Source organism: Pusillimonas caeni (assembly GCF_003545815.1).
GTDB classification, from domain to species: Bacteria; Pseudomonadota; Gammaproteobacteria; order Burkholderiales; family Burkholderiaceae_B; genus Pusillimonas; species Pusillimonas caeni.
Map to the genome: position 1 here is coordinate 1 of NZ_PDUW01000007.1, position 229,358 is coordinate 229,358.

Annotated in this window: 202 protein-coding genes, 3 tRNA genes and 2 pseudogenes (1 of these 207 running past the window's edge); 102 read left to right on the top strand and 105 right to left on the bottom strand. The window is 63.9% G+C overall.

Annotated elements, in window-relative coordinates; genetic code table 11:
* Positions 1 to 221: 221 nt before the first annotated feature.
* Positions 222 to 1,157 (bottom strand): MBL fold metallo-hydrolase, encoded by a 936-nt coding sequence (locus CSC67_RS15085; RefSeq protein ID WP_209304337.1) that lies wholly within the window; start codon positions 1,155 to 1,157, stop codon positions 222 to 224.
* 177 nt (positions 1,158 to 1,334) lie between these two features.
* Here CSC67_RS15085 and CSC67_RS15090 point away from each other — a divergent pair.
* Together CSC67_RS15090 and CSC67_RS15095 are read left to right on the top strand one after the other, a co-directional pair.
* Positions 1,335 to 1,411, top strand: a tRNA-Val gene (locus CSC67_RS15090).
* A gap of 268 nt (positions 1,412 to 1,679) precedes the next feature.
* A complete protein-coding gene (locus CSC67_RS15095) occupies positions 1,680 to 3,518 on the top strand; it encodes a bifunctional metallophosphatase/5'-nucleotidase (RefSeq protein ID WP_245220249.1) in 1,839 nt (612 codons plus the stop codon).
* A 59-nt stretch (positions 3,519 to 3,577) separates the two neighbouring features.
* Here the strand turns inward: CSC67_RS15095 and CSC67_RS15100 are convergent, their stop codons facing one another.
* From CSC67_RS15100 to CSC67_RS15150, 11 genes are all read right to left on the bottom strand, one after another.
* Positions 3,578 to 4,231 (bottom strand): phosphoribosylanthranilate isomerase, encoded by a 654-nt coding sequence (locus CSC67_RS15100; protein WP_118995281.1) that lies wholly within the window; start codon positions 4,229 to 4,231, stop codon positions 3,578 to 3,580.
* Positions 4,232 to 4,337: 106 nt separating this feature from the next.
* The gene (gene truA / locus CSC67_RS15105; RefSeq protein WP_118995282.1) at positions 4,338 to 5,153 is read right to left on the bottom strand and encodes a tRNA pseudouridine(38-40) synthase TruA; all 816 of its coding nucleotides are present in this window, start codon (positions 5,151 to 5,153) and stop codon (positions 4,338 to 4,340) included.
* 14 nt (positions 5,154 to 5,167) lie between these two features.
* Entirely contained in the window at positions 5,168 to 6,796 is a 1,629-nt protein-coding gene (locus CSC67_RS15110; protein ID WP_167752917.1) for a type IV pilus assembly protein FimV, read from the bottom strand.
* A gap of 38 nt (positions 6,797 to 6,834) precedes the next feature.
* Positions 6,835 to 7,965, bottom strand: a complete 1,131-nt coding sequence (gene asd, locus CSC67_RS15115) for an aspartate-semialdehyde dehydrogenase (protein ID WP_118995284.1) — start codon at positions 7,963 to 7,965, stop codon at positions 6,835 to 6,837.
* Between the two features lie 38 nt (positions 7,966 to 8,003).
* Complete coding sequence (gene leuB, locus CSC67_RS15120; RefSeq protein ID WP_118995285.1) at positions 8,004 to 9,080, bottom strand: 3-isopropylmalate dehydrogenase; 1,077 nt, start codon at positions 9,078 to 9,080, stop codon at positions 8,004 to 8,006.
* Positions 9,081 to 9,116: 36 nt separating this feature from the next.
* On the bottom strand, positions 9,117 to 9,767 hold the full coding sequence (leuD, locus tag CSC67_RS15125; RefSeq protein WP_118995286.1) for a 3-isopropylmalate dehydratase small subunit: 651 nt from the start codon (positions 9,765 to 9,767) through the stop codon (positions 9,117 to 9,119).
* An 8-nt stretch (positions 9,768 to 9,775) separates the two neighbouring features.
* A complete protein-coding gene (leuC, locus tag CSC67_RS15130) occupies positions 9,776 to 11,179 on the bottom strand; it encodes a 3-isopropylmalate dehydratase large subunit (protein ID WP_118995287.1) in 1,404 nt (467 codons plus the stop codon).
* A gap of 953 nt (positions 11,180 to 12,132) precedes the next feature.
* Entirely contained in the window at positions 12,133 to 12,966 is an 834-nt protein-coding gene (locus tag CSC67_RS15135; RefSeq protein WP_118995288.1) for a M48 family metallopeptidase, read from the bottom strand.
* A 105-nt stretch (positions 12,967 to 13,071) separates the two neighbouring features.
* Complete coding sequence (gene aroC, locus CSC67_RS15140; protein ID WP_118995289.1) at positions 13,072 to 14,133, bottom strand: chorismate synthase; 1,062 nt, start codon at positions 14,131 to 14,133, stop codon at positions 13,072 to 13,074.
* A 137-nt stretch (positions 14,134 to 14,270) separates the two neighbouring features.
* Entirely contained in the window at positions 14,271 to 15,749 is a 1,479-nt protein-coding gene (locus CSC67_RS15145) for a protein adenylyltransferase SelO (RefSeq protein WP_118995290.1), read from the bottom strand.
* Positions 15,746 to 16,141 (bottom strand): DUF2069 domain-containing protein, encoded by a 396-nt coding sequence (locus tag CSC67_RS15150; RefSeq protein ID WP_118995504.1) that lies wholly within the window; start codon positions 16,139 to 16,141, stop codon positions 15,746 to 15,748. Before CSC67_RS15150 ends, CSC67_RS15145 begins: the two co-directional genes overlap by 4 nt.
* Between CSC67_RS15150 and CSC67_RS15155 the strand changes: the two genes are divergently transcribed.
* Together CSC67_RS15155 and CSC67_RS15160 are read left to right on the top strand one after the other, a co-directional pair.
* On the top strand, positions 16,140 to 17,618 hold the full coding sequence (locus CSC67_RS15155; protein WP_245220250.1) for a YihY family inner membrane protein: 1,479 nt from the start codon (positions 16,140 to 16,142) through the stop codon (positions 17,616 to 17,618). The two genes, CSC67_RS15150 and CSC67_RS15155, sit on opposite strands and share 2 nt — an antisense overlap.
* The gene (locus CSC67_RS15160; protein ID WP_118995292.1) at positions 17,602 to 18,072 is read left to right on the top strand and encodes a CBS domain-containing protein; all 471 of its coding nucleotides are present in this window, start codon (positions 17,602 to 17,604) and stop codon (positions 18,070 to 18,072) included. The genes CSC67_RS15155 and CSC67_RS15160 overlap by 17 nt, the downstream gene beginning before the upstream one ends.
* 47 nt (positions 18,073 to 18,119) lie before the next feature.
* Here the strand turns inward: CSC67_RS15160 and dusA are convergent, their stop codons facing one another.
* On the bottom strand, positions 18,120 to 19,112 hold the full coding sequence (dusA, locus tag CSC67_RS15165) for a tRNA dihydrouridine(20/20a) synthase DusA (RefSeq protein WP_118995293.1): 993 nt from the start codon (positions 19,110 to 19,112) through the stop codon (positions 18,120 to 18,122).
* Between the two features lie 143 nt (positions 19,113 to 19,255).
* On the opposite strand from dusA, the gene CSC67_RS15170 reads away from it, so the two are divergent.
* Positions 19,256 to 20,224: a homoserine kinase gene (locus CSC67_RS15170; protein WP_118995294.1), complete on the top strand. Its 969-nt coding sequence runs from the start codon at positions 19,256 to 19,258 to the stop codon at positions 20,222 to 20,224.
* 24 nt (positions 20,225 to 20,248) lie between these two features.
* Positions 20,249 to 21,052: a BPSS1780 family membrane protein gene (locus tag CSC67_RS15175; RefSeq protein WP_245220251.1), complete on the top strand. Its 804-nt coding sequence runs from the start codon at positions 20,249 to 20,251 to the stop codon at positions 21,050 to 21,052.
* A 54-nt stretch (positions 21,053 to 21,106) separates the two neighbouring features.
* On the opposite strand, the gene CSC67_RS15180 is transcribed toward CSC67_RS15175, so the two are convergent.
* The 3 genes from CSC67_RS15180 to CSC67_RS15190 form a co-directional block, all read right to left on the bottom strand.
* Positions 21,107 to 21,958: a 3',5'-nucleoside bisphosphate phosphatase gene (locus CSC67_RS15180; protein ID WP_118995295.1), complete on the bottom strand. Its 852-nt coding sequence runs from the start codon at positions 21,956 to 21,958 to the stop codon at positions 21,107 to 21,109.
* 124 nt (positions 21,959 to 22,082) lie between these two features.
* Positions 22,083 to 23,003 carry an alpha/beta fold hydrolase gene (locus CSC67_RS15185; RefSeq protein WP_245220252.1) on the bottom strand — a complete coding sequence of 307 codons (921 nt, stop codon included), beginning with the start codon at positions 23,001 to 23,003 and terminating at the stop codon, positions 22,083 to 22,085.
* 365 nt (positions 23,004 to 23,368) lie between these two features.
* Positions 23,369 to 25,909 carry a DNA internalization-related competence protein ComEC/Rec2 gene (locus CSC67_RS15190; RefSeq protein WP_118995296.1) on the bottom strand — a complete coding sequence of 847 codons (2,541 nt, stop codon included), beginning with the start codon at positions 25,907 to 25,909 and terminating at the stop codon, positions 23,369 to 23,371.
* 164 nt (positions 25,910 to 26,073) lie between these two features.
* Between CSC67_RS15190 and CSC67_RS15195 the strand changes: the two genes are divergently transcribed.
* The gene (locus tag CSC67_RS15195) at positions 26,074 to 27,330 is read left to right on the top strand and encodes a flavin-dependent oxidoreductase (RefSeq protein WP_118995297.1); all 1,257 of its coding nucleotides are present in this window, start codon (positions 26,074 to 26,076) and stop codon (positions 27,328 to 27,330) included.
* A 73-nt stretch (positions 27,331 to 27,403) separates the two neighbouring features.
* Here the strand turns inward: CSC67_RS15195 and CSC67_RS15200 are convergent, their stop codons facing one another.
* From CSC67_RS15200 to CSC67_RS15210, 3 genes are all read right to left on the bottom strand, one after another.
* Positions 27,404 to 28,222 (bottom strand): TatD family hydrolase, encoded by an 819-nt coding sequence (locus CSC67_RS15200; RefSeq protein WP_118995298.1) that lies wholly within the window; start codon positions 28,220 to 28,222, stop codon positions 27,404 to 27,406.
* A gap of 122 nt (positions 28,223 to 28,344) precedes the next feature.
* Entirely contained in the window at positions 28,345 to 29,067 is a 723-nt protein-coding gene (locus tag CSC67_RS15205) for an ABC transporter ATP-binding protein (RefSeq protein WP_118995299.1), read from the bottom strand.
* Positions 29,060 to 30,331, bottom strand: coding sequence for a lipoprotein-releasing ABC transporter permease subunit (locus CSC67_RS15210; protein WP_118995300.1), 1,272 nt, complete (start codon positions 30,329 to 30,331; stop codon positions 29,060 to 29,062). The genes CSC67_RS15205 and CSC67_RS15210 overlap by 8 nt, the downstream gene beginning before the upstream one ends.
* 55 nt (positions 30,332 to 30,386) lie before the next feature.
* Between CSC67_RS15210 and CSC67_RS15215 the strand changes: the two genes are divergently transcribed.
* The 4 genes from CSC67_RS15215 (at position 30,387) to lon (CSC67_RS15230) (ending at position 36,004) form a co-directional block, all read left to right on the top strand.
* A complete protein-coding gene (locus CSC67_RS15215) occupies positions 30,387 to 31,331 on the top strand; it encodes a hypothetical protein (RefSeq protein WP_118995301.1) in 945 nt (314 codons plus the stop codon).
* Positions 31,313 to 33,019 (top strand): single-stranded-DNA-specific exonuclease RecJ, encoded by a 1,707-nt coding sequence (recJ, locus tag CSC67_RS15220; protein WP_118995507.1) that lies wholly within the window; start codon positions 31,313 to 31,315, stop codon positions 33,017 to 33,019. Before CSC67_RS15215 ends, recJ begins: the two co-directional genes overlap by 19 nt.
* Before the next feature lie 116 nt (positions 33,020 to 33,135).
* Positions 33,136 to 33,537 (top strand): Hsp20/alpha crystallin family protein, encoded by a 402-nt coding sequence (locus CSC67_RS15225; protein ID WP_118995302.1) that lies wholly within the window; start codon positions 33,136 to 33,138, stop codon positions 33,535 to 33,537.
* A gap of 55 nt (positions 33,538 to 33,592) precedes the next feature.
* The gene (gene lon / locus CSC67_RS15230; RefSeq protein ID WP_118995303.1) at positions 33,593 to 36,004 is read left to right on the top strand and encodes an endopeptidase La; all 2,412 of its coding nucleotides are present in this window, start codon (positions 33,593 to 33,595) and stop codon (positions 36,002 to 36,004) included.
* An 80-nt stretch (positions 36,005 to 36,084) separates the two neighbouring features.
* On the opposite strand, the gene CSC67_RS15235 is transcribed toward lon (CSC67_RS15230), so the two are convergent.
* The 4 genes from CSC67_RS15235 to CSC67_RS15250 are packed head-to-tail and all read right to left on the bottom strand — an operon-like array spanning position 36,085 to position 39,757.
* Positions 36,085 to 37,047, bottom strand: a complete 963-nt coding sequence (locus CSC67_RS15235; protein WP_167752918.1) for a dihydroorotate dehydrogenase — start codon at positions 37,045 to 37,047, stop codon at positions 36,085 to 36,087.
* Positions 37,040 to 37,834, bottom strand: coding sequence for a dihydroorotate dehydrogenase electron transfer subunit (locus tag CSC67_RS15240; RefSeq protein WP_118995305.1), 795 nt, complete (start codon positions 37,832 to 37,834; stop codon positions 37,040 to 37,042). The genes CSC67_RS15235 and CSC67_RS15240 overlap by 8 nt, the downstream gene beginning before the upstream one ends.
* A gap of 26 nt (positions 37,835 to 37,860) precedes the next feature.
* Positions 37,861 to 38,547 carry a GntR family transcriptional regulator gene (locus CSC67_RS15245; protein ID WP_118995306.1) on the bottom strand — a complete coding sequence of 229 codons (687 nt, stop codon included), beginning with the start codon at positions 38,545 to 38,547 and terminating at the stop codon, positions 37,861 to 37,863.
* 43 nt (positions 38,548 to 38,590) lie between these two features.
* Positions 38,591 to 39,757, bottom strand: coding sequence for a M20 family metallopeptidase (locus tag CSC67_RS15250; protein WP_118995307.1), 1,167 nt, complete (start codon positions 39,755 to 39,757; stop codon positions 38,591 to 38,593).
* A 233-nt stretch (positions 39,758 to 39,990) separates the two neighbouring features.
* Between CSC67_RS15250 and CSC67_RS15255 the strand changes: the two genes are divergently transcribed.
* The 6 genes from CSC67_RS15255 (at position 39,991) to CSC67_RS15280 (ending at position 47,791) form a co-directional block, all read left to right on the top strand.
* Positions 39,991 to 41,037, top strand: coding sequence for a TRAP transporter substrate-binding protein (locus tag CSC67_RS15255; RefSeq protein WP_118995308.1), 1,047 nt, complete (start codon positions 39,991 to 39,993; stop codon positions 41,035 to 41,037).
* A gap of 65 nt (positions 41,038 to 41,102) precedes the next feature.
* Complete coding sequence (locus CSC67_RS15260) at positions 41,103 to 41,621, top strand: TRAP transporter small permease (RefSeq protein ID WP_118995309.1); 519 nt, start codon at positions 41,103 to 41,105, stop codon at positions 41,619 to 41,621.
* A gap of 21 nt (positions 41,622 to 41,642) precedes the next feature.
* Positions 41,643 to 42,926 (top strand): TRAP transporter large permease, encoded by a 1,284-nt coding sequence (locus tag CSC67_RS15265; protein WP_118995310.1) that lies wholly within the window; start codon positions 41,643 to 41,645, stop codon positions 42,924 to 42,926.
* Positions 42,927 to 42,964: 38 nt separating this feature from the next.
* The gene (gene xdhA, locus CSC67_RS15270) at positions 42,965 to 44,425 is read left to right on the top strand and encodes a xanthine dehydrogenase small subunit (RefSeq protein ID WP_118995508.1); all 1,461 of its coding nucleotides are present in this window, start codon (positions 42,965 to 42,967) and stop codon (positions 44,423 to 44,425) included.
* Positions 44,426 to 44,437: 12 nt separating this feature from the next.
* Positions 44,438 to 46,768, top strand: a complete 2,331-nt coding sequence (gene xdhB, locus CSC67_RS15275) for a xanthine dehydrogenase molybdopterin binding subunit (protein ID WP_118995311.1) — start codon at positions 44,438 to 44,440, stop codon at positions 46,766 to 46,768.
* Positions 46,769 to 46,789: 21 nt separating this feature from the next.
* On the top strand, positions 46,790 to 47,791 hold the full coding sequence (locus tag CSC67_RS15280) for an asparaginase (protein WP_118995312.1): 1,002 nt from the start codon (positions 46,790 to 46,792) through the stop codon (positions 47,789 to 47,791).
* Between the two features lie 17 nt (positions 47,792 to 47,808).
* Here CSC67_RS15280 and CSC67_RS15285 read toward each other — a convergent pair whose 3' ends face one another.
* Genes CSC67_RS15285 through CSC67_RS15295 form a run of 3 tightly spaced genes read right to left on the bottom strand, consistent with a single transcriptional unit; the run spans position 47,809 to position 51,559 of the window.
* A complete protein-coding gene (locus tag CSC67_RS15285; protein ID WP_118995313.1) occupies positions 47,809 to 48,750 on the bottom strand; it encodes a 3-hydroxyacyl-CoA dehydrogenase NAD-binding domain-containing protein in 942 nt (313 codons plus the stop codon).
* 40 nt (positions 48,751 to 48,790) lie between these two features.
* Positions 48,791 to 49,714 (bottom strand): helix-turn-helix transcriptional regulator, encoded by a 924-nt coding sequence (locus tag CSC67_RS15290; protein WP_118995314.1) that lies wholly within the window; start codon positions 49,712 to 49,714, stop codon positions 48,791 to 48,793.
* A gap of 3 nt (positions 49,715 to 49,717) precedes the next feature.
* Entirely contained in the window at positions 49,718 to 51,559 is a 1,842-nt protein-coding gene (locus CSC67_RS15295) for a feruloyl-CoA synthase (protein WP_118995315.1), read from the bottom strand.
* 175 nt (positions 51,560 to 51,734) lie between these two features.
* Between CSC67_RS15295 and CSC67_RS15300 the strand changes: the two genes are divergently transcribed.
* The gene (locus CSC67_RS15300; protein WP_118995316.1) at positions 51,735 to 52,361 is read left to right on the top strand and encodes an LON peptidase substrate-binding domain-containing protein; all 627 of its coding nucleotides are present in this window, start codon (positions 51,735 to 51,737) and stop codon (positions 52,359 to 52,361) included.
* Positions 52,362 to 52,397: 36 nt separating this feature from the next.
* On the opposite strand, the gene CSC67_RS15305 is transcribed toward CSC67_RS15300, so the two are convergent.
* Positions 52,398 to 53,228 carry a ferritin-like domain-containing protein gene (locus CSC67_RS15305; RefSeq protein ID WP_167752919.1) on the bottom strand — a complete coding sequence of 277 codons (831 nt, stop codon included), beginning with the start codon at positions 53,226 to 53,228 and terminating at the stop codon, positions 52,398 to 52,400.
* A gap of 234 nt (positions 53,229 to 53,462) precedes the next feature.
* On the opposite strand from CSC67_RS15305, the gene CSC67_RS15310 reads away from it, so the two are divergent.
* Both CSC67_RS15310 and CSC67_RS15315 read left to right on the top strand, forming a co-directional pair.
* Positions 53,463 to 54,014, top strand: a complete 552-nt coding sequence (locus CSC67_RS15310) for a cytochrome b (protein WP_118995318.1) — start codon at positions 53,463 to 53,465, stop codon at positions 54,012 to 54,014.
* A 70-nt stretch (positions 54,015 to 54,084) separates the two neighbouring features.
* Complete coding sequence (locus tag CSC67_RS15315) at positions 54,085 to 54,627, top strand: hemerythrin domain-containing protein (RefSeq protein ID WP_118995319.1); 543 nt, start codon at positions 54,085 to 54,087, stop codon at positions 54,625 to 54,627.
* Positions 54,628 to 54,629: 2 nt separating this feature from the next.
* Here CSC67_RS15315 and sodC read toward each other — a convergent pair whose 3' ends face one another.
* Positions 54,630 to 55,142, bottom strand: a complete 513-nt coding sequence (gene sodC / locus CSC67_RS15320; RefSeq protein WP_118995509.1) for a superoxide dismutase family protein — start codon at positions 55,140 to 55,142, stop codon at positions 54,630 to 54,632.
* Positions 55,143 to 55,299: 157 nt separating this feature from the next.
* Positions 55,300 to 56,226: a LysR family transcriptional regulator gene (locus tag CSC67_RS15325; protein ID WP_167752920.1), complete on the bottom strand. Its 927-nt coding sequence runs from the start codon at positions 56,224 to 56,226 to the stop codon at positions 55,300 to 55,302.
* A 154-nt stretch (positions 56,227 to 56,380) separates the two neighbouring features.
* On the opposite strand from CSC67_RS15325, the gene CSC67_RS15330 reads away from it, so the two are divergent.
* The 9 genes from CSC67_RS15330 (at position 56,381) to infA (ending at position 63,567) form a co-directional block, all read left to right on the top strand.
* Positions 56,381 to 56,944 carry a cupin domain-containing protein gene (locus CSC67_RS15330; protein ID WP_118995321.1) on the top strand — a complete coding sequence of 188 codons (564 nt, stop codon included), beginning with the start codon at positions 56,381 to 56,383 and terminating at the stop codon, positions 56,942 to 56,944.
* 1 nt (position 56,945) lies between these two features.
* Entirely contained in the window at positions 56,946 to 57,764 is an 819-nt protein-coding gene (locus tag CSC67_RS15335; RefSeq protein WP_167752921.1) for an alpha/beta fold hydrolase, read from the top strand.
* A gap of 14 nt (positions 57,765 to 57,778) precedes the next feature.
* Positions 57,779 to 59,410: an FAD-dependent monooxygenase gene (locus tag CSC67_RS15340; protein WP_118995323.1), complete on the top strand. Its 1,632-nt coding sequence runs from the start codon at positions 57,779 to 57,781 to the stop codon at positions 59,408 to 59,410.
* A 1-nt stretch (position 59,411) separates the two neighbouring features.
* Complete coding sequence (locus CSC67_RS15345) at positions 59,412 to 59,615, top strand: hypothetical protein (RefSeq protein WP_118995324.1); 204 nt, start codon at positions 59,412 to 59,414, stop codon at positions 59,613 to 59,615.
* Positions 59,616 to 59,675: 60 nt separating this feature from the next.
* Positions 59,676 to 60,590 (top strand): ABC transporter substrate-binding protein, encoded by a 915-nt coding sequence (locus tag CSC67_RS15350; protein ID WP_118995325.1) that lies wholly within the window; start codon positions 59,676 to 59,678, stop codon positions 60,588 to 60,590.
* Positions 60,591 to 60,607: 17 nt separating this feature from the next.
* Positions 60,608 to 61,426: an ABC transporter ATP-binding protein gene (locus CSC67_RS15355; protein WP_245220253.1), complete on the top strand. Its 819-nt coding sequence runs from the start codon at positions 60,608 to 60,610 to the stop codon at positions 61,424 to 61,426.
* Positions 61,426 to 62,187, top strand: coding sequence for an ABC transporter permease (locus CSC67_RS15360; protein WP_118995326.1), 762 nt, complete (start codon positions 61,426 to 61,428; stop codon positions 62,185 to 62,187). Before CSC67_RS15355 ends, CSC67_RS15360 begins: the two co-directional genes overlap by 1 nt.
* Positions 62,184 to 62,948, top strand: coding sequence for an ABC transporter permease (locus CSC67_RS15365; RefSeq protein WP_167752922.1), 765 nt, complete (start codon positions 62,184 to 62,186; stop codon positions 62,946 to 62,948). Before CSC67_RS15360 ends, CSC67_RS15365 begins: the two co-directional genes overlap by 4 nt.
* A gap of 361 nt (positions 62,949 to 63,309) precedes the next feature.
* Positions 63,310 to 63,567, top strand: coding sequence for a translation initiation factor IF-1 (infA, locus tag CSC67_RS15370; protein WP_118995328.1), 258 nt, complete (start codon positions 63,310 to 63,312; stop codon positions 63,565 to 63,567).
* A 24-nt stretch (positions 63,568 to 63,591) separates the two neighbouring features.
* Here infA and CSC67_RS15375 read toward each other — a convergent pair whose 3' ends face one another.
* The 7 genes from CSC67_RS15375 to CSC67_RS15405 form a co-directional block, all read right to left on the bottom strand.
* Complete coding sequence (locus CSC67_RS15375) at positions 63,592 to 64,119, bottom strand: SixA phosphatase family protein (RefSeq protein ID WP_118995329.1); 528 nt, start codon at positions 64,117 to 64,119, stop codon at positions 63,592 to 63,594.
* 38 nt (positions 64,120 to 64,157) lie between these two features.
* Positions 64,158 to 64,670: an RNA 2',3'-cyclic phosphodiesterase gene (gene thpR, locus CSC67_RS15380; protein ID WP_118995330.1), complete on the bottom strand. Its 513-nt coding sequence runs from the start codon at positions 64,668 to 64,670 to the stop codon at positions 64,158 to 64,160.
* A gap of 15 nt (positions 64,671 to 64,685) precedes the next feature.
* Positions 64,686 to 65,474 carry a type 2 periplasmic-binding domain-containing protein gene (locus tag CSC67_RS15385; RefSeq protein WP_118995331.1) on the bottom strand — a complete coding sequence of 263 codons (789 nt, stop codon included), beginning with the start codon at positions 65,472 to 65,474 and terminating at the stop codon, positions 64,686 to 64,688.
* Complete coding sequence (locus CSC67_RS15390) at positions 65,467 to 66,195, bottom strand: ABC transporter permease (RefSeq protein ID WP_425337664.1); 729 nt, start codon at positions 66,193 to 66,195, stop codon at positions 65,467 to 65,469. The genes CSC67_RS15385 and CSC67_RS15390 overlap by 8 nt, the downstream gene beginning before the upstream one ends.
* A gap of 111 nt (positions 66,196 to 66,306) precedes the next feature.
* Positions 66,307 to 67,302, bottom strand: a complete 996-nt coding sequence (locus CSC67_RS15395; RefSeq protein WP_118995333.1) for an ABC transporter substrate-binding protein — start codon at positions 67,300 to 67,302, stop codon at positions 66,307 to 66,309.
* Entirely contained in the window at positions 67,299 to 68,096 is a 798-nt protein-coding gene (locus CSC67_RS15400) for an ABC transporter ATP-binding protein (RefSeq protein ID WP_118995334.1), read from the bottom strand. The genes CSC67_RS15395 and CSC67_RS15400 overlap by 4 nt, the downstream gene beginning before the upstream one ends.
* A 246-nt stretch (positions 68,097 to 68,342) precedes the next feature.
* Positions 68,343 to 69,518 (bottom strand): benzoate/H(+) symporter BenE family transporter, encoded by a 1,176-nt coding sequence (locus tag CSC67_RS15405; RefSeq protein ID WP_118995335.1) that lies wholly within the window; start codon positions 69,516 to 69,518, stop codon positions 68,343 to 68,345.
* 115 nt (positions 69,519 to 69,633) lie between these two features.
* Between CSC67_RS15405 and CSC67_RS15410 the strand changes: the two genes are divergently transcribed.
* Complete coding sequence (locus CSC67_RS15410) at positions 69,634 to 70,041, top strand: DOPA 4,5-dioxygenase family protein (protein ID WP_118995511.1); 408 nt, start codon at positions 69,634 to 69,636, stop codon at positions 70,039 to 70,041.
* Positions 70,042 to 70,193: 152 nt separating this feature from the next.
* Here CSC67_RS15410 and CSC67_RS15415 read toward each other — a convergent pair whose 3' ends face one another.
* On the bottom strand, positions 70,194 to 71,012 hold the full coding sequence (locus tag CSC67_RS15415) for a helix-turn-helix transcriptional regulator (RefSeq protein ID WP_167752923.1): 819 nt from the start codon (positions 71,010 to 71,012) through the stop codon (positions 70,194 to 70,196).
* Positions 71,013 to 71,175: 163 nt separating this feature from the next.
* Here CSC67_RS15415 and CSC67_RS15420 point away from each other — a divergent pair, with 163 nt between their 5' ends.
* Together CSC67_RS15420 and CSC67_RS15425 are read left to right on the top strand one after the other, a co-directional pair.
* Positions 71,176 to 72,351: an ABC transporter substrate-binding protein gene (locus CSC67_RS15420; protein WP_118995337.1), complete on the top strand. Its 1,176-nt coding sequence runs from the start codon at positions 71,176 to 71,178 to the stop codon at positions 72,349 to 72,351.
* On the top strand, positions 72,333 to 74,222 hold the full coding sequence (locus CSC67_RS15425) for an AMP-binding protein (protein WP_118995338.1): 1,890 nt from the start codon (positions 72,333 to 72,335) through the stop codon (positions 74,220 to 74,222). The genes CSC67_RS15420 and CSC67_RS15425 overlap by 19 nt, the downstream gene beginning before the upstream one ends.
* Before the next feature lie 235 nt (positions 74,223 to 74,457).
* Here the strand turns inward: CSC67_RS15425 and ahpF are convergent, their stop codons facing one another.
* Complete coding sequence (ahpF, locus tag CSC67_RS15430) at positions 74,458 to 76,044, bottom strand: alkyl hydroperoxide reductase subunit F (protein WP_118995339.1); 1,587 nt, start codon at positions 76,042 to 76,044, stop codon at positions 74,458 to 74,460.
* Between the two features lie 126 nt (positions 76,045 to 76,170).
* Complete coding sequence (gene ahpC, locus CSC67_RS15435) at positions 76,171 to 76,734, bottom strand: alkyl hydroperoxide reductase subunit C (protein WP_116519543.1); 564 nt, start codon at positions 76,732 to 76,734, stop codon at positions 76,171 to 76,173.
* A gap of 184 nt (positions 76,735 to 76,918) precedes the next feature.
* Here ahpC and CSC67_RS15440 point away from each other — a divergent pair, with 184 nt between their 5' ends.
* The 3 genes from CSC67_RS15440 to lysS all read left to right on the top strand — a co-directional run bounded on the left by CSC67_RS15440 (position 76,919) and on the right by lysS (position 81,618).
* Complete coding sequence (locus CSC67_RS15440; RefSeq protein WP_118995340.1) at positions 76,919 to 78,697, top strand: methyl-accepting chemotaxis protein; 1,779 nt, start codon at positions 76,919 to 76,921, stop codon at positions 78,695 to 78,697.
* Positions 78,698 to 78,848: 151 nt separating this feature from the next.
* Positions 78,849 to 79,953, top strand: a protein-coding gene (prfB, locus tag CSC67_RS15445; protein ID WP_118995341.1) for a peptide chain release factor 2 whose coding sequence is annotated in 2 segments (ribosomal slippage) — positions 78,849 to 78,929 and positions 78,931 to 79,953 — 1,104 coding nt in all. Because the reading frame shifts where the segments join, the coding sequence is not laid out codon by codon here.
* A 147-nt stretch (positions 79,954 to 80,100) separates the two neighbouring features.
* Positions 80,101 to 81,618, top strand: coding sequence for a lysine--tRNA ligase (lysS, locus tag CSC67_RS15450; RefSeq protein ID WP_118995342.1), 1,518 nt, complete (start codon positions 80,101 to 80,103; stop codon positions 81,616 to 81,618).
* A gap of 164 nt (positions 81,619 to 81,782) precedes the next feature.
* On the opposite strand, the gene CSC67_RS15455 is transcribed toward lysS, so the two are convergent.
* Positions 81,783 to 85,733, bottom strand: a complete 3,951-nt coding sequence (locus tag CSC67_RS15455; RefSeq protein WP_118995343.1) for an autotransporter family protein — start codon at positions 85,731 to 85,733, stop codon at positions 81,783 to 81,785.
* 271 nt (positions 85,734 to 86,004) lie between these two features.
* The gene (locus CSC67_RS15460; protein WP_118995512.1) at positions 86,005 to 87,171 is read right to left on the bottom strand and encodes a nucleotide sugar dehydrogenase; all 1,167 of its coding nucleotides are present in this window, start codon (positions 87,169 to 87,171) and stop codon (positions 86,005 to 86,007) included.
* A gap of 227 nt (positions 87,172 to 87,398) precedes the next feature.
* Here CSC67_RS15460 and CSC67_RS15465 point away from each other — a divergent pair, with 227 nt between their 5' ends.
* The gene (locus CSC67_RS15465; RefSeq protein ID WP_118995344.1) at positions 87,399 to 88,202 is read left to right on the top strand and encodes a UDP-2,3-diacylglucosamine diphosphatase; all 804 of its coding nucleotides are present in this window, start codon (positions 87,399 to 87,401) and stop codon (positions 88,200 to 88,202) included.
* Positions 88,199 to 89,290, top strand: a complete 1,092-nt coding sequence (locus CSC67_RS15470) for a glycosyltransferase family 4 protein (RefSeq protein WP_118995345.1) — start codon at positions 88,199 to 88,201, stop codon at positions 89,288 to 89,290. The genes CSC67_RS15465 and CSC67_RS15470 overlap by 4 nt, the downstream gene beginning before the upstream one ends.
* Positions 89,291 to 89,368: 78 nt before the next feature.
* Here CSC67_RS15470 and iscX read toward each other — a convergent pair whose 3' ends face one another.
* The 10 genes from iscX to uvrB all read right to left on the bottom strand — a co-directional run bounded on the left by iscX (position 89,369) and on the right by uvrB (position 97,949).
* Positions 89,369 to 89,560, bottom strand: a complete 192-nt coding sequence (gene iscX, locus CSC67_RS15475) for a Fe-S cluster assembly protein IscX (protein ID WP_118995346.1) — start codon at positions 89,558 to 89,560, stop codon at positions 89,369 to 89,371.
* The gene (fdx, locus tag CSC67_RS15480) at positions 89,560 to 89,901 is read right to left on the bottom strand and encodes an ISC system 2Fe-2S type ferredoxin (protein WP_118995347.1); all 342 of its coding nucleotides are present in this window, start codon (positions 89,899 to 89,901) and stop codon (positions 89,560 to 89,562) included. The genes iscX and fdx overlap by 1 nt, the downstream gene beginning before the upstream one ends.
* Positions 89,902 to 89,908: 7 nt before the next feature.
* Positions 89,909 to 91,777 (bottom strand): Fe-S protein assembly chaperone HscA, encoded by a 1,869-nt coding sequence (hscA, locus tag CSC67_RS15485; protein WP_118995348.1) that lies wholly within the window; start codon positions 91,775 to 91,777, stop codon positions 89,909 to 89,911.
* A gap of 6 nt (positions 91,778 to 91,783) precedes the next feature.
* A complete protein-coding gene (gene hscB / locus CSC67_RS15490) occupies positions 91,784 to 92,317 on the bottom strand; it encodes a Fe-S protein assembly co-chaperone HscB (RefSeq protein ID WP_118995349.1) in 534 nt (177 codons plus the stop codon).
* A 1-nt stretch (position 92,318) separates the two neighbouring features.
* Positions 92,319 to 92,642: an iron-sulfur cluster assembly protein IscA gene (gene iscA / locus CSC67_RS15495; RefSeq protein ID WP_118995350.1), complete on the bottom strand. Its 324-nt coding sequence runs from the start codon at positions 92,640 to 92,642 to the stop codon at positions 92,319 to 92,321.
* Between the two features lie 5 nt (positions 92,643 to 92,647).
* Positions 92,648 to 93,031: a Fe-S cluster assembly scaffold IscU gene (iscU, locus tag CSC67_RS15500; protein WP_118995351.1), complete on the bottom strand. Its 384-nt coding sequence runs from the start codon at positions 93,029 to 93,031 to the stop codon at positions 92,648 to 92,650.
* Positions 93,032 to 93,049: 18 nt separating this feature from the next.
* Positions 93,050 to 94,267, bottom strand: coding sequence for an IscS subfamily cysteine desulfurase (locus tag CSC67_RS15505; RefSeq protein WP_118995352.1), 1,218 nt, complete (start codon positions 94,265 to 94,267; stop codon positions 93,050 to 93,052).
* A gap of 39 nt (positions 94,268 to 94,306) precedes the next feature.
* A complete protein-coding gene (iscR, locus tag CSC67_RS15510; protein WP_118995353.1) occupies positions 94,307 to 94,816 on the bottom strand; it encodes a Fe-S cluster assembly transcriptional regulator IscR in 510 nt (169 codons plus the stop codon).
* 275 nt (positions 94,817 to 95,091) lie between these two features.
* On the bottom strand, positions 95,092 to 95,583 hold the full coding sequence (locus CSC67_RS15515) for a low molecular weight protein-tyrosine-phosphatase (protein WP_118995354.1): 492 nt from the start codon (positions 95,581 to 95,583) through the stop codon (positions 95,092 to 95,094).
* A gap of 350 nt (positions 95,584 to 95,933) precedes the next feature.
* Entirely contained in the window at positions 95,934 to 97,949 is a 2,016-nt protein-coding gene (gene uvrB / locus CSC67_RS15520; protein ID WP_118995513.1) for an excinuclease ABC subunit UvrB, read from the bottom strand.
* Positions 97,950 to 98,078: 129 nt separating this feature from the next.
* On the opposite strand from uvrB, the gene CSC67_RS15525 reads away from it, so the two are divergent.
* Both CSC67_RS15525 and lexA read left to right on the top strand, forming a co-directional pair.
* On the top strand, positions 98,079 to 99,278 hold the full coding sequence (locus tag CSC67_RS15525; protein ID WP_118995355.1) for an amino acid aminotransferase: 1,200 nt from the start codon (positions 98,079 to 98,081) through the stop codon (positions 99,276 to 99,278).
* A gap of 168 nt (positions 99,279 to 99,446) precedes the next feature.
* A complete protein-coding gene (lexA, locus tag CSC67_RS15530) occupies positions 99,447 to 100,094 on the top strand; it encodes a transcriptional repressor LexA (protein WP_118995356.1) in 648 nt (215 codons plus the stop codon).
* Positions 100,095 to 100,098: 4 nt separating this feature from the next.
* On the opposite strand, the gene CSC67_RS15535 is transcribed toward lexA, so the two are convergent.
* From CSC67_RS15535 to CSC67_RS15545, 3 genes are read right to left on the bottom strand one after another with little or no spacing between them, the layout of a single operon-like run.
* Positions 100,099 to 100,974 (bottom strand): enoyl-CoA hydratase-related protein, encoded by an 876-nt coding sequence (locus CSC67_RS15535; RefSeq protein ID WP_209304339.1) that lies wholly within the window; start codon positions 100,972 to 100,974, stop codon positions 100,099 to 100,101.
* Positions 100,975 to 100,986: 12 nt separating this feature from the next.
* Positions 100,987 to 101,796, bottom strand: a complete 810-nt coding sequence (locus CSC67_RS15540) for an enoyl-CoA hydratase/isomerase family protein (RefSeq protein WP_118995357.1) — start codon at positions 101,794 to 101,796, stop codon at positions 100,987 to 100,989.
* A 2-nt stretch (positions 101,797 to 101,798) separates the two neighbouring features.
* Complete coding sequence (locus tag CSC67_RS15545) at positions 101,799 to 103,328, bottom strand: class I adenylate-forming enzyme family protein (RefSeq protein ID WP_118995358.1); 1,530 nt, start codon at positions 103,326 to 103,328, stop codon at positions 101,799 to 101,801.
* Positions 103,329 to 103,457: 129 nt separating this feature from the next.
* On the opposite strand from CSC67_RS15545, the gene CSC67_RS15550 reads away from it, so the two are divergent.
* Positions 103,458 to 104,231 carry an IclR family transcriptional regulator gene (locus CSC67_RS15550; RefSeq protein ID WP_118995359.1) on the top strand — a complete coding sequence of 258 codons (774 nt, stop codon included), beginning with the start codon at positions 103,458 to 103,460 and terminating at the stop codon, positions 104,229 to 104,231.
* Between the two features lie 740 nt (positions 104,232 to 104,971).
* Here CSC67_RS15550 and CSC67_RS15555 read toward each other — a convergent pair.
* The 5 genes from CSC67_RS15555 to dctP form a co-directional block, all read right to left on the bottom strand.
* On the bottom strand, positions 104,972 to 106,465 hold the full coding sequence (locus tag CSC67_RS15555) for a 3-hydroxyacyl-CoA dehydrogenase (RefSeq protein WP_118995360.1): 1,494 nt from the start codon (positions 106,463 to 106,465) through the stop codon (positions 104,972 to 104,974).
* 137 nt (positions 106,466 to 106,602) lie between these two features.
* Positions 106,603 to 107,382, bottom strand: a complete 780-nt coding sequence (locus CSC67_RS15560; RefSeq protein ID WP_118995361.1) for an SDR family oxidoreductase — start codon at positions 107,380 to 107,382, stop codon at positions 106,603 to 106,605.
* A 25-nt stretch (positions 107,383 to 107,407) separates the two neighbouring features.
* On the bottom strand, positions 107,408 to 108,718 hold the full coding sequence (locus CSC67_RS15565) for a TRAP transporter large permease (protein WP_118995362.1): 1,311 nt from the start codon (positions 108,716 to 108,718) through the stop codon (positions 107,408 to 107,410).
* The gene (locus tag CSC67_RS15570) at positions 108,715 to 109,272 is read right to left on the bottom strand and encodes a TRAP transporter small permease (RefSeq protein WP_118995363.1); all 558 of its coding nucleotides are present in this window, start codon (positions 109,270 to 109,272) and stop codon (positions 108,715 to 108,717) included. The genes CSC67_RS15565 and CSC67_RS15570 overlap by 4 nt, the downstream gene beginning before the upstream one ends.
* Positions 109,269 to 110,249 carry a TRAP transporter substrate-binding protein DctP gene (gene dctP, locus CSC67_RS15575; RefSeq protein WP_245220254.1) on the bottom strand — a complete coding sequence of 327 codons (981 nt, stop codon included), beginning with the start codon at positions 110,247 to 110,249 and terminating at the stop codon, positions 109,269 to 109,271. The genes CSC67_RS15570 and dctP overlap by 4 nt, the downstream gene beginning before the upstream one ends.
* A gap of 340 nt (positions 110,250 to 110,589) precedes the next feature.
* Between dctP and CSC67_RS15580 the strand changes: the two genes are divergently transcribed.
* Together CSC67_RS15580 and CSC67_RS15585 are read left to right on the top strand one after the other, a co-directional pair.
* Positions 110,590 to 111,624: an aromatic ring-hydroxylating oxygenase subunit alpha gene (locus CSC67_RS15580; protein ID WP_118995516.1), complete on the top strand. Its 1,035-nt coding sequence runs from the start codon at positions 110,590 to 110,592 to the stop codon at positions 111,622 to 111,624.
* 49 nt (positions 111,625 to 111,673) lie between these two features.
* The gene (locus tag CSC67_RS15585; RefSeq protein ID WP_118995364.1) at positions 111,674 to 112,837 is read left to right on the top strand and encodes an ABC transporter substrate-binding protein; all 1,164 of its coding nucleotides are present in this window, start codon (positions 111,674 to 111,676) and stop codon (positions 112,835 to 112,837) included.
* Between the two features lie 25 nt (positions 112,838 to 112,862).
* On the opposite strand, the gene CSC67_RS15590 is transcribed toward CSC67_RS15585, so the two are convergent.
* The 5 genes from CSC67_RS15590 to tig all read right to left on the bottom strand — a co-directional run bounded on the left by CSC67_RS15590 (position 112,863) and on the right by tig (position 119,738).
* Positions 112,863 to 113,609, bottom strand: coding sequence for a GntR family transcriptional regulator (locus CSC67_RS15590; RefSeq protein WP_118995365.1), 747 nt, complete (start codon positions 113,607 to 113,609; stop codon positions 112,863 to 112,865).
* Between the two features lie 122 nt (positions 113,610 to 113,731).
* Positions 113,732 to 116,206 (bottom strand): endopeptidase La, encoded by a 2,475-nt coding sequence (gene lon / locus CSC67_RS15595; protein WP_118995366.1) that lies wholly within the window; start codon positions 116,204 to 116,206, stop codon positions 113,732 to 113,734.
* Between the two features lie 155 nt (positions 116,207 to 116,361).
* A complete protein-coding gene (clpX, locus tag CSC67_RS15600) occupies positions 116,362 to 117,669 on the bottom strand; it encodes an ATP-dependent Clp protease ATP-binding subunit ClpX (RefSeq protein WP_118995367.1) in 1,308 nt (435 codons plus the stop codon).
* A 92-nt stretch (positions 117,670 to 117,761) separates the two neighbouring features.
* The gene (gene clpP / locus CSC67_RS15605; protein ID WP_118995368.1) at positions 117,762 to 118,424 is read right to left on the bottom strand and encodes an ATP-dependent Clp endopeptidase proteolytic subunit ClpP; all 663 of its coding nucleotides are present in this window, start codon (positions 118,422 to 118,424) and stop codon (positions 117,762 to 117,764) included.
* Complete coding sequence (gene tig / locus CSC67_RS15610; RefSeq protein WP_118995369.1) at positions 118,425 to 119,738, bottom strand: trigger factor; 1,314 nt, start codon at positions 119,736 to 119,738, stop codon at positions 118,425 to 118,427.
* Between the two features lie 167 nt (positions 119,739 to 119,905).
* On the opposite strand from tig, the gene CSC67_RS15615 reads away from it, so the two are divergent.
* The 6 genes from CSC67_RS15615 (at position 119,906) to CSC67_RS15640 (ending at position 126,164) form a co-directional block, all read left to right on the top strand.
* Positions 119,906 to 119,990, top strand: a tRNA-Leu gene (locus tag CSC67_RS15615).
* A gap of 131 nt (positions 119,991 to 120,121) precedes the next feature.
* Entirely contained in the window at positions 120,122 to 121,327 is a 1,206-nt protein-coding gene (gene dapC / locus CSC67_RS15620; RefSeq protein WP_118995370.1) for a succinyldiaminopimelate transaminase, read from the top strand.
* A 55-nt stretch (positions 121,328 to 121,382) separates the two neighbouring features.
* Positions 121,383 to 122,204, top strand: coding sequence for a 2,3,4,5-tetrahydropyridine-2,6-dicarboxylate N-succinyltransferase (dapD, locus tag CSC67_RS15625; protein ID WP_118995371.1), 822 nt, complete (start codon positions 121,383 to 121,385; stop codon positions 122,202 to 122,204).
* On the top strand, positions 122,204 to 123,349 hold the full coding sequence (dapE, locus tag CSC67_RS15630; protein ID WP_118995372.1) for a succinyl-diaminopimelate desuccinylase: 1,146 nt from the start codon (positions 122,204 to 122,206) through the stop codon (positions 123,347 to 123,349). The genes dapD and dapE overlap by 1 nt, the downstream gene beginning before the upstream one ends.
* Positions 123,346 to 124,242 carry a 50S ribosomal protein L3 N(5)-glutamine methyltransferase gene (gene prmB / locus CSC67_RS15635; protein WP_118995373.1) on the top strand — a complete coding sequence of 299 codons (897 nt, stop codon included), beginning with the start codon at positions 123,346 to 123,348 and terminating at the stop codon, positions 124,240 to 124,242. Before dapE ends, prmB begins: the two co-directional genes overlap by 4 nt.
* On the top strand, positions 124,239 to 126,164 hold the full coding sequence (locus CSC67_RS15640) for an ABC-F family ATP-binding cassette domain-containing protein (RefSeq protein WP_118995374.1): 1,926 nt from the start codon (positions 124,239 to 124,241) through the stop codon (positions 126,162 to 126,164). The genes prmB and CSC67_RS15640 overlap by 4 nt, the downstream gene beginning before the upstream one ends.
* A 118-nt stretch (positions 126,165 to 126,282) precedes the next feature.
* Here CSC67_RS15640 and CSC67_RS15645 read toward each other — a convergent pair whose 3' ends face one another.
* The 4 genes from CSC67_RS15645 to purN form a co-directional block, all read right to left on the bottom strand.
* Positions 126,283 to 128,580: a UvrD-helicase domain-containing protein gene (locus CSC67_RS15645; RefSeq protein ID WP_118995375.1), complete on the bottom strand. Its 2,298-nt coding sequence runs from the start codon at positions 128,578 to 128,580 to the stop codon at positions 126,283 to 126,285.
* Positions 128,577 to 129,788, bottom strand: coding sequence for a DesA family fatty acid desaturase (locus tag CSC67_RS15650; RefSeq protein ID WP_118995376.1), 1,212 nt, complete (start codon positions 129,786 to 129,788; stop codon positions 128,577 to 128,579). Before CSC67_RS15650 ends, CSC67_RS15645 begins: the two co-directional genes overlap by 4 nt.
* A gap of 154 nt (positions 129,789 to 129,942) precedes the next feature.
* Positions 129,943 to 131,181 carry an RsmB/NOP family class I SAM-dependent RNA methyltransferase gene (locus CSC67_RS15655; RefSeq protein WP_118995518.1) on the bottom strand — a complete coding sequence of 413 codons (1,239 nt, stop codon included), beginning with the start codon at positions 131,179 to 131,181 and terminating at the stop codon, positions 129,943 to 129,945.
* 164 nt (positions 131,182 to 131,345) lie between these two features.
* A complete protein-coding gene (gene purN, locus CSC67_RS15660; protein ID WP_118995517.1) occupies positions 131,346 to 132,017 on the bottom strand; it encodes a phosphoribosylglycinamide formyltransferase in 672 nt (223 codons plus the stop codon).
* A gap of 46 nt (positions 132,018 to 132,063) precedes the next feature.
* On the opposite strand from purN, the gene CSC67_RS15665 reads away from it, so the two are divergent.
* From CSC67_RS15665 to coaBC, 4 genes are read left to right on the top strand one after another with little or no spacing between them, the layout of a single operon-like run.
* Positions 132,064 to 133,029, top strand: a complete 966-nt coding sequence (locus CSC67_RS15665) for a bifunctional riboflavin kinase/FAD synthetase (protein WP_118995377.1) — start codon at positions 132,064 to 132,066, stop codon at positions 133,027 to 133,029.
* Entirely contained in the window at positions 133,019 to 135,853 is a 2,835-nt protein-coding gene (gene ileS / locus CSC67_RS15670; protein WP_118995378.1) for an isoleucine--tRNA ligase, read from the top strand. The genes CSC67_RS15665 and ileS overlap by 11 nt, the downstream gene beginning before the upstream one ends.
* Positions 135,846 to 136,382, top strand: coding sequence for a signal peptidase II (lspA, locus tag CSC67_RS15675; protein WP_118995379.1), 537 nt, complete (start codon positions 135,846 to 135,848; stop codon positions 136,380 to 136,382). The genes ileS and lspA overlap by 8 nt, the downstream gene beginning before the upstream one ends.
* A 43-nt stretch (positions 136,383 to 136,425) precedes the next feature.
* Positions 136,426 to 137,628 carry a bifunctional phosphopantothenoylcysteine decarboxylase/phosphopantothenate--cysteine ligase CoaBC gene (coaBC, locus tag CSC67_RS15680; protein WP_118995380.1) on the top strand — a complete coding sequence of 401 codons (1,203 nt, stop codon included), beginning with the start codon at positions 136,426 to 136,428 and terminating at the stop codon, positions 137,626 to 137,628.
* 61 nt (positions 137,629 to 137,689) lie between these two features.
* On the opposite strand, the gene CSC67_RS15685 is transcribed toward coaBC, so the two are convergent.
* From CSC67_RS15685 to CSC67_RS15705, 5 genes are read right to left on the bottom strand one after another with little or no spacing between them, the layout of a single operon-like run.
* Positions 137,690 to 138,925, bottom strand: a complete 1,236-nt coding sequence (locus CSC67_RS15685) for a LysR family transcriptional regulator (RefSeq protein ID WP_118995381.1) — start codon at positions 138,923 to 138,925, stop codon at positions 137,690 to 137,692.
* A 30-nt stretch (positions 138,926 to 138,955) separates the two neighbouring features.
* On the bottom strand, positions 138,956 to 139,150 hold the full coding sequence (locus CSC67_RS15690; RefSeq protein WP_118995382.1) for a 2-hydroxymuconate tautomerase family protein: 195 nt from the start codon (positions 139,148 to 139,150) through the stop codon (positions 138,956 to 138,958).
* A gap of 14 nt (positions 139,151 to 139,164) precedes the next feature.
* On the bottom strand, positions 139,165 to 140,490 hold the full coding sequence (locus CSC67_RS15695) for a TRAP transporter large permease (protein ID WP_118995383.1): 1,326 nt from the start codon (positions 140,488 to 140,490) through the stop codon (positions 139,165 to 139,167).
* Positions 140,487 to 141,002 carry a TRAP transporter small permease gene (locus CSC67_RS15700; protein ID WP_118995384.1) on the bottom strand — a complete coding sequence of 172 codons (516 nt, stop codon included), beginning with the start codon at positions 141,000 to 141,002 and terminating at the stop codon, positions 140,487 to 140,489. The genes CSC67_RS15695 and CSC67_RS15700 overlap by 4 nt, the downstream gene beginning before the upstream one ends.
* Entirely contained in the window at positions 141,003 to 142,022 is a 1,020-nt protein-coding gene (locus CSC67_RS15705) for a TRAP transporter substrate-binding protein (protein WP_118995385.1), read from the bottom strand.
* A 218-nt stretch (positions 142,023 to 142,240) separates the two neighbouring features.
* Here CSC67_RS15705 and CSC67_RS15710 point away from each other — a divergent pair, with 218 nt between their 5' ends.
* Complete coding sequence (locus CSC67_RS15710; protein WP_167752925.1) at positions 142,241 to 143,164, top strand: MBL fold metallo-hydrolase; 924 nt, start codon at positions 142,241 to 142,243, stop codon at positions 143,162 to 143,164.
* Positions 143,165 to 143,298: 134 nt separating this feature from the next.
* Entirely contained in the window at positions 143,299 to 143,760 is a 462-nt protein-coding gene (gene dut / locus CSC67_RS15715; RefSeq protein ID WP_118995387.1) for a dUTP diphosphatase, read from the top strand.
* A gap of 4 nt (positions 143,761 to 143,764) precedes the next feature.
* Here dut and CSC67_RS15720 read toward each other — a convergent pair whose 3' ends face one another.
* From CSC67_RS15720 to clpS, 5 genes are all read right to left on the bottom strand, one after another.
* Complete coding sequence (locus tag CSC67_RS15720; RefSeq protein WP_118995388.1) at positions 143,765 to 144,391, bottom strand: PqiC family protein; 627 nt, start codon at positions 144,389 to 144,391, stop codon at positions 143,765 to 143,767.
* 22 nt (positions 144,392 to 144,413) lie between these two features.
* Entirely contained in the window at positions 144,414 to 146,096 is a 1,683-nt protein-coding gene (locus CSC67_RS15725; protein ID WP_118995389.1) for a PqiB family protein, read from the bottom strand.
* Between the two features lie 10 nt (positions 146,097 to 146,106).
* Positions 146,107 to 147,345, bottom strand: a complete 1,239-nt coding sequence (locus tag CSC67_RS15730) for a paraquat-inducible protein A (RefSeq protein ID WP_245220255.1) — start codon at positions 147,343 to 147,345, stop codon at positions 146,107 to 146,109.
* A gap of 131 nt (positions 147,346 to 147,476) precedes the next feature.
* Positions 147,477 to 149,762 (bottom strand): ATP-dependent Clp protease ATP-binding subunit ClpA, encoded by a 2,286-nt coding sequence (clpA, locus tag CSC67_RS15735; protein WP_425337665.1) that lies wholly within the window; start codon positions 149,760 to 149,762, stop codon positions 147,477 to 147,479.
* Between the two features lie 512 nt (positions 149,763 to 150,274).
* A complete protein-coding gene (clpS, locus tag CSC67_RS15740) occupies positions 150,275 to 150,598 on the bottom strand; it encodes an ATP-dependent Clp protease adapter ClpS (RefSeq protein ID WP_118995392.1) in 324 nt (107 codons plus the stop codon).
* A gap of 101 nt (positions 150,599 to 150,699) precedes the next feature.
* Here clpS and CSC67_RS15745 point away from each other — a divergent pair, with 101 nt between their 5' ends.
* Together CSC67_RS15745 and CSC67_RS15750 are read left to right on the top strand one after the other, a co-directional pair.
* On the top strand, positions 150,700 to 150,945 hold the full coding sequence (locus CSC67_RS15745; protein ID WP_118995393.1) for a cold-shock protein: 246 nt from the start codon (positions 150,700 to 150,702) through the stop codon (positions 150,943 to 150,945).
* Positions 150,946 to 151,110: 165 nt separating this feature from the next.
* Positions 151,111 to 151,518 carry a DUF192 domain-containing protein gene (locus CSC67_RS15750; RefSeq protein ID WP_245220256.1) on the top strand — a complete coding sequence of 136 codons (408 nt, stop codon included), beginning with the start codon at positions 151,111 to 151,113 and terminating at the stop codon, positions 151,516 to 151,518.
* A 149-nt stretch (positions 151,519 to 151,667) separates the two neighbouring features.
* On the opposite strand, the gene pcaF is transcribed toward CSC67_RS15750, so the two are convergent.
* The 3 genes from pcaF to xseA form a co-directional block, all read right to left on the bottom strand.
* Complete coding sequence (gene pcaF, locus CSC67_RS15755; RefSeq protein WP_118995395.1) at positions 151,668 to 152,873, bottom strand: 3-oxoadipyl-CoA thiolase; 1,206 nt, start codon at positions 152,871 to 152,873, stop codon at positions 151,668 to 151,670.
* Positions 152,874 to 152,899: 26 nt separating this feature from the next.
* Positions 152,900 to 153,478, bottom strand: coding sequence for a superoxide dismutase [Fe] (gene sodB, locus CSC67_RS15760; protein WP_118995396.1), 579 nt, complete (start codon positions 153,476 to 153,478; stop codon positions 152,900 to 152,902).
* A gap of 73 nt (positions 153,479 to 153,551) precedes the next feature.
* Positions 153,552 to 154,895, bottom strand: coding sequence for an exodeoxyribonuclease VII large subunit (xseA, locus tag CSC67_RS15765; RefSeq protein ID WP_118995397.1), 1,344 nt, complete (start codon positions 154,893 to 154,895; stop codon positions 153,552 to 153,554).
* 504 nt (positions 154,896 to 155,399) lie between these two features.
* Here xseA and CSC67_RS15770 point away from each other — a divergent pair.
* From CSC67_RS15770 to rpsT, 9 genes and pseudogenes are all read left to right on the top strand, one after another.
* On the top strand, positions 155,400 to 156,020 hold the full coding sequence (locus CSC67_RS15770) for a MotA/TolQ/ExbB proton channel family protein (protein WP_167752926.1): 621 nt from the start codon (positions 155,400 to 155,402) through the stop codon (positions 156,018 to 156,020).
* 12 nt (positions 156,021 to 156,032) lie between these two features.
* The gene (locus CSC67_RS15775) at positions 156,033 to 156,440 is read left to right on the top strand and encodes an ExbD/TolR family protein (RefSeq protein WP_118995399.1); all 408 of its coding nucleotides are present in this window, start codon (positions 156,033 to 156,035) and stop codon (positions 156,438 to 156,440) included.
* Positions 156,437 to 157,564 carry a tetraacyldisaccharide 4'-kinase gene (gene lpxK, locus CSC67_RS15780; RefSeq protein WP_118995400.1) on the top strand — a complete coding sequence of 376 codons (1,128 nt, stop codon included), beginning with the start codon at positions 156,437 to 156,439 and terminating at the stop codon, positions 157,562 to 157,564. Before CSC67_RS15775 ends, lpxK begins: the two co-directional genes overlap by 4 nt.
* 33 nt (positions 157,565 to 157,597) lie before the next feature.
* Positions 157,598 to 157,774: pseudogene (locus CSC67_RS21260) on the top strand (Trm112 family protein); the annotation flags it as partial.
* Between the two features lie 83 nt (positions 157,775 to 157,857).
* Entirely contained in the window at positions 157,858 to 158,622 is a 765-nt protein-coding gene (gene kdsB / locus CSC67_RS15790; protein WP_118995402.1) for a 3-deoxy-manno-octulosonate cytidylyltransferase, read from the top strand.
* 88 nt (positions 158,623 to 158,710) lie between these two features.
* Complete coding sequence (gene adk, locus CSC67_RS15795) at positions 158,711 to 159,364, top strand: adenylate kinase (protein ID WP_118995403.1); 654 nt, start codon at positions 158,711 to 158,713, stop codon at positions 159,362 to 159,364.
* 59 nt (positions 159,365 to 159,423) lie between these two features.
* A complete protein-coding gene (locus CSC67_RS15800) occupies positions 159,424 to 160,182 on the top strand; it encodes a 3-hydroxyacyl-CoA dehydrogenase (RefSeq protein ID WP_118995404.1) in 759 nt (252 codons plus the stop codon).
* A gap of 6 nt (positions 160,183 to 160,188) precedes the next feature.
* A complete protein-coding gene (gene murJ / locus CSC67_RS15805; RefSeq protein ID WP_118995405.1) occupies positions 160,189 to 161,745 on the top strand; it encodes a murein biosynthesis integral membrane protein MurJ in 1,557 nt (518 codons plus the stop codon).
* A 76-nt stretch (positions 161,746 to 161,821) separates the two neighbouring features.
* Positions 161,822 to 162,085 (top strand): 30S ribosomal protein S20, encoded by a 264-nt coding sequence (rpsT, locus tag CSC67_RS15810; protein ID WP_118995406.1) that lies wholly within the window; start codon positions 161,822 to 161,824, stop codon positions 162,083 to 162,085.
* A 183-nt stretch (positions 162,086 to 162,268) separates the two neighbouring features.
* On the opposite strand, the gene CSC67_RS15815 is transcribed toward rpsT, so the two are convergent.
* A complete protein-coding gene (locus CSC67_RS15815) occupies positions 162,269 to 163,174 on the bottom strand; it encodes a LysR family transcriptional regulator (RefSeq protein ID WP_118995519.1) in 906 nt (301 codons plus the stop codon).
* Positions 163,175 to 163,289: 115 nt separating this feature from the next.
* Here CSC67_RS15815 and CSC67_RS15820 point away from each other — a divergent pair, with 115 nt between their 5' ends.
* From CSC67_RS15820 to CSC67_RS15830, 3 genes are all read left to right on the top strand, one after another.
* Complete coding sequence (locus CSC67_RS15820) at positions 163,290 to 164,156, top strand: pirin family protein (protein ID WP_118995407.1); 867 nt, start codon at positions 163,290 to 163,292, stop codon at positions 164,154 to 164,156.
* 71 nt (positions 164,157 to 164,227) lie between these two features.
* Positions 164,228 to 164,905, top strand: coding sequence for an isochorismatase family protein (locus CSC67_RS15825; RefSeq protein ID WP_118995408.1), 678 nt, complete (start codon positions 164,228 to 164,230; stop codon positions 164,903 to 164,905).
* 169 nt (positions 164,906 to 165,074) lie between these two features.
* Complete coding sequence (locus CSC67_RS15830; protein ID WP_118995409.1) at positions 165,075 to 166,046, top strand: 2-hydroxyacid dehydrogenase; 972 nt, start codon at positions 165,075 to 165,077, stop codon at positions 166,044 to 166,046.
* A gap of 44 nt (positions 166,047 to 166,090) precedes the next feature.
* On the opposite strand, the gene CSC67_RS15835 is transcribed toward CSC67_RS15830, so the two are convergent.
* Positions 166,091 to 166,417 carry a DUF3579 domain-containing protein gene (locus CSC67_RS15835; protein WP_118995410.1) on the bottom strand — a complete coding sequence of 109 codons (327 nt, stop codon included), beginning with the start codon at positions 166,415 to 166,417 and terminating at the stop codon, positions 166,091 to 166,093.
* Positions 166,418 to 166,641: 224 nt separating this feature from the next.
* Here CSC67_RS15835 and argF point away from each other — a divergent pair, with 224 nt between their 5' ends.
* Positions 166,642 to 167,577, top strand: a complete 936-nt coding sequence (gene argF, locus CSC67_RS15840) for an ornithine carbamoyltransferase (RefSeq protein ID WP_118995411.1) — start codon at positions 166,642 to 166,644, stop codon at positions 167,575 to 167,577.
* 269 nt (positions 167,578 to 167,846) lie between these two features.
* Here the strand turns inward: argF and argG are convergent, their stop codons facing one another.
* Positions 167,847 to 169,181 carry an argininosuccinate synthase gene (argG, locus tag CSC67_RS15845; RefSeq protein ID WP_118995412.1) on the bottom strand — a complete coding sequence of 445 codons (1,335 nt, stop codon included), beginning with the start codon at positions 169,179 to 169,181 and terminating at the stop codon, positions 167,847 to 167,849.
* 32 nt (positions 169,182 to 169,213) lie between these two features.
* Positions 169,214 to 170,035 (bottom strand): nucleotidyltransferase family protein, encoded by an 822-nt coding sequence (locus CSC67_RS15850; protein ID WP_118995413.1) that lies wholly within the window; start codon positions 170,033 to 170,035, stop codon positions 169,214 to 169,216.
* A 49-nt stretch (positions 170,036 to 170,084) separates the two neighbouring features.
* Here CSC67_RS15850 and CSC67_RS15855 point away from each other — a divergent pair.
* The 14 genes from CSC67_RS15855 (at position 170,085) to CSC67_RS15920 (ending at position 186,743) form a co-directional block, all read left to right on the top strand.
* Positions 170,085 to 170,160, top strand: a tRNA-Ala gene (locus CSC67_RS15855).
* A gap of 289 nt (positions 170,161 to 170,449) precedes the next feature.
* Positions 170,450 to 171,466, top strand: coding sequence for an MBL fold metallo-hydrolase (locus CSC67_RS15860; RefSeq protein ID WP_118995414.1), 1,017 nt, complete (start codon positions 170,450 to 170,452; stop codon positions 171,464 to 171,466).
* A gap of 228 nt (positions 171,467 to 171,694) precedes the next feature.
* The gene (locus CSC67_RS15865; RefSeq protein WP_118995415.1) at positions 171,695 to 173,677 is read left to right on the top strand and encodes a clostripain-related cysteine peptidase; all 1,983 of its coding nucleotides are present in this window, start codon (positions 171,695 to 171,697) and stop codon (positions 173,675 to 173,677) included.
* Positions 173,678 to 173,756: 79 nt separating this feature from the next.
* Complete coding sequence (locus CSC67_RS15870) at positions 173,757 to 174,821, top strand: tellurite resistance/C4-dicarboxylate transporter family protein (RefSeq protein ID WP_118995416.1); 1,065 nt, start codon at positions 173,757 to 173,759, stop codon at positions 174,819 to 174,821.
* 163 nt (positions 174,822 to 174,984) lie between these two features.
* Positions 174,985 to 176,535: a serine hydrolase gene (locus tag CSC67_RS15875; protein ID WP_118995417.1), complete on the top strand. Its 1,551-nt coding sequence runs from the start codon at positions 174,985 to 174,987 to the stop codon at positions 176,533 to 176,535.
* A gap of 162 nt (positions 176,536 to 176,697) precedes the next feature.
* Entirely contained in the window at positions 176,698 to 178,347 is a 1,650-nt protein-coding gene (locus tag CSC67_RS15880; protein WP_118995418.1) for an L-lactate permease, read from the top strand.
* Between the two features lie 16 nt (positions 178,348 to 178,363).
* Positions 178,364 to 178,624, top strand: coding sequence for a hypothetical protein (locus tag CSC67_RS15885; RefSeq protein ID WP_118995419.1), 261 nt, complete (start codon positions 178,364 to 178,366; stop codon positions 178,622 to 178,624).
* Entirely contained in the window at positions 178,611 to 180,269 is a 1,659-nt protein-coding gene (gene ggt / locus CSC67_RS15890; RefSeq protein WP_118995420.1) for a gamma-glutamyltransferase, read from the top strand. Before CSC67_RS15885 ends, ggt begins: the two co-directional genes overlap by 14 nt.
* 67 nt (positions 180,270 to 180,336) lie before the next feature.
* A complete protein-coding gene (locus tag CSC67_RS15895; protein ID WP_245220258.1) occupies positions 180,337 to 181,281 on the top strand; it encodes an ABC transporter substrate-binding protein in 945 nt (314 codons plus the stop codon).
* A 239-nt stretch (positions 181,282 to 181,520) separates the two neighbouring features.
* On the top strand, positions 181,521 to 183,047 hold the full coding sequence (locus CSC67_RS15900) for an ABC transporter substrate-binding protein (RefSeq protein WP_118995520.1): 1,527 nt from the start codon (positions 181,521 to 181,523) through the stop codon (positions 183,045 to 183,047).
* A gap of 79 nt (positions 183,048 to 183,126) precedes the next feature.
* Entirely contained in the window at positions 183,127 to 184,131 is a 1,005-nt protein-coding gene (locus CSC67_RS15905) for an ABC transporter permease (RefSeq protein ID WP_118995422.1), read from the top strand.
* Positions 184,124 to 184,999, top strand: coding sequence for an ABC transporter permease (locus CSC67_RS15910; RefSeq protein WP_118995423.1), 876 nt, complete (start codon positions 184,124 to 184,126; stop codon positions 184,997 to 184,999). Before CSC67_RS15905 ends, CSC67_RS15910 begins: the two co-directional genes overlap by 8 nt.
* A 10-nt stretch (positions 185,000 to 185,009) precedes the next feature.
* Complete coding sequence (locus tag CSC67_RS15915; protein WP_118995424.1) at positions 185,010 to 185,897, top strand: ABC transporter ATP-binding protein; 888 nt, start codon at positions 185,010 to 185,012, stop codon at positions 185,895 to 185,897.
* Positions 185,898 to 185,915: 18 nt separating this feature from the next.
* Positions 185,916 to 186,743, top strand: coding sequence for an ABC transporter ATP-binding protein (locus tag CSC67_RS15920; protein WP_118995425.1), 828 nt, complete (start codon positions 185,916 to 185,918; stop codon positions 186,741 to 186,743).
* Between the two features lie 79 nt (positions 186,744 to 186,822).
* On the opposite strand, the gene CSC67_RS15925 is transcribed toward CSC67_RS15920, so the two are convergent.
* The 7 genes from CSC67_RS15925 to CSC67_RS15955 all read right to left on the bottom strand — a co-directional run bounded on the left by CSC67_RS15925 (position 186,823) and on the right by CSC67_RS15955 (position 196,792).
* Positions 186,823 to 188,229, bottom strand: a complete 1,407-nt coding sequence (locus CSC67_RS15925) for an amidase family protein (protein ID WP_118995426.1) — start codon at positions 188,227 to 188,229, stop codon at positions 186,823 to 186,825.
* Complete coding sequence (locus CSC67_RS15930; protein ID WP_118995427.1) at positions 188,229 to 189,389, bottom strand: ABC transporter substrate-binding protein; 1,161 nt, start codon at positions 189,387 to 189,389, stop codon at positions 188,229 to 188,231. The genes CSC67_RS15925 and CSC67_RS15930 overlap by 1 nt, the downstream gene beginning before the upstream one ends.
* A 295-nt stretch (positions 189,390 to 189,684) precedes the next feature.
* On the bottom strand, positions 189,685 to 191,022 hold the full coding sequence (rlmD, locus tag CSC67_RS15935; protein ID WP_425337666.1) for a 23S rRNA (uracil(1939)-C(5))-methyltransferase RlmD: 1,338 nt from the start codon (positions 191,020 to 191,022) through the stop codon (positions 189,685 to 189,687).
* A gap of 56 nt (positions 191,023 to 191,078) precedes the next feature.
* Positions 191,079 to 192,197, bottom strand: coding sequence for an alpha-hydroxy acid oxidase (locus tag CSC67_RS15940; RefSeq protein WP_118995429.1), 1,119 nt, complete (start codon positions 192,195 to 192,197; stop codon positions 191,079 to 191,081).
* On the bottom strand, positions 192,194 to 192,874 hold the full coding sequence (locus tag CSC67_RS15945; RefSeq protein WP_118995430.1) for a Fe2+-dependent dioxygenase: 681 nt from the start codon (positions 192,872 to 192,874) through the stop codon (positions 192,194 to 192,196). The genes CSC67_RS15940 and CSC67_RS15945 overlap by 4 nt, the downstream gene beginning before the upstream one ends.
* Before the next feature lie 136 nt (positions 192,875 to 193,010).
* Positions 193,011 to 195,215 (bottom strand): TonB-dependent receptor, encoded by a 2,205-nt coding sequence (locus CSC67_RS15950; RefSeq protein ID WP_118995521.1) that lies wholly within the window; start codon positions 195,213 to 195,215, stop codon positions 193,011 to 193,013.
* 449 nt (positions 195,216 to 195,664) lie between these two features.
* Positions 195,665 to 196,792 (bottom strand): AI-2E family transporter, encoded by a 1,128-nt coding sequence (locus tag CSC67_RS15955; protein WP_245220265.1) that lies wholly within the window; start codon positions 196,790 to 196,792, stop codon positions 195,665 to 195,667.
* Between the two features lie 98 nt (positions 196,793 to 196,890).
* Here CSC67_RS15955 and CSC67_RS15960 point away from each other — a divergent pair, with 98 nt between their 5' ends.
* Both CSC67_RS15960 and codB read left to right on the top strand, forming a co-directional pair.
* A complete protein-coding gene (locus tag CSC67_RS15960) occupies positions 196,891 to 198,102 on the top strand; it encodes an MFS transporter (RefSeq protein ID WP_118995432.1) in 1,212 nt (403 codons plus the stop codon).
* Positions 198,095 to 199,303 carry a cytosine permease gene (codB, locus tag CSC67_RS15965; RefSeq protein WP_118995433.1) on the top strand — a complete coding sequence of 403 codons (1,209 nt, stop codon included), beginning with the start codon at positions 198,095 to 198,097 and terminating at the stop codon, positions 199,301 to 199,303. Before CSC67_RS15960 ends, codB begins: the two co-directional genes overlap by 8 nt.
* Here codB and CSC67_RS15970 read toward each other — a convergent pair.
* Positions 199,273 to 201,162, bottom strand: coding sequence for a cytochrome c/FTR1 family iron permease (locus CSC67_RS15970; RefSeq protein WP_245220259.1), 1,890 nt, complete (start codon positions 201,160 to 201,162; stop codon positions 199,273 to 199,275). The genes codB and CSC67_RS15970 overlap by 31 nt on opposite strands.
* Before the next feature lie 219 nt (positions 201,163 to 201,381).
* Between CSC67_RS15970 and CSC67_RS15975 the strand changes: the two are divergent.
* A pseudogene (locus CSC67_RS15975) lies at positions 201,382 to 202,293 on the top strand (NYN domain-containing protein); the annotation flags it as partial.
* Positions 202,294 to 202,313: 20 nt separating this feature from the next.
* Here the strand turns inward: CSC67_RS15975 and CSC67_RS15980 are convergent.
* The 3 genes from CSC67_RS15980 to CSC67_RS15990 all read right to left on the bottom strand — a co-directional run bounded on the left by CSC67_RS15980 (position 202,314) and on the right by CSC67_RS15990 (position 203,869).
* Positions 202,314 to 202,751 (bottom strand): nucleoside deaminase, encoded by a 438-nt coding sequence (locus CSC67_RS15980; RefSeq protein ID WP_118995436.1) that lies wholly within the window; start codon positions 202,749 to 202,751, stop codon positions 202,314 to 202,316.
* Positions 202,752 to 202,855: 104 nt separating this feature from the next.
* Positions 202,856 to 203,386, bottom strand: coding sequence for a hypothetical protein (locus CSC67_RS15985; protein ID WP_118995437.1), 531 nt, complete (start codon positions 203,384 to 203,386; stop codon positions 202,856 to 202,858).
* A gap of 99 nt (positions 203,387 to 203,485) precedes the next feature.
* On the bottom strand, positions 203,486 to 203,869 hold the full coding sequence (locus CSC67_RS15990) for a DUF4870 family protein (RefSeq protein ID WP_118995438.1): 384 nt from the start codon (positions 203,867 to 203,869) through the stop codon (positions 203,486 to 203,488).
* Between the two features lie 267 nt (positions 203,870 to 204,136).
* On the opposite strand from CSC67_RS15990, the gene CSC67_RS15995 reads away from it, so the two are divergent.
* From CSC67_RS15995 to mnhG, 11 genes are all read left to right on the top strand, one after another.
* Positions 204,137 to 205,102 carry a sulfate ABC transporter substrate-binding protein gene (locus tag CSC67_RS15995; protein WP_245220266.1) on the top strand — a complete coding sequence of 322 codons (966 nt, stop codon included), beginning with the start codon at positions 204,137 to 204,139 and terminating at the stop codon, positions 205,100 to 205,102.
* A gap of 183 nt (positions 205,103 to 205,285) precedes the next feature.
* Positions 205,286 to 206,146 carry a sulfate ABC transporter permease subunit CysT gene (cysT, locus tag CSC67_RS16000; RefSeq protein ID WP_118995440.1) on the top strand — a complete coding sequence of 287 codons (861 nt, stop codon included), beginning with the start codon at positions 205,286 to 205,288 and terminating at the stop codon, positions 206,144 to 206,146.
* A 1-nt stretch (position 206,147) separates the two neighbouring features.
* A complete protein-coding gene (gene cysW / locus CSC67_RS16005; protein ID WP_118995441.1) occupies positions 206,148 to 207,059 on the top strand; it encodes a sulfate ABC transporter permease subunit CysW in 912 nt (303 codons plus the stop codon).
* Positions 207,056 to 208,123, top strand: a complete 1,068-nt coding sequence (locus CSC67_RS16010; RefSeq protein WP_118995442.1) for a sulfate/molybdate ABC transporter ATP-binding protein — start codon at positions 207,056 to 207,058, stop codon at positions 208,121 to 208,123. Before cysW ends, CSC67_RS16010 begins: the two co-directional genes overlap by 4 nt.
* 91 nt (positions 208,124 to 208,214) lie before the next feature.
* Positions 208,215 to 208,622, top strand: a complete 408-nt coding sequence (locus CSC67_RS16015; RefSeq protein ID WP_118995443.1) for a YbaN family protein — start codon at positions 208,215 to 208,217, stop codon at positions 208,620 to 208,622.
* Between the two features lie 60 nt (positions 208,623 to 208,682).
* Positions 208,683 to 211,610 carry a monovalent cation/H+ antiporter subunit A gene (locus CSC67_RS16020; protein WP_118995444.1) on the top strand — a complete coding sequence of 976 codons (2,928 nt, stop codon included), beginning with the start codon at positions 208,683 to 208,685 and terminating at the stop codon, positions 211,608 to 211,610.
* Entirely contained in the window at positions 211,610 to 211,954 is a 345-nt protein-coding gene (locus CSC67_RS16025; RefSeq protein WP_118995445.1) for a Na+/H+ antiporter subunit C, read from the top strand. Before CSC67_RS16020 ends, CSC67_RS16025 begins: the two co-directional genes overlap by 1 nt.
* Before the next feature lie 8 nt (positions 211,955 to 211,962).
* Positions 211,963 to 213,582, top strand: a complete 1,620-nt coding sequence (locus CSC67_RS16030) for a monovalent cation/H+ antiporter subunit D (RefSeq protein ID WP_425337667.1) — start codon at positions 211,963 to 211,965, stop codon at positions 213,580 to 213,582.
* A complete protein-coding gene (locus CSC67_RS16035) occupies positions 213,579 to 214,064 on the top strand; it encodes a Na+/H+ antiporter subunit E (protein WP_118995447.1) in 486 nt (161 codons plus the stop codon). The genes CSC67_RS16030 and CSC67_RS16035 overlap by 4 nt, the downstream gene beginning before the upstream one ends.
* Entirely contained in the window at positions 214,061 to 214,342 is a 282-nt protein-coding gene (locus CSC67_RS16040; RefSeq protein WP_118995448.1) for a K+/H+ antiporter subunit F, read from the top strand. The genes CSC67_RS16035 and CSC67_RS16040 overlap by 4 nt, the downstream gene beginning before the upstream one ends.
* Positions 214,339 to 214,662, top strand: coding sequence for a monovalent cation/H(+) antiporter subunit G (mnhG, locus tag CSC67_RS16045; protein ID WP_118995449.1), 324 nt, complete (start codon positions 214,339 to 214,341; stop codon positions 214,660 to 214,662). Before CSC67_RS16040 ends, mnhG begins: the two co-directional genes overlap by 4 nt.
* Positions 214,663 to 214,698: 36 nt before the next feature.
* Here the strand turns inward: mnhG and CSC67_RS16050 are convergent, their stop codons facing one another.
* Entirely contained in the window at positions 214,699 to 215,466 is a 768-nt protein-coding gene (locus CSC67_RS16050; protein ID WP_118995450.1) for a class I SAM-dependent methyltransferase, read from the bottom strand.
* Between the two features lie 2 nt (positions 215,467 to 215,468).
* Complete coding sequence (locus tag CSC67_RS16055; RefSeq protein WP_118995451.1) at positions 215,469 to 217,520, bottom strand: TonB-dependent receptor domain-containing protein; 2,052 nt, start codon at positions 217,518 to 217,520, stop codon at positions 215,469 to 215,471.
* A 191-nt stretch (positions 217,521 to 217,711) separates the two neighbouring features.
* On the opposite strand from CSC67_RS16055, the gene CSC67_RS16060 reads away from it, so the two are divergent.
* The 4 genes from CSC67_RS16060 (at position 217,712) to CSC67_RS16075 (ending at position 221,122) form a co-directional block, all read left to right on the top strand.
* Entirely contained in the window at positions 217,712 to 218,785 is a 1,074-nt protein-coding gene (locus CSC67_RS16060) for a metal ABC transporter solute-binding protein, Zn/Mn family (RefSeq protein ID WP_245220260.1), read from the top strand.
* Between the two features lie 16 nt (positions 218,786 to 218,801).
* The gene (locus tag CSC67_RS16065; RefSeq protein WP_167752927.1) at positions 218,802 to 219,488 is read left to right on the top strand and encodes a DUF1007 family protein; all 687 of its coding nucleotides are present in this window, start codon (positions 218,802 to 218,804) and stop codon (positions 219,486 to 219,488) included.
* A gap of 56 nt (positions 219,489 to 219,544) precedes the next feature.
* Positions 219,545 to 220,462 (top strand): nickel/cobalt transporter, encoded by a 918-nt coding sequence (locus CSC67_RS16070; RefSeq protein WP_167752928.1) that lies wholly within the window; start codon positions 219,545 to 219,547, stop codon positions 220,460 to 220,462.
* 159 nt (positions 220,463 to 220,621) lie between these two features.
* Positions 220,622 to 221,122, top strand: a complete 501-nt coding sequence (locus CSC67_RS16075) for a hypothetical protein (RefSeq protein ID WP_118995454.1) — start codon at positions 220,622 to 220,624, stop codon at positions 221,120 to 221,122.
* A gap of 74 nt (positions 221,123 to 221,196) precedes the next feature.
* On the opposite strand, the gene CSC67_RS16080 is transcribed toward CSC67_RS16075, so the two are convergent.
* The 7 genes from CSC67_RS16080 to CSC67_RS16110 all read right to left on the bottom strand — a co-directional run bounded on the left by CSC67_RS16080 (position 221,197) and on the right by CSC67_RS16110 (position 227,959).
* Positions 221,197 to 223,083 (bottom strand): potassium transporter Kup, encoded by a 1,887-nt coding sequence (locus tag CSC67_RS16080; RefSeq protein WP_118995523.1) that lies wholly within the window; start codon positions 223,081 to 223,083, stop codon positions 221,197 to 221,199.
* A gap of 34 nt (positions 223,084 to 223,117) precedes the next feature.
* Complete coding sequence (locus tag CSC67_RS16085; RefSeq protein ID WP_118995455.1) at positions 223,118 to 224,173, bottom strand: sensor histidine kinase; 1,056 nt, start codon at positions 224,171 to 224,173, stop codon at positions 223,118 to 223,120.
* Between the two features lie 49 nt (positions 224,174 to 224,222).
* The gene (locus CSC67_RS16090) at positions 224,223 to 224,897 is read right to left on the bottom strand and encodes a response regulator transcription factor (protein ID WP_118995456.1); all 675 of its coding nucleotides are present in this window, start codon (positions 224,895 to 224,897) and stop codon (positions 224,223 to 224,225) included.
* 78 nt (positions 224,898 to 224,975) lie between these two features.
* Positions 224,976 to 225,473, bottom strand: coding sequence for an ExbD/TolR family protein (locus CSC67_RS16095; RefSeq protein ID WP_118995457.1), 498 nt, complete (start codon positions 225,471 to 225,473; stop codon positions 224,976 to 224,978).
* A 2-nt stretch (positions 225,474 to 225,475) separates the two neighbouring features.
* Positions 225,476 to 226,507: a MotA/TolQ/ExbB proton channel family protein gene (locus tag CSC67_RS16100; protein ID WP_118995458.1), complete on the bottom strand. Its 1,032-nt coding sequence runs from the start codon at positions 226,505 to 226,507 to the stop codon at positions 225,476 to 225,478.
* Between the two features lie 8 nt (positions 226,508 to 226,515).
* Entirely contained in the window at positions 226,516 to 227,322 is an 807-nt protein-coding gene (locus tag CSC67_RS16105) for an energy transducer TonB (protein ID WP_425337663.1), read from the bottom strand.
* Positions 227,323 to 227,491: 169 nt separating this feature from the next.
* A complete protein-coding gene (locus tag CSC67_RS16110) occupies positions 227,492 to 227,959 on the bottom strand; it encodes a MarR family winged helix-turn-helix transcriptional regulator (RefSeq protein WP_118995460.1) in 468 nt (155 codons plus the stop codon).
* 101 nt (positions 227,960 to 228,060) lie between these two features.
* Between CSC67_RS16110 and CSC67_RS16115 the strand changes: the two genes are divergently transcribed.
* Positions 228,061 to 229,358, top strand: the 5' portion of a protein-coding gene (locus CSC67_RS16115; protein WP_118995461.1) for a feruloyl-CoA synthase. Its footprint extends 559 nt past the window's final position; the window shows 1,298 of its 1,857 coding nt (coding positions 1-1,298); its start codon is at positions 228,061 to 228,063; its stop codon lies off the right edge, out of view.

The window sequence follows — 229,358 nt, forward strand, 5'->3', positions numbered from 1 at the left end:
AGGCCAAGTTCCGCACCAACCTGGCCCGGCGCTTTGCGGCCAGGCAGCAAGCGCGTATCCTGGATGTCTCGCTGGACCAGGCGCGGCTCGAAGCCATGCCGGTCCACGAATACGTCGACCTGTACGTAATTTGAGCCGACGGCGGCGGCACGCGTGACTAAAGTCGCCGATACCTTCCAGCAGCCAATACTGGATGCGAATCAGCGACTTTCACCCGCCCCTTATTCTTTGGGCTCCGTGGTACTGACGGTGATCTTGTCGCCGATGTCGAACGTCATCAAGTCCCTGCCGACCACGAGCGGGCCGTCGTAGGTCTTGCGCGTGCGCGCTTCGAGCTCTTTCTCGGTTACGTCGAAAAGCACGATATGCGAATACACGGCCATGCGCACGCCAGCTTCAGTGAACACTTTGCCGGCTTCTTCGGGCAAAGTATGCTTGGCCAGGATCTTGGGAATGACGGGCGAGGTCTTCATGAGTTCGTCGGACGCCGCCGCGACCTCGTGCACGAGCAGGTCGGCACCCTTGGCGTTTTTGATGACTTCTTCGTTGTAACGCGTGTCGCCCGATAAGACCACGGTGCGCCCCTGGTACTCGAACTTGTATCCGAAGGACGATTCAAGCGGAGGGTGGTCGACCGCGAACGCGGTGATTTTCACGCCATCCTGTTCATAGACCACACCCGGCCCGACGTCGACGGCGTCCACCTTGGAGCCGGGGTTCTGATCCAGGCGTACTTTTATGTCGTAGTCGAACGCCTCGGCCAGCCTGTTCATCATCCTCGCCGTACCCTCAGGTCCCCAGACCTGCAAGGGCACCTTGCGTCCCCGCACCCAGCCTGTCAGATACAAATCGGGAACGCCGATGGTGTGGTCGGAGTGCAGATGGGTCAGAAACAGCTTATCGACTTCGTTGAAGGGAATGCCCAGCGTATACAGGCGCTGAATGACGCCGCGCCCGGCATCGAACAGGTATTTCTTCCCACCGGCTTCGATAAGCGTCGATGGCCCGAAACGGAAAGTCTCGGGCAAGGGACTGCCCGTGCCCAATAGATGCACCCGTAGGTCGGACGCATCCCGCTCTTCGGCGGCAGGCGCCGACTGCGCAGTCATGCCGGTTAGCGCCAGAGCCGCGGCGACCAAAAGATTAGCGAGTTTCAAGGTCTTCCTCCTATTTCTAATGTGGCGTTGCCCGGAAAGTATAGGAGAGTACCGATAAAATGTCATGTTTTTAAACGTATCGTTCATATTTGAACGAACGTGGCTGATGAAAAACTTAAAGCAAGCTATCCTACATTTGCAAACATAGAAAAAATACGCTATAGTTTCGTTCTTTCTAGGCGGTTAGCTCAGTTGGTTAGAGCGCTACGTTGACATCGTAGAGGTCGCTGGTTCGAATCCAGTACTGCCTACCAGAATATGAAAAGCCGCTTCTTGGTCAGAAGCGGCTTTTTTATTGCCTCTCGGGGCACGCGCCACGTATCCGTCCGGGCCGCGCGACATGCCCTTGCGGCGTCCCCGCATGGTTGACGCCGGCGCTGTATTGCTTCAGCATCCAGCACGTCCCGTCTGAAGCGTTTTGCCCTCATGCAGCCCTCCCCCCTTCCTCCTTCTTCATTGGCCGCCCGCATTGCACGGGTTGTGAGCGTTGGCGCACTGCTGACTCTCGCCGCGTGTTCCGGTATGAACCCGCCGGACCCGGCCGTCGCGTCCGCAAAGGGCGGGGAAAATGTCTACGAGCTGACGCTTCTCCATATCAACGATCATCATTCGCACCTTGACGAAAGCACCATGCCCTTGATGCTCGACACGGGCGGCACGCAGCGAGAACGGGTGCTGGTGACCGCGGGCGGGTTCGCCCGGGTCGCCTCGACCATGAAAGAACTTGCCGCGCAGTCGGCCGGCGCGGCCATCAAGATTCACACCGGCGATGCCGTCACGGGCGATCTTTATTACTCGCTGACCGACGGACAGGCCGACGCCGACCTGATGAACACCGTGTGCTTCGATGCCATGACGCTGGGCAACCATGAGTTCGATCATGGCGACGCGGCGCTCAAACGCTTCATCGACCGGCTTCACGGCGGAAGCTGCCACACGCCGGTGCTCAGCGCCAACGTGCGCTTCGGCCCCGATTCGGCGCTGAACCCGTCCAGGGCGCCGGGCATGGTACAACCTTCTGTCATCGTCGAACGCCACGGGCGCCGGATCGGCCTGGTCGGCATCACGGTGGCCGACAAGACCCGCAACGCCTCGCGCCCCGATCCGGGCACCATCTTTCTGGATGAAGCCGCCAGCGCGCAGGCGGAAATCGATGCGCTGGCTCGACAGGGCGTAGACATTATCGTGCTCCAGACGCACTATGGCTATCAGGCCGACCTCGCCCTGGCCCGCCGCCTGCGCGGGGTGGACGCCATCGTGGGCGGAGACTCGCACACCCTGCTCGGCCCCGCCGCCTTGAAGGCTTACGGCCTGACGCCCGTCGGCCCCTACCCCACTCGCGTCACCGACCTGGATGGCAAGACCGTATGCGTCGCGCAGGCCGGCCAGTATGCCTACGTGGTGGGTGAATTGAAACTGCGCTTCGATGACTCGGGCGAGCTGCTGGCCTGCGAAGGCCGGCCGCACATTCTGATCGGCGATGATTTCCGTCGAGGCGCTCAAGACGAGCGCAGCGCCCTGAGCGCAGCGGAGAAACAGGCGATCGAAGCCGACGTGGCCCGTTCGGACGCTTTGCGCATGAGCCGTCCGGATGCCGAGGCGAAGAAGGCCCTGGCCCCGCACCAAGCCCGCAAGCTCGAATACGGCTCTGTCATCGTCGCCCGCACGGAAGAAACACTGTGCGCCCGCCGCGTTCCCGGGCTGCGCGGCGACCGCAGCCGCTCCAGCCAGGGCGATGCCTGCAATGCCAGCGCGCGGGTCACCCGGCACGGCGGGGACACACAACAATTGGTGGCGCAGGCTTATCTCGAGCGGGCGCAGTCCTATTTCGATGCCGATCTCGCCGTGATCAATGCCGGCGGCGTGCGCATCGACCTTCCGGCCGGGCCGCTGACCGTCAAGGACGTCCACACGCTGCTGCCTTTCAAGAACACTCTGGTGCAGCTCAAGATTCCGGGCTCGCTGCTCAAGGCCGCGCTCGAAAGCGCCGTCGATGCCGCGCTTGCCCACCCCCCCAGTACCGGAGCCTTTCCCTATGCGGCCGGCATGCGTTGGCGGGTGGATGCGGGCCGCGCCGAAGGAGACCGGCTGTTCGGGCTGGAGGTGCTGGAGCAAAACGGGCGGTACGCGCCTTTGGATCCGGACCGTATCTATTCCGTGGCCACCATCGATTTCATCGCCGAGGGCAAAGATCATTACTCGCCCTTCGAGCGCCTGCAGGACGGCCAGCGTGTGGATGTGGGGTTGGATGCGACCCAGCTTTTCCTGGATTATGTCCGGGCATCGACGGGCGCGGGTCGGGGCTTGCGGCCCCTGCCGCCCGAAAAATACAGCACCCAGGCGTTCATTGCCGCGCCCTGATCCTGAATCCGCCGTCGGACAGTCGGATCATTGACTGCCCGGCAGCCCTCGGCAAGCGCTCAGGAAAACGACGCGCGGCAGACCTCCTGCATGAAGGCCTGCATTTTCTCCGCCGACTTGATGCCGCCCGATTCTTCCACACCGCTGGACACGTCCAGCGCATAAGGCCGCACGGTCTTCACCGCTTCGGCGACATTAAGCGGACTGAGTCCGCCGGCAAGAACGAGGGGCCGGCTGTCGGGAGCGTGCCGCACCTCATCGAGCAGAGCGATATCGAAAGTAAGGCCGCTGCCGCCGTAGCCCGGGCTATAGCTGTCGAACAGCCACGCAGCCGCATGGGGATAGCGTCGGCATGCTTCGAGCACGGACTGCGGGTCTTCCAGCCCGGGGCCGCCCACCCTGAAGGCCTTCATGTAGGCATGGCCAAAGCCCGCACAGTACTCCGGCGTCTCGTCGCCATGGAACTGCAGGACATCCGGCCGCACTTGCTCGAGCACCTGCCGCACCTGGGCTTCAGGCACATTCACGAACAGGGCCGTGACGCTGACGAAGGCGGGCACGGCACAGCGCAGGCTGCGGGCCTGTTCCAGGCTGACCAACCTGGAACTCTTCGGATAAAAGACCAGCCCGATCGCGTCGGCGCCCGCTTCGCAGGCCGCTTCGACGTCCTGGACGCGGGTAATGCCGCAGATCTTGACACGGGTTCGTAGCATGAAGCAAAAAACCTTTTACGATGACGATGAAATTATGGAAGGGCCGGACAACCGCCCTCGCCGAAGCCCGAGGGCGATGCGTTCTACGCAGCTTGACGCGGACATTTTAACGTTCGAACCGGACGACAGGCAGCATGTGCGTCGCCAGCAGCTCGTTCAGGTCGGCGCGAGGCAGGCCGAAACGCGCCGGATACTCCACGCCGGCCAGATACAGGCCGGCGGGCGAGAAGGTGGGCGCCGACAGGCGGCGGTCGCGCCGCTGCAAAAGCGTGTCGACCCAGGCGGGTTCTTGGCGGCCCTGCCCGATATACAGCAAAGCCCCCATTAGATTGCGCACCATATGATGCAGGAAGGCGTTGGCCCGGAAGACAAATACGAAAAATTCGCCCTGCAGCTCGATGTCCAGCCTGTACAAGGTACGGACGGGGCTGGCCGCCTGGCACTGGGATGAGCGGAACGCGCTGAAGTCGTGCTCGCCGAGCAGGCATGCCGCCGCCCGTTGCATCGGCTCGAGGCTCAAGGGCCGATACACCCAGCCCGCTCGCCCGTGCATCATGGGCGAACGCACCCGGGCCTGCCGCACGAGATACACATAAGTACGCGACAAGGCCGAGAACCGCGCATGGAAATCGTCGTCCACGACGCTGGCCCACTGCACCGCCACGCTGCTGGGCAGCAGCGCGTTCAGCCCCCGCACCCAGGACTCGGGCTGCCGTTGCGCGGCCGTGTCGACGTGCACCACCTGTTCCAGGGCGTGGACGCCCGTATCGGTGCGGCCGGCGCATATTGTGGACGCGGGATGGGCCAGGAACTGGCCCAGCGCCGACTCGAGGGTGTCTTGAACGGTCAGCCCGCCCGGTTGTGTCTGCCATCCCTGCCAGGGCGCCCCATCGTATGCCAGTCCTAAGGCAACGCGCGGCATAACTGTCTTTGCCGCTATGCGGTATGAGGCGGACGCCCGTCGGTGGGCGGCTTGTCGAAATCGAGATCGATTTTTTCGAGGCGCTCTTGCACCATGGCCTCGGTAACGCCGCCCTGGCCGTCGTCGCTGCGCGCGGCACTGGCTCGGCGCAGGACCCAGGCGATAATGAGCACGACCAGCGCCAATACCGCGGTAATGACGCCCAACAGGTTCTCTTGAAGCCACGACACGGGTTGTTCTGCCTTGCTGGAAGTGGAAGGATTGGAGTCGTCTTGAGCCGAGGCCGGACCGGCGTCGGCCTGCGCAACGCTTTCTGCGCCGCCGCCTTCGGCGCCCTGCGGCCCGTCAGCGCGGCCGGGGCCTGGAACCGCTGCGGTCCCGGAGGGTGCCACGCCTGTTTCACCCGCCGCGGCAGCGCCGCTTTGGGCGGGGGCCGCCTGTTCCGAAGCATTGCCGCCCGCACCTTCTGCGGCGGCCGTCCCGGAGGCGCCGCCGGATGCGGCCGGCTGCGCCGGGCTCGACGCCGCGCTTTCCGGCGAGGCCGGCTCTTCCGGGGAAGCGCCGATGCTGGTGGCGGCATCGGACAACGTCTGGCCCACGACCGCCGCTCCATCGAGCACGGCCTCTTTGGCCGCCTCGCCCTGCATCTGCAGGGCCTGGTTGAGGCTTTGCACATTGCGCTCGAGCTGCGAAACCCGCGCCTGCGATTCGTCGATGTTACGCCGGGTGGCGTCTTGCTCGTCCCGCGCGGCATCGCTTGCACTGCCGCTGGACAGGACGACCTGGTCGCCCGCAGCGGCGGCGGGGCTGGCCGTTACCCGCGCCGAGGCGCCGGATACCGCCCCCTGTTGCGCCGAACCGCCCTGCACGGCCTCGCCGCGGCGCGCCGCGACGGCCTGCCGGTAATTGGCGTAAGCCTGGGCATGCTGCTGGAAGATGCGCCTTGCCTCGCGATCGGACACCGCGCGCAGCGCTGAAGAATCGGGGATGGCCAGTGTCGCGCCGGCCTTGACGAGGTTGATGTTGCCGTCGATGAAGGCCTGGGGATTGGCCTTTTGCAGCGCGATCATCATCTGGTACACCGACACGCCTTCAACCGCGTTGGCCCGGGCGAGCGCGAACAGCGTATCGCCGCGGCGCACTGAAATGGCCCCTGACGCGGCCGGGGCAGAGCCGGCGGCGGCGCCGGATGCGGCTGTGCCGGAACCGGCGGATGCCGTTTGCGCTGCAGCAGTCGGGCTCGGCCGGGAGGAATGCGTCAGCAGGCTGACCTGATGCTGCTGGCTGCCGCCGGCCGTATCGATCTGCAGCAGCAGGTCGGCCACCGGCCCGTCGAACGGCTGGCTGGAGCGTATCTGGACCACCCGCGAGTCGGGCGCGAAGCCCTTGTCGAGGGTGAAGCGCAAACTGGACAGCTCGACCGGGGGTACCAGGCCGGCTTGCTGCCAGGCCGCGGCGGGCGCTGCGCTGACCCGCAGCGATTGCAGATCGGCCTGGCTGAGCTCGCGAAGGGGAACATTGATGTGCAGGGGTTGGCCGGGCGCTGAAACCAGGCGCGAATGGCCAATGCTTGCTGCGTGGGCCGGCGTCCATGCCGCCAGTATCGCCGCCAGGGCGAGGGCTACGGGCGTGGCCTGGATCAACGGTGTTTTGCCGGCCCCACAACAAGTCTTCCGCATATTTACAATTCGCCCAAAGTAATGCGCAGCATACGGCGCAGCGGCTCGGCCGCGCCCCACAGCAGTTGATCGCCGACGGTGAAAGCGCTGAGGTATTCGGAACCCATGGACATTTTGCGCAGGCGCCCCACGGGAATATCCAAAGTACCCGTTACGGCTACCGGCGTCAATTGCTGCATGGTGGCATCGCGCTCGTTGGGCACCACCTTGGCCCACTTGGAGCCTTCGCGCAGCAGATCGGAGATCTCGTCCAGGGGCACGTCGCGCTTGAGCTTGATGGTGAGCGCCTGGCTGTGGCAGCGCATGGCGCCGATGCGCACGCACAAGCCGTCGATGGGCGTGGGCGCGGTGCCGAAGGCCTCGCCGCGCCCCAGGATCTTGTTGGTCTCGGCCTCGGCCTTCCATTCTTCGCGCGACACGCCGTTGCCCAGATCTTTGTCGATCCAGGGAATGAGGCTGCCCGCCAGGGGGACGCCGAAATGGTCGCGGGGCAGTTCGGCATGCTGCTGCCTGCCGAGCACGCCGCGGTCGATCTCGAGAATGGCCGAAGCGGGATCGTCGAGCAGCGTCTTGACCGACTCGTTGAGCAGGCCGAACTGGGTGAGCAGCTCGCGCATGTGCTGAGCGCCGCCGCCGGAAGCCGCCTGGTAGGTCATGCTGGTCATCCACTCGACCAGGTCATTGTTGAACAGGCCGGCCAGGCCCATTAGCATGCAACTGACCGTGCAGTTGCCGCCGACGAAGTTCTTGATGCCGCGCTGAAGGGCGGCGTCGATGACCGGACGGTTGACCGGGTCGAGCACGATGATGGCGTCGTCGGCCATGCGCAGCGTGCTGGCCGCGTCGATCCAGATGCCGTCCCAGCCTGCCGAGCGCAGCTTGGAATAGACGGCGGTGGTGTAGTCGCCGCCCTGGGCGGTGACGATGATGGGCAGCTTCTTGAGGGCCTCGATGTCATAGGCGTCCTGCAGCGCGCCCGCGCCTTCGGCCCAGGCGGGCGCCTTGCCGCCGGCGTTGCTGGTGGAAAAAAAGACGGGCTCGAAAAGAGCAAAATCGTTCTCGTCGCGCATGCGCTGCATGAGGACGGAACCCACCATGCCACGCCAGCCGACCAAACCTACTGCCTGGGTCATATGGCTCACTTTTATGAAAGATCAGAAAACAACAGCCATTATTTTAGCGCCTTCAACACCGCGTCGCCCATTTCGGAGGTGGACACCTTGGTAAGGCCTTCTTCGTGGATGTCCACGGTACGCAAGCCCTGCTCGAGCACGCGCTGCACCGCTGCCTCGATGCGGTCGGCCTGCTCGGCCTCGCCCAGCGAATAGCGCAGCAGCATGGCGGCCGACAAGATGGTGGCCAGCGGGTTGGCCAGGTTCTTGCCCGCGATGTCGGGCGCCGAGCCGTGGCTGGGCTCGTACAGCCCCTGGCTGGCCGAATTCAGCGAGGCCGAGGGCAGCATGCCGATGGAGCCGGTCAGCATGGCGGCCTCGTCGGACAGGATGTCGCCGAACAGATTGCCGGTTACGATGACGTCGAACTCTTTGGGCGCACGCACCAGCTGCATGGCCGCATTGTCGATGTACATATGGGTCAGGGCCACGTCGGGGTACTCTTTGGCGACCTCGATCATGATCTCGCGCCAGAACTGCGAGGTCTCGAGCACGTTGGACTTGTCGACGCTGCACAGCTTCTTGCTGCGCTTTTGCGCAGCCTGGAAGGCCACGTGGGCGATGCGGCGCACTTCGCTTTCGGCGTAGTGCATGGTGTCGAAGCCCTGGCGCTCGCCCTTGAACGGGCCCTCGGCCACTTCGCGCACGCCGCGCGGCTGGCCGAAGTAGATGTCGCCCGTCAGTTCGCGAACGATCAGAATATCGAGTCCCGACACGACCTCGGGCTTGAGCGAGGATGCATTGGCCAGTTGGGGATACAGAATGGCGGGGCGAAGGTTGGCAAACAGCCCCAGCGCCTTGCGCAGGCCCAATATGGCCTGCTCGGGGCGAAGTTCGCGGGCCAGCGTGTCGTACTTCCAGTCGCCCACCGCGCCGAACAGAATGGCGTCGGCGCTTTTGGCCAGGTCGAGCACCACCGGCGGCAGCGGGTGGCCGTACACGTCGTAGGCCGCGCCGCCCACCGGCTGGGTCTGCAGGTCGAGGTCCAGGCCCAGCGCCGTCAGGACACGCACCGCCTGTTCGGTGATCTCGGTGCCAATGCCGTCGCCCGGCAATACTGCAATCTTGTATGTCATGGGTTTCCCAGTTGCTTTGTTTGAATTGAACGGCCGCTATGCCTGCGGAGTGCCCGCCAGCCAGGGATGGCGGCTCAGGCGCTCGCCCTCGAAGGCGCGGATCTTGTCGGCCTTTTGCAAGGTGGTGGCGATCTCGTCCAGCCCGTTGAGCAGGCTGTGCTTGCGGAACGGCTCGACCTCGAAAGCGATTTCCCGCCCCTCGGGCGTTACCACGACCTGGCGCGGCAGATCGATATTCAGCGTATAGCCCTCGTTGGCATAGAGCTCTTCGAACAGGCGCGAAACCTCGTCCTCGGACAGCACGATGGGCAACAGCCCGTTCTTGAAGCTGTTGTTGAAGAAGATGTCGGCATACGAGGGCGCGATGATGGCGCGAAAGCCGTACTGGTCCAGCGCCCAGGGCGCATGCTCGCGGCTCGAGCCGCAGCCGAAGTTCTTGCGCGTCAGCAGAATCGAGGCGCCCTGATAGCGCGGCTTGTTCAAAGAGAACTCCGGGTTCAGCGGACGCTTGGAGTTGTCCATGCCCGGCTCGCCGTGATCGAGGTAGCGCAGCTCATCGAACAGATTGGGGCCGAAGCCCGTGCGCTTGATCGACTTGAGGAACTGCTTGGGAATGATCAGGTCGGTGTCCACGTTCTCGCGGTCGAGCGGGGCCACCAGGCCTTTGTGAGTGGTGAATGCTTGCATGAGCTTTCCTATCGAAAATTCCGGACGTCGACGAAGTGGCCGGCGACAGCCGCCGCGGCCGCCATGGCGGGGCTGACAAGGTGGGTGCGGCCGCCCTGCCCCTGGCGTCCCTCGAAGTTACGGTTCGAGGTGGAGGCGCAGCGCTCGCCCGGCTCGAGGCGATCGGCGTTCATGGCCAGGCACATCGAACAGCCCGGCTCGCGCCATTCGAAGCCCGCTTCGACGAAAACCTTGTCCAGGCCTTCTTGCTCGGCCTGCCGCTTGACCAGGCCCGAACCCGGCACGATCATCGCCTGCTTGACGTTGCCGGCCACCTTCTTGCCGCGCACCACTTCGGCGGCGGCGCGCAGGTCTTCGATGCGCGAATTGGTGCACGAACCGATAAAAACCTTGTCGATGCGGATGTCCGTCATGGGCGTATTGGCTTCGAGCCCCATGTACTGCAGGGCGCGCTCCATGCCGGCACGCCGGACTTCGTCCTTCTCGCTGGCCGGATCGGGCACTTGCGCATCCACCGACAGCACCATCTCGGGCGAGGTGCCCCAGCTGACCTGCGGCGTGATCTCGGCGGCGTCCAGCTCGATGACGCGATCGAAATGCGCGCCTTCGTCGCTATGCAGCGTCTTCCAGTACTCTACGGCCTGGTCCCACATTTCGCCCGTGGGCGCGTAGGGCCGGCCGCGGAAATATTCGATGGTCTTGTCGTCGACGGCCACCATGCCCGAACGCGCGCCCGCCTCGATGGCCATATTGCAGACCGTCATGCGTCCTTCCACGGACAGCTCTTGCACGGCCGAGCCGCCGAACTCGATGGCATAGCCCGTGCCGCCCGCCGTGCCGATCTTGCCGATGACGAACAGGACCAGGTCCTTGGCCGTACAGCCGAAAGGCAGGCTGCCGTCGACCTTGATGAGCATGTTCTTGCTCTTCTTCATGAGCAGGGTCTGCGTGGCCAATACGTGCTCGACTTCCGACGTGCCGATGCCGAAGGCCAGCGCGCCCACGGCGCCGTGAGTGCTGGTGTGCGAATCGCCGCAGACGACGGTCATGCCCGGCAGCGTCGCGCCCTGCTCGGGGCCGATGACGTGCACAATGCCCTGGCGCACATCGTTCATGCGAAATTCGGTGATGCCGAAGGTATCGCAGTTGGCGTCCAGGGTGTCGACCTGAAGACGCGAAATCGGGTCTTGTATACCCTCGCTGCGCGCCGTGGTGGGTACGTTATGATCGGCCACCGCTAGGTTGGCGCTTATCCGCCACGGGTCGCGCCCGGCCAGGGTCAGCCCCTCGAAGGCCTGCGGGCTGGTCACTTCGTGGACCAAGTGACGGTCGATATATAAAAGACAGGTGCCGTCGGCGTCCTGATCGACGACGTGGGCGTCCCACAACTTGTCGTAAAGGGTCTTGGCCATAGGGTTTCTCTATTAAAAGTGATGGCTGAAGGCGTGTGCTCTAGCTTGGCAAGCAGCGTAAACGCTTCAACGGAAAGACTTGATACGGTGATTATTATGACAGCATCTCAACCTAGTACAAGAAGAGCTAATATACTAGTACTAGAAGTGATATCCTGCCTTTCAAGCGGCCTCTCCTCTCTTACGGAGCTATGACTCACTCTCGCGCTATTTGGCAAAATTTGTTGCGATTAGTCTGACAGGCTCTTTGTCCTTGAGTCGTCCCTGCGTTGGTAACGAGGCTCTTTGTTCTTGGCCCGTCCCTGCGTTGGTGGCGAGGCCCGTTGTTCTTAACCCGTCCCTGCGCTGCGGGGATGTGCTTGGGCGGGCAGCGGCGGTCGGCCCTCCGGGCACACCTGTCCGCTTCGTCCGGGGCTTATGCCCTCTCCCTTCAGCGGCGCCTGGCTCTCCCACCAATGCCCGCCCAAGCACACCCCCGCATCACAGGGATTGCATCGGAGCAAGGAGACGGTCTGCGTGCGAGGCACGCGCCGCAACCTTCGAATCCATGAGGCGCGGGGCGGGCTCCTATTTTGGGCGACGTCCGAGCAAGCCGAGTACCCTGTTATTTTCGGGGAGGCAAGCCCGCAGCTGTCTGAGCGGCACGCTTGGCGGACCACCGGTCCGCCGCCGCGAGTTCTGCGGGCGCCCCGAAAATGATAGGGTAGGAGGGAAGTCCGGCGAAGCCGGACCGCAGCGAGCGGCGCCCAAAATAGGAGCCCGCCCCGCGCCGGCTCAAGAACCCAAAAATAGAACGTCCAATTTCAAAGAGGCAGCAGCAAGAAAGCTCAAAGACGACCCGTTATAAATAATCAACAACGATCGACAGCCAGACACACACGAATCACGCACTTGCTTACGAGGCCGCAAAAAACAAACTGCAAGCACCGACCGGCATCAAGCAAACCGAGCAATCACTTCTTAGCGCTCTGATACAAAGGCATCACCTGCTCCGCAATCTTCGTCAGGTCCGCCGTGCGCGTCGCTGCGGACGGGTGCGTGGAGAGGAATTCCGGCGGCGAGCTGCCTTGGCTCAGAGAACCCATCTTCTGCCAGAGCGTCACCGCCGCCCGCGGATCGTAGCCCGCCCGCGCCGCCAGCTCCACCCCCATGCGATCGGCCTCAGTCTCGTGCGTACGGCTGTTCGGCAGCGTGAACATCACCTCGGTCAACTTGCCGCCCAGATCGGACGTGGCCGAGCTTCCGGTCAGCGCCGACAACACCGACAGGCCGACGTCCGCCGCCATCTGCTGCGACACTTGCTCGCGCGAATGCTCGCGCAGCGCGTGGGCCATCTCGTGCCCGATCACGGCCGCCAGTTCGGCGTCCGTCGGCTTGAGCTGGTTGATCATGCCGCTATAGACCGCGATCTTGCCGCCGGGCATGCACCAGGCATTGACCTCGTCCGAGTTCAGTACGTGCACCTCCCAGTTCCATTGCGCCGCATCCGGCCGGAAGACGCCCACCTGCGCGATCAAACGCTGGGCGATGGACTTGACCCGGGCGGCCTGCTTGGCGTCCGTGTCCAGCGCACCCTGGGCCTTGGCCTGCGAGACGATGCCGGTGTATTGCTTCTGGGCTTCCTGCATCAGCGCCTGCTCGGAAACCAGGCTGGACATGTACTGCTTGCGGTCGACCCCGACCGTGCCCGAATCGGTCGTCTGCACCGCCGCGCAGCCCGCCAGCAACGCGCTGCCCGCAAGGGCGGCAATGGCGCTTCCTCGTTTCAAGAACCAGATCGTCTTCATGGTGAACTCCGTTTCTGAAGGTTGGCGCCGGCGCATCCGGCGAACGAATCAACAATGACCGCGATCAGCGCACAAGCGCATTGCACGGCGCAGATTGTTAGCGTATCAAGCTCCCGCCAACGCACGCTGGCGCAAAGCATGGTCCATCAGGACGATGGCCAGAAGCGCCTCGGCAATGGGCGTGGCGCGTATGCCCACGCAGGGGTCGTGCCGGCCCAGGGTCTGCACCTGCACCGGGCGACCCTGCCGGTCGACCGACCGCCTTTCGATCCGTATGCTGGACGTCGGCTTGATGGCCAGCGACACCGTGATGGGTTGGCTGGACGAGATGCCGCCCAGCACGCCGCCCGCGTTGTTGCTGGTGAAGCCTTCCGGGGTAATTTCGTCGCCATGCTCCGAGCCGCGCTGGGCGATGCTTTCGAACCCGGCGCCGATGGAAACGCCCTTGACCGCATTGAGCCCCATCATGGCATGCGCAATGTCCGCGTCCAGGCGGTCGTACAGCGGTTCGCCCCACCCCGCCGGCACCCCCTCGGCCACCACCTCGATGCGCGCGCCGATCGAATCACCGTCGCGGCGCAGCTGATCCATATAGTCTTCGAGCTGGGCCACGATGCCCGCATTCGGCGCATAAAAAGGGTTGTTGCCCACCTCGTCCCAGCTTTCGAACGGAATGTAGATGGGACCCAACTGGCTCATGTAGCCGCGTACGCGCACACCGTATTGGTGGGCCAGCCACTTCCTGGCGATCGCGCCGCCCGCCACTGTCGGGGCCGTGAGGCGGGCCGAAGAGCGTCCGCCGCCGCGCGGATCGCGCACGCCATATTTGCTCCAGTAAGTGTAGTCGGCATGCCCCGGCCGGAAAGTGTCTTCGATATTGCTGTAGTCCTTGCTGCGCGCATCGGTGTTGCGGATCAGCAGGCCGATGGGCGCGCCGGTGGTCACGCCTTGATAGACGCCGGACAGGATCTCGACCTGATCGGCCTCTTGGCGTTGGGTCACGTGGCGCGACGTGCCCGGGCGCCGGCGATCGAGTTCGAACTGTATGTCGGCCTCGGTCAGCGCCATGCCGGCCGGACAGCCGTCGACCACCGCGCCGATGGCCGGCCCGTGGGATTCGCCGAAGTTGGTGACGCAGAAAAGCTTGCCTAGGGTGTTGCCGGACATGATGAATGGATTATTGGAATCTGAAAAACGGACGAGGCGCCGGATCGAAGCCCGGCATCACAACGAAGCCTGCCACCCGCACGAAAGGAGGCGCCGGGAAGCCGCGCGGCATCGAAAAACGACATCATGATATCGCATCACGACGAACAGCTGACATGCAGCTCGCGCGCCCAATCCGGCGCGGGGGCCGCATAAGCCTCATAGCCCGGGCGCTCGGTATAGGGCGTGCGCAGCAAGGCAAGCAGGGTGTCGATCTCGCCCGCATCATCGTTTTCGGCGGCGCGTATGGCGATTTCCGCCAAGTGGTTGCGCAGCACGTACAAAGGATTGGCCAGGCGCATGGTTTCGATGCGCTCGCCATCGGGCCGGGCGTCCTGCTCGATGCGGCGGACATAGCCCTGCAGCCAGGCCTGGGCGGCCTCGCGATCTGAAAACAAGGCCAGGAAAGGTTCCGGGTTGCGCGGCGCCTCGGCCAGGCGGCGAAAGCTCAGCGTGAAATCGGCCCGCTGGGTGTGCAGCAGCCGCCACCAATCGTCCACCAGCACATCGTCGCCGTCGCGCCAGCTTCGCAGGCCGAACTTGCGCACCAGGTTGCCGTGGTAGGCGTTCAGAAAGTCCTGCTCGAAATGGGCCAACTGCGCGCGCAGGTCGTCGGGCTCGGGGCCCAGCACGGCCAGGCTGCTGGCCAGGCGATAGAGATTCCAATGCATGACCGAAGGCTGGGTGTTCCATGCATAGCGGCCCTGGGTGTCGGTGTGATTGCAGACGTGGCCGATCTGGAAGGCGTCCATGAAGCCATAAGGGCCGTAGTCCAGCGTCAAACCGATGATCGACATATTGTCGGTATTCATCACCCCATGGCAGAAGCCCGCCGTCTGCCAGTCGGCCACCACGCGGGCCGACCGCGCCACCACGGCGCGCAGAAAGCGCAGCAGCACGCCATGCTCGCCCTGCGCATCGCCGGCCTGCGCTTCGCGGCATTCCGGAAAGAAACGGTCGACCACGTAGTCGAGCAGGATGCGCATCTGTTCAGGGTGGTGGGTCCAGTGCTCGAACGACCCGAAGCGCACGAAGGTGGGGGATACCCGGGTGACCACCGCCGCCCTTTCGACGGTTTCGCGATACACCGGGTTGCGCGCAGTGACGATGGCCAGGGCGCGGGTGGTGGGAATGCCCAGGCCGGCCATGGCCTCGCCGGCCAGGTATTCGCGCACCGACGAACGTATCACCGCCCGGCCGTCGCCCATGCGCGAATACGGCGTCAGGCCAGAGCCCTTCAATTGCAGTTCGAAGTTGCCCGTAGGGCTCATGACCTCGCCCAGCAGATGCGCCCGCCCATCGCCCAGCTGGCCGGCCCACACGCCGAACTGGTGACCGCTGTACACGGCCGCCAGCGTGTGGCCGCGCGCCAGCCCGCGATTGCCCGAGCACACGTCGAGGAAATCTTGCCGGGCCAAGGCAGCCTCGGACAGGCCCAGCATGCGTGCAACCTCGGTATTGGCATGCAGCAAGCGCGGCTGGTCCAGCGGCTGGGGCTCGAGGCGGGTATAGAACTCGGGCGGCAGGCCGGCAAAAGAATCGACCGTGGGAAGATCGTCGATGGAATCCACGCTCATGACGGACGCACCCCGCCGGCCCGGCCCGCCGCCTTGGCGGCGCGCTTGGCCGGCCTCACATAGAAGATGGCGCACAGATAGAACGCCAGCGACAGCGCGACTTCGATGCCGGCCATGGCCACCGAGGCCGCAGACGGGTCTGAATAGACGCGCACGACGCCCTCCATGAAATACAGCAGGATCAGCATGGAGGCCCATTGCATGGTGTACAGACTGCCCTTCAGCACGCCGCGCAACGGCAGCAGCAGCGGCAGCACTTTCAGCACCAGCCATGAACCGCCCGGCCGCAGGGGCGCCAGCCACAGCTCCCAGACGAGGCAAAGCGCAATCAGGGCCAAGAGCGAAAACGATGCGCCATGGCGCAGCGCGGGGTTCAGTCGAGTCGTAGTCATGCTGGTATTATTACCCGGATTGAAGAACGAGTTGGCATCCAGAGCGGCCAGTTCGCTGTTTGCCGCATCCACCATGCAAGACGAAGACGCCGGTACCGCCCCCGATCGCAAACCTCGCCCCGCCCGTTCTCCCGACTGGCTCAGCAGCGCCGGCCAGGCCGTTGTTTACGCCCTGCAGCGCGCCGGCGAGAAGCGCCTGCCCCAGATCGCCGCCAGCCTTACCTACACCACCGTGCTGGCCATCGTGCCCTTGCTGGCGGTGGTGCTCGCCTTGTTCACCGCCTTTCCCCTGTTCGGCGAATTCAAGCTCGCGCTCGAGAACTTCCTGACCTCCAGCCTGATGCCGCCCTCGGTGTCCGAGAACGTCATGGGCTACCTGAACCAGTTCGCGGCCAAGGCCTCCGGCCTGACCGCCGTGGGCACTCTGTTCCTGGTCGTGGTGTCCATCATGCTCATCATGACCATCGATGGTGTGCTCAACGACATCTGGAGCGTCGAGCAGCGCCGCCCGCTGCGCCAGCGCATGCTGGTGTACTGGGCCATTATTTCGCTCGGCCCGATATTGGCCGGCGCCAGCCTGTGGACCACCACCCTGCTGGCCCAGCAATCCATGGGCCTGGTCGGCGAGATGTCGGCCGGCATGAATTTCCTGCTTTCCGTGGTGCCGGTCGTCATCACCGGCCTGGGTTTTGCCGCCCTGTTCGTCTACGTGCCCAACCGCGAGGTGTACTGGCGCGACGCCCTGGCCGGAGGCATGGGCACGGCGATTGTGCTGGCCTTGATGAAATGGGGCTTTGCGCTGTACATATCGCGCTTTCCTTCGTACACCATCATCTACGGCGCCTTTGCCACGCTGCCCATTTTCCTGCTGTGGATCTATCTGTCCTGGCTGGGCATATTGCTGGGCGCTACGGTCGCGGCGACCTTGCCGTCCTTGCGCATGAGACGCTGGGCCGAGCAGCGCCAGCCCGGCGCCGCCATCGTGGACGCCATCAGCATCATGCGCCTGCTGCGCAGCGCGCAGGGCACACCCTCGCCGGGCCGCAGTTCGCGCTTTCTCAGTGCCCACTTGCGGCTTCACCCCGACGAACTCAACCACATCTTGACTACCTTGCGCAGCCTGGGATACGCCGTTCCCACACAAGACAAAGATCGCGGCTCGGATCAGTGGGTGCTGGCTTGCGACCTCGAGCAGGCCAAGCTGGGACGGCTGGTGGACGAACTGCTGATCGACCGCCATCAGCAGGCCCTGCAAAAGCTGCCCTGCCTGCTGCCCGGCATCGCCGCGTCGCTCACTACACAGCCCGATATGACCCTCCGCGAACTGCTCGATCAGGACGCCGGCGCGCAACCGTTTGTTGCGAGTGAACACCAAAACACACAGTCGGGCGCCGTTCTACCCCAAACGGGCGATATCAGGCAAAATACAATGACAACGAAGCAGACCGAGGAGACGCATCATGTTGAAAGTCAGTGAGATCCTGCGGGTCAAGGGGCACACCCTGTATACCGCCACCCCTGACATGCCCATCACCAAGGCGCTCGAAACCATGAGCGAACAGGACATCGGCTCTCTGGTCATCATGGAACACGGCGAATTGGTGGGCATGCTCACATTCCGCGAAATCATCCGCCACCTGCACGCCAACGGCGGCAACACCGGCACCAACACCATACGCAGCATCATGGACGATGCGCCGGTCAGCGTCACGCCCAATACCAGCGCCGAAGAAGTCCAGCGCCTCATGCTCGACAAGCATGCGCGCTACATGCCCGTCATGGACGGCCCGGTGCTGCAGGGGGTCATTTCCTTCTACGACATGGCCCAGGCCATCGTCGCCGCGCAGCAGTTCGAAAACAATATGCTCAAGGCCTACATCCGCGACTGGCCGGGCGACGGCGAAGCCCTCAAGGCCGAAGAAAGAAGCTGAATCCGCCTCATGCACAGAGGGCGCCTCGGGCGCCCTTCTTTTTGGATTCACTCCGCCCTGATCACCAGATCGTTCCAGGCCTTTTCCAGCACCCGGGGGTCGTTCGTGTTCAAGAGCGTTGCGTCCGAAAGGGTGCGGCGCCAGTGGCGCGACCCCGGGCGTCCGCTCATCCATCCCAGCATGGGCCTGACCACCATGCGAAGGGGAACGCCCCGGTCCACCTGGCCTTGCGCGTAGTCCACCATGGCGTGCACGATCTGGCCGGGCTCCAGCAGTTCGATGCCGGGGTCGAGCAGGCGCGATAGCTCGGACAAGACGCCCGGATTGTGCCAGGCCGCCCTGCCCAGCATGACCCCGTCGAAATCCTCGAGATGGCGCTGCACTTCGCCGGCCTGCGCAATGCCCCCGTTCAGCACGATGGTGCAATCGGGAAAATCGGCCTTGAGGCGGCGCGCAACGTCGTAGCGCAAAGGAGGGATCTCGCGATTGTCCTTGGGCGACAAACCCTTCAGCACCGCATTGCGGGCATGCACGATGAAAACCCTGCAACCGGCCCGGTGCAGCGCGCCGACGAAGTCGAGCACGAAATCGTAGGATTCGTCGTAATCCAGCCCCAGCCGGTGCTTGACGGTGACGGGCACCGACACCGCGTCCTGCATGGCCTTGACACAGTCGGCCACCAGGGCCGGCTCGGCCATCAGGCAGGCGCCGAAGGCGCCCCGCTGCACCCGGTCCGAGGGGCAGCCGCAGTTCAGATTGATTTCGTCATAGCCCCACTGTTCGCCCAGGCGCGCGCCGTGAGCCAGCGCCTCCGGGTCGCTGCCGCCCAGCTGCAGGGCGACGGGCTGTTCGGCTTCGTGAAAATCCAGGTGGCGCGCCACATCTCCGTGCAATAGTGCGCCGGTCGTGATCATTTCGGTATACAGGCGTGCGCGCGGCGCCAGCAGCCGATGAAAATAGCGGCAATGGCGATCCGTGACATCGATCATGGGCGCAACACACAGGCGCCAGCCGACGTCGCTTTGCAAAGGGGATTTCACGATGCGGTATAGTGATTCGGATATGGGTAATTCACGATTTTAACGTCCGATACCCGCCGCGCCCGCCGCAGCCCTCGTCCACTGCTTTACAATCCGGCTTTGCTGCACGGTGCGGCGCCACTTTTCATTGTCTTTCATCTTCTATGGCCGTCTTTACCCCTGTCAGCGACGACGACGCGCGCGAGCTCCTGAATCATTACTCATTGGGCGAACTGGTTTCTCTGCGGGGCATTACCGCCGGCATCGAAAACACCAACTATTTCCTCGCCACCACCCAGGGCGAATACGTGCTGACGCTGTTCGAGGTGCTGACCTACGAACAACTGCCCTTCTACATCGAGCTGATGCACCATCTGGCGCAAATGGGCATACCCGTGCCCGAGCCCCAGACCCGGCGCAACGGCGAGCGCCTGGGCCTGCTGCACGGCAAGCCCACCGCCATCGTCACACGCCTCTCGGGCGGCTACGAACCCGATCCCAGCGCAACGCACTGCGCGCTGGCGGGCGCCACCCTGGCCCGCACCCATCTGGCGGGCAAGTCCTTCGACATGCAGCAGCCCAATCTGCGCGGCCTGGACTGGTGGCAGGCAACCATCCCCAAGGTGCTGCCCTTTCTCGACGACGGGCAGGCCGAGCTGATCCGCAAGGTGCTCGACGAACAAACCGCCTTCGCAGGGTCGGACGTCTATCGCGCGCTGCCTTTCGGACCCGCGCATTGCGACCTGTTCCGCGACAACGTCCTGTTCGACGGCACTTACGAAACACCCCGCATGGGCGGCTTCATCGACTTCTATTTCGCCGGCTGCGACACCTGGCTGTTCGACGTGGCGGTCAGCGTCAACGACTGGTGCATAGACCGCAACAGCGGCGCCTTCATCGATGAAAAGCTGCGGGCCTGGCTGCATGCCTACGCCCAGGTGCGCCCCTTCAGCCCGGCCGAACGCCAGGCATGGCCGCTGCTGCTGCAGGCCGCCGCCCTGCGCTTCTGGACTTCGCGCCTGTTCGACTACTTCCTTCCACGGCCCGCGCAAACCCTCAAGCCGCACGATCCGCGCCATTTCGAGCGCGTCCTGCGCCAAAGGCGCACGGTGCCCGCCCCGGCCCTGCCCTAGGACCGTCAACGCTGAAAGGACATCATGCAAGCTGCCACACTGCCTTTTCGTTCCGGCTGGCTATGGATACAAGAAGGAGCCCGGATATTCAAGCGCCAGCCCCTGGCCATGTTTTTCTGGGGGCTGCTGACCAGCTTGTTCATCACGGTGGCGTCCGTGATTCCGATACTGGGCCAGATGACCCTCATCGCCGCCACGCCGATACTCACCTTCATCACTCTGTGCGCCTGCCGGAACATTTCGCAGGGCCGCCAGATGCTGCCCGGCATGTGGCTGCAACCCTTGCGTGACAAGGATGCGCGGCGCCGGCTTTTCCGTCTGGGGCTGGCCTATCTGGCCTGCTGCGTCCTGGCCGGCTTTGCCGCCACCCTGCCCTTTCTGGGCCAGCTCTCGGCGGCGGTGGGCGACGGAAGCAATATCGATCCCGCGGTGCTGTTCGACGCCATGCTCGGCCCGCTGATCACCTTCGCCGTCCTGTATGTGCTGATCTCGGCGCTGTTCTGGCATGCCCCGGCCCTGACCGGCTGGCATGGCATCAAGCTGGTGCAGGCCCTGTTCTATTCCATGGTGGCCTGCTGGCGCAACAAATGGCCTTTCCTGCTGTATGGGCTCAGCTGGGGCGCCATCTTCCTGGCCGTGCAGTTCGGCGGCGAACTGCTGATGACGATAGGGCTGCCGGCCGGGCTGGTCCAGCTGGTTCTGGTGCCGATCAACATCGTCGTCGTCGCCGTCCTGTATTGCAGCTTCTATCCCACCTATATGAACGTTTTCGGCAGCAACTACGCTGCCGGGGATACCGGACAAAGGGCCGAGGCGCAAGATCGATAACCGGCCGGGTGAACCGGGCACGGTCTATGTCGACGCCCCCGCGCATGACGGTATCTACATCCAGTCGTGCCAGACCGGCTTGAGGTCTGAAGGCAGCTCGGGCAGAGCGCCGAGATCGATGTGGCTTTCGCTGGGCGCATGGAAGTCGGAACCTCGCGACACCATGAAACCGTAGCGGCGCGCCACCTCGGCATATTGCCGATACTGCTCGGGCCGATGGCTGCCCGTCACCACCTCGATGCCCTCGCCGCCCAACTGGCGGAAGGCATCGAAGAATGCGTCCGCCTGGGTCGAGTCGTAGGTATAGCGGCCGGGATGGGCGATGACGGCGCGTCCGCCCGCGCCCACGATCCATCCTACCGCCTCTTCGAGCCTGGACCAGTGGATGCGCACATTGCCCGAGCGGCCGTCGCCCAGATAGCGGTCGAAGACCTCTTGCATGGTCTTGCAATAGCCCTGCTCGAGCAGAAATCGGGCGAAATGCGTGCGGCTCAGCAGCTGGGGATTGGCGGCATAGCGCAAAGCGCCTTCATAGCTGCCCTGCACGCCCATTTTTTCGAGCCGCAGGGCAATCTGCCTGGCGCGATCGACGCGGCCCGCGCGTATCGCCTCCAGGCCGTCTTTCAGGGCCTGGTTGTCCGGGTCGATGTTGAGCCCGACGATATGGACCGTACGGCCTGCCCACGTGGCGGAAATCTCCACCCCCGTGATGAAAGGCAGATCGAGTTCACGGCAGGCCTCCTGGGCTTCGCGCAAGCCGGCCAATTCGTCGTGGTCGGTCAGCGACCATAGCTGCACCCCGTTTTCGGCCGCGCGCCGCGCAAGCGCGGCCGGCGTCATCACCCCATCGGACACCAGGGAATGGCAATGCAGGTCGGCGTTGAGAAAATGGGTGTTGCGAGTCATTGAAACTATTGTACTGGTACTGACCGGAGCGGACTCGGTTGCATTTCGCTCCGTTCAGCATGGCGTCAGGTGAGGCTCCGGACGCTACGGCGGAAGAATGCAAAGCCGACGCACACGAGATCGGCTAGGCGCAAAGAAATTGTTCGATCGGGCCGATCTGGTCGTCGGTCAGCAGCGTGGGCGCATGGCCGACGCCATGGAATTCCACCAGCTGGGACCGGCGATTGCGCGCCAGCATTTGATCGGCGGTTTCCTTGGACAGCACGTCCGACTGCTCGCCGCGTAAAAGCAGCACCGGCGAGGCCAGGCTTTCGTAGGCCGACCACAGCATGAACTCGGCCGCCTTCAGCGCCGCCTCGTCCTGCAAGCCCATGGACGCGGCCAGCCTCAGGTCGTAGTGCTTCACCCAGCGCCCGTCTTGCCGATTGAACACGTCGCGGGTCAGCCGCTGCCACAAGGCCTGCGAATGCGGACCGAAGCCGGCCGAGACAGACTGCACATAGGCGACAGCCTCGTCGAAGGTGTCGAAGGACACGTCCCGCCCCACATAGTCGGCAATGCGCGCCAGGCCTTGCCCGTCCAGGCGCGGGCCTATGTCGTTCAGCACCACCCTGCCCAGGCGTAGCGTGCGCCCCTGAGGCAGGCCGAATTCGCCGCGCTGGGGCCTATGCAAGGCCGACGCAGCCAGCGCGCCGGCCAGGCCCAGGCCGATCAGGCCGCCCATGGACGTGCCCACCCAATCGACCTCGTCGACATCCAGTCGCGCGACCAGGGTCAGCATGTCCGAGATGTATTGCGGCACGGTGTAGGCGGAAGGGTCGATCAGCCAGTCCGAACGTCCCCGGCCCGCCACGTCGGGGCACACCACCCGGTAATGCGGGGCGAGCCGCTGGGCGAGCTCGTCGAAATCCCGGCCGCAGCGTGTCAGGCCGTGCACGCAAACCAGCACCTTGTCGTTGTCCGCGTCGCCCCACTCCCAATACGCCATGCGATGAACGTCGGCGGGGCTGGCACACATTACGAATTTGAGACGCGGTTCGGTCATGACTAGGGCCTGTTAACACTAAAAGGGCAGCCGCACTGGCCGATAAAGGCCAGGCAGGCTAGGCGCGGGCGAGGCGGCGTGGTCGATCCACGTAACGAGCTCGCAACAACGCATGCCTGGCCTTTATCGGCCAGCCCGAAGGGTGAGCGCGCAAATAGCCACCCCTCTGCGTTGCGAATGCTCGCCGGGGAACCACCCCGACTGCGCTTGGCGCCTTGATGGTCAGCTATTTGCGTGCTCATGCGACTGCCCTTTTAGTGTTAACAGGCCCTAGCCTTTAAAATTCTCGAAGATGGTAAACCGATTCCTGCCGGGCTGCCACCGGGCGGCGATATCAGGTCGGCCTTGGACTCGTCGCAAGCCGCTCAGGGGCCGCTCCAGTGTCTTTGCCTGGCCTGGCGATGAGATTCTACAACCAGGCCTTCGGCACGCGACCGCACCGTGACGGCGCCGTGCAGATCGGTGCGCCAGAACCGGGCGCCCGCCCTTTGCCAGCGCCGTTGCACCGTTGGATGAGGATGGCCGTAGCGGTTCCAGCGGCCGGCCTGGGCGATGACGTGGGCGGGCGCGGTGTGCGCCACGAAATCGCGGCCCGAAGAGCTGCGCGATCCGTGATGGGCGGCAGCCACTACGTCCACGGGGCCGAGAGCGCGACGAACCAGCTCGTCCTCCTGTCCCGTCGCAATGTCGCCTGTCAGCAAGGCCGAGTGGTGCCCGCCCCTTATGCGCAGCACGCAGCTCTGCGCGTTGCGCTCTTTGGACCGGCTGTTCGTTCCGGCCGGGACGGACGACTCCAGCGGCCACATGAAATCGAAGGCCACGCCGTCCACCTCCCAGCGCACCCCATCGTGACAGCGGGACAATACCTGCGGAAGCGGCGGCAAGTCTTCCGGCATGCCCAGCAGCGCCGCCTCGCGCCGCAAATAGGCGGCAGCATTGAAAGAACTGTACGACTGGCCGATGCCGCGGGCTTCCAATATGCTGCGCAGGCCGCCGGCATGGTCGATGTCGGCGTGCGATACCACCAGCACATCGAGCTTCCTGACGCCCTTCGCTCGCAGCAACGGCACTATGCTGCGCGCTGCCGCATCCGAGTACGGGCCATGGCGCACGCCTGTATCGAACAGCAGGGCATGTCCGGACGTCAGCACCAGCACGGCCGCCCCCTGGCCCACGTCCACCGCCACCATGTCCCAGGCGCCATCGGGAGGCCGCTCGGGACGCCACAGCAAAGCGGGCAGCACCAGCAGCCACCCGGCGCCGCGCGCGGGCAGGCCGCGCGGCAAGAGCGCCATGGCCATGCCGGCCAGCGCCAGCAGCAGCGTCCACCACGGCGCCGCGGCGGCATCGAGGCTGGCCGCCTCCCGGGATGCCAGCCAATGGGTCGGAACCATCATGAACTGCAACGCCTCGTGCGCCAGCCATGACACGGCCCGGGCAAGCCACTCCAGCCCCGGCATCATGGAGACAGCCGCCAGAAGCAGCGACAGCGGCGTCACCACCAGGCTGATCACAGGAATGGCGTAGGCGTTGGCGATAGGCGAAACAATGGATATTTCGTTGAACAGCGTGGCAAGAATGGGCATCAGGCCAGCTGTCACGATCAACTGCAGCCTGCAGGCCGCCCACAGCCCGCGCGCCAGCCGGGCGCCGGCGGACACGGGATGCCCGATGGCGGGCGTTCCCATCCAGCGCCCGCTGGCCAGCAGCACCGCCACCGCGCCGAACGACAGCCAGAAGCCGCTGGCCATCAGGGCCCAGGGATCCAGGGCCACCACGGCCCCGGCGGCCAACAGCAGCACACGCGCCGGGCCCAGGGGCAGCCTGCATAGATGCGCCGCCGCCAGCACGGCCAGCATCAGGAAGGTGCGCCGGGCGGGCACGCCCCAGCCGGCCAGCAGGCAGTACAGCCAGGCCACGCACAGCGCGGCAAGACAAGCCGCCACCTGCGCCGGCGCCCGCTCGGCCAGCGGGCGGCCGCGCCAGGCCAGGCGTTTCCATAGCCAAAGCGTGAGCAGGCCGCCCAGCGCGGCAAGCATCGTGATGTGCGAGCCGCTGATGGATATGAGATGCGTGATCGACGTGCGGTTGAACACCGTCCAGTCTTCGGGCGGCACGCCGGCCTGGTCCCCTATCGCCAGGGCCAGCAGCACGGCGCCATACCGGCTGTCACGCACGTAAGGCAGCATGGCCTGGCGCACGCGGTGGCGCGCGCGTTCGGCCCGCAGCGCCAGGCTCGCCCCGGGCTCGTCGTAAAGAAGGCGCGGCGTGCCGCGCACGCTGCCCACGGCGCGCAGCCCTTGGGCGAACACATGCCCTTCGTAGTCGAAGCCGTGCGGATTGCTGGCCCCGTGCGGCCGGCGCAGGTTGAGCGACATGCGCCATACCTGGCCGGGCACCAGATCAGGAAACTGCGCGGCGCGGGCTTGGCGATAAGGGCCGGCGTAGTCCGCACCATGCCATGAAACCAAGATGCGGCGCGGTATGCCGGAAGGCTGCGACGCCAGCACCTCGGCCTCGAAGCGCCGGCTGCCGGGCAGTTCGCGCGGCAAGGTGGCGATGCGCAGCACCACGCGTGAGACTTTGTCCTCGTCCTGAGGGGACAGCGAGTCGGACAGCCGATGGTCTATATGGAAGCAGACCCAGGCCAGGCCCAGCATAAAAGCCCAGACCGGCGCAAGCATGCGCGGGCCGCGGCCTCGTGCCAAGCAGTCGAGCGCGCCGTGCCGCCTTCGCACCGGGCGCCGCCTTCGGACGAAACATGGAAACACGACCGATACGATCAAGGTCGCGGCCAGCAGTCCGCCCGCCAGCCATGCCCATTCGACGGGCTCGGGCGTACGCGGCAGGACGTGCGCCACGCCGGCCGCCGTCAAGCCCGCCAACAGAGAGATCCGGCCCATCATGGCCACTCATCCAAATCGTCCATCCTAAGCGGATCCGCGAATGGAAAGAGCGCCGGGTGGACGGCAAAATCACTGTGGATGCTACGACCATGCTCGCATGCGCCGAACGGGGATCCATATGCCAATTTTGTTATGATTCCCGCCACGTCCCCGGGAGAAACATCTTGAAAGTCATCATCGTCGGCGCGGGCATCGGCGGCCTGACCCTGGCCCTCATGCTGCACAAGCGCGGCATAGAATGCGAAGTCTTTGAAAGCGTGCGCGAGCTCAAGCCGCTGGGCGTAGGCATCAATCTGCTTCCGCATGCCGCCGGCGAGCTGCAGCAGCTGGACATGCTGAACATCCTGCAGTCCAACGCCGTGGCCACCTCGGCCCTGCACTACTACAACCGTTTCGGCCAGAACATCTGGCAGGAAGCGCGCGGCCTGGCCGCCGGCTACAGCGTGCCCCAGCTTTCCATCCATCGCGGGCGGCTTCAACTGCTGCTGGCCGACGCCGTGCGCCGGCGGCTGGGCGCCGGGAAACTGCATACAGGCATGGCCTTCGAGTCGCTGAAACAGGACGTCGACGGCGTCACCGCCCTGTTCCGCGATCGTTCAAACCACGATGCGCAGCATGAAGTGCGGGGCGATGTATTGATCGGGGCCGACGGCATCCACTCGGCCGTGCGCAAGGGCTTCTATCCCGAGCGCGACGAATTCCGTTTTTCCGGCCGCATACTGTGGCGCGCCGTCACCTACACCCGGCCCTTTCTCGACGGACGCACCATGTTCATGGCGGGCTACCAGGACCAGAAGTTCGTCGCCTATCCCATCGTGGACGACGCCGCGCCCGAGGGAACGTCCGCCATCAACTGGATTGCCGAGCTCAGCGTGCCGTCCGACGGACGCGGATACACCGACTGGAACCGGGTGGTGGACAAATCCGTATTCGCCGCCGACTTCCAAAGCTGGAAGTGGCCCTGGATAGACATCCCCGCGCTGATCGACGGGGCGCAGGCCATTTACGAGTTTCCGCTGGTCGACAAAGACCCGCTGCCACGCTGGACGCACGGCAAGGCCACCCTGTTGGGCGACGCGGCCCACCCGCTCTATCCCATCGGTTCGAACGGTTCGGCCCAGGCCATCCTGGATGCGCGCTGCCTGGCCGACAGGCTGCTCGAAACCGCGCAGAAACGCCACCGCAACGTCGAAGCGGCGCTGAAGGAATACGAGGCCGAGCGCCTGCCGGCAACCACGGGCATCATCCTGCGCAACCGCCTCAATGGCCCGGAACAGGTCATGCAGCTGGCGCACGAGCGGGCGCCCGAGGGCTTTGCACACATCCACGACGTCATTCCCCGGGATGAGCTGGAGGCCATCTCCATGCGCTACAAGCGCGCGGCGGGCTTCGATCCGTCCCGCCTCAAGCCCCGGCCCTGAGCGAATCGACCTGGCGTTGGAGCGACCCAGCCCTCTGTTCGAAAGACAGCCGGCAGAAGCCCCCTGGGCAGGCTCAGCCGATTGAGGCGCCGGCCAGGCAGCGTTCCAGACGGGGCAAGGCCCGCAGGGCGTTGGCTCCCGTCGCGGCCTTGATCTGCGGCACCGTCGTGTCCCGCAACTCGGCCAGCACGGCGGCCACACCCACGACACAAGCGGGCTCGTTGCGTTTGCCGCTTTCCAGCCAGGCGGGCGGGATGTCGGGCGCATCGGTTTCCAACACCAGCGATTCCAGCGGCAGGCGCCTGGCCAGGCGCCGGATCTGCAACGCGCGTTCGAAGGTCATGGCGCCGCCCAGGCCCAGCACGAACCCCTGCTCGATGAACTGCTCCGCCTGCTGAAAGCTGCCGTTGAAGGCGTGGCCGATGCCGCCGATGCGGGGCCTGCGGCGCAGATGCTTCAGCAAGATGTCCTGGGAGCGGCGCACGTGAAGTATCACCGGCAGGCCGTAGCGCACGGCCAGGTCGAGCTGGGCGGCATAGAACCGCTCCTGCCTCTCCCGCATCGCTTCGGTCTTGAGTTCGGGAATGAAAAAGTCCAATCCGATCTCGCCTATGCCCACGAAACGGGGATCACCCAGAGACGCTTCGACCTCGCGCTCCAGCATCTCCAGATCGCCGTCCGAAGCGCGCGGCACGCATATGGGATGAATGCCCAATGCGTAGGCGCCGCCGGGAACGGCGTGGGCAAGCTGGCGCACTACCGAGAAGTTGTGGCGGTCTATCGCGGGGACGATGATGGCGTCCACCCCGGCGTCCTGCGCGCGGGCGATGACCTGCTCGCGGTCATGCTCGAACTCGGCGGCGTCCAGATGGCAGTGCGTGTCGATCAGCATGCTTGTGTCCCTCGCTGCAGTGAACGGAAGAAAACGGTCGATCCGATTCCATCGTCAAGCAGCGGAAAGGCCGGCCGGTTTTACGAGCCATCGATCGATCCGGCTTCGCAGCGTGTCGATGATCAGCTTTGCGGCGCCTCGGCCTCCGTGTCGACGAGGGACCCGTCGTCCATGAACAGCTGGCGGTCGGCCAGCGCGGCCAGCGCCGGGTCATGCGTGACGATGGCAAACGCCGTGCCCGATTCCTGATTCAATCGCACCAGCAGTTCGAACATGGCCTGGGCGGTGTGCCGGTCCAGATTGCCCGTGGGCTCGTCGGCCAGCACGCAGGCGGGCCGGGTGACCAGTGCGCGCGCCAGGGCGACGCGCTGTCTTTCCCCGCCGGAAAGCTGGCCCGGATAATGTCCCATGCGGTGCGCCAGCCCGACCTGCTCCAGCATGGCGGCGGCCTGTTCGCGCGCGGCGTCGCGGCGTTCGCGGCGCACGATCAGCGGCATGGCCACGTTGTCCAGGGCAGGAAATTCCGACAGCAGATGATGGAACTGATAGACGAAACCCAGGCTGCGGTTGCGCAACTGGCTGCGGCGCGCCTCGGACAGCCCGTGGGAGGACTCACCATCCACCCAGACCGAACCCGAGCTGGGCTGGTCGAGCAGCCCCAGAAGGTGCAGCATGGTGCTCTTGCCCGATCCCGAGGCGCCGACCACCGCGACCATTTCGCCGCGCGCCACGTGCAGGCTGACGTCCCGCAGCACCTCGATCCGCTCTCCGCCTTCGTCGTAGTACTTGACCAGGTTGCGCGCGACCAGGACGTGGTCGGCGCTGGAAACGCTTGCATCAGTCATGGCGCAGCACCTGGGCCGGTTGCAGCCGCGAGGCGCGCCAGCTTGGATAGATGGTGGCCAGCAGGGACAAGATCAGGGATGTGACGGTGACGATCACGATGTCGCTTACCTCGGGGTTCGATGGCAGTTCGCTGATGAAATAGATTTGCTGGGGCAGGAACTGGATGCCCAGCAGGCGTTCGATGAATGGCACGATCACGTCGATATTGAAGGCGATCAGCATGCCCAGGAGCACCCCGGCAAAGGTGCCGATCACGCCGATGAGGGCGCCCTGCACCAGAAAGATGCGTCCGATCTCGCGCGGGGTCGCACCCAGGGTGCGCAGTATGGCGATATCGGACTGCTTGTCCTTCACCGCCATGACCAGCGACGAAAGCAGATTGAAGGCCGCCACGGCCACGATCAGCGCCAGGATCAGGAACATCATGCGTTTTTCAGTCTGCACGGCCGCGAACCAGGTGCGGTTGTTCTCCGTCCAGTCGCGCACCCGCGCATACGGGGGCACCAGCTCGCGCAGCGCTTGCGCCACCTGCGGCGCGCGCTGCATGTCGGCGATGCGCAGGCGCACGCCGCTGGTGCCGTTGTCGCGGAACACGCGGGCGGCGTCCTGCTCGTTGATGAAGGCCATCGACGCATCGTATTCGTAATAGCCCGATGAAAATATGCCCTTGACCGTGAATTGCCGCATGCGGGGGGTGAACCCGGCAGGCGACACCGAGCCCTGCGGCGCCAGCACCAGCAGCGTATCGCCCGGGCGCACACCCAGCGAATCGGCCAGATAGCTGCCCAGGACGATGGCGTAAGAGCCCGGCGCCAGCACGTCCAGGTCGGCGTCCGTCATCTGCTCGGCGATGTCGGACACGGCCGCCTCGCGCGCCGGGTCGATGCCCTTGAGCTGGACCCCGCTGAGCGACTGCCCTCTTACCAGCATGGCCTGGGCCGATACGAAGGGCGCCGCGCCTTTCACAGAGGGGTGCTGCCGCGCGTCGGCGGCCAGGTCTTCCCAGTGCTCCAGCACCTGATTGGGGTCGGCGCCCGGAACAAAGACCTCGATATGGGGCAGGACCGACAGCATGCGGTCCCTTACCTGGGTCTGGAAACCGTTCATGACCGACAGGACGACGATCAGGGCGGCGACCCCCAGCGCGATGCCGGCCATCGAGGTGCCGGCGATGAAGGAAACGAAACGATCCCGGCGTCCGCCCCGGCGGGCGCCGCGGGACACGCCCGCATAGCGCGACCCTATCCACAATTCATAAGACATTTTTGCAAGCCACCATTTTTTTCTCGTCGTTTCGTATAGACACTACAATTCACGCATGCACATCGTACTTCCCGGCGCGCTGCCCGATCCCGAAGCGGCGCGTGCCCTGCTTCCCCATCTGCACGAGGCCGCGCCCACTTTCACGGGCTGGCTGGCGCGCGGGCGGGCCAGGCTGCGAACGATCGAGCCGGCGGCGTCGGGCTGCACCGCCTATGAACAATGGCAGCTCGAGCGCGCGGGATTCAAACCCGATCCGCAACAGAATCTTAGCGCAGGCCTGGGCCCCTTATGGGCCTCGGGCGGCGGCCTCGCCCCGGATCAGCCGATATGGCTGGCCGAGCTGGTACACATGGCGCCCACGCAAAGCAGCACGGCCATGCTGGCCTCGCACGCGCTGCATATCACGCCAGACCAGAGTGTAGCCTTGTTCGAATCGGCACAGACGCTGTTCGAGGGAACAGGTTTCCAACTGCATCACGACAGCGACGAGCGCTGGCGCATCGGGGTGCCGGCCTCCTGCGCCTTCAATGGCGCAAGCCCCGCCCTGGTCGCCGCCACATCGGTCAACGACTGGTGGCCGCAGCAAGAAGCGGCGCGTCCCTGGAGACGCCTCTTCAATGAAATCCAGATGCTGTGGTACGGTCATCCGGCCAACGCCGCGCGCGCGAACCAGGGCCTGCCCCCCATAAACGGCCTATGGCTGTTCGGCGGCGCCCGGCCGGAGCAGCTGCAAACCCCCGCCTCGCCCGGCGAAGCGCGCTGCTACGAGGCGCTGCAGGCGCCCTTCATGGCGCAGGACTGGGGCGGCTGGCTGGCCGCGCTCGCCGAACTCGAGGCGCAGGTCTTCCTGCCGCTGCAGCAACAGGACGTCCAGCCGGTGCTGGTGCTTGCGGGCCGCAGCGAGCTTGCCACGCTGGAACCCCGCATACTGGCCCGCTGGATGCAATGGCTACCCAGCGGCCGCAATACATGGAGCAAATGGTGGTTGTACCGAAACTAAGCACCCGCCCCGCCGACCACGACGCCGCCAAGGCGCTGGAGGCGGCGGGCATACATCCCCTGTTGTGCCGGCTCTGGGCGGCGCGCGGGGTGCGCGCGCCCGGCGAGACGCTGTTGAAATGGGCCGCGCTGATTCCGCCCGCCCACCTTACCCATGTGGACACGGCGGCCGGCATGCTGGCCGACGCCATCCGGTCCGGGCAGCGCCTGCTGATCATCGCCGACTACGATTGCGACGGCGCCACCGCCTGCGCCGTGGGCGTGCGGGCCTTGCGCTCCATGGGTGCGCAGGTCGACTTCCTGGTGCCGAATCGTTTCGAAACGGGCTATGGCCTGTCGCCCGAAGTGGTGGAGCTGGCCGTGCGCCACGCCGCCGGCAAGCCCGACATGCTCATCACCGTCGACAACGGCATCGCCAGCGTCGACGGCGTGGCCGCGGCGCATCGCGCCGGCATGCAGGTGCTGATCACCGACCACCACCTGCCGGGCCCCGTCCTGCCGGACGCCATGGCCATCGTCAATCCGAATCAGCCCCATTGCGGCTTTCCGTCCAAGAACCTGGCCGGGGTCGGCGTCATCTTCTACCTCATGCTCGCCCTGCGCGCCGAGCTTCGCCGCCGCGGCGTCTATGCCGCCGACGGCGGCCCGAGGCTCGACCTGCTCGCCGATCTCGTGGCGCTGGGAACGGTCGCCGACGTGGTCAAGCTCGACAGCAACAACCGCCTGCTGGTCACCCAGGGCCTGCAGAAGATACGCAGCGGCCGCATGCAGGCCGGCTTGCGGGCGCTGTTCGCCGTGGCCGGCCGCGAACCGCGCCAGGCCACCACCTTCGACCTGGGTTTTGCCCTGGGCCCGCGCATCAATGCCGCCGGCCGCCTCGCCGACATGAGCCTGGGCATCAATTGCCTGATTACGGACGATGAAAGCCATGCCCTGCAACTGGCGCGCGAACTGGACGAAATGAACCAGCAGCGGCGCAGCATAGAAGGCACCATGCGGGAAGAGGCGCTGCTGGCGGTGCAGCAGGGCCAGCCCACCATCGGCGCCAGCGTCTGCGTCTACCATCCGGACTGGCATCAGGGCGTGGTGGGCCTGGTCGCCTCGCGCCTCAAGGAAACCTACTGGCGGCCCACCCTGGCCTTCGCGCGCTCGGGGCCGGGCGAGCTGCGCGGCTCTGGACGGTCGATACCCGACGTGCACCTGCGCGACGTGCTGGACCTCGTCTCCAAGCAGCATCCCGGCGCCATCCTGAAGTTCGGCGGCCACGCCATGGCGGCCGGACTCACTCTGCGCGAAGAGGCCTATGAACACTTTCTTCAGGGCTTCGACGAGGCGGTCCGCCAGCTTGCCGGACGCGACAGCTTCGAACCCGTCATCGAGACCGACGGCTCGCTCGAGACCGGTTATGCCAACGCGCAGGTGGCAGGCATGCTGGCCGAACAGGTGTGGGGCGCGGGTTTTCCGCCGCCGGTGTTCCGCGACGTGTTCCGCGTCCATCACCAGCGCCTGCTGAAGGACAAGCATCTGAAGCTCAGCCTCGAGCGGGGTCATCAGCGCTTCGACGCCATCTGGTTCAATCATGCCGACCTGCTGCCTGAACAGATCGACGTGGCCTATAGGCTGGAGCAGAACAGCTGGAACGGCATGGTGTCGGCGCAACTGATCATCGAGTACGCCTGCCCCGCTTAGGGCCTGTTGAAGCCAGCGGCCCGGGTTTCGACGCGCCGACGGCCGCCGGCCTCGTTTGCAGCGGCCCGGGATTTGCTTCTATAGTTGCTGATGAGCCGATCTCGGGGACACGAACGATGAACTACCGTAAATCGCCCGGCGTAACATGGACGCAGGCAATGAACATGCTGGAGCAGGCCGACCGGCTGCACCGCCAGTTCTTTCAGCTCGGCCGCGGCGCGGCGCGCGGTCCCACCTGGGAGCCGCCCGCCGACGTATTCGAGACCCCCTCCCATCTGTCCGTCCTGGTGGCTTTGCCGGGCGTGGCCTCCGACCGCCTCAAGGTGCTCATCGACGGCGGCGTCCTGCTGGTGGTGGGCGAGCGCCCCATGCCCGCCCCCGCCTCGGCGCACATACGCCGCATCGAAATCCCCTACGGCCGCTTCGAGCGCCGCATCGAGCTGCCTCCCGGCCAGTTCGAAATACAGGAATCCTCCCTGGCCAACGGCTGCCTGGTCCTTAGCCTGCGCAAGCTGTAGGGCCCGCTTTCTCCCGTGTTAACAGGCCCTAACCGTCACACCAAGAGGGACAGCCATGGACACCAAGACATCCGACCAGCCCGCCGTCGATAAAACGCAAGAACAGCAGCCGAGCGCCGATGCCCGGCCCGCGCTGGACATCCCCGACGACGCGCTGATCATCATTCCGGTACGCAACCTGGTGATGTTTCCGCAGATGGTGGCGCCGATCGGCATCGGCCGCGAAAGCTCGATCAAGGCCGCCCAGGATGCGGCCCGCGCCGGCCGGCAGGTGGGCATCGTGCTGCAACGCAATGCCGAGACCGAAGAACCCCTGGGCGTGGACCTGCATCGCGTGGGCACGCTAGCCAGCATCCTGCGCTATGTCACCACGCCCGACGGCAATCACCATCTGATCTGCCAGGGAGAGCAGCGATTCGTCGTCAAGGAATACCTGCCCGACCATCCCTATCTGGTCGCGCGGGTCCAGAATTTCGAAGAACCCGAGCTCAGTTCGCCCGAGATCGAGGCGCGCATGCTGCAGCTCAAGGCGCGCACCTCCGAAATACTGCAGATGCTGCCCCAGGCGCCGGCGGAGCTTGCCAACACGGCGGCCGCCATCACCTCGCCGGCGGTGCTGGCCGACTTCGTCTCAGGGCTCATGGACCTGAAGCCTTCCGAAAAACAGGACATACTCGAGACCTTCGACCTGCTGCCGCGACTGGATAAAGTGCTGGGTTTTCTGGTTCACTTCACCGAGGTGCTGCGCATCAGCCGCGACATCGACAAGCAGACCAAGGAACGCTTCGAAGACAGGCAGCGCGAGGTGCTGCTGCGCGAGCAGCTCAAGACCATCCAGAACGAGCTGGGCGAAACGGAAGGCAACGCGGCGGAGGTCGCCGAGATCGAAGCCAATATCGCCAAGGCCAATATGCCCGAAGACGTGGAGCAGTCGGCGCGCAAGGAATTGCGCCGGCTGCAGAACATGCCCGACGCCTCGGCTGAATATTCTTCGCTGCGCACCTATCTCGACTGGCTCACCGAGCTGCCCTGGGACGTCGTGACGGAAGAACGCATCGACATCGCGCAAGCGCGCGAAATCCTCGAGGCCGACCACTACGGGCTCGAGAAGATCAAGCGGCGCATTCTCGAGTACCTTGCCGTACGCAAGCTCAATCCCAACGGCCGCAGCCCCATCCTGTGCTTCGTCGGCCCGCCGGGCGTGGGCAAGACTTCGCTCGGCCAGAGCATCGCGCGGGCCACGGGACGCAAGTTCGTGCGCCTGGGCTTGGGCGGGGTGCACGACGAGGCCGAGATCCGCGGCCATCGCCGCACCTACATCGGCGCGTTGCCCGGCAACATCATCCAGGCGGTGCACAAGGCGGGCGCCCGCAATTGCGTCATGATGCTGGACGAGGTGGACAAGCTGGGCGGCGGCAGCGTGCATGGCGATCCGGCCGCCGCGCTGCTGGAAGTGCTCGATCCTGAGCAGAACACGGCGTTCCGCGACAACTACCTGGCCGTTCCTTTCGATCTGTCCAAGGTGCTGTTCATTACCACCGCCAATGTGCTGGACACCATTCCGGGGCCGCTGCGCGACCGCATGGAGATCATTCAGCTGCTGGGCTATACCGAAGCCGAAAAGATGCAGATCGCGCAGCGCTACCTGGTCAAGCGCCAGCTCGAAGCCAATGGGCTTAGCAGCGAGCAGTGCGAGCTGACCGATGCAGCGTTACGCACCATCATCCATTCCTATACGCGTGAAGCCGGCGTGCGCAATCTCGAGCGGGAGATCGGCAGCGTGTTTCGCCATGTAGCCATGCAGGTGGCCGAAGGGACGGCGCAGCATGTCAAGGTGGACGAGGCCGATCTGCACGCCATCCTCGGCCCGCGCAAGTACGAAAGCGAACTGGCCATGCGCACCAGCCTGGCGGGAGTGGCCACGGGCCTGGCCTGGACGCCCGTGGGCGGCGACATTCTTTTCATCGAGGCAAGCCGCTCGCCGGGCGGCGGGCGGCTGATCCTCACGGGCCAGCTGGGCGACGTCATGAAGGAGAGCGCGCAGGCGGCGCTTACGCTGCTCAAGGGCAAGGCGGAACGTCTGGGCATCGCGGTGGAGCGTTTCGAGAAGCACGACATCCACGTGCACGTGCCCGCCGGGGCGATCCCGAAGGACGGGCCGAGCGCGGGCGTGGCGATGTTCGTGGCGCTGGCTTCGCTGATGACGGAGCGTCCGGTGCGCTACGACCACGCGATGACGGGCGAGATCAGCCTGCGCGGGCTGGTGCTTCCCGTCGGCGGCATCAAGGAGAAGGTCCTGGCGGCGCTGCAGGCGGGCATCCGCACGGTATTGCTGCCGGCGCGCAACGAGAAGGACCTGGAGGACATTCCGCAAGAAGCTCGTGAGCAGCTGCAGTTCGTGTTCTTGGAGAATGTCGAGCAGGCGATCAATGTGGTGCTGGAGGAAGGTGCAACGCTGGCTGACTGATCGAGTTGAGTTTTGCCAAGCTCCTTAAATTGAGGTGATGAGACCCCGGGGGAACGAGACTAAACTAGATCGTCCCTCATTTAGTTATGAGCGGAGCCAACCAATTCGTTGATGTCTTCGATTCCTTCCTTGATGAGATACTGCTGCAGATCTTGCAAGGCGCGGGGAAGCGCCATTGGATCAACATAGTTAATCGTGCCGAACGCGACTGAGCGGGCGCCGGCCGCCATAAATTCAATGACATCGCGATAATCGGTTACCCCGCCCATTCCAAAAAGGGGAATATCAACGGCACGATAGAGTTGCCACACCATATAAACTGCCATCGGCTTGATCGCAGTACCCGAGAGCGCGCCAATCTTGTTTCCGATAATGGGACGGCGGGTTTGATAATCGATACACATCGCTCGTGGCGCATTGACCAAAGCGATGGCGTTCGCACCGGCCGCTTCGACGGCCTTCGCCACAGCAACCAGCGACGAATAGTCCGGTGCCAGCTTGGCCACGATCGGAAGCTTCGTGACTTGTCGCGCTCTTTTTACAAGTCGCTCGGCGGCCACTGGATCGTACCCGAAATCCAAGCCGCCTTGTTTTAGGTTTGGGCAAGAGAGGTTCAGTTCGATTCCCGCAAAGATGCCCAACTCGGAACATTTTTCAACGAGTTCGACGTATTCGTCTTCTGTGCGCCCGATGATACTTTGGATAATCGGCAGATTGAATGACTCCAAGATGGGGGCATCTCTCAGGATGAAGGTTTCCCAGTCGTTACTGGGAATTCCCACAGAGCTGTGCAGCCCGGCGGCGACTTCGTGGATACGGGGCTCGGGGTTGCCCGGCCACCGATAGTTGCGAATCGTTTTCGGAACCAAGGCCCCCATGGTCTCTACAGGGAAGAATTGGTTGAAGTTACCATGATGCCCATAGGTGCCCGAACCGACCGTCAATGGGTTTTTCATTCTAATGCCGGCAATTTCCACCGACATTCTCGGTGCGCGCGCGAGGGTTTGCGTATCTTCTTGGATGGACGTTTCGGTATCAAGCATGAAGAACCTCCCAGGTGTTGAATACAGGTCCATAGTGACAGACCTCTTTCCAGGCCGTTTCTTCCGGTTCATCTCGGCCTAGCTTTACATTGATGACGCAACCATGGCAGTCGCCGAAGCCGCAAGCCATATGCTGTTCCATTGCTATCTCTGCGGGTGCGCCTTGTGTCTCAGCTAGTTCATGCACGACGCGCGCAAGCCGGTTCGAGCCACAAACGTAGAACGCGTCGATCTTCCGCGTCTGGCTGAGCTCTTTCAGCGGATCCGTCACTAAAGTCCCCGGCGAATCCTGATCGGTGTGTGCATAGACGGGAAAGCCGTATTGTGAAAAGATGTCTTCGGCGACCAGGTTGTCCCGCGTGCGCGCACTTAAATAAGCGTGAACTTCGATACCCTGTTCAGCGGCTGCATCAACCAATGTGGGCAGAGCGGCAATGCCGATGCCTCGGCCGATGACTGCGATGCGCTTCGCACCGGGAGGCAGGCTGAACCCTTTACCGAGTGGTCCAATGACGTCGCACCGCCCTCCTGACGGCATCGTGTCGCGCATCAGCCGCGTACCTTCGCCGACGATCTTGTATGCCACTTGGATCCTACGTCGATCCTGACTGATTCGATAGACGCTAAATGGTCTGCGCAAGTACGGAGCCAGGCTGTTCTCGATACGGATGTTGACGAATTGGCCAGGTTTGAGGGCTGCGGCCATATCCGGAGCTTCGATTTCAATTAGCCAATAATCGCCGGTCAGATGCCGATTGAAAACGACCGGCGCTAGAATTTGCTCCATATCTCCTCCAGGGATAGTTGTATGAGTCAGGTGTTTGGTGGCAGGTCGGCGAGATCAGCGACTTTTTCGACGTTGATGATGGCGTGACGCCGCACTATCTGCTCTAAGTGGGTCGGGTCGTTGAGTTCTACGGCCCGAATAAGCTTTTCGTGTTCAAGACCAAATATCTCCATCTCGAGGCTTTGGCTGTAGTACTCGCGGTAATAGGGCAGCAACATGAATCTCATTTTCACTGTCTGACGCACAAGTAGCGGGCGGCCGCTTAACGAGGTCAGGTAGTTGTGAAATGCGTCGTGCGCAGCCATCCATTTTGAAAGTGAGCTGCTCTCGCGCTCCATGCGCGACTTAAGATGGGTCAGCTCTTCCAGTTCGGAGAGGCCGATATTGGGCAACGCGAAGCGGGCAGCCAGCCCTTCCAAGGCGGCCCGTATTTCGATAAGTTGGGAGACCTCGGCCCGCGAATATTTAGCCACCACCGCGCCGCGGTTAGCGTAGATCATTACTGCTCCGTCCCCTTCGAGGCTCCGCAAGGCATCACGTACGGGAGTCCTGCTAATACCTAGCGCCTCGGCGACGGCTTCGGTAGGAATTCTCGTACCTGCTTTGAGCTCACCCGTCAGAATGCCATTGATAACATATTGGTATGCCTGTTCTACCGGCGGCAAAGACTTGTCGATGGCGCTTGGGGATAAGGAAGGAGATAGCAGGTGCATGAGTTCGTCCGTTGCGTGCCCGTACTTAAGTACGCAGTAAAAGTTACGTTGCCTCTGCCGGAAGACACTGCTCGATTAAGGAGTAGTAGATCTTCGACATGTCTACCAAGTCTGAAACTAAAACGTGCTCTTCGTTGGAGTGAAACTGATCGACCTCGCCTGGCCCCAGCATCACCGCAGGAATGCCCCGGCGACAAAAATATCCGGCATCCAGGGCAAAATTGCAATGGAATGTTTGGGGTGCAGAGCCTGTTCCCAACTTAAACGCTTTAGTCAGTTTGTGAAAAAAATCGCTTTCTAATGGCAACTCGTTGGGATACATGATAGGCCCAAGCTCGAATTGAACACTCCATGGTTCCGGCAACGTGATGGCATTCTTTATTGAAGCAAGCGCTTGTAATGGCTCTTCACCGGGTAAAAGCCGCCGGTCAAAAACGATGTTTACCGTATCTGGCACCGTATGTGTAGCCTTCGGGCTGCTGTCGATTGCTGTGGGCGTAAGCGTTGCAGGCCCGAATGCTGGATGATCGGGCACACCTAAATCAAGGGATTCGAGCTCACTGATCAGGCGTTGGGCTCCCGTGATTGCATTGATTCCGTTCCACGGAGCGGAGCTATGCGAAGTCTTGCCGCCAACGATTACTTCAAAGTCGATTCTTCCTTTGTTGCCAATAGCGATCTTGCTGTTAGTGCCGACAAGGATTACTGCGCATTCAGGAGGCTCGGACAGCTCGGCCATTACGCTTTCGATCGCGTCGTGCCTGCCCGTTTCGCCGGCGGTCGTTAAAACAAGCATCAGCCTCCCTCCGAGTTGATCGCGCTTGATGGCTTGCTCGAAGGCTCCGAATGCTGCCGCCAAAGCGGTTTTCTGTTCCGCAACACCGCGTCCTCTAATAGCTTGGCCGCGTGGAGTTTCCACCAAGGTGGCCGAAAACGGGTCCTGCATTCGCGATGCGGGATGAGTCATGGCATACCCTACGAACATGAGCGAACGACCGTTCTTCGGCCCCACCTCGGCAATAAGATTACCCATTTTGTCGTAGCGTATGGCCGCTCCCATCTCCTCCAAGCGGGGAGCAGCACACTCTTTAATAAAGGCTTTTACATGTGGGTCTTCTTCCTGCAAATCAGTTTGCTGACTTGGGAACCTGACGAACTCCTGTAGGGTTTCCACTAGTGTTTCGTCGGTTATCACGATTGTTTCATTCATGATGTCTCCATTATAGATTGGATGCAATTATACGATAACCCAAATGCTATCATCACCACCAAAAATAATAAAACCCTTATTAATTAGTGTTTTCCCCTGTATATGCCACAGATATTCATATGGTACTTTTCCACACTAGATTGAAAATTGAGTCCAATTATATTCATATCCACTAATGCGAGGCTGAAACCCAGGGCCTGGAAACAGCAGCGCATTTCAGAAGGAGAGTAGTTATGGAGTTGTTTTCTTGTATACGTACAACGGCCGTTGCCGCATTGACCGCAGTAGCAACTTTGAGTGCTGTACCGACGAGTACGGCTACCGCAGCCACAATGCTCCGAATCAGTCACACCACCGCGGAAACCATGCAACAAGGTTCCCATGTATGGGCGGTAGTATTCAAGGAAATGGTAGAGGACCGCACAGGCGGGGAAGTCAAAGTTCAGATTCTCGGAGCAAACGCTGCGGGTGGCGAACGTGAGCAGTTGCAGAAAGCCCAGACGGGCATCAATCAGATGACGATCAATAGTGAAATCCTGATGCCCAGTTTCTTCAAGCCGGCTCAGATTCTGGGCATTCCCTATCTATTTCGTTCCGACGCCGTTGCCTGGCAGGTACTGGACGGTGACTTCGGAAAGGAATTCAACGACGCATGGCGTCAAGCTACGGGTTTGCGCGTGCTGGGTGTCATGAATGCGGGCTTTCGCAGCTTCTTCAATGGCAGTAAAGCTGTCCAGGCTCCGGCTGACCTGAAGGGGCTAAAGATTCGTACCGGCGAAAACCAGGCTCATATCGCCATGGTCAGGGCCCTTGGGGGAAATCCAGTACCCATAGCCTGGTCCGAGCTATATACCTCTTTGCAGCAAGGCGTTGTCGATGGTATGGAAAACCCACCCGGGCTTGCGTATGCGATGAAACTGCACGAGCACCAAAAGCACCTGACGCTCGATCGCCATTTGTTCAGCATCCATGCGGCGATGATCAACGAACGTACTTTCCAGTCACTGACGCCAGAACAGCAGGCAATCCTCTCCGAAGCAGCGCTGACTGCAACGACTGCCGCGAGAGCGACCGTGCTGCTCAACGAGCGACAAGCCCTCAAAGACCTGGAAAAGGCAGGCATAGAGATTTACACGCCCACCGCCGCTCAGTACGAAGAATTCAGGGCGCTTGGACGCCCGCCCGTCGAGGAAATGGTGCGCAAGGACGTTGGCGATGAATGGGTCGACAAGCTTCTGCAAGGTGTCGATGCCGCCGAGGCCCGCGTGGGCAAGCAGTGACATTGATCTCGACGCTGCCGTATTAGACGGCAGCGTCGAATTTTTTCTATCGGGGAAGAGTCACTATGGTGCGATATTTCGACCGTGCAGTTGTGGGAGCGACCAGCGTAGTGGTCGTGGTGCTCTTGCTAATCATGACAGGCTCCACATTGGCCGGCGTTTTTGCGCGTTACTTCATGAATGAGGCGCTGGCATGGTCAGAGGAAGTAGCGCGCTATAGCATGGTCTGGCTTTCGTTCATGGGCGGGGGCCTGGTCTTCCGACACGGTGGGCATATAGCAATCGACATACTGGTTCGAAAGCTTCCAGAAGGAATGCTTCGACACCTTGTCTTTGGCATCTCTCAATTGATCATTCTCTCGTTCCTGGTGGTGCTGCTTTGGAAGGGCATCGAGATGCTTGAGCAAAGCGTTTACATGACTACTCCCGCATTACAGATGTCGATGGCGGTTCCGTATGCCTCCATTCCGGCCGGGGCGGCGCTGATGATCTATCACCTTACGGCTGCAGCAATACAGTCCTATTGGCAGGCCGGCAATCAAAAGGTCGCGCCGATATCCGGGCTTGAGCTTCATGCCGACTAACTCTAGGTACGGAGCAATGTAATGCTTGCCACAGTTTTATTTGGTTCGCTGGCCGGTTTTCTAGCCTTCGGCGTGCCTGTCATCTTTGCGGTGGGTGCCGCAGCCCTACTGACAGTGGTGTTATTTATTCCGACCATGCCACTAATCATCATGCCCATGAGCATGTTCAATGGTATGGATTCGTTTCCCATGATGGCGATTCCGTTCTTCATTCTGGCGGGCGAGCTCATGAACAGCGGCGGTATTTCCCTGCGGCTCGTCAACTTCGCCAAAACGCTGGTGGGGCACATCCAAGGGGGGCTCGGACACACCAACGTGGTGGCCAACGCAATCATGGCGGCTATTTCCGGGTCGGCCCTTGCCAACATCGCTGCCGTGGGGCGAGTATTGATTCCAGCGATGGAGAAAGAGAACTACAACAAAGAGGTCGCAGCCAGTATTACGATCTGTGCGTCGTTGCTTGGTCCGATTATTCCGCCGAGCATTACCATGGTCATCTTTGCGGTCACGGCAAGCCAATCGGTCGGGGCGCTCTTTCTTGCGGGCGTCGTGCCCGGTGTTCTCATCGCCGCGGGCATGATGGGCGTCATTTATTTTTTGTCCAAGCGTAGGGGCTATGGGGTGGTGCGTCCCTTTTCAAAGGGTGCGGTACTGCACGAGGCGAAAAAATCTGGTTTTGCGCTCTTCATGCCGGTCGTTATATTGGGTGGCATTTTCTCGGGAATCATGACGCCCACCGAGGCCGCAGCGGTTGCGGTGCTTTATGCGCTGCTGATCGGGTTTTTTGTTTATCGCGAACTGAACGTCAAGGATCTTTGGAAAATACTGCTGCGTACGGGCATGACGACCAGTTTCATCATGCTGATTATCGGGGCGGCACGCATATTCTCGGACGTCATGCTCTCAGAGGCCATACCTCAGGCGGTGGCCGCAGCCATGCTAAGCATTACCGAAAGTCCGTACCTGCTGTTGCTTCTGATCAATGTCTTGCTGCTTCTCATCGGCTGTGTCATGGACACTACCGCCGCCATTATCATACTTGTGCCTGTATTGATGCCCGTCGTCCAAATCATAGGAATCGACCCCGTTCTTTTTGGCGTTCTGATGAGCATTAATCTAGTTATCGGAATGGCAACGCCTCCCATCGGAGTCACGCTATTCCTGGGTGCAGAGGTAGCTGGAACTCGCGTCGAGCGAATCATCCCGCCGGTTTTCGCATTCTTGTGTGTACACGTCGCTGTACTGCTGCTGATCAGCTATGTTCCATCCGTTGCCTTGTGGCTTCCACGCGCGCTCGGATACTAAAGCACAAATTGGCGACTGATAAAGATTTAGGAGTGATTGTGAGAAAAACCATAGAGTTCTTATTCAACGGAGAACCCCGACGACTGGCCAAGTTCGATCCCAATATGACCGTCCTGCGTTATATCCGCGAGAGCGAACGAGCGACGGGTAGCAAAGAAGGCTGCGCTGAAGGCGATTGCGGCGCATGTACCGCGGTGGTGGCCGAACTAAGCGATGGCGCGCTGCGCTATCGCGCCGTGAACAGCTGCATTCAGTTGCTCGGAACGCTGGACGGGAAAGCTTTGATGACAGTTGAAAGCCTCAAGCACAATGGGAAGTTACACCGGGCGCAACAAGCCATGGTGGCCGAACATGGATCGCAGTGCGGTTTTTGTACCCCAGGGTTCATAATGTCGATGTTCGCGGGCCTGCAAGCAGAAGTGCAACCAACGCACCAGGCAATCAATGAGCTGCTTGCCGGAAACCTCTGCCGATGTACAGGATACACGCCCATCCTCAATGCGGCGAAGAATGTTCTGAAAAGCGGTGTCGACGAAGAATGGGCTGCGCGCGGCGAAGACTTGAAGGACAAGCTCCAAAAACTATCTGTTGATTCGGGAGTGCGCACCTGGGAAGAGCGCGATAGATTTGTTATTCCCCTCTCAGTGGACGAGCTTGCCGCTTATCTCGTTGAGCATCCAGACGCTGCTCTAGTGGCCGGCGGAACCGATTTGGGCGTGCGTATCACGAAGAACCACAAAGAATACCAGTCCCTGGTCTACCTGGGACGCATACCAGAATTGAAGCAGATAGAGAATCTGCCGGAAGGCGTGCGACTAGGCGCCGCCGTTACCTATGACGCTGGCCGACAGGTCTTGGCCCAGCTTTCCCCAAGCATAGGGCAGCTTGTAGGGCGCATCGGCGCTGTGCAAGTACGTAATCTGGGAACCATTGGCGGCAATATCGCGAATGGTTCTCCGATTGGCGATATGCCCCCTGCCCTCATCGCCGCAAATGCCGAGCTTACGCTGCGTCGCGGGGCCGAGGTACGCAAGATAGCATTAGAAGATTATTTCATCGCATATGGCCGGCAAGACATCCACCCTGGTGAATTCATTGAGTCCATCTGGATACCGCGCCCTGCGCCATCGGCCATCTTGAAGGTGTACAAGATCAGCAAGCGGATCGAGCAGGACATCTCTAGCGTCTGCGGTGCGTTCAACATCGAAATAGACAATACGGCGGCGCAGCCCACGGTAACAAAGGCGCGCATATGCTTCGGAGGCATGGCCGGCATTCCCCTAAGGGCCACTGCATGCGAAGATTTCCTGGAAGGGCGTGCCTGGTCAGACGACACAATTTTGCGTGCTAGGGAAATTCTGGAAAACACTTACGAACCTCTTAGCGATGCGCGCGCCAGTTCCGCCTACCGAAATCGCATCGCGGGCAACCTGCTCTATAAATATTTTCTTGAATCACGAACCTCTACAGAGGTCGGCGTCCAAGCAGCACATGCTTGAAGGAGGAATCTCATGAAGATTCAAGTCTCACAGCGTCACGATAGTGCCGTAAAGCAAGTATGCGGAGAGGCGGTTTACATCGACGACATGCCCGAACCTCGGGGAACACTGCATGTTTATATCGCCCAAAGCACGCTTGCCCATGCAGAAATCCTAAATTGCGATCTGAGCGAGGTACTGGACCAGCCAGGTGTTGTCACCGTCCTGACACTTGACGATATTCCGGGAACGCACGATGTGAGCTGCGCTCATGCAGGAGACGAGCCACTTTTTGCGGCAAGATACGTTCAATTTTCCGGCCAGGCGTTGTTTGCAGTGGTTGCAGAGTCGATCGATGCTGCGCGCCGGGCCAGCAAGTTTGCAAACATCGAATTCAAAGAGCTCCCCGCCGTATTGACCATCGACCAGGCGATGGAGCAGCAAAGCTTCATACACGCGCCTCGGCGTGTCCGTCGCGGTAATCCGGAGGAGGCTTTGAAGTCTTCGCCACACCGCCTGAAGGGTCGGATCAGTACAGGCGGTCAGGAACATTTCTATCTAGAGAGCCAGATATCTTTTGCGCAACCCGGTGAAGATGGAGAGGTACTGATATTTTGTTCTACGCAGAATCCGAGCGAAATTCAGCATTTATGCGCTCGAATGCTTAATCTCCCGGATGCAGCGATCAAAGTGCATGTGCGCCGCATGGGAGGAGCCTTTGGCGGCAAAGAGACGCAGGCCACTCAGTTTGCCGCAATCGCGGCGTTGGCGGCGCACAAGACGAAACGCTCGGCAAAGGTGCGTTTGGATCGCGATGACGACATGCGAATGACGGGCAAGCGACATGCATTTGTCATCGACTACGACGTGGGTTTCGACAACGACGGCAAAATACTCGGGATACAGTTCCAGCAGAAAGTTCGTTGTGGTTACGCTACCGATTTGTCTGGCGCCGTGGCCGACCGAGGCGTATTTCATTGCGACAACGCCTATTTTCTTGAGAACGTATCGGTAGAGTCATACCGCTGCAGAACGAATACTGTTTCTGACACGGCGTTTCGCGGGTTCGGTACGCCGCAAGGCATGATTGGCATAGAGCGAGCCATATTGGATATCGCCCACCATCTTGGAAAAGACCCATTGGATGTGCGCAAACAGAATCTTTATGACCCGGTGCGGGCCCAGACGCATTATGGGCAAACCGTCGAGAACTTCATCTTGCCTGAACTGATCGACCAGTTAGCGCACAAGGCAGAGTACCAACAGCGCCGCGACGAGATACGCGCGTTCAACGAGCAGAATCCGATATTACGCAAGGGCATCGCACTAACACCGGTGATGATGGGAATCTGCTTTAGCCGTACCCATCTCAACCAAGCGGGGGCCTTAATCAATATATATAAAGATGGAAGCATTGCGCTGAATCATGGTGGCACCGAAATGGGCCAAGGGCTGTTCGTAAAGGTCGCCCAAATCGTTGCGCACGAGTTCGGTGTTTCGGTAGAGCAAGTCCGTATTACCGCGACCAACACGGAAAAAGTCCCCAATACCTCTCCGACGGCATCGTCGGCAGGAGTGGACTTGAACGGCATGGCTGCGCGCGATGCGGCCCTTAAGCTCAAAAGCCGTCTGGCCGAGGTCGCGATACGCCACTTCGGTGGCATGGTCGAGGACGTTCGGTTCGCAGATGATCATGTCCATGTGGGCGCTCAAGCCATTCCCTTTGCAAAACTGGTTGAGCTGGCGTACTTCGATCGCATTTCGCTGTCTGCGACAGGATTTTTCAAGACGCCCGAGATCCATTTCGATCAAAAAGCATTCCAGGGCCGGCCTTTTTTGTATTTTGCCTATGGTGCCGCGGTCTCCGAAGTACTTGTAGATACTCTGACCGGAGAATACAAAGTGCTTCGAGTGGACGTCCTTCACGATGTGGGAAGCTCTTTGAACCCTGCCATAGACATCGGCCAGATCGAAGGAGGATTCATTCAGGGTATGGGGTGGCTGACTACCGAAGAACTTTGGTGGGATGCGAATGGAATGTTGAAAACGCATGCTCCTTCGACTTATAAGATTCCTGCGATTGGCGATCGGCCGACAACGTTCAATGTCGAGTTGATGGACAATCTCTCGTTCCGGGCGCCGACCCCTTACTTTTCGAAAGCTGTCGGCGAACCTCCCCTCATGTTGGCTATTTCGGTGCATCAAGCGCTGATAGAAGCGCTCTCACTCATCACCAACAGGCCGGCGCTAAACGTACCCGCAACGCCCGAAAAAGTTTTGATGACGCGTTCACTGGACGAGGTCGTGCCCGATTCTTTGGCTGAACAGCTTGAAACGGCCGAAGCTTCGGGCCTTGAACGTTGAAATGGAACATAAGCTGAGCCCATGGCATTGCCCAGAATCGCGTTGATAGTGTTGGGAGGCACGATTACGATGGTGCCTCAACGCAACGGCGGCATTGCTCCGGGATTGAGGCCGAAGCAATTGCTCGAAAGCGTTTCGGGACTGGCCGAGCTGGCCCAGTTCAAAATCATTACGAAACACGATCTTCCCAGTGCATCGCTAAGCCTCTCTGCTATTGTGATGCTGGCCTCCGACATAGACGCGTTATATCAGCGCGGCGTCGATGGCGTAGTAGTGGTGCAAGGCACGGACACCATCGAAGAGACCGCCTTTTTGCTAGACCTTCTAGTACGTAGAGATAGACCATTGGTGGTCACCGGGGCTATGCGGGGGCCCGCTATGTTGGGCGCAGACGGACCAGCCAACTTGTTCTCGGCGGTTCTAGTCGCCGCCAGCCCAAGCGCGGCAGGAATAGGTACGTTAGTCGTATTCAATAATGAAATACACGCTGCACGCTTCGTGCAAAAAAGCCATACCTATTTGCCCTCTGCTTTCACTTCGCCAATGTCCGGACCGCTGGGCTTCATAGTAGAGCAACGTGCGAGATTTCATTACAAACCTCCGACGCCAATCAAATACAGCGTACTTCCCTCCTTCGACTGTGCTCCGGTAGCGCTTGTCAAAATCGTGCTGGGCGACAATGGCTGGCTGTTGGATCAATTGCCGAAGCTGGAATATCGAGGCATAGTGATAGAGGGAGTAGGCGCCGGCCACGTACCTGCCGAAATAGTGCCGCGTCTGGAACAGTTGGCAAGCAACAAGCCGGTAGTGCTTTCGTCTCGCGTTTACGCAGGAGGAACACTAACGCAGACCTATAGCTACGCAGGGTCCGAAATGGATTTGCTTGGCAAAGGGCTTATACCGGGCGGGTTCCTGAGCGGTGTCAAGGCCCGCCTGTTATTGTCAGTACTATTAGGTCAGAACGAGGATATTGCGACAATACGCAGTTCATTCAGGCGTTATCTTAGCGCGTCGGCCTTTTAGCTCGCAGACGTGTTTACTTAGGGCAATTGCCCCGATTCCTTCTTCGCGGCAATCAAGTCCAGCAGCAAGCGATCCCGCTCCGGCACGAAGCGCGACTCGTCCGATGTGGCAAGCACCTCGCGTAATTGCTCGGCCACCTTGCGCTTGAGATCGGGCGTCATGGAGGGCGAGCCCAGGTCCTTCCACCAGTCTTCTATGGGTCCGCCCAGGTGGTCGAGCAGATGCTCGATGCCGCCCTGCCCGCCCGACAGATGCAGGTTCATGAAAGGCCCCAGAAGGGCCCAGCGCATGCCCGGCCCCTGCGAGATCGCCACGTCGATGTCCCGCACCGTGGCGACACCCTGGTCGACCAGATGAAAGGCCTCGCGCCACAGGGCCGCTTGCAGGCGGTTGGCGATGTGGCCTTTGACCTCTTTGCGCGGATTGACGGGGCTCTTGCTGATGGAGATGTAGAAATCCATGGCCGCCTTCAAGGCTTCGGCGGACGTCTGCGCGCCGCCTATGACCTCGACCAGGGGAATCAGGTGCGGCGGGTTGAAGGGATGGCCCAGCACCACGCGCTGCGGGTGCTGGCAGGCCGACTGCACTGTGCTGATCAGCAGGCCCGACGAACTCGACGCCAGCACCACGTCGGCCGGCAAAGCGGCGTCCATGCGGCGGAACAGGTCGATCTTGAATGCTTCGTTTTCTGGGCCGTTTTCTTGCACGAAGTCGACGTTCTCGAGGGCGTCGAGCAGGTCGGCATGAAAACGCAGCCTGTCCTGCGAAGCGCCCGGACGCAGGCCGATGCGTTCCATGCTGGGCCAGAGCCGGGCCACGGTTTCGCGCAGGCGACGCTCGGCGTCCGGCGAAGGATCAGTGGCTTCGACGTCCAGGCCCTGGGCCAGAAAATAGGCCGTCCAGCTGGCTCCGATCACGCCGGTGCCCACCACGGCAACGCGTTTCACCTCTCGCTGCATGATTACTCCTGTACAAGAAAAACGGATTCGTACCGCGCCCTCAAGCGCACAAGGCTTGTGCCAGGGCCGAGCCGACCTGTCCGAAAGGATGCTTCTGGATCAGTTCTTCCAGCTGCTGGACCAGAGCATCGACCTCGCGATGCGTGGTGTCGACGTCGGCGTGGGCCAGGGCGTATAGCTTGCGACGGGCGTCGAGTGCGCCGGTGATATTGGCCATGGCGTCCTTGTGCAGCTCGGGTGTGGCGATGCGCGCATCGTGCTGCGCCATGACGCGGCGGAAATGTTCATGGGGATCGGCGTGCAGCCATACGCAGAAAAAGGAGTGCAGCAGCAATTCGTACGTGGCGGGCTCGACGACGATGCCGCCGCCCGTGGCCAGCACCACCTCGGGATACTGGGCGATGACGCGGTCCAGGCAGCGCTTTTCGAGTTGCCGGAAGCCCGCCTGGCCGTAGATGGAAAAGATCAGGTCCAGCGCGATGCCGGCTTCTTTTTCGACCTCTTGATTGAGCTCGATGAAAGGCAGATGCAGACGCTGGGCCAGCAAAGGGCCTAGCGTGGACTTGCCCGCGCCGCGCAGCCCGACGAGAGCGATGCGCCTGGGCGCCTGGCCGGGCCCGGACGCCCCGCCTTCGAGCAAGGCCTTGCGTATCTCGCGCAGGCGCGCGGGCGACTGGCGCTTGAGCAGTTCGACGATCAGGGCGTAGTCGGCCCCGTAACGGTCGTCGTCGGCCAGCATGCTGTCGGCGGAAAGATGCAGCGCCGCGGCCAGCTTGCCCAGCACCGCCAGCGATATATTGCCTTCGCCCCGCTCGACGCGCGAGAGATAGGGCAGCGATATGCCCGATTCGCGCGCCAGCTGCTTCATGGACATGGCCCGCCCCGCCCTGGCGGCGCGCACGCGCTGTGCGACCCGCTGCTGCAGGTCGGGCGCTTCGATGATCAGTGGTTCTTTCTGCGCCATGGCTTACAACCGGACGATTAGCGGATCGGCTTCGCCGCTGTAAAGCCTGTCGACGAGATGGGCTCGCGCCTTCAGGACGGCCGACTGGTTGATATAGCCTTTGTCGGTGATTTCGCCGCTGTCGACGGCCGGCGGCATGGTAAGCATCATGGCCCGGTCGGCGAAAGTGGAACTGCCCGTGCCGGCGCTGCGCATGGCCTGCATGCCGCGCGTGATGTGCTCGATGACGGCGGGGTGGGCGACGACCTGTTCCACCGCCGCGTCGTCGGGCAGGCCCGCCAGCTTGCGGCATGCCGCCACGTTGGGGAAGATGAGGAAACCGACCGAATCGCGATCGTGGCCGGTCACGACGATGTCCTGAACCGCCGGCGCCAGCATCTCGATGCCCTTTACCCGCAGGGCGCCCACGCTGACCCAGGTGGCCGTGGTCAGCTTGAAGTCCTCGGATACGCGTCCGTCGAACATCAGGCCCGCGGCCGGGTTCTCGGGGTCGGCGAACTTCGCCGCATCGCCGATGCGGTAGTAGCCTTCTTCATCGAACGCCTTGGCGGTTTCTTCGGGCTGCTTGAAATAGCCCGGGGTGATGTTGGGCCCCTTGACGCGTACTTCGAGCTTGTCGCCGCTGGGAACCAGCTTGATCGACACGCCGGGCACCGGCAGCCCGATCACGCCGGAGCGCGCGGCCTGGTAATGGCAGTCGGTGGCCAGCGGCGAGGTTTCGGTCGACCCCCAGGCGGTGACCATGGGGACCGCATAGCCCAGTTCTTGCTTGGAGAGTTCGATCAGGCCGTCCCACAGATGCTGCGGCAAGGCGGCCGCCGCATAGAAGATGACCTGCAGACGAGAGAAAAACTTGCTGCGCAGCCCGGCATCGGAGCGCAGCACCGGCAGCAGCATGTCGAAGGCGCGCGGCACGTTCAGGTAAAGGGTGGGCGCGACGTCGCGCAGGTTCTGCACCGATTGGTCGAACATGCCCGGCAGCGGCTTGCCGCCGTCCAGATACAAGGTTCCGCCGTTGGCCAGAATGACATTGAAATTGTGGTTGCCGCCGAAGGTATGGTTCCATGGCAGCCAATCGAGCAGAACCGGCGGATGCTCCGTAAGAAAAGGCCATACCTGGCGCTTGGCCTGCTGGCTGGCGCACAGCATGCGCTGCGTGTTGATCACCCCTTTGGGATAGCCGGTGGAGCCCGAGGTGAACAGGATCTTCGCGATGGTGTCGGGTCCCACCTGGCGATAAGCCTCGTCCACCGCCGGCCCGTCCTCTCCCTTCAACAGTGCGGAAAACCGCAGGGCGTCCCCGGGAAGGTCGTCGTGATCGGAGACGATGAGGGTGGCCTTGTGCAGGCCCTCGATCGACTTGAGCGCGGGTTTGAAGCGCTCTGCCCCGCCCACGTAGATGAACTCCGGATCGAGCCGCTCGATCAGGTTCTTCAGCTTGGCGTGGTCTTTTGAAACCAAGGAATAGGCCGGCGACACCGCCGTGTAGGCGATGCCCACGTGCATGCAGGCCAACATGATGAGGCCATGCTCGACGCTGTTGTCGGTCATGACGCAAACGGGATAATCGGGGCGCTTGTGATGCTGTAGCAGCCAGCCCGCGATGCGCCGCACCGTGTCCAGCGCCTGGCCGTAAGTTACGCCCTGCCAGGCGCCCTGCGGGCCGCGCTCCAGCAAGAAATCGCGCTCGGGAGTTTCGCGCCCCCAATGCTCGAGGTATTCACCCACGCAACGGGCATAGGGCTCCAAAGCCATGGGCGTGTCGAGCACCATGGTGCCGTCGGCGCGTGTCTCGACCTTGACGGCGGGCTCGGCGAACAAGCGCGCGCCTTGGATTTCGGGCATATTCACTGTTGTCTCCATTGCATTGTGAACGATGCGTTTCCATACGGGCATCGTTGCATCATCGCGAGTGGTTCTCGCTGGATAGAAATACTATACGCAATTGGTTTTAGCGAAACAATTTATAGTTAACCCCTATATTCGGGGCTGACTCCTTCGGAGCTTCTAGGCAGATACTATGGACGAAATCCCTTTGTTTCCGTTGGGACGGGCCTTGTTTCCCGACGGGGTGCTGCATCTGCGCGTGTTCGAGGTGCGCTATCTGGACATGATACGCCGCTGCATCGCGGACGGCAGCGAGTTCGGCGTAGTCGGCCTGCTGGAAGGCCGCGAGGTGCGCTCCCCGGAAAGCGTCGAAACCCTGGCGACCGCCGGCACCATGGCCCGCATCGACGCCTGGCATGCGCCCATGCCGGCGCTCATCCACGTCCGCTGCATAGGCACCGCGCCTTTCGAGCTATTGAGCAGCCGACAGGAAAAATACGGCCTTTGGGTGGGCCGCAGCGCTGCGCTGGAGCCCGATTCGCCCACGCCCCTGCCCGCCGCCTTGAAACCCAGCGCCGATGTCCTGGGCAGGCTCATTGCCAATATGCAGAAAGAAGAGATGCCCGCGGCCGCCATGCCGTTGGCGCCGCCCTTCAAGCTCGATGAATGCGGATGGGTGGCCGATCGCTGGGCCGAACTGCTGCCGCTGACGGCCCTGCAAAGGCAGAACCTGCTGAAAATGCGCGACCCGCGCCAGAGGCTGGAACGCGTGCAGGGCTATATACGCCTGCACGGACTGTTCGACTCTCAGGACCCTTAGGGCCTGTTAACAGGCCCTAAGCCAAAGCCCGGCGTGCTAGCGCAGCAGCCAGCTCGCCGCCCGCGACAAGGGGCCTTCGATCACCTGGTTGACCCGGGGCGGCAGGCTCAAGGGACGCAGCACCATCTTGGCCGCCATATTGACCGGATAATGGCGCTTGACCGCCTTGCCCAGCCCGCTCAGCACGGCCCGGAAAGCCTGCCTGTCCGCCTGCCGGTCGGCGCCGGGATGCCTGTGCGCATATACATGCCACAGGGCCACCTCGGCGTCCGAATTGCGGGCCTCGACCACGCGGCGCCGGATGGCTCCGAGCACTCGCCAGCGGCTGGGCGACTCGCGCTCGCTGTAGTGCCTGAAGTATTGGTAGAAATGCTTGTAGTGGCCGACCTCTTCGGCCCGGATGCGGGCCGCTATGCCGGACAGCACCGGTTCGGTCGCATGCTGGCTGAGCGCAGTGTAGAAGGTCGCCGTGCCCGTCTCGACGACGCAGCGCGCCACCATCTCGAGGCCGCGCGTCGGTTCGAATTCTTCGATGGTGCACATCTTGGAGTACTCGTCGAAGAAGGAGTCGTAGGCGGCCTGCCAGTCGAATTCAGGCCAGACGTGCCGCACATAGTCGCGCAAGGAGTAGCCGTGGCGCATTTCCTCGTGCTGCCATTGCTCTTGCAGCCATTGCACCACATCGTCGTCGCCCTCGAAATGCTGGATGAGGTTGCTGGTATATAGATCGGAGGCGATCTCGATGAACGACGCGCTGGTGACGAGATAGAACAAGTCTTCGCGCGTACGCGCTTCTGAAACGTCGATCTGTTCGAAGGGAATCTGATCCAATCCCCAACGAGGAGCTTGTATCGTGGACTCTTGCATCGGTTTGCGCTCTGCGTGTTGGTTGACTCGTGGCACTGAAGCGAATGCTAGTGTACGCTTATTCATGTCCAAGGATAACGCCCTGCGACGCCCCATGAATGTCAAGTTGTAAAGTCGCCATGGTATAAGAGCCAACCCATCCATTGCCTCCCTGTCCGCCGCGGCGTCAGCCTCGCGGGAAGACGCTCCGGCCGGCAAGGCGGCATGCCCAGTTCTCGTCAACAAGGAAAAAGCATGCAAAATACCTCCCAGACCCGTGACTCGGCTCTCCGCTACGGAAGCATCACCCGCACGCTGCACTGGCTCATGGCCGTGGTGCTCGCCTGGCAGTTCACGTCGGCCGGCGCCCATCTGCTGGCGGAAGATTCCGCTCTGGACGAATTCATGTGGTCCACCCACAAGACGTCCGGCTTCCTGCTCATGGTGCTGATTCTTGTCCGCGTGCTCTGGGCGCTGGCGAACACCGGACGCCGTCCGCCCTCGGTCAGCGTGCTGGCGCGTCTGGGCCACGCCTGTCTGTACCTGCTCATGGTCGCCGTTCCGCTCGTTGCGCTGATCCGCCAGTACGGTTCGGGCAGGGCCTTCTCGCCTTTCGGCATTCCGCTGATGTCCGGCTTCGAGGGCGATAAAATAGAATGGATGACCGACCTGGGCAGCACCTTCCACAGCCTGCTGGGCTGGCTGCTGTTCGCCCTTGTGGTCGGCCATATCGTCGCCGCCTTCTGGCATCACCTGGCGGGCGACAAGAACGTGATGTACCGCATCATCGGCACTCCCCGCCGCTGACTCGAGAATCGGCGCGCCCTCGGTCCCTTCCGCCGGGCCGTTCGGCCGCCGCCCACAGCAAGGACACGCCATGGCTCAATCGTTTCCGGGCTTCAATGCTCCCTCCGCCGGTTTCGACGAGCCGGTGGACATGCTCTCGGCCTGCCACGACAAATTGCGCAGCCGCTGCGAAACCCTGTCGCGGCTGCCGGACCACGTGGCCCGGCACGGCGCCGACGAGCACGCGCGCAGCGCGGCCCAGAGCATACTGCGCTATTTCGACGGCCCCGCCCTGTACCATCATGCCGACGAGGAAAAAGATCTTTTCCCCGCCCTGCTCGAATCGGTGGCCGGCTCCGATGCGACATGCCTGCGCGGCTTGTTCGACAGGCTGTCCACCGAACACCGCCAACTCGAGAGTCAATGGCAGCGCCTGCGGCCGCTGCTGCTCCGGCTGTGCGAAGGCGAGGCCGTGGCGCTGTCCGCCCGGGATATCCAGGCCTTCATGGACGGCTATGCCGACCACCTGCAATGCGAAGACCAGGAACTGCTCCCCCTGGCCCGGCGCATGCTCGATGGCGCATCGCTCGAGCGCATCGGAAGCGCCATGCGCGAGCGGCGCAATCCGGCCTGACGCTACTCCACCACGCCGCAGGCCATGCGGCCGCCGCCACCGCCCAGCGGCATGGGATGATCGGAGTAATTGTCGCCGCCCTCGTGCACCATCAGCGACCTGCCCTGGATCTGATCCAGCTTGGTCAGCCTGGGCGCCAACACCGGCAGCTGCGCGTTGCCCTTCGAGTCGACATAGAGCGCGGGCAGATCGCCCAGATGCCCGTCGCCCCATGGGGCCCCGTGCTTCTTGCTGCCCTCGGGATCCAGGTGCCCGCCGGCCGCGCCGGCGGCCGTCACCTTGCCATCCTTCTCCTCGGGTTCGCAGCTGGGCTTTTCGTGCACGTGGAAGCCGTGGACGCCGGGATTCAGGCCTTTGAGGTTGGGCGTAAACACCAGGCCGTACTTGGACTCGGACACGACGACTTCTCCGATCTCGTCCATCACGCCCTTCTGGGACACTTGATGCAGGGTCACCTTGACGTCCGCGTGCGCCGCCGTGGCAAGGAACCCGCCCAGAACCAAGGCGCCCGCCATCCACACGCAGCGGCGCCGCGCCGAGCGCCCTCGCTCGGCCGCGCCACCGGAACGGCCCGCCGGGAAATCGATTGCTGAAATTGACATGGATGCCTCCTGGTCAGACGAAGAAATGGAAATACAGCCTCGGCCCGCGGCAGCAAGCGCCATGCCCCGTTCAGGACTTCGCCTCGAGAAGCGCCTCGGCCATCTGCCATTCGCCGCTACGGATGCGAGCCACCATCGCGTTGCGCAGCCCTTCGGCGATATGCCGCACGCCTGCCGAGTGTCGGCGCACGTTGTTGACATACATGGACCAGGTCATGGGCAAGTCGACAATGGGGGCAGCCCGCAGCGTGCTCATAGGAAATTCATACAAGGCGCAGTACGGCATCACCGTCATGCCGTGCCCATCGTTCACCAATGAAAGGCAAAGGGGCAAGGTTTCCGCGTCGGCGGCACGCCGGTATTTTTCCCCATGCTGCTTCAGATAGGCCTCCACACGCATGCGGATGATGTTGGGACGGCCGGGCAGTATGAGCCGGCAGCGCCCCAACTGCCGAGCGTCGACGCCGCGATCAGGCCGCAGCCCCGAGTCGGCGTTGCCCACCAGGAACACCTGCTCGCGAACCAGCGGAATCCGTTCGAATTGGGGTGATTCGTCTTCGCGATCTTCCATGATCGCCACGTCGATCAGGCTTTGATGCATCCATTCGCGCAAGTGATGAAGAAACCCCTCGTAGATTCGCAATGACACCGGCGACTCGCGATCCAGTTCGCGCGATGCGAAGGGCGCGGTCACCAGCTTGTTCATGGAAAACGGCAGGCCGATGGAAACCTGGGTCTTGACCTGACGGCCGATTTCGGCCCGCAGCAGCTCGGCCTGCCGGAGTATGGGACGGGCGCCATTGGCCAGGATGAGTCCGGCGTCGGTAAGCCGCACGCCCCTCGAACCCCGTACCAGCAAGGTGACACTGAGATCATGCTCCAGCGCCGCGATGCGCCGGGCCAGTGCGGGCTGGGTCATTTCAAGGTCTTCGGCGGCGCGATTGATGCTTCCGAACTCCGCAACACGCAGAAAGCACTGCACAAGCTCCAGATTCATGTCTGCCTCCGATAAACGGGCCGCGTCTCGCATCCAAGCATATACGGTTTCTCGTCGCAGATAGACGTTTTTCGTTTAACGGCTCAACGATATTACATGTATCGCTGAACTGGCAAGCCTCCTAGAATCGATTTCAAAGAGGAGAAACCCAGCCATGACAACATCGGACGAAGCAATAGCCATCAGACGCGTCGTAACGGGACACGATAAGAACGGCAGATCCGTCATCGCCCAAGACAGTATTTCACCCTTCATCCTGACTCTGCCCAGCGTACCCGGCCTGGTGGTGACCGACCTGTGGAAGACTTTCGACTCTCCGGCAAATGCGCACGTCCTTGAAGAGCCCTGCACGCGCGACATTACCTTGACCCCGCCCAGGCGCGGCACCGTCCTGCGCACCGTGCAGTTCCCGCCCGATGCCAGCTACATGGACAAATGGGACCCGCATGCCCATTTTTCGTCTATGGGCAGCGAGTCGGCACTCGAGAATGCCCAAGACAAAGCCGCGATGCACTGCACCCAGACAGTCGACTATGCCATCGTGCTGTCGGGCGAAATATGGGCCCTGATGGACGAAGGCGAAGTCCTGCTTCGTCGCGGAGACGTTCTGGTGCAGCGGGCGACGAACCATGGCTGGAGCAATCGCAGCGAACAACCGGCGCTAGTCGCGTTCGTGCTCGTCGATGCGCAGCGGTACCACGGTCCGTCCGAAGACTGACATGCGAACCCTCCACATTCCCTCACAGCCTCGCCTGGCCGCCACCGTCTGCGGCTCGGGCCCCCTGGTCATCATGATCCACGGCTTGGGCGGCGACCGCAGCATCTGGCGGCCGCAACTGCAGGGGCTGAAAGACCACTTCACCGCGGTCAGCCTCGATCTGCGCGGCTACGGCGAGAGTGATCCTGCTCCCCTTCCGCTGGACTTCAAGAAAGACTTCTGCGCCGACGTGATCGCGACCATGGACTTCTTCGGCGCCCCCCGCGCGCATCTCGTCGGGCTCTCCATGGGGGGACGCGTCGCGCGCACCACTGCCTTGCAGGCGCCTCGACGGGTGGCCTCCTTGATCCTGGCCAACACCAGTCCGGGCTTCGATCACCTGGACGATGCCCAAGCCGAGGCGTTTATCCGCTCGCGCTCCAGCTTCGCCACCGACGAGCGTCTGCCACCCGAGTTCGGCCGCCGGCAAGCGGCGGCCATGATGGCCGATACGGCCTCCAGGCAAGCCCTGGACGCGGCGGCTCGAGCCATGAGCACCTTGCGGGCCGATCACTACTTAAGTGTATTGAGGGCGTCCACGATACAAGACCGCGGCGACAAGCTCGAGACCATCGGCTGTCCGACCCTGATCATCGCCAGCGACCAGGACACCGTCTATCCCCAGGCCGTCACGCAAGAACTGCTGGCCCGTATTCCGCACGCCGCCTCGGCCGTCATCGCCAACGCGGGGCACATCAGCAATCTAGAGCAGCCCCAGGCCTTCAACGAGGCGATCCTGGCGTTCCTGAAAGCTCAGAAAAACGATTCAGCGTACAGCTGATCCCCGGAGGAAACATGTATTTCAAATGGGAAGAATTCCCTTTGATTCCGCCCGATGAGGCCGATCCGGCAAATGGGCCGGCGCCGGTCATCATTGTGGGAGCCGGTCCGGTGGGCCTGTCCTTGGCCTTGGGCTTGGCGCGCCAGGGCGTGGGCAGCGTCGTCCTCGAAAAACGCCGCACCATATCCACCGGCAGCCGGGCGTTGGCCATGACCCGCCGCAGCATGCAGATTCTCGACCAGTTGGGCGTAGGCCAGGCCGTGCTCGACAAAGCCCTCACGTGGAACGAAGGCTGGACCTTCTACGACCGCCACATGGTCCATCACATGAACATCGCGCCGCCTCCCAACGAGAAGCATGGGCAGACCAATCTGCAGCAATGCTGGATGGAGCGGCTGCTGCTCGACGAAATACAGAAGTATCCCGACGTTCAGGTGCGGTACGGGCACGAAGTGCTGGATGTGGAACCCTATTCCGACCGAGTCGTGCTAAAGGTTCAGACGGAGCTGGGCTCGTACGAGGCTAAGGCCCGATACCTGGTTGCTGCCGACGGGCCGCATGGCCAAACCCGCAAGCGTCTCGGCCTGGCCTACGAAGGAACCTCTTATACGCAGCAGTTCGTCATCAACGACATCATTTGCAAGCTGCCCATCCCCGCCGGACGGCGTCTTTTCTTCAATCCGCCCTACCTGCCGGGCAAGGCGGTACTGATGCATCAAGCGCCTTTCGACATGTGGCGCCTGGACTTCCAGCTGCTGGACGGCCAGGACGCCGAAGAAGAAATGGCAGCCGAGAAAGTGCACAAGCGCATTCGCGCCCATTTCGAACTCATGGGAATTCAAGCCGACTACGAACTGCTTTTGACTTCGGTATACCGGACCAACGCGCTTAGCCTTCCTACTTACAACCGAGGCCGTGTGCTGTTCGCGGGCGACGCGGCACATCAAGTGCCCATCTTCGGCGGGCGCGGGGTCAACCACGGTTATGCCGACGCCCACAACCTGGCATGGAAACTGGCGCGGGTCGTAAAGGGGACGGCGGACGCCACGCTGCTCGACACGTATACCCTGGAACGGCGCGGCGACATCCTGGACACCCTCGACGAGCTTACGCGCACGACGCTATTTATCACGACGCCCTCGCCCGGCGTGGCCCTGATGCGGGAAGCCGTGCTTTCGCTGTCGATCGACGACGGCTTCCTTGCCAATCTCTTCGACCCGTATGCCTCGGCCCCCTACCGCTATAGCGACAGCCCGCTCAATGCCACTCCTGCGAACGACGCAGACTTCTCGCCGCGCGGCGAGGTGGGGTCTATTTGCCCGGATGGCGTCATCGACTCCGAGAGTCGACTGTACGAACTTTTCGGTACAGGCTTCGCTCTGCTGGTCTTCGTGGACGAGCCCGTCCAGGCGGCCGCGCAGCCTTCATGGCCAGAGGCTGATTCCGCCGTCGAGCGGCTACAGCACATCATCATTCCGGTTTCGTCCGAAATTACTCGTCTGCTGGATGCCCGGCCTGGCACCATCTATCTCGTCAGGCCCGACAACCGCATCGCAGGGCGATGGCGCCAACATAATGCGCAGGCGCTGCGAGACGCCCTGGACCGGCTCGGCGGGGCCACGTCCCGCTCCATGGAGGCTTCTTGACATGACCCAATCCACTCCTTGCCCCGCCTTCAATGAATCGGGATTCGAATCGCTGGCCTCGGCCATCGACCGTATCGACGCCGAACAGCGCAACGTGTTTCTGTGCAAGCTGGCCATCCTGCTTGCATCCCATGCGGGCCCCGGCGTCCTGGCCGCATGCATACCCAAGGCCGAACGCCATCTTCGCCCTGTTTCTCCGGCCTAGAGGCTGCGCCTATAACGCGTCCCCGGACGCATCGACAAAATCATAATATCGGAGACACTCATGAAACATCGCATTCGCCTGCTTCTCGCCGGAGCATTGCTGCTCGGCTCCAGCGCCGCCATGGCGCAGAACACAAAGGTGACCATTGGCTTTTCGTCGGCAGCCGACTTCCTCCCCGTCATGGTCGCCAAAGAAACCGGCATCTTCGAAAAACACGGCATCGATGCCGAACTGACCAAGGTCGCGCTCATTTCCAATATTCCCGCAGCGCTCATGTCCGGCAGCCTGCAGATCGGCGCGGCCACGCCGCCCATGCTGCTCGATACCTCGCGCTCCGGCCTCGACCTGCCCGCCATCAGCGCCGCAACCCGCTTTCTGGCCGACCCGGCGATTTTCAGTGTGGTGGCGCGCGAAGGCACCGACATCAAGACCGCCAAGGACCTCGAAGGCAAGCGCATCGGCGTGCCCGGGCTGCGCAGCGTCGCCGACGTCGTATTCCGCAAGTGGCTACAGGACAAAGGCGCCGACGTAAGCAAGCTGTCCATCGTCGAAGCTCCCTTCCCTCAGATGAAGGACATGCTCAAGTCCGGTACCATCGACGCCGTGCCCGTACTCGAGCCTTTCCGGGCGCGCATCGTCGCCGACGGCACAGGCTACCGCGTCGCCGACTACATGGCGGAAGTCAGCCCCGACATTCTGGGCGCCATATGGGTCGGACAGCGCTCCTGGCTCGATGCCCATCCCAATGTGGTGGAAGGCTTTCGCCGCTCTTTGGCCGAAGGCATCCAGTACATCCACGATCATCCCGACAAGGCGCGCGACATCGAGAAGAAATACCTGGGTTTCAGCTCGACCTTTCCCATTCCTTATTCGACCAAGCTCGAAAAGGCCGACTTCGAGGCCTACGCTGAAATGTTCAAAAGCGCCGGCTATGTCGATAAGATCCCGGACACAGCCAACCTGATCTATCCTTGAAGCGGCCGTACATGTTCATGGATCCCGATACTCATCTCATCCCCTCCGGCAGCGCGGCGGCCGGCGAAAGCGTCGCCGCGCTGGACATCCAGGGAGTCTCCATGGTTTTCGGGCGGGGCGATGCCGCGCACACCGTCATAGACAGGCTCGACTTCCAAGTCCGCCATGGTGAATTCCTGTGCATAGTCGGGGCCTCTGGATGTGGCAAGACCACGCTGCTACGCCTGCTGGCCGGCTTGGCCAGCCCCACCCATGGCGCGGTGTCTTTCCTCGGTGGCGCCATCAAAGGTCCATCCCGCGACCGCGCCATCGTCTTCCAGGACTATGGCCGCGCCCTGCTTCCCTGGCGCACTGTGTACGGAAACATTTCCCTGGCACTTGAAAATACTCCGCTCGGAAAGCGGCAGCGGCACGAGCGCATCCTCGAACTGGCGAACAAGATGGGATTGGCGCATGCTGTGGACCGTTACCCCGATCAACTCTCGGGCGGCATGCAGCAACGCGTGCAAATCGCCCGCTGCCTGGCCCAGGATCCCAAACTGCTGCTCATGGACGAGCCGTTCGGCGCACTCGACGCCATCACCCGGCAAAGCCTGCAAGATGAAGTGGCGCGGCTGACCCGCGAACATCGCACCACGGTGGTGTTCATCACCCATGATCTCGAAGAGGCCATTTACCTGGGCGATCGCGTCATCGTCCTCGCCGCCAACCCCGGCCGCATCCTGGCCGACATCGCCATCCCTATCTCGCGCCCGCGCAACCAGCTCACCACGCGGGAAGAACCCGTCTTCCTCGACCTTAGGCATCAGGTCTACGGCCTGCTGGAGGGCCACTGATGCTTCGCTTGGCCAAGGGTGTTCTCATTCCCGCCGCGCTGCTCATCATCTGGGAGCTCGGCTGGCACATCAGCGGGTATGAATCGCTGTCCCGGCCCTTCGACATCGCGCTGGCCTTGTATGCCGGGCTGCTCGACGGGTCGGTGCCTCGGCTCACCTGGCAGACTCTCAAGGCCGCCATGTTCGGTTTCGCCGTCGCCTCCGCATTGGGCGTGCTCGGCGGAATAGCCTTGGGCCTGGCCTGGAGCGCCGAACGCGTCGTCCGTCCAGTCATAGACCTTCTGCGCCCCATTCCATCGGTGGCCTTGATTCCTCTGGCGATGCTGATCTTTGGCTTCGGGGTGCGCATGGAAGCCTCGATCGTGGCATTCGCATGCCTGTGGCCCGTGCTCATCATCACGATTACCGCCGTGCGCAGTATCGAGCCCAGTTTGATCGAGCTCTCCAGAACGCTGGAGATGAAGCCGCTGCAGCGCATGATACGCATCATCGTGCCGGCGGCCCTTGGCCGGATCAGCGTCGGCCTCCAATTGGCACTGGCCATTTCGCTGGTCGTCGCCGTCACGGTCGAAATCGTCATCAATCCGCAAGGCCTGGGCTACGGAATGATGTCGGCGCAGCAGTCTCTGCGCTTCGATGTGATGTATGCGCTGCTGGTCTGGACAGGCTTCGTGGGGTGGGCGCTGAGCCGGGCGGGCCAATGGTTTGTCGGACGCTGTTCGCCCGGCCGCAGGGCATCCCGCGAAGGAGCGCCGGCGTGAGCGCGATCTTGTCTAACAGGTGGGCCGCCTACGCTGCGTCCGCCGTGTTTGTTCTGCTTCTGCTCGGTATATGGCAGACGCTGGCCGCCTACGAATTCATCTCCCCGCTGTTCTTTCCCGCACCCACCCGCACGCTTTCCACGTTGTGGGAACTCATCGTGCAGGGCCAGATCTGGCCGCCAACCTGGGCGACCATCGTAAGAATGCTCTATGGCTGGGCCGCCGCGTCTATCGCCGGCGTAGTACTGGGTGCGTTGATCACTCGTTCCCGGATCGTCCATGAACTCCTCAGTCCCACGTTGGAGTTCATGCGACCCATGCCAGCGTCAGCTTTCATTCCCGTGGCCATCCTGGTCTTCGGCCTGAGCAATCAGATGTCGACCGCCATCATTGCGTTCGGGTCGCTCTGGCCGGTACTTCTTGCCGCCGTCCAGGGCTTCAGCACGGTGGAACCACGCTTATATGAGGTCGCAGACGCATTGGGCATGTCCCAGCGGGAGCGCTTCGTGAAAGTATCGCTGCCCAGCGCGCTCACCGACATCGTGGCAGGCGCCCGGGTCGGGCTGGCCATCGCATTGATACTCGCCGTCGTAACGGAAATGCAAGCCTCGTTGCCGGGGCTCGGCCAAAGCATTCTGAATGCCCAACGCTCTTTTCAGACTCCCGAACTTTACGCCTGCGTGATCATGCTGGGCTGCATTGGCTTCCTGGCCTCGACACTGCTGCAATGGTGTGAGCGTCGCATCATCCTTCACAAGTAAAACTTGACCTGCGTCCCTTGGCGAGTTACAATTTTTAGTTGAATAAACGCCTATTCAAATACCAACAAGTTATATAGCGGCAAGTTATAAGCGCACGCACCTTTGGCGATACCAGGGCTGCGCATCATCGGCTTCCCGTGCATATCAAGCACGCGGCTGCAACGTCCCACCAAGCAGAACCCCACGGTTCCCGCCGCTTGACTTGAACGGCGGGCAGTCCGCCACCTACGCAATGCGGTCCCGGCACACGCCACGCACCGGTACGCCGCTTCATCAACCCGCGCCAAACGCGCCCGACGACATGGCAATCCGCGCCACGAACGCGGTCTTGCAGCATTGTCATTCACAGGAGAAACCATATATGGCAAAAGAAGAACTGTTGGAAATGAGCGGCTCCGTTACAGAAGTCCTTCCCGATTCCCGTTTTCGTGTCCTGCTGGACAACGGCCATCCCGTCGTCGCCTACACCGGCGGCAAAATGCGCAAGCACCACATCCGCATCCTGGCGGGTGACAAAGTCACCCTGGAAATGTCGCCCTACGACTTGAGCAAGGGCCGCATCACCTTCCGCCACCTGCCCAATCGCCCCGCCTACACGCCCGCGCGCAAGCGTCATTAAGGGCTGCCCGGTTTCCCCGGGAATTCAATCGGACTGGCTTGCCGGCGTGGCAAAGCGCTCCAGCGTGCCGCCATGCTCGGCGACATCCGTCCAGCCGTCCACCTCGAAATCGATGACCGCCAGGGCTCCAGGCGGATAGTCGCTGTGCAGCCTGGCGAATGCGTTGCGATCGGCTCGGCCGATGAGATGCAGCGCAAGCCGATGCATGCCGGGGTTGTGTCCGACGACCACCAGGCTTTCATGCTCGTCCGCCGTGCCGCGGATGGCCGCCAGGATGGCATCCTGCGTCGATTCGTAGATGCGCCGCTCGAACATCGCCGGCACGAGTTCGGGCAAGGCCTTCTGCACCAGCTCCCAGGTGCTGCGCGTACGCGTGGAAGTGGACACCAGGGCCATCTGCGGCAACAGGCCCGCTTGTGCGAGATAGACGCCCATGGACGCGGCATCGTCGCGCCCCTGCGCGCTGAGCGGACGCTCGTGGTCGCTCGTTCCCGGAGGACGGTCCGCTTCGGCATGACGCAGCAGGAAAAGTCGACGGGACGGTGCGGGCATCGGGGCTCCTTGCGCAAAAAGTCTTAACGTAACAGGCCCTAGGCCTCGCGACAAGCCAACAGGCGGTAGCGCGGCACCGCCTCGCCGCCCGCCGATTCGGCAAGGGCCAAACGGGCCGCCCTCCAGTCGATCGCTTCGAAATGCATTTGAGGCGGATGAGTCTTGCGCGCCAATGTGACGTGGGGGACGAAACCGGCCTCGCGGCGGAATGCAAGCCTTGCCAAAGCGGGCATGTCGAGCAGGCGGCGCCGCAGTTCGGGCAGGCCTTGGGGCACATTGCCCATGCCGGCCCATACGACTTTCTGCCGCTCGAATTCGCCATAGCGGTCCAGGATAAGCGACATGGGACTGAATGCGATCTCGTCCACCACCCTGCGCAAATCCGGCAGGCTCTCCAGCGGCTGCACGCCCAGAAAAGCCAGCGTCAGGTGGAAGTCGCGCGCATGTGTCTTGCGCCCGCCCTGCAGCGCCGCCTGCCTGTCGGCGAGCTGGCGGGCCACGGCGTCATCGGGCCAAAGCGCAAAAAAGAGGCGTCCGGTGTTTTGCTGCATGCGTCAATGCAAAATTCAATGGCAGTCGGGTACAGTCTGGTCCAGATAGACTTCGAATGCAATGTCCCGCGTCATATCCGAGATAAGCTTGTTGAAGTAGGCCTGGGATTTCCAGCGCCCCACCATTTCCTTCAGCTGCTTCGCCAGGTCTTCGCTGCCCGCCGGGACGAGAAAATACTGCTCCGCGGCCTCGCCCGGAGGCAGGCTGGCCGAGAACTTCTTCCATTCGGGGAAACGCAGCAGCGCCTTGAGCATGGTGTCGTCGTGCACGGCCGCGTCGCATTCGCCTGTGCGCAACGCAAGCAGCGAGTCGGCTGGAGCGCGATAGACCTGCTCTATGGCGCCGTAACGCTCGGCAATGCGGCCTACGTAGCGGCCGTCTTGGGCCAGGCAGACTGTGCGGCCCTTCAATTGCCGCCACGATTTGATGTCGGTGTCGGTGCGCATGATCGCCATGGGCCGGGTGACCTGGCCTGTGGCGATGGCGATCGCTCGGCCGCCCTGCCGCCGGGCCTGCGACTTGGGCAAATCGGCCACCGCGAAATCGACGCTGTCCATCGACACGGAACTGGCGGTCGCATCGAACTCGACGAACTTTGCACCGCGCTGCTGGCGCGCGGCCACCTCGCCCGCCAATAGGGTTTCTATGCTTTCGGGCGTACGCACCTTGGCGCCGCCCACGAAAGGCGGCGGCACGTAGCGCAGGCCCACGGTCAGGTCCGGCCCGGACGACGCGGCGGCGCCGGTCTGGGCGCAACCCAGGAACAGCGCCGCAACGAAGATCCGGAATCCCTTGCTAAACATATTGGTAGCGCAGCAGCTTGCGTTTCAGGTTCTCGAGCAGGACCTGATCGATGAGAGTGGCCAGAATGGCGATGGTCAGGATGTTGGCCATCACGCCCGTCATGTCGGCGGTTTCGCCCGCATAGGCCAGCGACCGGCCCAAGCCCTGTCCGAAGCCGATCAGCATCTCGGCCGAAATCAGCGCCCGCCACGCATTGCCGAAGGCCAGCTGCGCGCCGGTGATCAGCTCGGGCATGACGGCCGGCAGGTAGACGCGTTTGACCATGCCCCAGCGCGAGGCGCCCATGACCCGGGCCGCCGAGACATGCACCTTCAGCACGCTCTCGGTGGCGTTCATGACCGACAGCGCGGCGGGAAAGAAAGCGGCCAGCGCGATGACCACGATGATGGGCACGTTGCCGAAGCCCATCAGGATCAGGAACAGCGGCACCCAGGCGATGGAGGGAATGGACTGCAGAATGATGATGGCGGACTTGAGCACTTCGCGGAAGAAGTACAGTACGCCGCCCAGCAGGCCCAGGCCGATGCCGAACAGCAGCGCGATGCCGTAGCCGAAGCCCAGCCGGGTCAGGCTGCCTGACAGCACCTGGCGGAATTCGCCGGTCTGGATGTCGGCCCAAAGGCGGGCGATGACCGTCGGCACGCCCGGCATCAGGAAGTCGGGCAGCGTCCAGGCGGCGGTCTGCCAGATCAGCAGGATGAACAGAATGGCCACCGCCATGGCGGCGGCTTTTTGAAAACGGGTAAGTTGTGAACGGGAGCTCATGGAGTGCTTCAAAACAAGATGGCCGGCAGCGACCGGCCATCTCTGGTTGGAACGACAGCGCAAGGATTATAGTTTGCGCGCTTCCTGCCAGCTGAGGTCGACGATGGTGCTCACGTCGAAGCGGGAGCCGTCACGCGTCTTGAGCGCGCCCTGCTCTTGCATGATGTCGGCGATTTCCTGCATGCGGGCCAGTTCCTTCGGGGTAAGAACGGGGCTGAAGGTCTGGCTGGCAATGGCGTCGCGGATGACCTGTTCGCGGGGCACGTCGCCATGCTCCTGCGTCTTCAGCGTGGGCTCGGCAATGAAATACGGCGCAATGAGCTTGGCGGCTTCGTCCGGCTTGTTGGCCAGCAGCTCGATCGCTTCGCGCTGGGCGTCCATCGAGGCCCATACGCCGTCTTTGTTCTTGCCCAGCGTCTCGCCCGAGGTGATCACCACCATGCAGGGGAAGGGCCAGACTTCGCCGATCTCGTAGATTTCGGTAACCGGCGCCACCAGCTTGGCGATGCTGGCCTGCGGCTCGAACAGGAAGGCCGCCTCGACACGGTTGCCGACCAGCGACTGCACGGCCACCTGCGGGCTGACGCCCATGATGTTGAGGTCGCTGGCCTGCAGGCCGGCGTCCTTCAGCACCACGCCGCGCAATACGGTGTCGGCGGTGCTGCCCTCTTTCTGGGAGGCCAGCGTGCGGCCCTTCAGGTCGGCCACGGTCTTGATGTTGGCGTCGTCGCGCACCACGATGGCGTGATAGCCGTGCTGGGCGCCGCCCACCACTTTGAGATCGGCGCCGCGCGAGGACCACGAAGCGGCATTGGTAAAGCCCAGGACTCCGGTATCGAGCTGGCCGCCCACGATGGCCTTGATGAGGTCGGTGCCCGACTTGAACTCGACCAGTTCGACGTCCAGCCCATGCTTTTTGTAGAAGCCGCCTTCGTACGCGGCCATGACCTGGGCGTCGTCCATGACGCGCAGATAGCCGATCTTGAATTTCTCGGCGGCGATGGCCTGGCCGGAAAGCGCCAGGGCCGCCAGGGCCGGCAACAACATACGCATAAACTTCATACTGCCACTCCTTCTAGGGATTCTTGTGTTTCTGAAACCGTTTCGGCCTCGTCGCCGCCCTGCTCCGCGTGGATGCCGAGCAGGCTCAGGATTTCGCGCCGCATGTCCGAAAATTCGGACAGATCATGTGTTTTTTCGTGCTGCGCAAGAGAAAACTCTTTCAACACGGTGGCCGGTCGCTTGCTGAAGACCAGGATGCGGTCCGCCAGGAACAGGGCCTCGTCGACGTCGTGCGTCACCAGCAGCACGGTGGGGCCGGCTTCGCGGATCAATTGGCGCAAGGCGTCTTGCAGGGTCATGCGGGTCAGGGCATCGAGCGCGCCGAAAGGCTCGTCCAGCAGCAGGGCCTTGGGACGGGTGATGAAGGCGCGCGCAAGCGCGGCGCGTTGGCGCATGCCGCCCGATACCTGGTGCGGATAGTAGTCTTCGAAGCTCTTGAGATTGACCTTCTCGAGCCATTCACGCGCCTGCGCCTCGGCCCGCTTCTTGTCGACCTTCTGGAATTCCAGCGCCAGCGCCACGTTCTGGACCAGCGTCATCCACGGGTAGAGGGCGTTCTCCTGGAACATGAGCGTGCGTTCGGGGTCCGGACCGCGCACCGGCTTGCCGTCGGCCAGCATGGCGCCCGCCGAAGGCTTTTCCAGCCCCGCCGCAATGTGCAGCAGCGTGGATTTTCCGCAGCCCGAAGGGCCGACCAGGGCGACGAGCTCGCCCGAATCGATTTCACGGCTGAACTCCTCGACCACGTTGAGGTCGCCGAAGCGCTTCTTGATGTGTTGGAATGCAAGTTTCATGAAAAGCAGTACAAGGCGTGTCCGGCGCCATGGCGACCCGCGGCTCAAAAACCTTTATAGCCATACGGGTATTAAGCACGCCTTGAACACATTGATTGACGTATATGAAACTTTACTTTTCTAGTTGCGCCGCACCAACAAATTTTGCGGTCTTTGTTTATTTCCATAAATAATAAAGACCGCAAAAGAGCAAGAGAACCCGGCATATAAAACGCGGATCATTAAAACCGCGCTTCGTCGGCCACCTCAGGCCTTGGCCTTGCGCAAGCGCAGGACGGCATAGGCGAAGCCCCCTATCACCACGCCCCAGAACGCCGAGCCCAGGCCCAGGTAGCTCATGTTCGAAGCCGTGGCCAGAAAGGTGATGATGGCGGCCTCGCGGTTCTCTTCGTCCTGTACCGTTCCTACAACATTGCTGGCGATGGCCCCCACCAGCGCCAACCCGGCCAGCACCGCGATGAACTCCTTGGGCAGGGCCGTGAACAGCAGCACGATGGTGCCGGCGAAAAGCCCACCTATCAGATAGAACACGCCGTTGGCGATGCCCGCCACGTAGCGCTTGCCGGGATCTTCGTGGGCGTCTTTGCCGGTGCACAGAGCCGCCGTAATGGCCGCAATGACGACGTTGATGCCGCCGAACACGGCCACCACCACCGATGCCATGCTGGTCGTCACCAACAGCGGCCGAGCGGGCGTCTCGTAGCCCGAAACCTTGAGTATGGCCATGCCCGGCAGGAATTGTCCCGTCAGGCTGACCAGCACCAGAGGCAGCGCCAGGCTCAGGGTGCTGTCCCAGGTCCAGTCGGGCATGATGAATACCGGGGTCGCCCAGCGCAACTCCAGCGTGCCCAGATTGGTATGGCCCGTCAATACGGCCAGCGCGATGCCCGCGAGCAGCACCAGCACGATGCAGTAGCGCGGCCACAGGCGCCGAAACACGATGTAGGCGCCTATCATGCCGAAGGCCAGCAAAGGCATGGTCGCGGCGGAACGGAAGGCGTCCAGGCCGAACTGGAACAGGATGCCGGCCATCATGCCCGACGCGATGCCGCGGGGAATGGCGCGTATGATGCGGTCGAACCAGCCCGAGACGCCGATGACGAACATGATGACGGCAGCGGTAATGTAGGCGGCGACAGCCTGATTGACGCTGATGGCCGGGAACAGCGTCACCAGCAATGCGGTGCCCGGCGCGGACCAGGCCGTCACGATGGGCGTCTTGAACTTCCAGCTGAGATAGATGCCCGTGATGGCCGGACCGATGGAAATCGCCCAGATCCACGAAGAGAGCATCTCGTTCGATATCCCGGCCACGGCCGCCGCCTGGAAAAAGATCACCGCCGGGCCGGCGTAGGCGATCAGCACCGCCAGAAAACCCGCCGTAATGGCGGACACAGACCAGTCTCTGCTCAACACCTGCATTCCCCTGTTGTCGTTCTTGGCTGCGCCCCTTCCGGTCATGGGCGCGGTTCGGTGCATTGTAACCATGCTAAGGTGGGCCCATGAAAGCATCATCATGAAAACACAGGACGATCACATGAATACCCAAGACGACATCCGGCAGCCAGCCGCTCCATGGTCGCAGCGCCGGGTGGCGGGCTATCACTCTCATGTCTATTTCGACGCTTCCACCGTCGAACAGGCCCGCCTGCTGTGCCAGGAGGCCGCGCGCCGCTTCGGGGCCAAGATGGGCCGCGTACACGAAAAACCGGTCGGCCCGCATCCCGACTGGAGCTGCCAGCTGGCCTACCGGCCGCAGGTGCTGGCCGAACTGCTGCCCTGGCTGGCCATGAATCGCCACGGCCTGGTCGTGTTCACCCATCCGGTCACGGGCAACGACCTGATCGACCATCGCGATTTCGCGATATGGATGGGCGCGATTCGGCCGCTCGACCTGTCGAGGCTTTCCGGCGAAGAGCGCCCGGTGGACAATTACGAGTTCTGAGCGCTCTGCGCTGGCCCACCCCGGTCTACTGCTATCCCGCGGCCCGCAGGCGTCGAGGCGGCGACACGCCGCCGCCCCGCCCCAAGCGCCGCAGCGCCGCGACAGCATTCGCGGAGCCATTGGCGTCTAGGGCCTGTTAACACTAAAAGCCCCTAGGACTGGACCAGCCGCGAGGCGATGCCGAACAGTTGGCTGCGGAAGTTGATGCCCAGCTTGTCGTAGGCGCGGGCGCGATAGGTCTTGACCGTGGCCACCGACAAGCCCAGATCGGCGGCGATGCCGTCGTAGGTGCGGCCCAGCAGCAGACCCGCGCACACGTCCAGTTCGCGCGCGGTCAGGCGGGGGCACGAGGCGGCCAGCTCGCGCGTCAGGGCGCCGATGTCGGGCGCCGGAGGCCGCAGGCCCGCCGCCAGACTGATGTGCTTGGTGACGCAGGCGGCCACCGACCTGGCCACCGACTGTATGGCGTCCACGTCGGACGAGCCGAACATGGGCTGGCGCTCGAAGCGATAGAAATTGGTGGCCAGCACCAGCCCGCCATCGGCCCGGCACACCACCGACAGGCGGTCCTGTATGCCGTGGCGCGAATAGATGGCCGCCCGGTGCGGCGGCGCGAAATGCGATTGGTGGGCGTAGGTCATGGCAACCGGGCCTTCGCGCAGCAGCGCTTTGGCGCCGTCGAAGGTGTGGTCCTGGGTGTGCAGCCGCTTTTGATAGCTGCGAAAACAGTCGTCGCTGACGTCGTGCCCCGAACGGCTGGACGAAAGAAACATGCGGGGCGTCTCGCGGACGTCCAGCTGATAGACCGAAAAGAAATCGACCTCGACCAGATCGTTCAGCCGGGCGATGAGGCTGTGCCCGAAATCGGGCTCGCCCAGCGCATCGATCAGATGGCTCATGAACCCGTCGACCGGACGGGGGTGGACTGAGGCATGGGCGCTTGCCGTGTCGTCCAGGCTCCAGGCATTCATGGCGCGAACTCCTAAAAATGTACCGGGCCGCGTGCCGCGCGCCCGTTCGTGTCGTCTTTTGAGTGGACAGACCACCGTGCGGGGGATGGTCATACTGCAACAAAACCATGGACCGCCAGGCCATGGACCAACAACCCCATAAGGATACTAGGAGACAACGACCATGAAAATCCGAAGTTTTCCCCGGCCCAGCGCCGCGGCCCGGCTGTGCGCCGGCCTGTTTCTTTCATTTGCGGCGGCGGCGGGCGCACGCGCCGACATCACCGTCGGCGTCATATTGTCCACCACCGGCCCCGCCGCTTCGCTGGGCCAGCCCGCGGACAACACGGTCAAGCTCTGGCCGGACAGCATCGCCGGCGAAAAACTGAAGGTGATCGTGCTCAACGACGCCAGCGACCCCACCGAGGCATCGCGCCAGGCCGCCAAGCTCATCAATGAAGAAAAAGTCGACGTCATCGTCGGTTCGTCCGTCACTCCGCCCTCGATCGCCATCGTCGAAGTCGCCGGCAACGCGGCCACGCCGGTCATCGCCCTGGGCGGCGGCAACGCCATCATCGAGCCCCAGGAAGGCGCCCGGACCTGGGCCTTCAAGATGCCGGCTCCGGAGCGCATCTCGGTGCAGCGCGCGCTGGAGCACATGGCCTCGCATGGCGTCAAGAAGGCCGGCGCCATCGCCGTCTCGACCAGCTACGGCAACGGCTTCCTGAACGCCTTCAATGAACAAGCCAAGGACCACGGCATCGAGATCAGCGGCGTCGAACGCTACGGCGCCCAGGATCTGGGCGTCACCGCGCAGATCGTGCGCCTGATGGCGGCCAAGCCCGACGCCATCTATATCCTCAGCTTCGGCACTCCCGCCTTCCTGCCCCAGGCCGAATTGGCCAAGCGCGGCTACCAGGGCAAGGTCTACCAGACCCATGGCGTGGCCAATGCCGACTTCCTGCGCGTGGGCGGCAAGGATGTGGAAGGCACTTTCCTGGCGGTCGCGCCCGTTCTGGTGGCCGAACAGCTTCCCGACGACGACCCCACCAAGCAGGCCGGCGTCGAATATGTCACCCAGTACGAAGGCAAGTACGGTCCCGGCACCCGTTCGCTGTTCGGCTCCACGGCCTGGACCGCCCTGAACTGGCTGCAGGCCACGGTGCCCGTCGCGCTGAAAGAAGCCCGGCCCGGCACGCCCGAGTTCCGCGCCGCCTTGCGCGATGCGCTCGAAAACATGAAGGAAGTCGTCAGCCCCGAAGGCGTCTTCAATATGACGAAAGAAGACCACAACGGCATCGACAGCCGCGGCCAGGTGGTGGTGCAGATCGAGGACGGAAAATGGAAACTGGCGCAGTAGCCCGCGACGCCGGGCAGTATTGGACGCCGCCCGTCATCGACGACCTGGACAGCATCCGGCGCATCGAAGACAGGCCCTATGCGCAAAGCGTGCCCTTCTCGTCGACCATAGACCTGATCCTGCGCAATGCGCGCCGATATCCCGACACCCCCGCCCTGCTCTTTCAGGTGCAGGCCGACCCGGGATCCGAGCTGCTGGCCTGGGCTTACGACGAACTGGCCGACCGGATACTGCGTGCCGGCGCCCTGCTGCGCCAGGCGGGCGTGACGCGCGATACGCCGGTGGCCATCATTGCGCCCAACATTCCCTCCACCCACGTGGCGCTGTGGGGCGCTCAGCTGGCAGGCTGCGTTTTTCCCATCAATTATCTTCTGGGCGCCGAGCACATCGCCGGCCTGCTCCGGGCCGCCGACGTGCGCGTCATCGTCACATTGGGGCACAGCGACCAGCTCGCCATTCGCCGGACAACCCTGGAAGCCGTGCGGCTGGCGGGCGGCGAACGGCAGGTGTTCGAGATCGATCCCGACGAGGCCGAGCCGTCGTCCGGGTCGTTCCAGGCGCTGCTGCGCGCCGCGGAACCGCTGGCCGGCCAGGTGGACGAACTGTCGCCCGCAGCCACCGCGGCCATCTTCCATACTGGGGGCACCACGGGCCTGCCCAAGATATTGCGGCATACCCACGGCAACGAACTGCACACCAGCTGCATGGCGGCCGCCTACTATCGCTTTTCCCACGGCGATCGTCTGCTGAACGGTTTCCCGCTGTTTCATGTGGCCGGCGTCTTCGTCTACGGCCTGGCCGCCCTGGCGGTGGGCGGCACAATCTATATTCCGACTTTGCTGGGCATGCGCAACCAGCAGTTCGTCGCCAAGGCCTGGCAGCTGTTCCAGGCCCATGGCGTTTCCCATCTGGGCTGTGTACCCACCACGCTGGCCTCGCTTGCGCAAAGCCATGAACAGGCCGGAATCGACGGCGCCTGCGGCGTGCGGGCCGCCCTGACCGGCGGTTCGTCCCTGCCGGCCGAAATAGCCGGCCAATTCGAATCGCGCACCGGCGTGCCCGTGCGCAACATTTTCGGCATGACGGAATGCGCCGGCATCGTGGCCATCGAACCCATGGCCCTTCCGCGCACGCCCGGCTCGGTGGGCCTGGCCCTGCCCTATACCGAAGTGCGCGCCATGCCCCTGGCCGAGGCGGACAAGCCCCGCCCCGGCATTTTTTGCGCACCGGGCCGGGAAGGCGTGCTATGCCTGCGGGGGCCGCACATCAGTCCCGGCTACGTGGACCCGGCCCGCAACGCCGGCACCTTTACCGAGAACGGCTGGCTGATTTCGGGCGACCTGGGCTATGTCGATGAACAGGGGCGCATCTTCATCACCGGCCGCTCCAAGGACCTGATCATACGCAGCGGCCACAACATCGACCCGCAGGCCATCGAGGAGGCCTTTCTGGCCAATCCGGACGTGCTGGACTGCGCCGCGGTGGGCCAGCCCGACCGCTACGCGGGCGAATTGCCGGTGGTGTTCGTCACACTGAAGTCGGAGGCCGACTGCAAGGCGCCGGAATTGCTCGCCAAGGCCACGCCGCGCATCCATGAACGGCCCGCCGTGCCCAAGCACGTGCACATCCTGGACGCCATGCCCACCACGCCGGTGGGCAAGATCTTCAAGCCGGCCCTGCGCCGCATGGCGGCGCTCAATGCGGTGCGCGACGCCCTCGAACAAGCCGGCCTGCTGGCGCACTGCGAAGTGGCCCTGCGCGACGAGCAGTCGCCGCAATGTCTGATACGTGTGCGCGACGAAGCACGGGTGGCCCCGATAGAACGCGCATTGCACGGCTTGCCCGTGCATTGCCATATCGAACAGGGCTGATTTCGGACGCTTCTTTGCGCAGGCGACGCAAACCGGCATGGCCGTTACGTTCGCACGACATGTCAAAGAGTTGTCCGCAGAGTTGTTCACATAAATTGTGGACAACTCCACGCGGACGCGGACCCGGCACAAATAAGAAAACGCCCTTCGAAGTGCAGGCCAAGCATTTCTCGGCCTGCCCCCGAAGGGCGTGCGGTGCGAGGCGGCCGCGCGTGCCGCCGTTCCGATTGCCGGTTCAGGCGACGGCCTGCTCCTTGGCGGGCTCTTCGTCGGACACCGAACTGCGGATCAGGTGATCGAAGGCGCTGAGAGCGGCCTTGGCTCCGTCGCCGGCGGCGATGATGATCTGCTTGTACGGCACCGTGGTGGCGTCGCCCGCGGCAAATACACCGGGAACCGAGGTCTGGCCCCGCGCGTCGATCTCGATCTCGCCGTAGCGCGACAAGTCTACCGTGCCCTTGAGCCATTCGGTGTTGGGCACCAGGCCGATCTGCACGAAGACGCCGTCCAGGTCGACCTGGTGCGATTCGCCGCTGGGGCGGTCGGTGTACGACAGACCCGTGACCTTGCTGCCGTCGCCGTGGATCTCGGTGGTTTGCGCCGACACGATGACGTTGACGTTGGACAGGCTGCGCAGCTTGCGCTGCAACACTTCGTCGGCCCGCAGGCTGTCGCCGAATTCGATCAGCGTGACGTGCTTGACCAGGCCCGCCAGGTCGATGGCCGCCTCGACGCCCGAGTTGCCCCCGCCGATGACGGCGACGTCCTTGCCCTTGAACAGGGGGCCGTCGCAGTGCGGGCAGTAGGCCACGCCGCGGTTGCGGTACTCTTTTTCGCCCGGCACGTTGATTTCGCGCCAGCGGGCGCCGGTGGCCAGGATGACGGTCTTGCCCTTGACCGAGCCGCCGTTGGCCAGCTTGACCTCGATGGACTTGCCCGGCACCAGCGCTTCGGCGCGCTGCAGGTTCATGATGTCGACCTCGTAGGCCTTGACGTGCTCTTCGAGCGCCACGGCGAACTTCGGCCCTTCGGTTTCTTTCACCGAAATGAAGTTCTCGATGGCCATGGTGTCCAGCACCTGGCCGCCGAAACGCTCGGCCAGCACGCCGGTGCGGATGCCCTTGCGCGCGGCATAGACCGCGGCCGCCGCGCCGGCGGGGCCGCCGCCCACGATCAGCACGTCGAACTCTTCTTTGGCGCTGAGTTCTTCGGCCTTGCGGCTGCCCGCGTTGGTATCGAGCTTGGCCAAGATCTCTTCGACCCCGGCACGTCCCTGGCCGAACACTTCCCCGTTCAGGTAGACGGTGGGCACCGACATGATCTGGCGCTCGTCGACTTCGCTTTGGAACAGCGCGCCGTCGATCGCCACGTGGCGAATGCGCGGATTGATGACGGACATGGCGTTGAGCGCCTGCACCACGTCGGGGCAGTTCTGGCAGGACAGCGAGAAATAAGTCTCGAACTGGTAGTCGCCGTCGAGATTGCGGATCTGCTCGATGACGTCGTCGTCGAGCTTGATCGGATGCCCGCCCACTTGCAGCAGTGCAAGCACGAGCGAGGTAAATTCGTGGCCCATCGGTATGCCCGCGAAGCGGACGCTGATGTCAGTACCCGGGCGGTTGATGCTGAACGAAGGCTTGCGCTGGGAATCGTCGCTTTGCTCGACAAGCGTGATGCGCTCGGAGAGTGAATCGATTTCCTGCAGCAGTTCGCGCAGCTCTTGGGATTTTGCCCCCTCGTCCAGAGAGGCAACAATCTCGATGGGTTGCGACACTTTTTCCAGGTAGGACTTCAGCTGGGTCTTGAGATTGGCATCTAACATTATATTTTTACTCTCATGAAGGTTTGGTTCAGGAAGCCGCGGCGACCGGGCTCGTAGCCCGGAAACCGCCGCTTCGAATGGAATCGCCTTGTGGGCGCATGAATGAAGCTTACGCTTGCGCCATGCTTAGATCTTGCCGACCAGGTCCAGCGAGGGAGTCAGGGTCTTGGCGCCTTCTTCCCACTTGGCAGGGCAGACTTCGCCGGGGTGGGCGGCGATGTACTGGGCGGCCTTGACCTTGCGCAGCAGTTCGGAAGCGACGCGGCCGATGCCGTTGTCGTGGATTTCAAGAACCTTGATCTCGCCTTCGGGGTTGATGACGAAAGTGCCACGCAGGGCAATGCCTTCTTCTTCGATCAGGACTTCGAAGTTGCGGGCCAGCTGGTGGGTGGGGTCGGCCAGCATGGGATAGGTGACCTTGCCGATGGCTTCGGAAGTGTCGTGCCATGCCTTGTGCGAGAAATGGGTGTCGGTGGAGACGCTGTAGACTTCGACGCCCAGCTTCTGGAATTCGGCGTACTGCTCGGCCAGGTCTTCCAGCTCGGTGGGGCACACGAACGTGAAGTCGGCGGGATAGAAGACCAGCACCGACCATTTGCCTTTCAGCGTCTCTTCGGTGACGTCGACGAACTTGCCGTTGTGGTACGCAGTTGCTTTGAAAGGTTTGATTTGGGTATTAATCAAGGACATGTTTGTCTTCCTTTGTGGTTGATAAGTGGGTGAGTGAAGCCAGTATAGGCAAGCCGGAATGATTTGTAAAATTGATTGATTCAATTGCGCCGGTTGATTTTACCTATCGCCGGCCTGCGCAACAAGGGTGTAACCTGGGGCCGCCATACTGCCGCAGTTGTGGACCAATTGCGCAAGGCAGGCAATGCATCGCTTTCTTACATTGAAGAACGGATTCATCATTTTCTTGGCTGTGCTGGGGCTGTGCTGCGCCCTGGCCTTCAGCGCACTGCGCAATGTCGCGGACAGCATCGAGCATCTGCAGGAAACCGAAAGCAAGCGCCTTCATGCCACCGAGCTGGCCTCCCGGTACAAAGATTATGCCCAGGCTCTGACCCGTCATGCAATGGCCTTCGTCTCGAGCGAGCAGCCCGAATTCGAAGAAGCCTATTTTCATGTCGCCGACCTGCTGCACGGCAAGGCGGCCGACGCCGCGGGCGACAGCACGCCCCTCATCGAGCGTTTCCGACGGGCCGACTTCACCGCCGCCGAGATGGAGACGGTCGAATCGGCGTTCGCCGCCACCCAGGCCCTGGCCGAGCAGGAGATCAAGGCCATCCACACAGCCAAAGGGCTGGAGGACGACGGATCCGGCGGATTGAAGGTGGTGCTTCCCCAGCCCCTGCTGGCCAAGGTGTTGCTGTTCGGCCAGCAATATATCGGCCCGGCCGCGCAGCTGTCGCAGCAGATCGACGACTTCAACGCCATGCAGTCCAGCCGCTATGCGGCCGAAATGGACCAGGCTCGCGCCGCCAGCGAGCGCGCCATGCGCATCGCGACCGCCACCCTGGCGGCGCTGCTGCTGTGCAGCGCCACCGCCCTCTTCCTGTTGTATCGCTTCGTGCGCCGGCCCCTGAACCAAGGCGTACAGCTGGCGCAACGCCTGGCGCAGGGCGACCTGACGGCCACGGCGCCCACCACGCGGCGCGACGAACTGGGGCAACTGCTGGGCGCCCTCAATGGAATCGGCCGAGGCCTGCAGGGCGTGGTCGGCCAGGTGCGGCTGCGCACCCGGCAGGTGGCCTCGGCTTCGCGCGAAATTTCGCGCGGCAACGATGACCTGTCCCAGCGCACCGACGAGCAGGCCGCCAGCCTGCAGGAATCGTCGGCGGCCATGGAACAGTTGGCCGCCGCGGTGCGCCTGAATGCCGACAATGCCCACGAGGCCATGCAGCAAGTGGCCCACGCCTCCAACCGGGCGGCGCACGGCAGTTCACAAATGCAGAAAGCGGCGCGGACGATGAACCTGCTGCGCAAGGATTCAGGGCAGATGGCCGACATCGTGGCCACCATAGAGGACATTGCCATGCGCACCAACATCCTGGCCCTGAACGCCGCCATCGAGGCCGCGCGCGCCGGTGCGCACGGGCGCGGCTTCGCCGTGGTGGCCAACGAGGTACGCGGCCTGGCGCTGCGCAGCGCCACCGCCTCGAAAGAAATCGAGGCGCTGATCCGGCAGTCGCTGGACCATATGGACCAGAGCGGCAGGCTGGTCGACGAGGCCGTCGCCGCCGTCGGCGATACCGTCTCCTCCGTGGCGCTGGCCAAGGACCGCATGGAGGAAATCAGCGCCGCCTCCAAGGAGCAGTCGCAGGGCATTCATCAGGTGACCGTCGCCGTCGCCCAGATGGACGCCATCACCCAGCAGAACGCCGGGCTGGTGCGTCAGGCCGCGCACGCGGCGCTGCACCAGCTCGAGCAGGCCGAGGGCTTGCGGGAAGTGATTGCGCGCTTCACCATGCCGGACGATATCGCGCAAGAATGCGAACAGGACTCCGGAACGCCGGAGGACGAGGATGAACGCTTCGAGGTCCTTCCGCGCGGGAACGGCTCCGGAGCCGTTGCGCGCCTTTCCGCAAGCCCCTCCGCCGGCCCGGACCGAAGCGCCGCCGTGCCCTGGCTGGCGGGCCAGCCGGCCGCCTGACGTCGGCGGCCCGCGTACGTGCATGCAGGCCCTCCATGAAGCTTGCCGCGGCCGCCCGCGCACGGCGGCCCGCCTTTCCCTGTCGTCCAGCATGCAGCTACGGTAAAATGATGTGTTAAGCCGAATATACGCATCAGATCAGGAAAGCACCATGGAAGCCGAACGCCAGAACCAGCTCATCGCCCGCATCGAAGACTACGCGGAGCGCGAAGCGGCGCTACGGGGGTATCTTTGACTACGCAGGCAAATCTGAACGCCTGCACGTCGTCAACGCCGAGCTCGAAAGCCCCGACGTCTGGAACGACCCGCAACGCGCCCAGGAGCTGGGCCGCGAAAAGAAAAGCCTCGACAACATCGTGGGTTCGCTTACCCACATAGGCAACGCCCTGGCCGAAGCGCGCGAGCTCTTCGAACTGGCTGCCGAGGACGACGACGACGCCACGCTGGCGGCCATAGAAGAGGACTGCAACGCACTGGGCGCCAGGCTCGAAGAGCTGGAGTTCCGCCGCATGTTCAACAATCCGGCCGATCCGCTCAACTGCTTCATGGACATCCAGGCCGGCGCGGGCGGCACCGAGGCGCAGGACTGGGCCTCGATGCTGCTGCGTCAGTACATGCGCTATTGTGAAAACAAGGACTTCAAGGCCGAAGTCCTGGAAGAATCGCCCGGCGACGTGGCCGGCATCAAGTCCGCCACCATCAAGATCGAAGGCGACCACGCCTTCGGCTTCCTGCGCACCGAAACCGGCGTGCACCGCCTGGTGCGCAAAAGCCCCTTCGACTCCTCGAACGGACGCCATACCTCGTTCGCCAGCGTCTTCGTCTACCCCGAAATCGACGACTCGATCGAAATCGAGGTCAACCCGGCCGACTTGCGGGTGGACACCTACCGCGCCAGCGGCGCCGGCGGCCAGCACATCAACAAGACGGACTCCGCCGTGCGCATCACGCACATCCCCAGCGGCATCGTCGTGCAGTGCCAGAACGACCGTTCGCAGCACCGTAACCGCGCCGAAGCCATGCAGATGCTCAAATCGCGGCTCTACGAGCTCGAAATGCGCGAGCGCATGGCCGAGCAGCAAAAAATGGAAGACGCCAAGACCGACGTGGGCTGGGGCCACCAGATCCGCTCGTATGTGCTGGACCAAAGCCGCATCAAAGACCTGCGCACCAACGTCGAGATCTCCAATACGCAGAAAGTGCTGGACGGCGACCTGGACCCCTTCATCCAGGCCAGCCTCAAACAAGGGGTGTAAGGCTAGTTCCTGCGCCAGACCGGGCATCCGCGCATTTCAAGTTTCACGCAGCACGCGAACGTGACGGATGCCCAGACGCCCGACCGGCGCCGCCCTTTTTGCCATAATGCTTTACCGCGCCACATACCTTGAACCCCATACATCGACATGACTGAACCGATCCCTGCCACCGCCACCGACGAAAACCACCTTATCGCCGAGCGGCGCGGCAAGCTGGCTCGGCTGCGCGAAGAAGGCGTGGCCTTTCCCAACGACTTCCGGCCCGACAGCAAGGCCGCCGATCTGCACGCCAAGTACGGCGACCTGGACAAGGACGCGCTGGCGGAACTGGCGGCGCCGGCCAAGGTGGCCGGACGCATGATGCTCAAGCGCGTCATGGGCAAGGCCAGCTTCGCCACGCTGCAGGACGGCTCGGGCCGCATACAGATCTACCTCGACAAAAGCGCCTTGGGCGAAGAAGCCTATGCGCGCTTCAAGACCTGGGACATCGGCGACATCGTCGCGGTGGAAGGCAAGGTGTTCAAGACCAACAAGGGCGAGCTCTCGGTACAGGCCTCGCAGGTGCGCCTGCTGACCAAATCGCTGCGCCCCTTGCCGGACAAGTTCCATGGCGTGTCCGACCAAGAGCTGCGTTATCGCCAGCGCTACGTCGATCTCATCATGACCGAGGAAACCCGCCGTACCTTCGTGGCGCGCAGCAAGGCCATAGGCGGCATACGCCGCTTCATGCTCGAAGCCGGCTTTCTCGAGGTGGAAACGCCCATGCTGCACCCGATTCCCGGCGGCGCGGCGGCCAAGCCCTTCCGCACCCATCACAATGCGCTGGACATGGAGATGTTCCTGCGCATCGCGCCGGAGCTGTATCTGAAGCGGCTGATCGTGGGCGGCTTCGAGCGCGTGTTCGAACTGAACCGCAACTTCCGCAACGAAGGCGTCAGCCCGCGGCACAACCCCGAATTCACCATGATGGAGTTCTACGCCGCCTACACCGATTACCAGTGGCTGATGGAGTTCACCGAATCGCTGATACGGCAGGCCGCGGTTGCCGCCACCGGCAGCGCCCTGCTCAACTACCAGGGCCGGGAGCTGGATCTGGGCGGGCCCTTCGACCGTCTCACCATCGTCCAGGCCATACTCAAATATGCCCCGGGCTATGCCGAAGCCCAGCTTCAGGACGAAGCCTTCCTGCGCGCCGAACTGCGCAAGAAGGGCGTGGACGTCAACGGTCCCACGCTGGCGCGAGCCGGCATGGGCGCGCTGCAATTGGCCTTGTTCGAAGAAACCGCCGAAGCCCTGCTGTGGAACCCCACCTTCATCATCGACTATCCCGTCGAAGTTTCTCCGCTGGCGCGGGCTTCGGATACCGAGCCCGGCATCACCGAGCGCTTCGAATTGTTCATGACCGGACGCGAGATCGCCAACGGCTTTTCCGAGCTCAACGACGCCGAGGACCAGGCCGCGCGCTTTCTTGCGCAAGTGCAGGCCAAGGATGCGGGCGATGAAGAAGCCATGTACTACGATGCCGACTACATCCGCGCCCTTGAATACGGCATGCCGCCCACGGGCGGTTGCGGCATCGGCATCGACCGCCTGGTCATGCTGCTGACCGACAGCGCCAGCATCCGCGACGTCATCCTCTTCCCGCATCTGCGCCGCGAGGACTGACTCGCCGGACTTCGCATTTCGTTGAGACGGCTTTGCCGCTCGTCGGCTGGCGCAACCTAAAGCGAAGAGTCTCAAAGCGTCAACTGAAAAGCCCTGCAAGCGTGTGCTTGCAGGGCTTTCTTCCTGGCTCGGACAGCAGCCAGGCAATGAACCGTCGCCGCGCCTCAGAAGCGGGTGCGCAGGTACAGCTGGCCGCTGTGGTCGGTGTTGTCGTTGCCGTACTGGCCACTGTAGCCCAGCCCCATGGCCGTGTTGCGGCCCACCGCCATCTCCACGCCCAGATCCAGCACCGCCGCGTTCTTGGCAATGGGCGCGCCGGCCACGTTGAACGCCGCCCCGCCGCCTTGCACGAACGACACCCGCCGGCCCGGGTCGACATCACCCGAGGCATGGCGCCAGCCCAGGCCGGCAAACAGATGTGCCGGGTGCGCGCCCACGTTTAGCGCCGTCTTGCCCCGCAGGCCCAGCGTGAAGGTCGTCACATCGTCCTTCTGGCTCTCGCCCTGCAAGGCGGCCGCCCCGCCCTCTTCGGTAAAGCCCTTGGCCTTCTGGCTCAGCCAGGCCAGGCCCAGGTAGGGCTCGACCACGCTGCGCTGGCCCACCGGCACCGCATAGCCCAGCTCGGTAAACAGCTGCGTGGTATGCGCCCGGTAGTCGGCCTTGAGCGTCTGGCTGCCGCCCACGTTCACCGTGCGCCGCGAGTCGATGTCGTGGTGGCTGTAGGCCGCGCCGGCCAGGAAGTTCACCGTGCCGGTGCCCTGGCGCCAGCTGTTGCCACCATACAGCGCCGCCGTGAAGGTGCTGACATCCGACTTCGAATCGCGCTCGTCCACCTTGACCCGCCCGTCGGTATAGCCCAGGGCCCCGCCCACGCGCCAGCCCGCGCCCACCTCGGCGTCGCCGCCGATGAACAGGCCCGCCGTATTGGTCTTGACCTTGGCCGCGTTGCCGTCGCTATCGAGCGTGTTCCAGTTGCCCACCACCTGAGCCCACAGCGGGTAGGCCGCCGAGGTCGGCATGGCCCCGGCCACCGCGCCGCCGGCCTGCGCCGTGGGCGCGCCGGGCAGCATGCCCGCGCCCAGGTTGGCGCGCAGGCGCTGGGTCAGCGTGCGCGAGACCAGGCTGCTGGACTGCAGCAGGGCCGCCTGCGTGCTGCCGTGCAGCTCGCCCGACAGCTGGTTCAGCGCGTCCTTGCGGGCGTCCGGCTGCATGAACATCACCGCGTCGGCCGAGGCGTTCCGGCCCGCCACCGACAGCGCGCCGTCCAGCGTGGCGCTCTGGTTGGAGCTGAGACCGGTGCGATCGATGGCATCGCCGTCCACCGACAAGCTCACCTTGACGTCCTGGGCGCCGTACTTGACCGGGTCCAGCTTGACCAGCGTGCCGGCAAAGGTGTCGTCCAGCGCCTCGCTGGCAAACCTGTTGTCGGTCACGGCACTGATGCCGTCCGCCTTCTCCGTCCTCAGGATGGTGTAGTCATGATCCAACTTGTAGCCGCCGTTGCCGTTCTCCTGGCTTACCAGCAAGTCGATGCCGGTCAGGTCCGCATTGCCCGAAGCAATCGTGATCAGGTCGGATTGCCCGGCAACGTTGACTTCCGCCACATAGGTGCCCGTAAAGTCCCCCATCGAGCCGTAGGTCTGCGTGCCGATGGAGTTGCCCGGAGCGAACGTACCGCCCGTACCGGAAAGCGAACCTGCGACATTCAGGTTGCCGCCCAGCGTAGAGCCTTCGCCGACAAATGCATCGCCGCCGATATTGATGGGATTGCTGGTGGAACCGCCGCCGATCGATGAGCCGCCATCCAGATTGACGCCGCCGCCGATGTTGGATGATTCGGTCGTGCTGAAACTGAACGACGCGCCGTTCCGGCCCGACACCGCGCCGCCGATGTTGACGGGGCCCGAGAATGTCATGCTCGACCCGTCACCCTGGGCTCCGCCGCCAATATCCGTTGCGCCGTTGAAGCTGAAGCTGGATCCCCCGGCGCCCCCCACGTCGCCGCCGATGCCTGCGGTGTCGTTAAAGGTAAAGCTGGAGCCCGCTCCGCCGTTGATCGCTCCGCCGATGGTCGCGGGGCCTTGAACTGTTGTGGAGGTATTGTTCTGGCCGTTGAGGTCGCTGCCGATCGACGTAGGGCCGTTGAACGCCACGTCTCTGCCCACCGATACGCTACCGCCGATGTTGGTCGTGCCGTTGAAGTTCTGTGTTCCGCTGCCGCTACCTTCAATCGCAACGTCTTCGCCTTCTCCGGTGGTGAAATCGTCCAGATCAGCGTCGTCGTCAATGACGGAGGTACCCGGGTCAATGAAAATGCCGGCCCAGATCGCCCCTTCCTGAACGTCGATAGTCGTGAACGTCTCGGTGTGGTCAACCAGATTGCCTTCGTCGTCGTAGTTGCGGATATTGCCTGAAGCGTGAGCGCCGCTTTGCAGGACCAAGTTGACGGCGCCGTCCGCCCCTGCGCCCGTTCGGTCCACGCGCAGCAAGGTGCCATCATTCTTGGTAAGTATAGAATTGCCCTTGACCGTGATGTCTTGCGTGGCGCCGCTATTGTCGAATACGGACCTTAGGGTTTCCTTGCCTGTTTCGACCGTTGTCCCGTCGAGCGTCAGCGACGCGTTATCCGACAACCGGATACCCTCATCCTGCTCGGAAACGAGACGGCTGTTTGTAGCGACGAGACGGCTGCTGTTTTCAACAAGGGCGATACGACGCTGCGGCCCTGACGCGATGACCTCGCTATCGATCAGCGTCATCGTGGCGTTCGATGCCAGCGGCGCACCGAAGTCTGCGCCTACCCGTAATGCAGAGCTGGTGTATTCAGGTGGTGCGTTCAACAAAGGAGCCGAATTTATCAACCTGACGTTGTTAGCGGTCAACTTGGAATTCGCCGCGCTGCCTCCCGCCACAAAGCCGGCCGCCGTATCCCAGCCTTCAGTCGCCGTAGTGCCCACTACATCGAAAGTGCCTCGGGTGAGCACCACTTCGCCGCCATTGAATGCGCCTGCGGCATAGCCGGTGGTTTTCACATCGACGTCGGTGGCGGCAATGAGCGATCCAGAAAGGTAGGAGTCCATCGCGTGAGAATTCATTCCTCCCGTGGTTTCGATCGATCCGCCCTCAATGGTGACCTTGCCGCCGGTCTCCGCTATCACTCCTTTGGCTGCTGCGGACCCGCTACTACGGATCGTAAGGTTCTTTGCATTCAGTTCTGAACCCGCTCCATCGACAAACACGCCGGAGGCGTTGCCAGACGCGTTATTCGATGTCAGCGTGGCATTCTCTATTGTCAGGACGCCGCCTTCGACAGCGCGTGCCGCGCGAGCATTCGTTCCATCGACGCTGACCTCCGCGTTCTTGAAGGTGATGTTGCCTGCGGTAGTAGTGTCATCGTCCTTGTCGCCTGCCATCAAGCCGACGGCGGATGCGCCGCTAACGATGATGTCCGTGCCGTCAAGATCAATCTCGCCTTTTTCGGTTTTGCCGTCACCGGTGTAGGCTCGCGCACCGCCCGCATTGTTGCCTTGTACGGAGATGGAACCACCTGCCAGCGTGATTTTCCCTCCGTTATTGGCCTCGATACCGAAGGTATGACTGGTTCCACCATCGGCGCTAATGGTAACGCCCGTGCCGGTGACTTCACCGCCCGCTCCCGCTTGTATGCCGATACTGTACTCACCGGTCGTGCTGATCGAACCGCCGATCATGTTCAACGTGCTATTGGCTTCCTGGGCCTGAACCCCATGACTGCCCCAGTTGCTTCCGCCCCCGGTATCCGTCGTTACCTGTACATCCGTGAGCGTGACGGTCGACCCTCTGGTCGAGCCCACGCCTCGGGTCTTGTTGCCGATGCCCGTCACTGTGCCGCCGGTCAACGTCAGCGTAGCGTTATCGGCCTTGACGATCCATTCGTACCAGGGTGGCGCAATCTTTTTTCCGTAAAAATCCGTGTTGGCCGCGGGCTGCTCGCATGTATCTTTACATAGCAGAGTGTTCGTCGGCGGCTCGGGCGGAGGCTCTGTCTGGGCGCTTGCCGTTCCGTAAATTCCCATCAACGCCGCGCTCAGCGCCGTGATCTGCAGCAATTTGTTCTGTCGTTTGTCTCCACTCATCTCTCTTCCCTTTTTCAAAAACTCAATCGCGTAAACAGGCCAGCCTTTCCCCTCTTTTTCCCCACTTCTATTTATTTTTCATTATTTCTATTTCAAAACGATACAGTTAAGCATAAAGGAGTAAAAATTAAAACCATGTGAGAACAAGAAAGCCTACGGGTTTCTACTTATGGCTTAGGACGAATGGCCAAGTTAACTCATAACTTTTTGATTTAATTGAAATTAATTTTCCTGTTAACGAGATCGACATTGCTATCACGCTGAAAAAGCTTCAATCTCTTTCAAACAAGTCGCGTGTATAGACCTTGTCCATCACATCCCACAGCTCGTCGCTGACCCGGTTGGCGACGATGACGTCGCAGCGGCGCTTGAACTCGTCCAGGTCGTGCAGCACGGGCGAGCGGAAGAAATCAGGGGCGTGCAAGGTGGGCTCATACACCAGCACTTCGACGCCGCGCGCCTTGATCCGCTTCATCACGCCTTGTATGGCGGAGGTGCGGAAATTGTCCGACCCGGCCTTCATGGTCAGGCGGTAGATGCCCACGACTCGCGGGTCTTTCTTGAGAATGGAGCGGGCGATGAAGTCCTTGCGGGTGCTGTTGGCGTCAACGATGGCGCGGATGAGATTGCTGGGCACCTGCTCATAGTTCGCCAGCAGCTGGCGGGTGTCCTTGGGCAGGCAATAGCCGCCATAGCCGAACGAAGGATTGTTGTAGTGGTCGCCGATGCGCGGGTCCAGGCCCACGCCGGCGATCATCTGCCGCGTATCGAGGCCATGGGTTTCAGCGAAGGTGTCCAGTTCGTTGAAGTAGGCGATCCGCATGGCCAGATAGGTATTGGCGAAGAGCTTGATGGCCTCCGCCTCGGTCGAGCCCGTCAGCAGCACGGGCGCGTCGCGGCGCAACGCGCCTGCGCGCATCATGTCGGCAAACAGGCGCCCGTGCTCGGACCGGTCGCCCACGACGATGCGCGAAGGATGCAGATTGTCGTGCAGCGCCCGCCCCTCGCGCAGGAATTCGGGCGAGAAGAACAGCCGGTCGCTGCCCAATTGCTGACGCAGGCGGCGGGTATAGCCTACGGGCACGGTCGATTTGATGACCATGACGGCACCGGGATTGATGCGCATCACCTCCCGCGTCACCGCTTCGATGCTGCGGGTATCGAAGCGGTTGGTCTCGGGGTCGTAGTCGGTGGGCGTGGCGATCAGCACGTAGGACGCGTCGGCATAGGCCTCTTGCGGGTCCAGGGTGGCGGTGAAATCGACCTCGGGATCTCGCAGGCAGGCTTCGACGTCGGCATCGACGATGGGCGAACGCCCCTCGTTCACAGCCTGAACGCGCTGCGGCGCGATGTCCAACGCCACCACCCGATGGCGGCGCGCCAGCAGCAGCGCGTTCGACATGCCCACGTAACCCGTACCCGCCACCGCAATCTTCATGCGCGCCATCGCTCAGCCTCGCTATCTGTCTTGACGTTGACGGCGCCGCCGGACGGGATCGGCACTTATCCAGTTCCCATGCCTGCACGGACGCCGTGGCGCCCAGGGTAAGCGGCGCAGATGACGCCAGCGTGGCAGGCCGCTGCAATGTTTCTGCAGCGCGGCTGGCATTTTTCTGCCACAGAAATGACACGACGCAGTCATACGCCGCTGGCCTAATACACGTCATGCATACGTCATACGACCCCTCGGCGCCGGACGCCGAAAGCGCGATCCGGCGCTATCGCACGATCTGGATTTCGGACGTGCATCTGGGCACGGCCGGCTGCAAGGCCGAGCACCTGCTCGACTTCCTGCGCTGCCACGATGCCGACACCCTGTACCTGGTCGGCGACATCGTGGACGGATGGCGATTGAAGAAGCGCTGGAACTGGCCGCAGTCCCACAACGACGTGGTGCAGAAACTGTTGCGCAAGGTGCGCAAGGGCACACGTGTCGTATACATACCGGGCAACCACGACGAGTTCGCCCGCCTGTATGACCAGAACTTCTTCGGCGGCATCGAGGTGCGCCTGGAGGCCGAGCACCATACCGCCGACGGACGCCGCCTGTGGATCACGCACGGCGACCAGTACGACGGCGTCATTCTGTATGCGAAATGGCTGGCTTATCTGGGCGACCAGCTGTACACCCTGATCCTGATGCTGAATCACTGGTTCAACCGTGCGCGCAACCGCATGGGACTGGGCTATTGGTCGCTGTCGCAGTATCTCAAACACAGGGTCAAGGACGCCGTCGCCTTCATCTCGGCCTATGAGCAGGTCGTCATCAACGAGGCCCGCAGGCGCGGCTACGACGGCGTAGTGTGCGGCCACATACACAAGGCCGAGCTGCGCGAAGTGGACGGCTGCAACGACGGCGACTGGGTCGAGAGCCTGACAGCGCTGGTGGAGCATGACAACGGCCGACTGGAACTGATCGACTGGAGCCTGAGGGACACCTATCTCAACCTGACGGACAAGCCCGCATGAAAGTGCTGATCGTGACGGACGCATGGGCGCCTCAGGTGAATGGGGTCGTCTTTACTCTGGGCCAGACATGCCGTGAGCTTGTGCGCATGGGACACCAGGTGGAGGTCTTACAGCCGGGGCTCTTCCGCTCGGTGCCCTGCCCCAGCTATCGGGAGATCCGACTTTCCGTTCCCAGGCCGGGCGCGGTCGGCCGCTTGATCCGCCGCCACGCGCCGGATGCCCTGCATATCGCCACTGAAGGGCCGTTGGGCCTGGCGGCCCGCCGCCACGCACGCCGCCTGGGCCTGCCTTTCACCACGGCCTATCACACGCGCTTTCCTGAATATCTCCACGCACGCACCCGGCTTCCGCTGAGCATCAGCTACTGCTGGCTGCGGCGGTTTCACGGCGCCGCCGTCCGGACCATGGTGCCCACGGCGGGCGTGCGCGACGACCTGCTGGCGCATGGATTCGATCCGGCCAAGGTAGTGATCTGGTCGCGCGGCGTGGATCTGGAGATATTCAAGCCTACGGCGATGGGCGCCGAGGCGGATGGAACGGGGCCGCGCGATCCCGAAGCACGAGGAAGCGAGAGGCGTAAATCGGAACCGCGGGACGCAACGGTGCGCCATAGCAAACGTCCTGTGTTCCTATACGCCGGCCGCGTGGCGGTGGAGAAGAATCTGGACGCCTTTCTCAGCCTGGACCTGCCGGGTGAAAAATGGGTGATAGGCGGCGGCCCGGCGCTCGAGAGCATGAAGAAGCGCTACCCCGATGCACGGTACTTCGGCCCCATGCCCCATGATGAACTGGCCCGACACTACCGCATGGCCGACGTATTCGTGTTTCCCAGTTTGACCGATACGTTCGGGCTGGTGCTGCTGGAAGCCATGGCCTGCGGCTGCCCGGTGGCCTCGCTGCCGGCACGGTCGACCCGGGACGTGCTGGCCGATTCAGGCGCCGGCGTGGTCAGCGACGACCTGCGCCAAGCCTGTCTGCAGGCGCTGTCCATTCCACGCGAGATACCGGCCCGATACGCCCAGGGCTTTTCCTGGCAAGCCACCACGAGCACTTTCTTCAGGCATCTTCAGCCCATAGGACGGGGTTGAACGCCACACCCTCCCTGAGCCGGGAATCAGCCCGTGGCGGGCCGCGCGATGATCAGGGACAAGCCTTTTGCAGCGTGGCTATTGCTCGTCTATCCAGGTCATCTGGATGGCTTCCAGAATACGCTCGCCGCAGCGCTCGCGGCTGTCGTCGAAGCCCGGCAGCGCCAGCACCCATTCGATCAGCTCGGTGAAGCGCAGCTGGGTCGGATCGACGTCGGGATGGGCCTCTTGCAGGGCCTCGACGATCTCGTAGGTGTCGGTCCAGCGCATCAGTGGTTTTCCTTGGCGTGGTTGATGGTGTAACGCGGGATCTCGATGGTCAAGTCTTCGTCGGTCACGAGCGCCTGGCACGACAGCCGCGAGTTGGGTTCCAGGCCCCAGGCGCGATCGAGATAGTCCTCTTCATTGTCGGTGGCCTCTTCGAGCGAATCGAAGCCCTGGCGCACGATGACGTGGCAGGTGGTACAGGCGCAGGAAAGCTCGCAGGCGTGTTCGATCTCGATGTCGTGGTCGAGCAGTGTCCGGCAAATGGAAGTGCCCGTCGGAGCGTCGTCGATGACGGCTCCTTCAGGGCAGATCTCGGGGTGTGGCAGAACGGTGATCTTGGGCATGATGATTTTATTGCTTGGACACTTCGTCCAGGGTCTTGCCGGATAAAGCGGCACGTATGCTGCGGTCCATGCGCCGCGCGGCAAAGGCATCGGTGGCGGCGGCCAACTCTTCGCGCGTCTTGCGCAAGGTGTCGACGTCGTCCATGGTCAGCACGCGGCCGGCACGCTTGAGCAGGCTTGCGATGGTTTCGTTTTCCTGGCCTGAAAGCAGGTCGCCGTCGCTGGCCAGCGCGGCATTGACGGATTCGACCAGCTGGCGCAGTTCGACCTGCTGCTCGCGCAGGGCGCGGGCATGGGCGTCGCTGCCGGCGTTGTCCATGCCGGCCGCCAGCATCTGCGCCACCTCGTCGTCCGACAGGCCGTACGACGGCTTGACCGAGACCGAAGCCTCGACGCCGGTGCTGTCTTCGCGGGCGCTGACGTGCAGCAGGCCGTCGGCGTCCACCTGGAAGGTGACGCGGATGCGGGCCGCCCCCGCCACCATGGGCGGAATGCCGCGCAACTCGAAACGCGCCAGGGAACGGCAGTCGGCGACGAGCTCTCGCTCGCCCTGCACCACGTGGATGCTCATGGCCGTCTGGCCGTCCTTGAAGGTGGTGAATTCCTGGGCGCGCGCCACAGGGATGGTGCTGTTGCGCGGAATGACGCGCTCTACCAGCCCGCCCATGGTTTCCAGTCCGAGCGAAAGCGGCGTGACGTCCAGCAGCAGCCAGTCGTCGCCCGGGCCCCGGTTGCCGGCCAGCAGATTGGCCTGCAGCGCAGCGCCCAGGGCCACTACGCGATCGGGATCCAGGTCGGTAAGAGGCTCGGTGCCGAACAGGCAGGCCACTTCGCGGCGCACCAGCGGCATGCGCGTTGCACCGCCCACCATGACCACACCCTTGATCTGCTCGCGTTCCAACCCCGCATCCCGCAGAGCGCGCGTCGCGGCGTCGAGCGTACGCTGCACCAGGGGCCGGGCCCAGGCTTCGAAATCCGCGCGGCTCAATGTGCTGTCGATTCGCCGGCCGTCGGACAAGTCCACCTGGAACGGAACGTCGTCGCTTTCGGACAGCGCCTCGCGAGCCGTCCGCGCCGCCACCTGCAAGGCGCGCAAATCGCCCTTGCCCAGGGCTTGCAAGCGCTCGGCGCCGACCAGCCGGGAAACGATTAGGGCGTCGAAGTCGTCGCCGCCCAGTTGCGTGTCGCCGCCCGTCGCCACCACTTCGAACACACCCTTGGTCAAACGAAGAATGGAAATGTCGAAGGTGCCGCCCCCCAGGTCGTAGACGGCGTAAACGCCCTCCGCGCCATGGTCGAGACCATAAGCGATGGCCGCGGCGGTGGGTTCGTTCAGCAGGCGCAACACAGTCAGGCCGGCCAGCCGGCCCGCGTCGCGCGTGGCCTGCCGCTGGGCGTCGTCGAAATACGCCGGTACGGTAATGACGGCGCCGACCAGTTCTCCGCCCAACACCGCCTCGGCGCGCTCGCGCAATACCGAAAGAATGTGGCTCGATACCTCGACCGGCGAGAAATCGCCCTGCACCGTCTTCAGCCGCACGCCTTCGCCTTCGTCGGCGAACTCGTAGGCAGCGCCTTCACGCCGCGCCTCGTCCAGCGAACGGCCGATCAGCCGCTTGACCGACGCAATGGTGTTGAGGGTGTCGGACGACTGCCGGGCGCGGGCTTCGTAGCCGACCTGCTTGCCCCCGTCGGCCAGATAGCGCACGACCGAAGGCAGCAGTACGCGGCCCTCGGCGTCGGACAGCACTTCGGGAACACTGCTGCGCACGGCTGCCACCAGCGAATGCGTGGTGCCAAGGTCTATGCCCACCGCCAGTTTGCGCTGATGGGGAACCGGCGATTCGCCCGGCTCGGAAATTTGCAGTAATGCCATAAGAATTCAGTGACGTCGGTCGCGCAGTTCGTTGCGCAGGGACTGGGTTTCGTCGAGCAGCTTCTCGATGAACATCCATTCGCGCACCTTGGCCGCGGCGGTTTGGTAATCGTGCTGTTCGTCGATGAGATCGGCCACGGCGCTTTCGATGTCCCGGCGGCTGGCGTGGATGTCATGGGCCAGCGCTTCGACCTGGGCCGTGCCGGCCGCCTGCCTGGCTTCATCGAGTTGCTCGCGCCATTCCATCTGGCGCATCAGGAACTCGCCGTCCATGCGGGTGTTGTTCTCGGTCTGCAGGTCGCAGCCGGCCCGCTCGCACAAATAACGCGCACGATCGATCGGAGACTTGAGGATGCGGTAGGCGTCGTTGATGGTGGACGCCCATTGCATGGCGACGCGGCGCTCGGCCGCGCCGGCGGTGGCGTAGCGGTCGGGATGCACCTGCGCCGCCAGGCGGCGCCAGGTGGCGTCCAGGGCATCGCTGTCGAGGGCAAACTGCGAAGGCAAACCGAACAGTTGGAAATAGTCTTCGCTTGCCACGCTACACCGTAAAGGACTCGCCGCAGCCGCAGGTTGCTTTTTCGTTGGGATTGGTGAACTTGAATCCCTCGTTCAGCCCCTCGCGCCCGTAGTCGAGCTGGGTGCCCTCGAGATAGGCCAGGCTTTTGGGGTCGACGAAGACCTTGACGCCGTGGTTTTCAAAGACGTGGTCCTGCGGATCGGGCTCGTCGACGTACTCGAGCTTGTAGGCCATGCCGGAGCAGCCGGTGGTGCGAACGCCCAGACGCAGACCCAGCCCCTTGCCCCGTTTTTCAAGGTAGCGGCTGATGTGCTGCGCCGCGGTCTGAGTAAGCGTGATAGCCATATGCGTTATTCCTGGTGCTTGTCTTTGTAGTTCTGGACCGCCGCCTTGATGGCGTCTTCGGCCAGAATCGAACAGTGGATCTTGACCGGCGGCAGAGCCAGCTCTTCGGCGATCTGCGTGTTGCGGATCTCGAGCGCCTGATCGAGCGTCTTGCCCTTGACCCACTCGGTGACCAGCGAACTGGAGGCGATGGCCGATCCGCAGCCGTAGGTCTTGAAGCGGGCGTCTTCGATGACGCCGGCGTCGTTGACCTTGATCTGCAGCTTCATGACGTCGCCGCAGGCGGGCGCGCCGACCATGCCGGTGCCCACGCTCTCGTCCGATTTGTCGAACGCGCCGACATTGCGGGGATTTTCGTAGTGGTCGAGTACTTTGTCGCTATATGCCATGGATTGAGCTCCTTATATTTAATGTGCCGCCCATTGGACAGAGTTCAGATCGATACCCTCTTGGGCCATTTCCCATAGAGGGGACATATCGCGCAGCTTGCCCACGCGATCGACCAGCAGCTTGACCGCGAAGTCGATTTCCTGCTCGGTGGTGAAGCGCCCCAGGGTAAAACGGATGGAGCTGTGCGCCAGTTCGTCGTTGCGGCCAAGCGCCCTGAGTACATACGAAGGCTCGAGGCTGGCCGAAGTACAGGCCGAGCCGCTCGAGACAGCAAGCTCTTTGATGGCCATGATGAGCGACTCGCCCTCGACGTAGTTGAAGCTGATGTTGAGGTTGTGCGGCACGCGCTGGACCATGTCGCCGTTGACGTAGACCTCGTCGAGCTGCGATAGGCCCTTGTAGAGGCGGTCGCGCAGGCTGCGGATGCGTTCATTCTCGGTGGCCATTTCGAGGCGCGCAAGGCGGAAGGCCTCGCCCATGCCGACGATTTGATGGGTGGCCAGCGTACCCGAGCGGAAACCGCGCTCGTGGCCGCCGCCATGCATCTGGGCCTCGATGCGCACACGGGGCTTGCGCCTTACATACAGCGCGCCGATGCCCTTGGGGCCATACACCTTGTGCGCCGAGAAGGACATGAGATCGACCTTGAGGGTTTGCAGGTCGATCGCGACCTTGCCCGCGCCCTGGGTGGCGTCGACGTGAAAGATGACGCCTTTGTCGCGGCAGATTTCGCCCAGCGCGGCGATGTCCTGGATGACGCCGATTTCGTTGTTGACGTGCATGACCGAAGCCAGGATGGTGTCGGGACGCAGCGCGGCCTTGAAGGCCTCGATGTCGACCAGGCCGTTTTCCTGCACGTCGAGGTAGGTGACTTCGAAGCCCTGGCGCTCGAGTTCGCGACAGGGGTCGAGCACCGCCTTGTGTTCGGTCTTGACGGTGATGATGTGCTTGCCGCGGCCCGAATAAAAATTCGCAGCGCCCTTGATGGCCAGATTGTCGGACTCGGTGGCGCCGGACGTCCAGATGATTTCGCGCGGATCGGCATTGACCAGCTGCGCGACTTCGGACCGGGCCTGCTCGACGGCCTCTTCGGCTTCCCAGCCGTAGGCGTGGCTGCGCGAAGCGGGGTTGCCGAAGTTCTGATACAGCCACGGCACCATTTTGTCGACTACACGAGGATCAACCGGCGTGGTGGCCGAGTAATCCAGATAGACCGGACGTGAAGGGGAAGACATCAAGCTGGCTCCTAAATGCGATTATGTTGCCCTGTTGCCTCAAGCGGACAGCGCGGACGTGATTTTAGCCCCGGCGGGCGGTTTCATGCGCAGGGCCGCCTGGGCCTCGCTGGCTTCTTCCACCAGGCGCATGCGCTGTTTGTCGACCAAGTCTTGCAGCGAGACCGAATCGAGGTATTCGACCATTTTGCGATTGAGGGTGGTCCAGAGCTCGTGCGTCATGCACTTGCTGGACTGGCCGCTGCGTCCCACGTTGCAATCTTCTTTGCCGCCACAGCTGGTGGCGTCAAGCGGCTCATCGACAGCGAAAATAATGTCGGCAACAGTAATGTTGCGGGCCAGCCGCGCCAGCGTATAGCCGCCGCCCGGGCCGCGCACACTGTCGACGAGCTCGTGGCGGCGCAGCTTGCCGAACAGCTGCTCGAGGTACGAGAGCGAGATGTTCTGGCGCTGGCTGATGGCCGCGAGCGTGACGGGACCGCTTTGCTGACGCAAAGCCAGATCTATCATGGCAGTGACGGCAAAACGTCCCTTGGTGGTCAAACGCATGGTTGTTCCTTGCCTATACTACGAGTTGCGGTAGGCGAAACCGGCGGCTGATACTGTCGACGCCCCGGCCAATACCCGACCAATTAGGTCAAGTATAGCAAATTCCCGACTGATTTGATAGGGTATCGGCCCATAAAAAAACCGCGCTGAACGCTCGGTTTTTTTGCCGCCGGGCCGCCCCAAGGCTCGGCGCCCCCGGCGAAAAGCGCCCCCTAGCGGAGCAGCAAGCGGGCGTCAGCCCGCGCGGCGTGGGGGCATTTTCGGTGGGACGGTGTTTAAGCCGCTTGGTATTGCGTGACCCGCTTGCGCACGACCTCGAGCACGCCCTGACAGGCGTCTTCGAGATAGTCGAGCACCTTGGAAAAGCCTTCGACGCCGCCGTAGTAAGGATCGGGCACCGTGGCTTCTTCGAACTCGTTGGCGAAGCGCATGAGCAGCATGAGCTTGTGGTGGTATACCTTGGGGCACTGCTGTTGCAGCGCAGAAAGATTTTCCCAGTCCATGGCCAGGATCAGGTCGTACTCGCGGAAATCTTCGGGCTTGACCTGGCGTGCGACGCAATGGGAAATGTCGTAGCCGCGCTTGCGGGCGGCCGCCTGCGCGCGGGCGTCCGGGGCTTCGCCCAGATGGAAACTGTGGGTGGCCGCGGAATCGACCTGGACGACGCCGGACAGGCCGGCTTCGTCGACCATATGGCGAAAAACGCCCTCTGCGCTGGGTGAGCGGCAGATATTACCCATGCAAACGAAAAGTACCTTAGTCATCATAGGTCAAATTGTGAGGGAAAACCCGCAATAAGGCAATAGATTCCGATGCGTCCAAAACCGGCGGAACACCTGTTGACAGGCAAAAAAATCTCGCGGAAATAAGACCTTACAACCGCTTGTTTGCGTCTTCCGGGCATACGGGAAAACCCTGAAAGCACCGTTTCATGCGGCGCAGCAAAGATTGGCGGGCATAAACATATGACAGACTGATGAACGCCCGGGAAGGTTCCCCCAGCGGTTTCGGATCACTCAAATTAAAGCGCCGGCTTCCCTTCTGCGTTGCAATGCAACATCGTTTGATGGCCAGCCTTCATTTTCTGTTGGAAAAGTGCAACGAAAAGTAGGCTGCGTCAACTGAGCAAGGCTTGTTGCTTGAGGCGGTTGAGGGCGTCGCGCGCAGCGGCGGCCTGCTCGAACTCCAGGTTGCGCGCGTGTTCGGTCATGGCCTTTTCGAGTCGGCGGATTTCGCGCGCCAGCAACTTATCGTCCGCCAGGATCTCGGGCGCCACTTCGGTAGCGGGCGCAGCCGCGGCGGGCGCCAGAACGCCGTCGATGAGTTCGCGTACGGCCTTGCTGACGCCCCGGGCCGTGATGCCGTGTCGGGCGTTGAACTCCAGCTGCTTGGCGCGGCGGCGCTCGGTTTCGCCGATGGCCCGGTGCATCGAATCGGTAATCTGATCGGCGTAGAGTATGGCCTTGCCGTTGAGATTGCGCGCCGCGCGCCCTATGGTCTGTATGAGACTGCGCTCGGACCGCAGAAAGCCTTCTTTGTCGGCGTCCAGGATGGCCACCAGCGAAACCTCGGGAATGTCCAGCCCTTCGCGCAGCAGGTTGATGCCCACCAGCACGTCGAACGTGCCCAGGCGCAGGTCGCGCAGAATCTCGACCCGCTCGACCGTGTCGATGTCGGAATGCAGATAACGCACCTTCAGCCCGCCCTCGCCCAGGTAGTCGGTCAGGTCCTCGGCCATGCGCTTGGTCAGCGTGGTGACGAGCACCCTTTCCTGCTTGGCCACGCGCAGCTTGATCTCGCCCAGCAGGTCGTCCACCTGGGTGACGGCCGGCCGCACCTCGACTTCCGGATCGACCAGCCCGGTGGGCCGCACCACCTGCTCGACGACATTGTCGGCATGCTCTTTCTCGTAGTTGGCCGGCGTGGCCGAAACGAACACCGTCTGGCGCATGCGCTGCTCGAACTCCTCCATCTTGAGGGGCCGGTTGTCCATGGCGGAGGGCAGGCGAAAGCCGTAGGTGACCAGGGTTTCTTTGCGCGAACGGTCGCCCTTGTACATGGCGCCGAGCTGGCCCATGGTGACGTGGCTTTCGTCGATGAACATCAGGGCGTCGGCCGGCAGATAATCGATCAGCGTCGGCGGCGGCTCGCCGGGCGCGGCGCCCGAAAGATGGCGCGAGTAGTTCTCGATGCCCTTGCAGAAGCCGAGCTCCTGCAGCATCTCCAGGTCGAAACGCGTGCGCTGCTCGAGCCGCTGCGCTTCGACCAGCTTGTTCTCGGCCATGAAGAAGGCCAGGCGGTCGCGCAGCTCGTCCTTGATGGTCTCGATGGCCCGCAGGACGGTCTCGCGCGGCGTAACGTAATGCGAACGCGGGAACACGGTAAAGCGCAGCACCTTCTGGCGGATCTTGCCGGTCAGGGGATCGAACAGCTCGAGCGATTCGACTTCGTCGTCGAAGAGGGTGATGCGCACCGCCAGCTCGGCGTGCTCGGCCGGGAAGACGTCGATGGTCTCGCCCCGCGCGCGGAACGTGCCGCGCGCAAACTCCACGTCGTTGCGCTCGTACTGCATGGCCACCAGCCGGGCCAGCAGCTCTTGCCGGGGAATGGAATCGCCCGTGCGCAGCGTGAGCACCATGGCGTGGTAGTCGCCCGGGTTGCCGATACCGTAGATGCACGAGACCGAGCCCACGATGATGGTGTCGCGGCGCTCGAGCAGGCTTTTGGTGGCCGACAGCCGCATCTGCTCGATGTGCTCGTTGATGGACGAATCCTTTTCGATGAAAAGGTCGCGCGCCGCCACATAGGCTTCGGGCTGGTAATAGTCGTAGTACGAGACGAAGTACTCGACCGCATTGCGCGGAAAGAACTCGCGAAATTCGGCATACAACTGTGCCGCCAGCGTCTTGTTGGGCGCCAGCACGATGGCCGGGCGCCCGGTGCGGGCGATGACGTTGGCCATGGTGTAGGTCTTGCCCGACCCGGTCACGCCCAGCAGCGTCTGATACATCAGGCCGTCATTGATGCCTTCGACCAGCGCATCGATCGCGACGGGCTGGTCGCCCGCCGGCGGATAGGGCTGGTAAAGCTCGAAAGGGCTGTTTGGATACTGTATGAATCCAGGTGCTTTCAATGTGGCCGTCATGCAAAAAAGTAGGGGCGCCCCAAGGGCGCGCTGTGGACAGTGCTAGGGTTAACCCCTTATTATCTCACTATTGCAGTTCATTTATTGCACGTCCACTCCTCTCCTTTCCCATCAAACATGACTTCTCTTTTCGATGCTGTCGAACTCGCCCCCCGCGACCCCATTCTTGGCCTGAACGAACAATACAATACAGACACCCGCCCCCAGAAAGTCAATCTGGGCGTGGGCGTCTATTACAACGACGAGGGACGAATTCCGCTGCTTCGCGCAGTGCGCAAGGCAGAGATCGAACGCATCGACGCCGCTGCGGCGCGCGGCTACCTGCCCATCGACGGCCTGGCCGCCTACAACAAGGCGGCGCAGGTCCTGTTGTTCGGCGAAGGTTCCGAAGTCATCGAATCGGGCCGCGCCCTTACCGCCCAGGCTCTGGGCGGGACCGGCGCGCTCAAGATAGGCGCCGACTTCCTGCGCCAGTTGCTGCCGCAGTCCAAGGTGGTCATCAGCAATCCCAGCTGGGAGAACCATCGCGCCCTGTTCGAGCGCGCCGGCTTCACGGTCGAGACCTATCCCTACTACGACCCGGCCACCCACGGCCTGGACTTCGACGGCATGCTGGCCGGGCTGAAGGCCCTGCCCGCCAAGACCATCGTGGTGCTGCACGCATGCTGCCACAATCCCACCGGCGTCGACCCCTCCTTCGAGCAATGGCAGCAGATCGCCAAGGTCGTGAAGGAAGGCGACCTGGTGCCCTTCCTCGACATCGCCTACCAGGGCTTCGGCGAGGGGCTGGAAGAAGACGCCTCGGTGGTGCGCTTGTTCGCCTCGCTCGACCTCACCATGCTGATCAGCTCGTCGTTCTCCAAGTCGTTCTCGCTGTACGGCGAGCGCGTCGGCGCCCTCACCCTGGTCACTTCTTCGCAGGATGAAAGCGCGCGCGTCCTCAGCCAGCTCAAGCGGGTGATCCGCACCAATTACTCCAACCCGCCCACCCACGGCGGCATGGTGGTGTCGACGGTGCTCAACACGCCCGAACTGCACGGCCTGTGGGTCGAAGAGCTTGCCGAGATGCGCGACCGCATACGCTCGGTCCGCACCCAGCTGGTCGAAAAGCTGAAGGCTCTCAACGTGACGCAGGATTTCGACTTCGTGCTGGCGCAGCGCGGCATGTTCTCGTATTCCGGCCTCAGCGCCGAGCAGGTCGAGCGGCTGCGGGTCGAACACGGCGTCTATGCGGTCAGCAGCGGCCGCATCTGCGTGGCCGCGCTCAACAGCGGCAACATCGACTACGTGGCCAACGCCATCGCGCACGTACTTTAAGGCGCCGCCCGCAAGCGCCGCCTGCGGGCGGCGCACGCGGCCAGCCCGCGCGGCGCGGCATTTTCCAAGCACGCAATCAAGCCGGCCCGGGCGCAGCGCCCCGCCGGCTTGATTTTTTCATCGAAGTGACGCAGAATGCCTGAACTGTACAAAAACACAGGCCGCGCCATGGCAACAAAGCTTACCGAACGCCAGCAACAGATCCTCGATCTCATCCGCAGCGAAATCGCGCGCACCGGGTTCCCCCCCACCCGCGCCGAAATCGCGCGCGCCCTGGGCTTTCGTTCGGCCAATGCCGCCGAAGACCACCTGCGCGCGCTGGCCCGCAAGGGCGCCATCGAACTCACCGCCGGCGCCTCGCGGGGCATCCGCCTGCTCGAAGCCGAAGCCGAGCCGCTTCCCTCTTCGCCGCTTGCGGCGCTGGCGCACATGCTGCTGCCCGTCGTGGGCCGGGTGGCGGCCGGCAGCCCCATTCTGGCGGCCGAACACGTCGAGCGCGAAATCGGCGTCGAACCTTCCCTGTTCAGTCAGACGCCCGATTATCTCCTGCGCGTGCGCGGCCTCAGCATGCGCGACGCCGGCATCCTCGACGGCGACCTCCTGGCGGTCAAAAAAGCGTCCGAGGCCCGCAACGGCCAGATCGTGGTCGCGCGCCTGGGCGACGAAGTCACGGTCAAGCGCCTGCTGCGTTCGGGCGGCGCGGTTCAGCTCCTGCCCGAAAACCCCGACTTCCAACCCATCGTCGTCACCGCACAAGACGAGTTTTCGCTCGAAGGCATCGCGGTAGGCCTCATTCGCGACACGCCGCTGCAATAAGCAATCACCTGCCCTGGTATTGCGGCCGGCGCTTTTCCAGAAAGGCGTTCATGCCTTCGTTCTTGTCCTGGCTGGCAAACAAAAGCTGCACCGCCTTGCGCTCCAGCGCCAGGGCCGCGCCCAGAGGCGCGTCGGCGCCGTGCAGTATCACCTCTTTGATCTGCTGCAGGGCCACCGGGGGCATCCTTGAAAGCTGCGCGGCCAGTTCCAGGCTGTGCGCCATGACCTGGTCGTCGTCCACCACCTTGCTGACCAGCCCCATGCCATAGGCTTCTTCCGCCGATATCAGATGTCCGGTCAGGCACAGATACATGGCCTGGAATTTGCCGATGGCGCGAGTCAGCCTTTGCGTTCCGCCCGCGCCGGGCATGATGCCCACCTTCACTTCCGGCTGGCCGAAGCGCGCGCCGCGGCCGGCAACGATGATGTCGGTGTTCATGGCCAGCTCCAGGCCGCCGCCGAGGGCATAGCCATTGACGGCCGAAATGACCGGCACCGGGCATTCGGCCACCGCCGCCCAGAGGCGCTCGGTGTGGCGGTGATACATCTGCATCGCATCGATGCGCGACATATCCTCGATGTCCGCGCCGGCCGCGAAGCATTCGCCGCTGCCCGTCAGCACCACGCAGCGCAGCTCGTCTTCGTCGGCAAAGCCGCGGAACACGCGCGCAAGCTCCTTGCGGATGCCAAGATCGAGCGCGTTGCGCACGTGGGGACGGTTCAGGCGCACCAGGGCCACGGCGGGGCTGATGCGTTCCAGCAGCACCAGCGGTCCTTGCTGGCGCGGATCGTCCTGCGGGCCGTTCCGGGACCCCTGCCGTGAATCGCGCTGTGCGTCCTGCTGCGGATTGCGTTGCGGGGAAAAGCGATCTTCCGTCATCGTTTCATCCCCCTACAAAGGGCTGTCCTTGCCGAAATCGGGCCGCCTTTTTTCGCGCAGCGAGGCCAGGCCTTCCTGCACGTCGGGGCCCTTGAAACCCAGGAATTCGAGTGCCAGGGAAGTGTCGAAGGTGGGGCCCGCCATGCGCAGCCAATTGTTCAGCGCGTACTTGGTCCAACGAAGCGCGCTGGGCGAGCCGGCCGCGAGCCGGCGCGCCACGTCGAGCGACTTGTCGTGCAGCTCGCCGGCATCGACGCACAGGGACACCAGCCCGATGCGCTCTGCTTCCTCGCCGCTGACCGGTTCGCACAGCATCAGATAGTACTTGGCCTTGGCCATGCCGCACAGCAGCGGCCAGACGATGGCCGCATGGTCGCCCGCCGCCACGCCCAGGCGCGTATGGCCGTCGATGATGCGCGCATCGCGTGCGGCAATGGACACATCGGCCAGCAGGCCCGCCACCAGCCCGGCTCCCACGGCGGGGCCGTCCATGGCGGAAACCAGCGGCTTGGAGCAGTTGACCAGGTTGTAGACCAGGTCGCGGGCTTCTTTCCAGACGCGGGTCAGCACGTCGAAGTCCTGCGTCATCTCGCGCACGAGGTCCAGGTCGCCCCCTGACGAGAACGCGCCCTCGGAGCCGCGTATGATGGCGGCCCGCACGCGCGGATCGGCGTCGATGTCGCGCCAGACGCGCACGAGCTCGCCATGCATGACGTGATCGGCTGAATTCAAGCGGCCCGGATTGACCATGGTGACGCGCAGCACGCCGTCGCTGGGCCAGTCGAACTGCAGGCGCTGGTAGGAATCGTAAGAATCGGTCATGGCTATATCTTCTTTTCTCGGTCGGCCCAGTATTTGTCGCGAAGCAGATTCTTCTGGATCTTCCCGATGGGCGTCTTGGGAAAATCGCTGACGAACTTGATCAGGCGGGGACGCTTGAAACGCGCGAGCTTCTTCTCGCAGTGCGCGACAATGGCTTCTTCGCTAAGTTCGGCGCCTTCGCGCAGCAGCACGTAGGCGGCCGGCACCTCGCCCCATTTATCATCGGGTATGCCGAACACCGCGCACTCGGCCACGGCGTCCAGCTCGTAGATGGCGTCCTCGATTTCCTTGGGATAAACATTTTCGCCGCCCGAGATCATCATGTCTTTGGCGCGGTCCACCAGGAAGATGAAGCCGTCTTCGTCCCTGGTGGCGAGGTCTCCGGTCAGGGCCCAGCCGTTTCTCCAGAAGGCGGCGGTCTGCTCGGGCTCGTTGTAGTACTCGATCATGACATTGTCGCCGCGCGAAGCGATCTCGCCGATTTCGCCCGGCCCGACCGGCGCGCCCTGCCGGTCGACCAGCGCCACGTCGACGTTGTAGGCCTGGCGCCCCACCGAGCCGAGCTTGTCGCGCACATACCAGGAGCGCAAGGAAGTCAGCACACCCATTTCGGACTGCCCGTATATCTGCGTCATGGCCACCTCGGGAAGACGCTGCAGCATTTCCTTCTGCACCCAGTCCGGCATGGGCGCCCCCGCAAAGGACACCTTGCGCCAGGATGCATACGAGGCCGGGTCGAAGCCCTTGTCGCTGACCACCATGGAAATCTGCGTGGGCACCATGAAGGCCGCCGTCATGCCCGTCTCCTTCACCATGGCGCCGAAGGCCTCGGGGCTCCATTTGGTCAGGAAGGTGCAGGTGGCGCCGACCAGCACCGCCGGCTGGAACATGATGTTCAGCGCCGCGACATGGAACAGAGGCGTGACGATGCCCACCACGTCCCGCTCGTCCAAAGCTTCTTCCATCGCCACCGTGTGCGCCGTTATATAGCGGTTGAGATGGCTGCACAGCACGCCCTTGGGCCGGCCCGTCGTGCCGCCGGTGTAGGTCATGCAGAAAGGATCCTCGGGCTTGAGGTCGAGCTCGGGATAGGTTTCGCTCGCGTCCCGATGAAAGGCATCGAACGAAAGGTCTTTCCCTTCTTCGCCGATGCGAATGAAACGCTCGAGCATGGGAGGCCGCCCTCGCACCGCATCGACCTTGTCCTGGAAGGCGTCTTCGTAGAACAAGGTGGTGACGTCGGCCTTTTCAAGCACGTAAGCCAGCTCGTCCGGTTGATACAGCGTGGATATATTGACCAGCACAGCGCCCGAGCGCGCCACCCCGAAGAAGACAATGGCGTACTCGATGCGATTCCTGCACAGCATGCCGACCTTCTCGCCCTTGGCGACGCCGGCCTTGATCAGGGCGTGGGCCAGGCGGTTGGCCGCCAGGTCGAGCTCTCGATACGAGATGGATCGGCCCTGCCATAAAACCGCCGGTTTGGAGGGGAAGCGTTCTGCCGAACGCCGCAGCATATCGCCTGCGAGCATTGAATCGTCTCCTGGTGTCTTTGTCCGAATAGCGTCCGCCATGGGCGCGGCATTCGATTTGTACATACAGGCCAATCTTAATATGATTGCGCAGAAAACCTTTCCGCCAGGCAAAAATCAAGAGAGTCCATGAAACCCAACAAGGAAGACCGCCAGTTCGTCGATGCGCTGGCGCGCGGGCTGGCCATACTGGAATGCCTCTCGCGCGTGCAAAAACCCCTGGGCAACGGAGAGATCGCCAGGCTGGTCTCCCTGCCTCCGTCGACCGTCAGCCGCCTCACCTATACGCTGACTGAACTGGGCTATCTGCGCCGCTCGGAGCTGGGACGCACCTATGAACTGACGCCCAAGAACCTCACGCTGGGCTATCCCCTGCTGGCCGGCATGGAACTGCGCGACCGGCTGCGCCCGCACCTCAAGTCGATCAGCGAACGCACGGGCCAGACCGTGGCGCTGGCGATACGCGACGGCCTGCACATGTGCTTCGTGGACGTGGCCCAGGGCGCGGACCCGAACGCCATACGCCTTGCCACGGGCGGCCGCCTGCGCATGAGCGTGTCGGCCGCCGGCATCGCCACCCTGGCTGCGATGCCCGAACGCAAGCGCTGGTCGACCTTGAACCGCCTGCGCAGCGAGTTCCAGCAGCGCGGAGAAAGCGGCGATCAGTTCGAGCAGGCGCTGCAGGCCTGCTTTCGCCTGGGCTATGCGGTGGTGCGGAATGTATGGCAGGAGGGAATCGGAGGCATCTCGGTGCCCATCCAATGGAAGGACACGCTTGCGGCATTGACGATGCCGGTACCGACCCTGGTGGTCAGCAAGCACGACATGTACCAGGAACTGGCGCCGGTGTTGCTGGCGGCGGCGGAAGAAATCGGCCGGGCGCGGATCGAGCCGGTCGAGTGATTGCGAGTCGCTGGTTTTTAGCTTTGCTCCGTTACTGCGTAGGCGGCGAAGTTCTTTGTTCTTGACCCGACTCTGCGTTGGCAGTGAGTTCTTTGTTCTTAATCCGTCCCTATGCTCAATGTGAGGCATATAGCTCTAAACTCGTGCCTGCGCTGCGGGGGTGTGCTTGGTCGGGCAGCGGCGGTCGGCCCTTCGGGCACGCCTGTCCGCTTCGTCCGGGGCTTATGCCCTCTCCCTTCAGCGGCGCCTGGCTCTCCCACCAATGCCCGCCCAAGCACACCCCCGCATCACAGGGACTGCATCGGAGCAAGGAGACGGTCTGCGTGCGAGGCACGCGCCACAATATTCGAAATTGTGAGGCGTGGGGCGGGCTCCTATTTTGGGCGACGTCCGAGCAAGCCGAGCACCCTGTCAGTTTTGGGGCGCCCGGCTAGGGGAGGTAAGCCCGCAGCTGTCTGAGCAACAAGGGTGGCGGGCCACTGGCCCGCCGTTGCGAGTTCTGCGGGCGCCCCAAAACTGATAGGGTGCGAGGGTAGTCCGGCGAAGCCGGACCGCAGCGAGCGGCGCCCAAAATAGGAGCCCGCCCCACGCCGGCTTAAATACTCAAAGAAGGGACTCAAAGAAAAGACCCAAAGAATGAACCCAAAGACAGCCTTCCAAATTGAAGAGCTACGAAAGGCCCCTCCAACTACCTCCCCGCGCCCTCAAAAAACTGGCGATCGCCCTGCCCCGAACACAGATCAGAACACTCGCGCCGATACCCCCAATTGCGCACGACGGCGCAGCCATTGGCTGGGACGATAACGATCATCTCCCGTCAACGCCTGCAACTGCTGCAAGATGAGGTGGATGTTCTTCACCCCCAAAGCGTCCGCCATCTCCAGCGGCCCCGAAGGATAATTCAAGCCCAGCCGCATCGCACAATCGATGTCGTCCACGCTGGCTACCCCGCTCTGCGCCATCTCGCAGCCCAGGTTCGCGACCATCGCCACCATGCGCTGGCCGATGAAGCCGGGCGAATCGCCGATGAGCGTGACCTTGCGGCGGCGCGCCAGCAGCGACGCCACGCCTTGCCTGATCGATTCCTCGGCGCCCGGCGCGGCCATGAGCGTGACCCGGCTGCGTGTGTCGCCCAGCGTGTCGATGGCCATCGTGCGAAGGCGGTCCAGCCCTTCCCGGCACACATAGGCCGTGCAATCCTCGCCCAGCGGCGCAATCAGGATCGGGGAGCGGCCGTCGTCCGAATCGAGCAGCTCCGCACCGCATTCGGCCATCAGTTCGCGCAGCACGGTCGACTCGCCGTGCACGAATACCGTAGCGGTCGGTTCGGCGTCGAATGTAGGCTCGGCGGCCGCGTCTTCCGATTCCGGCTCGTACCGGAAAAAACCCCGCCCCGCCTTCCGGCCCAGTTGGCCTGTTTCCACCATATAGCGGTGCAAAGGCGTGGAGCGCAGGCGCGGATCGTAGAAATAGCACTCATGGACAAAGCGCGTGACCGGGAAATTCACGTCCATACCGGTCAGATCCATGAGCTCGAACGGCCCCATTCGAAAGCCATGGCAATCGCGCATCACCGCGTCGATCTGGGCCGGCGTGGCGACGCCCTCCTGCACGATGGCCAGCGCCTCGGTCGGGTAAGCGCGTCCGCCGAAGTTCACCAGAAAGCCCGGCGTGTCCCGCACGCGTACGGGCGTCTTGCCCATGCGCCGCCCAAGGTCCACCAGAAAGTCGAGAACCGCCTCTTCCGTATCGGGCCCCGCAATCACTTCGACCAGCTTCATGAGCGGCACGGGATTGAAGAAATGCATGCCCGCGATACGTCCGCGATGCCGCCGCCCCGCCGCCAGCGCACCGATGGGAATGGACGAAGTATTCGAAGCCAAGACCGCCTCTGGCCGCAGGATGTCCTCCAGCTGCTCGAACAGCCCCGCCTTGGCATCGAGGTCTTCGATGATGGCCTCGACCACCACATCGCAGTCCTTCAACTCGTCCAGGCCGCGCACGGCAGCCAGGCGCCGCTTCGTTCCCTCGGCCTCGTCGGCGGAAAGCTTGCCCTGCCCGACACGCTTGTCCAGCCGCGCCCCAATGGCTTCGCATGCCTTCTGCGCCGCCCCCTCGCGCGCGTCGACCAGGCGCACATCGATGCCACTGGCCGAGGCCGCATGGGCGATGCCGGCGCCCATGGCGCCCGCCCCGACTATGCCCAAGGAAATGGTTGTCTGTTTTTGAGTCATGAGTTCTTCCAATCAATCCGGCCCCGCAAGACACACAGCCTGTCATCGCGCCTCATGCACGACTGAAGCGCGCCGTACGCAGGCATCAAGCCACGCATCTTTATCGTCAAAAATGTGAAGGAGCGCACGCACCCGTCTTACAACAAAGAGCGCACCAATCCACCGTCCACCGTAACGTTCTGCCCCGTCATGTACGCGGCATGCTTGGAACACAGAAAGGCGCATACGGGACCGAAGTCGTCGGCCGTGCCGAGCCTCCCCATGGGCACCGAGGCCGCCATGCGGGCCTTGGCTTCCTCCTGCGTGATGCCCTCGCGCTTGGACTGCGCCGCATAGACTCGCACGAGCGCGCCCGTATCCATCAGGCCGGGCAGGATGTTGTTGACTGTGATGCCCAATCCCGCCACCTCTTGGGCCAGGCTCGACATGGCGCCCGTCAGGCCCGCACGCACGCCGGTTGCCAGCCCCATGTTGGCGTAGGGTTCGCGCACGGTAAACGAGGTGACGTTGACGATGCGCCCGAACCCGTCCGACTTCATGTCGGGCAACACCATGACGGCGAAATCCAGAGCGGCCAGCATATTGGTTTCAAGCGCCTTGAGCCAGACATCGCGTTCGTGGCCTTCGACCGGGCCGGGCGGCGGCCCGCCCGCATTGGTGACGAGGATGGTGACGGGACCCAGGTGCTGCCGCGCCTGCTGCATGACGCGCTCGCGCTCGGCGGGAACGGAAACGTCGCCCGCAACGGCGACGGCATGGGCCCCCAGCGACCGGGCCGCTTGTTCCGCGCGCTGCGCATCCCTGCCGTTGACGGCCACCCGCACGCCCGCCTCGGCCAGCGCTTTGGCGCAAGCTAGGCCCAGGCCCTGGCTGCCCCCCAGCACGAGTGCGGACCGTCCTTCTATACCCAAATCCATTGTTTGCTCCTGTGAATCGCGCCGCCTACATCAGCGACGGCAGATAAGTGATCAGTCCGGGCAGCAGCGCAAACACCGCGATCATCACAGCGTAGAGCACGATGAAGGGCAAGGCTGCCCGATACAGTTCCTGTATGGGTGCGTCCCGGGCGACGCCCTGCAGCGTGAACAGCGTATAGCCGAAAGGCGGCGTGATGTTGCCCACCGAAACGTTGATGAGGAAGATGGCCCAGAACCATAACGGGTCGAAGCCCAGCCCCGCAATGATGGGCTTGTACAAGGGCACGAGCAGGATCATGACCGCAATCTGGTCGATGAACATGCACAGCACGAAGCCCAGCCCCATCAGCAGTGCGAACATCAACACCGGCGACCAGTCCAGCGTAATCACCGCCTGCACCAGGCTGGTCGTCACGCCGCTCATGTTGAGAATCTGGCTGAACGATACGGAGCACACCATGATGATCATGATCATGGACGTCGTCCGGGCCGTCGCCCGCAGGGCTTCGAGCAGCTTGCCCATATCGAGCGTGGCGAAGAGGCTGCAGATGATCAGTGCGACGATGCAGCCCACGGCCGCCGCCTCCGTAGGCGTGGCCACGCCGGCAATGATCAGGCCCATGATGGCCACGATGATCGAGACGAAGGGAAGCGCCTTCAGCGCCAAGCTCATCCGCACGGAGGCGGGAAGCGCGGCATCGGAGGTCGAGGGCGGCGCAAGCGAAGGCTTCAGCTTCACCCGCAAAACCACATAGCCGAAGAACACGAGCCCCAGGATCAGGCCCGGCACGATGCCCGCCACCAGAAGGCCCGATATGGAAACCCCCGCCAGTATGCCCAATACCACGGCCATGACGCTGGGAGGAATGATGGGGGCCAGGCTGGAGCCGCCCAATATCGTCCCCATGGAAAGCCGCCGATCGTAGCCCCTCTTCCACATCTCGGGCAGCAGCGAGGAACCCATCATGGCGGCCACCGCCATGGCTGAGCCCGACAAGGCGCCGAACACGGTGGAAAGCACCACGCTGACGATATACAGGCGGGCGCGCACGGCGCCCACGACGGCGTCGACCGCGTTGAACACCACATTCACCGCGCTGGACCGAAACAGGATCTCGCCCAGCAGTATGAACAAGGGGATGGCCGCCAGCGACATGCTGGTGCTGGTGTCGTACATCGAATTGACGATCAGCAGCACACCCTTGAAGCTGCCCGACAGCACATACAGGCCCGCCAGGTTCAAGGTGAGGAAAGCCAGGAATATGGGCATGCCGGTGGCGAACAGGCCCAGCATCAGCAGGACTGCGCAGACGATGAATATTTGCCAATCGATCATGAGAATTCCCCGCCCCGTCCCGCGCTCGCCGCAGCGTCGCGGAACGACACCAGGAAATGCCGCAGAAAATACAGGCCCATGCTGATGAGCGAGTACACGATGGCCGACATCAGCCACCACTTGGGTATGGGCGTGACGGCAATCACCATGACGCCGCGCTGGTATACGCGCAGCAATTCGTTATAGCCGAACCAGGCCGCCAGCCAGCACACGGCGCAGGCCAGCAGCAGGGTGAAGCGGCGCAGCCACGCCGCTGCCGACGCGGGCAGCGCATCGACCACCAGCCGCATGTCGGCATGTCCGCCCTCTTTGCTGAGCGTGGGCGCGGCCAGGAAGGTGGCCAGGCCAAAGGCAAGCGCCGCCGTATCGGGCGCCCAGCCGCTGGGCTGGCGCAGCGCATAGCGCGCCATGACCTCCCAGGCCAGCACTCCCGTCAGGTAGGCGACCGCGGCCATCGCCACCCAGAAAGTCAGCCGCGTCAGAAGATCATGGACCCGGGCCAAAGGGCAAAGCAGCCGCCACACGCTGAGCGAGCCGGTTGAAGCGCCCGTCATTCGATGGCCAGGCCTTTCTCGACGGCCAGCTCATGAAACGCCTTGCCGTCCGCACCCGCATGCTGCTCGACCTGTTTCCACACGCCCTCGGAGAACATGGCGTTGACCTTGGGCGCGACCTGCGGCCCGAACTCGGTGATCTCCAGCCCGGCCTTCTGCATGTCGGCGTCCTCTTTGGCCCAGAGCTTTTCGAACTCGGCCCGCCCTTCCACCTCGACCTCTTTGGCGGCCTCTTCGACGGCCCGCTGCTGTTCGGGGCTGAGGTCGTTCCATGAATCGAGATTCATGAACATCGTCTGGTTGGTGATGCCGAAGGTGGGGCGCGTCATGTAGTCGGCCACCTCGTACCAGCGATATTCCATGGCGCCGAACACGGGCCAGGCAGCCCCGTCGACCACGCCGCGCTCGAGAGCGGAGAATATTTCGCTGGTGGGCAGGGTCACCACGGCGCCCTTCAGCGCCTGGATCATCTCGTGGTACGTGCTGGAAGCGCGGATCTTGCGGCCCTGCAGCGCGCCGTCCTGGCCGATGGGCTGCTTGAGCAGGATGTGATAGCCCGAAGCATTCGAGAACACGCCCAGCAGCTTGAGATTGCGTTCGTTGTAGTGCTTGTCGATCAGTTCGTAGATGCCGCTGGCGCGGCGCGCGGCGGTGTCGTCCTTCACGGCGTCCATGCCGAAGGCCATGCTGGTCTCGCCCAGGTGATAAGCCCCGTGCGTAAAAAGCAGGTCGAACAGGCCGCTCGAAACCGGCTGCAGCTGTTCGAAGGGAGGAACGGTCTCGGGGCCGCGCACCTGGATGGTGAGCCCGCCGTTCGTCTTGGCCTTGACCTTCTCGACGAATTTGTCGACGAACACGGGCACGGCGTTGTAGTTGCTGTCCCAGCTGGACAAGAGGGTGAGGTTCTTGGCCTGCGCGGCGCTTGAGGCGGCAATGCCGGCCGACGCCAGCGCAAGAAACAATAGACGTCTGAGCATGGGGGTCTCCTTATATGAGGGGGGCTGCGCGCACGCGGCTCGCCATTCTTTATCTATCCTTCGCGGCGGCTCGCCGGACCGGCATGCCGCGTGTCGCCACATCGGACTCGTTCAATACAAGATAAGGACCGGGCCCCAGAGCGTCAATGAAAATGGCGGCGCGCAGTTCCGCCTAGCAAAAATTGATCGTTTGACGCCGGCACATAGACTTCAGCAACCCATCCACTCAATGTATACGTTAACTGGGGATAACTCTAATATTTTGCTTTCCACATTGGAAATAATCTATTGAACGTATACATAGATATGAACAATGACCCTCTTATTCAAGGAAAGCAACATGTTCATCCAAAACGCTTGGTATATGGCGGCCTGGGCTCATGAAATCACCGACACGCCCTTCCCTAGAACTCTGTGCGGCGTCTCCCTCGTGTTCTTCAAGAACGCGGAAACCGGCGAAATCGCTGCGCTGCAAGACAGATGCTGCCACCGCGGAACGCCGTTGAGCCGAGGGCAGATAGTGCCGGAGGGGCTTGAATGCGGCTATCACGGCATGGTGTTCGACGGACGGGGCGACTGCGTCCATATCCCGGGCCAGGCCCGCATTCCGGCCAAAGCCAAGGTGCGCTCGTATCCCGTCGTGGTACAGGATGAAATCGTCTGGATCTGGATGGGAGATCCCGCTTGCGCCGACCCTTCCCACATCATTTCCTACCCCTATCACAACGATTACGCCAAGTGGCCTCACAAGCATCAGGTATACCGTGTCCAGGCCAATTACATGCTGCTGGTGGACAATCTGATGGACCTTACCCATCTGGCTTTCGTGCACAAGAACACCATCGGCGGAAATCCCAAGGCCCACGTCGAAGCGAAAATGACGGTCACGCCCCGCGACGACGGCCTGCATTTCATACGCTGGCTGCTGGAATCCGCCCCGCCGCCCACCTATCGCAAGGCGGTCGATCTGGCCGAGCGCATAGACCGGTGGATGGAATTCCAATACGTCGCACCCGGAACAGTGCTGCAATGGACCGGCGGCATAGACAGCGGAAAAAACGCCGTGGAAAACCGAGACCAGCCTGGTTTTTCACTGCGCATTTTTCATGGACTCACACCCGAAACCGACACCACCTGCTTTTATTTCTGGTCGGCCGCCAACGGATATCGGCAAGACGACCCGCAAGCCACCCAAGACTTGTTCCGTGAAATCGACACCGCCTTCAAGGAAGATAAAGGCATCGTCGAGGCCCAGCAGGCCGCTCTCTCGTCTACCGGCGAAAACGATCTCGTGGACATCGTGTCCGACAGCGCGCGTATCCATATGCGCCGCACCGTCAATCGCTTGCTGGCAGCAGAACACCAGAATGCCTGACGTCCGGCACTCCCCGTTTTCTCCACCTATCCCCTTCAGGAGCTCGCCCATGCGCAATGCCAAATGGCTGCTGCTCAGCGCCCTATTCTGCGGTTCGGCCGCTGCAGCCCCGATAAAAATCGGCTTCCTGTCCACCTTCTCCGGGCCCGGCGCGGCGCTGGGCGTGGATCAATATGACGGATTCATGCTGGCCGTAGACCAGGACGGCGGACGGCTGGGAGGCATAGAAGTGGACGTCGTCAAAGGAGACGACGAAATGAAACCCGACAAAGGTGTGCAGATCGCCCGGCAATTCGTCATGCGCGACAACGTCGACATCGTGACCGGCATTGTGTTTTCCAATGTGATGATGGCGGTACACCGCCCCATCACCTCTGAAAACACATTCCTCGTCGGCTCGAATGCCGGCCCGTCTCCCATTGCCGGCGCCGATTGTTCGCCTTATTTCTTCTCGACCTCGTGGAACAACGACCAGCTGCACGAGGCCGCGGGGGAACTGATGAACACCATGGGCATAAAGCGCGTATACCTTCTGGCTCCCAACTATCAGGCGGGCAAGGACGCGCTGGAAGGATTCAAGCGCACTTATAAGGGCGCCATCGTGGACGAAACCCTGAGCCAGATCAACCAGGCCGACTACTCAGTCGAGATCTCGACTGTCATGGCGGAGGCGCCCGACGCCATCTATACCTTTTACCCGGGAGGCATGGGGGTGAACTTCACCAAACAATACCAGCAGGCCGGGCTGATGGAGAAGATCCCCATGGTGTCGACCTCGTCCATCGACGGCACCACCCTGCCCGCCCTGAAAAATTCTGCACTGGGCGCAATCACCAGTTCGCCTTATGCCCCCGATCTGGACAATACCGCCAACAAGGAGTTTGTCCAGGCGTACCGAGACAAATACGGTCGCGAACCGTCCTTGTATGCCGCCCAGTCGTACGACGCGGCCCGGCTCATCGCCTCGGCCCTGCGTAAAACCGGCGGCGACATGACCAACAAGGAGAAATTCCGGGCGGCTCTCAAAGCCGCCGACTTCAAGTCGGTACGAGGCTACTTCGCCTTCAATACCAACCAGTTCCCCATCTCTTCGTTCTACCGGGTGGACGTCGTGAAGGACGCCGAAGGCCAGGTCGCGCTTTCGAACAAGGGCATGATCTTCGAGAAGAGTGAAGATGCCTATGCGGCGTCGTGCCCGATGAAACAGGGATAGAAAACCGGCGCGATGCCGCGAGGGCTCAGGCGCTATATCCTCGCAACGCCGCCTCGAGCCCGGCTGGCAGCTCGACGTCGCCGGGCAAGTGCAACATCAGAGTCAGGTACTTCCAGGTGGAGCGTGAATGTTCGATGGCCAGCGCCTCGGCCCGCGTTCCCTCGCCCCGCTCGATCGCCTCCACCAGGCTGTAGTGCTGTTCTTGCGCGCTGCGCAAGATGGCGGCGACCCGATGCTCGGCTGAAGGCGGCACATCGGTAAAAGAATTATTCAGTGAAAAGGGGATGGAGGCCAGGCGCTGCATGGCGCGGGTGATCATGGGACTTTGGGCCGCATCGCAAAGCAGTTCGTGCAGCCTGTCGTTCAGGCTTGCGTACTCGTTCTGGCGAATTTCCATGTCGGGCTCTTGAAGCGCCTCGTCCAAGGCCTTGAGGCAGGCTTTCATGGAGGCCAGTACACCCGGCGGCGGCCCTTTCTCGGCAGCCATCCGGGCCGCCATGCCTTCGAGTGTGCCTCGTATGGCGATGGCGTCGAATACGTCCTGCTCTGTAAAGCCCGAAACGACGTAGCCCCGCTTGGGCACGAGGGATATGAACCCTTCTTCGCAGATACGCTGGATGGCGGCGCGTGCGGGAGTACGGGATACGCCGAAATTTTCGACCAGCATTTGCTCGATGACGCGCTGACCGGGCTTTAACTGCCCGTGCACGATGAGGCCCCTCAAGCCCAGCACGGCCCGTTCAGTTTGGGATAGGTTTTGGTGCTTGTCCATAACGAGAGAGAAACGCCGAAGGAGCAAGCTTCTATGATAGCAGCGGGCTCGCCCACTTATCGGATATGGACTGCCTGAAACGTTTCGGGCCGCCGGTAGACGGCGGCCCGAAACATGGCGGGTTAGTGCTTGAAGACGCCTCCCGGAGACTCGCCGGCCGGCTGCTTGGTGCTGGCCACGGCCTCGGCCGCGAGCCGCGCGACTTCTTCGTCGGACAGCGGCGTGGGCATGTCCTGCAGCGCGACTTCGAGCACGCGGTCGATCCATCTGACCGGGATGATCTCGAGGTGGTTCTTGACGTTGTCGGGGATCTCGGCCAGGTCTTTCACGTTCTCTTCGGGAATCATGACGACCTTGATGCCGCCGCGATGCGCCGCGAGAAGCTTTTCCTTCAGGCCGCCGATGGGCAGAACCTCGCCTCGCAGCGTGATCTCGCCGGTCATGGCGACGTCGGCCCGCACGGGAATGCCCGTCAGCGCCGACACCATGGCGGTGGTGATGGCGATACCGGCCGACGGACCGTCCTTGGGCGTGGCACCCTCGGGGAAGTGCACGTGCAGGTCGCGCTTTTCGAAGGCCGTGTTGGGTATGCCCCACTTCTGGGCGCGCGAACGCACCACGGTGCGCGCGGCCTCGACGGATTCTTTCATGACGTCGCCCAGCGAGCCGGTGCGCTGCACCTGCCCTTTGCCCGGCATGTCGGCCACCTCGATGGTGAGCAGGTCGCCGCCGACCTCGGTCCAGGCCAGACCGGTAACCTGGCCGATCTTGTTTTCTTTCTCGGCCATGCCGTAGTTGTAGCGGCGCACGCCGAGGAAATCGGACAGGTTCTCGGAGTTGACCTCGATCTTGACGACTTCGCCCTGGGCCGCGCCGCGACGCGCGCGGCGGCCTGCCTCGGGGTTGGACTCGAGGGTCTTCTTGACCACCTTGCGGCAGATCTTGCTGATTTCGCGCTCGAGCGCCCGCACTCCGGCCTCGCGCGTGTAATAGCGCACGATGTCGCGGATGGCGTCCTCGGTGATGGCCATCTCGCCCTCGCGCACGCCGTTGTTCTTCATGAGCTTGGGCAGCAGATGGTCAAAGGCGATATGCACTTTTTCGTCTTCGGTGTAACCCGAGAGGCGAATGACCTCCATACGGTCGAGCAGCGCCGGCGGGATGTTGAGCGTGTTGCTGGTGGCCACGAACATGACGTCGGACAGGTCGAAATCGACCTCGACGTAGTGATCCTGGAATGTGTGGTTCTGCTCGGGGTCGAGCACCTCGAGCAGGGCCGAGGAAGGATCGCCGCGGAAATCGGCGCCCATCTTGTCGATTTCATCGAGCAGGAAGAGCGGATTGCGCACAGCCACCTTGGACATGTTCTGCAGGATCTTGCCGGGCATGGAGCCGATATAGGTGCGCCGATGGCCGCGGATCTCGGCCTCGTCGCGCACCCCGCCCAACGCCATGCGCACGAACTTGCGGTTGGTGGCGCGCGCTATGGATTGCCCGAGCGAGGTCTTGCCTACGCCGGGAGGCCCGACCAGGCAGAGAATGGGCGCCTTGAGCTTGTCGACGCGCTGCTGCACGGCGAGATATTCGATGATGCGCTCTTTGACCTTTTCGAGGCCGTAGTGGTCGGCATCGAGCACCTGTTCGGCATTCGAGATGGAATTGTTGATGCGGCTCTTCTTGCGCCAGGGCAGACCGATGAGCGTATCGATGTAGTTGCGCACCACCGTGGCTTCGGCCGACATGGGCGACATGAGCTTGAGCTTCTTGAGTTCGGCCTCGGCCTTTTTGAGGGCCTCTTTGGGAAGCTGGGCGGCCTCGATCTTTTTCTCGAGCTCTTCGATGTCGGCGCCTTCTTCGCCCTCGCCCAGTTCTTTCTGGATGGCCTTGACCTGTTCGTTCAGGTAGTAGTCGCGCTGGCTTTTCTCCATCTGCTTCTTGACGCGTCCGCGGATGCGCTTCTCGACCTGCAGGATGTCGATCTCGGATTCGAGCTGGGACAGCAGGTTTTCGAGGCGCGGCGAGGTGTCGGTGATTTCGAGCATGTGCTGCTTTTGCTCGAGCTTGAGCGGCAGATGGGCCGCAATGGTGTCCGCCAGACGGCCGGCGTCGTCGATGCCGCTGAGCGAAGTGAGGATTTCCTGGGGGATTTTTTTGTTGAGCTTGACGTATTGCTCGAACTGGGCGACCACGGCCCGGCGCAGCGCCTCGGATTCGGCGCCTTGTTCCGGGTCGAGCGCAACGGCCTGGACGTTGGCCACGAAATGGTTGTCGGCTTCGGTGACGCTATTGACGCGCGCGCGCTGCAGGCCTTCGACCAGCACCTTGACCGTGCCGTCGGGCAGCTTGAGCATCTGCAGTATGCTGGCGGCGCAGCCGATCTCGTAGAGATCCTCCGGCGCGGGGTCGTCCTTGCTGGCCGACTTTTGCGCCACCAGCATGATGTTGTTGCCGCCTTCCATGGCCATTTCGAGCGCCTTGATGGAACGGGGACGGCCGACGAACAGCGGAATCACCATGTGCGGAAACACCACCACGTCACGTAAAGGCAGCAGGGGCAAGTCCATGGGTTCCGAAGAGAGAATCGGGCTCGCAGACATAGTAATTTCCTTAAAAAGCTCTGCGTTGGAAACAAAAAGGGAAGCCTAGCCCCCCTTTTTGAGTACTACATGTGAGTTATGTAGTGACGATAGCGGAAATTTCAAGTCGCCGCAGCGATAAACCCACAAACCACAAGGACATTTCAAAGAACGGCTCAGGCAGCGCCTTTCAGTTTCGGCACAGCCGGCTTGTCGGATAGATCGTCGGCGGATTCTTCCTCGTCGCCATAGATGAGCAGCGGGGCTCCGGTACCCTGCACGGCGTTCTCGTCCAGCACAACCCGTTTGACATTCTCGAGCGAGGGAAGTTCATACATGGTGCCCAGCAGCGATTGCTCGACGATGGAACGCAGGCCGCGCGCGCCGGTGCGGCGCTTGATCGCCTTCTGGGCGATGGCGCTGAGCGCCTGCGGCCGGACCTCGAGCTCGACGTCCTCCATCTCGAACAGTTTCTGGAACTGCTTGATGAGGGAGTTCTTGGGCTCGGTAAGGATGCGCACCAGGGTCTGCTCGTCGAGCTCCTGCAAGGTGGCCACGACCGGCAAGCGCCCCACCAGTTCGGGGATGAGGCCGAACTTGATCAGGTCTTCGGGTTCGACCTCGGAGAAGAGTTCGCCGACGCCGCGCTCGGTCTTGGCGCGCACCGAGGCCGAGAAGCCGATGCCGGACTTTTCGGTGCGGTCACGTATGACTTTTTCGAGGCCGTCGAAGGCGCCGCCCACGATGAACAGGATGTTGGTGGTGTCGACCTGGACGAAATCCTGGTTGGGATGCTTGCGCCCGCCCTGGGGCGGCACCGAAGCCACCGTGCCTTCGATCAGCTTGAGCAGGGCCTGCTGCACGCCTTCGCCGGACACGTCGCGCGTGATGGAGGGGTTGTCGGACTTGCGCGAGATCTTGTCTATCTCGTCGATGTAGATGATGGCGCGCTGCGCCTTCTCGACATCGTAGTTGCAGTTCTGCAGCAGCTTCTGGACGATGTTCTCGACGTCTTCGCCGACGTAGCCGGCCTCGGTAAGCGTGGTGGCGTCGGCCATGACGAAAGGCACGTCGAGCATGCGCGCCAAGGTTTGCGCCAGCAGCGTCTTGCCGGAGCCCGTGGGCCCGATCAGCAGGATGTTGCTCTTGGAAAGTTCGACGTCGTCGCCCTTGACCTCGCCGTACCGGATGCGCTTGTAGTGGTTGTACACCGCCACGGCCAGATTGCGCTTGGGGACGTCCTGTCCAATGACATAGCCGTCCAGAAAGGACTTGATCTCGCGCGGCGTGGGCAGTTCGTTGCGAATGGCGTCACGCGCGGCCTCCTGGGTTTCTTCCAGGATGATGTCGGTACAAAGATCGATGCATTCGTCGCAGATGAACACGGAGGGCCCCGCGATCAGCTTGCGCACCTCGTGCTGACTTTTATTGCAAAACGAACAATGCAACACTTTTTCGTCTGCCGATCCTTTTTTCTCGGGCATAAAACTATAAGTTCCTATGACGACACGGCCCGCCGAGGCCGCCTGTCGATAATAATCGGCGAATACCGCTGTGGCCCCGCCGACCGGCTGGCCTACGCCTCGGCGGAGTCGGAGCGTGAGACCAGAACTTTATCCACCAACCCATACGATACTGCATCTTCGGCGGACATGAAATTGTCGCGCTCGGTGTCTTCGGCGATGCGCTCGACCGGCTGACCCGTGTTGGCGGCCAGTATGGCGTTGAGGCGTTCGCGCAGGCTCAGGATTTCGCGCGCCTGGATCTGGATGTCGGATGCCTGGCCCTGGGCGCCGCCCGAAGGCTGGTGAATCATGATGCGTGAATTGGGCAAGGTGTAGCGCTTGCCCTTTGCGCCGGCCGACAGCAGAAAGGCGCCCATGCTGGCGGCAAGCCCGGTGCACAGCGTGGAGACGTCGGGCTTGACGAACTGCATGGTGTCGTAGATGGCCATGCCCGCGTACACCGACCCGCCCGGCGAGTTGATGTAGAGTGAGATGTCCTTGTCGGGGTTCTCGGACTCGAGGAAGAGCAGCTGCGCCACCACGAGATTGGCCGACTGGTCGTTGACCGGCCCGACGAAGAAGATGACGCGCTCGCGCAGCAGGCGCGAATAGATGTCGTAGGAGCGTTCGCCGCGGCCCGATTGCTCGACGACGATGGGCACGTAGCCCAACCCGGTGGGTGTGACCGAGTCGCCGCCGTACATCGACGCGTAGAAATCAGTGAATCGCTGCATTTATGCAGTCCCCATAAGTTCGTCGAAATCGACGGTTTCATCAGTGACCTGCGCCTTGGACAGGACATGCTCGACAACGTTGTCTTCGAGCACCAGGGCCTCGATCTCGGCGCGGCGCTGGCGGTCGGACAGATAATACGTCACGACCTGGGCGGGCTGCTCGTAGTTCTGGGCCAGCTCTTCGATGCGGGCGCGCACCTGTTCGGGCTTGGCGCGCAGTTCGGCGTTGTTGACCAGTTCGGACACCAGCAGGCCCAGGCGCACGCGGCGCTCGGATTCGGCCGCGAAGGTCTCGGGAGGAATCGGCAGGCTGTCGGCATTGGGCACGCCGCGCTGCTTGAGCTCTTCGCGCGCCGCGGCCACGCGGTTGTGGGTGTCGTTTTCGACCAGGGCCTTGGGCACGTCGAACGTGCAGGCGGCGGCCAGGGCGTCCATGACGCTGCCCTTGGTGCGGGCCTGGGCGCGCGCCTTGACTTCGCGCTGGATGTTGGCGCGCACGTCTTCGAGCAGTTTCTCGACATCGCCTTCAGCCTGGCCCAGCGACTTGGCGAATTCGGCATCGACTTCGGGCAGCACGGGCTCGGCCACTTCGGTGACGGTGATCTTGAATTCGGCGGTCTTGCCCGCGACTTCCTTGCCGCCGTAATCGGCGGGGAATTCGAGCGGGAAGGTGTTGGTGTCGCCCGCCTTCAGGCCGCGCACGGCGGTTTCGAACTCGGGCAGCATGCGGCCCTGACCCAGCACGAAGGGGAAGTTCTCGGCCGAGCCGCCTTCGAAGGCCACGCCGTCGATCGTGCCGGCGAAATCGAGCGTGACGCGGTCGTCGTCTTGCGCGGCGCGGCCTTCGCGCGGCTCGTAGACGGCGCGCTGCTTGCGCAGGATGTCGATGGTGCGCTGGACTTCGGCGTCGCCGACTTCGACGTTGCTGCGGGTGACCTGCAATGCGGACAGGTCGGGAGCGGCGATTTCGGGATAGACCTCGAAGGTGGCCGAAAAGCCCATATAGCCTTCTTCGACGCCTTCGGTCTTGGGCTCGAGATCGGGAGTGCCGGCAATGCGCAGCTGGGCGTCGGCAATGGCTTTGTCAAGCGCCCGCCCCACTTCGGCGTTGATGACGTCGTAGCGGATGCCGGGGCCGTGGCTGCGCTCGATGATGGAAAGAGGCGCCTTGCCCGGACGAAAGCCCTGAACCTTGGCTGTGCGCGCAACACGCTTGAGCTGCGACTGGACTTCTTTTTCGACATCGGCAACAGAAACGACGAGATCGATACGACGCTCCAGGCCAGACAGAGTTTCAACCACGGGCTGCTGCATTGGGAACCTATATGTAAGTGGGTAAATGGATAGATGAACAGGATATTTTACCGGAAACTCCAAGGCGCCGAAAAAGCCTGCATGCGGGTCGGATTCGGTGGGTAAACCTTCGCCCGGGGGCGCCGGCTGCGATGAGAAAACACGCTATAATGCTTGGCTTGCCTAGTGCGAACGTGGCGGAATTGGTAGACGCACCAGATTTAGGTTCTGGCGCCGAAAGGTGTGAGAGTTCGAGTCTCTCCGTTCGCACCATCGAGGCAGCCCGGCCCGGCGCGACGTCCGGCTAGTGCTCGACCGGCGCAGAACCAGAAGGCTTTCTCCGCCTTCGGCGCGACGCGACAGGCGGCTTGCCAATCCTGCCGGCAACCTCTATCGCGGCACACATGAATCCTCGCCTAGGCGCTCTCAATCCCTATCCCTTCGAACGGCTGCGGCAATTGCTGGCCCAGGCCGGTCCCGCGCCCGCGGACCTCGCCCCCATCAGCCTCTCGATCGGAGAGCCCCGGCACCCCGCCCCCCAGGTTGCCATCGACGCCATGCGCAACGCCATGGACGGCCTCTCGGCCTACCCCCCGACCAAGGGCGAGCCCGCCCTGCGCGCCGCCATTTCGGGCTGGATCGCCAGGCGCTACGGCATTCCGGAGCCCGACTCCGAGACCGAGGTGCTTCCCGTGCTGGGCTCGCGCGAGGCGCTGTTCGCCATCGCGCAAACCGTCATCGACCCGGTGCCCGGGGCGCTGGCGGTGTGCCCCAATCCCTTCTACCAGATCTACGAAGGCGCGGCCCTGATCGCCGGCGCCCGGCCCTACTTCATCAACTCCCGGCCCGACCTCAACTTCGGCTACGACTGGGAGGCGGTGCCGCCCGAGGCGTGGCGCCGGACGCAGCTGCTTTTCGTCTGCTCGCCCGGCAATCCCGCCGGCAACGTGCTGCCCCTGGAAAGCTGGCAGACTCTATTCCGCCTGTCCGACGAATACGGCTTCGTCATTGCCGCCGACGAATGCTATTCCGAGATCTATTTCGACGAGGGCGCTCCGCCGCTGGGCGCCTTGCAAGCGGCGCATCAGCTGGGACGCGGCGATTTCCGCAATCTGCTGTGCTTTTCCAGCCTGTCCAAGCGCTCGAACGTGCCGGGCATGCGCTCCGGCTTCGTGGCCGGTGACGCCGCCCAGATCCGGCAATTTCTGCTTTACCGCACCTATCATGGCAGCGCCATGAGCCCGGTCGTCTCGCAAGCCAGCATAGCCGCCTGGAACGACGAAGACCATGTCGCCGAAAACAGGCGGCTCTACCGCCGCAAGTTCGACGCGGTGTACCCCATCCTGAAGCCCGTGCTGGACGTGGCGCTGCCCGACGCAGGGTTCTATCTATGGGCCGGCACGCCCGGAAGCGACGAGGACTTCACCCGCGCGCTGCACGCGGCCACCGCCGTCACGGTGCTTCCGGGCAGCTATCTGGCTCGCGAGGCGCACGGAATCAATCCGGGCGCGGGGCGCATCCGCATCGCCCTCGTCGCGCCCGAACAGGACTGCGTGGATGCCGCGCAGCGCATGGCCCGCTTCCTGCGGGAATACTCTCCGCCCCGCTAGAAACATTGCCGTCGATGGCCGGGCTCTTTTCAACCGCTACTACATACACGAAACGATGACGACAGAACTGCAAGACATCATTGAACGAGCCTGGGACGAGCGCAACACTCTGGCCCCCGCAAACGCGGACGCCCGGATACGCGAGGCCGTCGACCAGACGCTTCAGGCCCTCGACCAAGGCAGCCTGCGCGTGGCGGAAAAGATCGCCGGCGAATGGATCACCCATCAGTGGATCAAGAAAGCTGTCCTGCTGTCCTTCCGCCTGCAGGACAACCGGCCGATGGGACAGGCCCCGCTGCAGTTCTACGACAAGGTCGACCTGAAGTTCGCCGGCCACAGCGCGCAGGACTTTGCCGAGGGCGGGTTTCGCGTCGTCCCCCCCGCCACGGCGCGCCGCGGCGCCTATATCGGCCGCAACGTCGTGCTCATGCCCTCCTATGTGAACATCGGCGCCTATGTGGGCGAAGGCACCATGGTCGACACCTGGGCCACGGTCGGGTCCTGCGCCCAGATCGGCCGCAATGTGCATTTGTCCGGCGGCGTCGGCATCGGCGGCGTGCTCGAGCCCCTGCAGGCCAATCCGACCATCATCGAGGACAACTGCTTCATAGGCGCGCGCTCGGAAGTCGTCGAGGGCGTGATCGTGGAAGAGAACTCCGTGCTGGCCATGGGCGTCTTCCTGTCGCAAAGCACGAAGATATACGACCGCGCCACCGGCGCCGTCAGCTACGGCCGCGTGCCGGCCGGCTCGGTGGTGGTGCCCGGCTCGCTGCCCGCCGCCGACGGCTCGCACAGCCTGGCCTGCGCCGTCATCGTCAAGCGCGTCGATGCCCAGACGCGCGCCAAGACCAGCGTCAACGAATTGCTGAGGGCCTGATGTCCGACGTGCGCAAACTGGCCGAAGCGCTCATCAGCCGGCCTTCCGTCACGCCCGACGACGCCGGCTGCCAGGCGCTGCTGGCCGAGCGGCTTGGGCCCAGCGGCTTCCAGGCCGAATCCATGCCCTTCGGCGTCGTGTCCAACCTATGGCTGCGGCGCGGCGGCGCGGCGCCGCTGCTGGTGTTCGCCGGCCATACCGACGTCGTGCCTACCGGTCCGCTGGAAAAATGGGACAGCGACCCATTCGTCCCGGCCGAGCGCGACGGTCTGCTCTACGGACGCGGCGCCGCCGACATGAAGAGCTCGATCGCGGCCTTCGCGGTGGCGGCCGAAGAGTTCGTCGCCGCCCATCCCGGCCATGGCGGTTCGATCGCGCTGCTCATCACTTCGGACGAGGAAGGACCCTCGGTCGACGGGACGGTGAAGGTGTGCGAGGCGCTGCGCGCGCGCAACGAAATTCCCGACTACTGCATCGTGGGCGAACCGACGTCGGTGTCGGCGCTGGGCGATACGGTCAAGAACGGACGGCGCGGGTCGCTGTCGGGGCGTCTCGCCGTGCGCGGCCGCCAGGGGCACGTCGCCTATCCGCATCTGGCCCGCAACGCGGTCCATCTGCTGGCGCCCGCGCTGGCCGAACTGACGAGCCTGCAATGGGATGCCGGCAACCAGTACTTTCCCGCCACCACCTTCCAGGTATCCAATCTGCACGCGGGAACCGGGGCGACCAATGTGGTGCCCGGAGAGGCCGTGGTCGACTTCAATTTCCGCTTTTCGACCGAGAGCACGCCCGAGGCGCTCAAGCAGCGCGTCCATGCGCTGCTGGACGCCCATGGCTTGCAGTACGATCTGGAGTGGACGCTGGGCGGCGAACCCTTTCTTACGCCTCGAGGCGAGCTCAGCCGCGCCGTCAGCCGGGCCATACTGGACGAAACCGGCGTGGCGACCGAGCTGTCCACCACCGGCGGCACCTCCGACGGCCGCTTCATCGCCAAGCTTTGCCCGCAGGTGGTGGAATTCGGCCCCATCAACGCCAGCATCCACCAGACCAATGAACACATACGCATCGATACGCTGGAACCCTTGAAGAATATTTACCGCCGCACACTCGAAAACCTGCTGCTGAACGACGGAGACGCCGCATGAACGCCGCCGCGCTGGACGAACTGCACACTTTGCGCGATCTGCTGCGCTATGCCGTCAGCCGCTTCAACGCCGCCCAGCTGTCGTTCGGCCACGGCAGCGACAACGCCTGGGACGAGGCCGTGTACCTGCTGCTGCACGTACTGCATCTGCCGCTGGACACGCTGGAGCCCTTTCTCGACGCCCGCCTGACGTCCGAGGAAAAGAAGCGCTGCCTGGAGATCGTCGAGCGCCGCCTCGATGAACGCGTGCCCGCGGCTTATCTGACCGGCGAAGCCTGGCTGCAGGGGCAGCGTTTCGCGGTGGACTCGCGGGTCATCGTGCCCCGTTCACCCATCTCGGAACTGCTGGTCGAAGCGCTGCAGCCTTGGGTCGCCGACCCCGACGACGTCGATTATGTGCTGGACCTGTGCACCGGCTCGGGCTGCCTGGCGATTCTCGCGGCGCTGGCCTTCCCGAACGCGCAGGTGGACGCGGTGGATCTCTCGGAACACGCCCTGGAGGTCGCCGACCTGAACATCGAGCAGTTCGGCCTGGACGGGCGGGTCGCCACGCATCGCAGCGATTTGTTCGACCAGTTGCCTCAATGCCTGTACCAACTGATCGTGTGCAATCCGCCCTACGTCAACGACCATTCGATGGAATCGCTGCCGCCGGAATACCGCCATGAGCCGACCATGGCGCTGGCGGGCGGCGGCGACGGCATGGACATCGTGCGCCGGCTGCTGCGCGACGCGCCGCGCTTCCTGGACGAACGCGGCATACTGGTGCTGGAGATCGGCAACGAGTACGAAAACTTCGTCAATGCCTTTCCCGAGCTCGAGCCGGTCTGGCTCAGCACGGCCAATACCGAGGATCAGATCCTGATGCTGACGCGGGAGCAGCTGGTCTCGTGATACGCGCAAACGGACTGACCCTTCGCCGCGGCACCAAAGTTCTGCTGCAGGACGCCGACTTCGTCGTCAATCCCGGCGAGCGCCTGGGCTTCGTGGGCAAGAACGGCGCGGGCAAATCGACGCTGTTCTCCCTGCTCCAGGGCCGCATCGATCTGGACGCGGGCAGCCTGTCCCTGCCCGACACCTGGCGCATCGCCAGCGTCGAGCAGGAAATCACCGCGCTCGACCGGCCCGCCCGCGAGTTCGTCATCGACGGCGACACGCAACTGCGGCGCCTGCAGGCCGAGCGCGAAGCGACGCCCGACCATGACGGCCACCGCATCGCCGAGCTCGAAGCGGCGCTGGTCGAGGCCGACGCCTGGAGTGCGCCGTCTCGGGCGGAACAGCTTCTGGCCGGACTGGGTTTCGCCCCGCATGAATGGATGCGTCCGGTGGGCGAGTTCTCGGGCGGCTGGCAGATGCGTCTTGCGCTGGCGCGCGCCTTGATGGCGCCCTCGGAACTGCTGTTGCTGGACGAGCCCACCAACCACCTGGACCTGGACGCCATGCTGTGGCTGGAACGGTGGCTGGCGGCCTACCAGGGCACAGTGCTGCTGATCTCCCACGATACGGAGTTCCTGGACGCGGTGGCGCGTTCGATACTGCATTTCGATCACGGCAAGCTGGTGCGCTACCGCGGCGGCTACGAGGACTTCCTGACGCAGCGGGCCGAACGCCTGCGCCAGACCCGCATCGCCTGGGAGCGACAGACGCGCGAAACGGCCCGGCTGCAGAGTTTCATCGATCGCTTCAAGGCCAAGGCCACCAAGGCCAAGCAGGCGCAAAGCCGGGTCAAGGCCCTGGCCCGCATGGAAACGCTGGCGCCGCTGCACGCCGAGGCCGGCATAGACATCCGAATTCCCGATCCGGGCAATGTGCCCGATCCCTTGCTTACGCTGCACGATGTGTCGGTCGGCTATACGGCGGGTGACGAAGGCCCCGGCAAGGCGGTGTTGAAGGATGTGACGCTGATGCTGCGCGCCTCCAGCCGCATCGGCGTACTGGGCGTCAACGGCGCCGGCAAGAGCACGCTGATCAAGACGCTGGCCGGGGAACTGCCGGCGCTGGCGGGCGAACTCAAGGCATCGAAGGGGCTGAACATCGGCTATTTCGCGCAGCAGCAGCTGGACATGCTGCGCCTGGACGAAACGCCCCTGCAGCACCTGGCCCGCCTGGCGCCCCAGACCCGCGAGCAGGAACTGCGCAACTATCTGGGCGGCTTCGGTTTCAGCGGCGATACGGTCAATAGCCGGGTGGCGCCGATGTCGGGCGGGGAGAAGGCCCGGCTGGCCCTCTCGCTGATCGTCTGGCAAAAACCCAATCTGCTGCTGCTGGACGAGCCCAGCAACCACCTGGACGTGGACACCCGCGAGGCGCTGGCGACGGCGCTGGCCGAATTCGAAGGCAGCGTGCTGCTGGTCTCGCACGACCGGCATCTGCTGCGCACGACGGTGGACAGTTTCTGGATCGTGGCGGACGGGGCCGTGCTGGAGTTCGACGGCGACCTGGAAGACTACCGTTCGTGGCTCAACGAGCGCACGGCTGTGCAACGGGAGGCTGCGCGCAGCCAGGCTTCGGCGGCGGCTGATGCGCCGGTGGACCGCAAGGCCCAGCGCCGCCAGGAAGCGGAGGAACGCCAACGGCTTTCGGCGCTGCGCAAGCCGATCGAGACGTCGCTCAAGAAGCTCGAGACGCGCATGGAGCGCGATCGCAAGCGCTTGGACGAGTTGAATGCGCTGATCGCCGACCCGGAATTCTATTCGGATTCCCGGCGCGATGAACGGCCTGCTGTTCTGGCCGAGCATGGGGAGTTGAGCAAGCAGATGGATGCGCTCGAGGAGGAGTGGCTGCTGCTGCAGGAAGAGCTGGAAGGCTTGTCTTGAGCTCTTTAACCACCCAGCCAATTGGATGGCCCTGTTTTGAGTCTTTGAGCCCGCCCCACACCTCATAATTTCGAAGTTTGCTGCGCTGGTGGCTTCGCGGTCTGCGGCAACTGGGGCTTTAGCCCGCAATCACGTCCAGCTTGGCAATTCCCAAAGCCAGCGTCTTTGTGCCCGCGTCGCGGAACTGGATCTGGGCTTGAGAATCCTGCCCCATGCCGCTGAGCCCGATGATGGTGCCTTCGCCGAACTTGGCATGGCGCACGCCCTGCCCTATGCGATAGTGCCGGTCGCCCACCGTCACGCCGCTGGTCACGCTGCGCGGCGTGCGGGGCGCGGCCGTGCCGGTCGGCGGACGCCCGTAGGCGTCGGACCGGCGCCATCCCGCCTGGCTCCAGCTCTCGGCGGGCAGGGTCCGGGCTTCGCGCGGGGTCAGCCATTTGAGGTGCTCTTCGGGAATCTCGTCCAGAAAGCGTGAACGCATCGCATAGCGCGTCTGCCCGTGCAGCATGCGGCTTTGGGCGAGGGTAAGGTAGAGCCGCTCGCGGGCCCGCGTGATGGCCACGTACATGAGGCGGCGCTCTTCTTCGAGGCCCGCGGCGTCGAGCAGGCTGTTTTCGTGCGGGAACAGGCCTTCTTCGATGCCGGTGATGAACACCGAGTCGAACTCCAGACCCTTGGCAGCATGCACGGTCATGAGCTGGACGGCGTCCTGGCCCGCCTGGGCCTGGTTGTCGCCCGCCTCGAGCGAGGCGTGGGACAGGAAGGCGGCCAGCGGCGACATGGCGAATTCGGCGGATGGCGCCTGGGCGGCGTCGTCGGCAAGCTCGACGTCGGGCAGCATCGAGACGGGACGCTCGATGGCCAGGCCCGCCGGCAGGCCTTCGACGTTCTCCTCGGCGGCGAACACCGCGGCCGCGTTGACGAGTTCCTGCAGGTTTTCCAGGCGCTCCGCGCCCTCTTTCTCGGCGCGGTAATGGGCTTGCAGGCCGCTGTGATGCACGACGTGTTCAATGAGTTCGGGCAGGCTCAAGGCCTGGGCCTCGTGGGCCATGTCGGTCACGAGATCGGCGAACTTGAGCAGGTTGCTGCCGCCCTTGCCCGACATGAAGGGCACGGCCCCGTACAGGCTGGTGCCTCGCTCGCGGGCGGCGTCGGCCAATTGCTCCAGCGTGCGGGCGCCTATGCCGCGCGCCGGGAAATTGACCACCCGCAGCCACGAGGTGTCGTCGTGCGGGTTGTCCATGAGACGCAGATAAGCCAGCGCGTGCTTGACCTCTTGCCGCTCGAAGAAGCGCAGCCCGCCATACACCTTGTAGGGGATGCCGGATGAAAACAGTGCGTGCTCGATCACGCGCGATTGCGCGTTGCTGCGGTACAGGATGGCGATTTCCCGGCGCAGCCTGCCGTCGTTGATCAGGGCCTTGACCTCGTCGACGATCCATTGCGCTTCCATGAGGTCGGAAGGCTGCTCGGTGACGCGCACGGGTTCGCCCTCGCCCTGCGCCGTCCAGAGATTCTTGCCCAGGCGAGCGCTGTTGTGCGAGATCAGCGCATTGGCCGAATCGAGGATGTGGCCGTAGGAGCGATAGTTCTGCTCGAGCCGGATGACCGCGCCCCGTGCATAGTCGCGTTCGAAGTCGGCCATATTGCCGACATTGGCGCCGCGAAAGGCGTAGATGGACTGGTCGTCGTCGCCCACGGCGAAGACGCAGGCCCCGCCTCCGGCCAGCAGTTGCAGCCAGCGGTACTGAAGGGTGTTGGTGTCCTGGAACTCGTCCACCAGAATATGGCGGAAACGGCGCTGATAGTGCTCGCGTATGGGGCCGTTGCGCTGCAGCAGCTCGAAGGCGCGCAGCAGCAGTTCGGCGAAGTCGACCACGCCCTCGCGCTCGCATTGCGCCTGGTACAGGCTGTAGATCTCCACCAGGCGCCGACGATGCGGGTCGTCGGCCTGCACGGCATCGGGACGCAGCCCTTCTTCCTTGGCGCCGTTGATGAAGCGCTGCACATCGCGGGGCGGATACTTGTCGTCATCGATGCCCGCGCCCTTGATCAGGCGCTTGATGGCCGAGAGCTGGTCCGCCGTGTCGAGAATCTGGAAGGTCTGCGGCAGGCCCGCATCGCGGTGATGCGCACGCAGCATGCGATTGCACAAGCCATGAAAAGTGCCCACCCATAAACCGCGCGTATCCAGCGGCAACAGGCTGGACAGGCGAGTGAGCATCTCGCGCGCGGACTTGTTGGTGAAGGTGACCGCCAGCAGCCCGTAGGGGCTGGCCTGGCCCGTTTGAATGAGCCAGGCCATGCGCGTCGTCAGGACGCGGGTCTTCCCGCTGCCCGCGCCGGCCAGGACCAGCGCGTGCTGTGCGGGAAGTGTGACGGCGGCTTTTTGTTCGGTATTGAGCTGGTCGATCATGCCGCGTAGCGGCGCAGGCGGTAGGCGAACTGCTCGAGGCCTTCGATGCCGCTTTGCTGGGCGCGTTGGCACCACGCTTGCAGATCACTGAGCAGCTGTTCGCTGGTGGCGCTGGAGCTTTCCCAGAGGCGGGTCAGTTCGCGGCGCATCTGCACCAGAGTGGAAAGCGACTGGTTCTGGGCCAGGACGGTGTCGAGTTCGGCCCGCTGCGCGGGCTCGAGCGCATCGGCGTCGGGGCTGCCCAGCGTATGCCTGATGCGGCTCAGCTGGCGCCAGCGGCAGTCGGGGCTGCCTTTTTCACGCAGCGGCTTGAGCTTGGCCAGTTCGTCGGCGGCGGCCTTTTTGATGACGTCGGTATAGCGGGCCAGAATCTCGTAGCGATGCAGGATGACGCCCTCGAGCGTTTGCAGGCTGACGGATTGGGCCGCCGGCTCGAGCTTGAGCTTGGGCGCGACGCGCCGCACCGTGGCCAGGCGGAAGAAGCTGAGCACCTTGATGTAGCCCCAGCCGATGTCGAATTCCCACCACTTGGCCGAGAACTTGGCCGAGGTGCCGTAGGCGTGGTGGTTGTTGTGCAGCTCTTCGCCGCCGATGATCACGCCCCAGGGAAAGACGTTGGTGCTGGTGTCGGGACTGGCGTAGTTGCGATAGCCGATGTAGTGGCCCAGCCCGTTGACGACGCCGGCCGCCCAGAAGGGAATCCAGGCCATCTGGATGGCCCAGACGGTAAGGCCCAATACGCCGAACAGGGCCAGGTCGATGCCCAGCATGATGAGGATGCCGAGCATGCTGTGGCGCGAATACAGCTTGCGCTCGATCCAGTCGTCGGGCGTGCCGTAGCCATAGCGCTTGAGGGTTTCGGCATTGGCGGCCTCTTCGCGGTAGAGTTCGGCGCCGCGGAAGAATACCTTGCCGATGCCGTAGATCATGGGCGAATGCGGGTCGCCTTCGCGCTCGCATTTGGCGTGGTGCTTGCGGTGGATGGCCACCCATTCTTTCGTGACCATGCCGGTGGTCATCCACAGCCAGAAGCGGAAGAAATGCATGACGGCCGGGTGCAGATCGAGGCCCCGGTGCGTCTGGCTGCGATGCAGGAAAAGCGTCACACCCAGGATGGTGACGTGGGTAAGCGCCAACGTGACCAAGGCGACCTGCCACCACGAGTACTGCAGCAAACCGCCCGCCAGGAAAGAAAGAAGATTGTCCATATACCTGCTTGATAAGGCTTTGTATTAAGAAGCCCCTAGTTGAATATCCAGTAGATTCTAGCGTAGATGCCGTTATTCTGACAGCAAAGTTTCAAAATAGTTTTTGAGGAAAATCAAGGACATGCCCCGGTGAAACCGTCTGAAACCCATGGATTCACGCGCTACGCCCCGCCGCCGAACGTTGCATGGCCGCCGCAAAGAAGCCGTCGGTGCCGTGCCGGTCGGGACGCATCGACAGGTAAGGCCCCTCAAGCGTCAGGTTCTTGCAACGGTCCGTGATGATTTCACCGGCGTCCAACAGCTCGAAATCCGGATTCGCCGCCAAAAAGGCCTCGACCTGCTGCTGATTTTCCTCGGGAAGCACGCTGCAGGTTGCATAGACCAGCCTGCCGCCCGGCGCCACGCACTCCGAGGCCTGCCGCAATATGCGTGCCTGAAGCGCCCGCAACTCTTCCAGCGAGCCCGGATGCTGGCGCCATTTCAGGTCCGGATTGCGCCGCAGCGTGCCCAGGCCGCTGCAGGGAGCATCGACGAGCACTCGATGGGCCTTGCCCCGCAGACGCCTGACCCGCTGGTCGTTGTCGGCGTCTATCACCACCGGCACGATGTTGGACAGCCCGCTGCGGGCGAAACGGGGCTTGGCGCGCGCCAGCCGCGCATTGGACACGTCGAAGGCGTAAAGACGCCCGGTCGAACGCATCAAGGCGCCCAGCAATAGCGTCTTGCCGCCGGCGCCGGCGCAATAGTCGATGATCATTTCGCCGCGGCGCGGAGCCACCAGGGCGGTCAGTATCTGGCTGCCCTCGTCCTGCACTTCGATTTCGCCCCGCTCGAACATGGGCCAGCGATTGATCGGGGGCCGGCCCTGCATGCGGATGCCCCAGGGCGAATAAGGCGTGGCCCGGGGCTCGAAACGAGCTGCAGGCCCTTCGCGCAAGGCCTGCAGCATGGCGTCTCGTTCGGCCTTGAGCGAGTTGACGCGCAGATCCAGCGGCGCGGGCTGGTTCAGGGCTTCGATCAGTGCCTCGGCGTCGTCGAGCTGGCTCAGCCGCTCGGCAAGCCAGTCGGGCAGGCTCCAGCGCACGGCCGGAGCCAGCCCACGCACGTCGATGCCGCGCACGTGATCGAGCCAGGCTTTTTCTTCGGCGCTCAGAGCCTGGTCCAGCTTGGCGGGCTCGAACACCGAAGCAAGGCCCAGAATGGCCAGGCGGCGCGAAGCGGGACCCGTACCGCTTTCGGCAAACTGGCGATAGCGGCGCAAATGCCTCAGTACATCGAATACGCCATCGGCCAGTTCGACGCGATCGCGCGCGCCCAGCTTGGGATGGGCGCGCAGCCAGCGGGACAGCACGGCATCGGCCGGATACTGCCATTGCAGCATTTCGCCCAGCACCTCCTGGACTTGCTGTATGCGTGCGGCCGCCACGGCGTAAAACTTCTCCGGGGCGGCAGCCGGCTTCGCCCGCCCCTGCCCCGGGGAACGCGTTGCCGCCGTTCGGCTTTTCGCCGGCGCGCCCCGCCGGGCCTTGCTTGAATTACTCATGTCTACCTTTGAAGTCAGTATCCGCCGTCGGACGGCAGGATGAAAGAACGGTTGGCCACGCCACGCACCTGCACCCGCTGCATGGCGTCCAGCGTGACTTGTCCCCGGGCCAGCCAGCCGACCACCTCGCCGTAAACCCGGTGCTCGACCTGCAACAGACGGTCGGCCAGGTCGGCGGGCGTATCGCCGGCCAGGACGGGCACGACGCCCTGGGCGATGATGGGGCCGTGATCGAGCACGGGCGTCACGAAATGCACGGTGCAGCCATGCCACTGCACGCCCATCGCCAGGGCCTGCTGATGCGTGTGCAGGCCCGGAAAAGACGGCAGCAGCGAAGGATGGATATTGACCAGCCGTCCGTTGAAACGTTCGACGAATCCGGTGGTCAGCACCCTCATGAAACCCGCCAGCAGCACGTAGTCGGGCCGGTAGGCCTCTATGGCCTGCGCCAGCGCCGCGTCGAACAGTTCGCGCGATGCATAATCTTGATGCGGAAGGACTTCGGTCGCGATGCCCTGCTCGCGCGCCCAGCCGAGCGCGGCGGCACGGGGCGAGCTGGACACCACCGCGCACACTTCGGCGGGCAGCTCCCGCTCGCGCAAGGTCTGAACGATGGCCCGCATATTGCTGCCCCGGCCCGAAACGAGCACGACGAAGCGGCAGCGGCAAGAATTTGTTCCCGGCAAGGTCTTTTCCCAGAAGGAGCTCAACATAAAATTGTAAACTCTCGGTGTGAAACCTTCTTTCAGCATCTACCGCCATCTGCCGCGCCACGATACCCGGGGCGCCAGCGCCGTCACCATCGGCAATTTCGATGGCGTCCATCGCGGCCATCAGGCCATCCTCAGACGCGTCGTGAACGAAGCCGCGCAGCGCGACATCGCTCCCACGGTCATGACCTTCCAGCCGCATCCGCGCGCCTTCTTCGCGCAGCGCGGCCAGCGCCCCGAACTCGTGCCGACGCAGATCAGCAGCCTGCGGGACAAGGCCTGGGCGATGCAGCGGCTGCAGATTCGCCAATTGGTGCTGCAGCGCTTCAACCAGCAATTGGCCGACATGCCGGCCGAGGACTTCATCGAAAAACTGCTGGTGCAGGGCCTGCAGACGCGCTGGCTGCTGGTGGGCGAGGATTTTCGCTACGGGCACAAGCGCATGGGCGACGTCGCCCTGCTGCGCCGGGCGGGCCAGCGCCACGGTTTCGAGGTGGAAACCTTGTCCGACGTGGTGGACGAACACGGCTACCGCATCTCCAGCTCCGAGGTGCGCACCGCCCTGGCCGTGGGCAATCTGGAAAGGGCCGAGCGCCTGCTCGGCCATACCTACCGCATCAGCGGCCATGTCATACACGGCCAGAAGCTGGGCCGCACGCTGGGCTACCCCACGTTGAACATCCGCGTGCCCGCCCTGTGCGCAGCCCGTTCGGGCGTCTACGTGGTGCGCGCCCACGGGCTGGCCGACCAGGCGCTGAACGGCGTGGCCAGCCTGGGCGTCAGGCCCACCATCTCCGACTCCGGACGCATCATGCTGGAGGTCCACCTGCTGGACCGGCGCGTGGATGCATACGGTAAACTCACGCAAATCGAGTTCCTGCAGTACCTCAGGGACGAAGAAAAATTCCCCGACCTTCCTGCTATGATCGCCGCCATCGACAACGATGCGCAAAGCGCTCGTGATTATTTCGCGCTCCATGGACTATAGAAACACTTTAAATCTGCCCGAGACCCCTTTTCCGATGCGGGGCGACCTCGCCAAGCGCGAACCGCGCTGGGTCGCCGAGTGGGAAGAAAACAAAGTGTACGAGGCGATCCGCCAGGCCAGCCAGGGGCGCCCCAAGTTCGTGCTGCATGACGGCCCGCCCTACGCCAACGGCGACATCCACATCGGCCACGCCGTCAACAAGATACTCAAGGACATCATCGTCAAGAGCCGCAACATGGCCGGCTTCGACGCGCAGTACGTGCCCGGCTGGGACTGCCACGGCATGCCCATCGAGATCCAGATCGAAAAGAAGTACGGCAAGCACTTGCCGGTGGCCGAGGTGCAGTCCAAGGCGCGCGCCTACGCGCTCGAGCAGATCGAGCGCCAGAAGGCCGACTTCAAGCGCCTGGGCGTGCTGGGCGACTGGAACCGCCCCTACCTCACCATGAACTACGCCAATGAAGCGAACGAACTTCGCGTGCTGGCCCGCATCATGGAGAAAGGCTTCGTCTTTCGCGGCCTCAAGCCCGTCAACTGGTGTTTCGACTGCGGTTCGGCCCTGGCCGAGGCCGAGGTGGAGTACGCCGACCGCAAGGATCCCGCCGTCTATGTGGCCTTCCGCTTCGACGATCCCGCCAAGGTCGCCCATGCCTTCGGCCTGACCGAAGCCCAGGAAGGCGCCGTCGTCATCTGGACCACCACGCCCTGGACGCTGCCGGCAAACCAGGCGCTGAACGTGCATCCCGAGATCGACTACGCCCTGGTCCGCCTGGCCGAGCCGCGCGCCACGGGAACGGTGCTGCTGCTGGCCAAAGAACTGGTCGAAAGCTGTCTCGAGGCCTGGAAGCTCGAGGGCGAAGTCATCGCCACGGCCAAGGGCGCGGCCCTGGCCAACCTGGAGTTCCGCCATCCGCTCTACGACGTGGACCCCGGCTATCGGCGTACGGCACCGGTCTACCTGGCCGACTACGTGTCGCTGGACGCCGGCACCGGCGTCGTACATTCGTCGCCCGCCTACGGCGTCGAGGACTTCCTGTCCTGCAAGGCGCACGGCCTGCGCGACGAGGACATCATCAACCCCGTGATGGGCGACGGCGTCTATGCCTCCAGCCTGCCCCTGTTCGGCGGCCAGCTCATCTGGAAGGCCAACCCCGAGATCGTCAAGGCGCTCGACGCAGCCGGCTCGCTGCTGCAGGTCAATACACTGTCGCACAGCTATATGCACTGCTGGCGGCACAAGACCCCGGTCATCTACCGCGCCACCAGCCAGTGGTTCGCCGGCATGGACCGCCAGCCCAAAGAGGGCAAGACCCTGCGCGAAGCAGCCCTCGAGGGCGTCGAACAGACGCAGTTCTATCCGGCCTGGGGCCGGGCCAGGCTGCATGCCATGATCGCCAACCGACCCGACTGGACGCTGTCGCGCCAGCGCCAGTGGGGCGTTCCCATGGCCTTTTTCGTTCACAAGGAAACGGGCGAGCTCCATCCCCGCACAGTCGAGTTGCTTGAACAGGTCGCCCAGCGGGTCGAGAAAGAAGGCATCGAAGCCTGGCAATCGCTCGATCCGCGCGAACTGCTGGGCGACGAGGCCGAGCACTACGAAAACAACCGCGACACGCTGGACGTCTGGTTCGACTCGGGCACCACCCACGCCACGGTGCTGGGCGGCCGGGACAACGAATTCAACGGCTCGCACGGCGATCTGCTCAAATGGCCGGCCGACCTTTACCTGGAAGGCTCGGACCAGCACCGGGGCTGGTTCCACTCCTCGCTGCTGACCAGTTGCATGCTTTACGGCCGCCCGCCCTACAAGGCCCTGCTGACCCACGGCTTCGTGGTGGACGGGGCCGGACGCAAGATGAGCAAGTCGGTCGGCAACGTGGTCGCCCCGCAAAAGGTGTCCGATTCGCTGGGCGCCGAGATCCTGCGCTTGTGGACCGCCGCCACCGATTATTCCGGCGAACTGTCCATCTCAGACGAAATCCTCAAGCGGGTGGTCGAAGGCTATCGCCGCATCCGCAACACCCTCAAGTTCCTGCTGGGCAACCTCAGCGATTTCGACCCGGCGCGCGACGCCGTGGCGCTGGACGCCATGTTCGAGATCGACCGCTATGCGCTGGCCATGACGGCCGCGATGCAGGCGGAAACACTCGAGAACTACAAGCGCTACGAATTCCACCCCGCCGTGGCGCGGCTGCAGGTCTTCTGTTCCGAAGACCTCGGCGCCTTCTATCTCGACGTCCTGAAAGACCGGCTGTACACCACGGCGCGCGATAGCCTGGCCCGGCGTTCGGCGCAGACGGCGGTGTTCCACATCACCCATGCGCTGCTCAAGCTCATGGCGCCCATTCTTTCCTTCACCGCCGAAGAGGCCTGGAAGGACCTTCACCAGGGCCACGCCGTCACCATCTTCACCGAGCTGTTCCATGCCCTGCCCGACCAGGTGGACGCCGCCGTGCTGAACGAAAAATGGAGCCGCCTGCGGGCCATGCGCGCCGACGTCATGCGGCGCATCGAAGAGGTCCGGACGGCAGGCCTTATCGGCTCCTCGCTGGATGCGGAAATCGACCTGTATGCCGATGGCGACGATTACGAGCTGTTGGCCTCGCTGCAGGACGACCTGCGCTTCGTGCTGATCGTGTCGCGCGCCGAAGTGCATCGCGCCGGCGGCGACCTGCGCATCGAGGTCGCCGCCACCGCGCACGCCAAGTGCGAGCGCTGCTGGCACCATCGCGACGACGTGGGCCGGGACGAGCAGCATCCCACGCTGTGCGGCCGCTGCGTCAGCAATCTGTCTTCGACCGGCGAGGCGCGCCGCCATGCCTGAGCACGCCACGGCTTCCCGCCCGGCCTTCATTCCGCCGCGCTTCTGGGCCTGGCTGTCGGGCGCGGTGCTGATCATCGTGCTCGACCAGTTGACCAAGAGCTATTTCGACGGCAACATGGCCTATGCGGAACGCTGGCCCGTTCTGCCGTTTTTCGACTTCACGCTGTTGTACAACCCGGGGGCGGCATTCAGTTTCCTGGCCGGCGGACAAGGCTGGCAGCGCTGGCTCTTTACGGCCATCGCGCTGGGCGCCGTCGGCCTCATCCTGCACCTGCTGCGGCGCCATCCCAGGCAGACCCTTTTTTGCGCGTCGCTTACCTGCATTCTGGGCGGCGCCATCGGCAACCTGATCGACCGCATCATGCACGGCCACGTCGTCGATTTCCTGCTGTTTCATTGGGCCGGCTGGCATTTCCCGGCCTTCAACGTCGCCGACATCGCCATCACCTGCGGCGCGGCTCTGCTGATCCTCGACGAAATCCTGCGCATCCGGCGCGAACGGCGGCGCAGGGCCGATCCGGCCGCGTAAGCGCAGCAGGCCGCCAAAGCTCAACCCGTTCCAGGAAGAGACCATGCCCGACCTCGACCAACAACGCTTCGTGCTGGGCCTGACAGGCGGCATCGCCTGCTATAAAAGCGCCGAACTGCTGCGCCGCATGCAGGACCACGGCGCTGTCGTCGATGTCGTCATGACCGATGCCGCCTCGCACTTCATCACCGCCACCACCATGCAGGCCCTGTCGGGCCGGCCCGTCTACACCGATGCCTGGGACAATCGCGTACCCAACAGCATGGCCCACATCAACCTGACGCGGGGCGCGCGGGCCGTGCTCATCGCTCCCGCCAGCGCCGACTTCCTGGCCAAGCTGGCCCACGGCCTGGCCGACGACCTGCTGTCGACGCTGTGCCTTGCGCGCGGCGGATGCCCCTTGCTGGTGGCGCCGGCCATGAACCGCGAGATGTGGGAACACCCCGCCACCCAGCGCAACGTCCGGCAGCTGCGCCAGGACGGCGTGCAGGTCCTGGGCCCCGGCAGCGGCGAACAGGCCTGCGGCGAAGTCGGCGACGGCCGCATGCTGGAGCCCGACCAACTGCTGCAGGAACTCATCGCCTTCACCCAGCCCAAGCTGCTGGCCGGCCGGCGCGTCGTCATCACCGCCGGTCCAACCAGCGAAAAAATCGACCCGGTGCGCGTCATTACCAATCGCTCGTCGGGCAAGACCGGTTACGCCATCGCGCGGGCCGCCCACGAAGCCGGCGCGAGCGTGGTGCTGGTTTCAGGGCCCACCGCCCTGCCCGCGCCGCAAGGCGTGCGGCGACTGGACGTCGAAAGCGCCGCCGACATGCATGCGGCCGTGATGGCTAGTGTGGGCGATGCCGACCTGTTCATCGCGGTGGCCGCGGTGGCGGATTGGCACGTCGTCAATGCCAGCGGCAACAAGCTCAAGAAGAGCGCGTCCGACCAGCTCCCCGCCCTCCAGTTCGCGCCCAATCCCGACATCCTCGCCGACGTGGCGCGCAGGCCCGGCGGCCCCTGGTGCGTCGGCTTTGCGGCCGAAACCGAAAACCTCCACGAGCATGCTCAGGCCAAGCGCCGGCGCAAGGGCGTTCCCCTGCTGGTGGGCAATCTGGCTCAGGACTCCATGGGCGGCGACACCACCACCTTCGTGCTGTTCGATGACCAGGGCGCTGAAGCGCTGCCCAAGCTGAGCAAGACCGAGGCGGCCCGCCGCCTCGTTCAAGCCATTGCGGCCCGCCTGCCGGGCAAAGCCTGAAGCCCCTGGATGTAAGGCAATCCGCGCGGGCGCGATCCGGCGCGTGCGTGGGCTCGACGCGTCAGCGCGGCGGACCGGACCACTCGGCATGAGCCCTGCCCACCGCCCGCAGCTCGTCCATCAGCAGGCGCGCCCCCGGTGATGAACGCTCCGGCGCCCGCCGTATGATGCCGATGGAACGGTGCACGGCGCCGGAAACGAGCGGCAGCCTTGTCAGCGCGCCCGTCTGGATGTCGTGGTGGAAGATGCGCTGCGCGGCGGCGGTAATCAGGTCGCTCTCCAGCAGCAGTCCCCTGATGGTGGCGGGGTCGGAGGTCTCGACGGTCACGCGCGGGTGCGGCAGGCGATGCGCGTCGAGCAAGGCGGTCAGCGCGCTGCGGGTGGGCGTGCCCTCTCCCGGCAGCACCCAGCGCGCTTGCAGCGCATCGCTCAGGGAGGCATTCGGGTCTTGCGCCAGTGGGTGGCCCGAGCGGGCGATGATGGCGATCCAGTCATCGAACAGCTTTTCCGACACCAGGGTGGTGTATTGCCCCACGGGCTGCAGCGCGCCCACGACCAGGTCGATGTCGCCGCACCACAGGCCGGCCGCCAAGGTCTCGAACGAGCCCTCCACAGTGGCAATGTTCAGGTTGGGATGCTTCGACTGCAGCCTGGCGATGGACATGGGCAGGATCAAGGCGCCGCCGAAAGGCAGCGCGCCGACCGTCACCTTGCCTTCGATCTTGCCGCTCAGCATGGCGATCTCGGCGCTGGCGTGGCGCAGCTCGGCCAGAGCGCGCTTCAGGTGCAGCAGAAGGGCCGCGCCGGCCGCGGTCAGCCGCATCGCGCCATCGGAACGCTGGAACAGCGGCAGCCCGGTGCTGACGTCCAGATCGCGCACCGCCAGGCTGACCGCCGGCTGCGAAATGCCCAGCCTGGCCGCGACGGCGCCCATGTGCATGAGGTCCGCAAATGCAAGCAGCACCTCCAGGCGTCTTTTGCCGACCGACAGCGCGAATATCGGCGCGTTCAACAGCTTGACGCCCTGCACGTCGGCCATGTCCTCCAGCATCTGGCGCGCGCGCCCCATTTCGGCGAAAGCGCCTTCGACGCGGCGCAGCAGCACCGTGCCGATCTCGGTCGGCAGCATGCCGCGCTCATGCCTTTCGAAAAGCCTGCCGCCCACGTCGCGCTCGAGCTCTTCGATCGAATAGGAAACCGCCGACCGCGACCTGCGCAGGCTTTCTCCCGCCCGCTTCATGCTGCCTTCATGGCATACCGCGACGAAGGTCTTGAGATGCTTGGGGTGAAGATTCACGCCGATCCCGTGCCGGAAAGCCGGCAGGTATCAGGTTTCGCCCAGTTCCAGGGCGGTCTTGCCGCTGATGCCCCAGTGGCTGAGCGGCACCTCGTCGACCAGTACGCGTATATTGCTTCGCGGCGCCCGCAGGCTTTGGTGGATGGCCTCGGTCACGGCGTCGATGAGTTCCGCAACTTCTTCCGCGCTGCGGCCTTGCATGATCGACAAACGGGCGATGGGCATATGACAGCTCCTTCTCATCCTAGCCAGCGCACCAGCGCCAGCGTCAACACAGGGAATCCCACAAGAAGCGCCAGACGTATGAAATCGGACACCAGAAAGGGAACCACGCCGCGGAATATCGTTCCCAGCGGCAGATCTCGGGCAACGCCATTGATGACGTAGACGTTCATGCCCACCGGCGGAGTGATCAACCCCATCTCCATGACCACCATCGCCAGCACGCCGAACCAGATGCTTTTCTCGTCGGGGCCGAGGCCCCAGTAGTCCAGCCCCAGCACGACCGGCAGCAGTATGGGTATGGTGATGACGATCATGGAGAGGCTGTCCATGATGCAGCCCAGCAGAATGTACAGCACCAGGATGGCGACCAGCACGCCGAACGGCCCGAGGCCCAGGTTCTGCACCCACTCGGCCGTCACGTTCGAGATCTGGCTGACGGCGAGCAGCGAGCTGAGCATGTCGGCACCGATGAGAATCAGGAAGATCATCCCCGTGCCGGACGCCGTGCCCGCAATGCAGGCGGCCAGCCCGCCGTCCCTGAGCCCGCCCGACTTCCATGCCACCACGCCGGTTGCCAGCGCGCCGAGGGCCGCGGCTTCGGTGGCGGTGAACAGGCCGCTGTAGATGCCGCCCAGCACGGCCGCGAAGATGACGATCACCGGCCAGGTGGACAGCAAAGTGCGCCAGCGCTCAGACCATGCGTACCGGGGCACGAGAGGACCCGCGGCATCGGCTCGAAGACGCACCGACACGGCTACCACGATCATGTAGCCCACCGCCGCCAGCACGCCGGGCACCAGCGCCGCCATGAACATCTTGGCGATGTTCTGTTCGGCGATGATGGCGTAGATGATCAGCGGCACCGAGGGAGGAATGAGAATGCCCAGGGTTCCCCCGGCGGCGATGGCGCCGCCCGAAAGCCCGGGCGAATAGCCATGGCGCCTGAGCTCCGGCAGCACGACTTGGGTCATGGTCGCCGCGGTGGCCAACGACGAGCCGCAAATCGCCCCGAAGCCCGCGCAGGCGCCCACACCGGCCATGGCCATGCCGCCGCGCCAGTGGCCGATGAAGGCGTTGGCGGCCTGGAACAGCGCCCTGGACAGGCCGCCGTAGGTGGCAAACTGGCCCATCAGCAGAAACAGGGGCACGACCGACAGGTCGTACATGGAAAAGCGCGCGTACGGCGCATGCTTCAAGGTGGCGACCAAGGCGTCCCAGCCCGAGATCCACACATAGCCCACGGCTCCGGCCAGGAACATGGCAATGCCGACGTGGATGCGCAGCGCCAGCATGGCCAGCATGAAGACGCCCATCAACAACCCGATCTGCACCCCCGTCATGTCGGCTCCCGCCACTGCATCATGTTGGACAAGGCGGCCACGCCCAACAGCGCGAACGTGGGCGCAAGCGGCACGTACGTCCACCACACGGGCAGGTTCAGCACCATGCTGGTTTCCTGGTACTGGCGGATCTCCAGCGTGCCTACGCCGGTGCGCCAGGCCAGCAGGAAGGCCACCGCCGCCATCAGTATCGAGGCCGCCGCATCGAGAAAGCGCTTCAGCCGCGCCGACGCCCGGAGCGTGAAGAAGTCGACCAGGACATGGCCCCGCTTGAGCTCGCAATACGGCAGGCACATGGCGATGCCCACCGCCGACAGCATTCTGACGAGTTCGTAGTCGCCGGGCACCGCATTGCGCAGCACCGCGCGCCCGGCGATGCTGGCCACCGACAGCAGGGCCTCCAGCAGGAACAGGGCAACGCCCAACGCGGCAAAGAAACCGCATACGCCTTCGAGCCAGCGCCGCGTCGCACTGGCCGGGCCCTGCCGGGAAAGGGCTGTGTCGTCCTTCATTTACCTGGAGTACTTGTCGACCAGGGAAACTGCGGCATCGTAAAGAGCCTGGCCGTCTGCGCCCTGCTTGCCCACGTTCTCGATCCAGCCCTGTCGTATGGAGCCCGTCGCCTCGGTCCAGCGCTTCATTTCTTCCTCGCTGATTTCATACACGGTATTGCCGCGGTCGACGGCCGCCTTGCGGCCCGCCTTGTCGGCCTCTTCGAACTGCGCGGCCACCCAGGCCGATGTGTCCGAACCGCTATTGGCGTCGATGATTTTCCTGAGTTCGGCCGGCAGGCTGTCGTACTTCTTCTGGTTCATGACGAAGATCATGGTCGACGTGGCCAGCATGCGCGGACCGGCCGTTTCGGCGTGGAACTTCGACAGTTCGTGCATCTTGACGCCCGGTATGACTTCCCAGGGCAGCAGCGCCGCGTCGATCACCCCCTTGGAATAGCTTTCTACGGCCTGGGGAAGCGGCATGCCCATGGCGCTGGCGCCCAGCTTGGTCAAGAGCTCGTTGCTCAGGCGGGATGGGGCCCGGATCTTCATGCCGCGAAGATCCTCCAGGGTCTCGACCTGCTTGTTGCGCATGTGCAGGTAGTTGGGTCCATTGACCCAGGTGGCGATGGGCTTGACGCCGGCAAACTCGGCCTTGGCGTATTGCTGGGTGAAATCCCACAGCGCACGCGAGGAAGCCTGGTGCGTCGTCGCCACGAACGGCAGCTCGAACACCTCTGAAACCGGGAACCGGCCCGGCGTATATCCGGGCAGCGTCCATACGATGTCGGCGATGCCGTCCCGGGCCTGGCCGAACAGCTGCGAGGGGTTGCCTCCCAATTGCATGGCCGGGTAGATCTGGCATTTGAGCTGGCCCTGCGATTCGGATTCGATCTTTTCGCACCAGGGGACGATCATCTTGCTGTGCGCGGCGGATGCGACGGGCAGGAAATGCGCCACTTTGAGCACTACCGGCTGTGCATGGGCCACGGGCGCGACCATAACGAGGGCACTGAATAAGGCAAGCAAAGGTCTCATGGCAAACTCCTTGCATGGGTATGAGCACAGGGCTCATGGTGGATGTCGGTTTTGCTGCGCGTCCTACACTCTGACGGCCCTATTCTGGCGCTACAACGCAGCCGCCGTCGATCTCAAAATGCTTTTATACCTGTCGAAAAAATTTATAAGACATGGTTTACGTATTACCAAGACAGGCCCGGAGTGGCACACTCGTGCCATTGAAGGAGGTCTTGCACATGAACCGAATACAGGACATCAACCAGGCGGGCCGCGGCCTGCGCTTCGGCGATACCGAAGTCACCCGCATACAGGACTACCACGGCCCGGGCTTCGTCAGCACTTTCATGTTTCCGGACTTCCGGCCCGAGATGTGGCGGCAGCATGAGTCATGGCTGGTGCCGCATTTCTACGATCCGGCCGAAGACCGCATCCGCACCAGCATCCATAGCTGGCTCGTGCGCACCCGGCATCACACCATTCTGATCGACAGCTGTATCGGCAACCACAAGCAGCGGCCCACCAATCCGCGCTTCCACATGCGCAAGGAACCCTGGCTCGAGCGCCTGGCGGCCGCCGGCGCCGCCCCCGAGGACATCGACTTCGTCATGTGCACCCATCTGCATTCCGACCACGTCGGCTGGAACACCCGGCTGGAGAACGGCCGGTGGGTACCCACCTTTCCCAATGCACGCTATCTGTTCACGCGCCGCGAATTCGAGCGCTGGGACGAACGCCGCCCCGACCACGTGCCGCGCGAATCCGAGCAATTCGTTTTCGCCGACAGCGTGCTGCCTGTCGAAGAGGCCGGCCAGATGGAATTGATCGACGAGGGCTATGCCGTGGACGATCTGTTGACCGTCGAAGCCGCTCCCGGCCACACGCCCGGACACGTCAAGATCCGGCTCCGGGGCGATGGAGAGCATGCGCTGTTCTGCGGAGACGTCATCCATCATCCGGTGCAGTTGCCCTTCCCCGAGCTGTATTCCGTTTTCGATGACGACCGCAGCATGGCTCTGCAGACGCGGCTCGCCGTGCTGGACGACTGCGCGCGCAACGACGTGCTGCTGTTGCCCACGCACTTTGCCGATCCTTTTCTGTGCCGGATCGAATCCACCGGCAATACGTGCGCGCCTTCGTATCTGCCCATCTGGGGACGCTGAGCCGCGGGCGCCCCGCCTCCGGTCGGGACGGTGGCTTGGGCGGGTATACAATCCTGGGACGTTTCCACAGGCCGGCGACACGCGAAGCACCCGTCGCGAGCGTGCGGCCTCTTCAACCCAGCAAAGGATTCCCAGTGTTCAGACGTATAGAAGCCCGCATCGTCAATCCCCTGCTCGGCACGGACGTGCCCCTTCCGACCTACGCCACCGAAGGCGCCGCCGCCATGGACCTGCGGGCCTGCATCGAAACACCCGTCACCCTGCAGCCCGGCGGACGGGTGCTGGTCAAGACGGGGCTGGCCATCAACATGATGGATCCCGGCCTGGTAGCCATCGTGGCTTCACGCTCGGGGCTGTCCCTGAAGCATGGCGTGCGGGTCGCCCAGGGAATAGGCGTGATCGATGCCGACTACCACGGCGAGATCGGAGTCATTCTGGCCAACGACGGAGATGCGCCCTATGTGATTGAACCCGGCGAACGCATCGCCCAGCTGATGTTCCAGCCGGTGGCCCAGGTGGGCCTGCACTACGTCGACAACTTTTCGATCGAAACCGAGAGGGGCGAAGGTGGCTTCGGCAGCACCGGCCGCGTTTGAGCACTCAGGCGCAGCCCTTCAGGGTGACGCCCTGCCCCGCCTCCAGCGCCCTGCCCGACAGCTTGTCCGCCATCAGGCCCGCCAGGGTGTCCAGGGCCTGCTGGTGGCCCGCCACCAGGGCCGACATGCCTTCCTGAACCGGCACCTCGATCTCGGCCCGGCATATGGCCTGCGCACCCTGGGTCCCGCGGCGGGGCGCCTGCCTCCACGTCGCCTCGAGCAAGGCACGGCGGCCGTAGACCGATTCGAAGCGCTGTATCGTCACCCCCAGCGCCCATAAGGGCAGCGACTCGGGAGCGGCGCGCGGCGAGACATCGAGCACGCCCAGCCGGCGCGTCAGATCGTGGGACAAAGCGTTGCGTATCTCGTCCGCCAGCGGCGAGGCCCATTGCGATTCGTTCAGCAGCGTCACCTGCGCGTCCCCTTCGCGGCTGAGCACGATCTGGGGGCGGTCGACCTGCTCAGGTATCTCGACCGAAGACAGGCTGATGGCGAAGTCGCCGCGAGCGGCGGTGGCCGGCGCCGGCTCGGCCGTGCCCGATAGGCTGTAGTAATTGCTTTGGGGCGCCGAGGCGCAGCCGGCCAGTACAAGAACCAAAGCCAAGCTCGTCGGGAAGAATACGCGTTTCATGGTAAGTGTCTCCTGGTCGGCATCAAGGCGCTGGCAGCGCGTCCGCCGGCCGGCCTCGTATCAATGCTGAAGGATGCGTCTGCAGGTAGTCGCCCAGCGCCCGCAGCGATTTGGCCGCGCTGCTCAGTTCGCGCAAAGTGCTCTCCAGGCCGGCGTTCATGGGCGAATCGTCGTCCAGCATGCGTTCGACTCTCTGCAGGGACTGCTGGGCCGCCTTGAGCGTGCCGCCCAGCTGCGGCCCGAGGCCATCGAGCCCGTCGAGCAAGCGGTGCAGGGAGGCCAGGCTGGCCTGCAGCTCTTTGCCTATGCCGTCGAAAGGCACTGCGTCGATCTTGGCCACCACGCTGCTCAGCTGTTCCTGCAGCTTGTCGAAGCTGCCCGTCACCGTGGGCACCAGCATGGGATTGGCGTCCGGATCGAGTTCGACCGGCTCGGCGTCGCTCACGAAATCGAGCGAGATGTATTGCTGGCCCGTCAGCAGGTTGGCGGCCTTGATCTGCGCCCGTAGGCCATGCTTGACGAGCGGCCCGAGCAAGGCGGGAGCCGGATATCTCTCTGCTTTCTGCTCATCGGACAGCCGCTCGTAGGCGCCGCCGAAGCGAAGCGGGTACAGGTGCGCCTTGACCAGCACATAGAAGCGTTTTTCTTTTTCGTCGAACTCCAGATCGATATCGTAGACTTCGCCAAGCTGCATGCCGCGGAAATCGACCGGCGCCCCCAGCTTCAGGCCGCGCACCGACTGGCGAAACACCATGTCGACCCGGAACGGCGGCCCGTCCGGCTCGGCCATGGCTTCGCTTTCGCTGTCGGCCAGGGTGAATGTGGTCTGCTCGGGCGCCGGCATGGTATTGAAGGGATTGACGGAGGCGAAGGCGATGCCTCCGGCAAGCACCGACACCAGAGAGCCGGTCTTGACTTCGACGCCGGAGGCGCCCAGGGACATATTGATGCCGCTGATATTCCAGAAACGCGTGTCCTCGGTGATGAAACGGTCGTTGGGCGCGTCGATGAATATCTGCACGCTGACCATCCGGCCGTCGTCGGCCAGGCTGTAGCCGATGACCTGGCCCACTTTGATGCGGCGGAAATACACGGGCGAACCGATATCCAGCGTACCCAGATCCTTGGTCAACAGGGTTATCCTGCGTCCCTCTCGATTCGACGTGATTTCGGGCGGGATTTCCAGTCCCTTGAAGGTGGTCACCTCTTTGTCGCTGCTGACTTCCCGGGGCGCGTCGACGCTGATGTAGGCGCCCGACAGCAAGGTGCCCAGCCCGGACACGCCGCTGGCGCCCAGCCTGGGACGCACCACCCAATAGCGCGCCGACTCCTGAGTGTAATAGCGCGCCCCGTCGCGATTGAGCTGCGCCTTGACCAGCACTGTGGAACGGTCTTCGGAAATGCGGACGTCCTTGACCACGCCGACCACCACGTCGCGGTAGCGGATCTTGGTCTGGCCCACCTCGAGCCCTTCGGCAGACTCGAAACTGATGGTGACTACGGGTCCGACGCTGAGCCATCCCCGCACCAGCAGCGAAAGGCCCACCAGGACTGCGACCAGGGGCACCAGCCAGATCCACGAGATACCCGTCCTGCGCCGCGGCTTGACGTTCGGCGGCGGCGCTTGGCGGCCCGGCCCCTGCGCCGGGCCTGACGTCGGGCCGCCGGCTTCTTCTTCGTCGGAATGGCGTTGGTCGCTGCTCATCTGCAGTCCTTTAGTATTTATTGTCCGTCGCTTCCGGCAGGATCGGCGAGCGGTCCGGTACGTCGTCCAGGGCACGGGACGGGATGGCGCCGGCTTCCTCGGGGTCGGCATCCCAGCCCAGCCGGGGATCATAGCTCATTGCGGCAAAAATCGTGAGGATCACGACAGCGCCGAAAGCCACCGCGCCGCCTCCGGCCGTGATCTGGGAAAAACCGGGAAAGTCCGCCATCGCCGACAAAAGCACCACGACGAAGACGTCCAGCATCGACCACTGCCCCACGAACTCGATCAGTTCGTACAGCCGCGTGCGCTGGCGCTCGACGACAGGCCCCCTCCATTGGTGGCGCAGCATCAGCACAGCCAGCGCCAGCAGCTTGGTGAGCGGCACGACGACGCTGGCCACGAAGACGATGAGCGCCAGGTCCCAGGAGCCCATGCGCCAGAATTCGATGACGCCGCTCAGTATCGTGTGAGACGAAGCGCCCTTGGGCGTATAGATGACCATCACCGGCAGGACATTGGCCGGCACGTACAGGACGGCCGCCGCGAACACGAACGCCCAGGTGCGGGAATAAGAGTCGGGCAGGCGCCGGTGCGCCCGGGCCCCGCAACGCCGGCAGGAAGCGCGCTCGTCTTGCGGCGCCCGCTGCACAAAGCCGCAGGCGTGGCAGGACACATAAGGCTCGCCGGGGCGCAGGCCGTGCCCGGAACGTTCGACCAGGCCGGCGTCCTCGGCATAGCGCCAGAGGCGCTGCGCCGACACCCGGCCCAGGGCGGTCAGCAGGAAGGCCGCGACGGCAAATGCCCACAAGCCGGGACCGAACGACACCGTGGCCAGATCGAACAGCTTGACCATGGCCACCAGTATCGCCAGCAGCAGCACGGAAAGCATGCTCCATGGAGCAAGCGCGTCCAGCATGCGCATGCCGTACTTGAAGTCAGCCGGCAGATCGGCGGTGACGATGGCGCGCAATGCCCAGAACAGAAAAAGCATCTGCCCCAGGGGAAAAGCGAAGGCGAACAGGGCCGTCATGAGCGCCACGCTGCCGTGCCCCTGCTGCCAGGTGATCCAGATTGCATGAGGCAGGGTGGCCTGCACGCTGATGCCCTGAATGCTGAGCACCGCGATGGGAAAATAGTTGGCGATGGCAAACACCACGACGGCCGCCACGGCCAGCGCCGTCCATTGACGCAGGGTCAATCCGCTTTGCCGGTACAGCACATAGCCGCAACGCGTGCATGTAGCCATGGCGCCCGCCTCGATGGGCAGACGTTGATGAAGTCGATCGCAATGGCGGCATGCAAGCAACGGCGGAGCCGACATGTCAGGCTCCGCCGTCGTCAACCCCGGGAAAGGGGCCGTTGGGCTGGGTTTTCCGCCTAGTCAATGAGCTCGGCTTCTGAGTCGATGGGAGGCCTGGCCTTGAGCTTGGGCGACTTGTCTTTGTCGCTGATCTCGAGCTTGACCTTGCCCTGCTCGTCGAGATCGACTTCGACATGGCCGCCGTCCGCCAGCCTGCCGAACAGCAGCTCGTCGGCCAGCGCGCGGCGGATGGTGTCCTGGATGAGCCGCTGCATGGGGCGGGCGCCCATGAGCGGGTCGAAGCCCTCTTTGGCCAGATGGTCGCGCAAGGCCTGCGAGAACGTGACTTCGACGCGCTTCTCGTGCAGCTGGTCTTCGAGCTGCATGAGGAACTTGTCGACCACCCGCAGGATGATGTCGCGCGACAGCGGCGTAAAGCCGATGATGGCGTCGAGCCGGTTGCGGAACTCGGGCGTGAACAGGCGCTTGATGTCGGCCATTTCGTCGCCGGTCTTAGGCGGCGCGGCAAAGCCGATGGTGCTGCGGTTGAGCGCTTCGGCCCCGGCATTGGTCGTCATGATGATGATGACGTTGCGGAAGTCGGCCTTGCGCCCGTTGTTGTCGGTAAGCGTGCCGTGGTCCATCACCTGCAGCAGGATGTTGTAGACGTCGGGGTGCGCTTTTTCGATTTCGTCGAGCAGCAGCACGCAATGCGGCTGCTTGCTGATGGCTTCGGTAAGCAGCCCGCCCTGGTCGAAGCCCACATAGCCGGGAGGCGCGCCGATGAGGCGCGACACAGCGTGGCGCTCCATATACTCGGACATGTCGAAGCGCAGCAGTTCGACGCCCAGGGTAAAGGCCAGCTGGCGGGCGACCTCGGTCTTGCCCACCCCGGTGGGACCGGAGAACAGGAAGGAGCCGATGGGTTTGTCGGGACGGCCCAGGCCGGAGCGCGCCATCTTGATGGACGCGGACAGAGCCTCGATGGCGGCATCTTGGCCGAAGACCACGGTTTTGAGGTCGCGGTCGAGCGTGGCCAGCTTGTTGCGGTCGTCGCTGGAAACGCTTTGAGGCGGAATGCGCGCGATCTTGGCGACGGTGGCCTCGATCTCGCTCTTGCCGATGACTTTTTTCTGGCGCGAGCGCGGCAGCAGCCGCTGGGCCGCGCCGGCCTCGTCGATGACGTCGATGGCCTTGTCGGGCAGGAAGCGGTCGTTGATGTGGCGCGCGGCCAGCTCGGCCGCCGCCGTGATGGCCGCGGACGAATAGCGCACGCCGTGGTGCGATTCGAAATGACCCTTCAGGCCGCGCAGGATTTGTATGGTCTGCTGGACGGTGGGTTCGGCCACGTCGATTTTCTGGAAGCGCCGCGACAGGGCGTGGTCTTTTTCGAAGATGCCTCGGTACTCGTTGTAGGTGGTGGCGCCCAGGCACTTGAGCTGGCCGGACGACAGCGCCGGCTTGAGCAGGTTGGACGCGTCCAGCGTACCGCCCGACGCCGAGCCCGCGCCGATGAGGGTATGGATCTCGTCGATGAACAGGATGGCGTTGCGGTTGTCCTTGAGCGACTTGAGCACCGCCTTCAGGCGCTGTTCGAAGTCGCCCCGGTATTTGGTGCCCGCCAGCAAGGCGCCCATGTCGAGCGCGTACACCTCGGCATCGGCGAGGATGTCGGGGACGTCGCCCTTGACGATGCGCCAGGCCAGGCCCTCGGCGATGGCGGTCTTGCCCACGCCGGCCTCGCCCACGAGCAAGGGGTTGTTCTTACGCCGACGGCACAGAACCTGTATGACGCGCTCGACCTCGAGCTCGCGCCCGATGAGGGGATCGATGCGTCCCTGGCGTGCTTCGGCATTGAGATCGAGTGCGTAGAGTTCCAATGGCGATTTCTGCTGGTCGGGTTTGTGTTCGGACTCGGGGGCCGACTGCTTGACCGGCTCGGCGGCGGGCTCCTCGGGCGTCTTGGTAATACCATGCGACAAAAAGTTGACCACGTCTAGGCGGGTTACCCCCTGCTGTAGCAAGTAATAGACCGCATGGGAGTCTTTCTCGCCGTACATGGCCACCAGCACGTTGGCGCCGGTGACCGTGTTCTTGTTGGAATTGCCCGAGGACACGTGCATGATGGCACGCTGGATGACGCGCTGAAAGCCCAGCGTGGGCTGGGTGTCGACTTCGTCCTCGCCCGGGAACACGGGGGTGTTTTCGGCGATGAATTTGCGCAGATCCTGGCGCAATGCGTCGATGTTGGCCGAGCAGGCCCGCAGCACCTCGATGGCGGCCGCATTGTCGAGCAGGGAAAGCAGCAAATGCTCTACGGTAATAAATTCGTGTCTGGCGGTGCGGGCCTCGACAAAGGCCATGTGCAGACTGACTTCAAGTTCTTCAGAGATCACGCTTCCTCCATTGCATTACGAAGCGGACAAGCATTCGATGGTTCTATTCTATGACTAAACAGGCTACTCGTATCAGACCTTGGCCGGCGCCAAGGGTTCCGTGCAAAGGCCGAATAACAGCGCCGTAAGCCGCAAACCAATGAATGCAATGCATTGCAAATTTCAAACCACTTAGTTCTAACTATACCCGTAGTCGCTGACGATGAAAAACGGATTGAGCGATGCGGACCGGCTGTCCCCTTCTCGCCACAGCGCCTGCGCACGAAATACAGCAAATGGCGGACCGGCGAACGGCGGCATCCTGAAAATCGGCCGTACTCGGCCCCTGGATGCCGCCGGGCGGAAGCGCTTCGGCCTTGCCAACGCCATGAAATTCTTTCACGCAATGCGGGGCGGCGATGCGGTCTCGGCCTCGGGCCGGTGCGCCGCGGGAAGAAAGAGCCATCGGCCGGGCGACCGGTGCGTCGAGCGATCGCCGGTCAGGCTTCGGGCGCCGGCTCCATGATGCATTGCAGGGGGTGCTGGCGGGCCTGCGCCAGCTGCATGACCATCTCGATGCGGGTGGCGGCGATGTCGCGCGGATACACGCCACAGACGCCGCGTCCCTCGTGGTGCACCTTGAGCATGATGTGGGCGGCCTCTTCTTCGGACTTGCCGAACACGCGGCGCAGGACGTTGACGACGAACTCCATGGGGGTGTAGTCGTCGTTGAGCATCACCACCTGATACATGGGGGGCGGAGCCAGCTTGCTTTGCTGACGGTCGAGAACCGTATCTCGGTGGGTGTCCGTGTCGATTGCCATGATTGCTTCAATCTAAGTAATTACCATAGTTGACTATGGCACGCCAAGTTGCGCATTATCCTACTATTCCAACCCCACACTATAGTCGAGAGGCAGTACGCATGTCTGAACTAAGCACCCCCTCCACTGAGGATACCCAAAAGCTGACCGGAACCGTCAAGTGGTTCAACGATGCCAAGGGTTTCGGCTTCATTACTCCGGACAACGGCGGAGAAGATCTCTTCGCACACTTTTCCTCCATTCAAATGAACGGCTTCAAAACCTTGAAAGAAGGCCAGAAAGTCGCGTTCGAAATCGCACAGGGGCCAAAAGGCAAGCAAGCCCTCAACATCACGTCTGCCTCTTAATCGCACCAAGAATTACAACAATCGATGTTCAAGCACCTCATTGTAAAGAGGCCTTTCGGCCTCTTTTTTTTTGCGTTTCAGGGCGGAGTGGGCCGCCCTGCGACGCGGCGGCACACCCGGGCCCGGCAGGCCGCCTGCGCCGCGGCATGCCTTGTGGCAGGCCTCATGACGAGTTTAGTTCCATCGCCTGCCCCGGCACAAGCCAGGCTGCTGCCCACCGCCAGCCTGTCGCTCGGCGCGGCAACCGCCCATGTCGAGATTGCCGCCACCCCTGAAGTCCGCAACCGGGGCCTGATGTTCCGCGAGTCGCTGCCGCCCGACCACGGCATGCTGTTCGTGTTCGAACAGGAGACGGCGCAGTGCTTCTGGATGAAGAACACCCCCCTGCCGCTGTCCATTGCCTTTATCGACGCCCGGGGCCGCATCATCAACATGCGCGATATGCAGCCCCACAGCGAGGCCACCCACTGCCCTGCCGGGCCGATGCGCTACGCCCTGGAGATGCCGCGAGGCTGGTTCCTTCAGTATGGCATCGAGCCCGGGCAGCAGGTGGAGGGCCTGCCTTCCCCGTGATCGGCCTTCTGCACGCATTGGGTTCCCGAACGGGTAAGCGGGGCGCAAGCGACTCAGTGGCCGCATCGTGCGGCCCGACGCCAAAAAAGAAAACGCGGCCGTGAAGGCCGCGTTTGGGGTCTGCGCGCCGCGCCGTGGCGGGACGGGAACTACACGCGTTCGAGGATGACCGCAATGCCCTGGCCGACGCCGATGCACATGGTGCACAGCGCGTACCGGCCGCCGGTGCGTTGCAGCTGGTAGACGGCGGTGGTGGCCAGGCGGGCGCCGCTGGCGCCCAGCGGATGGCCCAGCGCGATGGCGCCGCCGTAGGGATTGACGCGCGGGTCGTCGTCGGCCACGCCGAGCATGCGCAGCACCGCCAGGCCTTGCGAGGCAAAAGCTTCGTTGAGCTCGATGACGTCCATCTGGTCGATGGTGAGCCCGGCCAGGGCCAGGGCTTTTTCAGAGGCAGGCGCGGGGCCGATGCCCATAATGCGCGGCTCGACGCCGGCCGTGGCCATGGCGACGATGCGTGCCCGCGGCGTAAGCCCCTGCTGCCTGGCCATCTCTTCGGAAGCGATCAGGACGGCGCAGGCGCCGTCGTTGACGCCCGACGCATTGCCCGCCGTGATGGTGCCGTCGGGCCTCACGATGGGCTTGAGCTTGGCCAATACTTCAAGGCTGGTCTGGCGCGGGTGCTCGTCGGTGTCGACGACCACGGGGTCTCCCTTGCGCTGCGGGATGGTGACCGGAGTGATTTCTTCGCGCAGCGATCCGTTCTGTTGAGCGGCGGCGGCCTTGTTCTGGCTGGCCAGCGCGAAGAGGTCCTGGTCTTCGCGCGACACCTTGAATTGGTCGGCAACGTTCTCGGCCGTTTCCGGCATGGAGTCGATGCCGTATTTTTCCTTCATGAGCTTGTTCACGAAACGCCAGCCGATGGTGGTGTCTTCGATGGAAGCCTTGCGGGAAAAAGCGGTTTCGGCCTTGCCCATCACGAAGGGCGCGCGGCTCATGCTTTCGACTCCTCCGGCCAGCACGAATTGCGCATCGCCGGAGCGAATGGCGCGGGCCGCGCTGCCGACCGCATCGAGCCCCGAACCGCAGAGCCGATTGATGGTGGCGCCCGGCACGCTGACCGGCAGGCCGGCCAGCAGCACCGCCATGCGGGCGACGTTGCGGTTGTCTTCGCCCGCCTGGTTGGCGCAGCCGTACAGCGCGTCGTCGAGCCGGCTCCAGTCGACATCGGGATTGCGCTCGATCAGCGCCCTGATGGGCACGGCGGCCAGGTCGTCGGCGCGCACCGACGACAGGGAGCCGCCGTAGCGGCCGAAGGGGGTGCGAATGGCATCGCAGATGAAAGCATGTGTAGTCATGATGAGAAGGCCTGTACAGCTAAGACTTAACCCAGATTCTTGGCGGCGAAATCCCAGTTGGCCAGATTCCAGAAGTTTTCGAGGTACTTGGGACGCGCGTTGCGGTAGTCGATGTAGTACGCGTGCTCCCAGACGTCACAGGTAAGCAGCGGCACGTCGGCGGTGGTGAGCGGCGTGGCGGCGTTGCTGGTGTTGACGATGTCCAGCGAACCGTCGGGCTTCTTGACCAGCCATGTCCAGCCCGAGCCGAAGTTGCCCGCGGCCGACTTGTTGAAGGCCTCTTTGAAAGCAGCGACACCGCCCCACTTGGCGTTGATGGCCTCGGCCAGCTTGCCGGAGGGTTCGCCGCCGCCGTTGGGCGACAGGCTGTTCCAGTAGAAAGTGTGGTTCCAGACCTGGGCCGCGTTGTTGAATACGCCGCCCGAGGATTTTTTGATGATGTCTTCAAGCGAGGCGGATTCGAACTCGGTACCGGCGATGAGGTTGTTCAGGTTGGTGACGTATGTCTGGTGATGCTTGCCGTAGTGGTATTCCAGGGTCTCTTTGGAGATGGTGGGAGCCAGCGCATCGATCGCGTAAGGAAGGGGAGGAAGCTCAAAAGCCATGTTCTGTATCCTTCAAAAAAGCTTGTTGACTAAGAAAAACGACAAACCACCCATATTATTGTATGGGCCTGGGTTATTTTTGTATGGGTCTGATCACTTCGACGTCTGCCCCGCCCTGCCCCAGTTCGAGAACGAGACGGTCGCCCTTGTTCAAGTCTAACGCATTTTTCACCAGCGCCCCGCTCTCGTCGCGCACGATCGCATAGCCGCGGTTCAGTATCTTGCGCGGATTGAGCGCTTCGAGCGTCTGCAGCGCTGAATTCAGGCTCGACCTGCGCGTGGCCACCAGGTGAGGCGTGCAGGCTGCGAGACGGTTCGTCTGGGCGCGCAAACCCGCGCGCAGGGCGGCGATGTCGGGCCGGCGATGAGCCAGCCGCGCGCCCGCCATGGCCAGCCGGTCGGTCTGGGCGCGCTGCTGTGCGGCGGCTGCGCGGGCCAGGCGCAATTTCAGCGACTGCAATCGTTCGCTCTGGCGATCGAGGCGTTCTTGCGGCGACACCAGCATGCCCACCGCCCTGTCGAGCCTGAGCGCGGCGCGCTCGAACCAGCGCCGCTGCTGCAAGGCCATGGACTGCATCGCCGCATCGACACGTTCGAGGCAAGCCTGGCGCGGCAGGCAGCAGAGCTCCGCCGCCGCGGTGGGAGTGGGCGCCCGCAAATCGGCCACGAAGTCGGCGATGGTGAAATCGGTTTCATGCCCGACCCCGCTGACGATGGGAATGGGGCTGGCGGCGATGACGCGGGCCAGCGCCTCGTCGTTGAAGCTCCAGAGGTCTTCGAGGCTGCCGCCGCCGCGGACCAGCAACAGCGTATCGACCTCGCCGCGCGCAATCGCCTGGGACAGCGCCTGGCAAAGCAGGCCAGCGGCATCCGCCCCCTGCACCGGGGCCGGATAGATCACGACGCGCACGTGAGGCGCCCGCCGCGCCATGGCCGACAACACGTCGCGCAGCGCGGCGGCGGCCAGCGAGGTGACCACGCCCACCGCCCTCGGCATCGTCGCGATGGCGCGCTTGCGCAGAGGATCGAACAAGCCCTCGTCGCCCAGCCTGGCCTTCAGTGCCAGGAAGGCCTCGTGCAGATCGCCCTGGCCGGCCCGGCGCATGGCCTCGACCTGCAGCTGGTAGTCGCCCCGCGCCTGATACAGCGTGACGTTGGCCCGCAGTTCGAAGCGTTCGCCCGGCCGGGGCGTAAAGCCCACCGCCTGCGCCCTGCCGCGAAACATCACCGCCCGCACGGCCGCCGACTCGTCCTTGAGCGTGAAATACCAATGGCCCGAGGCCGCGCGCGTGAAATTGGAGATCTCGCCCCGCACCCAGACTTGGCTGAAGTGGCCTTCGAGCACATTGCCGACTTGCCGGTTCAACTGGGAAACCGTCAACACAGCGTCGTTCAAGGGGGACGAGGACGAGAACATGAAAGCCGGCGCTCAAAAAAAGAAGGACTATAGCAAACCCCGTGCCGCCGCCCGGGCCTTGGCTTCTCTTTCCACAAGCGAAGCATTTTTGTCAAACCAGTGAAATATCAATCAAATTGGCGGAACTCGTAAAACCGCGCTTTAATTTATCAACATAACTGTTTGATTTATATAGGAAAATATTTACATGAGCCAACGGACTGAAAATGACCACTGAACCTCCAGGCCCGGCGGAATGCGCGCATCGCGACCCTTATGCACAGAATTATCCACAGTTTCTGTGGATACCCTGCCGAAAGCCTTGATCCACGCCGATTTTGTCCATCAATGCCACGCCGCGCAATCCTTGCGGGACCACTCGGCGCCCGCAGCGCGGCCGCAAAGGTTCGCCGTCGTCCGGCCGCCGCCCGCCCCGGCAAAGCCAAGCCGCTTCTCCCCATTTTTCATGGGCGCACCGTAAAATGCCTTGCATGACATCCCTGACGACCATGGCGGAGAACCATCTTGCTGCAAATGATCGATGAAGCCGGCTGGCCCATCTGGCTGCTGATAGTCACTTCGGTGCTGGGCCTGGCTCTGATCATCGAGCGGTTTCTGGCCCTGCGCCGCAAGCGCATCATTCCGCCGGGACTGCTCGACCGGGTGGTGGACGTGGCCCGGCGCGGAGGCGGCGGCCGCGAGACGCTGGAGCGGCTGGCGGACAACTCTCCGCTGGGACGCATACTGGCCGAAGTGGTAGCGGTACGAGGGGAATCCAGCGACTACCGCAATGCGGCCATCGAAGAAGCCGGCCGCGACGTGGCGCAGGAGCTCAATCGCTATATTCCGGCCTTGTCCACCATTGCCGTCGTGGCCCCCTTGATGGGGCTCTTCGGCACCGTGGTGGGCATGATAGAGATCTTCGGCTCGTACACCCCCGCAGGCGGAGATCCGACCCAGTTGGCCCGGGGCATCTCCATCGCCCTTTACAACACGGGCTTCGGCATTCTCATCGCCATTCCCGCCCTGATCTTCCATCGCTATTTCCGCTCCCGCGTCGAAAGCTATCTGCACCAGATGGAACGGCAGGCGGGCATACTCAATCGGGTCCTGGCCAACGACGCCGACCGGCCCGGGCCCTACTGAGCGGCGGCGGCCATGAATTTCCGACGCAGATCCTGGGACGACGAACCGGACATCAATCTGATTCCCCTGATCGACGTGCTGCTGGTCATCCTGATCTTTCTGGCCGCCAGCACTTCGTTCAACCGCATGCAGCAATTCGAGGTCACCCTGCCCGAGGCCCGGGCCCAGGAGGCCGACCCGCAAGCGCTGAACATCGCGGTAAGCCGCGACGGCCTTTACGCGCTGGACGGGCGTCTGATCGGCGACGGCCGCACGGCCGACATCGCCGACGCCCTGCGCCAGGCCCGCCGGTCTCCCGAGCAGGCATTGGTCATCAACGCCGATGCGCAGAGCCCGCACGAATCGGTGATGCGCGTGCTCGAGGCGGCGCAGCAGGCCGGCTTGGGGCGCATCCACTTCGCCGTGCAGAGCCCGCCGTGAAGCCGGCCGAACTTCTGCGCGCCCGCGTCCACGCCTTATGGCAGAAAAAGGGGCCGGTCAGCGCCGCCCTGCTGCCTTTCGCCTGGATCACCGGCCTGGTGGTCCGCCGCCGGAAGCGCCGCGCTCTTGCGCAGCCAGCGCCGCCCTCGGCCCTGCCCACCGTCGTGGTGGGCAACCTGGTGGTGGGCGGCACCGGCAAGACACCGGTCGTCATCGCCATCGCGCACAAGTTGCGCGCGCTGGGCTGGACGCCGGGCATCGTCAGCCGCGGCTATGGCGCGCAACAGGGCTCCGATCCGCGCACCGGTCAAGGCCCGCTGGACGCCGCGGAATTCGGAGACGAGCCCGCGCTGATCGCCCGGGCCACCGGCGCGCCCGTCGCCGTCCATCCGCAACGCAGTCGGGCGCGCCAAGCCCTGGTGCAACGATTTCCGGATGTGGACGTGGTGATTTCGGACGATGGGCTGCAGCATCTGGCCCTGAGCCGGGACGTGGAAATCGTCGTGCAGGATGCGCGCGGCATCGGCAACGGCAGGCTGCTGCCCGCCGGCCCGTTGCGCGAACCGGCGGCCAAACTCGCCGAAGTGGATTTCATCGTGGACAACGGCGCGCCTTTCAGCGAGGGGCCCGCCGCTGGCCATGCCGCCGATGGCGTCTCTTTCGACAACGGCCGCATCGATGGCGGCGGGCAGGCGGTCGAAACATCCCGGCCCAGGCGCGGCCGACCCGAACGGATCGGCATGCGCCTTCGACCGACCAGCGCCGAGCATCTTTCCAGCGGTGTCCGAGTGGCCTGGCCCGACTGGGTGGCCCGCCATCGAAACACGCCGATGGCCGCGGTGGCGGCCATCGGCCAGCCGGCGCGATTCTTCGACACCTTGCGCGGCGCCGGCCTGAGGCTGGAGCGGGCCTTGGCGCTGCCCGACCACGATGCCTACGAGCAAACGCCATTCACCGCCCTGAATCAGGCCCTCATCGCCATCACCGCCAAGGACGCCGTCAAATGCGGCCGCTTCGCCGATCCGCGGGTGTGGGTCGTCCATGTCGAAGCGAGTTTTTCGGACCCGTCCTGGCTCGATCGTCTGGCAAAACTGCTGGGCGACGCTGCCGCCCAAAGGCATTAAACTTCAATATTCGAACGAATACCCGGAGTTCACGTGGAATCCCATCTGATCGACATTCTGGTCTGCCCATTGTGCAAAGGCCGTCTGCAATACGATCGCCAGGCCCAGGAGCTTATTTGCCAAGCCGACAAACTGGCTTTTCCCGTCCGCGACGGCATCCCCGTCATGCTTGAAAGCGAGGCCCGATCGCTGGCCGGCGAAGCGGCTGCACCGCAGGCCGCCTCGTCCGGCGGCGCGGCTGCGCCGAGTTCCGCCGCGCCGTCTCAGCAAGCCGGCAAGCCGGACGCCCGGGCGTGAGCTTCGTCGCCGTCATCCCGGCGCGCGCGGCCTCCACCCGCCTGCCGGACAAACCCCTGCTGGACATCGCCGGCAAGCCCATGGTGGTGCGCACCGCTGAAAGGACCGCCCTATCCGGCGCGCGGCAGGTCATTGTCGCCACCGACGATGCGCGCATCCGCGACGCCGTCGCGCAGCACGGCTTCCAGGTCCTCATGACCCGGTCCGACCATCCGACCGGCACCGATCGCCTGGCCGAGGTGGCCGAACACTTGCGCCTGGACGACGAGGCGGTGGTGGTGAATGTGCAGGGCGACGAGCCGCTGATCGAGCCCGCGCTGATCGACGCGGTGGCCAAGCTGCTGGCGCGCAGTCCGCAGGCCGCCATCGCGACCTGCGCCGTACCCATCGGCGACGTCCAGGCCCTGTTCAATCCCAATGTGGTCAAGGTGGTGTGCGACCGCCAGGGACGAGCCCTGTATTTTTCGCGCGCGCCCATCCCCTGGGCGCGCGACGCTCTGGCCGACGGCCGGCAGCGCCTGGCGGCCGATCTTCCTGCGCTGCAACATATCGGTTTGTACGCCTACCGCGCGGGGTTCCTGAAACGCTTTCCCGAGCTTGCCGTCGGGCCGCTCGAGAAATTCGAATCGCTCGAGCAATTGCGTGCCATGGAGAACGGCTACAGCATTGCCGTCATGGCCGTCGACAGCCATCCGGCGGCCGGCGTGGACACCGAAGCCGACCTGGAGCGCGTGCGCGGCATCTTCGTAAATCGGTTATAAATCGTCCTCTATGCGCGGCCAACCATGTAAAATTGTTGCGTTGCCGCATCAGCAAGAAATTGGAAAAAGCATATTTAGGGAGGTATTCATGCGATTGATCCTGCTCGGCCCCCCCGGCGCTGGCAAGGGAACGCAGGCCGCGTTCATCACCGAGAAATTCGGCATTCCCCAGATCTCGACGGGCGACATGCTGCGTGCCGCCGTCAAGGCGCAAACGCCGCTGGGGCTCGAAGCCAAGAAAATCATGGATACCGGCGGACTCGTCTCGGACGACATCATCATCGGCCTGGTGCGAGACCGCCTCGAACAGCCCGACTGTGCAAACGGCTATCTGTTCGACGGCTTTCCGCGCACCATTCCGCAGGCGGACGCCCTCAAAGAAGCCAACATCGGCCTGGACTTCGTGGTCGAGATCGTGGTGCCCGACGAAAACATCATCGAGCGCATGAGCGGACGCCGCGTGCACCCCGCCAGCGGGCGCAGCTACCACGTCGCGTTCAACCCGCCCAAGACGCCCGACGTCGACGACCTGACGGGCGAACCCCTGGTGCAGCGCGACGACGACCGCGAAGAAACCGTGCGGCACCGCCTGTCGGTGTATCAGCAGCAGACCCGTCCGCTGGTCGACTACTATTCGGACTGGGCCAAGAGCGGCGACCAGAACGCCCCGGCCTTCCGCCAGGTATCCGGCGTGGGTTCGCTGGACGAAATCCGCCAGCGCATCGCCGACGCGCTCAAATAAGCTGCACAGCAACCGCAGGGACGAACGGGCATGGTGTCCGTTCCATCAAAAGGGAAGTCATGGAGATCAAGAACAAAGTATTCGTCGTCACGGGCGCGGCGTCCGGCCTGGGCGCCGGCACGGCCCGCATGCTGGTGGCCGAAGGCGCCAAAGTCGTCCTGGCCGACGTGCAGGATGAAGCCGGCCAGCAACTGGCCAAGGAACTGGGTCAGACCTACGTGCATTGCGACGTCACCCGGGAAGCCGATGCGGCGGCCGCCATCGAGGCCGCCAAGAAGCTGGGCCCCGTGTTCGGCCTGGTCAGCTGCGCCGGCGTGGCTCCGGCGTCCCGCACCGTAAGCAAGAACGGTCCGCACGCGCTGGACCTCTTCCAGAAAGTGATCATGATCAACCTCGTGGGCACCTTCAACATGGTCCGCCTTGCCGCGGCCGCCATGGGCGAGAACGAACCCGAGCCCACCGGCGAGCGCGGCGTCCTGATCAACACCGCCTCGGTGGCCGCCTATGACGGGCAGATCGGCCAGGCCGCCTATGCCGCGTCCAAGGCCGGCGTGGCGGGCATGACCCTGCCCATCGCCCGCGACCTGTCCAAGGTGGGCATCCGCTGCGTCACCATCGCGCCGGGCATCTTCGGCACGCCCATGGTGTTCGGCATGCCGCAGGAAGTGCAGGACTCTCTGGCCGCCAGCATTCCCTTTCCTTCGCGCCTGGGCCGTCCTGAGGACTACGCCAAGCTGGTCCACAGCATCATCACGAACGAAATGCTCAACGGCGAAACCATCCGCCTGGACGGCGCCATCCGCATGGCGCCCAAGTAAGCACTCATGAGCCTGCTCCGGTCGGCCGCCACGGTCAGCGGCCTTACCTTGTGCTCACGCATCACGGGCCTGTTCCGCGACATACTCATCGCCAGTTCCTTCGGGGCGGGCCCCCTGACCGACGCGTTCTGGGTGGCGTTCCGCATACCCAATCTGCTGCGACGGCTTTTTGCCGAGGGCGCTTTCTCGCAGGCCTTCGTGCCCATACTCGGCGAGGCGCGCAATCAAGGCACGCCCGAGTCGGTCCGGGTGCTGCTGGACCGCGTGGCGCTGCTGCTGACCTTGATACTGATGGGCATCACGGTGGCCGGCATCATCGCGGCTCCCTGGGTGGTCACGGCGATGGCCAGCGGTCTGTTGGCCGAATCCAAGCAGACCGCCTTCGACGCGGCGGTGTGGATGACGCGGCTGATGTTCCCCTACATTCTGTGCATGTCGCTGGTGGCCTTCGCCTCGGGCGTGCTCAACACCTGGAGCCGCTTTGCCGTACCGGCCTTTACCCCGGTGCTGCTCAACCTCAGCATGATCGGCGCCTGCCTGTTCCTGGTGCCTTATTTCGATGTGCCGATCTATGCGCTGGCGGCCGGGGTCATGCTGGGGGGCATCGCCCAGCTGGCGGTTCAATGGGCGGCCCTTTCACGGCTCGGTCTGCGCCCGCGCATCTCGCTTCGCGTGCGTGAAGCCTGGCGCGATTCCACGGTGCGGCGCATCGCCCGCCTGATGGTGCCGGCCACGCTGGGCGTCTCGGTGGCGCAGATTTCGCTGCTGATCAATACCAATATCGCCACCTGGCTGGCGGCGGGCAGCGTCACCTGGCTGTCCTTCGCCGACCGGCTGATGGAGTTTCCCACCGCCCTGCTGGGCATTGCGCTGGGCACCGTCCTGCTTCCCAGCCTGTCCGCCGCGCATGCGCGCCAGGACCATGAGGGCTACAACGCCCTGCTCGACTGGGGACTGCGCCTGGTCGTCCTGCTGGGGCTGCCGGCGGCTCTGGGCATGGCGCTCCTTTCCGAGGGCCTGGTCGCCACGCTGTTCAACTACGGCGCCTTCGGCGTCGCCGACGTGCAGCAGACGCGGCTGGCGGTAATGGCCTACGCGGTGGGATTGCTGGGTCTGCTGGCGATCAAGATCCTGGCGCCGGGCTTCTATGCCAAGCAGGATATCCGCACCCCCGTGCGCATTGCGATCGCCGTCCTGGTGCTGACGCAACTGATGAATCTCGTCTTCGTGCCGCTGTTCCAGCATGCCGGCCTGGCGCTGTCCATCGGGCTGGGCGCCACCTTCAACGCCCTGATGCTGCTGGTGCTGCTGCGCCGGCGCGGCGTCTATCGTCCTTCCAGGGGCTGGGCCGCCTTCGGCGCCCGCTGCGCGCCCGCGATGGCGGCTTTGTGCGCTTTGCTGTGGTGGGCCGACCATCGCATCGATTGGGTGGGGCCGTCGGTGCACGGCGCAGAGCGCGCGCTGATGCTGGCCGGCGTACTGGCCGCCGCCGCCGCCGTGTACTTCGGAGTGTTGTTCGCCTGCGGATTCCGGCCACGACACTTTACAAAAAGGGCCTTTTAAGGTAGACTAGCTGTCTTTGCCGATTAAACCTAACAGCAGCTAACCAGACAGCAGCTAACAGACCCACAGAACACTTATGGCCAATACTGCCCAAGCTCGCAAGCGCGCCCGCCAATCGGTTGCGCGCAACAAGCATAATTCCAGCATGCGCTCGATGCTTCGCACGTCGATCAAGCGCGTGCGCCAGGCCATCGAGACCGGCGACAAAGCCGCCGCGACCGAAGTCCTGCAGAAAGCCACCAGCGTCATCGATCGCGTGGCCGACAAGAACATCATCCACAAGAACAAGGCTGCCCGCCACAAGAGCCGCCTGGCCGCCGCCATCAAGGCACTGGCCTGAACGGGCTTTCGGTTTAATCGGCGCGGGCCGCCCCGCATGAAACAGGACGCATCGGCGTCCTGTTTTTTTTTGCCGCCGAGCCGCTCCAAGGCCTGCCCCTTCGCAAGGACGCCCTTGGCGGCGGCAAGCAGGCGAGAACCTGCGGGACATGAGCACCCATTTTTTGCCTGGCCGACCTCAATGTCATTCTTCGTGAATGCGTTCAAACCGCTGCGCCAGATAGTCGATCAGGGCGCGGATCGACGGCAGCAGCCCCCGCCGGGTCGGAAACACCGCATGAATGATCTCGCGGCGCGGAGCCCACTGCGGCACCACCCTGACCAGAGAACCATCCGCCAGTTGATCGCTCACCATCAATAAGGGAAGCTGTACGACGCCAACGCCAGCCACCGCGGCATTGCGCAAAGCAATCATGTCGGTGGTCACGAAGCGGGGCGTGTGATGGATCGTTGCCCGCGCCCCGTCCGGTCCGAAAAGTGTCCAGGCGAAAGACCGCTGGGGCATGCCCAAGCCCAGACTAGGCAGAGCGTTGAGCTGCGCTGGCGAGGAAGGGAAGAGATGCCGTTCAACTAGCCCCCGGCTGGCGACCAGGCATTGCTCTCGGTCAGCAAGAACCCGCATCACCAGGTCGCTGTCCTCGAGGGGCGGCGGACGCACCCGGATCGCCACATCGACGGCTTCGCCCACGACGTCGACCCGGCGGTTGCTTGCCTCGAGATGCACGACCACCTGGGGATGCAGCGCCATGAAATCGGCCAGCATTGAACCGATATGTACATGCAGCAACGCAACCGGGCAGGTCATGCGGATCACGCCCCTCGGCTCGGCTCGCGTTTCATCGATCGCTTCTTGCGCCGCTTCGGCTTCCACCAGCATCGCCTTGCAATGGTCGTAATAGGTTCGCTCGATTTCAGTTACGGCAAAGCGGCGCGTGGTGCGCTGTATCAGGCGTACGCCCAGTCTTTCTTCTAGATTGGAGATGCGCCGGCTGAGCTTGGATTTGGGCATGCCCAATGCCCGCCCGGCGGGGGCAAAGCCTCCGTGCTCCACGGCTTGGACAAAGTAATAGAGATCGTTCAGGTCCTGCATCATGCTCACCGTTCATTAAATAGGACTCTGATGCCCGAATTTGCACTCTACCGCTCTCATCGTACCAGAACTATCATTTCTACATAGCGCATCCAATCTCATTCCGGAGAAGATCATGAAAAAGGTACTTGGTATTTACACCGCCCCTCGGCCCCACTGGGTGGGCGACGGTTTTCCCGTGCGCTCCCTGTTCTCGTACAACAGCCACGGCAAGCAATTGAGTCCCTTCCTTCTTCTAGACTACGCAGGCCCGGCGGACTTCACACCGGCGGCCAAGCCTCGCGGTGTCGGCCAACATCCGCACCGTGGCTTCGAGACCGTGACCATAGTCTACAAAGGAGAGGTTTCGCATCGCGACTCGACCGGCCAAGGCGGAGTCATCGGCCCCGGCGACGTGCAATGGATGACGGCGGGCGCCGGCATCCTGCACGAAGAGTTCCACTCGCCGGCCTTCAGCCGATCCGGAGGCGCTCTTGAAATGGTGCAACTCTGGGTGAACCTGCCCGCCAGGGACAAATCGACTGCGCCGAACTACCAGGCAATTTCCGACCGCGATATCCCCGCGGTTGCCTTGCCCGACGGCGCCGGTACCGCGCGGCTTATCTCAGGCGAGCTCGACGGACATATCGGCCCGGCCCGCAGCTTCACGCCCATGAATGTCTGGGACTTGCGGCTCGCACAGGGCGGCTACACGGCCCTGACGCTGCCGGAGGGTTGGTCCACAGCGCTTGTGGTGCTGCGGGGCACGGTGCAGGTCAACGGCAGCGCGATTGCCCGCGAAGCGCAAATGGTCGTGCTGGACCGAGCCGGCCAGAACATCTCCATCGAGGCTAACAGCGACGCGTCCATATTGCTGCTCAGCGGAGAACCTATCGACGAGCCCATCGTGGGCCATGGTCCGTTCGTGATGAACAGTCAGCAGGAGATCGTGCAGGCGATCGACGATTTCAACAGTGGCCGGTTCGGCCAGGCACGGGCCTGAGCAAGCCTCCGGCCGCCTGCAGGCGGCCGGACAACTCGGGTGCGACGCACCCAACCCTCAAGGAGAAAGCCATGAGCACACCAGCCAACTTCGGCGACCAGCGCCCCGCCATTGATCCCAACGACGCCGTAATGCTGCTGATCGACCACCAGAGCGGCCTCTTTCAAACCGTCGGCGACATGCCGATGCCTGAACTACGCGCTCGCGCGGGCGTCCTTGCCAAGATAGCGGCCTTGTCCAAATTGCCGGTCATCACCACTGCCTCGGTGCCGCAGGGGCCGAACGGGCCGCTGATCCCGGAAATCCACCAGAACGCTCCCCATGCCCAGTACGTGGCGCGCAAGGGCGAGATCAACGCCTGGGACAATCCGGACTTCGTCGCCGCCGTGAAGGCGACGGGACGCAAGACCCTCATTATCGCGGGCACCATCACGAGCGTCTGCATGGCCTTTCCTTCGGTCAGCGCGGTGGCCGAGGGCTACAAGGTGTTCGCCGTGATCGACGCCTCCGGCACTTACAGCAAAATGGCCCAGGAAATCACCTTGGCGAGAGTCGTGCAGGCGGGCGTGGTGCCGATGGATACCGCCGCAGTCGCCGCTGAGCTGCAAAAGACCTGGAATCGCGAGGATGCGCAGGAATGGGCCGAGATCTATACCAAAATATTCCCGGCCTACCAATTGCTGATCGAGAGCTACGCCAAAGCGCAGGACGTGGTCAAGAATAACGAAACGCTCGACTCGATGCGCTGAAGCCGTGCGGGTTCCACATCGTGCCACCCGGCGTATGCGCGCCGGGTAGCATTTTTTATTCGGCACGGCCCGGCGCCGGCCGGCCGCGGCGAGGCTTTCAGGTTATAGTTTTCGACATCGCAACGCCACTCGCCCACCGCCTTTCCGCAAACGCCGACCACACGCACCGATGTCCGAAACCAAGCCCATCCTCCTGCAGCTTCTCGCCCTGCCCATCCTGCCCGATGCGCAGAAACGCCTGGAAAAGCGCTACCATTGCCTTCGCCTATGGGAGGCCGAGGACCCGAACCGGCTGATGCGCGACCATGGCGGGCAGGTCGAAGTGCTGATCGCCAGCGCCTTCCACCCCGCCCGGGCGGCCCTGATCGATCAGCTTCCCGAACTCAAGGCGATCTGCAGCCTGGGCGTGGGCTACGACAGCATAGACGTCGAGCACGCGCATGCGCGCGGCATCCAGGTCAGCAACACGCCCGACGTCCTGAACGATTGCGTGGCCGACCTCGCCTGGGGCCTGATCCTGGCCACGATGCGCGGCATGGGCCGGGCCGAGCGCTTCGTGCGCGAAGGCAAATGGGAAAACCAGCTTGCGTCCCTGCCGCTGGGCAAGCGCGTGACGGGCAAGCGGCTGGGCATCGTCGGCCTGGGCCGGGTGGGCCTGGCCGTGGCGCAGCGCGCGTCAGGCTTCGCCATGGACTTGCGCTATCACAACCGCCGGCCCCGCGCCGACGTGGCCTGGACTTACGAGAGCGATCTGCTCGCCCTGGCGGCCTGGTCCGACATTCTCGTGGTGGCCACCGTGGGCGGCCCGGACACGCGGCATCTGATCGACCGCCGGGTGCTGGAGGCCTTGGGCCCGGAAGGCGTGCTGATCAATGTGGCGCGCGGTTCCGTCGTGGACGAAAAAGCGCTGATCGAAGCGCTGGAAAGCGGGCTCATCGCCGGTGCGGGCCTGGACGTGTTCGAGTCCGAACCTCATGTGCCCGACGCGCTCAAGGCGCTGGACAACGCCGTGTTGATGCCCCACATCGCCAGCGCCACCCTGGAGACCCGGCAAGCCATGGTCAATCTGCTGGTCGAGAATGCCGAATCCTATGCGCGCAGCGGCAAGGTGCTGACTCCCGTGCCGCGCTCCGTGACCTGAACGCCGCCCTGGCGCCGCCGGCCGCCGGCAATAAAAAAGCCCGGTCAGCCCGGGCGCATTCGTGTGGGAATTTCCCTTTCGCTTGTTCGTAAATCGTTGTCCCGGGCAAACTCTTCGACAAAGTTCCAGGCCAGGGGCTCGAGCTGGCGCAGGCGGCGGTCCACGACGACGCAGCGCACGCCTTCGATGAAGGTGGGCACGACGTAGGGAGAATAGCTGAGCGGTCCGCCGCCCGAGCCTTCGGGTCGAAAGGGGGACATGACTCCCGCCAGGCGCTCGGCCCAGTCGCTGGGCCGAAAGCGTTGCCCTGCCTGGGTAACGCCATGAATGATGAATTGCCTGATCAGGCCCTGCTGTTGATCTTCCGACATGCTTAACCCGCAAACTGAACAAAATGCCCCCACGCCGCGCAGGCTCGCGCCTGCTTGCTGCCCCCCGAGGGGGCTTTTTTGCCTTGGGGCGGCCCGGCGGCAAAAATGCCCCCACGCCGCGCAGGCTCGCGCCATTGGGCTGCCGGCCCCGGCGTCATAATCGCAGCGCTGCGCGAAGATTGTATATGATAGCTACAATAGTCGTCTTTGATCCAAGGCTTAACATGTCCCAGCAACAGCAAACGGGCCCCTTGCGGCATTTTCTGCAGTTTCGCGACTTCACCAAAGAAGAAATCCTGTACCTGTTCGAACGAGCAAAACTCATCAAGGACAAGTTCAAGCGTTACGAGCCGCATCGCCCCTTGCACGACCGCAACCTGGCCATGGTGTTCGAGAAGGCCAGCACGCGCACCCGGGTTTCGTTCGAGGCGGGCATGTACCAGATGGGCGGCTCGGTCATCCACCTGACCACGGGCGATTCTCAACTGGGCCGTTCTGAACCCATCGAGGACACCGCGCGCGTCATTTCACGCATGGTCGACCTGGTCATGATCCGCACCTTCGAGCAGACGCGCATCGAGCGCTTTGCCGCCCATTCGCGCGTGCCGGTCATCAACGGGCTCACCAACGAATATCACCCCTGCCAGATCCTGGCCGACATCTTCACCTTCATCGAGCACTCGGGTCCCGTCGAGGGCAGGACGGTGGCCTGGATCGGCGACGCCAACAATATGGCCTACACCTGGCTGCAGGCGGCCGAGATCCTGGGCTTCACCCTGCATGTGTCCGCGCCCAAGGGCTATCAGCTGGAATTCGCCCGCGTCGGCCAGCCACCCGCCCGGGTGCTGCGCCAGTTCGACGACCCGCTGGAAGCCTGCCGCGGCGCCCACCTGGTCACCACCGACGTCTGGACCAGCATGGGCTACGAGGACGAAAACGAGGCGCGCCGCAAGGCCTTCGCCAACTGGTGCGTCGACGCCGAGATGATGGCCGCGGCCGACCCCGCCGCCCTCTTCATGCACTGCCTGCCCGCCCATCGCGGCGAGGAAGTCAGCGCAGACGTCATCGACGGCCCGCAAAGCGTGGTCTGGGACGAGGCCGAAAACCGCATGCACGTGCAGAAGGCGCTGATGGAGTTCCTGCTGCTGGGACACTTGTAGGCCTCTGGCGCCGATGCCGGACCGCGGCGAGCATGGCCAGCTGACATCTGAACAGTAAAAAGCCCCCACGCCGCTCAGGCTGCGCCTCCTTGCTGCTCCAAAAGGGGGCCTTTTTTGCCGGGGGCGCCGAGCCTTGGGACGGCCCGGCGGTAAAGGCCCAGCGGTAAAGGCCCAGCGGTAAAAAGAGCCGCTTGATAGCGGCTCTTTTTGCATCTTGTCGCGCCGTCGTGCCCCGGCGCCTACGACGGGCCGGACCCGATCGCGACAGCCTATTTCTCGCTGTCGTCCTTCAGCTGCGGCAAGGCGGAACCCTTGCTGGCCAGCAGGCCGGCCTGAGTGTAGGTGAAGAGTTTGTCGCGCGTGTCGGTGATGTCGAGGTTGCGCATGGTGAGCTGGCCGATGCGGTCGCGCGGCGAGAATACGGAATCGCCTTTTTCCATGGTGAGGCGCTCGGGGTGATAGGTGAGGTTGGGCGACTCGGTATTGAGCAGCGAATAGTCGTTGCCCCGGCGCAGTTCCAGCGTGACTTCGCCCGTGACGGCGCGCGCCACCCAGCGCTGCGAGGCTTCGCGCAGCATGATGGCCTGCGGATCGAACCAGCGGCCCTGGTACAGCAGGCGGCCCAGTTTGCGGCCGTTCTCGCGGTATTGCTCGATGGTGTCTTCGTTGTGGATGCCCGTGACCAGACGCTCGTAGGCGATGAACAGCAGGGCCAGCCCTGGGGCCTCGTAGATGCCCCGGCTCTTGGCCTCGATGATGCGGTTCTCGATCTGGTCGCTCATGCCCAGGCCGTGGCGCCCGCCGATGCGGTTGGCTTCGAGCAGCAGTTCGACGCTGTCGCTGTACTCGCGGCCGTTCAGGGCGACGGGACGCCCCTGTTCGAAGCGCACCGACACCTCTTCGGCCTTGACCTGGACGTCGTCGCGCCAGAACGCCACGCCCATGATGGGCTGCACGATGCGGATACCGGAGTTCAGGTGCTCGAGGTCTTTGGCCTCGTGCGTGGCGCCCAGCATGTTGGAGTCGGTGGAATAGGCTTTCTCGGCCGACATCTTGTAGTCGAAGCCATGCTCGCGCATGTACTCGGACATCTCGGCGCGGCCGCCCAGTTCATCGATGAAGGTCTGGTCGAGCCAGGGCTTGTAGATCTGCAGGTTGGGATTGGTGAGCAGGCCGTAGCGGTAGAAGCGCTCGATGTCGTTGCCCTTGTAGGTGCTGCCGTCGCCCCAGATGTTGACGTCGTCTTCTTTCATGGCGGCCACCAGCATGGTGCCCGTCACGGCGCGTCCGATGGGCGTGGTGTTGAAGTAGGTGACGCCGGCGGTGGAGACGTGGAAGGCGCCGCACTGCAGGGCCGCAATGCCTTCGGCCACCAGTTGCTGGCGGCAGTCGATGAGGCGGGCTTTCTCGGCGCCGTATTCGAGCGCCTTGCGCGGAATGGCTTCATAATCGGGTTCGTCGGGCTGGCCCAGATTGGCCGTGTAGGCGAAGGGAATCGAGCCCTTGTTGCGCATCCAAAGCAAAGCGGCACTGGTATCCAGGCCGCCTGAAAATGCGATGCCGACCTTCTGGCCGACCGGAACGTTCTGAAGTATGGTAGTCATTGCGTGCGCCAAAATTCGAATACGAAATTCTACTACGTACGCAAAAACTTCTCTCCCTGGCGCGCGGCCTGCAAGGCTTGCGGGGTGTCGATGTCCATGAAGATGCCGCCGCTGCGCACCGGCACCGCCATCACCGCATCGCCCAGGCTTTTCAATACGGCGCGGGCCCCTTCATCGCCCCGCAGGGCCGTCAGCGACGATATCGCCCGCGGCGTCCAAAGCACCGGGTTGCCCCGCCGGCCTTCGAATTCCGGTTGATAGGCCGCCTTGTCCGGTGAACCGTGATCGCCGCCGGTCCCGCCGCCTGCCGAGGCATGATCGCCGGCGGCCCGGCCACGATAGGCCTCGATGAGCCGGTCCATGACCGCCGTGGACACCTGCGGCATGTCGCCCAGGCAGATCATCAGCGCCTCGCCGCGCCGGGCGGCCTGCGCCGCGGCGCGCACCGAGGCCGCCAGCCCTTCCCGGTAATCGGGGTTGTCGACGAAGCCGAGGGGCAGGCCCGACAGCGCCTCGCGCACTTTGTCGGCTTCATGGCCCACCACCACAAAGACCCGGTCGCCGCGCGAGGCCAGCGCCTGCTGGGCAACCCGGCGCACCATGGGCGCCCCGTCGATGTCCTGCACCAGTTTGTTGAGCACGCCCATGCGGCGGCTGAGCCCGGCCGCAAGAATGGCGACGGCGACAGGCAGGCTCCGGCCGCCATCGGATGACGCCGCCGGCTTGCCGTCGTCGTGCACGGCCTGCGGCCCGGCGCTGCCACCCGGGCCTGCCGATTCGGCATTGCAAGGCGGATATGCAGGCGGAGTGTGGCCGCCGGAACTCACCGGCTCGGAAATCAAAACGCTGGACATACGGCAAGCATACACGGCGGCAAATGTTTTGCTAAAATACTTTGCTTTCGGGGACGTAGCTCAGCTGGGAGAGCGTCGCGTTCGCAATGCGAAGGTCGGGAGTTCGATCCTCCTCGTCTCCACCAGAATGCCAAGGGCAAATGCTTGATATCACTAAGCATTTGCCCTTTTTTATTGGCCCTTTTTTATGCTCAAGTCGGCTTTTTCGAGTCCGACCGCCCTGCCAAAGCAGCTTGCCATCCGGCGGCGTCCAGCGTTTTCGCCCTTGCCGAAAGAACTCCGGACCAGGGATCGAACGGGCATCATCAACCGGGACCATTTTCTTGTTATGCTCGTTGCATGCGGCCTGGACGCAAGCGCACGCTCCAAGCTGGGTAGATCCCACAGAGAATATTGCACAAGGGGGGTAGAGAAATGCCGACACACCGTCCAAGTCTGTTTCTGGCCGCCCGCAAGGCCGCCATTTCTGCGCTTGCCGTGCTGGCACTGGCCAGCGCTCCGCCTCTGGCGGCAGCCGAACCCCTGAGCATTACCCTGCTGGGCACCGGCAGCCCCGCTCCCAACGCCACCCGCTTCAGCCAGTCGATACTGGTCGAGGCGGGGTCGGACAAATACCTGATCGACCTGGGGCGCGGCGTGACGATCCGGCTGTCGCAATTGGGGATTCCCATGCGCAAAATCACGGCCAGCTTCATCACCCACTCTCATTCGGACCATTTGAACGGCCTGGCCGACTTCTGGATGACGGGCTGGATCGGCACGGGATACGGCGGCCGCACCACGCCCATGGTGCTGTACGGCCCCCGAGGCACCGAAGCCATGGCCAAGCATCTCGAAATGGCGTTTGCGGAAAATACCCGCATCCGCCATGCGGATGAAAAAGAGCCGCTCTCAGGCATCGAAATCGACGCTCACGATATCGCGGGCGGATTCAGCTACGAGCACAATGGCGTCAAGATCACCGCTTTCGACTCTCATCACGGCGATCTGATCAAGCCCAATTTCGGCTACGTCATCGAATACGACGGCAAGAAGGCGGTGATCAGCGGCGACACGACTTACGACGAGAAAGTGGCCCGGGCCGGCAAGGACGCCGACCTGCTGCTGCACGAGGTGGCTTATATCTCGGAGGAGTTGATCAAAGAGCAGCCGGTCTACAAAGCGGTGGCCGAACACCATACCTCTCCCGAAGAAGCGGGCAGGATCTTCGATCAGGCAAAGCCCAAACTCGCTGCATTCACACACTTGGTCGTCCGGCTGGCCGGCGAGCAGCTCGATCTGCCGGCAAGCAATGTCCTGCTCGAAAACGTGGGCAAGACTTACGCGGGCCCGGTGGTGGTGGGCGAAGACCTGATGCGTTTTGTGATCGACGACGACGCGATCGTCGTCAATGGCTACAAGGGACAGTACGGTTTCAGGATCAAACGCTGACGCTTTCTTTCTGAACACGCCGGCGACACACAGTTGGCGTCCAACGCCTTGATTGGCGAGTTCGGCATCGCGCCCGGCCGTTGTTGTCCAGCTGCTTCTTGCCGGCACAGTTACAAAGTAGTTTTTGCCAAGTCTGTCCAAATATGACAAAGTATTTTCCGCCTCGCCGGCGGCGCCGTTTTGCGGCGCCGGGCTGCGCGGTTGAACTTCTGAAAAAGGCAAGAACTCATGCGTCTGGATATTTCAGCTCTTCTTCACCCGCCCAGCGCCTGGCCGCGCTGGATGCTGGCGCCGCTGCTGGCGCTCATGCTGCTGCTGACGGCCTGTGGCGGCAGCGGCGACTCGTCCAAGGATGACCAGGCCCGGGCCACGGTGCTGGTCTACGTGGTGGGCTCCGACCTGGAAGAAAACTGGAGCCTCGCCACGGAGAACCTCAAGGAGATGATGCAGGTCGGCTCCAGCCAGGAAGTCAACATCATCGTGGAAACAGGCGCGGCCGACAAAGAAGGCTGGCGCACGGTAAAACGCCAGAAAGTCCTCAATGGCGGTACGGAACTCATCAGCGACCTGGGCAGCCAGCGCATGACCGATCCCGCCAACCTGCGCAAGTTCATCGAATGGGGGGTCGGCGCCTATCCCGCCAAGTCCTATCATCTCGTGTTCTGGGATCACGGCGGCGGTCCGCTGGGAGGATATGGCGTCGACAGAAACTTCCCCGGCACAAGCACCATGTCCATGCCCGAACTCGCCGAGGCCCTCGAAGGGGCCAAGCGCACCACCGGAGCCACGTTCGACCTGGTCGGCTTCGACGCCTGCCTCATGGCCAGCGCCGAAGTGGCATACATGCTGCGCCCCTATGCGCGCTACCTGGTGGCCTCGCAGGAAATCGAGCCGGGCCGGGGGTGGGACTGGAAGGCCTATCTGAGCCACGTGGTCAACGACAGCGGCAGCACCGCGCTCTCCACGGGCAAGGCCATCGTCGACGGCTATAGCGAAAAAATGGCCGCGGAAGGAGAGTACTTCGTCACGCTTTCACTGACCGATCTGGGCAAAATGGACGCCCTGATGGAAAACCTCGGCGCCGTGTCGGCCACCATCGTGGACAAGCTCAACGCCGGCAGCGCAGCACAGCAATACAACGCCTGGGCGGACCTGGCTTATACGCGCCGCAGCTCGCACGACTTCCAGACCTCCTGGCTGTTCGGCAACCGGTACGACCTGGTGGACATGGCCGACTTCTTCACCAAGCCGGCGCTGCGCATGCTTGATGTGTCGGAAGAACAAGTTGCAGCCGTCGAAGCCTCGCTGAACGAAGCCGTGGTCTACAACAAATATGGCGAGAACCTTTGGGCGGCGGGCGGCATGACGCTTTACATGCCCCTGGTCAGCGCCGGACAGAACAAGGGCGACATGTATCTTCGGCATGCCGCGCTGGACGTTCCCGACAGCCTGAAGAGCTTGGTCACGCGCTACGTCGAACTGGCCCGCAGCCCCGGGCTTCCGAAGCCCACGCTCGGCACGCCGCAACAGGCGGGCGGCATCTCTTATGCTCGGCTGAACAATGCCAACTTCGCCGCCGTGGAATATGCCAATCTGTGGAATACGTCCAACGCGCCGGGCAGCCAGCACCTTGCGATCAAGCCGCTGGACGCCCAGGCGCCGCCGCCCGCCGGCGACGAAGTGCTCATCGCCGCCCGTCCCGACGACGGCTGGTTTCTGCTGCCCAGCTCCGTGGGCCCCCCGGTGCTGGTCAGCGTCCTGCCCGACGACACGCCGCGGATGGCCGTCGGCTACGCCACCTACACCATCCCCGTCCTCCTGCGCTATCCGGGCGTTCAGCCGGACAGCAGTCTGGACGACAGCAGGATAGGCATGAAAGGCGTCTTGCTGGTGGAGTACAACGAAGACGTCCAGGGCAATAAAACCTACCGCATCCTCAACTTCCTCGCAGGCAGCGGAGCCAGCCCCTATGCCAGCCGAACCGATCCGCAAGGCCTCGAAGAGGGGCTGGAGTTCTATCCCCTCATCCTGGTCGACGGCGAATGGCAGGCGGATCGCAGCCGCAGCATCGTGAGCTTCGACGCCGGCGACGCCGACACGCCGCAGGAAGACTGGTGGCAATTGCAAACCGCAACGGCGACCGAACTTTGCGGCGCCGCCTGCGGGTTCAGCTTTGGCATCGTCGATTATCAAGGCACAATGACGATGTAGAGAACCCTGGCGGCAAGGCCGCCCATGCCACCGCCTCGGAAAACCGGCGGCGGCGTGGGCGGTCCGCCGCTCGACCATAATGAAGAATGCGCAACAGGCCCCTGAGCGGGGCCTTGCTTCGATGTCGCCCGCCTCGTTCGGCCTGGTCATGGCGACCGGCATCGTTTCCCTGGCCGCCGCCATGCTTTTCCTGCCCCGCGTGGCGCAAGTGATGTTCAAGCTGAACATCTTTTTCTTTGCCGTGCTGTGGGCGCTGACGCTGCTTCGCCTGGCGCGGCACTCCCGGCGTTTCTTCCGCGACATGGGCGACCATGTGCGGGCGCCCGGATACTTCACGATGGTGGCCGGCAGCGGCATCCTCGGCACGCAATTCGTGGCGCTGGGCGGCAGCTACCGCGCGGGGTGGCTGTTATGGGGCCTGGCCGCCGCGCTGTGGATCGTCCTGGTCTACGCGATTTTCGCCGCGCTGACGGTGCGCGCCGACAAGCCCGGACTGGACCGCGGCCTGAGCGGAAGCTGGCTGCTGGCGGTCGTGGCGACGCAGTCGATCGCGGTGCTGGGCGGCGCCCTGGCCGGCCATGGCGGTCCCATCGACGCGGCGCTGCTGGACTTCATCGCCTTGGCGATGTGGCTGAGCGGCGGCATGCTGTATGGGCTGATCATGGCGCTGATCTTCTTTCGCTATCTGTTCCTGCGCTTTTCGCCCGCCGACCTGTCGCCCTCGTACTGGATCAATATGGGCGCCATGGCCATCTCGACGCTGGCGGGAACGCAGCTGATCGCCAATGCCGCGGCATCGCCCTTTCTTGCCTCCATCCTGCCCTTCATAAAAGGGCTTACCCTGTTCTTCTGGGCGGCGGGCACCTGGTGGATTCCACTGCTTCTGGCACTGGGCTTCTGGCGGCATGTGACCATGCGCTTTCCCGTCCGCTACGATCCGCTGTACTGGGGCGTGGTGTTTCCCTTCGGCATGTACGCGGCCAGCACCCAAAGCCTGATTCAACAGCTCGAGCTGGATTTTCTGCATGTGTTGCCTATCTGCTTTCTGTATGCGGCGATGGCGGCCTGGGTCGTGGCCTTTGTAGGGTTGTCGCACGATGTCGGCAGGCGGTTCAAGGGAAATCGCGGAGGCTGCGAGGCCTAGGCCTAGCCAAAACACTCATAAAAAATCCGGTAGACGGTTAAAATGCCGCCAAAGCAGTCGTAACAACAATCAACATAACGACTCATGCGCGCACGCAGTGTCCGGCCGACTGGTCGCACGCGTCTTCAGACGCCGCTCCGCATGACGACCCCACGGAGGCGGCATGCATTCATCCAGGCTTTATCGCGTTCTTCTGGCATCCGCGGCCGCCGTGGCGCTGGCCTCTTGCGGCGGTGGCGGATCCTCGTCGCAGGCGCAAATTCCGCCAGCCCGGGTAACGGCGGCGGTCGCCCAATTGGACGATCTCGCTGCAGAAATCCTCGAACGCTCCGTCATACCGGGCCTGGCGGTGGCGGTCGTGCACCAGGGGAAAACCGTCTATGCCAAGGGCTTCGGCGTGCGCAAGCTGGGTGACCCGGCTCCTGTCGACCCGGAAACAGTATTCCAGCTGGCATCGGTATCCAAATCGGTCGGCGCCACCGTCGTCGCGGCCCAGGTAGGCGCGGGCGTCGTAACCTGGGATACGCTGGTGGCTCGCGACCTGCCCTGGTTCGCGCTGAACGATCCCGAGGCCACCGCCCGGCTGACCGTGGGCGATCTCTACTCGCATCAGTCCGGCCTGCCCGACCATGCGGGCGACGACCTGGAAGAGTTGGGTTATACGCGCCTGGAAACCATGGAACGCCTGCGCTTTCTGGCCTCGGCGCCCTTGCGCAGCCGCTATGCCTACACCAACTTCGGCATTACGACCGCGGCTCAAGCCGTGGCAACGGCGGCCGGCGTCGCCTGGGAAGATCTCTCGCAGGAAACGATCTACGGCCCGCTGGGCATGGCGTCCACCAGTTCGCGTTATGCCGACTTCATGGCGCGGGCCAATCGCGCCCATCCACATATCCGCGACGGAGACGGCTTCCAGCCCGGGCCGATACGCCAGCCCGACGCTCAGACGCCGGCGGGCGGCGTCAGCTCCAACGTGCTGGACATGGCGCAATGGATGAGCATGGTGCTGCGCGAGGGGAAGCATGAAGGAAGGCAGTTGATTCCCGAGAACGCCCTGACGCCGGCCCTCAGCCCGCAGGTCATGACCTCGCCGCCTTCCGGAGAGCAGTCCGCCGGCTACTATGGATACGGCTTCAACGTCTCGACCTCGCGGGCCGGCTTCACCCAGCTGGGCCATTCGGGCGCTTTTCTCATGGGCGCGGGCACCAGCTTCAATCTGCTGCCCGCGGCGGACACCGGCATCGTGGTCCTCACCAACGCTTTGCCCGTGGGCGCCGCCGAGGCGCTGTGCCTTTCGTATCTGGATCTGGTTCAATTCGGACACATAACGCGCGACTGGCTCGACGTAGTGGGGCCGTACTTCGCCGACATGGCCAAGCCCTTCGGAGAGCTGGCCGGCGCGCCTTTCCCCACCGACCCTGCTCCGGCGCTGCCGGCCCACGCCTACACCGGCGTCTACGGCAACGACTACTACGGCGATGCACGGGTCGAACAGCGCGGCGGCGAACTCGTCCTGGCGCTCGGTCCGGTTCCCAAGATGTACGCGCTACAGCATTGGAGCGGCAACGTCTTCGTGTTCGAGCCGGACGGCGAAATGGCGCCCGCCGACTCGCGCTCGGCGGTCACCTTCGCCGTCGGCCCGGGCGGCGTGGCGCAAAGCCTGGCGATCGAGCTGTACCAAGAGAGCGGCGTCGGCACGCTGGAACGGCACTGAGCCCAAAGCCGATGCGGCGGCGTGCCGGGCCGCAATAACCACAATGCGGCAAGGGTTGATATATGTCAAGGACAGGAGCTGGGCCTTTGCCCACACTGGTTTAAGGATGCTGTAAGAATTCCTTGAACCGAATGGCGCTACGCCATCCTTCCTTCGACAGTTATGCACACAACCCTGATTCCCATCGACTGGCTGCATTGGTCCCTGGCTGCCCTGCCTATCCTCGCCCTGGCCTTCCTGCTGGTCAAGCTGCGCTGGACCGCCCAGCAAGCGGGCACCACCGGCATGTTCGTGGCGGCCGGAGTCGCCCTGCTCGTCTTTCGCACTCCCGTAGACACTCTGGCGGTCGCAAGCGCCAAGGGAATATGGGATTCGGCTTCGATCCTGCTGGTGATCTGGCCGGCGCTGCTGCTGTATCACATCATGAGCAAGGCCGGCGGTTACGAGGCGCTGCGCCGGGGCATCGTCAGCTTCAGCCGCAACGAACTGTTCATCGTCGTCGCCCTGGGCTGGGTATTCACGTCGTTCCTGCAAGGCATCGACGGTTTCGGCACGCCCATCGTTGTGGTGGCTCCGTTGCTGGTGGCCATCGGCATGCGTCCGGTCTACGCGGTCGCCATACCCATCATCGCCCACATCTGGGCCAAGTTCTATGGCACGCTGGGGGTGGGCTGGCTCGCCACGCTGCAGGTGGTCGACCTGGATGCGGCCACGACGCAAGCCACCGCCCATCAATCCGCGCTGCTGCTGACCATCCAAGTGCTCCTGGGCGGGTTCACCGTCGTCTGGATGTACGGACGCTGGCCGGCGGTCCGGCATGCCTGGCCTCTGGTGCTGATCATTTCAGCCATACAAGGCATGGGACAGATCATCGTCGTCTGGTTCGACCCGGTCCTGGCAGCGTTCATACCCGCTACCCTGGCCATGCTGGCCCTGTATCCGCTGTCGCGCTGGCCCCGGTATGCCGAGCCGCTGGGCGGCCTGACAGAGCGACCCGCCATGTTGGAAGCAGGCATAGGCAGTGCACGCAGCGACGACAAGTCGGCGCCCATGGGGCTGCTCATGTCCTTCATGCCGTATGCCCTGCTTACCGTCTTCGCTTTGAGCTCATCGCTGATCGAGCCGCTGAGAAGTGCACTGGGCTCTTTCACCATCGGCCTGCCTTTTCCCGAAGTCGCCACCGGCTATGGAATCGTCAACGTCGCGACGCCCCGTTATTCGGCCATGGCTCCGCTGACCAACCCCGGCGCCAGCCTGCTCGTCACAGCTGCCTTGACCTGGCTGATCTTCAGTGCGCGGGGCTACTACAGGGCCTGGGCGGCCGCCGACCCCACCGTGACTCAGTCACGCATCGTGCGCAATCTGTTTGCCAGCGCCGTGCCCGCATCCGTGCCCATCATCGCGTTCCTGGTCATGGCGCGCATCATGGACCATTCGGGCCAGAACGAAGCACTGGCCTTTGGAATCGCCGCTGTGGCGCCGGCCTATGTGTTCGCTTTCCTGTCCAATGGCATCGGAATCATCGGCGCCTTCGCCACGTCCAGCAGCACGTCGTCCAACACGCTGTTCTCGGATTTGCAATACACCTTGGCCAGGCTCAAGGACCTGCCCGTGGCGACCATTCTGGCGGCCCAGAGTGCGGGCGGCGCGATAGGCAACGCCATCGGCCCTGCCAACGTCGTGCTCGGAACCAGCACCGCCGGGATCAGCGGCAAAGAGGGCGATGTCCTGCGCAAGACCCTGCCCTGGACACTGGCCGCCTTCGCACTGACGGGCGCGGCCACCATCCTCATGATCATGCTCGGTGCATAACCAGGGGAAAACAACCATGTTCGCCTTATTCAAGAACCGGCTCGCCTACTTGAGCGTATCCCTGATATTGCTGGTCTGCGCAACGCCGCTGATCAGCCTCGGAACCACCACTGGTCCCAGCCAACTCTGGTGGCTGGGCCTGGCCGCGCTTTTCTTCGGCGGCCTGATACCGCCCGTGCAGCGTCTGCTGCTGGGTCCGCCATCCCCGGCGCCCGAAGCTGCTGAAACCTCCTCCAACGCCTCTTCAGATCAAGGAGCCAATGATGAGCCACGCTAACGGTCCTCGCACCGGCCGCCCCCCAGCCGTCTCCTCGCGAGGTATGGTGTCTTCCCCGCATTATCTGGCGTCCGCGTCCGGGCTGGACGCACTGCGACGCGGCGGCAGCGCCGTCGACGCCGCAATCGCGATCAATGCGACGCTGTGCGTCGTATATCCGCATATGGCGGGCCTCGGCGGCGACGGCTTCTGGCTGATCGCGGGCCCGGATACGGGCGGTGTTCAGGCGCTGCATGCCGGCGGTCCGGCGGCATATGGCGCAAACCGCGACTTTTATCGCGAGCAGGGATACAAAGCTATTCCGGCGCGTGGCGCCCTGGCTGCGCTGACGGTTCCGGGCGCGGTCGACGGCTGGCGCGCCGCGCACGAGCGCCATGGACGCCTGCCCTGGTCATCGCTGTTTTCCGACGCCATCCATCACGCGCGCCATGGCGTGGCTGTAAGCCGCTCGCTGGCCGACTGGCTGGCCGAAGACCAGTACATCTTGCGCGAGAATCCCCGGACGGCCCGGATCTACCTGCCTGACGGCAAACCGGAACGCGAAGGCGCCCGACTGGTGCAGGCGGATCTGGCCCGTTCGATGGAACTCATCGCCACGCAAGGAGCCCGCGCCGCATTCTACGAAGGCCCGTTGGCCAAACGCATCTGCGAGGCCATGGCCGCCGCCGGCTCGCCGCTTCGCGCGGACGACTTCGCCCAATACCGGGCCAGATGGGTCGACCCCATTTCCACTACCTACCGCGGCCATCAGGTTGTGCAGATGCCGCCCAATACCCAAGGTTTTGCGGCATTGCAGATACTGAACCTGCTTGAAGGCTTCGACGTCGCTGCGTGGGGCGAAGGCACAGTCGACTATTACCATCATATGGTCGAAGTGGTGAAAGTGGCCTTCGCCGACCGCGACGAATGGCTGACCGACCCGGGCCACGTCAAGATTCCCCTGGATGAACTGCTGTCCAGAGAATACGCAGACCGCCGGCGCGCGTTGATCGACAGCATGCAGGCGCTGCCCGCGGAACTCATCGAACCGGGACTGCGCTATGGCACACAGTTCGACCATCGCATTCCCGAGGGCGATACGGTATATTTTTGCGCCGTCGATGAAAGCGGCTTGGCGGTCTCCAACATCCAGTCCATCTACCACGATTTCGGCTCGGCCTGCGTGGCCGGGGATACGGGGATCATCATGCAGAACCGGGGCAACTTCTTTTCCCTGGACGACCGCCATCCCAACCGGCTCGAGCCCGGAAAGCACACCTTCCACACCATCATTCCCGCCATGCTGCTCCAGGAAGGCGCACCGGTTCTCACCTATGGCACCATGGGCGGTGAAGGCCAGCCGCAAACCCAGGCGGCCCTCCTGACCCGGCTGATCGATTTCGGCTTCGACGTGCAGCAGGCTGTCGAAGCGCCGCGCTGGCTCATGGGCCGCACTTGGGGCATGGAGTCGCGCGACCTCTGGCTCGAGTCGCGTATCCCCGACGAAACCGTGCGGGCGCTGCGCCTGCGCGGCCAGCCGGTGAAAATGGCCGGCAACTGGGACGGCTCGCTGGGCCATGCCCAGGCTATCCGCATCGATCGGGAAAGCGGCTTTTTCGAAGGAGGAGCCGATCCACGCGGCGACGGCGCGGCCCTGGGCTTCTGAACGGCTCGCGGAAAGCATGTTTGAGCCTATAATGCGAATCTTTTTCATTCTCAACATAGGACTACGCGTGAAGCTTTCCAACCGTTTCATCGGCCTGTGCGCCGCCCTCTCCTTCTGCGCGGCGGCGCCCGCCATGGCTTTCGAACTCGTCCACGACCAAGGGACGATCTCGCTTCCGGCAACACCCGAGCGCATCGCCACCTTCGACCTGTCGGTGCTGGACAGTCTGAACGCGCTGGACGTCGATGTGGCCGGCGTCCCCAAGTCGACCTACCGGAATGAACTGGCAAAGTACGCAGACGCCGCCGAGGTGGGCACTTTGTTCGAACCCGACTACCCCGCCCTCGAGAAGCTGAAACCCGAACTCATCTTCGCCGGAGGGCGCTCGCGGAACGCCGTGCCCAAGCTCCGGGAAATCGCCCCCACGGCCGTGCTCGAAAACGATGCGGCCGACTTTCTGGCCAGTTTCCGGCGCAACAATCTGGCTTTGGCCGACGCCTTCCAGAAAAAGCCCCAGGCCCAAAAGGCGATCGACGCCATCGATGCTGACGTTCAGGCCCTGCATGCGGCAAACCAAGGCAAGACCGGCGCCTTTCTTTTCGTGATCAAAGGAAACGTCATGGCCCACGCGCCGGGCGACCGCTTCGGCTATGCCTACGAACTGGCGGGCTTGAAGTCGGTGTTGCCGGCCAAAGACTCCGATGCCCCCGCCGCCCCGCGTCCCGAGCCCGGTTCTCCGGAAGCCAAGGCGGCCGAGGCCGCTCGCGCCGAATCGATCGCGGCCATCGCCAAGGCCGAACCCGATTGGCTCATCGTGCTGGACCGGGGCGCCATCAACGGCGGCGAGAAGACCGCCGCGGACACGCTGGCCAAGCATCCTTCGCTGAGCCGGACCCGCGCCTACAGTGAAGGCCGCGTGCTCTATGTCGACCCCAACGGCTGGTATGTGATCGGAGGAGGATTGAATAATCTCAAGCGCATCACGGAAGCCATGCTGGCAGCAATGAAATAGATGCGTCTCGAACTCGCCTTGGCGATGCCGACAGGGCTGTAGGCGCCTGTCGCTGTCCGCCATGCCCCTCCCCACGGTGGTGCGGGCCTTCGCCAGAGCGCAAGAAGCTCGCCGCCGACATATTTATTTACCGGGTTAACACCACTTTAAGCTTCAAGCTTTTGTTCTTAAGATGAGAGACGATGTACGCGGCCCACGGCCCGTGCATCGGCTTCTACAACATCCAAGAGACAAGAATCATGGCCCAGACCCGACGCGAGTTTCTCCAAACCGGCATCAGCCTGGCCGCGCTTTCCATGTTGGGCGCGCCCGCCTTCGCACAATCGATCGACAACCTCGTCATCGCGTACAACACCGGCGTGCCCAACTGGGATCCCACCACCGGGGCGTCAGGGGTCAATCCCAAGCTTCAACCCATTTATCTGTCGGTATTCGACCGCTACATCCAGCAAGAGCCCGACCTCAGCTTCACTCCCGGCCTGCTCACGAAGTGGGGCTTCAGCGACGATAAAAAACACATCCACATGACGGTGCGCGAAGGCGTCAAATGGCACGACGGCTCCGACTTCGGCCCCGAAGACGTGGTCTTCTCGCTCGAACGCGCCGCCGATCCCAAGTCGGGCAACCCCGGCCAGTTCGTCTGGGGCAAGTTCGGCAACTACAAGATCGACGGCAACACCATCACCGGCGACGTGCTCGAATACGAACCCACCGTGTTCAAATGGATGGCCTTCCTTACCGGCTACGTGCTGCCCAAGGCCTATTTCGAAAAAGTCGGCCCGCAGGGCTTCGAAAAAGCCCCGATCGGCACCGGCCCCTATAAAATCGACAACTACGAGCGCGGCGCCTACGTGCGCCTGGTGGCCAATAAAGATTACTGGCGCGGCAAGCCGGCCTACGACGTGGTCACCATCAAGTTCGTGCCCGACGCCGCCAGCCGCGTGGCCGAGGTCGAATCCGGCAACTCGCACATCACGCTCGAAATCCCCTACGAAGAATACGACCGCCTCAAGGCCAAGCCGGGCCTGAAGGGCGAGGCCTTTCCGGTGGCCGACGTGGGCATGATCTTCCTGAACGACATCGGTCCCATGGAAGACAAGAACGTGCGCCTGGCCGCTCACCACGCCATCGACAAGCAGCTCATCATCGACCGCCTGCTGCGCGGCTACGGCGTGCCGCTGTCCACGCTCGAGGCGCCCGAATACGACGCCTACGATGCCAACCTCAAGTTCGAGTACGACCCCGAAAAAGCCAAGCAGCTGCTGGCCGCCTCGGGCTACTCCACCGACAAGCCCGTGCGCTTCAAGATCCAGACCACGCGCGGCTACAAGCCCAAAGACTACGAGATGATCCAGGCCATCGTGGGCATGTGGCGCAAGGTCGGCATCAACGCCGAAATCGAAATCTACGAAATCGCCAAGCACTTCGAACTGCGCGCGGCCGACCAGCTTGCCCCCGCCGCCTTCTACAACTGGGGCAACGCCATCGGCGACCCCACCACTTCGACCGGCCATGCCATGTTCGGCCCTTCGCCGCACTCGGTCTGGGACACCGACGATCTCGACGAAAAAATCCTGCCGCTGTGGGGCGAAACCGACGAGGCCAAGCGCATCCAGGGCTGGAAGGACGTCAGCGCCTACATCATGGAGCAAGGCTACGTCATCCCGCTGCTGCAATACGTGATGCCGGTCATCCATTCGGACAAGGTCGTCGTGCCTCCCGCCGCAACGGGCGACGTCACGCCGGCCATGATGAAACCCGCCTAGACTGTCCAGCCAGCCTCTTCTTCATCCCTATTCCGGGCGGCCGCAGTTCGCCGCCCCGCCGCAACACAACGTAGCATCAATGCTGAAACCCATTCTTGCCAGGCTCATCTCGATGGTGCTGACGCTGATCGGCGTGGCCATCGTCGTGTTCGTGCTGATACGCGTGGCGCCGGGCAATCCCATCGCCATGATGCTGCCTCCCGGCGCCACCCAGGCCGACATCGCCCAGCTTACGGCCATGTACGGCCTGGACAAATCCCTGTTCCAGCAATTCGTCATCTGGGCCGGCAACGCCCTGCAGGGCGACTTCGGCAATTCCATCACCCTGCGCCAGCCGGTTTCCGACCTGGTGCTCGACCGCCTGCCCGCCACCCTTGAACTATCGCTGCTGGCCCTGTTCATCGCGGTGGCGCTGGGCGGCGCCACCGCCATCTTCGGGGCGCGTGAACGCGGCCGCGCTCCGGAAGCCGGCGTCGACCTGTTCAACGGCGTCACGCTGTCGATTCCCGATTTCCTGTGGGGCCTGCTGCTGATCCTGCTCTTCGGGGTGCTGTGGCCGGTACTGCACATCTCGGGACGGGTCTCGCCGAATCTCAGCCTGCCGTTCGCCACCCAGTTCTATCTGTTCGAAGCCATCGCGCGCCTGCGCTGGGACCTGGTCGCCGACCTGCTGGCCCACATGCTCATGCCCGCCTTGTCGCTGGCGCTGCCGCTGGCGGCCATCATCTCCCAACTGCTCAAGCAAGGGCTCAAAGAGGTGCTCGAACTGGACTACGCGGTACTGGCCCGGGTGCGCGGCTTTACCGAAACTCAGGTCATCACTCGCGAGGCCCTGCGCAATGCCGCGCTGCCCACCCTGACCCTGATCGGCGTGCAGTTCACCTTCCTGATCGGCGGCACCGTCATCGTCGAACGCCTGTTTGCCTACGAAGGCCTGGGCAATATGGCCATCGACGCCGTCATCAACCGCGACCTGCCCCTGATCCAGGGCATCGTGCTCACCTTCGCCGGCCTGTTCATTCTCATCAATCTTGCGGTGGACCTGGCCTACACCCTTCTGAATCCGAGGCTGCGCCATGGCTGAAGCAACCCTGCCCGGCCCGCACACCCAGCCGCGCGCCCGCGCCCGGCGGCGCAACCTGCGCCTGTGGCTGTCGGCCGCATGGCTGCTGCTGGTGGCGCTGGCCGCCATCCTGGCCCCCCTCATCGCTCCGCACGATCCGCTGGCGCAGGACCTGCTGCTGGAACGCCTGCCGCCCATGGGCCTCAGCGGCGCCGAGCCGGGCTACCTGCTGGGCACCGACAGCCTGGGACGCGACGTGCTGTCGCGCCTGATCTACGGGGCGCGCATCGCCCTGACCGTGGCGCTGGTCGCGGCCAGCGCCGCCTGCCTGGCGGGCTCCGCCCTGGGGTTGCTGGCCGGTTATTTCGGCGGCTGGGTCGACCGCATCGTCTCGCGCCTGGTCGACGTGTGGATGGCCTTTCCGCCCGTGCTGTTTTCCATCCTGCTGGTGGCTGTCCTGGGCACCGGCCTCACCTCGGTCATCCTGGCCATCGCCATCATCGACTGGACCCGCTTTGCGCGCGTGGTGCGGGCCGAAACCCTGGTGCAGTCGCGCATGGACTACGTGCATTCGGCCCGCATCGGCGGCGCCTCGCGCCTGGCCATCCTGGCCGGCGAAGTGCTGCCCAACGTGCTGCCCACCATCGTGGCCCTGCTGGCCCTGGAGATGGGCGTGGCCGTCATCGTCGAAGCCATACTCAGCTTCGTGAACCTGTCCATTTCCTCCGACTCGCCCACCTGGGGCGGCATGATCGCCGAAGGCCGCGCCTCCATCCACTTCAGCTGGTGGGTGCTGGCGGCTCCGCTGGTGGTGCTGTTCCTGACGGTGCTGGCCTTCAGCCAGCTGGGCGAGGGCCTGAAGGCCCGTTTCGACCCCCTGATGCGATGACGAGGCAGCCATGAGCCGACAGCCCACTCCCGCCGCCCCCACCCTGCAGGTAGAGGGATTGAGCGTCGCCGTGCGCGGCGGTCCGGCCCTGTTGCGCGCGGTCTCGCTCACGGTCCAGCCGGGCGAGGTGCGCGCCCTGGTCGGCGAAAGCGGCGCCGGCAAGAGCATGATAGGCAAGGCGGTGCTGGGCGTGCTTCCGCGCGGCATCGAACAGACCGCCGGCAGCATCCGCCTGCAGGACACGGCGCTTGAAACCCTGCGTTCGGCCGCTCGCCGCCAGACCGTGGCCGCCGTCGCCTCGCTCATCCCGCAAGATCCGCTCACCGCCCTGAACCCTTCGCGCCGCATCGGCGGGCAGATCACCGATCGCCTGGTGCGCCGCCTGGGATGGGGCGCCGGGGATGCGCAGCGCCGTGCGCTGGAGCTGCTGGACCGCGTGTCGATACGCGATCCGGAGCGCGTCATGGCGGCCTACCCGCATGAGCTCTCGGGCGGCATGCGCCAGCGCGTGCTCATCGCCGCCGCCTTCGCCCCCCGCCCCAGCCTGATCGTGGCCGACGAGCCCACCACGGCGCTGGACGTCACGGTGCAGAAGCAGATTCTCACGCTGATCCGCGAGCTGCAGGCCGAAACCGGCACGGCCGTGCTGTTCGTCACCCACGACATGGGCGTGGTGGCCAAGATCAGCCAGACGGTTACCGTACTGTTCGATGGCAAGGTGATGGAAGAGGCCCCCACCGCTCAGCTGCTGGCCCGGCCCAGCCATCCCTATACCCGCGCGCTGATCGCCGCCACGCCCCGCTACACCCATCCGCATGAGCCCCTGCGCCCGGTCCCGGACGAACTTGTGGCCCGGCTCCGTCAAGAAGTGGCCCAGGACGATGCCGGATCTCGTTAACGTTGAAAGGAAAGCCGCATGACCGAGCCGCTCTTCCAGATCTCGGACCTGAGTCTCGCCCTCCCCGACATGGCGCGCAAGCCCCTGCTGGGCCGAGCGCCCCGCATCGAAATCCTCAAGCAGGTGTCGTTCGAGCTGGCTCAGGGCGCCATCACCGGCATCGTGGGCGAAAGCGGCTCGGGCAAGACCACCCTGGGGCGTGTCCTGGTGCGGCTGCTGGCGCCCACCGCGGGCCGCGTGATGTTCAAGGGCCGGGACATCGGACAATTGGACGAAGCAGCGCTCAAGCCGCTGCGCCGCGACCTGCAAATGATTTTCCAGGACCCGCTGTCGTCGCTGAACCCGCGCCATACCGTCGGGCGCATCGTGGCCACGCCGCTCGAACGCTATGGCGTGGACAAGGCCCGGCGCCGCGCCCAGGAGGCGCTCGAAAGAGTCGGACTGCCCGGCGCTTTCGCCAAGCGCTATCCGCATGAACTGTCGGGCGGCCAACGCCAGCGCGTGGGCATCGCCCGGGCGGTCGCCCTGGAGCCGGCCTTCATCCTGGCCGACGAGGTGGTCTCGGGCCTGGACGTCTCGTCCCAGGCGCGGGTGCTGGCGCTGCTCAAGGAGCTCGCCGCCGACATGAACCTGACCATCGCCTTCATCAGCCACGACCTGTCCGTCATACGCAGCCTGTGCGATGCGGTCGTCGTGCTGGACCGCGGCGCCATCGTCGAAGCCGGACCATGCGGGCAGGTATTCGATGCGCCGCAAAGCCTCGTCACCCGGCAGCTCATCGACGCCATTCCCCTGCCCGAGATCGACGACTCCTGGTTCGACAAGGCGGCCGTGGCCGGGGCTTAGAGCCTGTTGACCCTAAAAGGGCAGCCGCACTGGCCGGCCAAGGCCAGGCAGGCTAGGCGCGGTGGACGGCCGTAGCGACTCAGTTTTCGGCGCCAGCCGGGCTCAGCAGGCCTTCGAGTTGCGCGCCTATCTCCAGGACCCGGGCATCGTGGAATTTGTGTCCCACGATCTGCAGCCCCAAGGGCAGGCCTTGGGGATTGCGCCCCATCGGCAGGCTCAGCGCCGGCTGCCCCGTGATGTTGAAGGGATAGGAATAGCCGCTCTGCAGAAACCAGTTCTCGGCCGGGGCGCGCTCGGCCCGGTCCGGCTCCAGCGCCAGGGGGGCGCCGCCGGGCGTCATGGGCGTCAGCAGCACATCGATGTCGCTGAACACACGCCCCAGATCGACCGCCATCTGCCGCAGGCGGATGCGCGCCGCCGACAGGTCGGCCATGCTCATGGCCTCGCCCTCGCGATACAGCTGCCGCAGGCCCGCGCCCAGCTTGTCCCGCTGCGGCGCAGGCAGACTGCTGAACGACTCGACCATGCGCGAACGCCATATCTGCCACATGGCGTCGGCGCAGTCCTGCGCGCGCGCATCGACTTCCTGAACGTGGCAGCCGGCAGCGCGCAGCTGCTCGAGGCTGGAGTGAAAGGCAGCGGTCACGTATTCATCGGGCTGCACGCCGGAACCCAGCAACAACGTCCATCCCACGCGTACAGGCCGGCTCCCCTCACCCTGCTTGCGGAAGAATGTGGACGCCAGGTCGCGCGGATCGGGCCGGCTCAGCACCTGCATCGCCGCGCGGCAATCATCGACCGACCGCGACAGCGGCCCCAGGTGCGCAAATTCGGTGAAGGCGCTGGACGGCACCATGGGTATGGCGCCGAACGTGGGCTTGAAGCCGACGAGCCCGCAATACGAGGCGGGTATGCGCACCGAGCCGCCCGCGTCGCTGCCCAGCGCCAGAGGCCCCCAGCCCGCCGCCACATGCGCCGCCGCCCCGCTGCTGGAGCCGCCCGCCGAATGCGCCGGGTCGACCGGATTGCGGGTAAGGCCGCTCAGGGGGTTGTCCGAGCGTATGGTCCAGCCGAATTCGGTGGTGGTCGTCTTGCCGAACAGCACGGCGCCGCCCCGGCGCAAAAGCGCTACGGCGGGCGCATCGTCGGAGGCCGGACCGGCCTCCGCCAGCAGGAGCGAACCCCTGCGTGTGGGCCACCCCCGCACATCAGTGAGGTCCTTGACCGAGACCGGCACGCCGTCGAGCGGGCCGAGCGGTGCGCCCGCCCGATAACGCAAGGCGGATTCGCGCGCCGCTTCGAAAGCCTGTTGCCAGTCGAGATGGCAGAAGGCGTTGATCAGCTCATCACCCTCCTCGATTGCGGACTGCAGGGCTTCGAGCACATCGACGGGCGTGCAGATCGCATCGTGGAACGCCCGGGTCAATGGGGCGACGCCCAGTCCGAGCAATTCGTCCCGGGCCGTCACGGGATCGATGCGCGCCATTACTTGCCGGCCTCGAAGGTCTCGAATTCGACGTTGGCGTATGCGCCGTCGACCTTGTCGAAACGGCGGATGTACTGGTTTTGCACCACGTCGCGCGTTTCGGGATCGATGCGTATGTGTCCGCGCGGGCTTTCGAGTTCGAGGCCTTTGAAGGCTTCCATGAGCTGCGCGCTGTCGGTATTGCCCTGGGTCTTCTTGAGCGCCTCGTAAATGGCGGCCATGCCGTCGTAGGCGGCCACGCTCATGATGGCCGGGCGGGCGTTCTTGCCGCGCAGCTTGATGAATTCCTGCACGAACTTGTGATTCAGCTCGGAATCATGATGCATGGAGTAAGGGTAGACGGTGACGACGCCCATGCCGTTTTCGCCGATGACGTTGACGATGGGCTCATCCACGATGTCGCCGGTGCCGATCAGCTTGATGCCGTCGGCTTCGAGGTTGCGGGCGCGGAACTCTTTGATCAGCGCCGGCGCCACGTCGCCGCCGTTGACGAAGGCGAACACGACGTCGGGCTTGGCATCCTTGATGCGCATGATGTAGGGAGAGAAATCGACCGTCACGATGGGCGTGCGGACCGTGCCGATGATCTTGCCGCCTTCGGCTTCGAACGCCTTGATGAAGGCCTTCTCGGCGTCCAGGCCGGGCGCATAGTCGGCCGCGACGACATACGCGGTGCGCGCCCCTTCGCGATAGGCCCACTTGGCGATCGGCGGCACCGTGGTGGTGACTTCGAACGCGGTGCGCATCATGTAGGGCGAGCGCGAAGTCAGGTTCTCGCCGGCCGCGTTCATGACCACCATGGGCACTTTGCCCTGGGTCGCAATGGGGGCCGCCGCCAGCGCATTGGGAGTGAAGACGAAACCCGCCAGGAAGTTCACTTTTTCGCGCACCACGAGTTCTTGTGAATGCCGCTTGGCAATCTCGGGATTGGCGCCGCCCGTGTCCTTGTAGATGACCTCGACCCGCTTGCCGGCCACCGTATCGCCATGCATCGCCTGGTAGGCCTTGACGCCCGCCTGCATCTGCTGGCCGAACTCGGCGAACGGACCGGTGAGCGAGGTGATGAGGCCGACCTTGACGACCTCTTGCGCCTGGACACCGGGCGCGACCGCCAGGGCGCCGGCTATGAGGGCCAACTTGCAACGTTTGATCAATGACATGGAGGTTCTTCCTGTGTTGAGAGCAGGCCATTGTATGCAGCGACAAACACCACCAACAATAAGCGTTTGCCCTAGCCAGCAGGAAATTTATTCCTTTCACGCCGTCGAGACAAGACAGAACTTTTCAAAACCCGCATGAAAAAAGGGCCAGATAAGGAGAATGTGTAATCTTATAAGCAGTATCGATAGTTGCCGCCGCTTGATCGAGGCATACGGAGATGGCGCTGACAAGAATCATTGCATGCAATCAGATCACAATTGAATTCAACTTGCCGTAAGCCATTCATTTCCACGCCTATTCCAGCACACTGACCGATTCGACGTGGGAAGTGTGGGGAAACATATTGACCACGCCACAGGCTTTGAGGCGATAGCCGCCTCGGTGCGCAAGTATGGCCGTGTCGCGCGCCAGCGTCGCCGGGTTGCATGACACATAGACGATGCGGCGCGGCCTTTCCGCTGCGCTCAGCGCCGCCAGCGCCTCGGCCACCGCAGGGGCGCCCTCGCGCGGCGGGTCGAGCAGCATGAGATCGAAACGGCCCTGCTCCCTCAACCAATGGGCATCGACGCTGAAGAGATCGGTGCAGGCAAAATGCGCCCGCCCCTCCAGGCCATGGTCCGTGGCGGCCTGCCGCGCCCGCTCGAGCAGCGCCGCGCTGCCCTCGACGCCAAGCACTTCTTTGGCTTGCGTGGCGATCGGCAAGGTGAAATTGCCCAGGCCGCAGAAGAGATCCATCACGCGATCGCCCGGTCCCGCCTCGAGCAGGTCCAGCGCCCGCGATACCAGGGCTCGATTGGCCGTCATATTGGCCTGTATGAAGTCGGTGGGCCGAAATCTCATGTTCAGCCCGAAGCGCGGCAGGCCGTAGGCCAGCTCGCGCCATTTCGTTGCGCCTTCGGCGCCCGGATGAGCCGCGCCGGCATCGAGCGGCGCGGCGGTGTCCGGCCCGCCCGGCTGCAGCCACCACACGATCCCGTGGCGGGCGGCGAACGCGCGAAGCCGGTCGCGGTCGCCATCGGTCAATTCCAGCAGATGACGCAGCACCAGCACGATCAGCCCGTCACCGCCCACCGCGACTTCGATCTGCGGAATCCGATGGGGAATGGACAAGGCGGCCACCAATCGATGCAAAGGCTCGAGCAGGTCCGACACGGCCGCCGGAAGGACGTGGCAGACGCGGATGTCGGCCACGAAACTGCTCTTGCGCTCGTGGAAACCCAGCAGCACCCCGCCCCTGGATGGAACGAAGCGCACTGCGAGCCGAGCCCTGTGGCGATAAGCCCAGTCGGGTCCTTGCAGCGCAGGCAAAATGCGCGCGGGAGCCAATCCCGCGGCGCGCTCGAACACGTCTTCGAGTTCGCGCTGCTTCAACGCCACCTGGGTGGCCGCATCGATGTGCTGCAAGGTACAGCCGCCGCACACGCCGAAATGCGGACAGCGCGGTTCGACCCGATGGGGTGAGGCCCGCAGCACGGACCGGACGCCGCCGACGGCGTAATTCGGCTTGGCGCGCTCTATCGCCGCCCTGACCCGCTCGCCCGGCAACGCGCCCTCGATGAAGAAGCGCCGGCCATCGCGCGTCGCGACGCCGCGCGCCTGGTCGTCCAGCGCTTCGATGTCGAGATCGATGATGTCCTTCATGACTTCGGATGCTTCTTAGAGCAGTGCCTGGAGCGCTTCGAGGCGGATTACATGTGCCACAAGGCCGAGCGGTCGATGTCCGCGAGCGTGGGCGTGCCGGCAAGCGCCATGGCGATCTCGAGCTCGGTGCGCAGCATGTGCAGCACGTGCACCACGCCGGCGGCGCCGGCCGCGGCCAGACCGTAAACATAAGGACGACCGATCAGCACGGCGCGCGCGCCCAGCGCCAGCGCCTTGAATACATCGGTGCCGCGGCGGATGCCGCCGTCGAGCAATACCGGGACCCGGTCGCCGACGGCCTGGGCCACATGGGGCAAGGCTTCGATGGACGCGGGCAAGCCGTCGAGCGTGCGGCCGCCGTGATTGGACACGATGATGCCGGCCGCGCCGTGCTCCAGCGCAAGCCGGGCGTCGTCGGGGTCCATGACGCCCTTCACCAGCACCGGAAGGCGGGTGGACTCGGCCAGCCAGCGCAGATCGGCCCAGCGCGGCGCATGTTCGAGCAGGCCGGAACCGAACAAAGGGCTGGCGCCCGCCTGGGCGGTGTGCGCCGCGACCGGCTTCATGCCTTGCAGATTCACGGCCTCGATGCCCGGGGGCAGGACGAAGCCTGCGCGCTGCTCGCGGTTGCGCACGCCATTGACCGGCGCGTCCACCGTCAGCACCAACGCCCTGTAGCCCGCCTCTTCGACACGCCGCACCAGCGCCCGCGTGAATTCGCGATCGGGCTGTATGTAAAGCTGGAACCACAGCGGCGCCTTCACGGGCGCGGCCACATCGGAAAGCGCTTCCAGCGGGACGCTGGCCTGGGTGCTGACGACCATGCCGGCGCCCATGGCGCAGGCGGCGAGGCAGGAGGCCTGTTCACCTTGTTCGTGCGCCAGCTTCTGATAGGCCACGGGGGCCAGCATGATGGGATGCTCCCATGCCTGGCCCAGCATCTCGACCCGGGTATGCGCCTGGCGCATATCGGCCATGACACGCTGCCGCAATCGGATTCGGCCAAAGGCCGCACGGTTCTCGGCGCATGTCTGCTCGTCGGCGGAAGCGCCGTTCAGATAGGCCCATGCGGCATCCGTCATGCGCTGCCGGGCATAGGGCTCGTAGTCGGCCGCCGCGGCGATCTGCGGCGGGATCTGGGCCAGAGGCGGCAAGGGCTTGTTCATGTATCCGCCCATTCGCGGATCAGATTATGGTACACGCCCGACAGCCGGGCCAATCGGGACGGGTCGTCCGTTTGCATGGCGATTTCCTGGATGGACTGATCCAATTCCCACAATATGGCGCGTTGATGTGCATGGCGCACCATGCTCTGCACCCAGAAAAATGACGCCACGCGCGCTCCCCGGGTGACCGGCGTCACATGATGCAGGCTGGTGCCGGGATAGACCACCATATGGCCGGCCGGCAGCTTGATCTGCCGCATGCCGTAGGTGTCTTCGATGGTCAGCTCGCCGCCCTCGTAATCGCCGGGGTCGCTGAGGAACAAGGTGCACGACACGTCGCTGCGCACGCGCTGCGCGGTGCCCGGCGCGACGAACACCGCGTTGTCGATATGGTTGCCGTAGTGCCCCGAGTTTTCGTAGCGGTTGAAACGGGGCGCCAGGATTTTCGCCGGCAACGCTGCGGCGATGAAGGACTGGTTCCGGCCCAGCTCGCCCAGGATGAGGTCGCCCAGGCGCGTGGCGATGGGGTCGTCCAGGGCCAGTTGCCGGTTCTGTTTGGCTCGCTGGGCGATGTAGCCTGCAGTCCGCAAGCCGTCTTCCCATTGCGCCTCCTGAAGCAGTCGGCGGCATAGTGCAAGCTGGTTCGCATCGAGTACGTCAGGAATGGTGATCAGCATGATGGATATGAAGGCGCGGATTTCACGAAGCGGACGGCGGCTCGCCGGGTCCGCTCATTGTATGCGACCAGCATGAAAGCGGCCGCCCCTTGTCCAAGGGCGGCCGCAGGACTGAGATACAGCGGTGATCCTACGCTTATTCGTAACGATAGGTCGCAGTCAGCATGTAGGAGCGGCCGGGCCCGACGTTGGCGAAGAGGCCGACGTGCGAAGCGTCGTAGACGCGCTCGTTGCTGAGATTATTGGCGTTCAGCTGCAGCGCCAGGCTCTTGTTGACGTCGTAGCGCACCATGGCGTCATAGACCGTGTGCGAGGGAAGACGCAGCACATTGGCATCGTCCACATAGCGTTTGCCGACATACGTGACGCCGCCGCCCACCGTCCATGCCGGATGGACCTTGTAGGTCGTCCACAGCGTGGCGTTGTTCTTGGCGATGAACTTGATCTGGTTGCCGTCGAAGACATTGCTGCCGCTGCGATATTCCTTGATCTTCGGATCCAGATAGGTATAGCCGGCCCAGATGTTCCACTGCGGCGTGATGGCGCCGGTGGCGCTGATCTCGAAGCCGCGCACGCGGTTGCTGCCCGAGAGCGAGACGTCGCCGGTGACCGGGTCGGTCGAGCGCGCATCGGTCTTGTCGGTCTGAAAGACCGCCGCCGTCAGGGACAGACGCTCGTTGAGCACATCCCATTTGGTTCCCAGCTCCCAGCTGCGGCTCTTCTCGGGGCTCAGATCATGAAGCTGCGCTCCGCCCGCGGGACCGTCCGCGCCGCCGGCCTGGCCGAAGTTTTCGCCCGCCGGATTGGACGAGGTGCCGTACGACAGGTAAACGGAGCCGTTGGGAGCGGGCTTGTAGACGACGCCGGCCTGATAGTTCCACATCTTGTCGCTGCGGCTGTCGTCGTTGGCGCTATCGGTCACACGGAAGCTATCGTGGCGCAACCCCAAGTTGACCAGCCACTGCGGAGTGATCTCGACCGTGTCGAAGATATAGACCGAACTCGTCTTGATGTTGCCGTTCTTGAACTTGGGCCCGAACGCTAGATTCCGTCCGCCGTAGCTGCGGTTGGGGTCGGGACTCCAGAACGAGTCGGTGTCGGAAGCCGGTCCGCCCTGGCCCGGCAGGGTGTTGCGGGAATAGATGTCTTCTTTGCTGACTTCGACTCCGGCGAAGAAACTGTGCTTGAACGAGCCGGTATTGAAGTTGCCGCGCAGTTCGGTCTGGTTGACCAGCGATTCGGCCTGGCGCCACCGCGCTCGATTGTCGCGCCTGAACTGCAGCCCGCCGTCCTCGGCCACGCACGATGCGGACGGAGCGTCTCCGCTGCAGTTGTCAAAAGAGGGCCGGGTGTACAGATAGTCGTTCAGGCTCTTGGACCAGCGCGTCACGTTGCGCACGGTGAACCTGTCGTTGAAATCATGTTCCAGGTCGACGGTGGCGGTATCGAACTGGTTCTTGCGATAGTCGACGCCCGATCGGCCATAGTAGTTGTCGCGGTCGGGCTCCAGGGGTGTGACGCGGTCGGGGTTGGCCGGATTTCGGAACGGTATGCCCCAGTCGGGAGTGTCCTTGTTGACGATGTGCGCATAACTGAGCACCAGGCGCGTGGGCGTTCCCAGGCCGAAGGCCAGCGATGGGGCGATGCCCAGGCGATCGTATTCGTTTTCGTCGCGCCCCGGTATGTCGCCGCCCATTCTCATCAGGTTCAAACGAAACGCGGCATGGTCGGTGAAGGCGACGTTGCCGTCGGCCGTCAGGCGATATTGCGAGTCGGTGCCGATGCCCGCGGAACCCTCGAAGAAGTTGCTTAGTCTGGGTTGCTTGGTCTGCAAATTGATGCTGCCGCCGGTGCCGCCCCGCCCGGTGTAGGCCGAGCTGGGCCCCTTGATGACCTCGACCGATTCCAGGTTGAAGGTTTCGTGGGAGCCTCGGGCATAGTCGCGTATGCCATCGACGAAGATGTCCGTGCTGGCCTCGTAGCCGCGGATGAATGGCCGATCGCCGGCCGGCGTACCGCCCTCGCCAGAACCCAGCGTAACGCCGGGCGTCGAGCGCAGCACGTCTTGCAGCGAGCTGGCGCCGCGGTCCTTGATGACTTCTTCGGGGATGACATTGACTGTGCGCGGCGTGTCGAGCAAGGGTGCCGTGAACTTCTCGGACGACACCTTGCGGGCCTGGTAGCCGTCGATGGGCAGCACGCCCTGGACCTGGACGCTGGGCAGCTGCTGGACGTTTTGGCCGGCGGTCTGGGCTGCGGCCGGAAGCGCCAAAGCGCTGCCGATGGCGGCGTACAGCACACCTTGGCTGAATGCGTGCGGGGCACGGCAAGATTGAGACATGGGGTAAGGCTCCCTGTTGTTGAACGAGTTCATGCGGACCTCGTGTTTCTAATTGCTATAAGCGAAAGCGTTTGATTCTCATTGCCTTTGGTTGCCGCAAATAGTAATAATTGTTATTTACGCTGTCAACTTAATGTCAGAAAACTATCAGCAAATTGTCAGAAAACAACAGGCACGGACGCTGCGCCGGCCTGGGCCGCAAGCACTAATCAACGGGAAGCGAAGTGGCCGCTGGACGCGGATGAACGCCAAAGCCGCGTCCGTACGCGCTGCTTATGAAAAAAGCAGCGCCCGCGATCATTCGAACGCCGCTGGCGTTCAGGCAATATGCGGGATATTCATGATGACGCGGGCGGGATAGGCGTTAAAGGGCCAGCCGTTTCCGGGCGGCAAGAACCCTCACCGCGCGGCAGGCCCCGGCGTGTCGAAGAAGAGGCCTGCCGCTCAGATCAGCGGCCAGCCTCTTCTGCTTGTCGGGAAACCATGAGCGGTTCACGGCCGGCATCTGACAGGCCGGGCACGGCCTCGCTTTCCTCCAGCGTCCATTCGCGCCAGATGGCCACCAGCAGCGCCATCAGGACCGGGCCGATGAAAAGGCCCACGAAACCCATGGTCTGCACGCCCCCCACCAGGCCGAAGAAGGTGGGCAGGAAAGGCAGCTTGACCGGGCCGCCCACGAGGCGGGGTCGAAGGGTTTTATCGACGATGAAGAGTTCGACCGTGCCCCACAGGAACAGGCCGACGCCGGCCATGGCCTGGCCCGACCCGACCAGATAGAGGGACACCAGCGTGAAGGACAAGGGCGCGCCGCCGGGAATCAGGGCCATGAAGCCGGTGACGACGCCCAGCAGCACCGGCGAAGGCACGCCGGCGACCCAGTAGGCCACGCCCAGCACCACCCCTTCGCCCAGCGCGATCAGCCCCATGCCGGTGACGGTGGAGTTGATGGTGGCGGGCACCATGCGGGAGAAGCGCTGCCAGCGGCCGGGCAACACGCGCTCGCCGACGACGTCCAGCTGGGTGCGGATGCGAGCGCCGTCCTTGTAGACGAAGAACAGCACGATCAGCATGAAGATGACGGTGAGCAAAAGGCGGAAGATGTCGCCGGTGGCCGACAGCAGCATGCGATAGATATTGCCCAGATGCTCGCCGCTGATCATCTCGACCACCTCGCCCAGCGCATGGGGTTCGCCCAGATAGGTCACCCAGTGGCGGGCCAGCCACTCGCCCGCCAGGGGCAGCTCGAGCAGCCATAGCGGCACGGGCACGCCGTCGCGGTTGGCGGCCAGCGCCCAGCGGATGAAGCTGCTGGCCTCCTGCACGGCAAAGCTCAACGCCAGGGACAGGGGAATAATGAGGACCAGGATGACGATGCCCAGCGCCAGGCTGGCGGCCAGCGCGTCCCGGCCCGCGCAGCGCCGCAGCAGGCGCTGGTACAGCGGCCAGCTGGCCAGGCATATGATCAGCGCGGCAAGCACCGGAACCAGGAAACCACGAAGAAAATAAAGCCCGGCGAGAATGACGAGCACGAGCAGCCAGCGGGTGATGAGATAGGCGGGCAGAATGGGTTGCATGATGAGGGAAGCCTTAGGATTGCTGTAAGGTTAAACCAAAAACCATCCAGACATATAGCGATACACTACGCCCTTGTCCGCGTGCACAGGAGACCTCGGCGGTGCCCGATCCCGAAGACCAAGCTGCGTCCGCCTCCTACAGGCGCTATTTCTGGCTGGTGGCCTGCGCCGGGTTTGCAAGCATGGCCAGCATGCGGCTTTGCGACACCCTCCTGCCCGAGCTGGCCCGCTACTTCAACGCGGAAATCGGCGCAGCGGCCGGGGCGGTTTCCATGTTCGCCATCGCCTACGGCGTCCTGCAATTGGTCTACGGCCCCCTGGGCGACCGCTATGGCAAGCAGCGCGTGATCTGCATGGCCGTGGCGGTGTCGGCCTTGCTCAATCTGGCTCTGGTCTTCTCGCCCGATCTTTCGGTGTTGATCGGCCTGCGCTTCCTGGCCGGCGCCACCGCGGGCGGCATCATCCCCTTGAGCATGGCCTATATCGGCGACTCGGTTCCCTATACGCGCCGGCAGCAGGAGCTGGCCAAGTTCCTGCCGGCCACCATTCTGGGCATGATTTTCGGACAATGGGCGGGCGGCGTGTTCGGGGACACCCTGGGCTGGCGGGCCGCCTTCGCGCTGCTGGCGCTGCTGTTCGGCGCCGCGACGATGCTCATGGCGCGCGGCCTGCCTCCCGTACCCAGCGCGGCAAGCCGCAAGGAGTCCAAGAGCTACGCCGCGCAGCTCATGCTGGTGCTGCGTACCCCCTGGGCCCGCCGCATCATGATTGCGGCGCTCATAGAAGGATGCTTCGCATACGGCGCCTTCGTTTTCATCCCGGTGCATCTATACAAGCATTTCGGCCTGTCGCTGACCATGGCCGGAGGCATCGTCGTCCTGTACGGCCTGGGCGGGCTGGGCTACACCCTGTTCGCACGCCGCATCGTGACGCGCCTGGGCGAACGGAGCATGGTGGTGTACGGCAGCATCCTGATGGCCGCGGGCTTCTGCCTGCTGGCCTTCGCGCCTTCTTGGGTATGGTCGATGCCCGCCTCCGCCGTCGCCGGCTTCGGCTTTTATCTCATACACAACACCTTGCAGGCCAACGCCACGCAAATGGCTCCCCAGGCGCGCGGCACGGCCGTGTCCCTGTTTGCCTGCAGCCTGTTCCTGGGCCAGTCCATCGGCGTCAGCATCATCGCCGTCCTGCTCGAAAGCCTGGGCACCCGCCTGGCCTTGCTTCCCAGCGTGATAGCGCTTCCTCTGCTGGGCTTATGGCTGGCAAGCGCCATAAAGCGCCATCGCAATGCCGAAGAGCGTTCACATGGATGACGCCGATTTCAGCCGCCGCCCCGTACCGGCCTCGGCGCGCAGAAACACCCTGGCGCTCAGCGCCGTCATGCTGGGCCTCACTTTTTTCTCGGCCAGCATGTGGGCCGGCGGAACCCTTGGCGCGGGGCTGACTGCCAACGAGTTCTTCCGGGCCGTCGTGGCGGGCAATCTCATTCTGGGCGTCTACACGGCCGCGCTCGGATACATCGGCGCGCGCACCGGCCTGTCGACCCACCTGCTGGCCCACTACTCGTTCGGCGTCAAAGGCTCATGGCTGCCTTCGCTGCTGCTGGGCGGCACGCAGGTAGGCTGGTTCGGCGTGGGCGTGGCCATGTTCGCGATCCCGGTGGCCAAGGCCACCGGCTGGGATATTCACCTGCTGATCGCCGCCTCGGGCATCCTCATGACGCTGACGGTCTACTTCGGCATCGCGGGCCTGACCGCCCTTTCGGTGGTCGCGGTGCCGGCCATCGCCGTGCTCGGCAGCTATTCGGTGTGGCTCGCGATCGGCCAGGCCGGAGGGCTGGAGTCCCTGCGCGGCAGCGTTCCCGCGGACCCGCTGCCGATGGAGGCAGCCATCGCCGTGGTGGTGGGTTCCTTCATAAGCGCCGGCACGCTCACCGCCGATTTCGTGCGCTTCGGACGCAGCGCGCGAACGGCCGTGGTGGTGTGCATGGCGGCCTTCTTCGTCGGCAATTCGCTGATGTTCATCTTCGGCGGGGCCGGCGCCGCGGCCACGGGACAGGCCGACGTGAGCGACGTCATGATGATGCAGGGCCTGATCTGGCCCGCTGTCCTGGTGCTGGGCCTGAACATCTGGACCACCAACGACAACGCGCTGTACGCCTCCGGCCTGGGCTTTGCGAACGTCACGGGCCTGCCCAGCCGATTGCTGGCGATGTTCAACGGCCTTGCGGGCACTTTGATGGCCTTGTGGCTGTACCATCATTTCGTGGGCTGGCTGGCCTTTCTGTCAGCCGCCATTCCGCCCATCGGCGGCGTTATCATTGCCGACTACCTGCTGCGCCGCGGGCGCTACCGGCACTACCCCGCCGCCGACGCCGCCGCGGTCAATCCCGCGGCCATCGCAGCCGTGGCGGCGGGCCTCGCCTGCGGCCACTGGCTGCCGGGCATCGTGCCCGTCAATGCCGTTCTCGGCGCGCTGCTCTCCTATCCTTTGCTGATGCGGCTGCGCCGCTGAAAGCCGAAGCCCGCCGCCACGACGAGCAGCACCACGGCCTGGGCCGCCAGCGTCTGCAGCGTGGGATACACGCCCAGTATCTCGATACGCGGCGCGGCCACGGGCAGCACATCGATCCAGCCCGCCTCTTGCAGGGCGGACACGCCTTTGCCCGTGAGCACGATGGCCAGCAGGGCGACCAGGATGGAGGTAAGCGAGAAGAACTTGCCTATCGGCATGCGGGCGCTGGTGCGCAGCAATATCCATGCGATCAGGGCCAGCAGCACCACCGCGGCGCCGAAGCCGGCCAGCAAGGCGGCGCCATTGCCGTCGGTGGCCAGGGCGGAATAGAACAATACGGTCTCGAACACCTCGCGATACACCGCAATGAAGGCCAGGGCGAACAGGCCCCAGGCCGAACGGCGGCGCATCGCGCCCGACACCTTCTGGTGCAGGTAGGCCTGCCAGCGCCCGGCTGCGCTTTTCTGGTGCATCCACAAGCCCACGCCCAGCAGCACCACGGCCGCAAGCAGTGAACCGAGGCCCTCTGTGAGCTCGCGGCTAGCGCCGCTGATGGTGACGAGATAGGTTGCCGCCACCCAGGTCAGGGCGCCGGCGACCAGAGCCAGCACCCAGCCCGTATGCACCGCTTTCAGAGCGTCGGGACGGTCGGCCTTTTTCAGGAAGGCGACGATGCCGATGACGATGAGCAGGGCCTCAAGGCCTTCGCGCAGCAATATGGTGAGAGCGCCCAGGAAGGTGGTAAGCGGCGCCGCCTGTGCCTGGCCCAGCTCGGCATCCACCTGGCCGAACAGGCCGTCGAGGCGGCCGGCCACCTGTTCCGCGGCCGCCGCGTCACGCTTCCCGACGGCCGACCGGTAGGCCAGCATGGCGTCCTCCACCTCTGTCAACAGGCGCGGATTGCGCGCGCCGAGCATGGGTTCGATAGGCTCGAATCCATCCAGATAAGCGGACAAGGCAAGGCTGGAGGCGGACGCGTGCTCGCCTTTTCGCAAGGCCCGAAGGCTTTCGCCCAGACGCTGTCGGGCCAGGGACAGCCCGGACGGATCGCCGGCAGCGGCCACGGACGGCTCGGCGCGAACAAAGGCGGTGAGGTCGCGCGCCGCATCGGGCTCGAACGTGCGCGAGGCTTCGGCCTGGCTGGTGGTGGCGATCGCCTCCAGATCCCCGTACAGCACCTTGGCCTTGGGATCCTTGTTCCAGAGGTCTTGTCCGCGCTCCCGCATGGCGTCGTCATAAGCCATGCCGCCCGCGAAAAAGGCCAGCGCCCAGCGCTCGTCGTCGGAGAGCTCGGCAAAAGCCGGCATGGATGTGCCCTCGACGCCCTGGGAGATGACCTGGTACAGCGCCAGGACGCTGCGCGACGCGGCGCGCTCGGCGTCGGTGAAGGCGATGGGGGCCGGATCGAGCCCGGCCGCGGCGACTCCGTCTCCGGCGCCCTTGGCGCCATGGCAGGATGCGCACTGCGCCGCATACAGGCGCGCGCCCGCCTGCAGGTCGGGCGCATGAGCCGGCGCGACGGGCATGGGGTAGGCCTTGAGCAGCAAGGCATTGGCCTCATGCGCCAGCTCGGCCACCCGGGCCGCATCCGCTTTGTCCCGCACCGCCTGGCCCAGGTTCTGGACCAGCGCCGCGATCTGATCTTTGGACTCGGTGACGGGCAAGGCCTGCAAGCGTGACGCCGCGGTGTCGGTGAACTCGAGCATCTCGGCATATTCGCCCTCGCTGACGATTTCGCCGCCCTGCACGGCACCGCTATAATCCACCGCCACGTAGTCCAGCAACTGCCACAACTGGCGCGCATCGGCGCCTTGTTCGCCTGACTGGGCGTGCGCCAGCGCGCCCGCACATATCATCATCAGGCACGCAAAAAAGCGCGCCGCCCTTACCCCAAGCCCGGCCAGAATCATGATGCTCCGTGAAGTATAGTTGCGTAAACGAGACTTATTCCCGACACTATACCCGAGCCAACTAACTGTCTGCTGAATATGGCCGCAAGGTCCGCGCGGTCTCCGCAGACCTTCGAAAACGGTATCATGGGCTTCATTCGGTCCAAGGCATAATCGGAGCACTCCCACATGGCCCACCAGAACGACAGCGCCAGCCTGGCGCTTTTTTGCGATTTCGAGAACGTGGCGCTGGGCGTGCGCGACGCCCAATACGAGAAGTTCGACATCCAGCTGGTGCTCGAGCGTCTGCTGCTCAAGGGCAACATCGTCGTCAAGAAGGCCTACTGCGACTGGGAACGCTACAAAAGTTTCAAGTCGGCCATGCACGAAGCCAGCTTCGAACTCATCGAGATTCCCCACGTGCGCCAGTCAGGCAAGAACTCCGCCGACATCCGCCTGGTGGTCGATGCGCTGGACCTCTGCTACACCAAGGCGCACGTCGATACTTTCGTCATCATCAGCGGCGACTCCGACTTTTCGCCGCTGGTGTCCAAGCTGCGCGAGAACGCCAAGCAGGTGATCGGCGTCGGCGTCAAGCAATCGACCTCCGACCTGCTGATCGCCAATTGCGACGAGTTCATCTTCTACGACGATCTGGTGCGCCAGACGCGTTCCGCCCGCAAGCCCGCCGCGGCCCCCGAGGCAGCGGCCAAAATCCAGGAATCGAGCGAAGACAAACAACAGAGCCGGCGCGCCGAAGCCATTGCCATCGTGGTCGACACCTTCGAGGCCTTGCTGTCGGAACGCGGCGACAGCGACAAAATTTGGGCCTCGACCCTGAAGCAGGCCATCAAGCGGCGCAGGCCCGACTTCAACGAGTCGTACTACGGCTTCAAGGCTTTTGGCAGCGTGCTGGACGAGGCCCAGGCGCAAGGCCTGCTCGACGTGGGCCGCGACGAAAAGTCGGGGGCGTTCGTTTCGCGCCCCGCCGCCCCGGCCAAGCCGCCCCGAAAAGGACGCAAAGCCAGCAAGGCCGTGAAGAACCCGGATGCCGCCGCGCCCGCGCCCGTCAAGGCGGCCCGCAAGCCGGCCGCCAAAAAGCCGCGATCCGGCCAATAAGTTCAGACGCCGATATCTTCGTTCCAGAGTTCCGGCTTGTCGCGGATGAAGTCGCGCATCATGGCGATGCAATCGGCGTCCTGCAGTACGTCGACCTTCACGCCATGCTCGCGCAGCAGGGCCTCGCCGCCCATGAAGGTCCGGTTCTCGCCCACGATCACGCGGGGAATCCCATAAAGCAGAATGGCGCCGGTGCACATCGGGCAGGGAGACAAGGTGGTGTACAGTACTGATTCGCGATAGACGCTGGCGGGCTGGCGGCCGGCATTTTCCAAAGCGTCCATCTCGCCGTGCAATATGGCGCTGCCCTGCTGCACACGACGATTATGTCCACGTCCGATGATGCGTCCCTGGTGGACGATGACCGAACCGATGGGGATGCCGCCCTCGGCAAGCCCCTGGCGGGCTTCTTCGACGGCGGCCTGGAGAAAGGTGTCCATTGCGCGTTCCTTTTATTATTGAGCCGCGCCCCTGGAGCTCGATTCGACCGCCTCGAGGCGGCATCCGCGCTTGGGCCGAGCCGCCGGGGCACGGCCTGTAGACGCTAAACCGTGCGCACGACTTCGGTGCCGGCTTCCGACAATTCCTTCATCAGCGCGTCGCACTGCCTGGGATTGCCGGGATGCAGCACCAAAGACCATTTGCCTTGTTCGGCGGCCTGCCTGACCTTGAGGATGACGATCTGGTGGTCGGGGCGCGCCGTGACGAGGCCACCGATCATCATGCCCGCTATGGTAGCAAAAACGATGATGACGGCCGCGCTGGCCCAGGGCGAAGCCACGATGAAGGGAATGGCCAGGCCGTACAACAGGGCCCAGAACACGATTCCGGCCAACAGGCCGATGGCGCCCAGGATGAGGTGGGCTCGTACGCCCGTGCGGGCGATGCCTTGGCTTTCGGGTTCGAGCTTGCGCGCGAAGCCCTGCTCTTGCGGCGCGATCAACGTCCATTGCGAGGGCTCCAGCCCCGCGCTTCGGCTCAATGAGTCCGCCGCCCCTGAAGCCGCCTCGCGCGTGTCGTAGATGGCGGCGATCTTGGTGGTGGCGCGCTCGCCGAACAATGCCTGCCAACTCATGGGCACCTCCTATAAGGGAGAGGCCCGCAGGCAGCAATCGCCATGCCCGTCAGAACAACAAAGGCGCTGCCGGCCGAAGCGCGGCGATGTCTTCAGATATCAGGCCGAGGCGTACATGGCCTTGCCGTCGACCAGGCGCAGCCAGCCCTTGGCGATGCGGTAGATGCTCCAGACGAGCACGCCCAGCAGCACGAGATATCCGATCACGACGGCCAGCAGGACGGCGCCCACGATGCCCCACAACAACGAGTACCAGAAGGTGCGGATCTGCCAGCGGAAATGCGACTCGAGCCATGTGCCCCGCGCGTCGCCGACTTTGATGTGGGCGATGATGACCCCCACCACGGCCGTAATGCCGATGAAATAGGCCACGGCCTGCAGTGCATAGACCACCGTGGCCACCGTCTTCAGAGAGTCCGTCTTGACGGGGCCTCCCTGACCTGAATCGACGATCTGCGTGACCGGTGTGTTGTTGTCGTTCATGTGCCCGCTTCCTCGCGCTTCGTGCAGCGCATGCGTTGATCTTGCGCGGCAGAATGCCGCAAGCGTAATGCTAGCCGGATTTGCCGTTATATGCCGTTCCGATCTTTATAAGTAAGAAAGCATTCGTTCACTTTAAAAGGCCCCGCCCATAAGCTGGTCGTTCATTCAACTCGTTATCCGATCCCAGACATCATGAACGACAAAGCCTCGAATCCGCTTCGCCCGTCCCGTGCACTGCGCCGCTTTCTTCAGGCGGCCCTGCTGTCCATGGCCGCCGCGCTGCCCGCCCACGGGGCGGACATTTCGCTGCTGAATGTCTCTTACGACCCGACCCGCGAGCTGTATCAGGAATTCAACACCGCCTTCGCCAAGTACTGGCGGGAGAAGACCGGCGACACGGTGCGCATCAAGCAATCGCACGGCGGCTCGGGCAAGCAGGCGCGCACCGTCATCGACGGCATCGCCGCCGACGTCGTCACGCTGGCGCTGGCTCCGGACATCGACGCCATCGCGGAGCGCGGCCTGATCGACAAGGATTGGCAGAAGCGCCTGGCGCACAACAGCTCGCCCTACACCTCGACCATCGTCTTCCTGGTGCGCAAGGGCAACCCAAAGGGCATCAAGGACTGGGACGACCTGCTCAAGCCGGGCGTGTCCGTCATCACGCCCAACCCCAAGACATCGGGCGGCGCCCGCTGGAACTATCTGGCCGCCTGGGGCTATGCGCTCAAGAAGGCGAACGGCGACGAGGCCGCCGCGCGCGACTTCGTGGGCAAGCTGTTTCGCCAGGTGCCCGTCCTGGACTCGGGCGCGCGCGGCTCGACCATCACTTTCGTCGAACGCGGCATAGGCGACGTGCTGCTGGCATGGGAGAACGAAGCCCTGCTGGCCCTGAACGAGCTGGGGCCCGACAAGGTCGAGATCGTTGCGCCGCCCAGCAGCATCCTGGCCGAGCCGCCCGTCGCCGTGGTCGACAAGACGGTGGACCGCCGCAGAACGCGCGACATCGCGCAAGCCTATCTGGAATACCTGTACAGCGACGTCGGCCAGGACATCGCGGGCAGGAACTACTTCCGGCCCACCTCGAAAGAAGTAGGCGCCAAGTACGCCGGCCAGTATCCCGAGGTGGAACTGTTCACCATCGACGATGTGGCGGGAAACTGGGCGCAGGCGCAAGCCAAGCATTTTGCCGACGGGGGCGTGTTCGACCAGATCTACCAGCCCGGCAAGTGAGATGCGGCGCGTCCAGCGGCGCAGGCAAGGCCAGCGATCCACGCATCGCGCCGCGCCTCGGGCGAGAGCCCGTGAACGGGTTTATGCCTATCACGTCTTTGTACATGCGAAGTTAATCGTTCCGTCCGCGGCGCGGCGATGCAACCATAGTGTGCGTCGCGCATCATTTTTCAGTCATCGTCCATGCAGATCGCCCTACCCTTCAGTTTCAGAGACCGGCGCCCGGGCCGGGTGCTGCCCGGCTTCGGGCTTACCGGCGGCTTCACCCTGTTCTACCTGTGCCTCATCGTCCTGATTCCGCTCTCGGCCATCTTTCTCAATACCTTCACGATGTCTTGGGAAGGCTTCGTCAAAGCCGCCACCAGCGAACGCGTCATGGCTTCCTATCGGCTGAGCTTCGGAGCCGCGCTGATCGCCGCCGCGCTCAACGTCGTCTTCGGCACACTGGTCGCGTGGGTGCTCGAACGCTATGAATTCACGGGCAAGAAGCTGGTCGACGCCCTGGTCGACCTGCCCTTCGCCCTGCCCACCGCGGTGGCCGGCATCGCGCTGACCGCGCTGTATGCGCCCAATGGCTGGATCGGCTCGCAGCTGGAATCCCTGGGACTGAAAGTGGCCTTCACGCCCCTTGGCGTGGTGGTGGCCATGACCTTCATCGGCCTGCCCTTCGTCGTGCGCACCGTGCAGCCGGTGCTGCAGGAAGCCGACCGCGAGTTCGAGGAAGCCGCCGCCAGCCTGGGTGCGAACCGCCTGCAGATCTTTCTTCGCGTCATCCTGCCGGCCATACTGCCCGCGCTGCTGACCGGCTTTGCGCTGGCCTTTGCGCGCGCCTCGGGCGAATACGGCTCGGTGATATTCATCGCCGGCAATATGCCCATGGTTTCCGAGATCACGCCCTTGCTGATCGTCACTCAGCTCGAACAATATGATTATGCGGGCGCCACCGCCATCGCCATGGTCATGCTGCTGACCGCGTTCATCATGCTGCTGGCCATCAATCTGCTGCAGGCCTGGACGCGCCGCCGCGGCCTGGCGGAGGCCTGACATGAGCGGCACGACCACGACTTTGCCGACATTCGCGCCCGCCGCCGGCCGGCTCGAACAGGCGCCGTCGGCGCTGGAAGAACCGCGCTGGGTGCGCTGGCTGCTGACCGCCGCCGCCCTCGCCTTTCTGGCGCTGTTTCTCTTCATGCCCCTGGCGGCCGTCTTTGCCGAGGCGCTGCGCAAGGGATGGAACGCCTACCTGTCCGCCATCGTCGAACCCGATGCGCTGTCGGCCATACGCCTCACCTTGCTGACCGCCGCCATCGCCGTGCCGCTGAACCTGGTCTTCGGCGTCTGCGCCGCCTGGTTCATCGCCAAGTTCGAGTTTCGCGGCAAGAGCCTGCTCATCACCCTGATCGACCTGCCTTTTTCGGTATCGCCGGTCATCTCGGGACTTATCTTCGTGCTGCTGTTCGGCGCCCACGGCTGGCTGGGACCCTGGCTGCAGGAACACGACATCCGCATCCTGTTCGCCGTGCCGGGCATTGTGCTGGCCACCGTTTTCGTCACCTTCCCCTTCATTGCGCGCGAACTCATTCCCCTGATGCAGTCGCAGGGAACGGAAGAAGAAGAGGCCGCCATCGTGCTGGGCGCCTCGGGGTGGCAGACCTTCCGCCACGTGACCCTGCCCAATATCAAGTGGGGCCTGCTGTATGGCGTCATTCTGTGCAATGCGCGCGCCATGGGCGAGTTCGGCGCGGTGTCGGTGGTGTCGGGCCACATACGCGGCGAAACCAACACCATGCCCCTGCAGGTCGAGATTCTTTACAACGAATACAACTTTGCCGCCGCCTTCGCCGTCGCCTCGCTGCTGGCCCTGCTCGCGCTGGCCACCCTGGCCCTGAAGTCCTACATCGAATGGCGCGACGCCCGCGCGCCGGCGCCGCAACCCCGACAGGAGTCCCGACCATGAGTATCGAAGTCGTCAACATCAAGAAGCGCTTCGGCGATTTCGTCGCGCTGGACGATGTCTGCCTCAGTTTTCCGCAGGGCGCGCTGACGGCGCTGCTGGGGCCTTCGGGCTGCGGCAAGACCACCCTGCTGCGCATCATCGCCGGCCTGGCCCAGGCCGACAGCGGACGGGTGCTGCTGGACGGCGAGGACGCCTCGCACCAGCACGTGCGCCAGCGGCAGGTGGGCTTCGTGTTCCAGCACTATGCCCTGTTTCGCCACATGACGGTGTTCGACAACATCGCCTTCGGCCTGCGCATCAAGCCGCGCGGCCAGCGGCCCTCGGCGGCCAGAATCCGCGAACGCGTAAGGCAGCTGCTGGAATTGGTGCAGCTCGACTGGCTGGCCGACCACTACCCCTCCAGCCTGTCGGGCGGACAGCGCCAGCGCATCGCCCTGGCGCGCGCATTGGCCGTCGAGCCGCGCGTGCTGCTGCTGGACGAGCCCTTCGGCGCCCTGGACGCCAAGGTGCGCAAAGAACTGCGCCGCTGGCTGCGCCGCCTGCACGACGAATTGCACGTCACCAGCATCTTCGTCACCCACGACCAGGAAGAGGCCCTGGAAGTGGCCGACCAGGTCGTCGTCATCAACAAGGGGCGCGTCGAACAGGTGGGGCCGCCGGCGCAGGTGTACGACAATCCCGCCTCGCCTTTCGTCTATGGTTTTCTGGGCGACGTGAACCTGTTCACAGGCCGCGTCCACCAGGGAGTGCTGCATGCCGGCCACACCGCCCTGCCGGTGCCCGAGCACGGAGAGGTTCATGATCTGCCCGGTGTGGGCTACGTACGCCCCCACGAGCTGGACGTGGCGCGCTACCGCCCGGGCGAGGAAGGCATCGTCGCCCGGCTGCTGCACGCCAACGCCATCGGGCCGCTGGCCCAGCTGGAGTTCCAACGCGAGGACGGCGCCGGACTGCTGCAGGCGCTGATTCCCAACGAGGCATACCGGGCGCTGGCCCCGCGGACCGGCGACCGGCTGCTGCTCAAGCCGCGCCGCCTGGAGGTATTCCTGGAACAAGCCGCCTGAGTAAGTATGCCGGGGCCTTGCCGCCTGATAAAGTAAAGGGTGGGCGGCGCACGCCGCCCATCGCCCGTACCAAGAACCCATTCCAGGCGGCATGAAGATTTTTTTCAATATCGTAGGCTGCATCGCCCTGGCGCTGGCCGTTGCCGGCATGGCGCTGCCGCTGGTGCCCACCACCCCGTTCCTGCTGCTGGCGGCCGCCTGCTTCATGCGCGGTTCCGAACGCATGTACCGCTGGCTGACCCAGAACCGGGTCTTCGGCCGCTACCTGCTCGACTTCCAGGAAAACAAGGGCGTCACGCTGCGGGTCAAGATCACGGCCATCGCGGCAATGTGGATTTCGCTGCTGTACTCGATGTATTTCCTGCCCCTGCCCGCGCTGCAAATACCCCTGGGACTGATGGGCCTGGGCGTGACCGCTTACCTGGCCCTCGGCCTGAAGACGCTGCAAAGGCCGAGCCGGCGCGGTTTACGGCAGATCGATGATGAAACGCCGCGCTGAACGTACAGAAAAATATCGTATCATTAGGGCGGTCTTTCTCTCTCACCCGCCGCCACCCGAATGTCGCTGATCCTGATTCTCATATTGCCGTTCGTTGGCAGCCTGATCGCCGTCGCGCTGCCTGCCAATGCGCGCAATATGGAGGCCTGGCTTTCGGGTGCCATCGCCGTCGCGTGCGCCGTGCTCACGGCCTTGCAGTATCCGCACATCGCCCAGGGCGAGGTCGTGCAGTACTCGGCCCCCTGGATTCCGGGGGCGCTGACCATAGACTTCAATCTGCGCATGGACGGCTATGCCTGGCTGTTCGGCATGCTCATCACCGTGATGGGCGCCCTCATCGTCCTCTACGCGCGCTATTACCTCTCGCCGCAGGATCCGGTACCGCGCTTTTTTTCATTCTTCCTGCTGTTCATGGGGTCGATGCTGGGCGTGGTGATGTCAGGCAATCTGGTGCAGCTGGTGGTGTTCTGGGAACTCACCAGCCTCACTTCCTTCATGCTCATCGCCTACTGGAACCACCGGCTGGACGCGCGCCGCGGTGCGCGCATGTCGCTGACCGTCACCGGCGCGGGCGGGCTCTGCCTGCTGGCGGGCGTGCTGATGCTGGGGCACGTCGTGGGCAGCTACGACCTCGACATCGTGCTGGCATCGGGCGACCTGGTGCGCCAGCACCCCTGGTACACCACCATCCTCGTCCTGATCGCACTGGGCGCCCTCACCAAGAGCGCGCAGTTTCCCTTCCATTTCTGGCTGCCCAACGCCATGGCCGCGCCCACGCCGGTCTCGGCCTACCTGCACTCGGCCACCATGGTCAAGGCGGGCGTCTTCCTGCTGGCGCGCTTCTGGCCGGTGCTGGCGGGCACCAGCGAATGGTTCTACATCATCGGCGGCGCGGGGCTTTGCACCCTGGTCCTGGGCGCCTACGCAGCCATCTTCCAGCAGGACATGAAGGGCGTGCTGGCCTATTCCACCATCAGCCACCTGGGACTGATCACGCTGCTTCTGGGCCTGAACAGCCGCCTGGGCCTGGTCGCGGCCATCTTCCACATGATGAACCACGCCACGTTCAAGGCTTCGCTGTTCATGGCTGCGGGCATCGTCGACCACGAGACCGGCACGCGCGACATGGGGCGATTGTCCGGCTTGCGCAAGGCCATGCCCATCACCGCCACGCTGGCGGTGGTGGCGGCCGCCTCCATGGCCGGCGTGCCGCTGCTCAACGGCTTCCTGTCCAAGGAAATGTTCTTTGCCGAAACCGTGCTGGCCAGCCACGGCCCGGCCATCGAGTCCGGGCTACCGCTGATGGCGGTGCTGGCCAGCGCCTTCAGCGTCGCCTACTCGCTGCGCTTCGTGCTGCAGGTGTTCTTCGGCCCCCGGGCCACCGACCTGCCGCGCTCGCCGCACGAGCCCCCGTTCTGGATGCTGGTGCCAAGCGGCCTGCTGGTGCTGACCTGTCTGGTGGTGGGCATTTTGCCCAAGTACACCCTGGGCCCCTTGCTGGAATCGGCCACCTTCGCCATCCTGGGCAGCGAGACTCCGCATTACGACCTCAAGATCTGGCATGGGTTCAACCTGCCCCTGGCCATGAGCCTGACCGCGCTGGCGGGCGGCATCCTGCTGCTGCATTTGCTGCGCCATCAAAACTACGTCAAGCCCGGCCGCACACCCCTCATCTACCGCTTCGACGGCCGCCGCAGCTTCGAGATACTGATGGAAGGCATCGACTCGCTGTCGGCCGCGCTGCTCAATGTGCTCTACTCGTCCGGCCTGCAGCGCCAGCTGCTCGTCCTTACCGCCGGCACCTTTGTCGTGGCCCTGCTGCCGCTGACGCGCGGCGGATGGCTTCAACCCGTGCTGGGCACTCCGGCCAATCTGTTCTTCCTGACGCTGTGGCTGGCGGGGTCGGCCTGCGCCATCGGCGCCGCGCGGCAAGCCAAGTTCCACAGGCTGGCCACGCTGGCGCTGTCGGGCGGGGCGGGCCTTGCCACCGCACTGACCTTTGCGTGGTTTTCCGCACCCGACCTGGCCCTGACCCAGCTTGCCGTCGAGGTGGTGACGGTGGTGCTCATTCTGCTCGGCCTGCGCTGGCTGCCGCCCCGCATCGAGGCCGACGACGGCAGCGCGCCGATCAATGCCCGCACGATCGTGCGCCGCGGACGCGACCTCGCCGTGGCCGTGGCGGCCGGCGCGGGCATGTCCGTCCTGGCCTACGCCGTGCTGACGCGGCCGGCGGGCCAAGGCATTTCCGATTTCTTCCTGCTTAACGCCCTGCCCGAGGGACATGGCTCCAACGTCGTCAACGTCATCCTGGTGGACTTCCGCGGCTTCGACACGCTGGGCGAGATCACCGTGCTGGGCATTGTGGCATTGACCGTCTTCGCCCTGCTGCGCCGCTTCCGTCCGCCACCGGAAAGCATCAAGGACGGCCCGCTGCGCCGGCAACAAGGGGCCAACAACCCCTCGCTCGACCATGTCGAACCCGAACCCGACCCGGATGCCGACCTGCCCCGCGACAACATGCAGGCGCCCGCCGTCCTGGCCAGGCTGCTGCTGCCCATGGCCGTACTGGTGTCGCTGTTCTTCCTGCTGCGCGGCCACAACCTTCCGGGCGGCGGTTTCGTCGGCGGCCTGATCATGGCCACCGCCATCATCCTGCAGTACATCGTGGGCGGCGTGGTCTGGGTCGAGTCGAGGCAAAGCATACGACCGCAGAAATGGATCGCGCTGGGCCTGCTGGTCGCGGGCTGCGCGGCGCTTTCGGCCTGGAGCGTGGCGCGGCCCTTCCTGTCGGCGCTGGTGGGAGACTTCCCTGTGCCGCTCATCGGCACCGTGCATCTGTCCAGCGTGCTGTTCTTCGACCTGGGCGTGTACATGCTGGTGGTCGGCGCAACCGTGCTGATCCTGGTCGCTCTGGCCCACCAGTCGCTGCGCTTTCGCCGCAAGGCGCCGCACGCGCCCGCCGCCATCTCAAGTTCTGGAGCAAGCTAGTGGAAATCATTCTGGCACTGGCCATCGGCGTACTCACCAGCTCGGGTGTCTGGCTGATTCTGCGCCCGCGCACGTTTCAAGTCATTATCGGATTTTCCCTGCTGGCCTATGCGGTGAACCTCTTCATCTTTTCGATGGGAAGGCTGCGCGTCAGCGCCGCGCCCGTCATCGACAAATCGGGCGAGATCGATCCGCTGCTGTACACCGACCCCGTGCCCCAGGCGCTGGTCCTCACGGCCATCGTCATCGGCTTCGCCACCACGGCGCTGTTCCTGGTGGTGCTGCTGGCTTCGCGGGGCTTCGCGGGCAATGACCACGTCGACGGCAGGGAGGCCGACCTGTGAACGGCTGGATGCAACATCTGCCCATGCTGCCCATTGCGACGCCGCTGATGGTCGGCGCGCTGCTGGTGCTGCTCAAAGAGTCCCGCCGCAAGACACGCCTCGCGCTCTCCTTCGCGTCCGTACTGTTCCAGATCTTCGTGGCCTGCCAGCTGCTTCTGACGACCGCCGGGCAGATGACCGACGTCTGGCCGCAGAACATTGCCGTCTACCTGGTGGGCGACTGGCCCGCCCCCTTCGGCATCGTACTGGTGGCCGACCGCCTGGCCGCAGTCATGCTGCTGCTGTGCTCCATACTCGGCCTGGCCGCGCTGACTTATTCCACCGCGCGCTGGGAGCGCGCCGGCGTGCATTTCCTGCCTCTGTTCCAGCTGCTGCTGATGGGCCTGAATGGCGCCTTCCTCACCGGCGACCTCTTCAATCTCTTCGTGTTCTTCGAGGTCCTGCTCGGCGCCTCTTACGGATTGATGCTGCACGGCTCGGGCGAAATGCGGGTCACGGCCGGCCTGCACTACATCGCCACGAACCTGGCCGCCTCTTTCCTGCTGCTCATCGGCATCGCCCTCATCTACGGGGTCGCCGGCACGCTCAACATGGCCGATCTGGCCGTGCGCGCCGGCCAGCTCACCGGCGGAGACCGGCGCCTCTTCGAAGCCGCCGCGGCCATCCTGGGCATCGCCTTCCTTACCAAGGCGGCGGCCTGGCCGCTCAACTTCTGGCTGCCCAATGCCTATGCGCATGCCTGCGCGCCGGTCGCCGCCGTGTTCTCCATCATGACCAAGGTGGGCATCTATGCCCTGCTGCGGCTGGGTTCGCTGCTGCTGCCCACCGGCGCGCCGGCCGCCTTCGGCGGAGAATGGATGTTCCCCTTGGGCGTGGCCACCCTGGTCTTCGGCGCGATCGGCATCCTGGCCACCCAGCAGGCCGAACGGCTTATCGGATATTGCGTCATCATGTCCTCGGGCACGCTGCTGGCGGCGCTGGGCATGCCGGGCGTCACGCTCACCGCCCCGGCGCTGTTCTACCTGCTGACCTCGGTGCTGGCCCTGGGCGCCTTCTACATGCTGATCGAAATGATCGAACGCACCCGCAGCTTCGGCGCCGATGTGCTGGCCATCAGTATGGAGGCCTTCGAGCTGGACGACCCCGAATCGCCCGACCGTTCGGACGACGTGGTGGGCGTGGCCATTCCCGCCGCCATGGCTTTTCTGGGCATGGCCTTCTTCTGCTGCGCCCTGCTGGTGGCGGGCCTGCCTCCGCTGCCCGGCTTCGTCGCCAAGCTGTCGATGCTGTCCGCGGCATTGCAGACCTCCGCCACCGACACGCCGTCGATAGCCGCCTGGACGCTGGTGGCGGCCGTCCTGCTTTCGGGGCTGGCGGGCATCATTGCGCTGACACGCACCGGCATACGCCTGTTCTGGAGCACCGAAGACACCGTGACCCCGCGCCTGCGGCTCAGCGAGGCCGGTTCCGTCGGCATTCTGCTGCTGGCCTGTATCGCGCTGACGATCTGGGCCGGCCCGGTCATGACGTTTCTCGAAGATACCGCACTGCTGCTCGACCGGCCGCAATCGTACATCGAGGCCGTGATGTCGCACAAGACGGTGCGGCCGCTGGGAGGCATGCCATGAAGAAGGTGCTGTATTGGCTGGTGCTGCCGGCGGTCCTGCTGATCATCTGGCTGCTGCTGAACAACTCGGTCTCGCCCGGCCATCTGGCGACCGGTACGGTCCTGGCCCTGTTGCTGGCGTGGGCGGCCATGGCGCTGCGGCCCGTACGTTCGCGGCCGAAGCACCCGCTGCTCATGATCAAGCTGGTCGCCCGCGTCGTGTCGGACATCATCCATTCGAATTTCACCGTGGCCCGCCTGATCATCCTGGGTCCGGACTCGCACACGCCCGGCTTCATGAAGATTCCGCTCAGCATGCGCGACCCCCACGCCAGGGCGGCGCTGGCCTGCATCATCACGTATACGCCGGGCACGGTCTGGTCGGGCTATTCTGAAGAAACCAATACGATCACGCTGCACGTACTCGATCTGAAGGACGAGAACCATTGGGTCGAACTGGTGCAGAACCGCTATCAAAGCCTGCTGATGGAGATATTCGAATGACCACCGTTCTGTTCTGGGCCGGCACCTACGCCCTGAGCTGCTTCGCGATCGCGCTGGGCTTCGCCACTTTCCAGCTGCTGCGCGGTCCCACGCCGCAGGACCGTGTCCTGGCGCTGGACACCATGTACATCAACGGCATGCTGATCATCCTGGTGCTTGGCGTGCAATATCAAACCGGCCTGTATTTCGACATCGCCGTCGTCATCAGTATTTTCGGCTTCGTCAGTTCAACGGCCATGGCCAAGTTTCTTTTGCGAGGCGAGGTGATCGAACCATGAACGACCTTCCCCTTTGGGTCACCATACCCAGCACCCTGCTGCTGGTGCTCAGCGGCACCATGACTCTGATCGGTTCGGCGGGGCTGCTGCGCTTCAGGCGATTCTATTCGCGCATGCACGCCGTCACGCTGGGCAACACCATGGGCGCCGGCTGCGTCGTGCTGACCAGCGTCCTGGTCGCGTCCACCCTGGCCCACCGTCCTGTCCTGCACGAATTGCTGATCATCATGTTCCTGGTGATCGTGTCCCCCGTCACGGCCATCCTGCTGATGCAGGCGGGCCTGCGCCGCGATGCGCGCCGGCCCGTTTCGGACGACTGAGCGAAGCCCGCGGCCGTGGCCCGCAACCCCCGGCACTCAAACGGGCTCGGCCGCGATGACGTAATCGTGGCCATAGCGCAGCCCGCCCTCGGCCTTGACCAGCGCCAGCGCCCGCCGGCGCAGTTGCGCCACGTGCTCGGACAGCGCCATGGCCAGCCCCCGGTCCTGCAGGCGCAGCAGGCGCTGATCGCACATGTCCAGCTGGCTGTTGACGAATCTCTCTCCATAGCGAATGGCAAGGCGCCGGGTGTCCAGGGGCTTGAAGCCCGCCAGCCGCAGCTGCCGCAAGATCCAGTCCATCGGATACTCGCGATAGGGCCGGTCGCCCGCGAGCAGCAGGCATGCGTCGCGCAGCCGCCCTATTTCACACACCATGCGTCCGGCAGGATCGGCCGGTGAATATTGCACGTAGGGCTCCAGGCCGATCACATATAGCCTGCGTCCCACCAGGGGGCGCAGCCGGGCGAAGATGCGATCCTGCCAATACGGTGCGAACCCTTCTATGGCTCCGACCAGGTAATCGGCCAGCACCGTGTCGTACCGCTCGCCCGCCAGCAGTTCCGGATCCATCCAGTTGCCGACCACCAGGCGATCCTGCTCCCGCAGGTCGCCGCCTATCTGCCGCCTGACTTCGCCGGCCATGCTTTGCGCGCCGGTGACGGCCGTCCAACCCACTGTTTCCAGGTCCAGCAACCAGGACATGGAGCCGCGGCCCGTGCCCGCATCGAGCACTCGTCCCCACGGCAGCTCGCCGTGCATGTGCTGCACGAGGTCGTACAAAGACTTGAATGCGGTGTCGTCCATGTTCAAAATTCGACCCTGACCCCCGCCATGACGCTGCGGCCCTGCAGCGGCGCAGCGCGGGAAATGAAAGAGGCGTGGTTGTAGGCCAGCTTGTTCAACAGATTGCTGCCCTTCAGGTAGAGCAGATAGTCGGTGCCGGCCATGGTACCCGAATATGACACGCCGGCGCCCAGCAGGCCGTAGCCCGAGGTCGATTCTTCATAGCTGGCAATGCGGTTCTGGCGCAGCACCTGGGTGTATTCCACGAAGCCGCTCCAACGGTCCCAGTTCAGGTTCGTGCGCGCACCGACTCGGGCGGCCGGTATGCGCGGCAGGTCGTCGCCGTCGCGCAGTTTGCCGCGCACGTAGTCGCCGAACACGGTCACCGACGCATGGGGTGTTACGCGGTAGGAGACCTCGGCTTCCAATCCCGCGAACGAGGCGTCTCCCTGCGTATATTCGATCAGGCGGAAATCTTCGTACTGATCCAGCGTGTTGCCGTAGATGTAGCCGTCGATTCGGCTCAGGAAGGCGTTCACCGAAAAACGCAGGTCGCCATCGGTTTTGCGCAGTCCCAGATCGACGGTGCGCGCGGTTTCCTTGCCCAGGTCGGGGTTGCCCTTCTCGTACGTGAGCGTGGCAAAATGCACGCCGTTGGCATAGAGCTCCTGAGCATTGGGCATGCGCTGCGAACGCGACACCGAAAGCGAGGCGGCGTAGCCGGGCACGAAGTCCCATGTGGCCCCGGCCGACAGCGACGTGGCGTTGCCGTCGTAGTCGGACAGCGTCCCGCTGTCGGGGCTCACCGTTTGCCATTCATGGCGCGCGCCCAGCTCGAAGCGCCAATCATTCCACTTGTAGTTCTCCAACAAGAACAAGCCCGTCGAATTCGTGCGCGTCTTGGGAATGAAGTTTTCCGAGCCGCCGAAAGACGCGAAATCGTAGCGCGACGTCTGCAGGCCGACCACGCCTTCCCAACCGCCCAGGGGATGGTGGCGCAGTTCGAGCCGGCCGTCATAGCCGCGATTGGTGAAGGTCGTGCCCAGCTCGCCGTCATCGCGCTCGTCGTGCCGATAGTCCGTATAGCCGCCGCGAAACTTCAGATTGGAAAAGCCCGCGAACGGATCGCGAAGCTCGCCGCGGATGTCCAGCCGGTCGCTGCGCAGGTGCGCGGTGGCCGCATGCTCTCCGTGCTCGTGGTCGTGGTCATGATCGTGGTCATGATCGTGATCATGTCCGCCACAGTGCAGGCTCGAGCCGTGGGGATGGCAGTCCTCGTACTCGTGGCTGTGGCCCGGCAGGCCGTAGTCGTCCTCGCGATACGAATACGCCGCGCCGATATAGCCCCGGCTGCCCACGAAGGACAATCCGACGCTTCCGGTGGTGCTGTCGGCATTGGAATTGGCGACACGGCTATCGGTCCAGTCGGGCACGCGATAGTCGTCGGAGCGGCGGCGGGCGCCTTCCACATGCACGGCGATATTGCCTTCGCCCACCGTCAGGCCCACTGCCCCGGCGCGCTCTTTGGCGGCCGTGGCTCCAAGCACCTCGACCGAACCGCTCAAGCCGTCCTCGGGAATCTCGGTGGGAATCTTGTCGTCCAGCACGTTGACGACACCGCCGATGGCGCCCCCGCCGTACAGCAGCGCGGAGGGGCCGCGCAGGATCTCGACGCGGCGCGCCAGCAGCGTGTCGGCCGTCACCACGTGATCGGGCGAGACGCCGGATGCATCCACGATCTCCGAGCCATCGCTCAGTACCTTGACGCGCGGCGCGGTCTGTCCGCGGATGACAGGCCGGCTCGCCCCGCCGCCGAACGTATCGGCATGCACGCCGGGTTCATTCTCGAGTAGCTCTCCCAGCGTACCCCGGCGCTGCAGCGTCAGGCGTTCGCCCTGCAACACGCTGGCCGGCGTCGTCAGGCTGTCGCTGTCCAGGCCCAGCGGATTGGCGGTGACGACGATGGACGGCAGGCTCTGGACCGGAGTTTCAGAAGAGGACGCGGTCTGTGCATGGGCGGACGGGACGAAAGCCACGAACAAAGCCAGAGTCAAGGGGCGAGGGGTGAATCTCATGAAAGCTCCTGCGGAAAAATGAACGAAATTCGAGACGAACGGACACGTGTGCGCTCACGAGCCGGCTTATTTTTTGCAATGTTATAACATTGCAAGTTATTCCGGGATCGCATCTCTGCGATCTGCGCATGGATATGTTTTCTAATCGGGAAAAATCGTTATGTTATAACATAACGGAAAGGAGTGGAACAATGCGTTGCAATAATCGCCTCGGACTGGGCAAGCTCTCCGCCGTTACCGGCATGGCGGCCTTCATGTGGATGGCGGCCGCGTCCCACGCGAAGGCTGAAAACCTGAAGGTGATATCGACGTTCTCCATCGTCTCGGACTTCGCTCGCATCGTGGGCGGAGAGCATATTTCGTTGACCACTCTGGTCGGCCCCGACGGCGACGCTCACGCTTACGAGCCACGGCCGGCCGACGCCGTGGCGCTTCGAAACGCGGATCTGGTCCTGGCCAACGGACTGCATTTCGAAGGTTTCCTGCCGCGCCTCTGGCGCGCCAGCGGCGCCACGGCGCCCATCGTGGAGCTCGCACGGGGAGCCAGGCTTTTGCGCAATACGCCGGTCGACCGGGACGAAGACACTGCCCATTCCGCCGGCGCCCATGGCCACGATCATGCCCATGCCCACATGCACCATCACGACGGCCACGATCACGATCATGCCCACGACCACGATCATGACGGCCCCGCAGAGGGCGGCGACACGTCGGATCACCATCATCACCATGGCGAATACGACCCCCATGCCTGGCAGGCGGTCGGCAACGCCAAGATCTATGTCGACAACATTGCGAAGGCATTCTGCAAGGCCGATGGCCAAGCGTGCCCCCGCTATCGCGCCAATGCGCGAGCCTATAAGGAACGACTCGACGCCCTGGACCGGAGCATCAGAGAGGCTGTGGCACGGATTCCGCCCGATCGGCGCACCGTCATCACTTCCCATGACGCATTCGGCTATCTCGGAAGGGAGTACGGGCTTCGCTTCCTGGCGCCTCAGGGCATCAGCACGGAGTCGGAGGCCTCGGCCGCGGGGGTGGCGGCATTGATACGGCAAATCAAGAGCAACAAGGCGTCCGCCCTCTTTCTGGAGAATGTCAGCAACCCTCGCCTGGTGGAGCGTATAGCCGCCGAAACCGGCATGAAGATCGGCGGCAAACTCTATTCCGATGCCCTGTCCACCGAAAGCGGCCCTGCTGCAACTTACCTCGACATGATGCAACACAATGTCGCCACGATCCGAGACGCCATCATCACGCCCTGAGCGCCCGCGCCGTCTCATGACCGCCGCCAGAGCCCCGACAGGCTCCAGCCCGCATCGGGCGCCAACGCGGCGCCTGGCCGGCAAGCTCGCCGCGCTGCTTGCCATGCTGCTCGTCTGCGTCGACAGCCGAGCTCATCCGCATGCCTGGATCGATGTGGAAAGCACGATCGTCCTGTCTTACGACGGAGTGATTTCGGCCATCGAAGAGACATGGCTGTTCGACGAGCTTTACACGGCGGGGCTGATGGAAGAAATAGCGCCCGACGGCCGGCCGCAAGAGGCGGCGCTGGGCAAGTTCGCCGCCCGGGTGATCGAGGATCTGGGCCCCTACGGCTATTTCATGAGGGTCACGGCCGACGGCCGTCCGGTGCGGCTGGCCGCGGTTACTCAATTCAGAAGCGAAATGAAAGGCCTGCAGCTGTCCTTGTCCTTCACCGCGCCTCTCGATGAACCGGTGGATCCCAAGCGCCATGCCGTGCAGTTTTCCGTCTTCGACCCAAGCTACTTCATTCAGATGTCCCATCGACCCGAAGCGCCTCCCACCCTGAAGAACGACCCGGAGCATCATTGCCGGGTTCGCGTCGAACGAGCCGATCCGTCTCCGGAAACCATCCTTCGCGCGTTCTCGCTCGACCGCGGCGCATCGCCCCAGGAGGATCTGGGCCTTATGTTCGCCGAAAAGGTATTTGTCCAATGCGGATAGAGACCGGAAGAGGTTTTCGTGCCTTGGCGTTGTGCGCCATGGCCATGGCCGTTGCAATGCTTGCATGGGCTTTCCTCAGCGGCCATCCCTCCTGGAGCCGCTTTCTGGCCTGGCTCATGGCCACGCAAGCGGAGCTGCACCGGCAGCTTGCATCCGGCATACGACTGGTTGCTCAAGAGGGATGGGCCGCGGCGGGGCCCCTCATGGGAATCAGCCTGCTCTACGGCATCTTCCATGCGGCGGGGCCCGGACATGGCAAGGCGGTGATTGCGACCTACCTGGGAACGAGCCGGACACGCCTGCGCCGCGGCGTGCTGCTATCGCTCCTGTCCGCACTGGTCCAGGGCGCGGTGGCCGTCGCCCTGGTCGAGGTTGTTGCCGGCCTGTTGGGCTACTCGCTGCGCCGCGCGCAAAGCGCCGGCATGCACATGGAAAATCTCAGCTTCGCCTTGATCGCCGTGCTGGGCTCGGTGCTGGCGCTGAAATGCGGCGGGGCCCTGTACCGCAGGCGGCGGCGCCCCCGCCTAGCCGCAGGTTCCCTGCTTTCGGGCACCGGCCGGATGCGCGCCTATTGCGCCGACTGCGGCGGCCTGCATCGCTTGACGGACGCGCACACGGCCCGGCCCCTGACATGGCGGTCGGGCCTGGCCATCGTGCTGGCGATAGGAATGCGTCCCTGCACGGGCGCCGTCCTCATGCTGCTTGTCGCCTATTCGCTGGGACTGCGCTGGGCCGGCATCGCCGCGGTGCTGGCCATGTCCCTGGGCACCGCCGTCACCGTCAGTCTGCTGGCCGCCGCAACGGTGTGGTTCCGCCAGGCGGCACTGCGCGTGCTGCGCCAGCACGCATCGGCCGACGGGCGCATCCGGCCCGTATTCGACGTGCTGGGCCTGGTCGGCGGCCTGATGCTTTGCGCCATGGGAATAGGCCTTCTGCGGCAAGGGCTGGCCGCGGGCCCCCACCCTTTTTTGTAGCGCCCGCCCGGCACATAAATTGCTGCCGCTCATAGCGGAACACACCCTTTGGATGCAAACATTTCGTTACGGAACTGCAAAGGCATTCTTTTATACTGGCCCTGAGCAATACCAGCTTACCAGTCATTGTGGCTGCGTTAGTCAAAAAAGGAGTTCATAATGAATCACCGTTCAGCAACACAGCGTCGACACGTTCTGGCCATCTGCGCCCTGAGCGCCTGCCTCTTCTCCGCGGGTGCTTTCGCGGCCAACGGTTCAAGCGCCGGAGCCACCGCCGACATCGAAGCCAAGTATCGACAAGACATCGAACGCTGCAACGCCGGGCAGACTAACCAGGACGTCGCCACGTGCAAGCGAGAGGCCGGAGCTGCGCTGCAGGAAGCACGCCGGCAGCGCCTGCTGACTCATCAAGAGCAGTCGCTTCAGTCGAACGCCACCGCCCGCTGCCAGTCCCTGCCGGCCGGCATGCGCGACGACTGCATGGCGCAGATGTCCCAAGGTTCGAATACCACGGTCCAGGGCAGCATCGCCGGAGGCGGCATACTGCGCACGACCGAAATCACCATTCCCGGCGGCACCGAGACGCAGACCAACATCATCACGCCCAACACCGTCGATCCCTCGGTACGCAATCTGCCCCGCGCCGGCACGGTGCAATAGTTTCAGCTTCACGCAGGTTCGGGCGCACACCCGCAACCTGCTCTCCCGGCCGTCCTGCAGCGGGACGGCTTTTTTTATAGTTCCATCTGCATGCCCATTTCCACTACGCGATTGGGCGGAATCTTGAAAAATCGCGTACTGCGGCTGGCGTTGCGCGCCATGAAGGCGAACAGGCTGCGGCGCCAGCGCAGATGCAGGGGCAGCTTGCGCACGACGATGATGGTCTGGCGCGAGAGGTAGTAAGAAGTCTGCATGGGCTCCAGGTCGAGCTCGGGGTTTTCGTGCGCGATCTGCTCCAGCAATTGCGGCACATTGGGCTCTTGCTTGAAGCCCCAGCGGGCGACCACCTGCCAGCTGCTGCGGCTAAGCCTTTCGAGCCGATATCTTTCGCTGAATGAAACATACGGCACGCCCGCGCTGTGCACCGTCAGAAAGACCACCTGCTCGTGCAATACCTTGTTGTGCTTGAGGTTGTGCAGCAGCGCCGGTGGAACCGTATCGACGATCATGCTCATGAATACCGCGGTGCCCGCCACCCGGGTGGGCGGATACTGTTCGATGCCCTGCATGAATTCCCTCAGGGGCGGCTGATCGCCGGCGAGCGTATCGTGTATACGCTGCCTGCCCTGCTTCCAGGTCACCATCAAAGTGAACAGGCAAGTCGCCACGACCAGCGGCACCCAGCCCCCGTCGCCGATCTTCAGGGTATTGGAGGTGAACAGCAGCACATCGAAGGCGAGGAACAGCACCAGCAGCACCAGCCATAGGGTGCGGCGCATTCCGCGCGAGCGGCCCGGCAGCACCCTGAAAGCCAGCAGCGACGTCATCAGCATGGTGCCCGTCACGGCAAAGCCGTAGGCGCCCGCCAGCGCCTGCGAGGAGCCGGCCACGGCGATGAGGGCCAGCACGGCCAGGCACATCGCGATATTGACCCGCGGCAGATAGATCTGCCCCTCTTCCCGCGCCGACGTGTGCATGATGTTCATGCGGGGCCAGAAGCCCAGCTGTATGGCTTGGCGGGTGACCGAAAAACTGCCCGAGATGACCGCCTGCGAAGCGATGACCGTCGCCGCCGTGGCCAGCAGGACCAGGGGCCACAAGGCCCACTCGGGCGCAAGCAGGAAAAACGGATTCTTGATGGCCGCTGGGTCGGCGAGCAATAGCGCGCCCTGCCCGAAGTAGCACAGCACCAGCGAAGGCAGCACCATGCCGAACCAGGCGCGGCGTATGGCAGAGCGGCCGAAATGCCCCATGTCGGCGTACAGCGTCTCGGCCCCGGTCAGTGCCAGAACCAGCGCGCCCAGCAGAATGAAGGTGGTCCATGGGGCGTCGGCCACGAACGAAACCGCCCACCAGGGATTGAGGGCATGCAGAATCTGCGGCGTCTGGACGATGCGCCAGCCGCCCAGCACGCCCAGCACCAGGAACCACAGCAGCATGATGGGCCCGAACAGCTTGCCCATGGCGCCGGTGCCGTGCGACTGGATGGCGAACAGGCCGACGATCAGCGCCATGGCGACGGGCACCACCCAGTCGTCCAGGGTATGCGAGACGACGCCTATGCCCTCGACCGCCGAGATCACGGAAATGGCCGGGGTGATGATGCTGTCGCCATAGAACAGACAGGCGCCGATCAGGCCCAGTACCACCATCGTCCAGCGCCGCCGCCCCTCGAGGCCGCGCACCGCCAGCTCCATCAGGGCCAGCGTGCCGCCCTCTCCGCGGTTGTCGGCCCGAAGGATCATGGTGACGTACTTGAGCGACACCACGAACATCAGCATCCAGAACAACAGCGAAAGCACGCCCAGAATGTGCTCGTGGCGCGCCGCCGGCAAGCCGGACAGGGCCGCGCGTATGGTGTAGAGCGGACTGGTGCCGATGTCTCCGTAGACGACCCCGAGGGCGCCGATCAGCAGGGCCGCGCCGGGCCGTCCGGCTTGCGTGCCGGCCGAAGCGCTCATGATGCCCATCCCTTGAAAATGCGATAGTCCATGTTCACTGCCTGTTGAGATTGGCGCCGATGCGCGGCCCCGGAAAGACGATGCTCACCCGGGTGCCCCGCAGCTGGGGCCTGCTGGCCAGGCGCCACCAGGCGCCGTGGGCCTGCGCGATTTCGCGCACGATGGCCAGTCCCAGGCCCGAGCCCGAACCCGCCGACTGGGGCGACCGATAGAAAGCATCGAAGACGCGCTCCTGGTCGGCCGGGTCGATGCCCTGGCCGTCGTCCTCGACCACCAGCGCCGGCGGGGTCGCGTTGACCTGCAGCCTGATGTGGCGCACGGAACCGCCGTAGCGCAAGGCATTGTCGATGAGATTGCCCAGCAGTTCGGAAAGCAGCAAGGGGTCGGCGTCCACCCACACCGGCTCGTCCGGCGCCGCCAGTTGCAGCCTGACATGCTGCTGGCGCGCGCGGGGCAGCCACTCGGCGCCGTTCATGCGCACCCATTCGGCCAGATCGAGGCGCTCGAAGGTATCCTGGGGGCGCGCCGACGCATCGGCGCGGGCCAACACCAGCAACTGCTCGCCCAGGCGTATCATGCGGTCGGTCACCGCCTTGATGCGCTCGGCGCGGCGGCGCACGTCGTCCGGCAGCTCGTTGGCGAGCATGAGCTCGCACTCCAGCTTCAGGCCGCTGAGAGGCGTGCGCAGCTGATGGGCGGCATGGCCTATGAAGCGCTTCTGCGCCTGCACGGAATCGTCCAGCCGGCTCAGCAAATCGTTCACACGCGCCACCACCGGAACGATCTCGGTGGACAGGCCGCTGGGGTCCAATGGCTGCAGATCGTCGAGCGATCGCTCTTTGATGTCGTCGGCCAGGCGGTTGATGGAGCGCAGGCTGGAGCGCACGCCGGAGATCAGCACCCAGGCGAACAGGAACACGAGCAGGAACTGACTGAGCAGCATAGCCCAGAAGATGTCGCGCAGCAGCCAGACCTCGAGGTGGATCTTGGTGGTGACCAGCCAGGTGATGGTCAGGTCGAGCGCGACCAGGATCAAGACCGGAGGCAGCAGCCGCAAGATGAGATGGCGCGCGAGCGATCCCCGCGGCATCAGCCGCGCCAGACGCTTTGCCAAGGTGTCGTGCGGCGTCGCGGCGTGGCTACGAGGCGTTTTCGACATCGAGCAGATAGCCGAAGCCGCGCACCGTCTGGATGGAAGCGCCGGTGCCTTCGAGGCGCTTGCGCAAGCGGTATACATAGACTTCGACCGCGTTCTCGCTGAAGTCGGCATCCCAGGCGGACAGCGAATTCACGATCTGGCGCTTGGTGACCACGCGGCCCACCCGCCCCATCAGCATCTCGAGCACGGACAATTCGCGTACCGAGAGCGACAGGCGGCGCCCGGAGGCCCTCACTTCGCGGTTGACGGTGTCGAATATCAGGGGGCCGGCTTCGAGCTGGGGCTGGGCCTGGCCGGTGCGCCGGCGCGCGAACGCCCGCACCCGGGCGGCGAGCTCGGCCAGCTCGAAGGGTTTGGTGACGTAGTCGTCGGCGCCGGCATCCAGGCCCGCCACGCGGTCTTCGACCGCATCGCGGGCGGTAAGGACCAGCACCGGAACCTGCTCGCCCTCGCGCCGGAGCTGGCGCAGGACGTCGAGCCCGCTGATGCCCGGCAGGTTGAGATCGAGCAGCAGCAGATCGTAGGACTGCGCCGATACGGCGCCCGGGACGTGCTCGCCGTCTTTGAGCCAATCGACCGCATAACCCTGGCCGGCGAGGAATTCTTGCAAGGCGGGACCCAGGGTGGCGTCGTCTTCGATAACTAGAACTCGCATGCCGTGATTCTATATCGAACCGCGCCGCCCGTTTGCACGCGGTGCGCTTTTTTGGGGGCCGCCTTACAATCCTGACGGCTAGCTGTCTGGCGCGGCCGGAGCGGCCGAAGGCGCCGTGGCGCCGGCCTCGGGCTGGCCGGCTTCCGCGGGCGCTGCGCTTTTCTCCGAGGGCCGGGTGACGAAGCCCACGCGCTTCATGCCCGATGCGCGTGCGCTGCCCATGATCTCGGCAAGAATCTCGTAACGCGTGTTGAGATCCGCCCGGATGCGCAGCTGCGGCTGCGGGTCCTCGCCGGCCTCTTGCTTGAGCCTGGCCGTCAGGTCTTCGAGCAGCACCGGCTGCTCGTTCCAGAACAGCTGCCCCTGGTCATTGACCGCCAGATCGATGACCTTGGGCTCCTGCTCGACCGGCTCGGCCGATACCTGCGGCACATTGATCTTGATGGAATGGCTGATCAGCGGAGCGGTGATGATGAAGATCACCAGCAGCACCAGCATCACGTCGATGAGCGGCACCATATTGATCTCGGACATGGTGTGTCCGCTGCTCTTGTTGTCGAAGCTGCCGAAAGCCATGGCTATTCACCTTTGCGGGAAGCCGCCGCGGCGGCGGGAAGGCCGCGGATCTTGCCCCGGTTCTCGGTCACCTGCTGCCCGGTGGACAGGAAGGTGAACAAATCGTGGGCGAAAGCGTCGAGGCGGGCCAGGTAGACGCGGTTGCTGCGCACGAAGGCGTTGTACGCCAGCACGGCGGGAATGGCCACGGCCAGGCCCAGGCCGGTCATGATCAGCGCCTCGCCGACCGGACCGGCGATGCGGTTGATGGTGACGCCGTCGGACAGGCCGATGCCGATCAGGGCGTGATACACGCCCCACACCGTGCCGAACAGGCCCACGAACGGAGCGGTGGAGCCGATGGAGGCCAGCACCGTCAGGCCGTTCTCGAGCTTGGCCGTTTCCTCGTCGATGACCTTGCGGATGGTGCGGGTCACGAAGGCGCCGGTGGAGCCCTTTTCTTCGAGCTTCATGGCGCCGTACTTGGCGTGATGGTTGCGCGCATGGATGGCGTGGCTGGCCACGTGGGCGAAGGGTTCGGAGGCGCCGTGCGTACTGATCTCGTTCTCGACCTCCTCCAGCGAACTGGAGGCCCAGAAATGGTTCAGGAAGCGCGCCGAATGGCGGCTCACGCGCCAGTTGGTGAAGGACTTCACGAAGATCAGGTACCAGCTCACCAGCGACATCAGGATCAGAATCACGAAAAGGGCCTTGCCTATCATGTCGCTCTGCGCCACGAAGTGCAGAATGCCGCCGTCGGCCAGCTGCTGTACGGTGGTGTCCAGCAGGGGCGGCGCACTGGTGGCCGCGGTGGTCGCCGCATCCGTCATCGACGAGGCTGCCGGCGCCGCCGACGTGGCGGCGTCGATGGCCGAGGATGCCGCGGTGGCCGCCGAGCCCGCCGCATCGGCGGCGGACGAAGCCGCCGTGGCTGCGGAATTCGCCGCGTCGTTCAGGGACGAAGCCGCGGGCGCCGCGGTCGACGCGGCGGGCTCTTGAGCAGAACCTGCGGCCTGCGCCAGGACATGCAATGCGCCTTGAAGTATGTTGAACATGCTGGTTCCTAGATTACGAAGTCAAATGGGATGTCGGCCAGCGCGGGATACGCGACGCCGTTTTCGGTGTAGGGCTTGAACCGGGCGGTTTTGGCCGCGCGCACCGCGGATTGGTCCAGGCGCTCGTGGCCCGACGAGGACTGCACCGTCGCGTTGACGACCGAGCCCTGCGGCGAAATCAGCACCCGCACCACCACCCGGCCCTTCTCGCCGCGGCGCAGCGAAGCGCGGGGGTATTCCGGATTGGGGCGATTGCCCAGATAGTCGACGCGGCTGATGTGCCTGGGCTGATTGTCGGGCGCGGGGGTGGGCGCCTTGGGCGTGGCCACGGCGCTTGCCGCGCCGCTGGGCGGAGCGACCGGCTTTGGAGGAGCCTCGACCGGCTTGGGTGCCGGTTTGGGCACGGGCTTGGGTTTCGGCTTGGGTTTGGGCTTGGGCGGCGGCGGAGGCGGCTCGGGTTGCGTGATCGCCTCGGGCTCCGGCTCGGGTTCGGGTTCCGGCTCGGGTTCCGGTTCGGGCTCCGGCTCGGGTTCCGGTTCGACCTCGGGCTCGGGTTCTGGCTCGGGCACGATTTCCGGCTCGGGTTCGGGCGGCACGGCCTCTTCGACCGGCTCGGGCTCGGGCGCCGTGTCGACGATTTCAGGCCCGATCTCGACGAACTGTATTTCCATCGACTCGGGCAAAGCCAGCTCGGTCTTCTTGGGAGCCGCCAAAATGACTCCCAGCACGGCAAAATGCAATCCCGCAACGCACGTAGCCGCAGCAACTTTGGTCAGCGCGGGGCGAGGGGCAGGCTCAACACGGGAACGGGACATGAATCCAACGACAAGGTAAAAGAAGCCCGCGGATAAAATCATCCGGGTAAGCGCGCACGATAGCAGAAATGCGAACTATTCGCAATATAAAATTGCGTTTGCCATGCAGCCGATCGACGCTGCCCTGCACCGCCCGCGGCGCACCCGATTTACCGCCACGCCCGGCGTGTCACAGAGTCAAACCGCTGAGGCCCCGCATCATCGAGCGAAGCTGCGCGTGCAGCGGGCCGAATTGGGACTCGTCCAGTTCGGCCAGCAGCGCCCGCTCTACCTGCACCACCGCGGCATCGCATTGCTGCAGCAGGGTTTCCCCCTTGCGGGTCAGGCGTATATGGATGATGCGGCCGTGCGATGCGGCCGATTCGCGGTTGATCCACCCGCGCGTTTCCATCAGCTTGACCATCTCGTTCGCCGATTGCGGCGACACCATGGAGCGTTCGGCCAATTGCGCGTTGGAGAGCTGGCCATGGCTGTTGAGCACCGACAGCGCCGTGTATTGCGCCGCGGTCACGTCCCAGGGCGCCAGCGCATCGCGGATGCGCCGGTTCAACACATGATCGAGGCGCCCAATGAGATAGGCGATGCCGTTGGGCCGCTGTGGCCAGGTTTGCGTGAATTGAGGGTTTTTCTGGATCATGGACAGGCTTGTCAGCGGGTATCTCGACGTGTAGTATAAGCCCAATATCAGGCTACTTGATATTATTCTTCAAGCATCATTCGGAAAAACGACAAAGTATCATGGAGACAGCACCGCGTTATCGCAGTGTGGCCCTCGGCCCCAAAGACATCGAAGTCCAGACCCGCGCGAACGGATACACCTATGTGCGTTCGCCCGGGCAATTGGGCGACTATCCCGACCGCCTTACCGACAAGCTGATCCACTGGGCCGCGCAGGCTCCCGATCGCACCTATATCGCCCAGCGCGAGCCGGGCCATGGCCCCTGGCGCCGCATCAGCTACGCCGACGCCTTGCAAGCGGCGCGGCAAATCGGCCAGGCCCTGCTCGACCGCGGGCTCGATGCCGACCGGCCGGTACTGATGCTGTCGGGCAACGACATAGAGCAGGCGCTGCTGGCCCTGGGCTGCCAGTTCGCCGGCGTACCCTACTCGCCCATTTCGCCGGCCTATTCCCTGGTCTCCAAAGACTACGAAAAACTGCGCCACGTCCTTGAAGTCGTCACGCCGGGCCTGGTGTTCGTGTCCGACGCCCAGACCTATGGCGACGCCATACGCGCCACCATGGGCCCCGATATCGAACTCACCTCCACCCGGCCCGAGCAGATCGACCGGCCCTGCACCCCTTTCAGCGAATTGCTGGCCACGCCCGCCGCCGGGGCCGTCGATGCCGCGCAGCGCGCGACGGGGCCCGACACCATCGTCAAGTTTTTGTTCACCTCGGGTTCCACCAGCCTGCCCAAGGCGGTCATCAACACCCAGCGCATGATGTGCAGCAACCTCAAGATGATGGTGCTGGCCTGGCCTTTTCTTACCGAAGAGCCGCCCGTGCTGGTCGACTGGCTGCCCTGGAACCACACCTTCGGCGGCAACCACAATCTGGGACTGGTGCTGTACAACGGCGGCACGCTGTACATCGACGAAGGCAAGCCCACCGAGCAGGGCATGGAAACCACGCTGCGCAATCTGCGCGAAATCGCGCCCACGGTGTATTTCAACGTGCCCATCGGCTGGGAAAAAATCGCCAATGCGCTCGAGGCGGACGAAGCCCTGCGCGCCAAGTACTACAGCCGCGTCAAGATGCAGTTCTACTCGGGCGCAGCATTGGCCCAGCCGGTATGGGACAAACTCCACGCCACGGCCGAAAAAGCCTGCGGCGAGCGCATCGTCATGACCACCGGCCTGGGCATGACCGAAACCTCGCCCTCGGCGATGTTCGTGCTCGACGAGCGCGCCCTGGCGGGCCAGATCGGGCATCCGCTGCCCGGCATGGAATTCAAGCTGGTGCCCAACGGCGACAAGATCGAGGTCCGCTACAAGGGCCCCAACGTCACGCCGGGCTACTGGCGCGAACCCGCGAA

Bases quoted from the DNA above. Each gene is read 5' to 3' on its own strand.
- CSC67_RS15095 (WP_245220249.1), top strand. From the start codon at position 1,680: ATGAACCCGCCGGACCCGGCCGTCGCGTCCGCAAAGGGCGGGGAAAAT.
- CSC67_RS15100 (WP_118995281.1), bottom strand. From the start codon at position 4,231: ATGCTACGAACCCGTGTCAAGATCTGCGGCATTACCCGCGTCCAGGAC.
- truA (WP_118995282.1), bottom strand. From the start codon at position 5,153: ATGCCGCGCGTTGCCTTAGGACTGGCATACGATGGGGCGCCCTGGCAG.
- asd (WP_118995284.1), bottom strand. From the start codon at position 7,965: ATGACCCAGGCAGTAGGTTTGGTCGGCTGGCGTGGCATGGTGGGTTCC.
- leuB (WP_118995285.1), bottom strand. From the start codon at position 9,080: ATGACATACAAGATTGCAGTATTGCCGGGCGACGGCATTGGCACCGAG.
- leuD (WP_118995286.1), bottom strand. From the start codon at position 9,767: ATGCAAGCATTCACCACTCACAAAGGCCTGGTGGCCCCGCTCGACCGC.
- leuC (WP_118995287.1), bottom strand. From the start codon at position 11,179: ATGGCCAAGACCCTTTACGACAAGTTGTGGGACGCCCACGTCGTCGAT.
- CSC67_RS15135 (WP_118995288.1), bottom strand. From the start codon at position 12,966: ATGAAGACGATCTGGTTCTTGAAACGAGGAAGCGCCATTGCCGCCCTT.
- aroC (WP_118995289.1), bottom strand. From the start codon at position 14,133: ATGTCCGGCAACACCCTAGGCAAGCTTTTCTGCGTCACCAACTTCGGC.
- CSC67_RS15145 (WP_118995290.1), bottom strand. From the start codon at position 15,749: ATGAGCGTGGATTCCATCGACGATCTTCCCACGGTCGATTCTTTTGCC.
- CSC67_RS15155 (WP_245220250.1), top strand. From the start codon at position 16,140: ATGCTGGTATTATTACCCGGATTGAAGAACGAGTTGGCATCCAGAGCG.
- CSC67_RS15150 (WP_118995504.1), bottom strand. From the start codon at position 16,141: ATGACTACGACTCGACTGAACCCCGCGCTGCGCCATGGCGCATCGTTT.
- CSC67_RS15160 (WP_118995292.1), top strand. From the start codon at position 17,602: ATGTTGAAAGTCAGTGAGATCCTGCGGGTCAAGGGGCACACCCTGTAT.
- CSC67_RS15170 (WP_118995294.1), top strand. From the start codon at position 19,256: ATGGCCGTCTTTACCCCTGTCAGCGACGACGACGCGCGCGAGCTCCTG.
- CSC67_RS15175 (WP_245220251.1), top strand. From the start codon at position 20,249: ATGCAAGCTGCCACACTGCCTTTTCGTTCCGGCTGGCTATGGATACAA.
- CSC67_RS15180 (WP_118995295.1), bottom strand. From the start codon at position 21,958: ATGACTCGCAACACCCATTTTCTCAACGCCGACCTGCATTGCCATTCC.
- CSC67_RS15185 (WP_245220252.1), bottom strand. From the start codon at position 23,003: ATGACCGAACCGCGTCTCAAATTCGTAATGTGTGCCAGCCCCGCCGAC.
- CSC67_RS15190 (WP_118995296.1), bottom strand. From the start codon at position 25,909: ATGATGGGCCGGATCTCTCTGTTGGCGGGCTTGACGGCGGCCGGCGTG.
- CSC67_RS15200 (WP_118995298.1), bottom strand. From the start codon at position 28,222: ATGCTGATCGACACGCACTGCCATCTGGACGCCGCCGAGTTCGAGCAT.
- CSC67_RS15205 (WP_118995299.1), bottom strand. From the start codon at position 29,067: ATGACTGATGCAAGCGTTTCCAGCGCCGACCACGTCCTGGTCGCGCGC.
- CSC67_RS15210 (WP_118995300.1), bottom strand. From the start codon at position 30,331: ATGTCTTATGAATTGTGGATAGGGTCGCGCTATGCGGGCGTGTCCCGC.
- CSC67_RS15215 (WP_118995301.1), top strand. From the start codon at position 30,387: ATGCACATCGTACTTCCCGGCGCGCTGCCCGATCCCGAAGCGGCGCGT.
- CSC67_RS15225 (WP_118995302.1), top strand. From the start codon at position 33,136: ATGAACTACCGTAAATCGCCCGGCGTAACATGGACGCAGGCAATGAAC.
- lon (WP_118995303.1), top strand. From the start codon at position 33,593: ATGGACACCAAGACATCCGACCAGCCCGCCGTCGATAAAACGCAAGAA.
- CSC67_RS15235 (WP_167752918.1), bottom strand. From the start codon at position 37,047: ATGCTTGATACCGAAACGTCCATCCAAGAAGATACGCAAACCCTCGCG.
- CSC67_RS15240 (WP_118995305.1), bottom strand. From the start codon at position 37,834: ATGGAGCAAATTCTAGCGCCGGTCGTTTTCAATCGGCATCTGACCGGC.
- CSC67_RS15245 (WP_118995306.1), bottom strand. From the start codon at position 38,547: ATGCACCTGCTATCTCCTTCCTTATCCCCAAGCGCCATCGACAAGTCT.
- CSC67_RS15250 (WP_118995307.1), bottom strand. From the start codon at position 39,757: ATGAATGAAACAATCGTGATAACCGACGAAACACTAGTGGAAACCCTA.
- CSC67_RS15255 (WP_118995308.1), top strand. From the start codon at position 39,991: ATGGAGTTGTTTTCTTGTATACGTACAACGGCCGTTGCCGCATTGACC.
- CSC67_RS15260 (WP_118995309.1), top strand. From the start codon at position 41,103: ATGGTGCGATATTTCGACCGTGCAGTTGTGGGAGCGACCAGCGTAGTG.
- CSC67_RS15265 (WP_118995310.1), top strand. From the start codon at position 41,643: ATGCTTGCCACAGTTTTATTTGGTTCGCTGGCCGGTTTTCTAGCCTTC.
- xdhB (WP_118995311.1), top strand. From the start codon at position 44,438: ATGAAGATTCAAGTCTCACAGCGTCACGATAGTGCCGTAAAGCAAGTA.
- CSC67_RS15280 (WP_118995312.1), top strand. From the start codon at position 46,790: ATGGCATTGCCCAGAATCGCGTTGATAGTGTTGGGAGGCACGATTACG.
- CSC67_RS15285 (WP_118995313.1), bottom strand. From the start codon at position 48,750: ATGCAGCGAGAGGTGAAACGCGTTGCCGTGGTGGGCACCGGCGTGATC.
- CSC67_RS15290 (WP_118995314.1), bottom strand. From the start codon at position 49,714: ATGGCGCAGAAAGAACCACTGATCATCGAAGCGCCCGACCTGCAGCAG.
- CSC67_RS15295 (WP_118995315.1), bottom strand. From the start codon at position 51,559: ATGCCCGAAATCCAAGGCGCGCGCTTGTTCGCCGAGCCCGCCGTCAAG.
- CSC67_RS15300 (WP_118995316.1), top strand. From the start codon at position 51,735: ATGGACGAAATCCCTTTGTTTCCGTTGGGACGGGCCTTGTTTCCCGAC.
- CSC67_RS15305 (WP_167752919.1), bottom strand. From the start codon at position 53,228: ATGCAAGAGTCCACGATACAAGCTCCTCGTTGGGGATTGGATCAGATT.
- CSC67_RS15310 (WP_118995318.1), top strand. From the start codon at position 53,463: ATGCAAAATACCTCCCAGACCCGTGACTCGGCTCTCCGCTACGGAAGC.
- CSC67_RS15315 (WP_118995319.1), top strand. From the start codon at position 54,085: ATGGCTCAATCGTTTCCGGGCTTCAATGCTCCCTCCGCCGGTTTCGAC.
- sodC (WP_118995509.1), bottom strand. From the start codon at position 55,142: ATGGCGGGCGCCTTGGTTCTGGGCGGGTTCCTTGCCACGGCGGCGCAC.
- CSC67_RS15325 (WP_167752920.1), bottom strand. From the start codon at position 56,226: ATGAATCTGGAGCTTGTGCAGTGCTTTCTGCGTGTTGCGGAGTTCGGA.
- CSC67_RS15330 (WP_118995321.1), top strand. From the start codon at position 56,381: ATGACAACATCGGACGAAGCAATAGCCATCAGACGCGTCGTAACGGGA.
- CSC67_RS15335 (WP_167752921.1), top strand. From the start codon at position 56,946: ATGCGAACCCTCCACATTCCCTCACAGCCTCGCCTGGCCGCCACCGTC.
- CSC67_RS15340 (WP_118995323.1), top strand. From the start codon at position 57,779: ATGTATTTCAAATGGGAAGAATTCCCTTTGATTCCGCCCGATGAGGCC.
- CSC67_RS15345 (WP_118995324.1), top strand. From the start codon at position 59,412: ATGACCCAATCCACTCCTTGCCCCGCCTTCAATGAATCGGGATTCGAA.
- CSC67_RS15350 (WP_118995325.1), top strand. From the start codon at position 59,676: ATGAAACATCGCATTCGCCTGCTTCTCGCCGGAGCATTGCTGCTCGGC.
- CSC67_RS15355 (WP_245220253.1), top strand. From the start codon at position 60,608: ATGGATCCCGATACTCATCTCATCCCCTCCGGCAGCGCGGCGGCCGGC.
- CSC67_RS15360 (WP_118995326.1), top strand. From the start codon at position 61,426: ATGCTTCGCTTGGCCAAGGGTGTTCTCATTCCCGCCGCGCTGCTCATC.
- infA (WP_118995328.1), top strand. From the start codon at position 63,310: ATGGCAAAAGAAGAACTGTTGGAAATGAGCGGCTCCGTTACAGAAGTC.
- CSC67_RS15375 (WP_118995329.1), bottom strand. From the start codon at position 64,119: ATGCCCGCACCGTCCCGTCGACTTTTCCTGCTGCGTCATGCCGAAGCG.
- thpR (WP_118995330.1), bottom strand. From the start codon at position 64,670: ATGCAGCAAAACACCGGACGCCTCTTTTTTGCGCTTTGGCCCGATGAC.
- CSC67_RS15385 (WP_118995331.1), bottom strand. From the start codon at position 65,474: ATGTTTAGCAAGGGATTCCGGATCTTCGTTGCGGCGCTGTTCCTGGGT.
- CSC67_RS15390 (WP_425337664.1), bottom strand. From the start codon at position 66,195: ATGGCGGTGGCCATTCTGTTCATCCTGCTGATCTGGCAGACCGCCGCC.
- CSC67_RS15395 (WP_118995333.1), bottom strand. From the start codon at position 67,302: ATGAAGTTTATGCGTATGTTGTTGCCGGCCCTGGCGGCCCTGGCGCTT.
- CSC67_RS15400 (WP_118995334.1), bottom strand. From the start codon at position 68,096: ATGAAACTTGCATTCCAACACATCAAGAAGCGCTTCGGCGACCTCAAC.
- CSC67_RS15405 (WP_118995335.1), bottom strand. From the start codon at position 69,518: ATGCAGGTGTTGAGCAGAGACTGGTCTGTGTCCGCCATTACGGCGGGT.
- CSC67_RS15410 (WP_118995511.1), top strand. From the start codon at position 69,634: ATGAATACCCAAGACGACATCCGGCAGCCAGCCGCTCCATGGTCGCAG.
- CSC67_RS15415 (WP_167752923.1), bottom strand. From the start codon at position 71,012: ATGAATGCCTGGAGCCTGGACGACACGGCAAGCGCCCATGCCTCAGTC.
- CSC67_RS15420 (WP_118995337.1), top strand. From the start codon at position 71,176: ATGAAAATCCGAAGTTTTCCCCGGCCCAGCGCCGCGGCCCGGCTGTGC.
- CSC67_RS15425 (WP_118995338.1), top strand. From the start codon at position 72,333: ATGGAAACTGGCGCAGTAGCCCGCGACGCCGGGCAGTATTGGACGCCG.
- ahpF (WP_118995339.1), bottom strand. From the start codon at position 76,044: ATGTTAGATGCCAATCTCAAGACCCAGCTGAAGTCCTACCTGGAAAAA.
- ahpC (WP_116519543.1), bottom strand. From the start codon at position 76,734: ATGTCCTTGATTAATACCCAAATCAAACCTTTCAAAGCAACTGCGTAC.
- CSC67_RS15440 (WP_118995340.1), top strand. From the start codon at position 76,919: ATGCATCGCTTTCTTACATTGAAGAACGGATTCATCATTTTCTTGGCT.
- lysS (WP_118995342.1), top strand. From the start codon at position 80,101: ATGACTGAACCGATCCCTGCCACCGCCACCGACGAAAACCACCTTATC.
- CSC67_RS15455 (WP_118995343.1), bottom strand. From the start codon at position 85,733: ATGAGTGGAGACAAACGACAGAACAAATTGCTGCAGATCACGGCGCTG.
- CSC67_RS15460 (WP_118995512.1), bottom strand. From the start codon at position 87,171: ATGAAGATTGCGGTGGCGGGTACGGGTTACGTGGGCATGTCGAACGCG.
- CSC67_RS15465 (WP_118995344.1), top strand. From the start codon at position 87,399: ATGCATACGTCATACGACCCCTCGGCGCCGGACGCCGAAAGCGCGATC.
- CSC67_RS15470 (WP_118995345.1), top strand. From the start codon at position 88,199: ATGAAAGTGCTGATCGTGACGGACGCATGGGCGCCTCAGGTGAATGGG.
- iscX (WP_118995346.1), bottom strand. From the start codon at position 89,560: ATGCGCTGGACCGACACCTACGAGATCGTCGAGGCCCTGCAAGAGGCC.
- fdx (WP_118995347.1), bottom strand. From the start codon at position 89,901: ATGCCCAAGATCACCGTTCTGCCACACCCCGAGATCTGCCCTGAAGGA.
- hscA (WP_118995348.1), bottom strand. From the start codon at position 91,777: ATGGCATTACTGCAAATTTCCGAGCCGGGCGAATCGCCGGTTCCCCAT.
- iscA (WP_118995350.1), bottom strand. From the start codon at position 92,642: ATGGCTATCACGCTTACTCAGACCGCGGCGCAGCACATCAGCCGCTAC.
- iscU (WP_118995351.1), bottom strand. From the start codon at position 93,031: ATGGCATATAGCGACAAAGTACTCGACCACTACGAAAATCCCCGCAAT.
- CSC67_RS15505 (WP_118995352.1), bottom strand. From the start codon at position 94,267: ATGTCTTCCCCTTCACGTCCGGTCTATCTGGATTACTCGGCCACCACG.
- iscR (WP_118995353.1), bottom strand. From the start codon at position 94,816: ATGCGTTTGACCACCAAGGGACGTTTTGCCGTCACTGCCATGATAGAT.
- CSC67_RS15515 (WP_118995354.1), bottom strand. From the start codon at position 95,583: ATGATGACTAAGGTACTTTTCGTTTGCATGGGTAATATCTGCCGCTCA.
- CSC67_RS15525 (WP_118995355.1), top strand. From the start codon at position 98,079: ATGACTTCTCTTTTCGATGCTGTCGAACTCGCCCCCCGCGACCCCATT.
- lexA (WP_118995356.1), top strand. From the start codon at position 99,447: ATGGCAACAAAGCTTACCGAACGCCAGCAACAGATCCTCGATCTCATC.
- CSC67_RS15535 (WP_209304339.1), bottom strand. From the start codon at position 100,974: ATGACGGAAGATCGCTTTTCCCCGCAACGCAATCCGCAGCAGGACGCA.
- CSC67_RS15540 (WP_118995357.1), bottom strand. From the start codon at position 101,796: ATGACCGATTCTTACGATTCCTACCAGCGCCTGCAGTTCGACTGGCCC.
- CSC67_RS15545 (WP_118995358.1), bottom strand. From the start codon at position 103,328: ATGCTCGCAGGCGATATGCTGCGGCGTTCGGCAGAACGCTTCCCCTCC.
- CSC67_RS15550 (WP_118995359.1), top strand. From the start codon at position 103,458: ATGAAACCCAACAAGGAAGACCGCCAGTTCGTCGATGCGCTGGCGCGC.
- CSC67_RS15555 (WP_118995360.1), bottom strand. From the start codon at position 106,465: ATGACTCAAAAACAGACAACCATTTCCTTGGGCATAGTCGGGGCGGGC.
- CSC67_RS15560 (WP_118995361.1), bottom strand. From the start codon at position 107,382: ATGGATTTGGGTATAGAAGGACGGTCCGCACTCGTGCTGGGGGGCAGC.
- CSC67_RS15565 (WP_118995362.1), bottom strand. From the start codon at position 108,718: ATGATCGATTGGCAAATATTCATCGTCTGCGCAGTCCTGCTGATGCTG.
- CSC67_RS15570 (WP_118995363.1), bottom strand. From the start codon at position 109,272: ATGACGGGCGCTTCAACCGGCTCGCTCAGCGTGTGGCGGCTGCTTTGC.
- dctP (WP_245220254.1), bottom strand. From the start codon at position 110,249: ATGCTCAGACGTCTATTGTTTCTTGCGCTGGCGTCGGCCGGCATTGCC.
- CSC67_RS15580 (WP_118995516.1), top strand. From the start codon at position 110,590: ATGTTCATCCAAAACGCTTGGTATATGGCGGCCTGGGCTCATGAAATC.
- CSC67_RS15585 (WP_118995364.1), top strand. From the start codon at position 111,674: ATGCGCAATGCCAAATGGCTGCTGCTCAGCGCCCTATTCTGCGGTTCG.
- CSC67_RS15590 (WP_118995365.1), bottom strand. From the start codon at position 113,609: ATGGACAAGCACCAAAACCTATCCCAAACTGAACGGGCCGTGCTGGGC.
- lon (WP_118995366.1), bottom strand. From the start codon at position 116,206: ATGTCTGCGAGCCCGATTCTCTCTTCGGAACCCATGGACTTGCCCCTG.
- clpX (WP_118995367.1), bottom strand. From the start codon at position 117,669: ATGCCCGAGAAAAAAGGATCGGCAGACGAAAAAGTGTTGCATTGTTCG.
- clpP (WP_118995368.1), bottom strand. From the start codon at position 118,424: ATGCAGCGATTCACTGATTTCTACGCGTCGATGTACGGCGGCGACTCG.
- tig (WP_118995369.1), bottom strand. From the start codon at position 119,738: ATGCAGCAGCCCGTGGTTGAAACTCTGTCTGGCCTGGAGCGTCGTATC.
- dapC (WP_118995370.1), top strand. From the start codon at position 120,122: ATGAATCCTCGCCTAGGCGCTCTCAATCCCTATCCCTTCGAACGGCTG.
- dapD (WP_118995371.1), top strand. From the start codon at position 121,383: ATGACGACAGAACTGCAAGACATCATTGAACGAGCCTGGGACGAGCGC.
- dapE (WP_118995372.1), top strand. From the start codon at position 122,204: ATGTCCGACGTGCGCAAACTGGCCGAAGCGCTCATCAGCCGGCCTTCC.
- prmB (WP_118995373.1), top strand. From the start codon at position 123,346: ATGAACGCCGCCGCGCTGGACGAACTGCACACTTTGCGCGATCTGCTG.
- CSC67_RS15645 (WP_118995375.1), bottom strand. From the start codon at position 128,580: ATGATCGACCAGCTCAATACCGAACAAAAAGCCGCCGTCACACTTCCC.
- CSC67_RS15650 (WP_118995376.1), bottom strand. From the start codon at position 129,788: ATGGACAATCTTCTTTCTTTCCTGGCGGGCGGTTTGCTGCAGTACTCG.
- ileS (WP_118995378.1), top strand. From the start codon at position 133,019: ATGGACTATAGAAACACTTTAAATCTGCCCGAGACCCCTTTTCCGATG.
- lspA (WP_118995379.1), top strand. From the start codon at position 135,846: ATGCCTGAGCACGCCACGGCTTCCCGCCCGGCCTTCATTCCGCCGCGC.
- coaBC (WP_118995380.1), top strand. From the start codon at position 136,426: ATGCCCGACCTCGACCAACAACGCTTCGTGCTGGGCCTGACAGGCGGC.
- CSC67_RS15690 (WP_118995382.1), bottom strand. From the start codon at position 139,150: ATGCCCATCGCCCGTTTGTCGATCATGCAAGGCCGCAGCGCGGAAGAA.
- CSC67_RS15695 (WP_118995383.1), bottom strand. From the start codon at position 140,490: ATGACGGGGGTGCAGATCGGGTTGTTGATGGGCGTCTTCATGCTGGCC.
- CSC67_RS15700 (WP_118995384.1), bottom strand. From the start codon at position 141,002: ATGAAGGACGACACAGCCCTTTCCCGGCAGGGCCCGGCCAGTGCGACG.
- CSC67_RS15705 (WP_118995385.1), bottom strand. From the start codon at position 142,022: ATGAGACCTTTGCTTGCCTTATTCAGTGCCCTCGTTATGGTCGCGCCC.
- CSC67_RS15710 (WP_167752925.1), top strand. From the start codon at position 142,241: ATGAACCGAATACAGGACATCAACCAGGCGGGCCGCGGCCTGCGCTTC.
- CSC67_RS15720 (WP_118995388.1), bottom strand. From the start codon at position 144,391: ATGAAACGCGTATTCTTCCCGACGAGCTTGGCTTTGGTTCTTGTACTG.
- CSC67_RS15725 (WP_118995389.1), bottom strand. From the start codon at position 146,096: ATGAGCAGCGACCAACGCCATTCCGACGAAGAAGAAGCCGGCGGCCCG.
- CSC67_RS15730 (WP_245220255.1), bottom strand. From the start codon at position 147,345: ATGGCTACATGCACGCGTTGCGGCTATGTGCTGTACCGGCAAAGCGGA.
- clpA (WP_425337665.1), bottom strand. From the start codon at position 149,762: ATGGCCTTTGTCGAGGCCCGCACCGCCAGACACGAATTTATTACCGTA.
- clpS (WP_118995392.1), bottom strand. From the start codon at position 150,598: ATGGCAATCGACACGGACACCCACCGAGATACGGTTCTCGACCGTCAG.
- CSC67_RS15745 (WP_118995393.1), top strand. From the start codon at position 150,700: ATGTCTGAACTAAGCACCCCCTCCACTGAGGATACCCAAAAGCTGACC.
- CSC67_RS15750 (WP_245220256.1), top strand. From the start codon at position 151,111: ATGACGAGTTTAGTTCCATCGCCTGCCCCGGCACAAGCCAGGCTGCTG.
- pcaF (WP_118995395.1), bottom strand. From the start codon at position 152,873: ATGACTACACATGCTTTCATCTGCGATGCCATTCGCACCCCCTTCGGC.
- sodB (WP_118995396.1), bottom strand. From the start codon at position 153,478: ATGGCTTTTGAGCTTCCTCCCCTTCCTTACGCGATCGATGCGCTGGCT.
- xseA (WP_118995397.1), bottom strand. From the start codon at position 154,895: ATGTTCTCGTCCTCGTCCCCCTTGAACGACGCTGTGTTGACGGTTTCC.
- CSC67_RS15775 (WP_118995399.1), top strand. From the start codon at position 156,033: ATGAATTTCCGACGCAGATCCTGGGACGACGAACCGGACATCAATCTG.
- adk (WP_118995403.1), top strand. From the start codon at position 158,711: ATGCGATTGATCCTGCTCGGCCCCCCCGGCGCTGGCAAGGGAACGCAG.
- CSC67_RS15800 (WP_118995404.1), top strand. From the start codon at position 159,424: ATGGAGATCAAGAACAAAGTATTCGTCGTCACGGGCGCGGCGTCCGGC.
- murJ (WP_118995405.1), top strand. From the start codon at position 160,189: ATGAGCCTGCTCCGGTCGGCCGCCACGGTCAGCGGCCTTACCTTGTGC.
- rpsT (WP_118995406.1), top strand. From the start codon at position 161,822: ATGGCCAATACTGCCCAAGCTCGCAAGCGCGCCCGCCAATCGGTTGCG.
- CSC67_RS15815 (WP_118995519.1), bottom strand. From the start codon at position 163,174: ATGCAGGACCTGAACGATCTCTATTACTTTGTCCAAGCCGTGGAGCAC.
- CSC67_RS15820 (WP_118995407.1), top strand. From the start codon at position 163,290: ATGAAAAAGGTACTTGGTATTTACACCGCCCCTCGGCCCCACTGGGTG.
- CSC67_RS15825 (WP_118995408.1), top strand. From the start codon at position 164,228: ATGAGCACACCAGCCAACTTCGGCGACCAGCGCCCCGCCATTGATCCC.
- CSC67_RS15830 (WP_118995409.1), top strand. From the start codon at position 165,075: ATGTCCGAAACCAAGCCCATCCTCCTGCAGCTTCTCGCCCTGCCCATC.
- CSC67_RS15835 (WP_118995410.1), bottom strand. From the start codon at position 166,417: ATGTCGGAAGATCAACAGCAGGGCCTGATCAGGCAATTCATCATTCAT.
- argF (WP_118995411.1), top strand. From the start codon at position 166,642: ATGTCCCAGCAACAGCAAACGGGCCCCTTGCGGCATTTTCTGCAGTTT.
- argG (WP_118995412.1), bottom strand. From the start codon at position 169,181: ATGACTACCATACTTCAGAACGTTCCGGTCGGCCAGAAGGTCGGCATC.
- CSC67_RS15850 (WP_118995413.1), bottom strand. From the start codon at position 170,035: ATGTCCAGCGTTTTGATTTCCGAGCCGGTGAGTTCCGGCGGCCACACT.
- CSC67_RS15860 (WP_118995414.1), top strand. From the start codon at position 170,450: ATGCCGACACACCGTCCAAGTCTGTTTCTGGCCGCCCGCAAGGCCGCC.
- CSC67_RS15865 (WP_118995415.1), top strand. From the start codon at position 171,695: ATGCGTCTGGATATTTCAGCTCTTCTTCACCCGCCCAGCGCCTGGCCG.
- CSC67_RS15870 (WP_118995416.1), top strand. From the start codon at position 173,757: ATGAAGAATGCGCAACAGGCCCCTGAGCGGGGCCTTGCTTCGATGTCG.
- CSC67_RS15875 (WP_118995417.1), top strand. From the start codon at position 174,985: ATGCATTCATCCAGGCTTTATCGCGTTCTTCTGGCATCCGCGGCCGCC.
- CSC67_RS15880 (WP_118995418.1), top strand. From the start codon at position 176,698: ATGCACACAACCCTGATTCCCATCGACTGGCTGCATTGGTCCCTGGCT.
- CSC67_RS15885 (WP_118995419.1), top strand. From the start codon at position 178,364: ATGTTCGCCTTATTCAAGAACCGGCTCGCCTACTTGAGCGTATCCCTG.
- ggt (WP_118995420.1), top strand. From the start codon at position 178,611: ATGAGCCACGCTAACGGTCCTCGCACCGGCCGCCCCCCAGCCGTCTCC.
- CSC67_RS15900 (WP_118995520.1), top strand. From the start codon at position 181,521: ATGGCCCAGACCCGACGCGAGTTTCTCCAAACCGGCATCAGCCTGGCC.
- CSC67_RS15905 (WP_118995422.1), top strand. From the start codon at position 183,127: ATGCTGAAACCCATTCTTGCCAGGCTCATCTCGATGGTGCTGACGCTG.
- CSC67_RS15910 (WP_118995423.1), top strand. From the start codon at position 184,124: ATGGCTGAAGCAACCCTGCCCGGCCCGCACACCCAGCCGCGCGCCCGC.
- CSC67_RS15915 (WP_118995424.1), top strand. From the start codon at position 185,010: ATGAGCCGACAGCCCACTCCCGCCGCCCCCACCCTGCAGGTAGAGGGA.
- CSC67_RS15920 (WP_118995425.1), top strand. From the start codon at position 185,916: ATGACCGAGCCGCTCTTCCAGATCTCGGACCTGAGTCTCGCCCTCCCC.
- CSC67_RS15925 (WP_118995426.1), bottom strand. From the start codon at position 188,229: ATGGCGCGCATCGATCCCGTGACGGCCCGGGACGAATTGCTCGGACTG.
- CSC67_RS15930 (WP_118995427.1), bottom strand. From the start codon at position 189,389: ATGTCATTGATCAAACGTTGCAAGTTGGCCCTCATAGCCGGCGCCCTG.
- CSC67_RS15940 (WP_118995429.1), bottom strand. From the start codon at position 192,197: ATGAACAAGCCCTTGCCGCCTCTGGCCCAGATCCCGCCGCAGATCGCC.
- CSC67_RS15945 (WP_118995430.1), bottom strand. From the start codon at position 192,874: ATGCTGATCACCATTCCTGACGTACTCGATGCGAACCAGCTTGCACTA.
- CSC67_RS15950 (WP_118995521.1), bottom strand. From the start codon at position 195,215: ATGTCTCAATCTTGCCGTGCCCCGCACGCATTCAGCCAAGGTGTGCTG.
- codB (WP_118995433.1), top strand. From the start codon at position 198,095: ATGGATGACGCCGATTTCAGCCGCCGCCCCGTACCGGCCTCGGCGCGC.
- CSC67_RS15970 (WP_245220259.1), bottom strand. From the start codon at position 201,162: ATGATGATATGTGCGGGCGCGCTGGCGCACGCCCAGTCAGGCGAACAA.
- CSC67_RS15980 (WP_118995436.1), bottom strand. From the start codon at position 202,751: ATGGACACCTTTCTCCAGGCCGCCGTCGAAGAAGCCCGCCAGGGGCTT.
- CSC67_RS15985 (WP_118995437.1), bottom strand. From the start codon at position 203,386: ATGAGTTGGCAGGCATTGTTCGGCGAGCGCGCCACCACCAAGATCGCC.
- CSC67_RS15990 (WP_118995438.1), bottom strand. From the start codon at position 203,869: ATGAACGACAACAACACACCGGTCACGCAGATCGTCGATTCAGGTCAG.
- CSC67_RS15995 (WP_245220266.1), top strand. From the start codon at position 204,137: ATGGCCGCCGCGCTGCCCGCCCACGGGGCGGACATTTCGCTGCTGAAT.
- cysT (WP_118995440.1), top strand. From the start codon at position 205,286: ATGCAGATCGCCCTACCCTTCAGTTTCAGAGACCGGCGCCCGGGCCGG.
- cysW (WP_118995441.1), top strand. From the start codon at position 206,148: ATGAGCGGCACGACCACGACTTTGCCGACATTCGCGCCCGCCGCCGGC.
- CSC67_RS16010 (WP_118995442.1), top strand. From the start codon at position 207,056: ATGAGTATCGAAGTCGTCAACATCAAGAAGCGCTTCGGCGATTTCGTC.
- CSC67_RS16015 (WP_118995443.1), top strand. From the start codon at position 208,215: ATGAAGATTTTTTTCAATATCGTAGGCTGCATCGCCCTGGCGCTGGCC.
- CSC67_RS16020 (WP_118995444.1), top strand. From the start codon at position 208,683: ATGTCGCTGATCCTGATTCTCATATTGCCGTTCGTTGGCAGCCTGATC.
- CSC67_RS16030 (WP_425337667.1), top strand. From the start codon at position 211,963: ATGCAACATCTGCCCATGCTGCCCATTGCGACGCCGCTGATGGTCGGC.
- CSC67_RS16035 (WP_118995447.1), top strand. From the start codon at position 213,579: ATGAAGAAGGTGCTGTATTGGCTGGTGCTGCCGGCGGTCCTGCTGATC.
- CSC67_RS16040 (WP_118995448.1), top strand. From the start codon at position 214,061: ATGACCACCGTTCTGTTCTGGGCCGGCACCTACGCCCTGAGCTGCTTC.
- mnhG (WP_118995449.1), top strand. From the start codon at position 214,339: ATGAACGACCTTCCCCTTTGGGTCACCATACCCAGCACCCTGCTGCTG.
- CSC67_RS16050 (WP_118995450.1), bottom strand. From the start codon at position 215,466: ATGGACGACACCGCATTCAAGTCTTTGTACGACCTCGTGCAGCACATG.
- CSC67_RS16055 (WP_118995451.1), bottom strand. From the start codon at position 217,520: ATGAGATTCACCCCTCGCCCCTTGACTCTGGCTTTGTTCGTGGCTTTC.
- CSC67_RS16060 (WP_245220260.1), top strand. From the start codon at position 217,712: ATGCGTTGCAATAATCGCCTCGGACTGGGCAAGCTCTCCGCCGTTACC.
- CSC67_RS16065 (WP_167752927.1), top strand. From the start codon at position 218,802: ATGACCGCCGCCAGAGCCCCGACAGGCTCCAGCCCGCATCGGGCGCCA.
- CSC67_RS16070 (WP_167752928.1), top strand. From the start codon at position 219,545: ATGCTTGCATGGGCTTTCCTCAGCGGCCATCCCTCCTGGAGCCGCTTT.
- CSC67_RS16075 (WP_118995454.1), top strand. From the start codon at position 220,622: ATGAATCACCGTTCAGCAACACAGCGTCGACACGTTCTGGCCATCTGC.
- CSC67_RS16080 (WP_118995523.1), bottom strand. From the start codon at position 223,083: ATGAGCGCTTCGGCCGGCACGCAAGCCGGACGGCCCGGCGCGGCCCTG.
- CSC67_RS16085 (WP_118995455.1), bottom strand. From the start codon at position 224,173: ATGCCGCGGGGATCGCTCGCGCGCCATCTCATCTTGCGGCTGCTGCCT.
- CSC67_RS16090 (WP_118995456.1), bottom strand. From the start codon at position 224,897: ATGCGAGTTCTAGTTATCGAAGACGACGCCACCCTGGGTCCCGCCTTG.
- CSC67_RS16095 (WP_118995457.1), bottom strand. From the start codon at position 225,473: ATGGCTTTCGGCAGCTTCGACAACAAGAGCAGCGGACACACCATGTCC.
- CSC67_RS16100 (WP_118995458.1), bottom strand. From the start codon at position 226,507: ATGTTCAACATACTTCAAGGCGCATTGCATGTCCTGGCGCAGGCCGCA.
- CSC67_RS16105 (WP_425337663.1), bottom strand. From the start codon at position 227,322: ATGTCCCGTTCCCGTGTTGAGCCTGCCCCTCGCCCCGCGCTGACCAAA.
- CSC67_RS16110 (WP_118995460.1), bottom strand. From the start codon at position 227,959: ATGATCCAGAAAAACCCTCAATTCACGCAAACCTGGCCACAGCGGCCC.